Below are 212243 nucleotides of genomic sequence, written 5' to 3' on the forward strand. Positions count from 1 at the left end.
CCTCACGGGCAATTAGTATTGGTTAGCTCAACGCCTCACAGCGCTTACACACCCAACCTATCAACGTCGTAGTCTTCGACGGCCCTTTAGGGAACTCAAGGTTCCAGTGAGATCTCATCTTGAGGCAAGTTTCCCGCTTAGATGCTTTCAGCGGTTATCTTTCCCGAACATAGCTACCCGGCAATGCCACTGGCGTGACAACCGGAACACCAGAGGTTCGTCCACTCCGGTCCTCTCGTACTAGGAGCAGCCCCTCTCAAATCTCAAACGTCCACGGCAGATAGGGACCGAACTGTCTCACGACGTTCTAAACCCAGCTCGCGTACCACTTTAAATGGCGAACAGCCATACCCTTGGGACCGGCTTCAGCCCCAGGATGTGATGAGCCGACATCGAGGTGCCAAACACCGCCGTCGATATGAACTCTTGGGCGGTATCAGCCTGTTATCCCCGGAGTACCTTTTATCCGTTGAGCGATGGCCCTTCCATACAGAACCACCGGATCACTAAGACCTACTTTCGTACCTGCTCGACGTGTCTGTCTCGCAGTCAAGCGCGCTTTTGCCTTTATACTCTACGACCGATTTCCGACCGGTCTGAGCGCACCTTCGTACTCCTCCGTTACTCTTTAGGAGGAGACCGCCCCAGTCAAACTACCCACCATACACTGTCCTCGATCCGGATAACGGACCTGAGTTAGAACCTCAAAGTTGCCAGGGTGGTATTTCAAGGTTGGCTCCACGCAAACTGGCGTTCACGCTTCAAAGCCTCCCACCTATCCTACACAAGCAAATTCAAAGTCCAGTGCAAAGCTATAGTAAAGGTTCACGGGGTCTTTCCGTCTAGCCGCGGATACACTGCATCTTCACAGCGATTTCAATTTCACTGAGTCTCGGGTGGAGACAGCGCCGCCATCGTTACGCCATTCGTGCAGGTCGGAACTTACCCGACAAGGAATTTCGCTACCTTAGGACCGTTATAGTTACGGCCGCCGTTTACCGGGGCTTCGATCAAGAGCTTCGCGTTAGCTAACCCCATCAATTAACCTTCCGGCACCGGGCAGGCGTCACACCCTATACGTCCACTTTCGTGTTTGCAGAGTGCTGTGTTTTTAATAAACAGTCGCAGCGGCCTGGTATCTTCGACCGGCAGGGGCTTACGCAGTAAATGCTTCACCTCCACCGGCGCACCTTCTCCCGAAGTTACGGTGCCATTTTGCCTAGTTCCTTCACCCGAGTTCTCTCAAGCGCCTTGGTATTCTCTACCCAACCACCTGTGTCGGTTTGGGGTACGGTTCCTGGTTACCTGAAGCTTAGAAGCTTTTCTTGGAAGCATGGCATCAACCACTTCGTGTTCTAAAAGAACACTCGTCATCAGCTCTCGGCCTTAGAATCCCGGATTTACCTAAGATTCCAGCCTACCACCTTAAACTTGGACAACCAACGCCAAGCTGGCCTAGCCTTCTCCGTCCCTCCATCGCAATAACCAGAAGTACAGGAATATTAACCTGTTTTCCATCGACTACGCTTTTCAGCCTCGCCTTAGGGACCGACTAACCCTGCGTCGATTAACGTTGCGCAGGAAACCTTGGTCTTTCGGCGTGGGTGTTTTTCACACCCATTATCGTTACTCATGTCAGCATTCGCACTTCTGATACCTCCAGCAAGCTTCTCAACTCACCTTCACAGGCTTACAGAACGCTCCTCTACCGCATCATCCTAAGATGATACCCGTAGCTTCGGTGTATGGTTTGAGCCCCGTTAAATCTTCCGCGCAGGCCGACTCGACTAGTGAGCTATTACGCTTTCTTTAAAGGGTGGCTGCTTCTAAGCCAACCTCCTAGCTGTCTAAGCCTTCCCACATCGTTTCCCACTTAACCATAACTTTGGGACCTTAGCTGACGGTCTGGGTTGTTTCCCTTTTCACGACGGACGTTAGCACCCGCCGTGTGTCTCCCATGCTCGGCACTTGTAGGTATTCGGAGTTTGCATCGGTTTGGTAAGCCGGGATGGCCCCCTAGCCGAAACAGTGCTCTACCCCCTACAGTGATACATGAGGCGCTACCTAAATAGCTTTCGAGGAGAACCAGCTATCTCCGAGCTTGATTAGCCTTTCACTCCGATCCACAGGTCATCCGCTAACTTTTCAACGGTAGTCGGTTCGGTCCTCCAGTTAGTGTTACCCAACCTTCAACCTGCCCATGGATAGATCGCCCGGTTTCGGGTCTATTCCCAGCGACTAGACGCCCTATTAAGACTCGCTTTCGCTACGCCTCCCCTATTCGGTTAAGCTTGCCACTGAAAATAAGTCGCTGACCCATTATACAAAAGGTACGCAGTCACCCAACAAAGTGGGCTCCCACTGCTTGTACGCATACGGTTTCAGGATCTATTTCACTCCCCTCTCCGGGGTTCTTTTCGCCTTTCCCTCACGGTACTAGTTCACTATCGGTCAGTCAGTAGTATTTAGCCTTGGAGGATGGTCCCCCCATATTCAGACAAAGTTTCTCGTGCTCCGTCCTACTCGATTTCACTGCAAAGATGTTTTCGCGTACAGGGCTATCACCCACTATGGCCGCACTTTCCAGAGCGTTCCGCTAACATCAATACAGCTTAAGGGCTGGTCCCCGTTCGCTCGCCACTACTAAGGGAATCTCGGTTGATTTCTTTTCCTCAGGGTACTTAGATGTTTCAGTTCCCCTGGTTCGCTTCTTAAGCCTATGTATTCAGCTTAAGATACCTAACTTATGTTAGGTGGGTTCCCCCATTCAGACATCTCCGGATCAAAGTCTGTTTGCCGACTCCCCGAAGCTTTTCGCAGGCTACCACGTCTTTCATCGCCTCTGACTGCCAAGGCATCCACCGTATGCGCTTCTTCACTTGACCATATAACCCCAAGCAATCTGGTTATACTATGAAGACGACATTCGCCGAAAATTCGCTGCTCAATTAAGAGCAATCACAAATTTTACCTTAGCCTGAATAAACACCAGTGAAAGTGCTATCCAGTCTAACTTTCTATTACATACCCAAATTTTTAAAGAACGATCTAATCAAAAGATCAGAAATCAACATTCACCATCATTTGATGGAATGCTCATTTCTAAGCTTTACGACAGAAAAACCGCAGATCAACTCTGCAGTTATCGTCTTCTACAATGAATCAAGCAATTCGTGTGGGAACTTATGGAGCAGCTGATGTCGTCGATTAAGGAGGTGATCCAGCCGCAGGTTCCCCTACGGCTACCTTGTTACGACTTCACCCCAGTCATGAATCACACCGTGGTAACCGTCCTCCCGAGGGTTAGACTAGCTACTTCTGGTGCAACCCACTCCCATGGTGTGACGGGCGGTGTGTACAAGGCCCGGGAACGTATTCACCGTGACATTCTGATTCACGATTACTAGCGATTCCGACTTCACGCAGTCGAGTTGCAGACTGCGATCCGGACTACGATCGGTTTTATGGGATTAGCTCCACCTCGCGGCTTGGCAACCCTTTGTACCGACCATTGTAGCACGTGTGTAGCCCAGGCCGTAAGGGCCATGATGACTTGACGTCATCCCCACCTTCCTCCGGTTTGTCACCGGCAGTCTCCTTAGAGTGCCCACCATTACGTGCTGGTAACTAAGGACAAGGGTTGCGCTCGTTACGGGACTTAACCCAACATCTCACGACACGAGCTGACGACAGCCATGCAGCACCTGTCTCAATGTTCCCGAAGGCACCAATCTATCTCTAGAAAGTTCATTGGATGTCAAGGCCTGGTAAGGTTCTTCGCGTTGCTTCGAATTAAACCACATGCTCCACCGCTTGTGCGGGCCCCCGTCAATTCATTTGAGTTTTAACCTTGCGGCCGTACTCCCCAGGCGGTCAACTTAATGCGTTAGCTGCGCCACTAAGAGTTCAAGACTCCCAACGGCTAGTTGACATCGTTTACGGCGTGGACTACCAGGGTATCTAATCCTGTTTGCTCCCCACGCTTTCGCACCTCAGTGTCAGTATCAGTCCAGGTAGTCGCCTTCGCCACTGGTGTTCCTTCCTATATCTACGCATTTCACCGCTACACAGGAAATTCCACTACCCTCTACCATACTCTAGCTTGCCAGTTTTGGATGCAGTTCCCAGGTTGAGCCCGGGGATTTCACATTCAACTTAACAAACCACCTACGCGCGCTTTACGCCCAGTAATTCCGATTAACGCTTGCACCCTCTGTATTACCGCGGCTGCTGGCACAGAGTTAGCCGGTGCTTATTCTGTCGGTAACGTCAAGACAGTCACGTATTAGGTAACTGCCCTTCCTCCCAACTTAAAGTGCTTTACAATCCGAAGACCTTCTTCACACACGCGGCATGGCTGGATCAGGCTTTCGCCCATTGTCCAATATTCCCCACTGCTGCCTCCCGTAGGAGTCTGGACCGTGTCTCAGTTCCAGTGTGACTGATCATCCTCTCAGACCAGTTACGGATCGTAGCCTTGGTGAGCCATTACCTCACCAACTAGCTAATCCGACCTAGGCTCATCTGATAGCGCAAGGCCCGAAGGTCCCCTGCTTTCTCCCGTAGGACGTATGCGGTATTAGCGTCCGTTTCCGAACGTTATCCCCCACTATCAGGCAGATTCCTAGGTATTACTCACCCGTCCGCCGCTCTCAAGAGAAGCAAGCTTCTCTCTACCGCTCGACTTGCATGTGTTAGGCCTGCCGCCAGCGTTCAATCTGAGCCATGATCAAACTCTTCAGTTCAAACATCTTTGGGTTTTTAAGAAACCCTAAACTTGGCTCAGCAATCGTTGGTTACATCTTTGATTTCTCGCGGAGTAACTTGTGATGCTGATAATCTTGTTGACTATCAGTCTGACTCCACAAGCACCCACACGAATTGCTTGATTCAATTGTTAAAGAGCGGTTGGTCAGCTTTCGCTGTACCGAGGCGCGCATTCTACAGCAGCCTCTGTTGCTGTCAAGCGGTTATTTTAAGATGTTTTCAAAGTTTCCTCTGTAACATCAACCACTTGCGCTTTCGATCTCTCGTTAGCGGGAGGCGAATTCTACAGCGTTACACGCTGCTGTCAACACCTCATTTCCTGCTTCGATGACTTGAAGCTGACACCGCCGAAAACCGTCCAACTCATTGAAACTCAAGGAGTTTTCCGTTTCGACTGCGCCGGAAGTGGGGCGAATTATAGGCCGTTTGAATCCAGGGTCAAGCACTAATTTGAACTTAAATCGCAGAAGCTGATTTCTTCTTATATAGACGCGGAATCCGGCTCTTCACCATCGGTATGCGCAGTGCCAGCAGACCTACACCTATACAGGCATAAATCGACCATTCCTTGAGGTCCGCCCGCACTATCCAGAGCATATGCAGCAACCCCAAGCCCACTACCACATACACCAGACGATGGAGCTTCTTCCAGCGCGCGCCCAAGCGTCGCTGACTGTAGCGATTCGACGTCACCGCCAACGCCAGTAAACACAAGAACCCCAGGCTGCCGACAATAATGTAGGGACGCTTGCTTAGCTCAACACCCAACTGCGACCAGTCAAACCCCAGCACGAAAGTCAGGTAGGCACACAGATGCAGCACCACATAGGCAAAACACCACAAGCCGAGCTGTCGACGCACCGTGACCCAGCCCGACCAGCTCGTCAGTCTATGCATCGGCGTCATGCTCAACGTCACCAACAGCAGTATCAACGTTCCCAGCCCCAGACGATCGACCAACACCTTTCCCGGGTCTGGCCCCAAGGCAAAGATCCAGGCCTCGTACAACCAATACAAAGGCCAGATGGCCACCACGATAAAGACGCCAAGGCGCCAAGGTAGATGCTTCATCAGTAGTTCTTCCGCAGATCCAGGCCTGTATATAAAGAAGCAACCTCATCGGCGTAACCGTTGAACATCTGCGTATCGCGCACATTGGGACTGAACAGACCGCTCGGCAAGCGTCGCTCACGCGCCTGTGTCCAACGCGGATGATCAACTTGCGGATTCACGTTGGCATAGAAGCCGTACTCATCCGCAGCAATGCTTTGCCAGGTGGTTTTTGGCTGATCCTCGACCAGACTGATACGCACGATGGATTTCACACTTTTGAAACCATACTTCCAGGGCACCACCAACCGTAGCGGCGCGCCATTTTGATTGGGCAATTCGCGGCCATACATGCCCACCGCCAAAATCGCCAACGGATTCATCGCCTCATCCAGCCGTAACCCTTCTACATACGGCCAGTCAATCAATGCAAAACCCGAACGCTGCCCCGGCATGACCTTAGGATCCTGCAATGTTTCAAAACGGATGTACCTGGCTTTGGAGGTTGGCTCCACCTGCTTGAGCAATGCCGAAATGGGAAATCCCATCCACGGGATCACCATCGACCAGGCCTCTACACAACGCAGACGATAAATCCGCTCCTCCAACTGATAAGGCTTCATGAAGTCTTCCAGCGCGTAACGACCCGGTTTGCCCACCTCCCCGTCGACTACCACAGTCCAGGGCTCGGTTTTCAAGGCACCAGCATTTTGCGCCGGATCCCCCTTGTCAGTGCCGAACTCATAGAAGTTGTTGTAGTGGGTCGCATCCTTGAAAGGTGTGATCGCCTCCCCCTTCACCGTGACGGCCTGCCATTTGGTTTGCGCTAGCTTGTCGGCAAACCAGGCTGGAGCCTTGCCCGGTTCAACATCTGCATAGCGCACCGCATCTTCGGCACTGGCCAAACGTGGAAGCGCGCCCACAGCCAATCCGGCAAGCGAACTGCCCAACAATGCACGACGGGATAAATAGAAGGATTCAGGCGTAACGTCCGACTCTTTGCAGTCGGACGCTTTAGGCAGCTTGATGAGCATGACAACTCCGCAGTATTGGAGGGCTGATGCACCAATAGACTACGGAGTATGGGAGAAATTACATCACTCGGCGTTTTTGTTACGACGCAAACGCAGCAAGTACTGGATCGGCCCCGATGCCGCATATGCCAGGAAGGCCAGCAACAGAATGCGCGGCGGATCGCTGAACACAACCGCGAAGACCAGTACCACAGCCAGAATCGCCACAAAAGGAACACGCCCTTTCAAGTCCAGTTCCTTGAAGCTGTTGTACTTGATATTGCTGACCATCAGCATGCCGGCTGCCGCTACGAGCAAGGCAACCAGGAACGACATTTTCGAACCCTGAATACCGTAATCACTGAATGCCCATACGATACCCGCCACCACACCAGCCGCCGCCGGGCTGGCCAGGCCGATAAAGTAGCGTTTGTCCGCTGTACCTACCTGGGTATTGAAACGCGCCAGACGCAACGCCGCGCCCGCAACATAGATGAAGGCAACCATCCAGCCGACCTTGCCCATGTCCCCCAGTGCCCAGCCAAAAGCCAGCAACGCAGGGGCAACACCAAAGGCAACCATGTCCGACAAGGAATCGTACTCGGCACCAAAGGCACTTTCGGTATTGGTCATGCGGGCTACGCGGCCATCAAGACCGTCGAGCACCATGGCGACAAAAATGGCGATGGCTGCAAAGGCAAAGTATTTGCTGGCCCCAGCAGTATCACCCGCACTCATGGCACTTTGCGCACTCATGGAACTGATGATGGAGTAAAAACCGGCGAACAGGTTCGCAGTGGTGAAAAGGTTCGGCAGCAGATAGATACCACGATGCCGGACTTTTCGGCCTTCGGCGTCATGCCCTTCTTCGACATGCTCATCGATAGGCAGCAGGCTATCGGCGTCTGAAGCCGCTTTTGGCTCTTCGGGACGTTCGCTCATGGACATTACCTTGCAACGATATGGAAAGTTTCGGTAGAAGCTTGGGGGCCAACACGCACCCGCAAACGATCCTGCTTTATACCAGAAGCCGCCGCTTAAACGAAAAAACGCGGCCTAGGCCGCGTTTTCTCTACAGGCTGGGAACTTAGTTCTTTGCCTGGTCAACGATTTTGTTCGCGCCGATCCAAGGCATCATCGAGCGCAGTTGCCCGCCAATGACTTCGATACCGTGAGCGGCGTTGTTGCGACGCTTGGCAGTCATCGAAGGGTAGCCGGTAGCACCCTCGCTGATGAACATTTTCGCGTATTCACCGTCCTGGATGCGTTTCAGAGCGTTACGCATTGCCTGACGGGATTCAGCGTTGATGACCTCAGGGCCAGTCACGTACTCGCCGTATTCGGCGTTGTTGGAGATCGAGTAGTTCATGTTGGCGATACCGCCTTCGTACATGAGGTCAACGATCAACTTCAATTCGTGCAGGCACTCGAAGTAAGCCATTTCTGGCGCGTAACCGGCTTCAACCAGAGTTTCAAAGCCAGCCTTAACCAGTTCAACAGTACCGCCACACAGAACTGCCTGCTCGCCGAACAGGTCGGTTTCGGTTTCGTCCTTGAACGTGGTTTCGATGATGCCGGTACGACCGCCGCCTACGCCCGAAGCATAAGACAGGGCCAGGTTCTTGGCGTTGCCCGACGCATCCTGGTAGATAGCGATCAGGTCAGGGATACCGCCGCCACGTACGAACTCGGAACGAACGGTGTGACCTGGCGCTTTTGGCGCGATCATGATCACGTCGAGGTCGGCACGCGGCACAACCTGGTTGTAGTGAATCGCGAAACCGTGGGAGAAGGCCAGGGTGGCGCCCTTCTTGATGTTCGGTTCGATTTCATTTTTGTACAGCGCGGACTGGAACTCGTCCGGGGTCAGAATCATGACCAGGTCCGCAGCGGCAACAGCGCTGGCAACGTCAGTTACTTTCAGGCCATGAGCTTCAGCCTTGGCGACAGTGGCCGAACCCTTGCGCAGGCCAACGGTAACGTCAACGCCGGAATCTTTCAGGTTGCAGGCTTGAGCGTGACCCTGGGAGCCGTAACCGATGATGGCTACTTTTTTGCCCTGGATGATCGAAAGGTCGCAGTCTTTGTCGTAATAAACTTTCATGATTTTCCCTTATATCCAGGCCATTCAGGCCAATTAGCACTTGTTAGTTTTAGATGCTGAGTACTTTGTCGCCACGGGCAATCCCGGTGACGCCACTGCGAACTGTTTCCAGGATCGAGGCGGTTCCAATCGACTGAATGAAACTGTCGAGCTTCTCACTGGTGCCTGTCAACTGCACGGTATACACACTGGCGCTGACATCAACGATCTGCCCACGGAAAATATCCGTGGTGCGTTTGATTTCTGCGCGCTGTGCACCCGTTGCCTTGACCTTGACCAACATCAGTTCGCGCTCGATGTGAGCGCTTTCCGACAGATCCACCAGCTTGACCACTTCGATCAGCTTGTTCAGGTTTTTGGTGATCTGCTCGATCACTTCATCATGCCCCACCGTGGTCAGGGTCAGACGCGACAGGGTCGGGTCTTCTGTTGGTGCCACGGTCAGGCTTTCGATGTTGTAGTTGCGTTGCGAAAAAAGCCCGACAACGCGAGACAATGCGCCCGGTTCGTTTTCAAGAAGCAAGGAAATAATGTGCCGCATGATTAAGTACGCTCCGTCTTGCTCAGCCACATGTCGCGCATGGAGCCATCTTTGATCTGCATCGGATAAACGTGCTCACTGGTATCAACCTGAATATCCAGGAACACCAGGCGATCCTTCATGGCAAAGGCTTCTTCCATTTTCGGCTTGAGGTCTTTCAGATCGGTGATCCGGATACCTACATGCCCGTAAGCTTCAGCCAGCTTGACGAAGTCAGGCAGCGATTCCATATACGAATGGGAGTGACGACTGCCGTAGTTCATGTCCTGCCACTGACGCACCATCCCCAGCACTCCGTTGTTGAGGCTGACGATTTTGACGGGCAAGCCGTACTGCAGACAGGTGGACAATTCCTGAATGTTCATCTGAATACTGCCCTCGCCTGTCACGCAGGCAACGTCAGCATCAGGGAAGCTCAGTTTTACCCCCATCGCAGCCGGGAAACCGAAGCCCATGGTGCCCAGGCCTCCGGAGTTGATCCAGCGGTTGGGCTTGTTGAAGCGGTAGTACTGGGCCGCGAACATCTGGTGCTGCCCCACATCGGACGTTACATAGGCATCGCCCTTGGTCACTTCGCAGAGCATCTCGATAACAGCCTGAGGCTTGATCTGGCTGCCGTCGCCCTTGTTGTAAGGGAACAGGTCACCGTCTCCGCGCCACTCGTCGATTTGCTTCCACCAGCTGGCAACCGCTTCCGGGTTTGGCTTGTCGCCGATGTCCTTGAGGATGGCGACCATTTCGGTCAGCACGCTCTCAACAGGGCCTACGATCGGCACGTCCGCCTTGATGGTTTTGGAGATGGACGCCGGGTCGATATCGATATGGATGATCTTGGCATTCGGGCAGAACTTGGACGGGCCGTTGATGACCCGGTCATCAAAGCGTGCACCTACCGCAAGGATCACGTCTGCGTTGTGCATCGCCATGTTGGCCGTGAAGCTGCCATGCATGCCAAGCATGCCGATAAACTGACGGTCGGTGCCAGGGTATGCACCCAGACCCATCAGCGTATTGGTCACGGGCACGTTGAGCATTTTTGCCAGCTCGGTCAGTGGCTCCGAGCCACCGCCCAAAATAACCCCGCCGCCTGCGTAAAGCACAGGGCGCCTGGCCGCCAGCAGCATCTCTGCCGCCTTGCGGATCTGGCCGGAGTGGCCACGCAAGGCCGGGCTGTAGGAGCGCAGCTTGGCTTTTTTCGGGAAAACGTATTCGAATTTTTCGGCCGGGTTGGTCATGTCTTTCGGGATATCGACCACGACCGGACCAGGACGGCCGGATTGCGCCAGGTAGAACGCCTTTTTCATGACTTCCGGGATTTCCGAAGCATGCTTGATCATGAAGCTGTGCTTCACGATGGGCCGGGAGATACCGATCATGTCGGTTTCCTGGAAGGCATCAGTTCCGACCATGGTACTAGGCACCTGACCCGAAATGATCACCATCGGAATGGAGTCCATGTAGGCAGTGGCAATACCGGTGATGGCGTTGGTAGCACCCGGCCCGGAAGTCACCAGTACTACACCGGCTTTACCGGTGGCACGGGCGTAGCCGTCAGCCATATGGGTTGCAGCTTGTTCATGACGAACCAGGATGTGGGTAACTTCCGGCTCTTTGAACAGTGCGTCGTAGACATGCAGGAGAGCACCACCTGGGTACCCGTAGATATATTTGACACCTTCGTCGCGCAAAAAGCGGACGAGCATCTCACCACCAGACAAAAGCTCCACGTTGTTCACCTCTAAAACGCCAGAATACCGTCCACAAAAATACGAACGGGTCTTAATAGGTTTACTTTTCAGCAGAGCATGAGCGACGGTGGTCGCCGACTACGTCAGCACTGACTGAGCAAGTATTGGGAACTCCCCAAGTATTGCGGGGGTTTCCCACCCAGCGCGAGGTAACGCGTTGCGGGTGTAACAGGTCGGCGCGGGTGTGCGCCTCATGATCTGCTGAGAGAGCCTGCTTCTGGCAGCCCCTCTACAGCGGGAGTTCGATTCTTGTCATTAGGCCTGTCCAAGTCAAGCCATCAATTCAATTTATTTGCATAAATCGACAGGAACGCACAAAAAAACGCGCAAAATGACAGAAGCCAACAAGAAAATGGATGGCTGCCAGTAAAAACTGGCAGCCATGACCTCAGGAGGCAGGGCTGATCAGGTGGTCAAAGTCTTGGAAATGCTTGAGCAAGGGTTTCCAGTTGCCACGACGCTGGGCAAACACATGCTCAGCCATATGCCAAATACCCGAGACACTGGGCAGAGGCTGCCCCCGTTCGACGATGGTTTTCATCTTCGGCAGGAAGATCCACTGCACCCATTGCTCAAAATCCAGGCGATCGACACTGAACGGCTCCAGGCTGGAAAGGTCGTGTTCGGTCGGGACCTTGTCACTCCACAAGCCCTGGGTGCGCATTTCGTGTTCGATCAGCAGCAGGAACCCGGCAACTTCAGATGTGCGTGCATCCATGACCATCAGAGGCTCACCTTGGCTTTTTGACGGGCCAATGCAGCACCAGCGGCATCACCTTGCTTCTCACGGGCCTGGGCAATCAAACCCCACAAGCTCGCCTGCAAATCCGGACGACCGCTGGCGAACGTCAAACCACGGCGGGCAAACTGCTCAGCCTGGGCGGCATCGCCCTGGGCCATACGCACCTGAGCCAGACGATAAAGCACCTGAGGCTCACGAGGGGCCACGCGCTGGGCACGTTCAAGGCTCGATGAAGCGCCGTTCAAGTCGCCGCTCGCCTGTTGTTGCTGAGCGGTGGTAAGCAGCGCCAGCACCGGGCCATCCAGTTGCTCGTCGGCAGCCAGGCCGCCGCTGTTCGACGGAATGCCGCTGGGGGTAATGGCCGTCGGGGCACTGTAGGCCGCGCCCGGTGTGTAGCTACCCGTGTTGATGGGGGCTGCGGCAGGGCCGGGGGTGATCGGCCCCGGCGTAAATGGCTGGGTGCTGATCGGCGTCGACACACTGGCAGCGCCGCCCGGAATCATCACCACAACCCCCGAGTCCTCGGTAATCGTACGTGCCTGAGCGGCACGCGGCGCAGTGGCCTGTGGATAATTCCCCGCCGTACGCTGGGCCGAAACACGCTCGTTATTCGACACCGCAACACCAGAATCGACCACAGGGATGGACCCCTGCGGCACGCTGGCACAACCATTGAGCAAAGCCAGGGCTGAAACAGCCGCAATCCACAACTTATTCACGTCATACCCTCTTTGCTTAATTCAACCAGCCCTTGACCCAATCCATCACGGCTTCACCGGTGGCGGGCTCTTGCCCACCACAACTGGCACCAGATGGCGGTTCACTGCCGCGAATATACGGCATCTGTACCGCGCCGGGGCAGCCGGCATCCGATCCTTGACCGGTATGCGGATCAATCCAGGCCTGCACAATGTTATCGGGCTGAGGCATGTCGAGCGGCAGCGGGTCAGCCTTCTTCATAAAGCTGGTCCACACCTGCAAGGCACCGGTTGCCCCCGTGAACGGGGTTTTGCCGTTGTCATCGCGCCCCAGCCAGACCACTGCCAGCAAGTCCTGGCTAAAGCCGGCAAACCAGCTGTCACGGGAATCGTTACTGGTGCCGGTCTTGCCCGCCAACGCGAGACTCTTGGGCAGCACGTTATAAACCGAGCGCCCCGTACCTTCGCGCATCACATGCTGCATGGCGTTCTGGATCAGAAAGATCGAGCCCGGATCAAAGCGTTGCTGGATCTGGAACGGGTAACGTTTGAGCGGCTCGCCTTCGGCTGTCAGCACGCTGCGAATGCCGCGCATCGGCGTATTGAAGCCGCCGTTGGCCAAGGTCTGGTACATGGTCGCCACTTCCATCGGGCTCAAGGCACCAGCCCCCAGCAACATGGACGGGAATGCCGGAAACTCGCGCTCCACACCCAGTCGCGCCAGGGTCTTGAGTACATTAGGCACGCCGACTTCCTGCCCCAGCCTTACCGTACCGAGGTTGTAGGAGTTCATCATGGACTGATAGAGGAAAATCGTACCGTGAGAGCGGCGGTCATAGTTCTGAGGCTTCCAGATCTGACCATCAGCGCCTTTGATCGACAATGGCTCATCCGACAGCCAACTGGTCAGCGTGTACTTGCTCGGCCGCTCAAGTGCTGTGAGATAGACCGCAGGCTTGATCAGCGAGCCAATCGGTCGCACCGCATCCAGTGCACGGTTGAAACCTGCGTAGCCTGGCGCACGACTGCCGATCAGTGCCTGGACTTCGCCGGTTTCAGGGTTGGTCACCACCATGGCGGCTTCCACTTCATCCGCGCCCTTGCGCCCGGCCAGACGCTTGAAGGTCTCGCCCACCGCAGCTTCGGACTTCATCTGCAGGATCGGGTCGAAGCTGGTGAAGATTCGCAGCCCTTCTTCGGTCAAGTCTTCGTCGCGGTAGTCTTCACGCAGCTGACGCTTGACCAGATCCAGGAACCCCGGGAACGAGCTGTCTGCCAGACTGCCGCGCTTGGTCACGCCCAAAGGCATTTTTTTCGCTGCAGCCACTTGCTCGGGCGTTGCAACACCTTGCTGCTCGAGCAGGTCGAGCACCAGATTACGTCGTACAAGCGCACGCTCGGGGTAACGCCGCGGGTTATAGGCCGAGGGCCCTTTAACCATACCGACCAGCAGTGCTACCTGGTGCAACTTGAGCTCGGCCAGCGGCTGGCTGAAGAAGAACTGGCTGGCCAGACCGAAACCGTGCACCGCGCGTTGACCGTCCTGGCCGACAAACACCTCGTTGAGGTACGCCTCAAGGATTTCCCGCTTGTCATAGTGCAACTCAAGCAGCAGCGCCATCATTGCTTCGGTCAGCTTGCGGCTCAGGCTGCGTTCGTTGGTCAGGTAGAAGTTCTTGACCAGTTGCTGGGTCAAGGTACTGCCGCCCTGGCGCATTTGCCCGGCCGAGGTATTGACCCACATGGCGCGTGCAATCGACTTGGGCGACACCCCGAAATGGTGATAGAAGTCCCTGTCCTCGACGGTGACCAGGGTTTCCAGCAGAAACGGCGGTACCTGATCGATATTGATCAGGATCCGGTCTTCAAGGTTTTTCGGGTACATGCCGCCAATCAGCAGCGGCTCAAGGCGCACCACCGGCAGTTTGGAACCATTGGTCGAGGAAAGCTCGGCAACATAGTCGCCAGAAAATCTTACCCGCACCGGCTGCGCCTGCTCGGCACCTTCATAAAACTGAAAGCCACGGGTATTGAGGTCAACCGTGTTGCCATTGACGGATGCCGCGCCCGGGCCGTTGGCCACGCTTTCACGGCGATAACCCAGCGCATCGAGCTCGGTGAGGAAGTCGTTCTTGCTCAGCTTCTGGCCGACGAACAGCTCCAGCGGGCGCGCATACACCTTGGCCGGGATGGTCCAGCGCTTTCCGGAGAATTTCTCCTGAACGATGGCATCCAGATAGACGGCAAAACCTGCCAGCACCACCAGGCCGACCAGACTGAGCTTGATTGCCCAGCCCAGCCAGGGCCTGAGGCCGCCAGAGGGACGTTTGGAACGGGAACGAGGAGATCGGGTACGAGTCATGGCGCGAGATTATACGCACTTTATTCATGTTCATCATGCGCAGCCCGGCGGTTTGCACTCCCGCTGCCAGCCGCCATAATGGCGCATCGAATATTCCCGACCTTGAAGGATCAACCGTGAGCCAGAACCTGATTGCCGCCCTGCAAAACCCGGACCTCTATCCCCATGAAGTCGAAGGATTTCAGGTTATCGAGACGCATATCTCCTGGGTCATCCTTACCGGGCCGTATGCCTATAAATTGAAGAAACCGGTCAACTTCGGCTTTCTTGACTTCACCGAACTCAGTGGCCGTGAACACTTCTGCAATGAAGAGTTGCGTCTCAACCAGCGCCTGACCGAAGGCCTGTACCTGGACGTGCTGCCGATCACCGGCAGCGCCGACGTACCAGCATTCGGTGGTGAAGGCCCGGCCATTGAATACGCGTTGAAAATGCGCCAGTTTCCGCAAAGCCAGCTGCTGAGCACACTGCAAGCCAATGGCGAACTGAATGCCGGCCATGTCGACGAAATGGCCCAGCAGATCGCCCGCTTCCACATGCAGGCGCCCCATGTGCCTGCTGCGCACTACCAGGGCACGCCTGAGGCGGTAATGGACCCGGTTCGTCAGAACTTCGAACAAATTCGCCCGTTCCTTTCGGACAAAGCCGACCTGTTGCAACTGGAAGCACTCCAGGCCTGGGCAGAGGCCAGCTTCACCCGCCTCAAGCCGCTGTTCGAGCAGCGCAAGGCCCAAGGCTTCATTCGCGAATGCCACGGTGACATTCACCTGGGCAATGCCACGATGATTGACGGCAAGGTGGTGATTTTCGACTGCATCGAGTTCAACGAACCGTTCCGCTTCACCGACGTCTACGCCGATACCGCTTTCCTGGCGATGGACCTCGAAGACCGCGGTCTGAAATGCCTGGCCCGCCGTTTCGTCAGCCAGTACCTGGAACTGACTGGTGATTATCAGGGCCTGGAGCTGCTGAACTTCTACAAGGCCTACCGCGCACTGGTTCGCGCCAAAGTCAGCCTGTTCAGCATGCCTGCCGAAGCCAGCCCGGTGCAGCGCGCAGCCACTCTGCGTCAATACCGCAACTACGCGAACCTGGCAGAGAGCTACAGCACGATTCCTTCACGTTTTCTGACCATTACGCACGGTGTTTCGGCTGTAGGTAAAAGCTCGGTAGCCATGCGACTGGTTGAAGCTTTGGGGGCGATTCGCCTGCGCTCAGACGTCATCCGCAAGCAACTGTTCGGTCAGCAGACGGCAGAAAACGCAGTCGGCGATGGCATCTACAACGCCGACGCCAGCGCAGCTACCTACAATAAACTGCATGAACTGGCCGGCATCGTCCTGCGTGCGGGCTTCCCGGTGGTGATCGATGCCACCTACCTCAAGCGTGAGCAGCGCGATGCGGCCGCCAAAGTGGCCGAAGCGACAGGTGTTCCTTGCCTGATCCTTGACTGCACCGCCCCGGACGCCGTGATCGAAGGCTGGCTGGCCCATCGCAAGTCCGTGGGTACCGACCCGTCTGACGCCACCCTGGAAGTAGTCAAAGCTCAGCAAGCCAGCCGCGAAGCGCTGGGCGCTGATGAAATCCTGCGCAGCAAGCGAGTTGAAACCCACAACAGCAAAAGCCTCGACACTCTGATTGCCGACATTCGCCAGCGCTTGCCGGGCCTGTAAGGTCCATGTTCGCCGTGGAACCGCAACGGTTTCACGGCGTTTACCTGCGTAACATCGCCCGTTAACACAAATACGACATCAGTTCCGGCGCTGGCGTTTCACAGTCGCCAAGGTCGATTGAATGGCCATGGGCGCTCTACCCTCTTGGGTCCAGGGAACTGATTTGCGCCTTACTACAGCACATTCGCTCAATTCCAACTCCGCCTTGTTCCAAAACCGACTAACGGACTACGAATTTCCTACTGAGCGCTACACTCAATAGAGTCAACATACCCCGTAAACGCTGAGCTCACGCCGTCGCAAGGAGAGCTGATGAACGATGAACTCCAGCATTTGAAAAATCTTGGCAAGACTTCTTCACAATGGCTGCACGCTGTTGGCATTCACAGTGCCGCGGACTTGAAGCGCCTGGGCGCAGTGGATGCCTACCGGGCGGTGAAGGCACGAGGGTTCAGAGCCTCCAAAGTACTTTTATATGCTATCGAAGGTGCCCTGCTGGATGTTCACTGGAACGATATTCCTGCAGAACGCAAAGAGGCCCTCAATCAGCAAGTCGAGCATCTGGCCACACTGAAAAAGGCCTGATACGGCAGGCTGGCAACGAACACGATGAACGGTAAAAAACAGTTGTTGACTTGGTAATGAGAATTGTTATGATTACGCCATCTGGTCGCGAGACCAGTCGATCTTCTGAAAGGCCCTTGGTTCGGACTCTCAGAAAATCTCCTCATCAGGCTAATCACGGTTATTTGACCCGGCTCTTGCCGGGTCTTTTTTTACCTGTGGAAAAGTGCTTGGGCGGCTGCTCAGCGAGCAATTACCATCGGGCAACCCAGCTCCGGGTGCGGCTGCACTAAAACATCGAGCCCAAACACGGCCTTGAGTTCATCCGGCTGCAATACCGCTTGCGGGCAATCCAGAGCCCGTGGGCGCCCCTGTTCCAGCAAGAGCAAGCGGTCACAGTAACGCGCCGCCAGGTTAAGGTCATGCAGGATGATCAACACCGCGGCGCCGCGATCAGCAAATGCCCGAATGGCCTTGAGCGTGGTGTGCTGATGCAAGGGGTCGAGCATTGAAGTGGGTTCATCAAGCAACAGGGTCTGCCCGTTTTGCCCCGGCCATAATTGCGCCAGTACCCGTGCCAGATGCACACGCTGACGCTCGCCCCCCGATAAGGCCAGGTAGCTGCGCCCCGCAAGATGCTCAACATCGGCGGCCTGCAATGCCTCATGGATTATTTCGGCGTCGCGAGTGCGACCCGTCTGATGAGGCAGTCGGCCCATGCCCACCACTTCTTCAACGCGAAAGGCAAAATCCAGGGTCGAGGTTTGCGGCAGGACAGCGAGGCGTTGTGCCCGCTGCGCGCCCTTCCAGTGGCTCAAGGCCAGCTCATCCAGCCAGACCTGCCCGCCACTCGGCGCCAGCTCCCCGCACAAGGCCGCCAGCAGGGTACTTTTACCCGCGCCATTGGGGCCGAGCACACCCAGTACTTCCCCCGGGCGTACATCAAGGGTGACATCCGCCAGCACGATTTTCTGATCGCGACGGATCTGCAGGTTTTCCGTACGCAGCATCAGTGGCGTCCTCGCATCAGCAAATACAGGAAGAAAGGTGCACCGAGAAACGCAGTAACAATCCCGATTGGCAGTTCGGCTGGCGCCAGCGCCAGGCGAGCGATCAAGTCGGCAAACAGCAACAAGGTGGCCCCCGCCAGTACCGAAGCAGGCAACAGCACCCGGTGATCAGGCCCCGCCAGCAGTCGTACCAGATGCGGCACCACCAGCCCGATAAAGCCAATCATGCCTGCCGCTGCCACAGCGGCCCCCACCCCCAGGGCCGTGCAGAACACCAGTTCGCGCTTCAGGCCTTCAACGTCGATGCCCAGGTGATTGGCTTCGGATTCCCCCAACAGCAGTGCATTGAGCGCGTTCGCCCGCCGGGGGAGCCACAGTGCGACCCCCACCGTCACAATCAACAGTGGCCACAGCCGTGCATAGCTGGCGCCATTGAGACTGCCCAGGTTCCAGAATGTCAGGGTGCGCAAGGTCGCGTCATCGGCGAGATAGGTAAACAAACCCACAGCAGAACCAGCCAAGGCTGTCAGGGCAATGCCCGCAAGCAACATCACCGCCACATTGGTCTGACCGTTGCGCCGGCCCAACCGATACACCAGCGCCGTCACCCCCAAACCACCGATAAACGCACACAGCGACAGCAGGTACGGGCCCATCACTTCCGGCAACCCGCCAAAAGCAGCCCCGCCGACAATCGCGATCGCCGCCCCGAGGGCGGCACCGCTGGATACGCCGACCAACCCCGGATCGGCCAGCGGGTTGCGAAACAACCCCTGCATGGCTACACCTGAGAGCGCCAGCACGCCACCCACCGCCAGCCCCAACAAGGTTCGCGGCAAGCGGATCTGCCCCAGGATCAATTCGGCCTGCTCCAGGCCTTCACCCGCAATCGGCACCCCGATCAGGCGCAGTGCCGCGCGCAAGGTGTCAAACAACGGCAGGCTCACCGGCCCCAGCGCCAGCGACAGCCAGATCGACAACAGGCACAACGCGCTCAAACCTGTAAACAGGGCCCGGGGTTTAACCAACGTCCTCATTGGCTGACCGGAACCGCGGGATAGAACTCAGCCGTCAGTTGCTTCAGGCGTTCCGGCAGACGCGGCCCCAGGCCACCCACCAGCAGCGTCGGGTCCAGCTCATAGACACGGCCATTTTTAGCGGCGCGTATAGATGCCAGTACCGGGTTTTCTTTCATAAGCGCTTTGCGCGCCGCCTCACCGGTCAGGCTGCGATCGGCAAATACCAGCACTTCAGGGTTGAGCCCCGCCAGCGCTTCCACAGAAAACGGCTTGTAACCGCTGTGGGTCGCCAGGTTATGTCCCCCCGCTTGCGTCAGCAGCCAGTCCGCCGCCGTATCTTTGCCAGCAATCATCGGTTTACCACCGGCATGGCCCAACAGTAGCAATACCCCGGGTGCCTGATGACTGGCTTGTGCGGCCTTGACCTGCTGTTGATGCTCTTCCAGTTGCTGCTGGTAGTCCTTGAACACTTGCGCTGCCTGCGCCTCATCCCCCAGCAGGCGCCCCAAATGCTGCAAGGTGCCCTCAAGGCTGGCTAGGTCTGCCTGGGCCGAAAACATCTCCACCGGCACACCGGCACCGCGAATCTGCAACAACACCGCGGCCGGGCCCATTTCTTCAGTGCCGATCAGCACATCCGGCTTCAGGCTCAGGACACCTTCTGCCGAGAGTTGGCGCTGATAGCCGATACTGGGCAGCGACTTGAGTGATTCAGGATGCTGGCTGGTGGTATCGACCCCAACCAATTTAGACTCCGCACCCAATACGCTGACCCACTCCGAAAGCGCTCCTCCGGCGCTGACCCAACGTTGTGGCAACTCGCCAGCCAGGCTGACATGACTGATCATAAGGCCTGCACAGAACGTAATCAGGCGGGTACTCAGGCGCATACAGAGGCTTTCCTTGAATAAAGAGGGCTCACAATTTTCACGCTGTGAAAACAGCACATGCAGAGCAAGCCGCCATTTGATAATTGTTTGCATTTGCACGTCAACCTGTTAACCCGCTCAGAAACCCGTCATCGACTCAACCGTTTAGCTGTTATTAAGGATTGTCATGAAGTTTTTATGCTCATCGCATGCACTGAGCGAAGGTACCAGCCGTGGCTTTGAGCTGGATGAAGTGCGGCTGCTGATCACTCGCCGGGAGGGCCGGGTGTATGCCTACAAAAACCGCTGCCCCCATCGCGGGGTGGCACTGGAATGGCAACCCGACCAGTTTCTCGACCCCAGCGCCAGCCTGATCCAGTGTTCAACCCACGCAGCATTGTTCCTGATCGAAAGCGGGGAATGCGTGGCCGGGCCCTGCGCGGGACAATTTCTGACAGCCCTTGACTGCCGTGAAGACGGCCAAGGGATCTGGATTACACCGCAAGCCTCAGAGGATGACGCCTAGACGGCGATCAACCACTACAGCATCCGATGTCAGGCTGACCCCATATGCCAGCACCTGCACCCCGGCCGCCACAGCCTCGCGCAGGGCAGCGGCATAACCCGGGTCGATTTCTTCAGCCGGACGCACCGCATCGATCCCCGTCAGGTTGACGCAATACAACTGCACTGCACGCACGCCTTCCTTCGCCAGGGTCGCCAGCTCGCGCAGATGCTTGGCGCCACGCTGGGTCACGGCATCCGGAAATGCCGCGACACGGGAACCGTCAAACCCCAGGGTGACACTCTTGACCTCAACATAGGCAAAGCCCTGCGGGTACTCAAGGCGAAAGTCGATGCGACTTTTTTCCTGCCCGTAAGGGACCTCGCGCTTGAGCGCGGTAAAACCCTCCAGCTCGGTAATCACCCCGGCCAGCAGCGCCTCTTCGATCAAGTGGTTGGCGCGCCCGGTGTTCACGCACGCCAGCCGTCCTTGCGGGGTTTGGCTGATTTCCCAGGTACCCGGCAACTTGCGCTTGGGGTCGTTGGAACGACTGAACCACACCTGACCACCCTCGACCATGCAATTGAGCATGGAACCGGTGTTCGGGCAGTGGATGGTCATCAACTCGCCAGCGCTGGTTTCGATATCCGCCAAAAAGCGCTTATAGCGCTTGATCAGGCGCCCTTCTTCCAGTTCAGGTGAAAAACGCATCAGCCCTTCCAGCTCTTGAGGCCACGGGCAATCCGCTCAACAGCTTCCTGCAGGCGTGGCAAATTTTGGGTATAGGCAAAGCGTACGTGATGCCCGGATTTGTAACGGCCGAAATCCAGGCCTGGGGTAAAGGCGATGTGCTGGGTTTCCAGAAAATGCTGACAAAACGCGAAGGCATCACCGCCAAACGCGCTGATGTCGGCATACAGGTAAAACGCACCTTCAGGCTCAACCGCAATGCCAAAGCCCAGCTCGCGCAAGGCCGGCAACAGGAAATCGCGACGACGGCCAAACTCGGCCCGACGCTCTTCCAGAATCGCCAGGGTCTGCGGTTCGAAGCAGGCCAATGCTGCGTACTGGGCCATGCTTGGCGCGCTGATATAGAGATTCTGTGCGAGTTTCTCCAGGTCGGCCACTGCCTCAGGCGGCGCCACCAGCCAGCCCAGGCGCCAGCCGGTCATGCCGAAATACTTGGAAAAACTATTAAGCACAAACGCGCTGTCATCAACTTCCAGCACACTCGCCGCATCACAGCCATAGGTCAGGCCGTGATAGATCTCATCCACCACCAGATGCCCATTGCGGGCCTTGACCGCTGCAGACAGGGCTGCCAGTTCGTCACGACTCAACAGTGTGCCGGTCGGATTGGCCGGGGACGCCACCAACGCGCCTACGCTGTCCTGGTTCCAGTGGCGTTCGACCAGTTCGGCTGTGAGTTGATAGCGCACATCGGGGCCTACAGGCACCAGTTGGGCCGCCCCCTCTACCAAACGCAGGAAATGTCGGTTACATGGGTAGCCTGGGTCTGCTAGCAACCAGTGTTTACCCGGATCAACCAGCAGGCTGGAAGCCAGTAACAGGGCACCAGAACCACCGGGCGTTATAAGAATTCGCCCGGGGTCGATATTCAAGCCATAGCGCTGCCGGTAAAACCCGCTGATCGCTTCACGCAGTTCCGGCAGGCCACGGGCGGCGGTATAACGGGTTTTGCCGGCGGCCAGGGCAGCCTGGCCGGCAGCAATGATCGGCTCGGCCGTGGTGAAGTCCGGCTCGCCGATTTCCAGGTGAATCACATCGTGCCCGGCAGCCTGCAACTCATTGGCCCGCGCCAACAACGCCATCACGTGGAACGGTTCGATTGCGCGGCTGCGCGCACTGTATGACTGAGCCATGAGCCTGCCTTCCTGGGTAAGCAAAAAGCCGATTCTACCCAAGCAGTGCTATAAGAGAGAGCTAATTACGGTCTTAGCCCACTTGCCGATAGAACCAAACAACCCGGCCTTTAGTCATAGCTCGACTAAAATTATTAATTAGCCACTAATCTCAAGCACCACAGGCTCTGCACACATACCCTGAGAACGGGCTGGACATGCGGGAGTAGCGCAGCCCGATTTGATCTGGTAAGTTCGCCCGCTTGCAGCCGCAGGGCCGGCAGGTGTCGGTGATGTTGCAATCCTGCGCAATGGATTAGAAGAATGAGAGGCGGTCCATTTCATGCCCACACAAGCAAAGCAACAGAATACTCAACTTAGCGGCTTCGAACCCTACGTTGAAAAGAAGGGTGAAGAGTACATGGGCGAGCCCATGCGTAAACACTTCACCAAGATTCTGCAAAAGTGGAAACAGGACTTGATGCAGGAAGTCGACCGCACCGTTGATCATATGAAAGACGAAGCGGCAAACTTTCCTGACCCATCCGACCGCGCGAGCCAGGAAGAAGAATTCAGCCTGGAACTGCGCGCCCGCGATCGCGAGCGCAAGCTGATCAAGAAAATCGACAAGACGCTGCAACTGATTGAAGACGAAGAATATGGCTGGTGCGAATCCTGCGGCGTCGAAATCGGTATCCGTCGACTCGAGGCCCGCCCTACTGCCGACATGTGCGTAGACTGCAAGACCTTGGCTGAAATCAAGGAAAAACAAGTCGGCAAGTAATCGCCAACTTGACCAGATGGGGCGTGCGAACGCCCCATTTTTGTTTGTGAAATTTCAGTGCCCTGCGTGGGAGCGGGCTTGCTCGCGATAGCATCACCGCGCCAAAGGTTCAAAACCGGGTTGCCCCATCGCGAGCAAACCCGCTCCCACAAGAAATCGGCCCACGTCCATGACTGCACCCTCCTATATCGGGCGCTTCGCCCCAACGCCCAGTGGCCATCTGCATTTTGGCTCGTTGGTCGCCGCCCTTGCGTCATACCTCGATGCCCGCTCCGTAGGTGGCCGCTGGTTGCTGCGCATGGAAGATCTCGATCCGCCGCGGGAAATGCCCGGCGCCCAGGCCGCGATTCTCGATGCCCTTGAGCGCTACGGTTTTGAATGGGACGGCGAACTGGTCCGTCAAAGCGAGCGCCACGAAGCCTATGCGCACGTGCTAAACCGACTGTTCAGCATGGGCCTGGCCTACGCCTGCACCTGTTCACGCAAACAGCTGGAAGGTTACAACGGCATTTACCCCGGCTTTTGCCGCAATGCCGGGCACTCAATGGATAACGCAGCCATCCGCATTCGCGTCCCTGAGCTGGAATATGCCTTCACCGACCGGGTTCAGGGCGAGTTCCGCCAGCACCTGGGGCGCGATGTCGGTGATTTCGTGATTCGTCGCCGCGACGGTCTCTATGCCTACCAATTAGCGGTGGTGCTCGATGATGCCGCCCAGGGTGTGACCGATATCGTGCGTGGCGCCGACCTGCTCGACTCCACCCCGCGCCAACTTTACCTGCAAGAGTTGCTGGGTTTGTCACAACCGCGCTATCTGCATGTGCCACTGATCGTGCAGCCTGATGGCCACAAACTCGGCAAATCCTACCGCTCACCGCCCCTGACCCCGGAGCAGGCCACCCCGCTGCTGCTGCGGGCCTTGCGTGCTCTGGGTCAGACAACAGAGCAACACTTGAACGACGCAACCCCGCGTGAGGTGCTGGATTGGGGCATTGCCCACTGGAACGCCGCCAATATCCCACGCACACTGACCCTCGCCGAGGCGCAATTACGCTGACAGCCCTTGCAGGTTGCCAGCCATCCGTTACCATCGCCGCACGTTTTTGGGCATGCGGCCTGTAAAAGTGAGGGCGGGATGTATATCTATCGATTGGTCCTGTTGCTGGTTGTCGGGATCTACCTGTTTTCTCCCGCCATCATGGATTGGTGGATCGATGCGACAGGCGCCTGGTACCGGCCCTATCTGCTCTGGCTGATTCTGATCGTTGTGACCTTTATTCTGCAGAGCCAAAAAGATGCCGATGAGCTTTAGCCTGACCCAGATGATCCTGATCAGCGCCGCCTACCTGCTGGTGCTGTTTGGCGTGGCCTGGATCAGTGAACGCGGCATGATCCCGCGCGCAATCATTCGTCACCCGCTGACCTACACCCTGTCTTTGGGCGTTTACGCCAGTGCCTGGGCGTTCTACGGCACAGTGGGGCTGGCTTACGAATATGGCTACGGCTTTTTGTCCAGCTACCTTGGGGTTTCCGGGGCTTTTCTGCTGGCGCCTGTGTTGCTTTACCCCATTCTAAAAATCACCCGCACCTACCAGCTCTCATCGCTGGCCGACCTGTTCGCCTTTCGCTTCCGCAGCACCTGGGCCGGAGCCCTGACCACGATTTTCATGCTGATAGGCGTGTTACCGCTATTGGCCCTGCAAATCCAGGCCGTGGCCGACTCCATCAGCATCCTCACCCGCGAGCCGGTGCAACACCGCGTAGCCCTGAGCTTCTGCGCACTGATCACCCTGTTTACGATCTTCTTCGGCTCTCGGCATATCGCCACCCGTGAGAAACACGAAGGCCTGGTATTCGCCATTGCCTTTGAGTCGGTGATCAAGCTGATCGCCATTGGCGGTCTGGGCCTTTACGCGCTTTATGGCGTGTTCGATGGCCCGCAACAGCTGGAAGTCTGGCTGCTGCAGAACCAGACCGCCCTCGCCGCACTGCACACACCGCTTCAAGAAGGGCCATGGCGCACCCTGCTGCTGGTATTTTTCGCCTCGGCCATTGTGATGCCGCACATGTATCACATGACCTTCACCGAGAACCTCAACCCGCGCGGGCTGGTCAGCGCCAGCTGGGGCCTGCCGCTGTTCCTGTTGCTGATGAGCCTGGCCGTGCCGCTGATCCTGTGGGCCGGCCTCAAGCTGGGCGCCACCACCAATCCGGAATACTTCACACTCGGTATCGGTATTGCCGCCAACAGCAAACCCCTGGCGCTGCTGGCTTATGTGGGCGGGCTTTCGGCCTCCAGCGGGCTGATTATCGTCACCACCCTGGCGCTTTCGGGCATGGCCCTCAACCACCTGGTGCTGCCGCTTTATCAACCGCCCGCCGAAGGTAATATCTACCGCTGGCTGAAGTGGACCCGCCGCGCCCTGATCGTTGCCATTATCATGGCCGGCTACGGCTTCTACCTGCTGCTGGGCGCCGAGCAGGATCTGGCCAACCTCGGCATCGTGGCCTTTGTCGCCACGTTGCAGTTTTTGCCGGGCGTGCTCTCGGTACTGTACTGGCCGACGGCCAACCGACGTGGCTTTATTGCCGGTCTGCTGGCCGGGATACTGGTGTGGATGGCGAGCATGCTGTTCCCGCTGATCGGCAACTTCCAGGGCTTCTATATCCCGTGGTTGAACATGATCTATGTGCTGGACGATACCAGCTGGCACATGGCAGCCATCGCCTCGCTGGCGGCCAACGTGCTGATGTTCACCCTGATTTCCCTGTTCACCAACGCCAGCCCTGAAGAAGCCAGTGCCGCCGAAGCCTGTGCTGTGGATAACGTACGCCGCCCGCAACGTCGCGAGCTGCACGCGGCCTCCCCGCAGGAGTTCGCTACTCAGCTGGCCAAACCTCTGGGCGCCAAAGCGGCGCAAAAAGAAGTCGAACAGGCGCTGCGTGACCTTTTCCTGCCTTTCGATGAACGTCGCCCCTATGCCTTGCGACGCCTGCGCGACAGGATCGAAGCCAACCTTTCCGGCCTGATGGGCCCCAGCGTCGCACAAGATATGGTCGAAACCTTTTTGCCCTACAAGTCCGGCGGCGAAAACTACGTTACCGAGGACATTCACTTTATCGAAAGCCGGCTTGAGGACTACCACTCACGCCTTACCGGGCTGGCAGCCGAGCTCGACGCCTTGCGCCGTTATCACCGCCAGACCCTGCAAGAGTTGCCGATGGGCGTGTGTTCACTGGCCAAGGATCAAGAGATCCTGATGTGGAACAAGGCCATGGAAGAGTTGACCGGCATCCCGGCCCAGCGCGTGGTGGGTTCGCGCCTGGGTACCCTGGGCGATCCATGGCGCGAGTTGCTGCAAGGTTTTATCGACCTACCGGACGAACACTTGCACAAGCAGCACCTGGCCCTTGATGGCCAGACCCGCTGGCTCAACCTGCACAAAGCCGCCATTGACGAGCCGCTGGCACCGGGTAACAGCGGCCTGGTGCTGCTGGTCGAGGACCTGACGGAAACCCAGATGCTCGAAGACAAGCTGGTGCACTCCGAGCGCCTGGCCAGCATCGGGCGGCTGGCGGCAGGGGTGGCTCACGAAATCGGCAACCCGGTCACCGGCATTGCCTGCCTGGCGCAGAATCTGCGCGAGGAACGCGAAGACGATGGCGAATTGACCGAAATCAGCAGCCAGATACTTGAACAGACCAAACGCATCTCACGCATCGTCCAGTCTCTGATGAGCTTCGCCCATGCCGGCAGCCATCAACACAATGACGAGCCCGTCTGTCTGGCCGAAGTAGCCCAGGATGCCATTGGCCTGCTGGCCCTGAACCGACGCAATTTCGAAGTGCAATTCTACAACCTGTGCGACCCGGACCACTGGGTCGACGGCGACCCGCAGCGGCTCGCCCAGGTATTGATCAACCTGCTCTCCAACGCCCGCGACGCGACGCCTGCCGGCAGTGCCGTACGGGTCAAGAGCGAGGCCAGCGAGCACACCGTCGACCTTATCGTGGAAGATGAAGGCACTGGCATTCCGCAGAACATCATGGACCGGTTGTTCGAACCGTTTTTCACCACCAAGGACCCTGGCGAAGGTACAGGTCTGGGCCTTGCACTGGTCTATTCCATCGTTGAAGAGCATTATGGACAAATCACCATCGACAGCCCGGCTGACATTCACAGCCAACGCGGAACCCGTATCCGGGTGACACTACCGCGTCATGTCGAAGCGACGTCCGCTGTGAACTGAGACCGTCGAGAGAACCGAATCAATGCCGCATATTTTGATCGTCGAAGATGAAACCATCATCCGCTCCGCCCTACGCCGCTTACTGGAGCGCAATCAATACCAGGTCAGCGAGGCTGGCTCGGTGCAAGAGGCGCAGGAGCAGTTCAGCATCCCGTCGTTTGACTTGATTGTCAGCGACCTGCGCCTGCCCGGCGCTCCGGGGACCGAGCTGATCAAGCTTGGCCAGGGCAAGCCGGTGCTGATCATGACCAGCTATGCCAGCCTGCGCTCGGCCGTGGACTCGATGAAAATGGGCGCGGTGGACTACATCGCCAAACCTTTTGATCACGACGAAATGCTGCAAGCGGTGGCGCGCATTCTGCGTGACCGGCAAAACACCCAGAGCGCGCCGGCCGAACGCCCTGCCAAAGCAGGCACCGCTGACAAAAACACGGTGGATAACAGCAACGGTGAAATCGGCATCATCGGTTCGTGCCCGCCAATGCTGGACATGTACAGCAAGATTCGCAAAGTAGCGCCCACTGACTCCAATGTGCTGATCCAGGGTGAATCCGGCACAGGTAAAGAGCTGGTAGCCCGCGCCCTGCACAACCTGTCGCGCCGCGCCAAAGCACCGATGATCTCGGTCAACTGCGCGGCCATCCCGGAATCCCTGATCGAGTCCGAACTGTTCGGCCACGAAAAAGGCGCGTTTACCGGCGCCAGCGCTGGCCGTGCCGGTCTGGTTGAAGCGGCCGATGGCGGCACGCTGTTCCTCGATGAAATCGGCGAATTGCCGCTTGAGGCCCAAGCCCGACTGCTGCGCGTGCTGCAGGAAGGCGAGATTCGCCGGGTTGGCTCGGTACAGTCGCAAAAGGTCGATGTTCGCCTGATTGCCGCGACCCACCGCGACCTGAAAAGCCTGGCCAAGGTAGGCCAGTTCCGCGAAGACCTGTACTACCGCCTGCACGTTATCGCGCTCAAGCTGCCTGCGCTGCGTGAACGTGGCGCTGACGTCAACGAAATCGCCAACGCCTTCCTCGCCCGCCAAAGTGCTCGCGTGGGTCGCACCGACCTCAAATTCGCCCCCGATGCCGAACGGGCGATCAGCCATTACTCATGGCCGGGTAACGTGCGCGAGCTGGAAAACGCTGTTGAGCGCGCGGTGATCCTCTGTGAAAGCCCGGAAATCTCGGCTGAACTGCTGGGTATCGATATTGAACTGAGCGACCTGCAAGACGATGACTTCATCGGCCTGGCCCCGCAGCAGAGCATCAGTAACGGTAACACCAGCCTTGATCCCACCGAGGACCTGTCACTGGAAGACTACTTCCAGCACTTCGTCCTTGAGCATCAGGACCATATGACCGAGACCGAACTGGCTCGAAAACTGGGGGTCAGCCGCAAATGCTTGTGGGAGCGACGTCAGCGTCTGGGAATCCCGCGACGCAAAACCGGCGTGCCAAGCGAGGGCTAGGTAACAGCGCCAGAGGTAACCAACTGTTACCTCTGTTAAATCACGTAACAAAAGCCGGGTCTTACGGTAACGATGACCCGGCTTTTTTTTGCCCGGAAAAAGGCCAAAACCCTGAAAACCCCTTATTTTGCTGGGCCGCACAAAAGTTGGCACGCACCCTGCTATATGTATTCGTACAAGAACAATAAGAATCACAGCAGCACACAATAAAAATAAGACGTATCGGCTCACGCATAACAAGAACAACACGGCGGAGGCGCAGCTAACTGATTGTTTTGGAGAGGTGTTGTAAATGGGGCTTGCCCCGCGACCAGGCAGAGAACAACAAAAACTGCACTTAAAGCAGAGCCTGAACTGGTTGGATCATTGATCACATCAACGCAGCGACCAAAGCAATCCGTTTGCTCTTATCTCCCGATTGGGAGGGTTGCACAGGCAAGACCTTTGTAACCAGGGCGATTAACAAAAACAAAAAGCCCGCAATCAATAATAAAAATAGAGCACGCAACTAATTCTGGGGGAGCTTCGGCTCCCCTTGTGGTTTCTGCGATTTAACAAATCCCCTCGCAACCGTCTAAACCGCGCCTCTTACAGCTATTTATGCTTACGGCTTGCAGCTTCGCTCGCAAGAGCGGCTAAGCGTCCTACACCATCCCCTGACTAAATGCTAGAATCCCCGCCCATCATGCGGTCATTCTTCGTTTTGGCCGAACATTCCTTCAAACAGTGCATCCCATGCTGAAGAAGCTGTTCCAGTCATTCCGTTCTCCCAAGCGTCGTACGCAACAACTGCGCAGCACCCCTGAAGTGCTCAACAGCAGCCAACACTCGCTGCAACGTGCCCAGTTCAGCCGCTACGCGGTCAATATCGTCGAACGCCTGCAGAACGCCGGTTACCAGGCCTATCTGGTTGGCGGTTGCGTACGCGACATGCTGCTCAATATCACGCCAAAAGACTTTGACGTCGCCACCAGCGCCACGCCCGAGCAAGTGCGCGCCGAATTTCGCAATGCGCGAATCATCGGTCGTCGTTTCAAGTTGGTGCATATCCACTTTGGCCGCGAAATCATTGAAGTCGCGACCTTCCGTGCCAATCACCCGCAAAACGACGAAGAGGAAGACAGCAACCAGTCCTCGCGTAACGAAAGCGGGCGCATCTTGCGCGACAACGTCTACGGCACCCTTGAAGAAGACGCCCAGCGTCGTGACTTCACGATCAACGCCCTGTACTACGACCCGGTCAGCGAGCGCATCCTCGATTACGCCAATGGCGTACACGATATCCGCAACCGCTTGCTGCGCCTGATCGGCGACCCGCAACAGCGCTACCAGGAAGACCCTGTTCGCATGCTGCGCGCAGTGCGCTTTGCCGCCAAGCTCAACTTTGGTATCGAAAAGCACACCGCCGAACCAATCCGCGAACTGGCGCCGATGCTGCGGGAAATCCCTTCCGCGCGCCTGTTCGAAGAAGTGCTCAAGCTGTTCCTCTCCGGTAACGCTTCCGACACCTTCGAGATGCTGGTTGACCTCGAGTTGTTCGACCCTCTGTTCCCGGCCAGCGCCGAAGCACTGGAGCACAACCCGACCTACACCCACACCCTGATCAGCGAAGCCTTGCGCAACACTGATCTGCGCATCAAACAGGGCAAACCGGTGACCCCGGCCTTCCTGTTTGCCGCCCTGTTGTGGCCCGCGTTGCCTGCACGCGTATTGCGCCTGCAAGATCAAGGCATGCCGCCCATTCCTGCCATGCAGGAAGCCGCCCATGAACTGATCGCCGAGCAATGCCAGCGTATTGCTATTCCCAAGCGCTTCACCATGCCGATTCGCGAGATCTGGGATATGCAGGAGCGCCTGCCGCGTCGCAGCGGCAAACGCGCCGACATGTTGCTCGACAACCCGCGTTTCCGTGCCGGGTATGACTTCTTGCTCTTGCGTGAAAGCGCCGGCGAGCAGACCAATGGCCTGGGCGAATGGTGGACCGACTATCAGGACGCCAATGACAGCGGCCGCCGCGAGATGATCCGCGATCTGAGCAACGCCAAGGATGACGGTACCGGTCCTGCACCGCGCAAACGTCGCCGTACCAGCGGTGCCAAGCGTAAACGCAGCGCCGCAGCGGACGAGTAAGCGATGGAACGCGTCTACATTGGAATGGGCAGCAATCTGGCTGACCCGGCGGATCAATTGCGCAGTGCTGTCCAGGCCCTGGCGCAATTGCCGGACTCCCGACTCATCGGGGTTTCAGCATTTTATCAAAGCGACTCGCTGTTGCCTGGCCAGCCGCGCTACACCAATGCCGTAGCGGCCATCGACAGCTCGCTGGCGCCGCTGGACCTGCTCGATGCCCTGCAGGCCATCGAACTGGACCAGGGACGCGAGCGTCAAGAGCGTTGGGGCCCGCGCACTCTGGACCTGGACATCTTGCTATTCGGCGATCGCCTGATCGACGAGCCCCGCCTTAAAGTTCCGCACTACCACATGCACGCCCGGCCTTTTGTGCTGTATCCGCTGGCCGAACTGGCGCCAGCATCGCTGAAACTCTCCGATGGCCGCACGCTCGCGCAATTGCTCGATGACTGCCCATTTATCGGGCTTGAGCGAATCCCCTCTTAAGCTGAATCGAATCAATACCCGGGTAACACCATTGCGGTAACACCCGGAATTGACTTCCAGTGCCCTCGTCACGACTATATGCATCCCGCAGCCATCCACAGGATGGTGCAATGTGAAAAGCAGGCTTTATAAGCGCCCTCTATAAAGGTGTGCCTGTTCATAACGATGAATCACACGCGTTACTCGCAGTGGTTACCACACTGCCTGACGAGGATCCTTTTCATGCCAGCTATTACCCTGACCACCCTGCAAGGCCTTAAGCAAAAAGGTGAAAAAATCACCATGCTGACGTGCTATGACGCCACCTTCGCCCACGCCTGCAATCAGGCCGGTGTTGAAGTGCTATTGGTAGGCGACTCCCTGGGCATGGTTCTACAAGGGCATGACAGTACATTGCCTGTGACGACCGCTGACATGGCCTACCACGTGGCCTGCGTCAAACGCGGTAACCAGGACGCTCTGATCCTGGCGGACATGGCCTTTATGGCCAACGCCACCCTGGAACAAAGCCTCAACAACAGCGCGGTGCTGATGAAGGCCGGCGCGCATATGGTCAAGGTCGAAGGCGCCGTGTGGCTGGCCGAGTCGATCCGGGCCATGACTGAACGCGGCATCCCCGTGTGCGCGCATATGGGCCTGACCCCGCAGACCGTGAACGTGCTGGGGGGTTACAAGGTACAAGGCCGCAACGAAAACCAGGCGCGCCAGATGCGTGCCGATGCCATTGCCCTGGAACAGGCAGGAGCGGCCATGCTGCTGCTCGAATGTGTACCCAGCGAACTGGCAAAAGAGATCACCCACGCGGTCAAGATCCCGGTCATCGGCATCGGCGCCGGCAGTGACACCGACGGCCAGGTCCTGGTGCTGCACGACATGCTGGGCCTTTCACTGACCGGCCGCGTGCCCAAGTTCGTGAAAAACTTCATGAGCGGCCAGCCCGATATCCAGTCCGCCCTGCGCGCCTACGTCACTGAAGTCAAAGCCGTCAGCTTTCCTGCTACCGAACACGGATTCTCTGCATGAACACAGTTAAAACCGTTCGCGAACTGCGCGCCGTCATCGCCCGCGCACGCCGTGAAGGCAAACAGATAGCACTGGTCCCGACCATGGGCAATCTGCACAGTGGCCATGGCGCACTGGTAACCACCGCCGCACAACAAGCCGATTTCGTGGTGGCGAGCATTTTCGTCAACCCGCTGCAGTTTGGCGCCAACGAAGATCTGGATACCTATCCGCGCACCCTGGCAGCCGACCAGGAAAGGCTTCTGCAGGCAGGCTGTGACTTGCTGTTTGCCCCGACCGTTGAAGAAATGTACCCCAACGGCATGGACGGCCTGACCCGTGTTACTGCTGCCAAATTAAGCAATGAACTGTGCGGCAGCCGTCGCCCGGGGCATTTCGATGGTGTGACCACCGTGGTCAGCAAGCTGTTCAACATGGTTCAGCCCGACCTGGCGATTTTTGGGCAAAAAGACTACCAACAGCTGGCAGTCATTCGCGCAATGGTCAACGATCTGAACTTCCCGATCCAGATCATCAGCGAACCCACCGTGCGCGCCGAAGACGGCCTGGCCCTGTCCTCGCGCAATGGTTACCTGAGCGAAGAGCAGCGAGCCCTGGCGCCAGCGCTGTACCGTCACCTGAGTGAAATGGCGCGCGCCATCGAAGCCGGTGAGCGCGACTACCCGGCCCTGGTGCGCCAGCATCTGGCGCAAATCGAAGCCATTGGTTTTCGTCCGGACTACCTGGAAGTGCGCCACGCACAGACCTTGCTACCGGCACAGGCGACTGATCGCGACCTGGTAATTCTGGTTGCGGCCTTCCTGGGTGCCACCCGTTTGATCGACAACGTACATCTTAATCTCGACAGCGCGCTCTGACAGAGTGGCCTGTGCGGAACCGCGGAATGACCCGCACTCCATAAAGAAACACTGAAACGTTTCACCTGCTGTGACGTAACTGTGACAAAAGTTACTTCTCGGTGTCAGACAAAGCCAAGACAGAAGCAGGCGCGAAGGTTACTGTAATCGCCCTGCTTCCAGTTAACGTGCAGAATCAGACCGACCGAACGCCTGAACAAGAAAAACCAGGCGCAGGTGTTTTCAGTGTCCAAAGGCAGTTCAAGCAAAAAGGATATCCGCAGCGATGGCGTACTACCGCACCCCTCACGACGTTACCGCTCTGCCCGCTTGGCAAGCGTTGAAACTTCACCGTGCCAGCATGCAAAACTTCAGCATGCGTGACGCGTTTAACAGCAACCCGAAACGTTTTGAAGAATTCACCCTGAGCAGCTGCGGGCTGTTTCTGGACTACTCGAAAAACCTGATCACCAACGAGACCCGCGATCTGCTGGTCAACCTCGCCAATGAGGTCGACCTCAAAGGCGCAATCAAGTCGTTGTTCAGCGGTGAAATCGTCAACGCCTCTGAAGGTCGCCCGGCCCTGCACACCGCGCTGCGTCGCCCGGTTGCCGACAAACTGTCGGTCAACGGCGTGAACATCATGCCCGAGGTGCATAAAGTCCTGAACCAGATGACCGAGCTGGTCGGCCGGATTCACGACGGTCTGTGGCGCGGTTACACCGAGAAGCCAATCACCGACATCGTCAATATCGGCATCGGCGGCTCGTTCCTCGGCCCTGAGCTGGTTTCTGAAGCGTTGCTGTCCTACGCGCAAAAAGGTGTGCGCTGCCATTACCTGGCGAACATCGACGGCAGTGAGTTCCATGAACTGACCGCAAAACTGCGCGCTGAAACCACCCTATTTATCGTTTCGTCCAAATCATTCAATACCCTCGAAACCCTGAAAAACGCCCAGGCGGCACGAGCCTGGTACCTCGCCCAGGGCGGTTCGGAAGCTGAGCTGCATCGCCACTTTATCGCCGTATCGAGCAACAACGCGGCAGCCGTGGCATTCGGTATTCGAGAAGAAAACATCTTCCCGATGTGGGACTGGGTCGGCGGGCGTTACTCGCTGTGGTCGGCCATCGGTCTGCCAATTGCCCTGGCCATCGGCATGTCCAACTTCAAAGAGCTGCTGTCCGGTGCCTACAGCATGGACCAGCACTTCCAGACTGCTCCGTTCGAGCAGAACATGCCGGTACTGATGGCCGCACTGGGTGTGTGGTATGGCAACTTCTGGGGCGCGCAAAGCCACGCGATCCTGCCGTACGACCACTACCTGCGTAACATCACCAAACACTTGCAACAGCTGGACATGGAATCCAACGGCAAGAGCGTGCGCCAGGACGGCACTCCGGTGTCAACCGATACTGGCCCGGTGATCTGGGGTGGAGTGGGCTGCAACGGTCAGCATGCGTACCACCAATTGCTGCACCAAGGCACCCAACTGATCCCGGCCGACTTTATCGTGCCGATTGTCAGCTTCAACCCGGTGTCCGACCACCATCAATGGCTGTATGCCAACTGCCTGTCGCAAAGCCAGGCGCTGATGCTGGGTAAAACCCGCGCAGAAGCCGAAGCTGAACTGCGCGACAAGGGCATGAGCGAAGAAGAAGTTAAAAAACTGGCGCCGCACAAGGTGATCCCGGGCAACCGCCCGAGCAATACCCTGGTGGTGGAACGCATCAGCCCGCGCCGTCTGGGTGCACTGGTGGCGCTGTACGAACACAAAGTGTTTGTGCAAAGCGTGATCTGGGGCATCAACGCCTTCGACCAATGGGGTGTTGAACTGGGCAAGGAGCTGGGCAAAGGCGTATACAACCGTCTGACCGGTATCCAGGAAGAGCCTGCCGACGATGCGTCGACCCAGGGCCTGATCAACTACTTCCGCGGCCGTCACCGCGGGTGATTGATAGCCAGCCAGTTTTCATCGACTGGCTGGCACCATCGAGAAAGGCATAATGGAATTTATCCGCCGCCCCATCGAGCGCCAGATCATGAGCCTGACCGGGCTTTCCCTCGGCAAGCTCGACCTCGAAAACCCCAAGGGCGACCCCGGCCTGTTCGGCCCGGACTCCATCAGTTGGCAGGTCCACGGTGACTTCACCAGCATGCTGATTGGCGGCATCAGCGCCTTGATGCTGCAAGCCTTGCACCCACTGGCCCTGGCCGGGGTGTGGGACCACTCCAGTTTCCGCGAAGACATGCTGGGTCGGCTACGCCGCACCGGGCAGTTCATTTCAGGTACCACCTTCGGCGCCACTGGCGATGCCAACTGGCTGATCGACAAAGTGCGCACCATCCACCTGCAAGTCAGCGGCACCGGTCTCGATGGCCGCCCCTATGCGGCCAGCGACCCCGAGCTGCTGACCTGGGTGCATGTGGCCGAAGTCAGCAACTTTCTCGCCGCCCACCTGCGCTATCGCAACCCGCATTTATCCGCTGAAGATCAGGACCGCTACTACGACGAAATCGCCATGATCGCTGAACGCCTGGGCGCCACCCACGTACCGCGCTCACGTCAGCAAGTAGCCGATTACCTCGACAGCGTTCGCCCGCAATTGCTTTGCGATGAGCGCAGCCGTGAAGTCATTCGCCTGCTGCTCAACGCCCCTGCCCCCAGCCTGCTGGCCAAACCATTTGGTGCATTGATGATGCAGGCCGGGATCGATTTACTGCCCGACTGGGCCAGCGACCAGTTGGGGCTGCAACAACACTCGATGATTCGCAAAGGGGTACGGGCCGGGGTCAACAGCACCGCGCCAATCCTGCGCTGGGCCGTACGCAACGGTTCGGTACAACGGGCGCGACGGCGCATGGGGCTTGGCTGAAAACCGCTACGTTGGCATCGCGGGCAGGCCCGCACCCACTGGATCTGTGGTGCTCTTGTGGGAGCGGGCCTGCCCGCGATGAACTCAACACCGATTTATGCCACCATGCCCGCCTGAATCCGGACACAACACTCCAAGAATAAAGAGGACTCAAGCAATGCAAGACGTCGTAATCGTTGCGGCTACCCGCACCGCCGTTGGCAGCTTTCAAGGTTCGCTGGCCCATGTACCTGCCGTGGAACTGGGTGCCGCCGTCATTCGCCAATTACTCGCACAAACTGGCCTGGATGGCGCCCAGGTCGACGAAGTGATCATGGGTCAGGTACTGACCGCCGGTGCCGGGCAAAACCCTGCCCGCCAGGCGGCAATCAAGGCCGGCCTGCCGTTTGCGGTACCGGCACTGACCCTGAACAAGGTTTGCGGGTCGGGCCTCAAGGCCCTGCACCTGGGGGCCCAGGCCATTCGATGCGGCGATGCCGAGGTGATCATCGCCGGCGGCCAGGAAAACATGAGCCTGTCCAACTACATCATGCCCGGTGCCCGCACCGGTCTGCGCATGGGCCACAGTCAGATCGTCGACACCATGATCAGCGATGGCCTGTGGGATGCGTTCAACGACTACCACATGGGCATTACCGCCGAAAACCTTGTGGCTAAATACGACATCAGCCGTGAAGCGCAAGACGCCTTCGCCGCCGCCTCACAGCAAAAAGCCACTGCGGCGATTGAAGCCGGGCGCTTTGTCGATGAAATCACCCCCGTCCTGATCCCGCAGCGCAAAGGCGATCCGATCGCATTCACTACCGACGAGCAACCGCGCGCTGGCACCACCGCCGAATCGTTGGCAAAACTGCGTCCCGCATTCAAAAAAGACGGCTCTGTCACCGCAGGTAACGCCTCCTCACTCAATGACGGCGCAGCCGCGGTCATGCTCATGAGCGCCGCCAAGGCCAAGGCCCTGGGCTTGCCGGTGCTGGCCAAAATCGCGGCCTACGCCAATGCCGGCGTGGATCCGGCCATCATGGGCATCGGCCCGGTCAGTGCCACCCAGCGTTGCCTGAGCAAAGCCGGCTGGACTTTGCAGCAACTGGACCTGATCGAAGCCAACGAAGCCTTCGCCGCACAAGCGCTGGCCGTGGGCCAGGAACTGCAATGGGACGCGAGCAAGGTCAACGTCAATGGCGGTGCAATTGCCATTGGCCACCCTATTGGTGCGTCAGGTTGCCGGATCCTGGTGACCCTGCTTCACGAAATGCTCAAGCGCGACGCCAAAAAAGGCCTGGCCACCTTGTGCATCGGCGGTGGTCAGGGCGTAGCGCTGGCGATCGAGCGGGAGTAATGCAAAACGTGTAGATACTCTGTTGCCGGTCAAGCCATCCTGTGGGAGCGAGCCTGCTCGCGAACGACCTTCGCGAGCAGGCTCGCTCCCACAGCGGCTACAAGAGCAACGCAGCAATAATCACCAGCCCTATTCTGCTAAACTGCCGCGCCTTATCTGTCCCCCAAGGCGCAATGCATGTCTTCCTTGAATCAGGCGCTGCGCGCCGCCCTCGATAATCGTCACGACCTGTTGGCCGAGCTGCACGCCCAAGGCACCGACTGCTATCGCCTGTTCCACGGCAGCCAGGAAGGCGCCGGCGGCCTGACCATCGACCGCTACGGCCCGCAACTGCTGGTACAAAGCTTTCATCAACGTCTTGAGCGCGATGATTTGCTGCAACTGCACGAAGCCATCAATCGCCACCTGGGCCTCGACCTGCTGCTGGTCTACAACGACCGCTCCCAGGGCAACTCGCGTATCGACCGCGAAGACACCGTGTACCGCGCCGAAGACGCCGCCCTTGAAGACACCGTCGGCCACGAATGGGGCCTCAAGTACCGGGTGCGCGGCCGCCATGCCGGGCAAGACCCGCTGTTGTTTCTCGACCTGCGCAACGCCCGTGGCTGGGTCAAGCAGCACAGTGCCGGCAAAAGCGTGCTCAACCTGTTCTCCTACACCTGTGGTGTTGGCCTGAGTGCCGCTGCAGGTGGAGCCAGCGAAGTCTGCAACCTCGATTTCGCCGAAGGCAATCTGGCGGTTGGTCGCGAAAACGGCCTGCTGAACCCTGAACTGCCAAAAATGAAATTCGTACAGTCCGACTATTTCGCGGCCATCCGCCAATTGGCCGGTCTGCCAATCATTCAGCGTCGTCACAAGCTGCCTGCCTACCCGCGCATGGATCAGCGTGAATACGACCTCGTGCTGCTCGACCCGCCTGCCTGGGCCAAGAGTGCCTTCGGCACGGTCGATCTGCTGCGCGACTACCAAAGCCTGCTCAAGCCGGCCGTACTGACCACCGCACCAGACGGCGTATTGATCTGCTGCAACAATCTGGCAAAGGTCAGCATGGACGACTGGCGCGAGCAGGTTTTGCGTTGCGCCGAGAAAGCTGGCCGCCCGGTTCGCGACTGGCAGGTCATGAGTCCGGCCAGCGATTTCCCGTCCCTGGATCAGCAGCCACCGCTGAAAACCCTGATCCTTCAGTTTTAATCCATTCTCCCAATACGGCGTTCGTCTCGGAACCAGAAACGCGTGCCATACTCCAAGGCACTTCCGACTGCTATAGACGACGCCCCACATGCTCAAAGGATTGATCCGCGCCCTTGGCGCCGTGCTGATTGCCATCGCACTTTACAGCGTGCTTGGGTTCCTGATCTTGCCGGGCATCGGCCTGCGCATCATCAACCAGCAACTGGCCAACTACGCCACGGTGCCCGCCAGACTCGACCGGCTGGAGTTCAACCCCTTCAGCCTTGAGCTGACCCTGTGGGGGTTCAGAGTCGGCGAACCGGGCAAGGAACAGGTCGGCTTCGAGCGGCTGTACACCAATCTGCAAGCCGACAGCCTGTGGACAAAAGCCCTGCACCTGGCCGACGTGCAGCTGGATAAACCGAAAACCGAGCTGCTGTTCAACAAGGACGGTACGCTCAACCTGACACAACTGTTCAAGCTGCCCGAGAGCGAGCCCACCCCGGCCGATCCCGAGAGCAAACCGTTCCCGCTGCGTATCGACAACATCAAGCTGGCGGGTGGCTACCTGCACTTCACCGATATGCGTCCCAGCGAGCCCATCGAATTCCTCTATGACTCGATGGACCTGGAGCTGAAAAACCTCAGCACCCTGCCCGATGACAACGCCGATATGACCCTGGTGGCCGCAGGCCCTGCAGGCGGGCGGATCGACTGGACCGGCACCCTGAGCCTGGTACCCATCACCTCGACCGGCAAACTGAAAGTCACCGACGGCAAGATGAAAGTCTGGTGGCCCTATGTGCGCGATGCATTACCGCTGGCCCTGGAAGATGGCGTACTGAATTTCAGCACCGACTACACCCTGAACCTGTCCAAAGAAACCGAAATGCTCCTGAGCAATGCCACGGCCAGCATCGCACCGCTCAAGATCAATGCCCCCGATGGCCGCCCGCTGGTGCGTCTGGAGCGCCTGGATGTCAGCGACACCAGTGTCGACCTGGCCAAACAGGAAGTGGTGGTCGGCAAGATCAACAGCCAGAACCTCGAAACCTGGGCCGCCCGCGAAAAAGACGGCCAGCTTGACTGGCAAAAGCTGTTTGCCAGCCAGCCCGACAAACCATCGACCAAAACCGAAGAAGTGGTGACCGTCGAAGCACCGAAAGCAGCCCCGGTGGCGCCGAGCAAACCCTGGGCCGTGCTGCTCAAGGATGTCGACCTGCGTGACTATCGCATCCACCTTGCCGACAAGGAGCCCAAAACCCCGGTGGAGCTGGAGGTCGGCCCGCTGAACCTGAACCTGAAAAACTTCGACAGCCTGAACCGTTCTCCTTTCACCCTCAACCTCGACACCGGCGTGGGCAAGCAAGGCAAACTCACCGCCAGCGGCGACGTCAGCCTGAGCCCGGTAAGCGCCAGGCTCAAGGTCAACACCAAAGATATCGACTTGCGTATCGCCCAGGCCTATATCGACCCGTTTATCCGCCTTGAGCTGCGTAGCGGCATGCTTGGCAGCGACCTGGCGGTTGATCTGAAAAGCACCGACCCCCTGGCCTTTACCGTGGCCGGCCGCGCCCAGATCGATCAACTGCACACATTGGACACCCTGAAAAACCGCGACTTCCTGAAGTGGCAAAAACTGGTGCTGGAGGATCTGAAGTACCAGCACGGCGATAGCCTCTCGCTTGCACGGGTCAATTTCGAAAAGCCCTATGTGCGCTTCATGATCAACGATGACCGCACCACCAATATCGATGACCTGCTGATCCCGCAACCTGCAGGCAGTACGTCGGCCAAAGGCACGGCCAGCAAGGAAAAACCGCTGGGCATTCACATCGGCGCAATTGCGATCAACGATGGTTCAGCGAATTTCGCCGACTTCAGCCTGACACCCAACTTCCAGACCGCGGTTCAACAACTCAATGGCCTGATTGGCACCATCGACAGCCGTAACCCCAAACCTGCCCCGGTCAATATTGCAGGCAAGGTCGACCGTTATGCGCCGGTGACCATCAAGGGCAGCGTCAACCCGTTTGACCCGATGGCCAGCCTGGATATCGCCACCAGCTTCAAGCGTGTCGAACTAACCACCTTGACCCCCTACTCCGGGAAGTTTGCCGGTTACCGCATCCGCAAGGGTCGTCTCAACCTCGACCTGCATTACCTGATCACCAACGGCCAGCTCAAAGCCGAGAACAAACTCGTGGTCGAACAATTGCAGCTGGGGGAAAAGGTCGACAGCCCGGACGCCGTGGATCTGCCGATCAAACTGGCGATTGCCTTGCTCAAGGACACGGACGGCAAGATATCCATTGAACTGCCCATCAGTGGCGACCTCAACAACCCGCAGTTCAGCGTGATGCCGATTATCTGGCAAACGGTACGCAACCTGGTGCTGCGTGCCGCCCAGGCGCCCTTCAAGTTCATTGGCGGGCTGATCAGCGGTGGTGGAGCCGAGGACCTGGGCACCGTGTCATTCGCCCCAGGATCAAGCGAGCTGAGCCCTGAGGCACAAAAAGCCCTGACCACACTGGCCCAGGCCCTGAAAGAACGCCCGGCTTTACGCCTGGAGATCGAAGGTACGGCCGCACAGAGCAGCGATGGCCCTCTGATCGCCAAGGAACGTCTTGAGCGCGAGTTCCAGTACACCTACTACAAGATCCTCCAGCGTCGTGGCGACAAAGTACCGGCCAGCGCCGGCTTGCTCACCGTGCCGGACGATGAGAAAGGCCCGTTACTTGAAGGTATCTACCGCACGCGTCTCAAGCAGCAACCGCCTGCTGAATGGAAAGACCTGAGCCGTGACGAGCGCGCGGCCAAAATGACCGCGGCACTGATCGACTTCTGGAGCAAAAGCGAAGTGTTGTTGCGTCAGCTGGGGCAAGACCGTGCAAGCAGCATCAAGGACTACCTGGTGGACAAGGGCGGGCTGGCGGATGACCGCGTGTACTTTATCGATGCCACCCTGGGCCAAGCCGAGAGCGACGGCCGGGTAATCTCGCCACTGCATCTGGATAGCGAATAATGCACAACGTCGCTGATTTGTAGCAGCTGCCGAAGGCACGAGGCTGCGTTCGGCAGCTGCTACGCGGATTTTCGTAGCCCCAATCCCAAATAGACCCAATCCCAAATAGAACAGCCCCCGACGCAAGCGCCGGGGGCTGTAATGGCCACATCCGTGTGGCCGTCGCATGAACCTTTTAAACAATGCCTGCAGGCGTACTGCTTCAATCACCTGCCAGAACCTTGTTCCCCCGGTTCTACGAGAAAGGGTGCTTTATTCCGCTTTCAGGCCATCAGCCGATACAGCTTTAACGCCTTTGATCTTTTTGGTGATCGCAACAGCAATCTCTTTTTGCGCTTCAGTCACCGGTACCATCGAGGAAAGGGAAACAACGCCTTTGTTGGTTTCTACCTTGATGTCCGTGCCCGGAATGCCTTTTTCAGTGACCAGGTCAGCTTTTACTTTGGTAGTGATCCAGGTATCAGAAGTAGCTTCCTTGGCTTTGGTTACTTCGCCTGCAGCCACCACCATGGGTGCCTGGGTGGTCGCCTGGGCAGCAAATGCAGCATTGGCCATAGTCAGGGTCAGAGCGGTGGCAGTTGCGGCAGCGATAGCGAACTTCTTCATACGAGTAACTCCTGTCTTCTTTAGAATCTGCGCCGTCTTGCAGCAGCAGGGTTATCAGTACTATTGCAGGCCGCGTGCCAACTTTTAAAAACAAATAAACCTATATAAATCAATAACTTACAAAATGACCAAAATTGCCCCGTCGTGCAAAATGCATGGCGCCGGTTAATTCTGCATGCAAGTTGCGGCTTTCGACTCGTGGCCTATGGCCCTAAGGTGCTGACTTTGCTCCAGGCATAAAAAAAGGACCCCGAAGGGTCCTTTTTCAAAGCAGGTGTCGAGAGCGATTAAGCTTCCGAAGCCTTGGCAGCAGCGACGTCCTTGATGGACAGCTTGATACGGCCGCGGTTGTCCACGTCCAGTACCAGTACTTCCACTTCCTGACCTTCTTTCAGAATGTCAGTCACTTTCTCAACGCGAGCATCGCTCAGCATGGAGATGTGAACCAGGCCGTCTTTGCCCGGCAGGATGTTTACGAATGCGCCGAAGTCGACGATACGCTCAACCTTGCCCACGTAGATCTTGCCGATCTCGGCTTCAGCGGTGATGCCCAGAACGCGCTGACGCGCGGCTTCTGCTGCTTCTTTGGATTCGCCGAAGATCTTGATCGAACCGTCGTCTTCGATATCGATCGAAGCCTTGGTTTCTTCACAGATTGCACGGATGGTCGCGCCGCCTTTACCGATAACGTCACGGATTTTGTCGGTGTCGATTTTCATCGCGATCATGGTCGGAGCGTTGGCCGACAGCTCGTTGCGCGATACGGCAATGATCTGGTTCATCTGGCCCAAGATGTTTAGGCGAGCGTCCAGGGCCTGGCCCAGAGCGATCTCCATGATTTCTTCGGTGATGCCCTTGATCTTGATGTCCATCTGCAGCGCGGTAACACCTTTGGCGGTACCGGCTACCTTGAAGTCCATGTCGCCCAGGTGGTCTTCGTCACCCAGGATGTCGGTCAGAACAGCGAACTTCTCGCCTTCTTTAACCAGACCCATGGCGATACCGGCAACCGGCGCCTTCATCGGCACACCGGCATCCATCAGTGCCAGGGAAGCACCGCAAACCGATGCCATCGAGCTGGAACCGTTGGATTCAGTGATTTCCGATACAACACGGATGGTGTACGGGAACACGTCGGCAGCAGGCAGCATGGCTTGAACCGAACGACGGGCCAGACGGCCGTGACCGATTTCGCGACGACCAGCACCACCCATGCGACCACACTCACCTACCGAGAACGGAGGGAAGTTGTAGTGCAGCATGAACGGGTCTTTTTTCTCGCCTTCCAGGGTGTCCAGCAGTTGCGCGTCACGGGCAGTACCCAGAGTTGCAACAACCAGCGCCTGAGTTTCACCACGGGTGAACAGGGCCGAACCGTGGGTCTTCGGCAGAACGCCAACTTCGATGTTCAGAGGGCGAACAGTCTTGGTGTCACGACCATCGATACGCGGCTTGCCGTTAACGATGTTTTCGCGAACGGTGCGGTATTCGATTTCGCCGAATGCAGCTTTAACTTCGCTGGCAGAAGGCTGGCCTTCTTCACCGGACAGCTTGGCAACAACCTGATCCTTCAACTCGCCCAGACGCGCGTAACGGTCTGCCTTGACGGTGATGGTGTAAGCCTGGGAGATCGCTTCGCCGAACTCGGCACGGATAGCGCCCAGCAGTGCGGTCGCTTCCGGGGCAGCAGCCCAGTCCCAAGTTGGCTTGGCAGCTTCGGCAGCCAGCTCTTTGACAGCCTGGATAACCACCTGGAATTCGTCGTGGGCGAACAGTACGGCGCCCAGCATCTGGTCTTCGGTCAGCTCTTTGGCTTCCGATTCAACCATCAATACGGCTTCCGAAGTACCGGCAACAACCATGTCCAGGCTCGAAGCGGCCAGTTGCTCGTAAGTCGGGTTCAGCAGGTAACCGGTGCTTTCGTGGTAAGCAACGCGGGCAGCGCCGATCGGACCATCAAAAGGGATGCCGGAAATGGCCAGGGCAGCCGAAGTACCGATCATCGCAGCGACGTCCGGATCGGTTTTCTTGCTGGTGGACAGAACGGTGCAGACAACCTGCACTTCGTTCATGAAACCTTCTGGGAACAGCGGACGGATCGGACGGTCGATCAGACGCGACGTCAGGGTTTCTTTCTCGGAAGGGCGACCTTCACGCTTGAAGAAACCGCCAGGGATTTTACCCGCGGCGTAGGTTTTTTCCTGGTAGTGAACCGACAGAGGGAAGAAACCCTTGCCTGGATCCGCTTGCTTGGAACCGACCACAGTCACCAACACGCTGACGTCGTCGTCAACGGTGACCAATACTGCGCCGGAAGCCTGACGGGCGATACGGCCAGTCTCGAGAGTAACGGTCGACTGACCGAACTGAAATTTTTTGATAACCGGGTTCACGGTGTCCTACCTTCTTTGTGGCTCTTGGGGAACGGGTTTCTTGCGAAAGTCATATGCAACATCGGGTATTGGCCCGACTCAAGATGCTTACGAAAACAGCCCTATAGGCAAGCTTTCGTAAGAATCCGGGTAGTCCAGATAAAACTTGAGGCTGGAAGCCTGCCATGAGACTGCGGGAAACCCGCAGACACATGACAGACAACCAGCCTCTAGCAACATCGCTATTAGCGACGCAGACCCAGGCGAGCGATCAGCGCTTTGTAACGCTCAACGTTCTTGCCTTTCAGGTAGTCCAGCAGCTTGCGACGCTGGTTTACCATGCGGATCAGACCACGACGGGAGTGGTGATCTTTGCTGTTAGCTTTGAAGTGACCTTGCAGCGTGTTGATGTTAAAGGTCAGCAGTGCAACCTGCACTTCTGGAGAACCTGTATCACCTGGAGCTTGCTGGTAGTCTTTTACGATTTCTGCTTTGTGTTCAACTGTAAGTGCCATTTGGCTTTCCTTTCAATTAGGGCCTGCTTGCGAACAAGACAGATCCAATAGGCCGAGGACAAATCCTCGTATTTAAATGTGAGATGTGACCGTGCCTAATAACAGCCACCCTCATTCCAGTCTGCGCCGGTAATACTACACCCGATGCAGCCTGGTTCCGGTCATTCCGACCGAATCAGTCGACGCGGCGCAATACGCCCGTCTTCGCTCACTTCACCGATACCGATAAAGCGACCGTTGTGATCCTGTACCCGCACCATACCGAACTTCGGAGCATCCGGAGCACGCACCGGTTGGCCATTGAGCCAATAAAACGAGCTGGCTTCCGAGAAGTGCAGCAATGGCCAGTCGAGCAAACCGCTGTCCGATGGCATCAGGAAGCGATCAACCGCTTCATTGCCGCCTTCGGCATGCACCGCCTCCAGCTCTTCCAGGGTAACCGTCTGGGCCAGGCTGAAAGGTCCGGCGTGGGTACGACGCAGTTCTGCAACGTATGCCCCGCACCCCAATTGCTCACCGATATCTTCCACAAGGGTACGGATATAGGTGCCTTTGGTGCAGTCGACGGCCAGGCGCGCAGTGTCGCCTTCGCTGGCCAGTAATTCGAGGCGGGTAATAGTAACAGAACGCGGTTCACGCTCCACCACTTCGCCTGCACGGGCCAGCTTGTAAAGCGGCTGTCCGTCACGCTTGAGCGCAGAGTACATCGGCGGTATCTGGCTGATTTGCCCACGAAAATTGGGTAAAACAGCTTCAATATCGGCGCGACCAACGGTCACCGGGCGAGTCTGCAAAACCTCGCCTTCAGCGTCTGCCGTGGTCGTGGTCTTGCCCAATTGCATCAGGGTTTCATAACCCTTGTCGGAATCGAGCAGGTATTGCGAAAACTTGGTGGCTTCGCCAAAGCACAGCGGCAATACACCGCTGGCCAATGGATCGAGGCTACCGGTGTGCCCTGCCTTCTCGGCATTGAGCAGCCAGCGAACTTTCTGCAGGGCCGCATTGGAAGTAAACCCAAGTGGCTTGTCCAGCAGGATGATGCCGCTGACGTTACGACGGATACGCTTGACCTGAGCCACCGGTTACTCCTTGGTGTCTTCGGGAGCAGTGGTTTCAGGGTGCTGATTGTCTTCAGCCACTGCACGCTCGATCAAAGCGGACAGATGAGCACCACGCACGACGCTTTCATCGTAGTGGAAGTGCAACTGCGGAACGCTGCGCAGCTTCATTTCACGCGCCAGTTGCATGCGCAGGAAACCCGCTGCCGAGTTCAGCACCTTGATGCTCTGGGCGATATCTTCAGCGCTGTCCTGACCCATCACGGTGATGAAGATCTTGGCGTGACCGACGTCACGGCTGACTTCAACAGCAGTAATGGTGACCAGGCCCACGCGCGGGTCTTTGACTTCACGACGGATCAGCTGTGCCAGCTCGCGCTGCATCTGATCGCCAATACGTTGGGTACGGCTATATTCTTTTGCCATGTCTTGTTACCTGTTACTCACCCATGGGAAACCCATGCGGTCTGAAAGCGGCAAACGCCCGGCACGACAGAAGCCGGACCGGGCGTTGCGTTTAGAGTCCAGGCCGAGCGCTGCGCATTTGCATGCGCGGGCTCGTCCTCGCTCTTGAGGCTCGCGAGTTAGAGGCTGCGAGCAACCTGGACCTTCTCGAACACTTCGATCTTGTCACCGACTTTAACGTCGTTGTAGCTCTTGACGCCGATACCGCATTCCATGCCGGCACGCACTTCGGACATGTCATCTTTGAAGCGACGCAGGGATTCCAGCTCGCCTTCGTAGATAACGATGTCTTCACGCAGTACGCGGATTGGACGGTTACGGTGAACAACACCTTCCAGCACCATGCAACCTGCAACCGCGCCGAACTTAGGCGAACGGAACACGTCACGGACTTCAGCGATACCCAGGATGTTCTCCCGAACGTCGCTGCCAAGCATGCCGGTAAGGGCTTTCTTGACGTCTTCGATGATGTCGTAGATGACGTTGTAGTAACGCATGTCCAGGCCTTCCTGCTCGACAATCTTGCGAGCGCCGGCATCGGCACGCACGTTGAAGCCAAACAGTACAGCGTTGGAGGCCAGTGCCAGGTTAGCGTCGCTCTCGGTGATACCACCGACACCGCCGCCCACTACGCGCACTTGCACTTCGTCGTTACCCAGGCCGCTCAGAGCGCCCTGCAGAGCTTCCAACGAACCACGGACGTCAGATTTGAGGACGATGTTAAGCGTCTTCTTCTCTTCCTGGCCCATGTTCTCGAAGATGTTTTCCAGCTTGCCTGCGTGAGCACGCGCCAGTTTCACTTCGCGGAACTTGCCTTGACGGAACAGGGCAACTTCACGTGCCTTCTTCTCGTCGGTCATTACGCTCATCTCGTCGCCAGCATCTGGCGTACCGTCCAGGCCGAGAATCTCGACAGGGATGGATGGACCGGCTTCCTTGATAGGCTTGCCGTTCTCGTCGAGCATGGCGCGGATGCGGCCGTAGTTGGAACCGACCAGTACCATGTCGCCTTGGCGCAGGGTACCGTCTTGAACCAGAACGGTAGCAACAGGACCGCGGCCTTTGTCCAGACGGGACTCAACCACTACGCCACGGCCAGGAGCCGATGGAGTTGCCTTGAGTTCCAGAACTTCAGCTTGCAGCAGTACGGCTTCGAGCAATTCGTCAACGCCGGTACCCATTTTCGCCGAGACCGAAACAAACGGAGTGTCACCACCCCACTCTTCCGACGTCACGCCGTGAACGGACAGTTCGCTACGAATGCGATCGAGGTCAGCACCTGGCTTGTCGATCTTGTTCACTGCAACAACCAGAGGCACGCCAGCGGCTTTCGCATGCTGAACGGCTTCGATGGTCTGCGGCATTACGCCGTCGTCTGCAGCCACAACCAGAATCACGATGTCAGTCGCCTTGGCACCACGAGCACGCATTGCGGTAAACGCAGCGTGACCCGGGGTATCGAGGAACGTGACCATGCCGCGCTCGGTTTCAACGTGGTACGCACCGATGTGCTGGGTAATACCACCGGCTTCGCCAGCCGCTACCTTGGCACGACGGATGTAGTCGAGCAGGGACGTTTTACCGTGGTCAACGTGGCCCATTACGGTCACAACCGGTGCACGGGAGAACGACTCGCCTTCGAACTTCAGGGACTCGGCCAGGGAATCTTCCAGGGCGTTGTCGCTGACCAGAGTCACTTTGTGGCCCAGTTCTTCAGCAACCAGTTGGGCAGTTTCCTGATCCAGTACCTGGTTGATGGTTGCTGGAGTACCCAGCTTGAACATGAACTTGATGACTTCGGCAGCCTTGACCGACATCTGTGCGGCCAAATCGCCGACAGTGATGGTCTCGCCAATCTGCACGTCACGAACTACAGGGCCGGTTGGGCTCTGGAAACCGTGAGCGTTGCGCTTCTTCAGCTTGCCCTTGCCACGACCACCGCGACGGAAGCTGTCGCTTTCTTCGTCGGAAGTGCGCGGAGCAACACGTGGAGTCGGTGCTTTTTCTTTAACCGAGGCACGATGCGGAGCGTTTTTACGATCGCCGTCACCACTGCCGCGACGATTGTTATCGTCTGCGCGTGGTTTGTCCGGGCGACGCTGTTCGTCACGCTTGCGTGCATCAGCGGCTGGAGCCGGTGCTGGCGCTGCGGCTTGCACAGGTGCAGGCGCTGCAGCGGCCGGAGCCGGTGCTGCAACAGGAGCAGATGCAGGCTGGCGGCGCGCTTCTTCTTCGGCGCGACGCTTGGACTCTTCTTCAGCCTTTTGACGTGCGGCATTTTCTACTGCACGACGTTCATCCATCTCACGTTTGCGCTCGGCTTCGATTTCTTCCGGGCTTTGCTGTACGAAGACTTTCTTCTTGCGTACTTCAACGCTGATGCTTTTGCTGCCAGCTACACGCAGGGTACTGGTGGTTTTACGCTGCAAAGTGATCTTGCGCGGTTCTTCCACTTTAGCCTTGTGGCTGCTTTTAAGGTGAGTCAGCAGAGCCTGCTTCTCACTATCGGTTACATTCTGCTCGGCGGCGTTGTGCGGCAGACCTGCCTCACGCATCTGCTGCAACAGGCGCTCAACCGGTGTTTTGACCTCATCGGCCAGTTGTTTCACCGTGACTTGCGTCATGCATTTCTCTCCTCAGGCCGCGCCTAATTACTCGAACCAATGGGCTCGGGCGGCCATGATCAACTTGCCGGCACGATCATCGTCAATGCCGTCGATGTCGAGCAGGTCGTCAATAGACTGCTCGGCCAGGTCTTCGCGGGTAATTACGCCGCGCACCGCCAGTTCCATCGCCAAATCCTTGTCCATACCCTCAAGCGAGAGCAGGTCTTCGGCCGGATGGGCGTCTGCCAGCTTTTCCTCAGTAGCGATGGCTTTAGTCAACAGTCGATCCTTGGCGCGAGCGCGAAGCTCGTTGACGGTATCTTCGTCAAAGCCATCGATGTTGAGCATTTCCTCCACCGGTACGTAGGCAATCTCTTCCAGGCTAGTAAAGCCTTCATCAACCAGTACCTGCGCCAGGTCTTCATCAACTTCCAGCTCTTCGATGAAGTTGCGCAGGATATCGCCGGTTTCTGCTTGCTGCTTGGCCTGGATGTCCGATTCGGTCATCACGTTCAGGGTCCAGCCGGTCAACTGGCTGGCCAGACGTACGTTCTGACCGCCGCGACCAATCGCCTGGGCCAGATTGTCTGCGCCAACGGCGATGTCCATTGCATGGGCATCTTCGTCGACGATAATAGCCGCCACTTCTGCTGGCGACATTGCGTTGATCACGAACTGCGCCGGGTTGTCATCCCAAAGGACGATATCCACTCGCTCTCCGCCCAATTCGCAGGACACTGCCTGGACACGCGAACCGCGCATACCAATGCAGGCACCTTGCGGATCAATGCGTTTGTCTTTCGAGCGAACGGCTATTTTAGCGCGTGATCCAGGATCGCGGGAGGCCGCCATCACTTCGATCAGGCCTTCGGAGATTTCTGGCACTTCAATGCGGAACAACTCGATCAGCATCTCTGGCGCTGTACGCGACAGGATCAGCTGAGGACCGCGGTTTTCAGTGCGGATTTCCTTGAGCAATGCGCGAAGGCGTACGCCAACACGGAAAGTCTCACGCGAAATGATGTCTTCACGGGCCAGCAACGCTTCAGCGTTGTTACCCAGGTCAACGATCACATTGTCGCGGGTCACCTTTTTAACGGTGCCGGAAATGATTTCGCCCAGACGCTCACGATAGGCATCGACTACTTGAGCACGCTCGGCTTCGCGAACTTTTTGCACGATGACCTGTTTGGCCGTCTGTGCAGCAATTCGACCGAATTCGATAGAATCGATTTTCTCTTCGATAATATCGCCGGCTTTCGCGCCTGGCTGTTTCGCCTGGGCCTGGTCTACAGCCAACTCGTATGCTGGATCATCCAGATCTTCGTCTTCGACCACAGTCCAGCGACGGAAAGTCTCATAGTTACCGGTGTGGCGATTGATTTCCACACGCAGTTCGACTTCGTCTTCAAAACGCTTTTTAGTAGCGGTGGCCAGAGCCAGCTCCAGCGCTTCAAAAATAACGTTTGCCGGTACGCCCTTTTCATTGGACACCGACTCAACAACCAGCAGTACTTCTTTGCTCATCGTACGCCTCGCCTTTCGCAAGCCATTGGATCCGCGGGATCCGCGTCTCAGTCAAAACTGGGAATAATGTTGGCCTTGTCGATCATATCGATCGGCAACAGGAACTCATGGTCTTCAACCTGCACCACGATGTCCTGCTCTTCTACGCCGCGCAGAAGGCCCTGAAAGTTGCGTCGCCCTTCAAAAGGCGAGCGCAGCTTGATCTTCACTTGCTCACCGACAAATTGGGCAAACTGTTCAAGGGTGAACAGCGGGCGTTCCATGCCAGGAGAAGAAACTTCAAGGGTGTATTCAACAGCGATAGGATCTTCGACATCCAGAACGCCGCTGATCTGACGACTCACGATAGCGCAGTCATCCACCAGTACGCCGCCTTCCTTGTCGATATACACACGCAACATTGAATGGCGGCCTTGAGCCGAAAATTCAATACCCCAGCATTCATAGCCAAGGGCCACGACCACCGGGGCCAACAAGTCCTGCAACTGTTCTAGCTTGCTCGACACCTGAACCCCCTAGTGCATGTTTGTGCATGCTGTGCAAAATGAAAAAATGGGCGAAGCGCCCATCTCTGAAACGTCGTTGAATACCGACGCTATAAAGTGTCCAGCTAACAAAAAGCCCCTGAAAAGGGGCTCCGCTGAAACTGGTTGCGGGAGCCGGATTTGAACCGACGACCTTCGGGTTATGAGCCCGACGAGCTACCAGACTGCTCCATCCCGCGACAAAGCTGGAGCGGAAGTATACGGTTGATCCCGTGACGGGTCAATCCAACCTTCCACATACAAGAAAGCCCGCTACTGCGGGCATTCTTGATAATTGGTACCGAGAAGGGGACTCGAACCCCTACACCCTATGGGCACAACCACCTCAAGGTTGCGTGTCTACCAATTCCACCACCTCGGCAATACAACGTTTACATCATGAAACCCGTTTTACTTTTGCTCTTGAGCTGGAGGTACGTCAGTCGCAGGAGTTGCCGACTTTTGCTCTTGAAGCACCGGAACATCATCTGAAGCCGGCTTTTGCACTGGAACTTCCAACACCGCTGGATTTGGCAAACCTACTTGAGTCAGCTGTTCAGCCTTCTCTTTAGCAAAGTAACCTAACCCCAAGCTGGTTATGAAAAAACCTGCGGCAAGTATAGCAGTAAACTTACTAAGAAAGGTAGAGGAACCTTGGCTTCCGAACACAGTATTTGATGCACCTGCGCCGAAAGATGCTCCAGCATCCGCTCCCTTGCCCTGTTGCAGCAAAACCAGGGCAATTACACCCAATGCTGTCAACAGATGAAACACAGTTACGACGTTATCCAGCATTTTCAGTTTCCTGCGGCACGAATGATCGCACCGAACTCATCTGCATTCAGGGAAGCCCCGCCAATGAGTCCCCCATCGATATCCGGCATGCTGAACAGTTCGACCGCATTGGCCGCCTTCACGCTGCCGCCGTATAGAAGCCGCACACCTTGTGCCACTTCAGAATTCTTTTGCGCCAGCTGTGCGCGAATGGCCGCATGCACATCTTGCGCTTGCTGTGGTGATGCGGTCAGCCCGGTGCCAATGGCCCAGACCGGCTCGTATGCAATCACGGCATTTACAAAAGCATCAATACCAAACTCGTCAATCACGGCATTCAGCTGACGCTCTACCACTTCCAGCGTTTGCCCCGCTTCGCGCTGTTCCAGGGTTTCCCCTATGCACAACACTGGCGTCAAGCCTGAGGCTTGGGCCGCTGCAAACTTGCGATTGAGTGTCTCGTCCTGCTCACCCAGTATCAGGCGGCGTTCGGAGTGCCCCACAAGCACCAGCTTGCAACCTGCGTCGGCCAACTGACTAGAGGAAATCTCGCCAGTCAGCGCGCCCTGCCCCGACTCCACTGCAGCATCCTGAGCACCGACCGAAATCGCTGCGCCTTGCAAGCCATTGATAACACGATCAATAAATAGCTGAGGCGGAAAAACTGCAACATCAACATCGTTTGGCAGGACCAGACCACGCAGACCGTCGATCAGCTCAGCGACGCTGGCGCGGGTACCGTGCATCTTCCAGTTACCAGCTACCATAGTGCGACGCATGCTTTACCTCGTCGGTCAAAGTGGGCGCAGATGTTACCCAACCAAATCAAAGCTGGCAAGCCGAATCAGGCACAAACTTCACTTACCAGTTTTGCCAGCTCTTCGGCGTAGCCGCGAACCATGTTTTCGTCATCGCCTTCGACCATCACGCGCACCAAAGGCTCTGTTCCGGACTTGCGCAACAACACACGACCACGGCCATTCATGGCAGCCGTCACTCGCGCGCACGCCTCCTTCACCGCCGGGTGCTCGACAGGGTCGACGCCACCGGCAAAACGAACATTCAGTAACACTTGCGGGCACTTGCGCAGCGCCTGACGCGACTGGGCCAGGCTTTCATCGCGACGACGCAAGGACAACAACACCTGCAGCGCAGCAATGATCGCATCGCCAGTGGTGGTGTGGTGGAAGCACACGATATGCCCGGAGTTCTCGCCACCCACCAGCCAGTTACGCTCTTGCAGGGCCGCGATAACGTAACGGTCGCCCACATTGGCGCGTACGAACTCGATACCCAGGTCAGCCAATGCCAGCTCAAGGCCAAGGTTGCTCATCAGCGTACCGACAACGCCACCCTGCAATTTGCCACGCTCGTGCAGGTCACGGGCAATGATAAACAACAGCTCATCGCCATCGACCACGGCACCGGTATGGTCAACCATCAACACGCGATCGCCGTCGCCATCAAAAGCAATACCCAGGTCCGCACCTTCAGCCACCACGGCAGCCTGCAACTGACCCATATGGGTCGAACCGCAGTTTTCGTTGATGTTCAGGCCATCAGGCTGCGCCGACAGAACAACGACTTGAGCACCCAGCTCCTTGAAAACACTTGGCGCAACCTTGTAGGTAGCACCGTGGGCGCAATCGAGAACAATCTTCATACCGCTGAATTTGGTGCTGCTTGGCACGCTGCTTTTACAGAATTCGATATAACGGCCCGGCGCATCATTGATCCGCGAGACCTTGCCGAGCTTGTCGGAATCGACAACGGTCATCGGCGCATCCAGCAACTCTTCGATCATCAGTTCAACGTCGTCAGGCAGCTTGGTGCCCTCGCCGGAAAAGAACTTGATGCCATTATCGTCGTGGGGATTGTGCGAAGCGCTGATCACGATGCCCGCTTCCGCATGGAAGGTACGTGTCAGGTAGGCAATGGCCGGTGTCGGCATAGGCCCCAGCAACATCACATCAGCCCCGGCAGCCGACAAGCCCGCTTCAAGAGCCGACTCAAACATGTAACCCGAGATGCGGGTGTCCTTGCCTACCAGGATCCGGCAAGCGCCCTTGCTGCGAAACGCCATGCCCGCTGCCCAACCCAACTTGAGCATAAAGTCAGGGGTAATCGGATAAACGCCGACCCGACCACGAATACCGTCGGTGCCAAAATACTTCTTTGTCATAAGTGCTCCATCATTCTTAGTCGGCGGAATCTACCGCTGCGATCATCCGTACCACATCAACTGTTTCGGCAACATCATGGACGCGCAGAATGCGCGCACCCTTGGTCATCGCCAATGCTGCAAGCGCCAGGCTGCCATAGAGACGCCCTGCAACTGGCCGGTTCAGTGTCTGCCCGACCATGCTTTTACGTGACACGCCCACCAGCAAAGGCCGACCCAGCGCATGCAAGGCCTCCATATGCTTGAACAGGCTCAAATTGTGCTGCAATGTCTTGGCAAAACCAAAGCCCGGATCGAGCACGATGCGTTCGGCCCCAATGCCAGCAGCAGCGCAACGCGCCATGCTGTCAGCGAGAAACGTCGACACCTCGCCCACCAGGTCTTCGTAATGCGGGTTGTCCTGCATGTCTCCAGGCTCACCGAGCATATGCATCAGGCATACCGGCAAGCCTGTCGCCGCAGCGGCCTGCAAGGCCCCTTCACGGCGCAGCGAGCGCACATCATTGATCAACCCTGCTCCCAGGCGCGCAACCTCGGTCATGACGATTGGCGCGGATGTATCGACCGAAATAATCACATCCAGTTCCCGGGCAATTCGCTCGACAACAGGAGCAACCCGGTCGAGCTCTTCCTGCGGCAATACCACAGGAGCTCCGGGGCGCGTTGACTCACCGCCAACATCAATCAGGGTTGCACCCGCCTGCACCATCGCCTCTGCATGGCGCAGAGCCGCATCCAGGGCAGCAAAGCGGCCGCCATCGGAAAAGGAATCAGGGGTGACATTGAGGATGCCCATAACATGCGTATGGGCCAAATCAAGAACCCGGTTGCCGCAAGGCAACCGGGTTGAGGACTGAACAGAAGTCATTTCAAGCCTTATTGATCAGCAGCAGGGCCGCCGATAGGTGTTTCCGGGCGCTCGGTTTTATCCAGCGTAGGGGCAGTCGGGGTACCCGAGTTGCCATCTTCCCAGTCACGCGGCTCACGTGGCGGACGACCCGCCATGATGTCGTCGATCTGATCGGCATCGATCGTTTCGTACTTCATCAACGCGTCAGCCATTGCATCCAGCTTGTCGCGATTTTCGGTCAGGATCTGCTTGGCCGTGTTGTAGCACTGATCAATGATGCTGCGCACTTCCGAGTCGATCAGCTTGGCTGTCTCGCCCGACACGTTTGCAGACTGACCACCGCCACGACCCAGATAGGACTCTTCGTCTTCGGCATACATCAGCGGGCCGAGCTTCTCGGACAAGCCCCACTTGGTCACCATGTTGCGGGCAATCTGGCTGGCTCGCATGATGTCGTTGGAAGCGCCGGTGGTCACACCGTCAAAGCCCAAGGTCATCTCTTCAGCGATACGGCCGCCATACAGCGAGCAGATCTGGCTGATCAGCGCACGCTTGGACAAGCTGTAGCGATCTTCTTCCGGCAGGAACATGGTCACGCCCAGGGCGCGGCCACGAGGAATGATCGACACCTTGTAGACCGGATCATGCTCAGGCACTACGCGACCAACGATAGCGTGACCCGCTTCGTGATAGGCCGTGTTGCGCTTTTCTTTATCGGACATGACCATCGATTTGCGCTCGGCGCCCATCATGATCTTGTCCTTGGCCAGCTCGAACTCTTTCATTTCAACAACACGCTTGCCGGTACGCGCCGCGAACAGGGAAGCTTCGTTGACCAGGTTGGCCAGGTCGGCACCCGAGAAGCCCGGGGTACCACGTGCAATAACAGCCGGCTGGACGTCGTCGCCCATTGGCACTTTACGCATGTGTACTTTGAGAATCTGCTCGCGACCACGGATGTCCGGCAAGCCAACCACCACCTGACGGTCAAAGCGACCTGGACGCAGCAGCGCAGGGTCAAGCACGTCAGGACGGTTGGTGGCGGCAATCACGATGATGCCGTCATTCATCTCAAAGCCGTCCATCTCAACCAGCAACTGGTTAAGGGTCTGCTCGCGCTCGTCATGACCGCCGCCCATACCGTTACCACGGTGACGGCCGACAGCGTCGATCTCATCGATAAAGATGATGCAAGGCGCGTGCTTCTTGGCCTGCTCAAACATGTCACGAACACGGCTTGCACCAACGCCCACGAACATTTCAACAAAGTCGGAACCGGAAATAGTGAAGAACGGTACCTTGGCCTCACCCGCAATCGCCTTGGCGATCAGGGTTTTACCCGTACCTGGCGGACCCACCATCAGTACGCCGCGAGGGATACGCCCGCCCAGACGCTGGAACTTGCCCGGATCGCGCAGGAACTCAACCAGCTCGCCCACTTCTTCCTTGGCTTCATCGCAACCTGCCACGTCAGCCAGGGTCGTCTTGACCTGGTCTTCCGACAGCAGCCGCGCCTTGCTCTTGCCAAAGCTCATCGGGCCGCCTTTACCGCCGGCACCGCCCTGCATCTGGCGCATCATGAACATGAAGACCGCAATAATCACCAGGATCGGGAAGCTCGCAACCAGCAACTGGGTCCAGATGCTTTGTTGCTCAGGCAATTTGCCTTCAACGGTGACGTGGTTATCCACCAGGTCGCCGATCAAACCGTTGTCCTGAATCGCCGGACGGATGGTTTTGAAGGTATCGCCATCGCTGCGTTTGCCGGTAATCACGTAGCCATCCACGGCAACGCGCTCGACCTTGCCATCCTTAACTTGCTGGATGAAGTCGGAATAGTTGAGGGTTTGTGGCTCGTTTGGACTGGAGAAGTTGTTCATCACTGTCACCAGGACAGCGGCGATGATCAACCACAGGATCAGATTCTTTGCCATATCGTTCAATTAGCTACCCTCTGAAGCACAAGCCCCGCTACTGAAGCGTGCTTCGCATGATATTCACCGGCATAACTTACTACATTGCCTACAACCCTTGCAGGCTCCGTCTGTAACCCTTTGTGAAACTTTGCCTACACAATATTCGTTATGCCAGATCTGTAAAGCGATTCAAAAAAATCTATCGCCCTTGTTACAGACGTTCATCACTGGCCGAACCTTCAACACCGCGGAAGCCGCGCCCCAGCAAATACTGCTCGCGGGACCTGTCTCGCGACGAGGACGGCTTGCGCATCTGTACCTTGTCAAACAGCTTGCGAATGTCCTTGTGGTACTGATCGAAGCCTTCCCCCTGGAAAACCTTAATCAGAAAATCACCACCTGGACGCAGGACGCGACCGGCAAGATCCAGTGCCAATTCGCACAGAAACATCGCCCGCGGCATGTCGACAGCTGCCAATCCACTCATATTGGGGGCCATATCTGAAATCACAAGGTCTACTTGTGTATTTCCGACGGCCTCGAGGATCTGAGCAAGCACGGCGTCCTCGGTAAAGTCGCCCTTGATGAAGGTCACATCAGGGATGCTGTCCATGTCCAGGATGTCGGAAGCAATCAAACGCCCCTGACCACCGATCAGACGACTGGTCACCTGCGACCAGCCACCCGGGGCTGCACCCAGGTCGATAACGGTCATACCGGGACGAATCAGCTTGTCGCGCTCCTGGATCTCCAGCAATTTGTAGCTGGCACGGGAGCGATACCCGTCTTTTTGCGCCATTTTGACGTACGGGTCGTTGAAATGTTCTTTCAGCCAGTTAAGGCTAGTCTTGGAACGGGCCACGGGCCACCTCAAAAATTTTAAACGGGTCGTGATTAACTGGGCGGTCTGGGACTCGCTCGGGTAAACTGGCCGCCGCTTTTTACAAGATCAGACACAGGGGTCAGATTATGCCGCTCACTCAAGAGCAGAAGAAACAGTACAAATCCATTGGCCACCATCTGAAACCAGTTTTGACTGTGGCTGACAATGGTTTGACTGAAGGTGTTTTAGCCGAACTCGAACGCGCATTGGGCGATCACGAGCTGATTAAAATCAAAGTCAACATTCTGGATCGCGAATCCCGCCTGGAGGCCATTGCAGAACTGTGCAAGGCCGGCAAAGCGGAACTGGTACAGGTTATCGGCAAAATGGCGCTTCTGTACCGCAAGAACGTCAATGTAAACAAGCAACTGTCGAACATCCACCGTTTCAAGTGATGTAGACAAGGGTCAAGGGTGCGCCTGGCGCGCCCTGAAACTCTTCCAGGGCCAAAGCCCGAGAGTCATGCAAGCACTGCCCGCGCAACGCATCAGGCAGCCAGAGACGCCCAACGCACTACTTCCCCACTTGCTCCATGCCACTTCAACAGCTTCGCTGCCAACCGCATTGCGGCCAGCACCGGCAAACAATTCTGTGTGCAACAACCACAGGCCGCCAACCCGGAACACCCGGGCCGACCGCCAAAAAAGTGCGCCCGCACACGGCGGGCGCTCTTCTTAGATGTGACTTACTTTGACAATTTCGTACTCAATGACGCCGCCCGGTGTTTTCACCGCCACCACATCACCCTCTTCCTTGGCAATCAAGGCACGGGCAAGTGGCGAACCAACGGAGATCTTTCCGAGCTTGAAGTCAGCCTCATCTTCACCAACGATCTGGTAGGTCACGCTTTCGTCAGTTTCAACGTTGGCGATCTCGACCGTGGTACCGAAAATCACTTTACCGGTGTGAGGAATAGTCGTTACATCGATGATCACCGCGTTCTGCATGCGGCCTTCGATGTCACGGATACGCGCCTCAACCATACCCTGCTGCTCACGGGCAGCATGGTATTCAGCGTTTTCTTTAAGGTCGCCCAGCTCACGCGCCGTGCCGATATCCTGGCTCAGCTTGGGACGAACAACCTTGGTCAGATGTGCGTGTTCTTCTTCCAGGGCTTTGGCGCCCTGGACCGTCATTGGGTACTTGATCATGCCTTTAATCCTGCGTGTAGATCCTGCAAGCGACGTACGGTTTTTTCAGGACCGAATTTAAGCGCTTCACAGATCGCTTCGCCAGCAGCAATAGTCGTGGTGCAGTAGATCTTGTGCTGCAGCGCGTTGCGGCGAATGGAATAGGAGTCAGCAATCGACTGACGTCCTTCGGTAGTGTTGATGATCAAGGTTACTTCGTCGTTCTTGATCATGTCGACAACGTGCGGACGACCTTCGGTCACCTTGTTCACACGACGTACTTTCAAGCCTGCTGCTTCGATGAACTTGGCAGTGCCAACGGTCGAAACGATTTCAAAGCCCAGGTTGATCAGGTCGCGGGCAACGCCGGCAACCAGCGGCTTGTCGTCGTCGCGCACGCTGATGAAAGCAGTACCGCCAGTCGGCAGCACTTCGCTTGCACCCATCTGGGCCTTGGCAAACGCTTCGCCGAAGGTATCGCCCACACCCATCACTTCACCGGTGGACTTCATCTCAGGGCCGAGAATCGGGTCAACACCCGGGAATTTGGCGAACGGGAAGACCGCCTCTTTCACGCTGTAGAAGTTAGGAATGATTTCTTTGGTGAAACCGATTTCCTTCAGGGTTTTACCGGCCATTACGCGAGCTGCGATCATCGCCAGGGAAACACCGATGCACTTGGAGACGAAAGGAACGGTACGCGATGCACGCGGGTTCACTTCGATCACGTAGATATCTTCGCCCTGCAGAGCCAATTGCACGTTCATCAGGCCGACAACGCCCAACTCCAGAGCCATTTTCTTGACCTGCTCGCGCATCTCGTCCTGGATGTGCAGCGGCAGCGAGTACGGCGGCAGCGAGCAAGCGGAGTCACCGGAGTGAACGCCAGCCTGTTCGATGTGCTGCATGATTGCGCCGATCACTACATCAGTACCGTCGCAGACAGCATCCACGTCCATTTCGATGGCGCAGTTGAGGAAGTGGTCCAGCAGCACGGGGCTGTCGTTGGACACTTTCACTGCGTCACGCAGGTAGCGCTTGAGCTCGTCTTCTTCGTAAACGATTTCCATCGCACGGCCGCCCAACACGTAGGAAGGACGAACAACCAGCGGGTAACCGATCTTGCCAGCGGCACGAATGGCTTCGTCTTCGCTGCGCACAGTAGCGTTAGGCGGCTGACGCAGGTTCAGGCGCTCAACCATCTGCTGGAAGCGCTCACGGTCTTCTGCACGGTCGATCGCGTCAGGGCTGGTACCGATGATCGGCACGCCGGCTTCTTCCAGGGCACGCGCCAGTTTCAGCGGGGTTTGGCCGCCGTACTGGACAATCACGCCTTTTGGCTTCTCGACACGCACGATTTCCAGCACGTCTTCCAGGGTTACGGATTCGAAGTACAGACGATCCGAGGTGTCGTAGTCGGTGGAAACGGTTTCCGGGTTGCAGTTGACCATGATGGTCTCGTAACCGTCGGCACGCAGCGCCAGAGCGGCGTGAACGCAGCAATAGTCAAACTCGATACCCTGGCCGATACGGTTCGGGCCACCACCCAGAATCATGATCTTGTCACGATCCGAAGGGTTGGCTTCGCACTCTTCCTCATAGGTGGAGTACATGTAGGCGGTGTCGGTTGCGAACTCGGCTGCGCAGGTGTCAACGCGCTTGTAGACCGGGAACACTTCCAGCTTGTGGCGGTGGCGACGCAGGTTCTTCTCGGTCACACCCAGCAGAACGGCCAGACGCGCGTCGGAGAAGCCCTTGCGCTTGAAGCGGTACATGGCGTCGCGATCGATCGACGACAGGGCCATGGTCTTGATTTTTTCTTCGTCCTTGATCAGATCTTCGATCTGTACCAGGAACCAAGGGTCAATCATGTTCATGCCGAAGATATCTTCAACGGTCATGCCGGCGCGGAACGCGTCAGCCACGTACCAGATACGCTCGGCGCCCGGCACGGTCAGCTCGCGCTTGAGCACGGCCATGCTTTCCGGGTTGCTCAGGTCCAGCTTTGGATCAAGACCGCTGACACCTACTTCCAGACCGCGAAGGGCCTTTTGCAGGGATTCCTGGAAAGTCCGGCCGATGGCCATGACTTCGCCCACAGATTTCATCTGTGTGGTCAAACGGGCGTCAGCCTTGGCGAACTTCTCGAAAGCGAAGCGCGGCAGCTTGGTCACAACGTAGTCGATGGACGGCTCGAAGGACGCAGGCGTAGCGCCGCCGGTGATTTCGTTTTGCAGCTCGTCCAGGGTGTAACCGATCGCCAATTTGGCAGCGATACGGGCGATCGGGAAGCCGGTGGCTTTCGATGCCAGCGCCGACGAACGCGATACACGCGGGTTCATTTCGATCACGACCATACGGCCGGTGTCCGGGCAGATACCGAACTGAACGTTGGAACCGCCGGTTTCAACGCCGATCTCACGCAGTACCGCCAACGAGGCGTTACGCATGATCTGGTATTCCTTGTCCGTCAGGGTCTGTGCCGGAGCAACGGTGATCGAGTCACCGGTGTGCACGCCCATCGGGTCGAAGTTTTCGATCGAGCAAACGATGATGCAGTTGTCTTTTTTGTCGCGGACAACCTCCATCTCGTACTCTTTCCAGCCGATCAGGGATTCGTCGATCAGCAGCTCTTTGGTTGGCGACAGGTCCAGACCACGGGTGCAGATCTCTTCGAACTCTTCACGGTTGTAAGCAATACCGCCACCGGTGCCGCCCATGGTGAAGGACGGACGAATGATGCACGGGAAGCCCAGTCGCTCGAGGACCGCATTGGCCTCTTCCATGGTGTGGGCGATACCGGAGCGCGGGCAATCCAGGCCGATGGACTTCATGGCCTTGTCGAAACGCGAACGGTCTTCAGCTTTGTCGATGGTGTCAGCGTTGGCGCCGATCATTTCTACGCCGAACTTCTCGAGCACGCCTTCGCGCTCCAGGTCCAGTGCGCAGTTCAGAGCTGTCTGGCCGCCCATGGTTGGCAGCAGTGCATCCGGACGCTCTTTTTCGATGATCTTGGCAACGGTCTGCCACTTGATCGGCTCGATGTACGTGGCGTCAGCCATGTCCGGGTCGGTCATGATAGTGGCAGGGTTGGAGTTCACCAGGATGACGCGGTAACCCTCCTCGCGCAGGGCTTTGCAGGCCTGGGCGCCGGAGTAGTCGAATTCACACGCCTGGCCGATAACAATCGGGCCAGCGCCGAGAATCAGGATGCTTTTTATGTCTGTACGTTTTGGCATGGGTTTGTCACTCAAATCCGCAGGTCAGTCGGCAAGCTGTCAATCAGGTTCCTGAAGCCCCCTGGGGGCCACCGAGATTCGGGGCCGCCACAGGGCGCTGCAAAAGGAGGCTGATTAACGGCGCTTGGCCATCTCATTGATGAAGCGATCGAACAGCGGTGCAACGTCGTTCGGGCCAGGGCTTGCTTCAGGGTGACCCTGGAAGCTGAAAGCGCTTTTGTCGGTCAGCTCGATACCTTGCAGGGTGCCGTCGAACAGCGACTTGTGGATGGCGCGCACATTGGCTGGCAAGCTCGCTTCGTCTACCGCAAAACCGTGGTTCTGGCTGGTGATCATTACAACACCGGTGTCCAGATCCTGAACCGGGTGGTTTGCACCGTGATGGCCATGACCCATTTTCACGGTCTTGGCGCCGGAGGCCAGGGCCAGCAGCTGGTGACCCAGGCAGATACCGAAAACCGGAATCTCGGTGGTCAGCACTTGCTTGATTGCTGTGATCGCGTAGTCGCAAGGCTCAGGGTCACCCGGGCCGTTGGACAGGAACACGCCATCCGGGTTGAGTGCCAGAACGTCACTGGCCGGAGTCTGTGCCGGAACCACGGTCACGCGGCAGCCGCGCTCAACCAGCATGCGCAGGATGTTCCACTTTACGCCGTAGTCATAAGCGACCACGTGGTAAGGCAGCTCGCTGGCTTCGATGGTCGGGTGACTGTCGGTAGCCAGGTTCCAGACGCTGGAGCGCCACTCGTAGGCTTTTTCGGTGCTGACGACTTTCGCCAGATCCATGCCCTTCAGGCCCGGGAAGCCGCGGGCCGCTGCGATGGCAGCTTCTTCAGAAATGTTGTCGCCCGCCATGATGCAACCGTTCTGCGCGCCTTTCTCACGCAGGATGCGCGTCAGGCGGCGAGTGTCGATACCGGCGATAGCCACAACATTGTTGGTTTTCAGGTAGTCGGCCAGCGACATGGTGTTGCGCCAGTTGCTTGCAACCAGCGGCAGATCACGAATTACCAGACCTGCGGACCAGACACGATCAGACTCGGCGTCTTCCGGGGTAGTACCGGTGTTGCCAACATGCGGGTAAGTCAGGGTCACGATTTGCTGAGCGTAGGAAGGATCCGTCAGGATCTCCTGGTAGCCAGTCATTGCGGTGTTAAACACCACCTCACCAACGGTTTGACCGTCGGCCCCAATGGCTTCGCCGCGAAAAATGCTGCCATCAGCGAGGGCGAGTATGGCTTGCTTAGTCAAGAAGACCTCCCGTAAATAAAGCCTGAAAGGGCGATCGCAGGTTGTAAAAAAGCGGAGTGACGTATGGACACGTCACCCCGCTTCTTCATCGAATTATCTGCGCGCTTTTAGTGGACACACTAAAGCTGTAGCTTACAGAAAAAGGCTTTTTTGGTCTACCGCTAAAGAGTCTAAAAGACAGGGGAATGCGACAGAACATCGCTTAGCGGTTAAAAATCGGGCTACTGGCGCGCCAACAGCCCGATTTTACAGAGGTTACTCAGCGCAGGTCGAGCACATCCTGCATGTCATACAGGCCAGGCTCACGCCCTTGCAGCCAGAGAGCAGCACGAACAGCACCCTTGGCAAAGGTCATGCGGCTGGATGCCTTGTGGGTAATTTCCAGGCGCTCGCCTTCAGTGGCGAACAAGACCGTGTGATCACCCACCACATCACCGCCGCGCACCGTGGCAAAACCGATGGTTTCGCGCTCACGGGCACCGGTATGGCCTTCACGACCATAGACCGCAACCTTTTGCAGGTCACGACCCAACGCATCGGCGATCACCTCACCCATGCGCATCGCGGTACCCGAAGGCGCGTCGACTTTGTGCCGATGATGAGCTTCGATGATTTCGATATCGGCATCCTCACCCATCACCCGCGCCGCCATATCCAGCAGCTTGAACGACAGGTTGACGCCGACACTGAAGTTGGAAGCAAAGACAATCGCAATATCCTGGCCAGCCTCGACCAGCAACTGCTTCTGCTCGGCATTCAGCCCCGTCGTACCAATGACCATGGCCTTGCCCAATTTGCGACACACCGCCAGGTTGGCGAGCATCACTTCAGGCAAGGTGAAGTCGATCAGCACGTCGAAATCAGCCGCGACCGCTTGCAGGCTTTCGGACAACGGCACGCCGATGCGCCCGATAGAAGCCAGCTCACCGGCATCAGCCCCCACCAGGGAGCTGCCAGGACGCACGATGGCCGCCGTCAGCCCGCACAGCGGCGAACGCTGCTGCACCGCATCGATCAAGGTCTTGCCCATGCGCCCGGCAGCGCCCATCACAGCTATACGTCGCATCTACCGCTCCTTACAGGTCGCCGAAAAAACGCTTTACGCCTTCGAACCAGCCAGTGGCGTTCGGCGAGTGACTGCTGTCACCTTCCAGCGTGGTGCGGAACTCTTCCATCAGCTCACGCTGGCGGCGGCTCAGCTTGACCGGGGTTTCGATCACCACACGGCACATCAAGTCGCCAGCACCGCCACCCCGCACAGGGGCCACACCCTTGCCACGCAAACGGAACTGCTTGCCGCTTTGTGTGCCTTCCGGGATTTTCAGCTTGACCCGACCATCCAGTGTCGGCACTTCAATTTCAGCACCCAGCGCAGCGTCGGCAAAGTTGATTGGCACTTCACAGAACAGATGCTTGCCGTCGCGCTGGAAAATCGCGTGCTCGCGCACATCGATCACCACATACAGGTCACCCGTAGGCCCACCCTGCACGCCCGCCTCGCCTTCGCCCGACAGACGAATGCGGTCACCGGTATCAACACCAGCCGGCACTTTCACAGAAAGGGTTTTGTATTCTTCTACGCGGCCTTCACCACGGCAGCTCTCGCACGGATCAGAAATCACCTTGCCTTGACCGTGGCAGCGCGGGCAAGTCTGCTGAACCGCGAAGAAACCCTGCTGCATGCGCACCTGACCAATACCGCCACAGGTGGTACAGGTCACAGGCGAAGAACCTTTCTTGGCGCCCGAACCGTCACATGGTTTGCAATTGACCAGTGTAGGAACGCGGATATTGACCGTAGTACCGCGTACGGCTTCTTCCAGATCCAGCTCCAGCGTGTAGCGCAAATCGCTACCGCGCTGAGCGCCACCCCGGGAGCCGCCACGACCACCGCCAAAGAAGTCGCTGAACACATCACCGAAAATATCGGAGAAGTTCTGACCGCCGAAACCTGCACCGCCGCCGCCCATTTGTGGATCAACACCGGCATGACCGTATTGATCGTAAGCAGCACGTTTACTGGAGTCCGACAGAACCTCGTAAGCCTCGTTGGCCTCTTTGAACAATTCTTCCGAAGCCTTGTCATCCGGATTACGGTCCGGGTGATGCTTCATCGCCAGGCGACGATAAGCCTTTTTCAGCTCTATCTCGGTCGAGGTGCGTTCAACACCCAAAATTTCGTAATAGTCGCGCTTTGCCATAATTCTTTGCACTCTCAAGGACGTTCGACAAAACCCTCCCGAGCCTCGCCAAACCCGCCAAGCCCGAAAAGGATCAGACCCGACTCACGTCTTTTCAACGATATAGGTTTGTGTTTAACAGCCAATGCATTGGCCGCCAGGAGCGGTTACTTCAGGCCGGAAAACAGAAAAGATCCAGACCAAACCGCCAGCATTCGACTTTGTCGCATGCTGTAAAAATTTCGGTACTCCAGACACGCCAACGCGGGAGCAAGCTCCCGCGCGGCGACATCCTACCAGTCACCGCGCAAGCGCGGTCAACCGGGCGACAAACAAGCTGATTACTTGTTGTCTTTTACTTCTTCGAACTCAGCGTCGACAACGTCGTCCGCTTTTTCAGCCGAATCAGCTGGCTTGGCCGCTGCGTCTGCCGGGTTCGCCTGCTCGGCGTACATTTTCTGTGCAACCGGAGCCGATACCTTGGACAGCTCTTCAACCTTGGCTTCGATAGCCGCCTTGTCGTCGCCTTTAACAGCGGTTTCAAGTGCAACTACAGCAGCTTCGATTGCAGCTTTCTCTTCCTCGGTCACTTTATCGCCAGCATCGACGATCATTTTGCGAGTCGAGTGAACCAGTGCATCGCCCTGGTTACGTGCAGCTGCCAGCTCTTCGAACTTGCGGTCTTCCTCAGCGTTGATCTCGGCATCGCGAACCATCTGAGCGATTTCTTCCTCGGACAGACCCGAGTTAGCCTTGATCACGATCGACTGAGACTTGCCAGTCGCCTTGTCTTTTGCACTTACGTGCAGGATGCCGTTGGCATCGATGTCGAAGGTCACTTCGATCTGAGGCACGCCACGTGGAGCAGGTGGAATGTCAGCCAGGTCGAACTTGCCCAACGACTTGTTCTGTGCAGCTTGCTTACGCTCGCCTTGCAGCACGTGAATGGTCACAGCGCCCTGGTTATCGTCTGCAGTCGAGAACACTTGCGATTTCTTGGTAGGAATCGTGGTGTTTTTCTCGATCAGGGCAGTCATTACGCCACCCATGGTTTCGATACCCAGAGTCAGCGGGCTCACGTCCAGCAACAGAACGTCTTTAACATCACCGGCCAATACCGCGCCCTGGATAGCAGCACCCATTGCAACAGCTTCGTCCGGGTTCACGTCTTTACGTGCTTCCTTGCCGAAGAACTCGGTTACCAGCTTCTGTACCAGCGGCATACGAGTCTGGCCACCGACCAGGATCACGTCGTTGATTGCGCCAACGTCGATACCGGCGTCTTTCAGCGCGATGCGGCAAGGCTCGATGGTGCGTTGAACCAGGTCTTCAACCAGCGATTCCAGCTTGGCGCGCGAAATTTTCACGTTCAAGTGCTTAGGACCGGTGGCATCTGCAGTGATGTAAGGCAGATTCACGTCAGTCGACTGGCTCGAAGACAGTTCGATCTTGGCTTTTTCCGCAGCTTCTTTCAGACGCTGCATCGCCAGCGGGTCACCTTTAAGGTTCATGCCGCTTTCTTTCTTGAACTCGTCAACCAGGTAGTCGATCAGACGGATGTCAAAGTCTTCACCACCCAGGAACGTGTCACCGTTGGTTGCCAGCACTTCAAACTGGTGCTCGCCATCCACTTCGGCAATTTCAATGACCGACACGTCGAAAGTACCGCCACCCAGGTCATAAACGATGACAGTGTGGTCGCCTTTCGCTTTATCCATACCGTAAGCCAGAGCAGCTGCGGTTGGTTCGTTGATGATGCGTTTTACGTCCAGACCCGCGATACGGCCGGCGTCTTTGGTCGCCTGACGCTGGCTGTCGTTGAAGTAGGCCGGAACGGTGATTACCGCTTCAGTCACTGGCTCGCCGAGGTAGTCTTCGGCGGTTTTCTTCATTTTCTTCAGAATTTCAGCCGAGATTTGTGGCGGAGCCATTTTCTGGCCGTTCACTTCAACCCAGGCGTCGCCGTTGTCAGCCTTGGCGATCTTGTACGGAACCATCTGAATGTCTTTCTGTACAACTTCTTCGTCAAAACGACGACCGATCAGACGCTTCACCGCGTACAGGGTGTTATGCGGATTGGTCACTGCCTGACGCTTGGCCGACTGGCCAACCAGAATTTCGCCATCATTGGCGTACGCAACGATCGACGGCGTAGTACGCGCGCCTTCTGCGTTTTCGATAACTTTTGCTTTACCGTTTTCCAGAACCGACACACACGAGTTGGTGGTCCCGAGGTCAATACCGATAATTCTGCCCATGTTTACTCTCCCTAAATTTGAATTTTGTTGCCGCAGCAGTAATGACCAACTGCGGCACTGCTTAACGCTTGACTTCTAAATGGGGGCCTTGTGGCCGATTTCAAGCCTGCTCGTCAATCGATGGCGAAACCGGCGCTGGCGCCTTGCTGACTACGACCATAGCCGGGCGCAGCAAGCGACCATTGAGCTGATAACCTTTTTGAAACACCTTGAGCACACTGTTTGGCTCCAGGTCTGCGCTTTCCTGCATTGCCATCGCCTGGTGATGCTCGGCATTGAAGGGTTCGCCGTGCGGGTCGATGGCTTCCAGCTGATAGCGCTTCAGGGTGTCCTGGAACATTTTCAGGGTCAGCTCGATCCCTTCACGCATCGGACGGATGTTTTCATCGTCCGGGCTGGACAGCTCAAGACCGCGCTCCAGGCTGTCGATCACCGGCAACAGGTCGCCAGCGAATTTTTCCAGTGCAAACTTGTGAGCCTTCTCAACGTCCTGCTCGGCGCGGCGGCGAACGTTCTGCAGATCGGCAGCTACGCGCAGAGCCTGATCGTTAGCGGCTGCCAGCTGCTCTTCAAGCACCTGCACGCGGGTTGCCAGATCTTCGCCAGCTACTTCGGCTTCCTGGTTCTGCGTATCCATAGTCTGTTCGTCTGCCATAGATTTCTCCTTTCAAACTTCGTCCGCGAGCTCGACTCGCGCTTGTGCCAAGGTATATGGGGTCGCAATTCTCAGGTTCAAGAGCCAAAAACCCATAAAAGGCATGTTTGGCGAACCATCCTCCCACTGCCGAAAAAACCAAACGAGCTAAGAACCCGAATAAAACAAGCAAATCGAACTAAACACAGCCATTGTCAGCACGAAACAAAACACTGTATAAATAACCAGACATTACGTTTTGGAGCAGCTCCCATGCTGGTGCACCTGTCCGTACACAACTACGCCATCGTTGAACATCTCGATCTGGAACTGGATCGCGGGATGAGTGTAATCACTGGCGAGACCGGTGCCGGCAAATCGATCATGCTCGATGCATTGGGCCTCACCCTTGGCGACCGCGCCGACAGCGGCGTCGTGCGCCCCGGGGCCGACAAGGCCGATATCCTGGCCACGTTCGACCTGCAGGATATCCCCGAAGCCCGTGCCTGGCTGGCCGAGCGCGACCTTGAAGGCGACGGCCCGTGCATCCTGCGCCGGGTCATCACCGCCGAAGGCCGCTCGCGCAGCTATATCAACGGCACGCCCTGCCCCCAGGGCGACCTCAAGGTCCTGGGCGAGCTGCTGATCGATATCCACAGCCAGCACGAACACCAGTCGCTGCTCAAGCCCGATACCCATCGTCGCCTGCTCGACGAGTTCGCCGGTGCCACCGACCTGGCCCGCCAGGTACAACTGGCTGCACAACGCTGGCGCCAGACCAAACAAGAGCTTGAGCACCTGTCCAACTCCGGCGACGAACAGCGCGCGCGCCATCAGTTGCTCAGCTATCAGCTTGAAGAGCTGGAGACACTCTCGCTGGGAGAAAACGAACTGGAAGAGCTGGAGCAGGAACATAAAAACCTGACCAACGCCGAAACCCTGCTGACCATCTGCCGCCAGGTAGTCGAGCAATGCAGCGAAAGCGATTCCGGCAACGTGCTCAATGCATTGACGGCCAGCCTCAACCGGCTTTCGAGCATCAACAGCAACTCCGGCTCACTGGGCGAAGCCACCGACCTGCTGGCCAGCGCACAGATTCAGGTCGAAGAGGCCGTAGGTGAGCTCAACCGCTTTATTGATCACTTCGATGCCGACCCGGGCCGCCTGCAGTATCTCGAGGAGCGCCTCGACACCATTTATACCCTGGCACGCAAACATCGGGTTCAACCCACCGAAGTGGCCGCCTTGCAGCAAAAACTGCTGGATGAGCTCGAAACACTCAACGCCAATGATGAAAATATCGAGCGTCTGGCCAATGAGCTGACCTCCTATGCCCGCCACTATCAAGAGTGCGCCCGCGAACTCAGCAACCTGCGCAACCTGGCCGCGACACGCCTGAGCAGTGCCGTCGAAGAAGAGATCCAGCGCCTGGGCATGCCTGGCGGCCGCTTTGTGATCGAACTGCGCCCGCAAGCCAGCAGCGACCCGGCGCCCTTCGGCCTCGAACACGTTGAACTGCTGGTGAGCGCCAACCCCGGCCAACCGCTCAAAGCCCTGGCCAAAGTGGCCTCGGGCGGCGAACTGTCGCGTATCAGCCTGGCCATTCAGGTCATCACCGCACAAACCTCCCGCGTACCGACCCTGGTGTTCGACGAAGTGGACGTGGGCATTGGGGGCCCCACTGCCGAGATCGTCGGGCAACTGCTGCGCCGCCTGGGCGAACGCGGCCAGGTGCTGACGGTCACTCACTTGCCGCAAGTGGCAGCGCAATGCCATCAACATCTGTTTGTCCATAAGGTTCGCGAGAGCGATACCACCCGCACGGCCGTGGCCAAACTGAGCAAAAAAGAGCGCGTAGAAGAAGTCGCCCGCATGCTTGGCGGTATCGACCTGACCAAGGAATCCCTGGCCCACGCCAAAAAGATGGTGATCACTGCAAAAAATCTTGCAGCTTAACGACGAACGGTCATGAAATAACCGATATCAGAAAGCACGAAGGCGGCCCTTGGGCCGCCTTCGATCGTTTCGCGAACCGTAATTCGCGTGACATGCTCTTACTTGGCCTTCTTGCGCACGTACAGCACCAAGTTGTGATCCACCAACTCAACACCGTGCTTGGCTGCAATGGCGTGCTGCAGTTTTTCGATGTCTTCGTCGAAAAACTCGATCACTTCACCGCTGTCCACGTTGACCATATGGTCGTGGTGGCCGCCGTCAGCATCAGCCAATTCAAAGACAGCATGACCGCCATCAAAATTATGGCGAATCACCAGCCCAGCTGACTCAAACTGGGTCAGAACACGGTAAACCGTGGCCAGACCTACGTCCTCGCCTGCTTGCATAAGTGCCTTGTAAACATCCTCGGCGCTCATGTGACGCTGCTCTGCAGAGTCAAGCATCTGTAGAATTTTGACTCGTGGCAGAGTCACCTTAAGTCCGGCCTTACGTAGTTCGCTATTTTCAACCATGGTTAGCTTTCTCGCGGAAGCCGCTTCGCAGCTTCTCTTAATACGGGTATGATCGGCGTTTACGTTGTCCCAGCCAAGATAGTGGAAGTCGCCCACCGATGCAAAACACCAAGCTCTTGCTAACCAGTTTCACCTTTGTGGGACTGCTCGCACTCGCCGGTTGTTCATTCCCCGGGGTTTACAAAATCGACATCCAACAGGGCAATGTCGTCACGCAGGACATGATAAACCAGTTACGCCCGGGAATGACCCGCCGGCAAGTGCGGTTTATCATGGGTAATGCCCTGCTGACCGATACATTCCACCCTGATCGCTGGGATTATCTGTATAGCCTGCAGCCCGGCGGCGGAGAACGCCAACAGGAACGCATCAGTGTGTTCTTCAACCAGAACGACCAGCTCGTGAGCCTGTCAGGTGACTTCAAGCCTGGCGTCAGCCGCGACGAAGCCATTCTCGGCAAAACCGGCGGCACAGACGTGACCGAACCGGCGACTCAAGCTCCAGCCGAGAAGAGCGAAGTTCCAGCCAAGCCTGGTTCATTGCTTGATCAAATCCAGAAGGACGTAGACGGTGTTGAAACCGTACCGGTTCCTACGCCAGAACCTCTGGATACCACCGAGCAATAAGCGCCCGGTACAAAAAAGCCCGGCATGCCGGGCTTTTTGTTGCCTGCAAGAAAGCCGTCAGGGCTGACTGAGGCGCTTGGCCTCGGCAGCCTTGGCCGCACGTTGACGGCGAATCTCTTTGGGGTCGGCCAGCAGCGCTCGATACATCTCGATACGATCCCCTGCCTGCAGCACCCGGGTATCAGGATCAGCCACCTGCTTGCCGAAAATCCCCACCGGACAATTAGCCAGGTCAACCTCGGGAAACTCGCGCCCCATGCCCGACACCAATACCGCTGCCCGCAGCGTCGTGCCTTGCGGCACAACCACGGTCAGCAGGCACTGGCGATCGACCGCGGCATAAACCACCTCAACTTCAATCACCGGCTCAGCCATACAACTGCTTGGCGCGCTGGCAAAAAGCATCCACCAGCGTATTGGCCGCCTGATTGAACAAAGGCCCCAGAGTGGCCTTGACGATGGCCCCGGCGTAATCAAAGGTCATGTCCAAGCTGATCTTGCACGCTTTGTCACCCAAAGGTTTGAACACCCACAGGCCGTGCAGCTTGGTAAAAGGACCTTCTTCCAGGTTCATCTCGATGGACTGCCCGGGCACCAGGGTATTGCGGGTGACAAAGTGCTGGCTCAGGCCACCCTTGGCCACCCCCAGGCTGGCGCGCATCAGCACTTCAGTGCTTTCCAGGATTTCGGCAGACGAGCACCACGGCAAAAACTGCGGGTAGCTCGCCACATCATTCACCAGGTCATACAGCGCCTGGGCTGGATAAGGCAACAAGGCAGAGCGTTGGATATGGGTAGTCATGTCAGCGTTACTTCCACAGCTGGGCGGCAAACACAATCAGAATGCCGAGTGGCGCCACATAGCGCATCAAAAAAAGAGTCAGGGCGAACATCACCGGGCTGCGCATCGACAATTCGTCACGAACCGCGCCGCGCCCCATGATCCAGCCTGCAAAGACCACAAAACACAGGCCGCCCAAGGGCAACATGATACGCGAGGTGAAGAAATCGACGACACCAAAGAAGTCCAGACCGCTGGCCGCGCCCCATTGATAGAGATGAAAACCGGAATCTTCGTTCACGAAAAACTTCGCCTGTTTCCAGATATTGAACGAAAACACCGTGCCCAGGCCAACAAACCAGCAACTGAAAGCCAGCCAGAAAGTGACCCACAAGCGCCGCACCCTGGTGCGCTCCACCAGGTACGCCACCATTGGCTCAAGCAACGAAATGGCCGAACTCCAGGCAGCGACTGCCACCAGCACAAAAAACACCACGCCCATCAACTGACCAAAGGCCACGTTACCGAAGGCAAACGGCAAGGTCACGAACATCAGGCCCGGGCCTTCGCCAGGGTTGAGCCCCGACGCAAATACAATTGGAAACAATGCCAGCCCAGCGAGCAATGAGACAAAAGTGTCGATCAGCGCCACCCCGACTACGGTGCCCGAGATCGATGCATTCTTGGGCATGTATGCGCCATAAATCATGATCGACCCCACACCCACGCTCAGGGAAAAGAACGCATGGCCCATCGCGGCCAGCAACCCGTCGAGTACGCGATCGGGGTTGAAGTCGAACATGAAATGTACGCCCTGCATAAAGTGCCCGGTGGTCATGCTGTAACCCAGCAGTACCAGCAGCAGCACAAACAGCAGCGGCATCATGATCCGCAAACTGCGCTCAAGCCCCGCCACCACCCCCTTGGCGATCACATACGCAGACAGCAACATAAACCCGGTATGCCAAAAAGTGAGGCGCCAGGGATTGGAAATCACATCACCAAAGTACTGGCCGACCTGATCGGCCGTCGCCCCCTGAAAATCGCCCTTGCCCATATTGATGATGTAATCCAGCGACCAGCCGCCCACCACACTATAGAAAGACAAAATCAGCAGCGCAGTGATCATCCCGGCAAAAGCCCCCCACGACCAACGCCCCGAGTGCCCCGCCTCGACCGCCAACACCTTCAAGGCATTCGCCGGACTCAGCCGGGCACGCCGCCCGATCAGGGTTTCAGCCAGCATCACCGGCACACCGATCAGCGCGATACAGGCCAAAAACACCAACACAAACGCGCCGCCGCCATAGACGCCAACCATGTAAGGGAATTTCCAGATACTGCCCAAACCCACGGCAGAACCGGTCGCAGCGAAAATAAAGACCCAACGGCTTGCCCAACTGCCGTGGACAGAAACCTTGTCTGTCGACATCGTTACTACGCCCAACCACTAAAAAAAGAGGGCGCATTGTCCGGGAATCACCCTACGTGCTCAAGCACGCAGGTGCCCGTAGCCGACACGCTCGCAACTGCCTATAATGCTGCCCCTATGGCTAAACAGAAGAAACACCCAACAGGGACCATCGCGCAGAATAAAAAAGCGCGACACGATTACTTCATCGAACATCGGTTCGAGGCTGGTCTGGTCCTGGCCGGCTGGGAAGTAAAAAGTCTGCGTGCAGGCAAGGCACAGCTGGTCGACAGCTACGTGCTACTCAAGGATGGTGAAGCATGGTTGCTCGGCAGCCATATCGCACCTCTGACGACAGCCAGCACGCACGTTATTGCCGACCCAACGCGCAGCCGCAAACTGCTGCTTAACCAGCGCGAGCTGGAAAAGCTGTTTGCCTCGGTGCAGCAGAAGGGTTACGCCTGCGTCTGCCTCTCGCTTTACTGGAGCAAGCACTTGATCAAGTGCGAAATTGCCCTGGGTAAAGGCAAGAAGGAATACGACAAGCGTCATACCGAGCGTGAGCGCGATTCCGATCGCGAGCTGCAACGTGCGGTGCGCAACAAGGGCAAGGAAGACTAGTTCTTCAGCCCTTGCACTCGTGGGAGCAACTGCCTTGATGCTGCCTCAGCTCTTGTGGGAGCGGGCTTGCTCGCGATGGAATCGACTTGGTATACCTGATATACCGAGTTGCATGAATCGCGAGCAAGCCCGCTCCCACAGGGTTTGCATCAACAATTACAAGCCATTGCGCCGCTCGGCCCGCGCCATGCGCTGAACTTCCTGACGCACTTCTTCCAGCACTTCCTGCACATACACCAGGTGACGGCTCGCCACTTCCCGGGCGTCTTCCGCCCTGCCCTCGATAATCGCCAGATACAACTCGCGATGCTGACTGATCAGCATGTCGCGCGTTTCACTGCGCTGCTTGTACATGCCACCAATATTGGTCACCACGTTGCGCTTGAGCAGGTCGAATAACCCGCGAATCGTATGCAGCAACACCGCGTTATGGCTCGCTTCGGCAATGGCCAGGTGGAAGTTGGCATCGGCCTCCCCCTCTTCTGCGCGACTGACTTCATCCACCCGTGCATAACAGTCCTGCAACCGTTCAAAAGCCAGCCGCAGCCGCTCACGGTCCATCTCGGTGGCACGCGATGCCGCGTAAAAAGCGCACGAAGCCTCAAGCGTGTGACGGAACTCAAGCAGATCGCGCTGCGCTTCAGGGTTGCTTTCCAACAGTTGCAACAAAGGATCACTAAAGGTCGAGCCCAGGGATGTTGCCACATAATTGCCGCCACCCTGGCGACTGACCAGCAGCCCCTTGGCCGACAATTTCTGGATCGCCTCCCGCAACGAAGGGCGCGACACCCCAAACTGCTCCGCCAGCGCACGTTCGGCAGGCAAGCGCTCACCTGACTTCAACGTGCCCTCGAGGATCATGCCCTCGAGCTGCTCGACAATATCGTCCGACAAACGGCGCTGCCGGATCTGATCAAACCCCATAACTGCTCTCCACCCTCCCGACCACGCGCCGGGGGCCGCTATTCTCGCCGATTGGCGCCACGCATACACCCATCAGAAACACCGCTAAAAACCCCATCAGATGCCCGGACAACGAACACCCCGACGAAAGTTTGTGAGGCGGCAAATTGACACATGCCTCATAAGGCCTTTAACCTAGCCAACAGTGATTGTAAATTGGTAATACCAATATACCAAACACAGTCTGCAGCATCGACCAATAACAATTAGGGGCCACCCCATATGCAAACCTGGCAACAGCTCTACAGCCCGCTCGGCAGCCTCGGCCTGTCCGCTCTCGCGGCCGTCGTCCCGATCGTATTCTTCTTCCTCGCCTTGGCCGTGTTCCGTCTCAAAGGTCACGTCGCCGGCAGCATCACCCTTGCCCTGTCGATTCTGGTGGCCATCTTTGCCTTCCAGATGCCTGTCGATATGGCCTTCGCAGCAGCGGGCTACGGATTTGCCTATGGCCTGTGGCCAATTGCCTGGATCATCGTTGCCGCGGTGTTCCTCTACAAACTGACCGTCAAAAGCGGCCAGTTCGAAATCATCCGCAGCTCCGTGCTGTCGATCACCGACGACCAGCGCCTGCAAGTACTGCTGATCGGCTTCTGCTTCGGTGCTTTCCTTGAGGGTGCAGCCGGTTTCGGTGCGCCGGTAGCGATTACAGCAGCACTGCTTGTAGGCCTGGGTTTTAACCCGCTGTACGCCGCTGGCCTGTGCCTGATCGCCAACACGGCCCCGGTCGCGTTTGGCGCCCTGGGCATCCCGATCATCGTGGCGGGTCAGGTCACCGGAATCGACGCGTTCAAGATCGGCGCCATGGCCGGTCGCCAGCTACCACTGCTGTCGCTGTTCGTGCCGTTCTGGCTGGTATTCATGATGGACGGCCTGCGCGGCGTGCGTGAAACCTGGCCCGCAGCCCTGGTGGCCGGTTTGAGCTTCGCCATCACCCAGTACTACACCTCCAACTACATTGGCCCGGAACTGCCGGACATCACCTCGGCCCTGGCCAGCCTGGTCAGCCTGACCCTGTTTCTGAAAGTCTGGCAGCCAAAACGTACCGCAGGTGCACGAATTGCTGGCGTTAGCTCTGACGTAATTGTTACCGCGAGCGCAGGTGGTTTCGGTAAACCGACCAACCTGATGGCTTCGCCTTACAGCCTGATGCAGATTCTGAAAGCCTGGTCACCGTTCCTGATCCTTACCGTGCTGGTCACCATCTGGACCCTCAAACCGTTCAAGGAGATGTTCTCTGCCGGTGGCTCGATGTACGGCTGGGTGTTCAACTTCGCGATCCCGCACCTTGACCAACTGGTGATCAAGACCGCCCCTATCGTCAACGCGCCAACCGCGATTGCCGCCGTGTTCAAACTTGATCCGATTTCGGCAACCGGCACGGCGATTTTCTTCTCGGCACTGATCTCGATGCTGATACTGAAGATCGACATCAAGACTGGTCTGACCACTTTAAAAGAAACCTTCTACGAACTTCGCTGGCCGATTCTTTCCATCGGTATGGTGCTGGCCTTCGCCTTCGTCACCAACTACTCGGGCATGTCCTCGACCATGGCCCTGGTACTGGCAGGTACTGGCGCCGCGTTCCCGTTCTTCTCGCCGTTCCTCGGCTGGCTGGGCGTGTTCCTGACCGGTTCAGACACCTCGTCCAACGCCCTGTTCAGCTCGTTGCAGGCCACCACCGCGCACCAGATCGGCGTGAGCGACACCCTGATGGTGGCTGCCAATACCAGTGGCGGCGTGACCGGCAAGATGATTTCCCCGCAATCGATCGCTGTCGCCTGTGCGGCGACCGGCCTGGTGGGCAAAGAATCGGACCTGTTCCGCTTCACCCTCAAGCACAGTCTGTTTTTCGCCACCATCGTCGGCCTGATCACCCTGGCCCAGGCCTACTGGTTCACCGGCATGCTGGTTCACTGATAAGCGCTATGGTTACTGCACGTTAATGTCGCCGGGGCACAGCCCCGGCGTCAGTAATTCACGACCCGGTCCACCTCGGTGGACACATAACCGGGACCACCCGGAGACGCCTGATGAGCGAGCTTTTTTACAACGCCGTGCCGAATGCGACCCGTGTCGCCCCGCCCTTGCCTGTACCCCGCCAATACCCCGCGCAAAAACCGCGCAAGGTCTACCTGTTCGGCACCTGCGTGGTCGATCTGTTCTTCCCCGAAGCCGGGATGGACGCCATCCACCTGATCGAGCGCGAAGGTATCGACGTCGATTATCCCCAAGGCCAGAGCTGCTGTGGTCAACCGGCCTACACCTCGGGTTACACCGAGCAGGCCCGGGAAGTGGCCCGTGCGCAACTGGCCCTGTTCGCCGAAGACTACCCGGTAGTCGTGCCTTCCGGCTCCTGCGCCGGCATGCTGCGCGAACACTATGAAGACCTGTTCAAGGATGAGCCCGACACCCTGAAAAAGGTTCACGCCCTGGCTGAACGCACCTTTGAACTCACCGAATTTTTGCTATTTGTGTGCAAGGTCCGCTTCAAGGACCACGGCGCCCCGGTCAAGGTCGCACTGCACACCTCCTGCTCGGCCCGCCGCGAAATGAACACCCACCTGCACGGCCGCGAAATGCTCGCGCAACTGGGCAATGTGGAGCGCATCGACCACAGCCACGAAAGTGAATGCTGCGGTTTTGGCGGGACCTTCAGCGTACGCATGCCGGATATTTCCGGCGCCATGGTCGCTGACAAAACCCGCTCCCTGATTGATACCGGCGCCCATCAAGTGCTCACCGCCGATTGCGGCTGCCTGATGAACATCAACGGCTCGCTGGAAAAACAGAAGGAATCACTGCGCGGCCAGCATCTGGCCAGTTTCCTGTGGCAGCGCACCGGAGGTGGCCAATGAGCGCCAGCACCCTGATCCCTACCGTCGCGGTCGAAGAAGACTTCCGCGAGCGCGCCCACGAAGCCCTGGGTGACAAGCAACTGCGAAACAACTTCCGCAGTGCAATGGATTCTCTGATGACCAAGCGCGCTGTTGCCTTCAGCGACGCCCATGAGCGCGAGTACTTGCGCGCTCTGGGCAACGCCATCCGCGCCCGCGCCCTGTCCAAGTTGCCTGACCTGCTGGAACGACTGGAAGCCAACCTGACCCGTAATGGCGTGCAGGTTCATTGGGCTGAAACCGTCGACGAAGCCAATCAAATCGTCATGTCCATCGCCCGCCGGCGCGCCGCCAAACAGGTGATCAAAGGCAAGTCGATGGTCAGCGAAGAGATGGAGATGAACCACGTACTCGGCGCCCAGGGCATTGAATGCCTTGAGTCCGACATGGGCGAATATATTGTTCAACTCGACAACGAAAAGCCCTCCCACATCATCATGCCCGCGATCCATAAGAACGCCGGGCAAGTGGCCGACCTGTTTCACGAAAAACTCGGCGTGGAATACACCAAAGACGTGGATCAACTGATCCAGATCGGCCGCCGCGTACTGCGCCAGAAATTCTTTGAAGCGGACATCGGCGTGTCTGGCGTCAACTTTGCCGTTGCTGAAACCGGCACCCTGCTGCTGGTGGAAAACGAAGGCAACGGGCGTATGTCGACCACGGTGCCGCCTGTGCATATTGCCGTTACCGGCATCGAAAAAGTGGTCGAGAACCTGCGCGACGTTGTACCGCTGGTGTCCCTGCTGACCCGCTCGGCCCTTGGCCAGCCCATCACCACCTACGTCAATATGATTTCCGGCCCACGCAAACCCGGCGAGCTGGACGGCCCTGAAGAAGTGCACCTGGTGCTGCTCGATAACGGTCGCAGCCAGGCGTTTGCCGACAGCGAATTGCGCCAGACACTGAACTGCATTCGCTGCGGTGCCTGCATGAACCACTGCCCGGTTTACACCCGCATTGGCGGTCATGCCTACGGTGAGGTGTATCCCGGCCCGATTGGCGCAATCATCACGCCACATATGGTGGGCTTGAACAAAGTCCCGGATCACCCGAGCGCCTCATCGCTGTGCGGTGCCTGTGGCGAAGTGTGCCCGGTAAAAATCCCGATCCCGGCCCTGCTGCGGCGCCTGCGTGAAGAAAACGTCAAAGCCCCCGATACCGTACCGCGCATCATGCGTGGTCAGGGCAGCAAGTATTCGCGTAAAGAGCGCCTGATCTGGAATATGTGGGCCAAGCTCAACAGCTCACCCGCGCTTTACCGCACCTTCCTGAAAGCCGCTACCCGTCTGCGCGCCCTGACGCCGAGAAAGGTAGGCCCGTGGACGCAAAACCACAGCGCGCCCAAACCCGCCGCCCGTTCGCTGCACGATATGGCCCGCGAGCATCTGGCGAAAAAGTCGGGAGAAACACGATGAGCGCCAAGCAAAACATCCTCAATAAACTGCGTAAAAGCCTGACGGGCACCACACCGGTGCCTGACAATTTTGACGAAGTGCTGGTCACAGAGCCCTGGACCTACACCCCGGAGCAACGTATCCCGCAACTGCGCAAGCTGATGGAAGCGGTCCACACTGAAATCCACCTCAGTACCGAGCAAGGCTGGCCTGCATTGCTCGCGCAATTGGTCACCGACCGTCAGTTGCCAAGCCTGCTGATCGCACCGACTACAGCGCACGGGCAAAAGGTCAGCGAACACTGGGCACAAAACCCCGGGTTGCCAGCACTTAAAGCCTACGACCGGCCGGTAGAAGCGTGGAAAGCCGAACTGTTCAACGATACACCGGCCAGCCTCACCACCACCCTGGGGGCAATTGCTGCCACCGGCAGCCTGATCATGTGGCCAACCCCGGAAGAACCACGGCTGATGAGCCTGGTGCCGCCGGTGCATTTTGCCCTGCTTAAGGCCAGCGAAATCCGCGACAACTTTTATCAGGTGCAGCGTGAAATGAACTGGACCGCCGGCATGCCGACCAATGCGTTACTGGTGTCCGGCCCGTCGAAAACCGCTGATATCGAGCAAGTGCTGGCCTACGGCGCCCACGGTCCCAAAGACCTGATCGTGCTGATTCTGGAGGATGCATGAGCCTGCCCGCCGCCTTTGTGCGTGATGCCGAGCGACTGATCCCCCAGGACCGCCGTTTTACCGATGCGCTGTCGACCCTGGCGTTCGGCACCGATGCGAGCTTTTACCGACTGATCCCCAAGCTGGTGATTCGCGTCGAGTCCGAAGATGAAGTGGTGGAGCTGCTGCGCCTGGCCCGTCGCGATCAGGTATCGGTGACCTTTCGCGCAGCGGGCACCAGCCTCTCTGGCCAGGCCATCAGCGACTCGGTGCTGATCGTGCTCGGCGACAACTGGAACGGCAAGGAAATCCGCGGCCAGGGCAGGCAAATCCGCCTGCAACCGGGAGTGATCGGCGCCCAGGCCAACGCCTGGCTGGCCCCGTTCGGACGCAAGATCGGCCCAGACCCGGCATCGATCAACGCCTGCAAAATTGGCGGCATCGTCGCCAATAATGCCAGCGGCATGTGTTGCGGCACCGCACAAAACACCTACCACACCCTGGCGGGCCTGCGCGTAGTGCTGGCCGACGGTACCCGGGTCGACACCGAAGATGCCGCCAACATCGCCGCCTTTCGCCAAAGCCACGGGCCATTGCTCGAGCAGTTGGGGACGTTGGCTCGCGAAACCCGCGCCAACGCTGAACTGGCTGCAAAAATCCGCCACAAATACCGTCTGAAAAACACCACAGGCCTGTCCCTTAATGCCCTGGTGGATTTCGACGACCCGCTGGATATCCTCAGCCACCTGCTGGTGGGCAGCGAAGGTACCCTGGGCTTTATCAGCGCGGTGACCTACGACACCGTGATCGACCACCCGAACAAGGCTTCGGCGCTGATCGTGTTCCCGGATGTCGAGACCTGCTGCAACGCCGTCACCGTGCTTAAAAGCCAGCCCGTGTCTGCCGTGGAACTGCTCGACCGTCGCAGCCTGCGTTCGGTGCAGGACAAACCCGGCATGCCGGCTTTCGTACAACAATTGTCGGCCAATGCCTGCGCGCTATTGATCGAGTCCCGCGCAGCATCCCAGACCTTGCTGCACGAACAACTGGCGCAAATCATGGCCTCGCTGGTCGACTTCCCAGTTGAAAAACAGGTCGACTTTACCGAAGACCCTAAAGAAAACGCCAAGCTGTGGGCGATCCGCAAAGACACCTTCCCGGCCGTCGGGGCGGTGCGCAAAACCGGCACCACGGTGATCATCGAAGACGTGACCTTCCCCGTTGAACAACTGGCCATCGGCGTCAACCGCCTGATCGAGCTGTTCGACAAGCACCACTACGACGAAGCGATCCTGTTTGGCCATGCGCTGGAGGGCAACCTGCACTTCGTCTTTACCCAGGGTTTCAACAACCCCGAGGAAGTGGCGCGCTACCAGGCCTTTATGGATGACGTCGCGCAACTGGTGGCCGTGGAGTTTGGCGGTTCGCTCAAGGCAGAACACGGCACCGGGCGCAATATGGCGCCCTTTGTCGAGCTGGAATGGGGCAGCGACGCCTACCAGTTGATGTGGACGCTCAAGCGTTTGCTCGACCCGCAGGGCATTCTCAACCCCGACGTGGTGCTCAGCGAAGACCCGCATATCCACCTCAAACACCTCAAGCCGATGCCGGCGGCGGACGAGATTGTGGATAAGTGCATCGAGTGCGGTTTTTGCGAACCGGTGTGCCCCTCCAAGGGACTGACCCTGAGTCCACGCCAGCGGATTGTGATCTGGCGCGATATCCAGGCCAGGAAACGCGCTGGCATCGACACCACAGAGCTGGAAAAAGCCTACGCCTATCAAGGCATTGATACCTGCGCAGCCACCGGTTTATGCGCGCAACGCTGCCCGGTGGGCATCAATACCGGCGAACTGGTGAAAAAACTCCGGGCACGCAGCGCTGACAGTGTGAAAACGGCTGACTGGCTGGCCAGTCACTTCACCACAGCACTGCAGGGGGCACGTTTTACCCTGCACGTGGCCAATGGTGCGCGCATGCTGCTGGGGGCGCCGCGACTGGCAAAACTTTCATCGGCCCTGAGCAAGGCCAGCAAAGGCCGCGTGCCCTTGTGGACCAACGCCATGCCCCAGCCGGAACGGGCGATTCGTTTTACCCCGCCGGTCAAGGATGCCCGCCCGCGGGTGGTGTACCTGGCGGCTTGCGTGTCGCGGGTCATGGGCCCGGCGGCAGGAGACAAAGAACAAATGTCGTTGCTGGACAAAACCCGCGGCCTGCTGGAAAAAGCCGGTTACCAGGTGGTGTTCCCCGACAATATGGACAGCCTGTGCTGCGGCCAGCCGTTTGCGTCGAAAGGTTACAACGAACAGGCCGAACACAAGCGCCAGGAACTGATCGGCGCACTGCTGCAGGCCAGCCGTGGCGGGCTTGACCCGATCTACTGCGACACCAGCCCCTGCACCCTGCGCCTGGTGCAGGACCTGGGGGAAAGTCGCCTCGACCTGTACGACCCGGTACGCTTTATCCGCACCCACCTTGTGGACAAGTTGACCTTTACCCCGCAAACCGCACCGATTGCCGTGCATGTCACCTGCAGCACCCAGCACCTGGGCGAAAGCCAGGCCCTGATCGATATTGCGCGGCTGTGCAGCACCGACGTGGTGATCCCCGAGGGTATCCATTGCTGCGGCTTTGCCGGTGACAAAGGCTTTACCACCCCGGAGCTGAACGCCCACTCACTGCGCACTTTGAAAGACGCGGTGCAATATTGCAGCGAAGGGATCTCCACCAGCCGAACCTGTGAGATTGGCTTGAGCCAGCATGGCGGGATTGATTATCACGGCCTGGTGTATCTGGTAGACCGCGTCACCAGCGCCCAGGCCTGAAAATGTGGGAGCGGGCTTGCTCGCGACAGGATCGCTGCGGTGTGACCCATACACCGCGTCGATGCCATCGCGAGCAAGCCCGCTCCCACAAAATCAAATATTCGCTCTACTTTCGGGCACAAAAAAAACCAGAAATTAATGGCCTAACCCAGGCAGAACTCCCGAGCGTGGCTATAGTCAATTGGCTTAAGGCCCCAATGTTTGGGGCATAAAACCGAGCCTGGAAACACCGGGCCTACCCTGTGCACAAGGAGTTTTCCCCATGAAGCGTACCGCTCTTGCTGGTCTGTTTATATCCGCAGTGATGTTGGCCTCCCCGGTGTTTGCGGCAGACGACCTTTGCCAGATCAACCTGCAAAAGATCAACGACGCCGTAGCCAGCTCTGGCGAAATCAGCTCCGACTTACAAGACAACATCGACAGCACCGTCGCCCAGGCCAAGGAAGAACAGTCCAAAGGCACCAAAGAAGGCACTCAGGCCTGCGTTTCACTGACCACCCAGGTGCTCCAGGACATTGCCAACAACAACAAAGGTGGTGAGTAACCCCTTTGGGTTGGCCTTCTGCGTCAGAAAGGCGTAGACTCCGCTAGCTTGCTGGTTATACACAGCAGGCATCGGGGCCGTTTAGGATTCGACGCCGGTTGCGAAACTCTAGGTGCATGCCGAGTTGGTAACAGAACTCGTAAATCCACTGTTGCAACTACTTATAGTTGCCAATGACGAAACCTACGAGGGTCAAGCTCTCGCAGCGTAAGCTGCCTTAGCCATCCTCCTGGTACCTTCGGGTCCAGCAATCACTAGGGGATGCCTGTAAACCTGAAGTGATTGTCATATAGAACAGGATCGCCGTGCAGTACGTTGTGGACGAATCGGCTAAAACTTACACAACTCGCCCAAAGCACCCTGCCCTTCGGGTCGCTGAGGGTTAACTTAATAGAAACGGCTAAGCATGTAGTACCGACAGCGGAGTACTGGCGGACGGGGGTTCAAATCCCCCCGGCTCCACCAAACATACATCTAAAGACGTCCACGGACGTCTTTTTTTGTGCCTAAAATCCAGTAAATACAAGGCCTTAAGCACCATTAGCGTCCACGGACGTCCTGCAGAATCCACGCCATTCGGTATTCCACATGGTATTCCAAGCCCTACAGTGGTAATTTTTGGAATACCGAATGATGTCGTGGAATACCCCATGTGTGCCCAAGCCACCCGCCTCTCTGATCGCCAACTCAAGGCTGTAAAGCCAAAAGACAAAGATTACGTTCTCAGCGATGGGGATGGATTGCAATTACGAGTGAGAATCAATGGCTCTACGCTGTGGAATTTCAACTACCGACATCCGGTGACCAAGAACCGTATCAACATGGGACTCGGCACCTATCCAGAGCTCTCTCTCGCACAAGCGAGGAAGAAAACGGTCGAAGCTAGAGAACTTCTCGCCCAGGGCATCGACCCGAAGGAACAACGTAGCGCGCTGGAGCAGACAAAAAGGCAGGCAACCGAGCACACATTCGAGAACGTGGCGTCTGCCTGGTTTGAACTGAAAACGGATTCTGTGACTCAAGCTTATGCCGAGGACATCTGGCGCTCGCTCACACTGCATGTCTTTCCATCGCTGGGAACAACACCTATCTCGCAGATCAATGCCCCGATAGTCATCGAGCTGCTGCGCCCTTTGGAAACCAAAGGCAGCCTGGAGACAGTGAAGCGACTGACCCAACGACTGAACGAGATCATGACCTACGGCGTGAACTCGGGAATGATCTTTGCCAATCCGCTCAGCGGCATCCGGGCCGTTTTCAAAAAGCCGAAAAAGCAGAACATGGCAGCCCTCCGTCCTGAAGAACTGCCAGAACTGATGGTGGCCATCGCCAATGCGAGCATAAAAAGAACAACGCGCTGCCTGATCGAATGGCAACTTCACACCATGACCCGCCCTGCGGAAGCCGCAACGACGTCCTGGGCTGACATCGACCTCGACAAGAAAATCTGGACGATCCCAGCGGAGCGCATGAAGAAGCGACGCGCTCACGTAATACCGCTGACCGAACACGCACTTGCTTTGCTTGAGACGATCAAACCCTATAGCGGTCACCGAGATTATGTGTTCCCTGCTGATCGAGACCCGCGAACCCACTGCAACAGCCAGACGGCAAATATGGCCCTGAAACGCATGGGCTTTGAAGGTCGATTGGTGAGCCATGGAATGCGCTCCATGGCCAGTACCATCCTGAACGAAAAAGGGTGGGATTCGGAGCTGATTGAAGTCGCTCTTGCGCACGTGGACAAAGACGAGGTACGTAGCGCCTACAATCGCGCGAATTACATTGAGAGAAGACGCCCCATGATGGTCTGGTGGAGTGAACACATCCAACAAGCCGCCACTGGAAGCTTGTCAGTTTCAGCCATTCAGGGACGCAGAGTATCCGTCCGGGCAACACACCTTCCTGACGCCGTTGCTTGAGGCGAAGTTGTCCACCTGAGTTTTAAGTGGACACCATTGCCCTTATGCCTGGGGTCAGGTAGGTGTGTTGCCCGGACGGTTACCGATTTTCGTCCAACAAGCCGGACAGAGATAGGATCCACTCACTGATCATTCCCAAGCACACGAGCGTATCTGTAAAGGAGATGAATCTCGCTGTGCAAGCGGCTCTTCCTCCATATCAAACTTGACTCCTTTTACAGCGTGCCTACTTAGGCTATCAGGTACGTACTCTATCCCGGGCACGCTTGAGGACTTCGGCCCAAGGACAAAACCGCGATCCTTTTTGATTACGATTGTGGAGGTAGCAGCGCATGCCACATGAGAGAACAAGACAATGTTGTGACCTCCTTCATTCTGCACAGACTTGAAGATGACTCCGTCAAATCGAGGGTCGTACTGGGTGGCAAGGTACTCTGCTACGACCTGGGTAATCAGGTAGTTCTTCTCGAAACCTGGGAGAACAGGCACGGTGATTTCGTTATGTAGATCTCGCAGAAACTCCTGACGACCCGATTTTTCGAAATATTGAGGATCGAAAAAACTGGGCCGCTGCCCCAGATCAGCTTTCTCAAAGCGCCCGAAGTCCAGCAACCGCACTTCACGCGTCAGTCGAAACTCGCCGCTGATGACGGTACCACCTACCGGGGGACGCAGCTCAGCCACACATGTTTCGCGCTCGAATGCGCCGTAAAATGCAGGAACGCCAGCGGGGTTCATCCGTCCTTCGCCAGATTTTTCTTTGGGCGGGGCCGCAAGATTGGAGGCAGGATCCCGACTGATCGACTCGACAGCATCAGACGTCGTACACGAGCGGGCCCGATAGATTGGCGGTGCGTCCTCTGGAGTGAGTATCCGCACCACCGAGTCATCGCGCGATGAGCAGGAATAGCTGTCTAGACCTTCGAAGAGCCAGCCTAAAAATTTCTTTGCGCTGTCGTTGAAGTAGCGATTGCCGTGCCTTACACCATCCCCGAATTCATGCCACTGCCTTTCCACGGCATACGGTAAAAAAGGCATCCGGATATAGGACGTATCCCGACTATAGGATTGACCATCGAAATCATCACAGACTACCTGGACAATGGGTTCGATATTGTCGCAGCCAAATATTTCGCTGACCCAATACTCTACGTAGTCTCCCTGCTGACCGTGACGTAGCTCGTTACCGCTCCAGTAACGATGATGCTCCCCCTCACAAATGTATTTGCCTAGGACAGCCTCCACCTGGGCTGTCACCTGGGCTAACGGGATGCATTTGCGCGTTACGCCACACAAGCTGCAAGGAGCGGAGACCCCGCTGCGTTTGATGCGCCTCTCCAGGTACGGCTCTATGACGCATCTAAAGCAAACTACTTTCTTCACAACCATGGCAAACAACTCAGTCCTTTGAAGGATTATCTGATGGAGACTTTATGTGGCGTCGTTCAAAGCTCTAGACGCTAAGGGCATGAAAAAATACGCATGCCTGGACTGAGCAACCTGAGCCGACTACGCGCAGAGCCGAGGCGTTTCTAACCAAGCGGCAGCTCAATAACCCAACGCTTCGGCCGCTACCGCCCCGATATACCTTCCTCTCCATGCTCCGTGTTACCTGGTACGGCTTTCCTTTTCAATTACGGAAGAGCCTGTGATCCGCTGAGTTGTCATTATGCTGGACTGCTTGTCGCATCCTGTAGCTCTGAAGGATTTCCGACGCTGCAGTGTTGTTTCGAACCTCATACGAGACACCTCCTGGCGCGGCAGAAATTAGCTGTACCACTGTGCAAGGCAACCCAGCAGCACTAAATTTTCTTTCAACAAATTCGGTTTCAGCACGATCGTGACTCGACATTAGGACTTGGTAGCCCTCCAACTCAACGAGGTTGCGCATCACGTCCGTGAATGCAGCGGAGTGGATCACATCGTTGTGTTGCAAGGGATCATCCAGAAGGAGCGCACGCCACCTCGACCACGGATAAGAGACACTAGCACTACACAGTATGCTGAAACCGTTGGCAGCTAACTGCCCCTCGCTCAAGATGAGTTGGGGATTAAGATTCCGGACTTCGGGAGCGCCGCCATCCTGCGCGCGACGACGGATACGGGCGCTAAACTCGGTTCGGTCGGCGAAATAGTCCGCATTAAAGAACACTGATGTCCCGGGACTGGTGAGAAGAGCATCGTTGAAGGCGCCGATTAATTCGTTTAGCGGGCGCAGGAACTGATCCGAAAAGGAGTCAGCCTCATCTTGCAGTCGTTCAGCAAGACGGCGGATCGCCTCATGTGCTGCTTGAATTCGGGCGGCCTGAGACCGGGCGGCCGTAACCGCAGCCACAATGGCAGTACGATTCGTCTCGACCGACCCAGTCCCGATCTGTGTCGCTACCATCCCGCGCAAATTATCTAACTCTTCCCGACCAGTAGTGGCCTCTAGTGCCGCGACCAATCGCTGCCGCTCTGACTCGATTGCGTTGAGGTCAAATCGCCGACTGCCGAGCTCTGCCAGCTTGCGCTCGAAAACTGCTTGAGCTGGTGGCGGCATTAACCCATGCGACGACCACATATTGGTCAATTCTGTAATCTGCTTCTCAAATTCGGCCCAAGCCTGTTCCTGCTCGGCCAAGGCCCCGCTCAGTCGCATATCTTCTACTTTCGATGCGGACAACACTTGGAGCTCGACAGCATGTAAGCCATGTGCAGTTTTCTGCGCAGCATCGACCTCATCGATGTCTGCCTGAACCTTGGCTAGCATTGCGGGAACGCTTTCAGGGCTAAGCCCCTCTTCCCCTCCCCTTACTTGGAAGCGCCGCTCGGATCCCGCCAGGTCTGAGATCGCACGCGCGATTTCATTGCGCAGTTCAGCAACATCCGCCTCAAACTCTTGCAGCCGCTCATGGCACTGGTTTCGCTTGTGCTGCATCTCTACCGCCCCTACTTCCATCGAGGCAAGTGCCCTTCGCGCAGCGTCGAGCATAGCTTCCCGCTCACCCAGCCGGTCAGTTGCCACCGCGGCGATATCGCTCGCCGAGTCCATAAGTTCCAGGCGCGCGAACAGTTCGTTGCGGAGTGTATCTAGAGCAGTTTGCGCATCATCAACTTCGTGTGTCGCATCATCTATTTCGGCCACGGCTCTGACGGCTGCCGCTCTTTGATTCTGAGCAAACTCCAACGCTACCTGCGCCTCATCAAGTCGTGCTTGCGCGACTGGGAGCCCCTCGTCCGCTTCCTTAGCGGAAAACTCGGCAAGTTTTTTGAGTTCGCCGACAGGGAAATGCGATTTGCATAGAGGACAATTGGTGTCATGGTCTCCAAGATGCGCAGAAATTGTCGCCAGTGCACTTGAAATAATCCCGGCACGCTCACGACGCTCTTCAAGCTCGAGGCGCCTACTATCTACGAGAGATCTGGCAACCACTTCCAACTCTTCATACTCTGACTCAGAAAGTTCAGGCTCATCGTTAACCGCACGGTCCTGTTGCAGCAACGCATCCAAAAGCCGGCCTTCTAATACAGACAGCTTGGCCGACTCTATGACCAGTGCCTGCGCTGCAGAATGGCGCTCCTCGGCAATAGCAACAGCGGCACGCGCGCTCTGCAACGCCGCAATTTCATCGTCAGCCTTTGAGCACTCCAGACGAAGCTCAGCAATCGAGGCTTCAATTTCCGAATTTTTTTCAACAAGCGTAATCTGCCGTTGGGTAGCTTCAGAAGCCTCGTTCAGGTCGGTCTGAGCGCCTATAAGAGTCGCCATACGCTCTCTCAGGCGCTGGCCTCGCTTGGAGATCTCGCGCCAATTTCTATCCAGGATCTCGACCGAGGCCTCCCGCGCCGTAAGCGCTTCCTCGCTCTCAATCTTTGCAGCACGTAGTGCTACGAGCGAAGCGCTCGCAGCGGACTGCCGACTCGACAAATTGGTATGCTGCTCAGGAATGCGAACCAGCTGCATGAGTCGGCTTTCCGCGACTTCTATGGCCTTATTCGCGTCGACAATCCGAATCCGAAGCTCCGTAAGGTACTGCTCCAGATCGACTGCGGGATGAGCTATCGCTCCATCTGTCACAAGCGACAGGCGTCGATTAAGATCCTGAACCTCACGGATGATTTCACCCCGAGGAATAGCACCGGCCGCTTCAGCCTTCCCCTCCTGACGCCGTAATCGCTCAATTAGCGCATCCCACTGGGCGAGACGGTCCTCATGCCGGCTCAACTCCAGCGCAGCGGTTTCGGCCTTTCGTTTCAGGGCTAGCGTTGCTGATCGGCCGCGCAGTCGCTTGCGTATGTGCTCTAGCCGCTCGACTCCGGAAGGAACACGAAGGGCGTTCCACTGCTCGGGAGCCTCTCTCGACATGAATCGCTGTTGTGACCCTTGCCCCAAGAAATGAGTGAGTGCCAAGTAGGTGGAAAGATTATCCACCTGCTGTCCCCAACCAGGACTGACGAGGAGACTTTTCAAGTCTGGATCTGAAGTTCCACTAGGTCCATTGGGATTACCTTCACGCTCGACCTGATGACCATCGGAGAAACTCAGACTGACAGCGTGCGAGAACTGTTCCGCCCCCTCTCTTGTCAGATAATCAGCCTCGGTGTTACCTCTACTGAGATACCGTTCGAAGTGCTTTACCTCTGACGTCAACCCCCACTCAATCGCGTCGAAGAAGGAGCTTTTTCCTAACCCGTTCGGCCCGGTGATAATGACGAGGCCGGGAACGCCTGCAAGCTCAAGATCGAAACTCCCAAATGTGCGGAAGTTGCGAAGTTGGATACGTTGAAGATAGAGGCTCACGGTAATACCTCCGACCAAGCGTCTACGAGTGCATCCATAAGTTCAGCTCCATCTGCCAAATCAGAGTCAGCCAGTTCAAACCAACGATCAACCACGGACTGCTCGATTCCAAGCTCAGCCGCGACGTCAATAAGCGCGCTCAATCGGTCTAATGGAGCCGCAGGCTGCGGTGGTAAAGCTTCCCAAGGGCGAGCCAAAAACGTACGAGCTATAAAACCAGCGAATGCCTCATTACGCTCGTCTAAGCTCTCGGGCGGCAACCACACAAGCTTTCTAGCAACACGGTCATCGCGCTCAATCGCCAAGGCGAGCGCTCGCCATTCTGGATCATCCTCACTGCCGTCCGGCCCCACGAGCCAAAGCTGTAGGTCCAGAACCTGCCCTGGGGGCAAGTGGGAGCGAGCAACCACACCCTGATTACGATATCGACGGACACCATCACGAACCAACGCAACATCGGGCGAAATAGGCAGACGACCAAACAAGATCGGAAAACGGCCTATGGTTACGGTGGCGATATCGACAGGTAGATGCGAGCCCCTCAGCACATCCTCGCCAGTACCACCGCGAAAATCCGCCGACGCCAACTCATTTCGAACCACTGCCTCAAGATCTAATGCTCCTGCAGCGGAAATTACACGCGACACAAAGTCGCTCAACAGCTCGCTCATGCTTGCAATTCCCCTGTATCAATCTGGGCTTGCCACTGTTGGCGCAACCGAGTTTCAGTGGCGGCAATATGGGCAACGACCGCTTGCCTGCCGATGCCCAATGCTCTCTGAAAACTGGCATCGACACCAAGGATCACATTGCATGGAGTAGGTGGTGCGTCCATCCTCATGTCTCCCAGTCCAGCATCTGACAAGGATAGTTGGCCGGCTTGCTCAAAACTTGCTGGAGCATTCAGCTCTGAAAGCAGGACAAAGGATGTCTGCCAGGCATGAAGACTAGCCATTAATGTGATGCTCCGACCTTCGATTAGGTCTGCACCAGAGGCATATATGGTGGATATTTCTGTACCATCCTCAGCACGGTTGTCGAAGTTACCTGGCGCCACACTCCGGGGAGATGAGTTGGGCCAAGCCTCAGCAGTGGCAAGTGCGAGAGTAATTGTTCGAATGATGTTCGCCATTCTTAGCGGGCCCACCAAAACCTGTCGATCGGTGTTGTCGCCGTCGTCCTCCATCGTGCATGCAGCCAAGCGGAGTAGCCTGCCAAGCAAGGCCAAATCGGCTCGCAGGCGAATCCGCCAAGCAGTCCACCTCCGAGCCATTTCGGATCGTAAAATAGGCTCAATCCTCCACGTTACCCAGTTCGCTGCCTCGCTGCCTGTCGTGAGGTAAGTCATCAGATGTTCATCGACTTGATCAAGCGTCCAAATGTCCATACCTGCATGTAGTTCGGCCGCGACCACATCAGCATTGATGATGACTGACTGCATGTGCGCAGCAACTGCTGCCCCTATGATCGGAGACGGTAACGAATGAGCATGTGGTGATCTTTGCGTCAGCGATGTTAACCATTCGTTCCAGCAGCGTTCGTCAGTCTCCATACGAACCTGCCGGGCGTGAATAACAAGCCTGGCGACTGCACCGGCTAAGCTCCCAAGATCGGTCGGCTTGGCCCCACACTCGAGGTTTAATGCACGATCGGCGTTTCCCCACCAGCCCAACAAATCAATCGGGCTAATGCCGCCGGACCAAACAATCGAAGGTGGTATGTCGGCGAGACCGATCCGCACCCGTTGAGGCTGTTGTTGCACCGCAGCAGCAAGCAGATGACGCGAGACCGGAAAGTTAGCGGCAGCAAGACCATGGTCGAGCTCTTGAGCCGCGCTAGGGAATAGGTGAGGTGGGGAGTGACGCTTTGAATCAGCAGCTAACCAGTTCACATGATTCGCTTCATATGCGGCGCGAATATCCTCGAAGGGCCTAAAAGCCTCTAACTTGGCCGCACCATGCCGTATAAACAACTCATCGGCCCTGATCTCTGTTCCAGAAACAGAATAGAAGCCCTGACGTGCAATGTCCGCTGAAATCGCACCTGGTAGGTGCCTAACCGGTAGGCCGGCATCACGCGCAGCGGCGAATAGCAGATATACCAATAGACGGTTGAGCGCTGAAGTTGGTTGCGCCAACAACTCATCCCGCTGAGTATTAAAGATAATATTTACCCGATTACGGAGACGACCTGCGATTTCGTCAATCAGACCATCATCGCGTAACCGAGGGCCTACAAATCGACCGTACGCCGCGAGGAAGTCGAAGCCCCTTCCGAACTGCTCTGCTTCAAGATCAATTTGCAATAATGCCTCAGAGATCTCTTCAATTCCTGGCCACGTTGTCACCAGATCAATTAAGGCCGTGTGATCAAAATCTTGAAGCGCAGCAGCGCAAAGATCGATTAGCCCTCCATCCCCGGCCCCGGAGATAAGTATGGTTGTTTCATGATCGGCATATCGCGGTGCGCCAGGGACACCCCGGTCAGACCAGTATGAGTTCCAAGGCGCATTACCAAGCGGGCGCTCTCTCCCAAAACCAATTGCAATGAACACAGCGTCATAGTTCGTAGCCGAGGGATCACCGCCTCGCGCAGGCTGGTGCCGGACGCGATAGGCGGCCACACCGGCGCGTTCGATGGCGGTGACTTCGCGAAGCAACTTGATGAGTAGCGCATTAGGGCGATGCGCTTGAAGGGTTCCGAACTGACGCATAACCTCGCCAGCGACTGAGTCTGCTGTACCTGCGCTCCAGTTGAGGAATGGTAAGCCAGCACTCTCGTCACGAGCACCTTGCCGAGGCCATTCGTAAATATGGGGATGAAGGTTGCGCTGTGAGCAACCTCGCTGCAAATGTAGGGCATGCTCCTCGCGCTCGAACACGTCGACATGACAATCTGGTTTCAGGATTGACAGGCCTGCGGCAACTGATAATCCCGCGGCCCCTGCCCCAATTACAGCAAACCTCCTCTTGTCCCGCAGTATGCCATTAGCAACCAGAGCACCTGCTAGGTTGAAGCCTCGGACTTGCTGTGAGTAGAACGTAATGCGGCTGTCGTACGACCCTATCACGTAGATCGATGGCCAACCGGGTACCTCCGCACCATTGATCGAGTCCAATTCGTTCATTGCAATCCCTAGTAGATCGACATGAAGCCTAGGCACGTCGCCTCTGGCGCTAGGTGTCCGAGGATACTAAAGCGCGCACTATGGAGCTAGTGGGTAGGTATCGAGCCTCTGCTTCTCTTAACCAGGCGCATTCGAATCAAAAAAGTCGCAGTCATACATCACGAACCTGCACCAATCCGCATTGACCATCCAGTCCCAGTCACGACAGTTCAGCCCATCAAGCAGGTCGCTTAGGCGACCTGCTTGATGGGCTCTATGCCCGTGCAATGACTTCATCCCGACTCTCTCGACAGGCACCCTGTACATGACCACTCAATGCCCACGCTGTCACTCCACCGCTGTCATCACCAAGGATTTAGCCAGGAAAGTCGGCGCCCTTATCGGCACCGTCGGGGGCGCCGCCCAAGGAGTCACAGGCGCCATGGCTGGCGCCGAGGTTGGCGCAGTCATCGGTCTCGTGGCTGGCCCCGCCGGTGCCATTGCTGGCGGTATGGCCGGAGCCATTCTCGGCGGATTAGCCGGAGCGGCGACCGGCTGTATCGCGGGCGCCAAACTCGGCGAAGTCATCGACGAGCGGGTTTTAGACAATTACGCTTGTCTCGACTGCGAACTGTCGTTTAGCTGCCGTCATTCCGCTTGAACTGCTCGTCTCCCGCTTGACGCCACTGCTGCTCTCCATCTGATCCATCGCCCCCCCTCTCTATCAACTCCCCGCACGCCAATTGATTCCTGCTGAGTACTCAGCGGCTTCGCCGTGCGCCTATGAAAAGGAAGCTCCCCATGGCACACCTCATCGAACAAATGGCTTACGTTGGCGCTACGCCTTGGCATGGCCTGGGCAATCAACTCTCGCCCAATCAACCGCTGGAAGTCTGGCAACAAGAAGCCGGCATGAACTGGCAGATCCAGGAATCGCCGGTACGGTTCATGGCGGATACTGTCGGCCATCTCGGCACCATCCATTCGTTCCCCGAACAGAAAGTGCTTTACCGTTCGGACAGCAAGGAGGCCTTGTCAGTCGTCTCACAACGCTACCAGGTGGTCCAGCCGTGTGAAGTGCTGGAGTTTTACCGCGATCTGACCGAGCGCTCCGGTTACGAATTGGAAACCGCCGGCGTCCTGAAGGGAGGTCGAAAACTCTGGGCACTGGCGAGGACCGGACAGTCGACTGCAATTAAAGGTAATGACGTGGTAAACGGCTATCTGCTACTGGCAACGTCCTGTGACGGCACACTAGCCACCACTGCAACTCCCACCACCGTTCGCGTGGTCTGCAATAACACACTGACCATATCCCTAAGCGGAGCCACCCGCGCAATTAAGGTTCCACACAGCACGCACTTTGATTCGCAGGCAGTAAAAAAACAACTAGGCATCGCCGTCTCGCAGTGGGACGAATTCATGTATCGGATGCGCGCCCTCGCGGAACGCAAGGTTCAGTGGACTGAGGCCATGAGCTTCTTCATGGAGGTGCTGTGCGACACGAGCGCGCATGACCCCATTCCCAATGTACTGCCCAACAAACGAGCTATGGAGAAGGTACAGAGCCTGTATGAAGGTAAAGGCCGAGGATCTGAAATGGAGTCCGCTCGCGGAACAGCATGGGGCTTGCTGAACGCTGTGACTGAATACGTGGATCATGAAAGACGCGCCAGGAGCTCTGAGTATCGAATGGACTCGGCATGGTTTGGACAAGGCGCAGTAATTAAACAGAAGGCACTCGATGCAGCTTTACAACTCGCTGCGTGAGCCACAGCAATACCGAGCGCTCTCACCTAAAGGGGCGTTCGGAATCATTCAATCCCGACACCCAACTCCCAGTAACTGCGCCACACACCCTCTAGTGCTTTCACGCGTTCGCGATAGGAATACCAGCATGAAATATCCCAAGCTCAAAGCCGGTAAAACGCCCGACACCTATGTCATCGAATCACCAGTCACCGAGGCCGACATCCTGCAGATGGCTCAACAACTCGCGATGTATCGTCTGTCTAAAGGACGGGCGTTGACTGAGCGTAGACTCGTCTTCAGCCACCTACAAACGCTGCTGCAATTCCATGATTACGAGGTCCTTGCTTTGTTGCTGCTCGATACCGAGCACCGGGTTATTGGCTTCAGAGAACTATTCAGGGGCGCATTGGAGGTTGCCTGCGTGTCCTCTCGGGAGGTGGTCAAGATCGCCTTGGAGCACAACGCCGCCGTAATCCTGGTTCATAACCATCCCTCCGGCGACCCGGAGCCTAGCCAGGCTGATCGCACGCTGACCACCACCCTCAAGAATGCACTCAACATGGTTGGCACCCGGATATTGGATCATGTGGTGGTGGGCTATGAGGGTTGCATATCGCTGGTAGAACGGGGAGATCTGTAGGAGCGTTTGCCCTTGGCATGCGCTAGCCAAGCCGCCCCGGCAGATAGCAACTGATACATCCGGCCCGCAACCAACATCGCCTCAACTCTAGGAGAGTCCAATGGCGTTAATACGTTTCCTGGCCACACTTCTCATCTTCATTGGTGTACTGGCGAGCGCTTCAGCAGTAGTGTTTGCTGTGATCCTAATGTTGCGATTCCCGCCGATCTTGGTCGCAGTTGGTATTGCCTTCCTTTTCTTTTACTGGGTGCTCAAGCACTTCCCCAGCATCGAGTAAACGACATAAAGCAGACAGAGACTGTTGATCAGCTCTGCCTGCTTTTATTTTTTCTTTTTTTTCTTTTGTCGTCTGAGCTATGTTCACTGAAATATCGGAAGGACTCAGCAGCTGGCAATTCAGTCCATTACGCCAGCGATGTGCGGGATAGCCTGCTTCGACAGCTCGACTTCCAATACCGATGCCTGGGCTTTGACCTCGGGGTGAGATTCAGTCAAACGGCTACAGCACCTGGATAAGAAAACATGTTCGAAGTTATCACCGATCTTCGCCAAATCTCGGCGCACAATCGTAAGCTCACCACTCGCCTAAAGAAGGCTTTCATCCACGGTGAAACCCGCGAAATCACTTACCCTTCTGGGCACATGTCGGGAAAGGTTTTTTTTGAACATGACAGCGGCTTCAGAGTCCGCGGTTGGTCGCCCTGCAAGAAATGGTCGGACAAACACATGAACTTCCTCGTCATGGGCGAGCCCAGCTCCACTGACTGGCTCGATATCACTGTGCAACTTAACTTCCCAGCCGAGGAGTACAACCGAAACCTAGCCGGGGCGTTCGTAAAGGACGAAGACGGGGAATTGTTTTTGGCACATCGTGGCAAACTCACCAAGGGTATGGGCGCCCTGAAAAAAATCTGGTGCTCGAGCGCTTCCCAAACTGCATCACTGCCAAGGATGGTAATCAGACCAATCAGCTGATCCTCATAGCTGGACTGGACTCTCCTGACATGATTGATCGACTGTTTGAGTTCGCCGTCGAGGCTCGCCATGTGGCGACCGAACTTGGCGCGATCAAGCTTGCCAACACGGGAAAACGAACACCGTTCGAGCGTACAGACAAACAGCCGCCCGCTATTGTGGCCGATAAGCAAACGCAGCGCGCGCACAAACTTGGCGCCTACTTTGAAGAATTTTCAGGGGAGAGCTGGGGTAATAACTACACCGTCTCAGGCAATCGCGTGGTCGAACACGGCGCCATAGTCAGCGCGCTCGCAGCTCAGCTTCAGACCTCTGGCACACTGCAGAAGTCCCAGGCCATCGACTTGGCTATAGTCGGTGAACACTATGTCGACCTGTACGAGGTGAAAACCTCCGCCAACACGACCAACATCTATACTGGCCTCGGCCAGTTGATCTTGCATGGCGAGGCCATTGCCGATGAACTGCGCTTCCCGGTACGCCGCTACCTGGTCCTACCTGAACTACCGCCCGAGCGGCACGCCCCGCACATCGCAGGTAAGGCGGAGATCAAAGTTATTACCTACCAGAAGCTGGACACCGGGTACCAATTCGACGGGATTTGACTCCATCCGCGCCAGCGCCCCCTACGCCTGAGGCGCGCCAGCCTGCCCCGTACTCCACTTGTCAGGCCCCCAGGCCTGGGCACTTACATATCAGCGCCGTGCCCCGAATTCGCTCAATACCGCCACTCATCATGCGCTAATGGGGACGAATTCAGCCGTGACTTACTCTCCTTCCAATGGGGCAGGAAGTCGTCCATCAGCCGCACAAACCGCTGGTTGTGGTGCCGCTCCAGCAGATGCACCAGTTCATGCACCAGAATGAACTCAAGGCACTCAGGAGGCTTTTTCGCGAGTTCAAGATTTAACCAAATCCGTTTAGCCTGAGTGTTACAGCTGCCCCACTTGGTTTTCATCTTCTTGATTCCCCAGAAACTTGGGCATACCCCCAGACGCACCTCCCAGTCGCCAATCAACTCCTGCACACGCGCCTTGAGCTCGACGCGATACCAGTCGTTGAGCAAGTGCATCCGTGTTTTCAGATCGGTTTCTGGCCGTACATAGAGCCTCAACCGCATTTTGCTGCGTTTAATTTCTGCTTTACCAATACGCTCAGTCACTTCGAGTCGATAACGACGACCCCACAAGTAATGGGTTTCACCAGAGACCATCTTTCGCTCAGTCTGGCGCGGCTGGGCGGCGAAATCTTTCTGTTGCTTGCGAATCCAGGCCAACCGCTGAATCACGGCAGTGCGTACTGCTGTATCGGACAAATGCTCAGGTGCCGAGACACGCACCCTGCCCTGTGGCGGCAGAACGCTAATGTGCAGGTTCTTGATCGCTTTGCGGTTGAGTTCAACCTCAAGACTGCCGATATGAACTGTCGCCATTAGCGATAATCCTTCTGGGCTTTGATCAGCTCCATGAGGTTAGGAATATCGACTTTATACCCTGCGCTTTCCTCGCGGATGGCATTGGCCAGTTCACGTTCCTTGAAACGATCACCAACCCAGTCAGCTTTCTTGGTATAGCGCACTGCGGTATCTATGCGGGTCGCCAACACCTCATCCCGATCAAGGTTGTCGTACAGGGCACGTTTGGCCGATGTATCAATTGATCCGGGATACTGGTGTTGGCTGTTACTCCCAGGACTTTTCACCTTGCGAGCCAAGTCTCGAATTTGCTCAAGGTACTCCTGGTAATCCAATGCCTTCTGCCGACGCAATTCGATCAACTCATCCAGCAGCACAGACATCTGCTCGTAGTATTTGGGGTTTACTGGGTTTTCATCGACGATGGTTTTGCGTACGTTATTTTCGATGGTTTCGGCCATGGCATCGGGATCTCTACGCAGATCCTCAGAGACATCCTCCAATGCACCTGCGCCTTTCTCCACCACCAACTCAATCAGCCCCAACTCCTCGAAGTCCATCAATACTTCACTGTCATCAGCACGGACATACATGTCCAACAGCTTACGCATCGCCGGCTCGAATCGCTTCATCTCAACCAGATCGCCACTGGCGAGCTTCACTTCATCGCGAACCTTTTCAAAGTGAATCACGTCAGCCCGGATAGTTTCTTCCTGAGCTTTGTTGTAACCCGCCTCAAGCATCTCATTGGCCAGGTTGGCCCAGGCACGCAGCAGCTTTGCCACGCTGTGATAAAGCGCCAGTCGCAGGGCTTCCTTCTCAGGTAGGTCGTCCTTGTTCTCTCCCGACACGCCGCAGAAATAGTGTTTGTAATCCTGCATGTTGCGCGGCGCCAGCACCGATTCACAGAGTGCGCGCACGGCCTCCAGGGCGTTATCCAGATCCTCTCGCGCCTGGACCAAACGATCTTTCAACAGGCCGGCGACATCTTCCTTGTCATACTTGTCAAAAGCCCCGGCGGTGTAGTCGGTAATGGCCTTATCCAGGGAGCGAAACAGATCCTTATAGTCGATGATGTAGCCGTACTCCTTGTCATCACCATCCAGGCGATTGACTCGGCAAATTGCCTGGAACAGGCTGTGATCGGCCATCTGCTTATCAATGTACAAGTAGGTTGCCGGAGGCGCATCAAACCCCGTCAACAACTTGTCGACCACGATCAGCAGACGCATTTGTCCTGGTTCGTTAATGAAGCGCTGCTTGACTTGCTTTTCGAACTCTTCAACGCGTTTGGCTGCTTCCTCGGCGGGTTGGTCAAAGTAGTTGGCCAACATGCGCCGGTAGATTTCGTATTTGGCCAGTTTTTCTGTCAACCCTTCGCCAGTCTCTTCCCCCTTGATCTCGGAGGCCATCGGCTTGTAGCTGGTGACAATGGCGCATTTGCCAGCGAGGTCTGTCTCACTGAACAACTCATAGACCTTGCAAGCCTGATAGACACTGGCGCACACCAACATGGCGTTACCCCGGCCATCCATCAGGCGCGGCCGCGTGTCCATATCAAGCATGATGTCATTGACGATCTGCTCCAGCCGCGACTTGCTGGACAACAGTTTCTGCATCGAGCCCCATTTCTGTTTGAGCTGGGTTTTGCCAAGGTTCGACAGGCCTCGTGTCTTGGCCTCAAACCACTCATCCACCTTCTTCTGTGAAGTCACACGCTGGTCGATATCCCGCGCCTCATAGCGCAAGTCAAGCACCACACCATCGGCCACTGCTTCGTCGAATTTGTAGGTATGAATAAAGGGGCCAAAAATCTCGATAGACTTCTTCTTGTCCTTCTTCATCAACGGTGTGCCGGTGAAACCAATAAACATGGCTTCCGGCAGAATGTCCTTCATTGCCTCGTGCAGCTTTCCCGACTGAGTGCGATGGCATTCGTCAACGAACACATAGAGATCGCCTTTGACACGAAAGTCTTTGGGCAAGCTGTTACGCAGCTCCTCAATAAACGCATCGGCGGCTTCTTCACTCTCCGACTCGCCATGGCGACCAAACTTGTGCACCAACGAACACACGAGCCAAGGTACGGGCATATTCAGGGTATCGAGCAGATCAGCACCGCTTTTACTGCGTAGTATTTCCTCATCAACACCGTAGAAAACCTTCTCAATCTGCTCATCCAACTCGGTACGATCGGTAATGATCAGCACGCGTGAGTTCCGAATATTTTCCCGAATCCACTTGGCCAGCCAGACCATGGTCAAGCTCTTACCGGAGCCCTGAGTGTGCCAAATGATTCCGCCTTCACGTCGAGCCAAAAATGGCTTGCTCGCCTCAATACCGAAAAATTGGTTATGCCGGCAGGTCTTCTTGGTACCAGCATCAAACACAATGAAGTCATGGATAATCTGTAGAAAGCGCTGTTTATTGCACATGCAAGCTAGGTGGTCATCGAGCAAATAACCGGAAGACTCCGTAGTGAGTGGCTCTTTCCACTCCAGGTAGTACTTCTCTGGCGTTTCGATAGAGCCGTAGCGCAGCCCTTGGGTGTCGTTCCCAGCCATAACCAGCTGCTGGGTGCTGAAGAAATTGCGTATGAAGTCTTTCTTCTGATTGTCCAGGTTCTGCCGGATACCTTCGGAGACTGAGACCGAGGAGCGCTTCAGCTCAATCACACCCAGAGCAATACCATTCACATAAAGCACAATATCCGGGCGCTTCTTATTCTCGCCCTTGATCGACACTTCTTCAGCGATAGCGAAGTCATTGGCTTCGGGATTGTGCCAGTCAATCAGCCAAACAGTTTTGTTCTGCTCGCCAGCCCCCTCTTTGTCTTTCACGCCATAGCGCAACAACTGGTACACCGCCTTGTTGGCGTCATACAGATTCTTGCCTTCACCCAACGCAGCGGCCACATCCAGCTGGCGCAACACACGTGTGATCAATGCGTCACTGATATCACGCCCTTGCAACCAACGACTCAGCAGACCGGACTCAATATTGCGGTTGCCCTCACGCGAATGCCAGTCGCCAAGATGACTCCAGCCGAGTTGATCCTGGAAAAAACGGGCGACACGTTGCTGAGTGGCGCGTTCGCGCTGGCCAACATTGCTCATGCAAGACTTCCTTTCCAAATCCGATCCCTGCTGCTTAAGTCGATGACAAGCTGCTGCCTAACTCAGCTACAACTCGCTATCACGATCAAAGGACATTCTAAAGCACCCAGAAAATCAGGCGAATCAGGCATTATCATGGCCTTGGGTAAAAGCCTGCCGACCAATGTTGCCAGCATGGTGTCACGCGTCACCCAGAGAGCTTACCCCCGAATCGAACGCAGACAATGCAGCGTGCATTAATCCGCAGGCTACGGTTTTTCAGGCTGCTCGCTGAAAGACCTGACGTAGTGCTCACGCACCGCAGTCAGCATCGCCTCCTGATGAAGCTTGGCCTGTGTATCTCCCCAGGACGTGCCCGCATAGATTAAATCCATCTTCAGCGAGTCTGGCCGGCTCTCGTGGTTGCGCTTGTTGAGGTAGCGCTGGCGCTTTTCATTGAACGGCAGATTGCTGTATTCGGAGTTAATGCTGCGTGATACCAACGCCAAATTGCCGAACCGGTTAAGCCAATGCACGGATACCTTGTTGGTATCCGTGCTCTGCGGCCGCTGGGGCGAGATATGCTCGACGGAATTTTTCGCAGTAAACCGGAAATTGCTCCACAGCGGCCATTCATTGCGCTGTGTGTACCAGAGTACGAAGTCCTGCTTGTAAAACCAGTAATGAGGGAAAGCGACTCCGTAGTCTTCTTGCAGCAGGGCGTCAAACACCAGATGGCCAGCTCTGCGCCAGGGCTCCTCCATGAACCAACGAGTCCGGACAACTAGACTCTCGTCATTGCTGTCACCCAACAGCTGGTTGTCTAGGTGACAAAGATAGTTGAAGAAGCGCTCATACTCTTTCCCCTCGCTTCTCACCCCTAGTGACTGCTTGTGAATGAAATACAAAAAGGGTGTCAGCCAGTAATGTGTGGTGATTTCCTGTGAGTGATACAGCATGCCCTGCAGCAGCGATAACCCTTGGTGAGCGGCGCTCTCCCGACTGCGATTGATGTAACGCTTACTATCGCTGCCGGATATCGAAGTCAGACACACCTGGTGGACCTCCTCGTCACCTTGGTCCACCCACTTGATCACATACTCATCCCATAAGACTCGCAGACGCCAGAGCATATCGATAAAGCTGCGGGCATTCGCTTCACGGGTAAATTCTTCCCCCCTGGCAAAAAATGCCTCATCGAATAGGGCCAGCAACTGTCGGTCCAACAGACGCTTCAGATCGCCCTTGCCATTCTCGTGCAGCCAGATGCGCAGCGTGTGCTGTAGAAACAACGGAAATCCGATGATGCTACGGGCCCAAGGCTCTTCCCCCTGGTCAGAGCTCGAATCGGAGGCATGATCCAAGCTTTGCTCTCCATCAGCAAAGATGCTTTCCAGGGTAAGTCGCGCCTCTGAGCTATCGTCCAGCGGGCTTGGCTCTCTGTATGAAAGAGCTGAATGTATCGCGGCAGTATCCGCCAGTTTTCCGGAAGCGTAGAGCGCCCCCAGCTGATTGGCCTCCAGGTGCGTTTCTGCACATAGATTGCGCTCAACAAAGCCACTCATATCTGCGCAGGCACCCCAAAGAGCCGCGTAGCGCGCACGGTCAGCAGCTGCAATGTCTTGGAGCAGTCGGGCCTTGAGAATCTCGTGATGTTGCAGCTGCACCCCGCGATTATTGATAACCTCAAACAGCTTGTTGAGATCCATACCCTCAGGCACTTGGGTCAGCACCAGCTTTACCTTGCGATACACAAAGTCAGCCAGCCCGCGCAGGTAGTCCTCATCAACAGCACTGCCATTCGCGCGCACGTAGGTGGCTGCAAAGGACATCATCAACTGCTGGGCGTGGCGCATGCTCCGCGTATCGAGCGCTTCATCGACCAACGCATCAGTGTCGTGCATAAGACTGTTCAGATACACATTCACCTGCTCGCGGATGGAAAATCGCAGTCGCGGCTGCGATCCCCGCATGAGCCGGACAAAACGGAAAGCCCCCATAACCTCACGCCAGACAGCGACGGTACTGAGTAGCCAGAGCGTGGTGAACCGCTGCTGACCATCAATCAGATCAAAACGGCGCAGCCCCTCAGCACGATCCTGTTGAACGGTTTTCTCCACCAGCAGGGTACCGCCGAGGAAAAATTGCTCTTCATCCCGATCGTAGGCATTAGCGATGTCAGTAAGCAGCGTATTGATCTGATCCTCCCCCCAGACATACAGCCGCTGGTAAATGGGCACATTGAAAGACCAGGCGGCGCCTGGCTGATCGACGATCTGCTCCAGCGTGTACAACTCAGACGTGATGCTCACGACCAATCCCTCTTGATCACCGACTCAACCCAACTTGGCTTGTCAGCCAGACGCTCACAGCCCATACCGGCCTCAGGGTGGAAATAGTTAAGCACGGCCTGCTTGTAGCGCCCCTGTACTCCTTTACCTATAACCACCTGTTCATCACGGTAGGGTTCGGCACATTGCCGCTGCTGCTGGTACAGGTATTCCAACACCTGCCGGGGATGATGGCTTTGAGCAATCACATCCAGCAGATTGAGGTCGCCATCCCTGAAGAAATTGGCCGCCGTTTCCTGACGCACCTGCTGCTTGTCGAGACGAATGGCCCCGAGCAGAAACTCCAGCCGCAAGGCAAACGCCATGAGCTGCTCATAATCGAACTGATCGACATACAGCAGGCTGGCGAGGAGGAAAATCTCCCGCAGGTATTCCTGATTGCTCCGCAGCAGCTGCGTGTAGAGGCTACGAAAAGCGAGCAGGCGCACCTCTGCGGTCGGCTCATTCATTAGCGACTGCAGCAGCGCCGCGTACTTATCGGCAAATAAGAAAAAACCGATGCCCTGATGAATAGGCTGACGCAGCGCCATAGGCAGATTAGCGGGGTTCTGGCTCAGCAGCAGGCGGCTGCCCTGCAGTTCGCGCTCGCCATCGGCCTTTAGTGTCAAGGTTGTGGCCATCCGGTTATGCCGGCAGGCATATACCGGCAGGGTGTCCAGGCTAGAGCGGGCGTCATAACCCAGAGGCCAGGTATTGGTCTGGAACTCCTCCAGTATGGAATCGTGCCGACCGTTCGGCACCTGGCTGCCCCGCCAACGCCGCGCACGCCAGAGAAAGCGATTAAACAGATTGGGCGCGAAGTCTTGACCCGGCGAGAGCACCGCCGGATGACGCTGAATGTCCTCCCAGCGCTCGGCGCAGTATTGCTCCAAACCATGGCGCTGCCGCTCATGACCTCCGGCTTGGTCTATGGCGCGCAGATGAAAGGCTTTAAGCAGGTCGGTGGCGTGCAGGCGCACACCTCGGTTGTTCTGGGTGTCGAAAAAGGTGAAGGCCTGATCGGCACTGTCGACCACAATCACGGTAAACAGCAGGCGATCGAAAACCGAGGTATCAGGCAGTTCGGCACATTCAGCCAAAGCCTTAGCGGCCTGACGAATGAAGCGCGACGAGTGTGCCGAGTAGCTGAGAGCCTGCCTCTTCGGCAGACTGCCGGTAAGCTGGCGATGCAGTACCGACAAGGCGGTGATGCGCTGCTGGCCGTCAATGATGAAGCGCAGCTGCTTTTTGTCATCCGCATGCAGCAGCAACGTCCCCATGTAGTACGGCAAACTCTGACGTGACTTCTTCTGATACTCAGCCAGATCGCTGGCCAACTGAGTCATTTTGGGTTTATCCCAGACAAAGCCACGCTGGTAGCTATCCAGCGCCAGCGGCCACTCACTGGCGACCAGAAGCTGATTAAAGCTTAACGTCTTAACCGAGACAGGGTCACGCGCTGCCGTCATACTAATCGCGTCCTGCCGGTCAGGAGTTCCTGCATCATGCCTTGTTTGATTTGGCGGGTTTTGGACAGGCGCTGTTCGAGGGTTTGGATTTCACCATCTATATCTGAAAGGATGGACGCGATGGCGGTTTGTTCATCTTTTTTTGGAACTGGAAGTGCAAAACGCGCCAGCTCCCTGGCACCTAGATTGGGCTGTGCAGCTCCACCAGCCCAGAGTTCAATCATCTTCTCGCAGAGTTCCGAAGCAAAATAACAAATCAGATACTGCAGTGACACCCTCTCTTTTGCTCTTACAATAACCAAAGAGCTAGCAATAGCTCCCAAACCAAAGTCTTCACTTACTAACCCATACTTTCCAAGCGAACCACGCAAGCAAAAAAGGATATCTCCTGGCCTAACCTTACCACCCCCTAGCCGACTGTAGGCTTCATCCGTTATATAGTTCATACAATCCAGGCTAATCACCCCATTAGCGATATGGCCCGCATTAATAAACGGAACCCCACTTCCTACAAATGAATTTGGTGACGGATAGTTACTCCCTCTATCACCGTTTTCGAAAATACACACATCACCAAGACTTAATAAATCCCAATCCTCCGGAATCTCCCCTAACTCCGTCTGCTTGGTCCCTCTAGGGCAGCCATCGGGACCGGTGGCGAATTGCGGCAGTTGAGTGCGGCCGGTGAGCAGTTGCTGCATGGTGGCGGTTTTAATGGCCTGTTTTTTGGCGATCAGGTTTTCTAGGCCATTGATCAGGGCATCGACATTGGACAAGGCGTCGGCAATGGCGGTTTGTTCTTCACGGTCAACAGGAATATGAATACTTTTTTCTAGAATATCGCCCCTGGACAGCCCTGGTATCAAACCTGTAGCTGCACCACTGAAAAAATCTTGCTTGCTTGATATTAACTGATAAACAAACCGCTCATCCCAATTACGCACACGAACCGCCATAAGCTGCCGACTTATGCAGTATTTTGTATCAGCCAATGTTAACGAACCAACCCCCGACCCCTTTACAGTGATGAGAATATCACCTGCATCACAGATAGCACTTGGCCGAGTTGTATACTTTGTTAGTTGTATTACGCCATTAGGAAAGTCTGCAGGGCCGGTTAAGTATGGCGTGCCAATACCCTGATTATTGCAACAGCTGGCCATCACGTGGTTACCTGAAAGCAGGTCAACACCATCACCTAACTGAGCGTATTGCCAACCGTCTAAACAGTGCAGACCTCCATCAGCAGCCGTACTCACAAAGTACAGGGCACTCACCTCCTCGACTGCATCCTTCATGCTCACGCCTCCAGCCCCATAGCACGCAGATACTCAACAACCCGCTTACTCCGGCTTTCGACCTCGGCAGTCAGCTCCGGCAAGGCACAGGCATAACGCTGTTCCAGCTCGCGCACACGATTGGTCAGTTGCTGGGTAACCCGCTCGATCTCGGCCTCGATACCGGCCTGCAGGCTGGCTAGCCATTTGTCCTCGATCAACAGGGCTTGAACATCGTCCAGGCTGAGCGCGGAGTATTGGCGGAATACAGCCTGGTCCAGAGCCTCTTCGTCGCCTTTCAGAGCATTCTTTGCGTTGGCCTCGGCATCGAACAACTTCTTCGCTTGCTTGAGCGCGGCAACTTCTTCCGGGTCGCTGGCCAACCTCTGCCGTGCGGTCATGCTGGCCTTAGTGACTTTGTCCTTGTCGTTGAGCGCCTCGTTGAGCAGGCCATCATCACCGCAGTGTTCTTCCAGGTAGCTTTCCAGTTCCTGGCTGGCGTTGTCGTAAGCCGCTTGCAGTTGGCCAATGCGCGCCACCTTCTGCGGGAAGAAGCGCATGCTGATCAGAGCTGGCGGAATCAGCTCGGCCTTGTACTTGCTCTTGCCGATGACTAGATCCGGGGTTTCCTTAAGCTTTTCGCCTTTCTTGGCCACCAGCTCGCGCAGCTGCCTACCGGCGGCCCAGTCGTCCTGCACCAACACGTAGACGTCGTCCTGCATGGTCTCGGCCCAGTAATCCATGAGGATCTGATAAACGTCGTATTTACTTAGAAGAGGGATGGCGCTATAGCGCTCCAGCAGGTCTTCAGAGATGCGATGAATTACGGCTTTTGGCTTGTCACCGGGGTGGATGCTGGCCAGGTTGCTACTGTCCCGCCATTGCTGGAACGGTGCCAGGCTACGCTCGGAAAAGGCAGTGAATTCCGGGTGAGCAAGGATGGTGCTCTTGACCTGATTGGCCCCTACGAGGGCATCACAGTAGCCGGCGCGGCCTGGCTTAAACAATGTGGCACGCAGGCTGGGGAACACCTGCCAGAAACGCTCAAGGGATTCGATGTCGGCATTGGGAATACCGCCCTGCAAATGGGCAGACAGGTCGTGCAGGTCTTCCGGCTCACTGGCGTCAATATAGCGCGGGATGTTCAGGTTGTAGTCGTTACCGGCAAACTCGGCCAACGGCACCATGCGGCTGTAGCGCGGCAGCTGCAGCTGCCTGGTGAACACGTCCACCACCTTATGAATGTCCTGATCGCGCAGGCGGTTCTTGTTGCCGTCCTTCTTGAAACCTTTGCTGGCATCGATCATGAAGATGCCGGTGCGGTGTTTTGCCTGCTCCTTGTCCAGCACGATGATGCAGGCAGGAATGCCGGTGCCGTAGAAAAGGTTGGCCGGAAGGCCGATGATGCCCTTGATGTAACCCTGCTTGATCAGGTTCTCACGGATTCGCGCCTCGGCATTGCCACGGAACAGCACGCCGTGGGGCAAAATTACCGCGCCCTTGCCGGTGCTTTTCAGAGACTTAAGGATGTGCAGCAGGAAGGCGTAATCACCGTTTTTCTCCGGCGGGATGCCCCAGTTAAAGCGGCCGAACAGATCCTCTGTGGGATTTATGCCGCTGGTCCAATTTTTGTTCGAGAATGGCGGGTTGGCCACGGCAAAGTCGAATAGTTTGAGCTGGCCGATAGGGTCCTTCCAGTGCGGATCGGATAGGGTGTTGCCCTTCCAAATCTTGCCAGTGGCGTTATTGTGCAAAATCATGTTCATGCGCGCCAAGGCAGCGGTGGCGTTGTCCATCTCCTGACCGAAGATCGACAGACCACGCGGCGCTTCGTCACTGGCTTTAAGTAGCAGCGATCCAGACCCACAGGCCGGGTCATAGACGCTGGCGTCCTGCGGCGTGTCATGGCTGATGCCGACCACTTTGGCGACGATTCGAGAAACTTCCGAAGGGGTGTAGAACTGGCCCTTGCTCTTGCCCGACTCGGTAGCAAAGTGGCGCATCAGGTATTCGTAGGCGTCGCCCAGCAGGTCGTCACCGTCGGCGCGGTTGCTGGACATGTCCAGCCCTTCGAAAATGCCGATTAGCTTAGACAGGCGGTCGACCATTTCCTTGTCTTTGCCAAGCTTGTCTTCATCGTTGAAGTCGGCGACATCGATCACGCCCTTGAGGTCGTTCTCCTCGGCCAGGCGACTGATGATGGTGTTAATGTCTTCACCGATATTCTTGCTGCCCTTGAGTTCCACCATGTCATCGAAGCTGGCCCCCTGTGGCACCAGGATCATGCCATAGGGGTCACCCTTGAATTTGTCCGACACGTACTTCATGAACAGCAGGGTCAGGACGTAATCCTTGTACTGGGAAGCATCCATACCGCCGCGCAATTCGTCGCAGCTGGCCCAAAGGGAGGAATAGAGAGCAGTTTTCTTGATGGCCATGGGATTCCGTGTTCAGGGCAACAGCTAAGGCAACTCTTGCCTTAGCACAATGATGCAATTTTCAGCGTTCCTAATTATCACATCTTGCATGGCACAAGACGATCAACGATCCAAGCTATTCCTCCTTGCAATGCTGAAGTCCGCCGGATAACCGACGCAGACTCCATTCGCCACGAGGCAAGCAAGCTCTCATCTAGGCTGGACAAGAATCGGAGGATGAAGAGCACCAACCCGGCAACCGGCTGATCCGGCATAAAACGCCATGACCAGGGAAACCCCAGTCATGGCGTATTGAAACTGCTGGGAGCAAGCATGCAAAACCCACCCCAGAGGCCTGTGAATCACACAACTCCCTCTCGACAAAGCCGCGCCTTGAACACCCAAAACCGTCAAGCTGCGGTCTTAAGCGCAGCCAGCGCGCCCCCTAGAAGTAACGCCATGGCAAGTCAGTCAATCTGACTCGAGCCTAGTGAAAACTGAGCAGCTCTCCCCTGATCTGCTGCTGAGGTTCATCCTCTACTACAACCAAACACACGGCAGCGATTGCCGTACACCTTGGTCGCAACTTTGCAGAGGTAGCTCACTCGACGGAAGTACTGGGCCATCTCCGCCGGGTCATCCTGAGAGAGGTGGAATTCCGCGTTGGCGGGGACATGCACCAAGCCGTCAGCTTCAGCGACAGAAATTCCCAACGCACTGGCCCATGCCGACTGGATGCGGCGGTATAGGTTCTCTTGTGCTGAGTGAAAGCGTCCCACAGTGTGGTACGCATCCTTGTTGAGCAACAAGACAAAGTGGTAATGCGCTCGCCCCTCTCGCCCAATCTCCCTGACCCAGCACCAGCGCACCTGTGTCTGATGTGCAGAGCCATTTAGTCGCTTGGAGCGCTCACGTGCTGATTGGATTCTGACGGTTAAGGAATCGACAAATCTGGAGATGACAGTGTTGTCTGATTCGAGTCGTAGGTCGTCGTCTGGAAAACGTAGATCGAAACGTACCGCGAATACCCGACGGTGAGCGCTGAGCGCTAACTGAGTGGTTTCATGAAATCGTTCAAGGTATTCGGTAATGAAGGGGGTGTGGGACGTCATCACGGGTAGCCCTTGGAAGGTATTCTCGTGATGCAGGTGAAGATTGCTGTTACCGGGGTGACGCTTGGGCTGGTGTGTCATGGGAATGATCCGCTGAGTAGGTACATCAACTCAGTGGGCTATGTATATTTATACGATTCGATCTCCATGTGTAGCAGAACTCGGTTCAGTGACTGACGCTAGGAGCTGGATCCTGTCACTGCCTGAGCTCCCCCCTCAAAAAGGGGTGAGGGTGATGGAGATGGTTGCCTTGAATGGACGTATGGGTAGGGTCCATTTGGTTGATGAAGGCTATGAGTACAACAGGCTATGTCATTGATAGTAGCAATGCCAAATGCATGGATATATAAATAATACTAATACCGAAACCTACCACCCCACTCCTGCAAGGGAGTGGAGCAGCAAACTGCCAGAGAGCGCGGCAAGAATGTGGCAGCTTCAGTGATTCAAATGCTCTGGAAATAAACCAAAGATTCGAGTCATCTGGTCAGCCTGAACGCCAACCGGATGACTTGACGAACGCTCAGCCAACCGGCTGATTACGCAGCCTTTAGCGGAGACACCGCAGTGAGAGACTCGTGTGCATCACGAGCCTCGATCCTGGCCATGACCCACCCCATAACCTCGCTTTCAACCCATCCAACAGCCCTGTCACCCAATGATACTGGCTTCGGAAAGCTCCCCTCGCCGATGTACTTGTAGATAGTGGACCGGCCCAGGCCGGTGCAGTCGATAACCTCTTTCAGACGGATGATCCTCATGAACTGTCTCCTCATATTCGTTCAGAGGATTCGCAAGGTCTGTAAATAAATACTCACCACGCCTACTGCTTAACTCTGACCGCCCAGGCTTCGCAGAAAACCCCATCAGAACGGCATAGCCTGAGCCGCTCAGTTGAAGAGTTATTAGCCTAAAATTCGACCGACGCCACTCAGCTCAGAATCAACTGCGTCAAGCGGAGACGCAAGCCTAGGGAGCTTTGCCAATATCTTGGGCAAGATATTGGCGACAAATCAATTCGACCTGCACAGAGCGCTAATCACCTCTGCACGCGCCCGACTTCGGCCACCACCTTTGCCACACGCCAAAGACTCGAAGCAGTCTCGGTCAGTCGTTCGAAAAAACCACGCACACTGTGCGCCCCACGCTTCGACGAATTTACGAGCGCAGCCTATTAGTAGCATGCGCTGACAACCTCGCCGCCACTCGATATCAGCACCCACGAGCCCGATTCTTACTAATAGGCTTAACGCCATATGCACCAACGTATCCAGGAACGCGATAAAAACGTTACTGACGCCCCGCCTCAAAACCCATATCGATTTACACAGTGAAAGCATTAAGTACGGCAAAAAACCAACCATATATGGCTACAGAGCCCAGCTTTACTGGCTATCATGAGAAATATTAATCTAGAATACCAATAGAATATTCATAGAATAATAATTGATCCACCATAGGAACTAAATAGAACGCACGTAGAATTCATATATAATTCAATTAGAATAAAACCTATTAAATAGAATATTTCTTTTAACTTATACGCTTCGATAGAGCACTGCTATGATAGAGACTTTTGTTGTTGACGATAGTGGGGTTGACGAGCTGAGCCAGCTGCTCACGGGGCCACGACGAACCACTCGTCATGACATCTGGTTATGGCTCTACCTGGACGATTACGAAAATGCCGGCTTCGATCCCGCCACGTGCAACGGCATTACTATGAGAGACACCATCGCCGGTTTTCTGAAGAAAAATACCGACAACCTTGCGACGATAAACTCGAAGAAAGATCGGTTTCTGATTCCAGATATCTACCTCAAGTGGATTGAGGAGGATGAACGCCAATATCAATGGCTACTTGGCAGAATCAAAAACATCACTGAGTCGAGACTGCCTCGGGGGCTGGTACACCTCACCGGCAGGAATCATCTCATCGCCATGCTCGATCTCTGGAATGTCGAAATTGGAAAGAAAGCAGGCAAAATCGAACGACTTCGCGATCACTGGCTTAGCCATAAGGCTAAGGACCGTGAGTTCGAGTGGTTCGAAGACAAAAAAGATGGCAACAAACGCTGCAAGTGCGCATGGGAATGGCTGGAGAAGAACCCTCCATCCATATTTAAGAGACCACCTCCTATCAGCAACTACAAAGAGCTGCTCATGTACTTCGATGAAGCGGAGCACGGGCCTCATGAGCAGAAAGCTATCATCCAAGGCATCAAGAAGCGATGGAGCCGCAAGCAGTTCGACGAACGCGCAGCAGATAAGAAGCAGGTTAACGTCATGCTATCGAAAACCGTGATCGACCTACTCGATACGCTGGCGAAAAAGCACAAGCTGAAACGAGCTCAAGTCTTGGAGCTTCTGATAACTACGGAGTCGAGGATGGCGTGCACCTCACAGGCAGGCTGAAAGGTAGCTAGGGAAACTACCTTAGCTGATGGAACCAGCCAGACACCCGCCTTTCCTCTGCACCGCCAGCCCAAAGCCTTGGTATTCCAAATGGTATTCCAAGCCAATTCAATAACCAATATACTATTTTAAAATCAATAAGTTAGACAAACAGTTCAAATTACCCCGGCCCACCTAATAGCTGTCCAGACCTGTCCCAGACAGTCTGAGCAACACCTCAAGAAGCCCGCCCCGTGCGGGCGTTCTTGTTTCTGGCTATCCGCCACTGCCTGCCCATTCTTGTACCACGCCCGAAACCACCAGAAACACTCCGCACGGTTGCGCTTTTCAAAGGGTGGCGTTACCTTTTTACTGTCGCTGCAAATTCAGCGACTGGGTTTAGCGGCCCGGTGAACAATAGGCGCACAGGCGCCACCATAACGATTGCAGGCGCTTTTTTTGTGTCCGCATATCTGTATTATGGCGGCTGTGCGTGGGAGGCCTTCGGGCCTGCCGGGTTCCTATTGTCCCGGTCCGCTAACCTGCGCACAGCTGCCACCCTCTTTCGTTTAGCGGCGATTCGTGGCAGCTCCTCAACAATAGGAGTTACGCCAAATGAATCACACCCGCAATCCGTCCAAAATTCGCGCCGCGGCTTATCGAGCCATGGCCCTCGTCGCATTACACGCCGACTCCAGCCTTGTCACCCGCCACAACTCCCTCGTGACCAAAAGAGGCGACCTATGACCTCTCCAGCCATGATCCAGACCGTCGGCGGCGCCACCTTCGCCAAATGCAACGTAGGCGACCAGCGTCTATTTACCGTCAATGCCGGTATTTCAGGCGAAGAAGCACTGCAGCACGCCTCTCTCATTATGAACTGCATCAACACGCTCACGTTTCTCGGTGCAATGGATGATGGCAACGAAGCAATGAGGTGGGCTTCACACTATCTCAGCGAAATGGCCAAAGCACTTGTCGATGATGTCACCCTGGGGCTTCAACAGGTTCAGGACGGTGGTCTATGACCTCAAAAAGCCTCTGTTCACGGTGATCAAACGGCCAATACACCTTTCGAACTTCGAGTTAAGGGCTATCGCGTGCACTTAAAAATAGGCGGACACCATCGACCTTAATTTGTGAGTTCGGAAGGTGTGCTGGTCGTTCCCTTCGATGCGCTCTGGGACACGCCAGCTTTAACCCTGGCCTCGGCCGCAGCCAATAGCTTCACTTCGGTAGTGGGTACCACCTTGCCAGCTTTCATTTGACGTACCGAAGCCAACAAGTCTTTTTGAAAATTCTCCATTTCATGATCCATTACTGACCTTCTCTTTCAATTGATTCAGGAAAACGGTCGGCAGGTTGTCGAATTAGCCCCGTCCACCCTGCCTGAACGTTCAGTGCTCTTTGTAGTGCTCTGATAAACCCACCCCACCTACCCCACCCCCCACACAAATAGTCCAACTGAACGATGAGCCCCTCCCCCAGTCAGGCCGAGCATCAGCTCAGCGCCAAACCAACCGGCAGACTGAAAAGGGGACAAGATGGACATCAAACAATTGCTGCTTGAGCGCGAGCTCAATGCAGTCCTTTCTCGCTATGCACGGGCTTGTGATCAGCGCGACTGGGCTGCCATGGATGATGTGTTCCTCCAGGAAGCGACTGCCGACTATGGCGGTTTGCATCAGCTTCAAGGTCGCGGGCCGATTGTGGCCATGATCCGCGTGCACCTTGAGGGCTGCGGGCCTTCCCAGCACTTGCTCGGCAATCTGTTGGTCGAGTCCAGCGATTCAACTATCGTGAGCCGCATCTATGTCCGCGCAGCCCATCGCGGCGCCGGCAATATGCAAGGCTTGACCTATGAATCGCTGGCCGAATATCAGGATCGCTGGGTTTCAACATCAGACGGCTGGCGTATTGCACATCGGCGCATGGATATCAGTCATGAGCTGGGGTGCCGCGATATCCTGCGCCCGGCCACTGAAAGCGCGCAGGGTTAAGCACCCTGATATTTCAGGCAATCGGTATCAATGGGTCCGCTGCCGCCCAGGCTACATCGCGGTCGGCAGCCGGCGGGTAGATCCACACCGTATTGATCTGTGTCTTCAACGATTTGCCTTCCTGGCGGGTCAACTTGACCTGGCGATCCCAGCCTTCGGTGTAGACCGCTCCCCAGCCACCCAGGTCCAGGCAGGTAACGTACTTGGGCTGGCTGTAGGCAACCGGGGCTACGCCCAGTATCTGCGCAGCAACGTTATTGCCCGCGTGGCGCCCCAGGACGATGGCGTGCTGGCAGGTCATCAGCGCATGGTTGCCCAGGTCATCCGTGGCGGCATAAGCCACGTCGCCGGTGGCGAAGATGTCTTGCTGGCCTATGACTTGAAGGTGCGCGTCCACATGCAGACGCCCAAGCCCATCACGCTCCCCCGGGATTTGCGCCGTCAGCGAGCTGGCCCGTACACCGGTGGTCCAGATCACTGTTTTCGATTCGATTCGTTGACCATCACCCAGGGTTACGCCTTGCTCGTCGACGGCTACCACAGACGATTTCAAGCGCCAGGTCACCCCCAGCTCATCGCTGGCTTCGGCGATCGATTGGCTGATTTCGGCGCCCAGTGAAGCCCCGACTTTTTCACCCCGATCCACGATGATCACTTCCATGTCTGCATGCTCGCCCAGTATGGCGCGCAGACGGGCCGGCATTTCGGTTGCCGTTTCAATGCCGGTGAAGCCTCCGCCCGCCACAACCACCGTGTTGCGACCACGGCTTGGTGGTAGTTCTGCCAGGGATTTGAGGTGGTTTTCCAGGCGTATGGCTTGCTCGATCTGGTCCACGTCGAAGGCGTATTGCGCCACACCTTGGGTGTCAGGCAGCGCAAGGCCGCTGCCAGTAGCCAGGACCAGTTTGTCGTAGGGACGAATTTGTCTGGCGCCTGCGGCATCGGTGTAAACCACATGTTTTTGCTGCACGTCGATGGTCTCTGCCGCACCCTTGATAAAGGTGACACCTACCGCGTCGAGCAGTTCGCCAATGGGCGCGACCAGCCGGTGCGCTTCAGGCTCGTAAAAACGCGGGCGTATGCGCAGCTCGGCCTGGGGGGCCAGCACGGTCACTTCGACTTGGTTGTGGCCGTGAATATCCAACAGCCGCGTTGCACTCAAAGCGGTCCAGATGCCACCGAAGCCTGCGCCAATAATCAGAATCTGCTGTTTCATTTTTTATCCCCTGATGAGAAGCCCGAGCAAAGCAACCCCGAATGACGATCACCACCGAACCTCAATAACGGCGACTATATTAGTCGTAGTTACAGAGAGCAATCTTTATTTGGGGTCCATGCCACTGCTGTCACGCCCAAGGAGCGTTGCTCGCCTGACTGATCACTGCTAAAATATGCGACTAATTCAGTCGGAGATTTTGATGTCTCTTTACAGCGCGGGCGTTGAGTACGGCATTCACTGCCTGCTCTTTTTGGTAGGCGATGGCGGCGAAAGCCGTGAGGCGAGCGTGCGTGATCTTGCAGAGTTGCAAGGCGTACCTCAGGACTATCTGGCGAAGATCTTCACCAAGCTGGCCAAGGCCAAACTGGTCGTGGCCACCGAAGGCGTGCGCGGCGGATTCAAACTGGCCAGGCCTGCTGACGAAATCAGCATTCTCGATATCGTCAACGCTATCGACGGCCAAAAGCTTATTTTCGATTGCCGGGAAATTCGTGGCCGCTGCGCACTCTTCGAAGGCTCGCCGCCTGCCTGGGCGCTGGACGGCCACTGTTCGGTTCACGCGGCGATGATGACGGCACAAAAGCGCATGGAAGAGGCTCTGGCCCAACAAACCATTCTTGATCTTGCCCGAAAGGTCGGCCGTAAATCACCCGCCGAGTTCCCGGCACAGGTCGGCAAATGGATCAACGATCGTCGAGAGAAGAAAAGCGCCGCGCAGACTTCTGACGACCAGGCCATCCCGGTAACTGAAATCTCGGACTAAGCCCCGGCCCTTTTACAAACCCCACTGCCAGCGCCGCCAATATCAGCACAATCGCAAGCCCTTCATTGAACCCAATCTTGTGCCCCAGCATCAGCATCGAACCTGCGATCCCGAAAACCGGAATCAGCAGGGACAGCGGCGCCACCCTGGATACCGGGTACTCGCGCAGCAACAGATTCCAGCCCCAGTAACAGAAATGCGTCGCCGCGTAGACCTGAAACAACAGGGAAAACAACGCCACCCACTCAAAGTGGGTGACTAAAGAGGTAAAAGGCGCAGATCCGTGGGCAAGCCAGGTAAGAGCCAACAGCGGCAGCGGCGCAAACACACTGGCCCACACCACAAAGGCGAACATCTCCCGCACTTTCGACTGTTTGATAATGACGTTGCCGATACTCCAGCTCAGAGCACTGATCAGCAACAGGCCATAACCCAGGGTCGTGCCCCGGCCGGGGCTGGCCACAATGATGCTGATCAACCCCAACAGTGCCAGCCCCATCCCCAGTATCTGGCCGAAGCCCAGACGCTCGCGAAACAGCAATACCCCCCAGCCCAAGGTGAAAAAAGCACTGAACTGGATCAGCAGCGCAGCGGTTCCTGGGGGCACGCCCCATTCAATACCCAGATTGATCAGGGCCCACATGGCCACTCCAAAAATCAAGCCATAAGCAGCCAGCCACTTGATGGCAATCGGCGGCCGTTTGACGAAAAATACCCACGGCAACGCCGCAAGGGTAAAACGCAGCGCCGTTAGCAACAGCGGATCAATAGCTGCCAGGCCCAGTTTGGTGATGGGGAAGTTCAGCCCCCAAACGGCCGTCACCAGCACGGCCAGGATCAGATGTTTCTTTTGCATAGGGGGGGCTTCCAGTGGCAAGGAGGGCGGCGTCATGCGCCAACCAAAATGCCACTATGCACACTTGCCGCATCGGCCCGCTTGCACTATCAGGTCAAAGATCATTAAATTCGGGCCATGGGCGAATTTGAATCCGACACCTGCGAAAATATCCCCCGCGACGCTGTGGTCACGGCCATTGACTATGCCGACGGGCAGCGCTTTGCCCTGCACAGGCATAACCGCGGGCAGTTTGCCTATGCCGCCTGCGGTGTCATCACGGTGTTTACCGACCAGGGCAACTGGGTGGTACCGCCGCAACGGGCCATCTGGGTACCGGCAGGGGTACCCCACGAAATGAGCATGAACGGCCCGGTCACGATGCTGAACACCTATATCCGCGAGCCCGCGTCTGTGCGTCTTGGCCTGCCGGCGCATTGTCAGGTTTTCGGCATATCGCCGCTGCTGCACCAGTTATTGATCCAGGCCACGGATATTCCGGCGCTCTATGACGAAACCCGCAGAGAGGGGCTGCTGATGAATTTGCTGCTCCACGAAATAGCCGAGATGCCACCCCTTTCGCTCAATGCGCCGCTACCGGGTGAGCCCAGGCTGGCGCGGGCCTGCCGCACACTGCTGGAGCAGCCGTCGCTGGATATCGGGATTGATGATATGGCCCGGCAGGTTGGCATGAGCCGCCGTACCTTTACCCGCCTGTTTCGCCAGCAAACCGGCATCAGTTTTGTCGAATGGCGCCAGCAAGCCTGCCTGTTGGCAGCGGTGGTGCGCCTTGGCCATGGCGAGGCCGTTACGCAAGTGGCGACCGATCTGGGCTATAGCAGCCCGAGCGCTTTCACCAGCGTTTTTCGCCGGGTGCTGGGCGAGGTGCCAAGCCGGTACTGTCTGAAGGAACCGAGTTGAACCAACTGGCCAGCCCCGCTGCCGACAAACACAGCACCCGCTCAAAAGGGTATGTGCCTCAGTGCGGATTTCGTATCCCCACAACGCGGTAGGCAGCGCTCCCCGTGCGCTCGAACATCAGGCGCCAGGCGCCTCGCCTGCGGCTGTTGTTATAGCCAATAAGGTCAGCGGACATTAATCGATCGCTATGGGGGTGCCAGTTAATCGACCGCAAACGCCCCTCGCGCAAATGGCTTAAGGTCAGGGCAATACTGATACCCGCAGAGCCCGCTGGCAAAGGTGTCACCGCTGAATCATCGATCGTCAGGGCGGCAGGCGAACGGGGGGGCGGGAGCGCAGCGGCGACCGGCCTCGCGCTTTGCAGGGGCTGTTTTTTTGCGGCCGCGCTTTTACCGGGCAATCGGGTCATGGCCGTTGCCTCGGGTGTCCCCGTGGCGCTCGACGGGCCTGCGGCCTGTGGTTCCCGGTGGGCACGAAGCAACAGACTGCGAACGCCAAGATGCCTCAGCTCACGGGTGGGTGGCCGCCCTGATGCCACTACAGCGCGCAAACGCTCCCGATACTCGACGCCCACGACATATCCGTATAGGTCACCACGCACGGTGGGGTAAACCGCCAACGCCACACCTGTGCTCTGCAGAACCTGACTGTGCTGGCTGTAAAAAAAGTTGACCAGCTTGACTGTTTCTTCAGGGCTCAGCGCCATGTCCCGGGCAAACTCCAGGGCTTTTTCCGTGACGCTTTGCGCCAGCTCATATTCCTGCGCATCCCTGAGGCCTGGTGCTGGCTGTTGCGCCTCGGCCAAATCCAGATACCGGTTCAAGGCAAAGAGTGCCGAGCCTGCCACTGCCCCCAGTCCTGCAACGGCTTGAGCAGCATTAAACAGCCAGCCCAAGGCATAGCCAAGGGCGGTAAAAATGACGATCAGGCTCAGACCGGCAACGACCCGATAGCGTTGGGGTAGATCTTCTTCCCGCCCATCAGGATCTATCCGATTTATCGGGTTATTACCGACCATGGCATAAACATTCAAGCCGTCGATGGTCCCTGCCGGGTCTGCACTGACCCAACGCTGGAGCCAGGCCGCGTAATAACGCAAACCGTAGTAGTAAAGCCCGGACGCATCGCGTTCCTTGCCCGAGTAACGCAGGGTCTTGAATGTGGCTTCAAGCGCGCTTTTCGCCGCCCACCATGCCGTCGCCCCGAACGGGTAAAAACCCTCCTGGCTAAGCAGTGCCGCGCGCTCATCAAGCTCCAGTACGCCGCTGCCCAGGTGATCGCAAAGGCTGAAGCGCACATGCTCATTCTCGACCCCATCGGGCAACCCCTGCTCCCAGGCAAGTAAACGCACCCCGGTGCGGCCTGCTTGCAGCGTCAAGGCACTTGAGCGCTCTCCCGTGGCCCGGTTGAGGCGCAGCTCCAGCCCCGGCAAATAACGCACTTCATCCACATGGGTGAGGTTTGCGGCCCGGGTCGTTCTACGCTTGAAAACCCGCTGCCCCTGACCGTCGTAGACGTAGGCTTCTTCATCATTCTCACCGTTGGTGCGCTGCACGCTGGTGACACGGCACAGTTGATTGCGCACATTCCACTCCAGGGCCTGACCACGCACCAACACCCGTTGATTGCCACAGGCATCAAACGCCTCGCCTGAAGCCAGCAGAGAACCGGGCTCAATCATCTGGCTGCGGTTACTGGTTTGTGACACGGACATACGCCGGGTGTAGCCCTGGCCGGCAGAAGGTACATGCTGCATCTGTACCAGGTTGGCGCCGGCATCGTACTGATAGTGCCGCGTGTAGTTGCGCCACTGCTGCGTGTCCGTCGTGTCGAAGAGCACCGCCGCAGGGGTACTGGCGCCACCGGGGTGGCGCGCATTTTCTCGTCCGCTGGCTTTGACCAGTTGGTAGAGGGTGTCGTAGGTAAAAGTGCTCGAAGCCTGGATCATCGCGTTGCTGGCCCAGGTGGTCGGTTGAGCGCCATCCACCACATGGGTCACATTGCCCACCCGGTCGTAGGTGTAGGTCAGATCCTGCAAGATGCCACCCTGTGCCCCCCCGCGACTGGCCTGCAACCGTCGCAAACTGCCATCATCGTCAGCGTAAGTAGCCCGGGTGACAACACCGTTGCCTGCCCGCTCGCTGGTCACTTGTCCGGCGGCGTTGTAGACCAGCTCATCCACCAACAGTTTTGACTTGCCACCTGCCGTAAGCAGGCCAACACGTACCTGTTCCCCTGCAACGTTATATTCCAGGCGCTGCCGGTTGCCCCTGGCATCACGCAGCCCGAGCAGTTCACCCAGCGCATTGCGATGCCAGGCCGTCAGGTAATGCCGAGCCTCCAATTGTCGATCGCGCCACGCTTGCGGCTCAGGCCAGTCGAGCGCTTCAGGGGCCTGGCAGAAACGCCGCGACTGGCTGTTTGCCTCGCCGGTCAAATCGTAATGTTCGTTGATGACGCTGCCAGCCGGGTCATCATGGCGGACCACACGGCCGCATCGGTTCCGCGCCCTGTCCGCTGAATCGGCCGCCCCGTAGGTAAAACGCTCAAGACATCGGGCGTGGGGCTCATCACTGCGCTGTTCATGAACGGCCACAAGCCTGGACTGGGCATCGTAGTCAAAACACTGCTGATGCCCGCGCCCGTTCCAGGTTTTGCGCATCTGCTGCGCGACGCCAAACAGGGTGATGTGCCATCCGCTATCGACACTGTCAGTGCGCAACGCCAGCCCTGAAAGGCTGGAAATCTGGCGTTGATTGGCCGCGACTGTGACCCCATGACGACGCAACGCCCCCAATCGCGGGTCCCACTGCCCGAGTACAAAACCGGTGGCGCCAAAGACAGTTTCGTGAATCCGCGCCCGGGGGCTCTGCTGTGCACTCAGACGGTGGTATTGCACCCTGCGTACACTCAAGCCCCTGGGGTCAACCGCCGTCAGTGACGGCGTGTGGTGATGCACATGGGTCATGGCGCCTGGCCTGTTTAACGAAATGGAGCAAAAAGGCTATGGCTCAAGTCGAGGGCAAAGGTGGTAAATAATTAGTTTTATTTAAAATCCGCAGCCCCAAGGGTCTGGGCTGAGGGCGGCTTTATCGCGCTCACAAAAAAACGCCCGAAGGCGTTTTTATATCTGACAGCCGGGGTTTCACACCCGCGACTTGCGTCCGAAAAACGGATGGCTCGGGTCGTTGTAGCCCGGTGTCGTCGAGTGCCCGGTGACCACCAGATCATTGATAAAGGCTTCGTCCTGCGCGGTGAACCTGTAGTTCAACGCTGGCACATAGTCTTCCCATTGCTGCTCAGTTCGCGGCCCGGCAATGGCCGAGGTGATCAGCTGGTTATTCAGCACCCAGGCCAAAGCGAACTGGCCTGCGGTAATGCCTTGCCCTTCGGCATAGTCACGAATGCGCTGGGCCAGGTTGAGGGACTCGGGGCGCCATTCGGTTTGCTGCAGGCGCGGGTCGTTGCGCCCGGCGCGGGTGTCCTGGCCAGGGGCCTGATCGGGGTCGTATTTTCCGGTTAGCACGCCACGCGCCAACGGGCTGTAGGAAATCACGCCAATGCCGTAATGCTCCGCCGCCGGCAGGTGCTCGACTTCGATCTGACGGTTGGCCAGGTTGTACAGCGGCTGGCTCACGCTCGGACGCTGGATGCCCAGCAGGTCGGCGCTGCGGCTGAATTCGGCAAGTTTCCAGCCGCGGTGGTTGGACAAACCGTAGCCACGGATCTTGCCCGCCCGGATCACGTCATCCAGCGCGCGCAGGGTTTCGTCCACCGGGGTGTCGTGGTCTTCGCGGTGCAGGTAGAACAGGTCGATATAGTCGGTGTTGAGGCGCTTGAGGCTGGCGTCCACCGAGGCAATCACGTTCTGGCGCGAGGCTCCGCTGTTGTTCGGCCCGCTGCCGCCCGGGTTGGGATTGACGAATTTGGTGGCCAGTACCCAGTGCTGACGACGATCACCGATCAAACGGCCCACCACGGCTTCCGAGGCACCATCGTTGTAGCCGTTGGCGGTGTCGATGGAGTTGATGCCCTGCTCGAAAGCGCGGTCGGTGATGCGCCGGGCGACGTCGTCCGGGGTCTGCCCGCCGAACATCATGGTGCCCAGGGTAATGGGCGAAACCTTCACGCCGTTGCGGCCCAGGTTGCGGTATTGAATGTCGCTCATGCTGACTCCCTGCGTGGTGATCGTGAAATCAAGTGGCGCAAACAGTAGTCAGCCGAGTTCTGGCGGTCAACGCCCAACGGGGCATAACCATAGAGCGGTTTTGTCAGGGTAGCTCTTATTCAAAACGGGTCTTTAAACGTCGGAATTAATTATTTATGGATCTAAAAAACCCTCGGTAATCTCATGACTTTTCGGACCGCATGAAAAGGAATCATCATGAGCCGTCGCCCCCATGGCCCTGACAATTCACCTGCATTCACCTCACTTGCAGGTTCACGCCCATGAATATCCCTACCGGTTTTCTCGACAGCAGCGGCAGCGTTCCCTTCAGCTTGCCCGAGCGTGATCCACAGGGCGACGATCCTGTCGCCAAACGTATCAGCCACAACCTGCAGCGCTTGCGCGACAAGCGCCAGTTGTCCCTGGAAGCACTGGCCCATGCCAGTGGTGTGCGCCGCGCGATGATTGCGCAGATCGAAGCGGGCCGCAGCTTCCCCTCGGTCAAGGTGCTGAGCAAAGTCGCCGCCGCACTGAAAGTGTCCATCGCCGAGTTCCTCGACCCCGACGGCGCCGGCATGGTTATACGCCGCGCCCTGCCCCCTGAGCACGCCGCCCCCCTGGTGACGTTCAACGAGTTGCGCCTGAGGCCCCAGGCCGAGGAAAGAGTGCCCGGCAACCCCCATGGCGTGCAAAACCACCTGTTGGTGGCCGAGGGCACTCTGGAGCTGAAAATCAATGACGAACTGGTTGTGCTGCACGCTGGCGACTCGATCCTGTATCGCGCCGAACGACCCCACCGGTACCGCAACCCGCACAACAGCGAAGCCGTCGCCTACCTGCTGACCAGCCCTGCGCAAGTGCAGGAATAGCCCGCGTTTTCCTATCCACTGCCTGGAGCCTTCGCCTTGTCACGTCAGCCCTCCCCTCTGGATTTTCCTCAAAGCCCGCTGTCCCGTGCCTTTGAACAACCGTTGTTTCTGGGCCTGTTCCTGCCGGTGCAGTCCGGTGGCTGGAGCCCTTCGGCACTGCCACGCAGTACCACCTGGACCTTTGACTACAACCGCCAGTTGACCCTGCGCGCCGAAGAGTTGGGATTTGACCTGGTGTTTGCCCTCGCTGAATGGTTGGGCAAGGGCGGCTACGGGGGCGATATCCGCTACCACGACGAATCACTGGATGCCTTTATCACTCAGGCAGCGCTGGCGTCGGTAACCTCGCGCATCCTGCTGATCTCTACCCTGCATGTGCTCTATGGCCCCTGGCATCCACTGCACCTGGCCAAGTTCGGCGCCACCCTTGACCATATCAGCAAGGGCCGCTGGGGCCTGAACCTGGTGACCGGGCATCGTCATCGCGAACACCGGCGCTTCGGTCAGGCCCCCATCGAGCACGATCAGCGCTACCGCCAGGCCGACGAATTTATCCGCGTGGTGCAGGAACTGTGGCACAGCCCGGACAACGTCGATTTCAGCGGCGATCATTACAAGCTCGAAGAGGCCTATGTCAGCGTCAAACCGTCCTTTGGCCGTCCGGTGCTGGTCAACGCCACCGGCTCACCCGCCGGTATCGACTTCGCGGCACGGCATTCCGACATTGTGTTCACCACCAGCCCCGGCAGTGCCGAGATCGAAAACGCGCTGGAGAAACTGCCCGAGCATTTGCAGCGCACCAAACACGCCGCCCGTGGCTATGGCCGTCAGGTGCGCACCCTGATCAACCCGCTGGTGATTTGCCGCGACAGCGATGCCGAAGCCTGGGAAGTCCACGCCGCGATCACGGCCGCAGGTGACCCCGGTGCACTGGAGGGCCATGCCCGTGAAGCCAGTGATGCCCATGCCTGGCGCGGCCATCAACCGGCCGAGCGTTATGTGGGCGGCAATATCCAGCTGGTCGGCAGCCCCGAGACCGTGGTGCGCGACATCATCCGCCTCAAAGAGGCCGGTATCGACGGCTTGCAACTGAGCTTCTTCGACTTTGCCCCCGACCTTGAACAGTTTGGCGAGCGCGTGTTGCCCCTTTTGCGCCAGGCCGGCCTGCGCCGCTAACCCACCCCAGGAAGACCGCCATGCCCTTTACCCGTCGTCAATTTGTTGTTGGCCTGTCTGCCCTGTCCGCGCTCGGCGCCAGCGTGCCGTTCCTGCCCACTGCCCTGGCCGATGCCACGGGGCAGGCCGTCAGCGGACGCCGGGTGTTCAACTTGCTGATCAATCCCGAGCCGCCTTCGCTGAGCTCTTTCAACACCACCGCTGGTACCAGCGTCACCGCCAGCAGCAAGGTGCTGGAGGGGCTGCTGACTTACGATGAAGCCCTCAATGCCCGCCCTGCACTGGCCACCGCCTGGGAGGCCGCACCCGATGGCTTGAGCTACCGCTTCACCCTGCGCGAAGGGGTCAAATGGCATGACGGCGAGCCGTTCACCTCGGCCGACGTGGCGTTCTCCCTGGACCTGATCAAGCGTTTTCACCCCCGGGGTTCCAGTACCTTTGCCAACCTGGAGCGGGTCGACACCCCCGACGACCACACTGCCATCGTTCATTTGAGCAAGCCGGCGCCGTACTTGATTCGCGGTTTTGCCGGCGGTGAAACGCCGATCCTGCCCAAGCACCTGTATGCCTCGGGCGACCCGCTGAGCAATCTGCACAACAACGCCCCGGTGGGCACCGGCCCCTTCCGTTTCAAGCGCTGGGAGCGCGGCAGTTTTATCGAGTACGAACGCAACCCGAACTACTGGGACCCGGCGGCAACGGTGGTCGATACGCTGATTCTCAAAGTCATCCCCGACGGTGCCGCGCGCCTGGCCGCGTTTGAAAACGGCACGCTGGATGCAGGCGGGCAAAGCCCGGTGCCGCTAAGCGAGCTGGAGCGCCTGACCAAATCCGGCCGATTAAAAGCCACCACCCGCGGCTATCGCTACACCATTACCCCGACCATGCTCGAGTTCAACCTCGATAACCCGCTGTTGTCTCGCCTCGAGGTGCGCCAGGCAATTGCCCATGCCCTGGACCGCGAAGTGATCCGCAAGGTGGTGTACTACGGCTACGCCGAAGCCAGCTATTCACCGATCCCGAAAAGCTTCGCCAACTACGTCTACGAGGGCCCCAACCCGTATCCCTTCGACACCGAGGCAGCCAATGCATTGCTGGACAAGGCCGGGCTGGTAAAAAAAGGTCCCTGGCGTTTCAGCCTGACCCTCGACCCGCTGCCCTACGGCGACAGCTACAGCCGCACTGCCACCTATGTGCGCAGTGCCCTGGCACGCATTGGCATCGAAGTGAAACTGCGCGCCCAGGATTTTCCCACCTATATCAAACGTATCTACACCGACCGCGACTTTGACTTTGCCGTGGTCGGCATGGGCACCCTGTATGACCCCACGGTGGGTGTGCAACGCCTGTTCTGGTCGAAGAATTTTCGCCAGGGCGTGCCGTTTTCCAATGGCACCCACTACAACAATCCCGAAGTCGACCGCCTGCTGGAAAGCGCCGCAGTAGAGACCGACGAACAAAAACGCGGCGAGCTGTTCAAGGCGTTCCAGAAGATCGTGATTGAAGAAGTGCCTTCGATCACCCTGGTCATGCAGCAACAGGTCTCGGTGTACAACGCCCGGGTCAGCGGTTTCGAAGATGACGCCAACGGCCTGGACAGCAGCCTGGCCAATATCAGCCTGGCTGACACCGGAGGCGCCCATGCTTGAACGGCGCAGAATGTGGCGCCTGTCACGGCGCACCTTGTGGCAGGCCATCCCCACCGTAGTCGGCATCCTGTTGCTGAATTTTTTGCTGCTGCGGCTGATCCCCGGTGACGCCGTGGATGTGCTGGCCGGTGAGTCCGGCGGCGCCAGTGCCGAAACCCTGCTGCAGTGGCGCAGCCATTTTGGCCTGGACTTGAGCCTGCTGGAGCAATTGCAACGCTACCTCGGCCAACTGGCCCATCTGGACCTCGGCCTGTCGCCACGCTTCAACCTGCCAGTCAGCCACCTGGTACTCGATCGCCTGCCCAATACCCTGGTGCTGATGGTCGGCGCATTGGGGCTGGCGCTGGCCATCGGCATCGCCGCCGGTACGGCAATGGCCACCTGGGTCGGTCGCTGGCCTGACCGCGTGTTGTCACTGGCGGTGTTGCTGCTGTATTCCACGCCGGGGTTCTGGATCGGCTTGATGGCGGTGCTGCTATTTTCGGTCAAGCTCGGCTGGTTGCCCAGCAACGGTTTTCAGACCCTGGGCCTCGATCTGCGCGGCACGGCCTGGCTGCTCGACCGCCTGCAGCACGCCGTGCTGCCAGTGCTGGCGCTGGCCACGTTCTATATCGCCCTGTATGCCCGCCTGACCCGTGCCGCGATGCTCGAAGTGCAACGTCAGGACTACGTGCGCACCGCACGGGCCAAGGGCCTGGCGCCATGGCGAGTGGTGTCACGGCATGTGCTGCGCAATGCCCTGCTGCCGGTTTCGACCCTGGCCGGGCTGCATTTCGCCGCCCTGCTCGGCGGCGCCGCCGTCACCGAAACCCTGTTCGGCTGGCCCGGCCTGGGCCGTCTCACCCTCGAGGCGGTGATGTCCCGTGACTACAACCTGCTGCTGGGCATCCTGCTGCTGTCATCGATGCTGGTGGTGGTGATCAATATCGCCGTCGACCTGCTGCAAGCCTGGCTCGACCCGCGCATCCAGGCCGACTGAAAAGGAGCTGCCCCATGACCACTGCCGTACTGCCAAACGCTCCGACCGGCTACAGCGAAAGCGTCTGGACGGCCCTGTTGCGCAATCCCTCGGCGCTGATTGGCGCGACCATGCTGGCACTGGTGCTGACCCTGGCACTGCTGGCGGGCACGCTCTACCCCGGTGATCCGCTGGATATGGTCGCCATGCCGATGCTGTGGCCCGGCGACGATCCGGGCTACTTTCTGGGCAGCGACTCACTGGGCCGCGACGTAGCTGCCGGGATCGCCCACGGGGCCCGCGGGTCTTTACTGATTGCCGCCAGCGCCACCCTGATCAGCGTACTGATCGGCGGGCTGGTCGGGGCTCTGGCCGGCTACCACGGCGGCAAGCTGGGGGATGTGCTGATGCGCCTCTGCGAAGTGTTCCAGACCGTGCCGTCTTTTTTGCTGGTGATCGTGATCGTGGCCATCGGCAACCCGACGCTGGGGGTTATCGCGCTGGCGATCGGTATCTCCTCATGGCCCACGGTGGCACGCCTGGTACGCGCCGAGTTCCGTACCCTGCGTGAAGCCGACTTTGTCACTGCCGCGCGCAGCCTGGGCTTCGGCAACAGCGCGATTATCCTGCGCGAAATCCTGCCCAACGCCCTCGCGCCGCTGGTGGTCACCACCTCGATCCTGATCGCCCAGGCGATTCTGGTGGAAGCCGGGCTCGCCTTTCTGGGGATGAGCGACCCGAATCAGGCCAGTTGGGGCGCCATGCTCGGCAGTGGCCGCGAGCAGATCGCCAGCGGCTGGTACCTCACCGCCCTGCCGGGGCTGGCAATCATCTTCGTGGTGCTGGCCCTCAACCTTCTGGGCGACGGTCTCAATGACGCCCTCAACCCTCGCCTGCGACGGTATATCCCATGAGCCTGCTGGACGTACGCGGTTTGCGCGTGAGCTACGACAACGCCGATGCCGTCAAAGACCTGAGTTTCACCCTGCAAGCCGGCGAGACACTGGCGCTGGTGGGTGAGTCCGGCTGCGGTAAATCCACCACGGCTCTGGCCCTGATGGGCCTGCTGCCGGACAACGCCCGGCTGGGCGGTCAGGTCTTGTTCGAAGGCCGCGACCTGCTGGTCATGCCCCCCCGCCAACGGCGCCAATTGCAGGGCAGCGCACAGGGCATGATCTTTCAGGACCCGCTGTCGAGCCTCAACCCCGTACTCACCCTGGGTGAGCAAGTCAGCGAAATCCTGCTGACCCACACTGACCTGACCCGGCGCCAGGCCTGGCAGCGGGCCGAAGAACTGTTCGCCCTGGTGCAATTGCCGCGCCCGGCAGCGCATTTGCGTGAGTACCCACAGCACTTGTCGGGCGGCCAGCGCCAGCGGGTGGTGATCGCCATGGCGATTGCCTGCCAGCCCCGACTGTTGATCGCCGACGAGCCGACCACGGCGCTGGATGTCAGCGTGCAGGCGCAGATCCTTGAGTTGCTGGCTCGTTTGCGGGGCGAGCTGGGCATGGGTCTGCTGCTGATTACCCATGATCTGGGCGTGGTCGGCCAGCACGCCGACCGGGTCATCGTGATGCACGATGGCCACGCCCTGGAAAGCCGGTCGACCCGCGACCTGATCGAGCACCCGCAACACCCCTACAGTCGCGGCCTGCTGCAGGCGTCGCTGGGGGCTGAACATAAGCAGCATTACTTGAGTAACCGTCTGGCTGAAATCAATGTCGAGCGCCAGCCGGAGCAGGCCACCCGCTATGGCGTCAAGTCCACCCTCTACGCGCCGGGCCGCCAGCCTCGGGCACCCACGGGCAACCCGGCGCTGCTCAAGGTCAGCGACCTGACCACCGGCTATGGCAACAGCACCGTACTTGACCGCATCAGCCTTGAAGTGGGCGAGCGCGAGAGCGTGGGCCTGGTGGGCGAGTCGGGTTGCGGCAAGTCGACCCTCAGTCGCACCCTGCTGCGTTTACTGCCCGCACGCAGTGGCACAATCGAATTCGACGGACGCGATATCGCCAGCCTCAAGGACGAGTCGCTGCTGGGCTGGCGCCGTCAGGTGCAAATGATTTTTCAGGATCCCTACGCGGCGCTTAACCCGCGCCACAGCGTGGAGAGCATTCTCGATCGTGTGCAGCGCCTGCACGGGCAGACCGACCCGGGCCAACGCCAGCAGGCCCGCTTCGCAATGCTCGATGCCGTGGGGTTGGCGCGCAGCAGCCTGGCGCGCTTGCCCCATCAGTTTTCCGGTGGCCAGCGCCAACGCATCGGCATTGCCCGGGCGTTGATCCTCAAGCCGCGGCTGGTGATCTGCGACGAACCGGTGTCGGCGCTGGATGTTTCGACCCAGGCGCAGATCCTCAACCTGCTGGTGGAGCTGCGCGAAGAGCTGGGCCTGTCCTATCTGTTTATCTCCCACGACCTGTCGGTAGTGCGCTATTTCGCCGACCGGATTCTGGTGATGGAGCAAGGGCAAATCGTCGAACAGGCCACCCCGCAAACCCTCTGGCATTCACCCCGGCACCCCTACACCCGTCGCCTGCTGGCGGCGATCCCCGGCGCCGCTGCGCCGGAACCGGCCCCTCAACCTGTATCCGGCCTGCGCTTTGCCGTCGGCTGGTAATCCGTTCAACGCCAAGGAGCACGACATGTCGCAAATTGACTCTGCCTGGGGCGCCGTCCCGTCGGCGCGATACGAAGCATTGGCGGCCCGTTATCGGCCGGTCTTTGCGCAGATTCGTCAAGGAGCCGTAGATCGCGAACTGGAACGGCGCTTGCCGCTCCAGGAGTTGCAATGGCTCAAGGAGGCAGGCTTCACCACCCTGCGTGTGCCCAAGGAATATGGCGGTGCCGGCGCCAGCCTGCCGGAACTGTTCAACCTGCTGATCGAACTCGCCGAGGCCGATTCAAACCTGGTGCAATCATTGCGCGGGCACTTCGGTTTTTGTGAAAACCTGCTTAACAGCCGCGACCCTGAGTATCAGGGCGTGTGGCTGGAGCGCCTGGGTCGTGGCGAAACCGTCAGCCCGGCGTCCGGCGAAGTGGGCAATGCCAAACAGCTTGAATTCGGCACCCGCCTGAGCCTGCACGGCGGCCACTGGCAATTGAGTGGCAGCAAGTTCTACACCACCGGTGCGCTGTATGCCGACTGGGTCGATGTCAGCGCCAACAACCCGGATGAACAGCGCGTATCGGTGACGGTGCGCACCAATGATCCGGGGGTGGAAATCATCGACGACTGGAATGGCTTTGGCCAGACACTGACCGCCAGTGGTACTGCGCATTTTCGCGAAGTGCCGGTGGACCCGCTCAATGTGATCCTGGCTGAAAACCGTTTTCGCTATTCACCGGCTTTTTTCCAGTCTGTGCACACGGCAACCCTGACCGGGATTGGCCGCGCGCTGGCCGACGAAACTGCCGGGCATGTGGCCAGGCGCACCCGCAGCTTCAGCAGCGGCAATGCACCGCGCGTGGCCCACGACCCGCAAGTGCTGCAAGTGGTGGGCAACCTGCGCAGCGCGGCCTATGCCGCCGGCGCTATTGCAGCGCAGAACTTCCAGGCGCTGGAGCGAGTCCATCAGGCCCATTTGAGCGATGATGAACACGCCCTGAGCCACGCCGTGAATATTGCCGAACTGGAAGTGGCGCAGTCGCAAACCATAGTCTCGGACTTGATCATCAAGGCCAGTGGCGATCTGTTTGATGCACTGAGTGCATCGGCCACCCTCAAGCCCTTGGGACTGGACCGTTTCTGGCGCAATGCGCGCACGCTGTCGTCGCATAACCCGCGTATTTACAAGAGTCGCATCGTGGGGGATTTTGCGGTGAACGGCACACCGCCACCGGCGCAATGGCGCATTGGTGTGGCGGAGTAAACCCTGTGGGAGCGGGCTTGCTCGCGATGGCATCGACGCGGTTTGCCTGACAGACCTCACCGTTTGCATCGCGAGCAAGCCCGCTCCCACCGTGGCGTGGTATCGCTCAGTGACACACCAGCCCGTCGCCGATCTTCAGGCTGTCCACCAGCAACGCATTGCTGCGCAGCTCCCATGCACGGTTCTGGCCGCCACGGGCCTGCCAGTCGCGCAGTGCCGCATTGATCAACGCGCGGCTTTGCCTGTCGACTACGGGCAGGTAAACCCGCAGGTCGCTGCTTGCTTTCAAGGTTTGCGGTAGCAGCGCATAGAAGCGCCAGTCCGGTGCCTGTGCCAGCGCCTGCAAGCTGTTGCGTTCTTCAGCCAGCAGGTTGCACTCGCCCGCCATAAACGCCACCGCGGCACGGATCGACGACACATAAGTGCGCAGCTCGGCGCCCTGTTGCTGCAGGGTTTGCGCCCACGGGCTACCCATCGCCAGGCATACGCTTTGCCCGCGCACAGGACGGGCGGGAGCATTGCGCAAGCCAATCAACGCCCCCGCACGGTACTGCACCGGTAAATCCCGCAAGCTCGCCACCCGGTCAGCTTCGACCGGCAGTTTCAGACTGCCGGCAATGACCAGGTCGACGTGGCCGTCACTCAACGGGCCACTCTGCGGCAATGCCTGCAACTGCACCTTCAGTCCAAGGTAAGCCCCCAGGGCCTCGGCCAACTGACTGTCCAGTTCATCCGGCTCAGCCACCAGCGCCTCTTGCCCCAGGCTCGGCCGTGGGTAACTGCGTACGCCCACACGCAAGACCTGGCGCTGTTCGGCTGCCTGCAACAGCGGCCCACGAGGCATCTCACCCGGTGCCAATGGCCATTGCCAGGCGACCAGCGACACAGCGCCAACCACCACTGCTGCCAGCCACCTAACCACCGTGGCGCAAGCCCCGGCGCCAGTAGGTAAAGCGCCGTTCCAGCAAGGCCAGCAAAAAGTTGAGCAGCAAACCCACCACCGCCAGCAGCAAAATGCCTGCGTACATGCTGGGAATCTGGAACACCTCCTGGGAGTTCAGCGTGAGGAAGCCCAACCCGGAATGAGCACCAATCATCTCGGCAGCCACCAGTGCCGTGATGCAATACGCCCCCGCCAGACGAATCCCGGTAAAGATCGACGGCGACGCCGCCGGCAGCACTATTTTGGTAAACAGAAACCAGCGGTTCGCGCCCATCGACAGCGCCGAGTTGATCAGCAACCCGTCGACCTGCTTAACGCCGCTGATGGTACTCAACAGGATCGGCCAGAACGACGCCCAGAAAATGATCGCGATTTTCGACAGTTCACCGATACCCAGAAACAGAATAAACACCGGAAACAATGCCAGCGCCGAGGTCTGGCGGAAGAACTGCAACAACGGATCAAGCACATGTTCGACCCGTGCAAACCAGCCCATTATCAACCCCAGGCTGACACCGCAGGCAATCGCCAGCAGCAGTCCGGCAAAGGAACGAAACAGGCTGGCCTGCAAGTGCTTGATCAGATCGCCACTGCTGGCCAGGTCCAGCACCGCACCCAGCACCGCCGATGGCGGGCTCAGGTAGCCGGGGTTGACCACGCCCAATTGCGGCAAGGCCTCCCAGAGGGCGAGGAACAGGACGATACCCACCGAGCTGTCGATCACCCGTCGTGAAGTCAATTTAAAGCCCATGTTTACACTCCAATCCGATAACCACCCAGGGTCGCGATGCTCTGCCAGTTCTGAGGCACTGGCAGAGCAACGGGCTCACGGGCCACGTCTGTGACCTCGTCGCGCAGGGCTTCCCAGGCACGCTGGCGGTAGTGCACAAAGGCCTGGGTATTACGCAATTCCGGCTGGCGCGGGCGCGGCAGGTCGATGTCGAAGATCTCCTTGATCCGCCCCGGGCGCTGGGTCATCACCGCCACCCGGTCCGACAGGAAAATCGCCTCATCCAGGCTGTGGGTAATAAACACGATGGTTTTTTTGTGCGTATCCCAAATGCGCAGCAACTCACTCTGCAGGGTCTCGCGGGTTTGCGCGTCGAGGGCGGCGAAAGGTTCGTCCATCAGCAGCACATCCGGGTTGTAGGCCAGCGAGCGGGCAATCGCTACGCGCTGGCGCATGCCGCCGGACAACTCGTGAGGGTAGCGCGAGGCGAAGCCATTGAGGCCCACCAGCTCCAGGTATTCGCGGGCAGTTTCCAGCCGCCGGGCCTTGGCCACCCCGCGGATCTCCAGGCCCACGGCAATGTTGTCGAGCACCGTGCGCCAGGGCAGCAATGCATAGCCCTGGAACACAACACCCTGGTTACGGTTGATGCCCTGCAGGGGCCGGCCATCGACCAGAAGGTCGCCGCCGGTCTTGTGCGCAAGCCCTGCAAGGATATTCATAAAGGTCGACTTGCCGCAGCCCGAAGGCCCGAGGATGGACAGGAACTCGCCCTCGCGTACCTGCAGGTCAAACCCCTCCAGCACGGGCACCCGCTCCTCTCGCCCCGCTTCATTCAAGGCCCGGTACTCCATGCTCAGGTCACGGGCGACGATCTTGTGTTCCGGCATCAGGCATGCCCCCGGGCGAACGGGTTGAAGTCGTTGGTGTAGACATCCTTGACCCCTATCGAACCTTTTTTGATCTTGCCTTCGTTTTCAAGAATGTCGATGTAGTACTGAATCGGCGGCTCGGTCACTACCAGGTCATCGACATAGGCAAAGCGCTCCACCAGCTCGAGCTTCATGCCGATGCGCTCGGAGGTGATTTTGCGCGCGTCGTCGGGGTTGGCATTGACCCAGTTGGCCGCGCGGGCGATCGCGTTTACAACGTCGCGGGTAGCCTCCGGGTTCTCGCGGCTGAACTTGCCATACACACTGTAGGGCGCCATGCCGCCCAATCCGCCATCCAGATCGTAGTCGCTCCACAGCTTGCGTAATGCCGGGTTGTGCTCGGCACCGCCGGACGATGGCGGATGAATGATTGCAATGTCGATATTGCCGGTGGCCAGGGTCTGCTCGGCCTGGTTGTCCGGCACCACCACCCAGTTGATCTTGTCGACATTGACGCCCTGCTCGCGCAGGTATTTTTTGGTGACAAATTCGGCGCAGGCGCCAAAGCTGTTGAAGCCTACGGTCTTGCCTTCCAGGTCTTTGGGCTTGACGATGCCGGAGTCGTCGCGCACGAAGTATTTCATGTGCGGAGCTTCTTGCAGGGTCTTGCCGCCGGCGGCCACCACCTTGAGGTCAAGACCACTGGCGATGGCTGAAATCACCAGCGGTACCATGCGCGCGCCGAAGTCTATTTCGCCGGTGCCGGTCAATGGAATGATCTGGGGCGCGGCAATACGGCCGATGTACTTGGGCCGTGCCCGCGAGCCTTCGAAATAGCCGAGGGAGTCGGCGACATAGACCAGATCGAATGAGGGGTTGTCGGGGTATTTGAAGTCCACCACCTGATCGGCGCGGCTCTTGATCACGGCGGCGCTTTTAGCGCCGCTGTCCTTTTTTTCGCAGCCGGGCAGCAGAATGCCCGCAGCGCCGACCGCACCCAATACCGCGCAACTACGCAGGAATGCTCTTCTGTTGTTGATCGGGTTCATGCCCGCTCCTTGTGGGTTTTGAATTGTGGGAGCGAGCCTGCTCGCGAAGGCATCAAGGCTCGCTCCCACTAGGGTGGGGGGAGTCAGGCGGTTTTCAGGGTGTAGCGCGACTCCGGGCGAGTCAGGCCGTAGTGTTCGCGCAAGGTGCTGCCCGCATATTCACTGCGGAACAAGCCGCGCTGGCGCAAGATCGGCAGCACTTCGTCGAGGAACACGTCAAAACCATCGGGGAATGCCGGCGGCATCACGTTGAAACCATCCGCCGCACCGCTGCGGAACCACTGCTCAATCAAGTCGGCAATCTGCACCGGGGTACCCACCGGCACCCAATGCCCGCGCGCCCCCGCCAGGCGGTTGATCAGCTGGCGCAAGGTGACGTTTTCGCGGTCGACAATATCGATGATCAGCTTGAAGCGGCTGGACTGGCTTTCGACGCCTTCGAAGTTGATCAGATGGCGCGGAAACGGGGCGTCCAGATCCTGACCCGACAAGTCCACACCCAACATGCGCCGCAATTGGCCCAGGGACACGTGGGGCAATACCAGTTCATTGAGTTCATCAAACTTGCGCTGCGCTTCGGCTTCGGTGCTGGCGATATACGGGCTGATGCCCGGAAGAATTTTCAGCTGGCGCGGGTCGCGGCCCACGGCTTTCGCCCGGGCGCGGATGTCATTGGCAAATTCCGTGGCGCTTTGCAGCGTCTGGTGCGCGGTAAAGATGGCTTCAGCATGCCTGGCGGCAAAATCACGACCATCCTCGGATGAGCCGGCCTGCACCTGCACCGGTCGCCCCTGGGGCGAACGCGGCGAGTTCAGCGGGCCCTTGACCTTGTAGTAAGCGCCGACGTGGTTGATCGAGTGCACCTTGCCGCTGTCGGCAAATACCCCGGCGGTTTTATCCAGCACCAGCGCATCGTCTTCCCAGCTGTCCCACAGGTCACCGACCACCTGTACGAACTCTTCGGCCTGGGCGTAGCGATCATGGGCCGAAGGGTGTTCATCAAGCCCAAAGTTGGCCGCTGCGGCAGCCATTGACGTGGTGACAATGTTCCAGCCCGCACGGCCCTTGCTCAGGTGATCCAGCGCGCTGAACGAACGCGCCAGGTTGTAAGGTTCGCTGTAGGTGGTGCTGGCCGTGGCAATCAGGCCGATGCGCTGGGTAACCGCCGCAATGGCTGCCAGCCAGGTCACCGGCTCGAAGCGGATGCGCAGGCCTTCGCGGCCGCTTTCGGCCAGTGACGGCGAGTCGGCAAAGAAAATCGCATCGAGCTTTTCGCGCTCGGCGCGTAACGCCAGCTGCTGGTAGTAGCCAATGTCCATTGACGACTCCGGCACTGACTGCGGGTGGCGCCAGGCGGCTTCGTGATGGCCGTTGGGGTAGATAAACAGGTTGAGGCTGAGCTGACGTTCGGACATGTTCTGTTCTCTGAAATCAGGTGGCAGGGGTTCAATGCAATTCGGCGAAGTCACTCAGCACGTCGTCGCGCAGGGCGATAAAGCGGCTGTCACTGCGGTTGCGCGGGCGCGGCAGGTCGATATCGAGGATGCGCCGGATACGCCCGGGGTTGGGCTGCATGACCACCACGCGATCACCGAGAAACACAGCCTCATCCACATCGTGGGTCACCAGGATCATGGTGATTTTTTCCTTGGCCCAGATGTTTTGCAGCTCGCCCTGCAAGCGCGCCCGGGTCAGAGCATCGAGGGCGCCAAGGGGTTCGTCGAGCAACAGCACGCTGGGGCGGTTGACCAGCCCCCGGGCAATCGCCACACGCTGGGCCATGCCGCCGGAAATCTGGTGCGGGTAGGCGTCGATAAAGTCCTGCAGGCCCACCAGTTCGATATGTTCGCGCACGGTGTCGCGCTTTTCCTTTGTGCTCAGCGGCGAGTTTTTCAGCGCCACGGCAACGTTCTGTTCAACGTTGAGCCAGGGGAACAAACGGTGATCCTGAAACACGATGCCGCGCTCCAGCCCCGTGCCGTCGATGGGCTGGCCATTGAGCAGGATGCGCCCCTCGTACTCCTCGTCCAGGCCCAGAATCAGGCGCAGCAGGGTGGACTTGCCGCAACCGCTGGCACCGACGATGCTGATAAATTCGCCGGGAGCGATATCCAGCTGGATATTGTCCAGCACTTGCAACTGGCTGCTGCTACCGGGGCGCGAAGCAAAGCGCTTGCTGATGTTTTCCAGGGTCAGGCTGTTATTGAGCATGCTGCAATCCTTTTGAAAGTGCCGATTAACGCGGTTCAATGCCGTACAGGCGTTGCATGCGTCGCTCAAAAATTCGGGCCAGGGCATTGAGGCTCCAGCCCACCAGGCCGATGACCACCATGCCGAACAGCACCAGGTCCATCATGAAATGCTCGCTGCCATCGATCAGCGTGTTGCCGATGCCCTCCCCCGACACCAGCAGATATTCGGCGCCGATGGTCGCCAGCCACGAGTACACCAGCGCCAGATACAGCCCGGTGAAAATCGAGGGCAAGGCGGCGGGCAGCATGACTCCGACGATGGTCTGCCAACGGCTGAAGCGGTAGACCCGCGCCACTTCCAGCAGGTTGGGCGGCACATTGCGCAGGCCGTCGCAGGTATTGACCACCACCGGCACCAGGGCCGCCAGTGACAAAAACACCACCTTGGCCACATCGCCCAGGCCGAACCACACCGAGATCAGCGGGATCCAGGCGAACAGCGAAATCTGTTTGAAGGTGTTGAAGCTCGGGCCTACCAAACGCTCGAAATAGTGCGACAGGCCCAGCAGGCAACCCAGCACCAGGCCCAGGGCGGTGCCGATAAAAAAGCCGCTCAGGTTGCGCGTCAGGCTGGCGCTGATGGCCCGCCAGAACTTGCCCGAAGCGATCTGGTCCCAGGCCGTGGCCGCCACTTTCTCCGGTGAAACCAGCAGCCCGGACTGGCTCCAGCCCAAATGCGAAGCCAGCCACCACAGGGCGACGGCACTGATCGGCAACACCCAGCCGCGATAGCGACGGCTGCAGCCATGACTGATAGCCAATGCGCTGCTCATGACAGGCGCCCCGCTACCGATGCGCGGCCACGATTAAGGCGGCGCTCGGCATAATCAAAACCACGGTCGATCACCAGGCCGATCGCCCCGACCACCACCACGGCGGCCATCACCAGATCCAGCTGGAACAGTTGGCGACCATAGACAATCAGGTAACCCAGCCCTTCGCTCGACGCCACCAGCTCAACCACTACCAGCGACAGCCAGGCCTTGGTGAAGCCCAGGCGCAGGCCGGTAAACAGGGTCGGGATAGCCGCCGGCAACACGATAAACACCACACTTTGCCAGCGGCTGAAACCATAGGCCCGCCCTGCTTCCAGCAAGCCCTTGGGCGCCTGGTGGAAAGCCTGCAAGGTGCACAGGGTGATCGGCACCATCGCCGCCTTGGCAATCAGCACGTACTTGAGCGGCTCGCCGATGCCGAACAGCAACAAGGCAAACGGCAACCAGCCCAAGACCGGGATTTGCACAATGGCATTGAAGGTGGGCAGCAGATAATCCTCGACGGTTTTCGACAACCCCATCGCCAGCCCCAGCGCCACACCGATAGCGCCCCCCAGGGCAAACCCGACGACTACCCGCTGCAGGCTGGCGGCAGCATTTATCCACAGGTCGCCAGAAGCAAAGAGATCCGACAGGGTTTCGTAAACATAGGCTGGCGGCGGCAAGACCTGCTCTGACAGCCAGCCCTGCTCAACCCCCAGATACCACAGGCCCAGCAGGGTCAGCGGCAAGAGCCAGGGCAAGCTCCGGTCACCCAGGGTCGTGGCCCAGGCCGAGGTGCGCGGCACTTCGACCTTGCGTACCGGGCGTGCCGGGGCCGGTGGCAAACGCTTGACGTTGCCCTTGGGTAGCGCCGGTGCGTACTGCTGCGGTATGACGGTCTGTGCCCTGGCCATATTCCTGGCTCCTTTGTTGCTACTACAAAAAACGGATTCCCTGTGGGCTCCCACAGGGGTATCCCCATAAGGGTATGCAGCTACTTGCCCGCTACCGCATTGCCGGCGGGCTGTTTGCCATCCACGCCATAGGCCGTCCAGAAGCTCTCCAAGCCCTTGGCTTTCAACGCGGTCTGCAAATAGTTCGGCTCAAACCAGCCTTCGATACTCACCGGGCGGCGGATCAGCTTTTCGTCCTTGGCCTGCTCTGCCACTGCCTGGTAGCGACTCACCAGAAAGGTGTCGATCAGCGGCGAATTCCGGTCCCGCAAACTGACCCCGGTAAAGTCGGCGCGCAGTGAGTCCACCGGGTCGTTGCTCTTGGCCCACTCGCTGAACACCTCATCACGATGGCTGTCTTCGGACGCCCATTTCGCCGCATCCACCAGGGTATCGACGACTTTTTGCACATTGCCCGGGTGCTCTTTTTCATAGGCACCGCGCACCACCAAGGCGGTCTGACGGGTGTAGCGCACATCCTGGGCAGGGTTGTCGTAAACGATGTCGATCAGGCCCTTGTCACGCAGCTTGAACAGCTCACGACCACCGAAGGCCGCATCCACGCCATTGGAAACCAGGGCTGCCTGGGTACTGCCGGCATCGAGGTTGATCACCTTGATATCGCGCTCGCTCATGCCGTGCGCTGCCAGCAGGTTGATCGACACCAGATGACCGTTGGTGCCGCGAAACACCGCGACCTTCTTGCCTTTGAGGTCTTCGATGGTCTTGATGTCAGAGCCCTTTGGCACCGCCAGATACAGGTTGGCCCGCACCCCCAGTGCTGCCAGCAGTTTGGTGTCCAGCCCGTTGGAGCGCCCGACCACCGCCGGCAGATCACCCTGATAGGCGAAGTCCAGCTGCTGGTTGGACAACGCTTCGTTGACCGCAGGGCCAGCGCCTTTGAAGAAGAACCACTGCACCTCGGTGCCGGTACCGGCGAAGGCTTTTTCCAGCAGTTGCTGGTTGCGCACGATGCCCAGCGGCGAGCCACTGAACGTGACCGGATCACCGCCACCGGCGCTCGCCACACCGACGCGCAACACATCGGCCTCGGCCAGCGGAACAGCCATGACCGCCGCCAGCACGGCGGCAATGCGGGTCTTGCGCAACAGGGCATTTACTTTGAATGTGGCCATGGGCAGGTCTTCCTTGAAGCAATAAGGCGCGGCCCGTCAGGCGGCGAGGTGTTTTTTGTCGGCTTCGGTTTTCGGCGAGCGGGTGTCCGGGGTCGGCTTGAGCGCCTGGCTCAGGCGGCCGTCGACACCCACCGGCACATCGCCGTCGATGGTGGTGCGACGTACGATGCGCGGGGCATCGCCGTAGTCGTTGATCGCAATATGCTGGGTGGCGCGGTTATCCCAGATCACCACATCACCTTCCTGCCAGCGCCAGCGCACGGTGTTGTCGACATGGGTAATGCGGTCATGGAACAGGCGAATCAGTTGCTTGGAATCGTTGCTGCTCACACCCTGAATATCTTTGACAAAGTGGCCCAGCAACAAACTTCTTTCCCCCGATTCCGGGTGAACGCGAACCAGCGGATGTTCAGTTTCATAAACTTCGGCAGTGAACTGTTCGCGATAGCGCTTGAGACCGGACTCATCGGTACCGCGAGGCGTCGCATAGTCATAAACATTGGTGTGCAGGGCGCGCAAGTTGTCCGCAAGTTGCTTTAACGGCTCGGGTAAATCGTTATAAGCCGATGCGGTATTGGCCCACACTGTATCGCCGCCATAGGGTGGAATGACCACACCGCGCAAGATGGAGATTTTCGGGTAATTGGCCACAAAGGTCACATCGGTATGCCAGGAGTTGGCGCGGGTTTCCTTGGCGTCCAGGTGCAGGATGGCGGAACTTTGCTCGGCAGAGCGCACGGTCGGGTGGGGCACCTGATCACCGAAGCGGCGGGAAAATGCTTCGTGCTCGGCGTCGCTTAAATGCTGGTCGCGAAAGAACAGGACTTTATATTTCAACAAGGCCTGATGAATAAACTCGAATGTTTCGCCACTGATATCACCGCCCAGTTTTACGCCTTCAAGTTGTGCACCAATTCGACCCGCTACGGGTTTTACTTGAATAGTCATCGCCCCACTCCTGCTTCACGAGTTGTTGTGAACAGATCATAAAGGCATAAAAACTCGGGCAGCCAATCACTTTTTAGTCTAACGATAGATGAGCAGTTTTATAGAACATGTCCGGTGTTAGCGGCGTTAAAGGGTTATAAACTTTTCAGTTGTAAGTTAATAACCCTTTCAATTATTCACCTGTTTGCCTGGCTCGCGCATAACCGCTTTACGACGTGGCAACCGGCCATTGAGCAGCGGTGGAGCGAGACTCTTCCCCGATTTGGACAGGCGCAAGCGAGCGGAATTACGCTCGGATGTTTCACGGGAATGAAAGCGAATCGTCGTACGAATCACCTGATTATCTCTAGCTAGGCTCACAGAACTGACCACCCTTCTTTGGTTTGGTGGCTTAAATTCAGGAGCGCATATGAACAACGCAGAACACTTAACCGCCCAATGGCACTTGCAAAAGAAACGGGCAGAGGTCAGCGTAATGACAAACGTCATTACACGAGTCAAAGCCATGGCCTCCATCAACATTCGCATTGACGATGAACTCAAAGCCCGCGCTTACCAGGAACTTGAGCGCCTGGGTGTCACCCCCTCTGAACTGGTCCGCCAGGCATTTCAGTACGTAGCCGAACGCGGCCAACTGCCCTTTCGCCCCATGCTGGTAACCGAAGAAGACGAAGCCCTCATCAACACTGTGCGCGAACGCCTGGCGGCACCACAAAGGGTCAAGGTAACACTGGATGACCTTTGATCTTGAGTTTGAGTTTGACCAGCGCGCACTCAAGGAATGGCACAAGCTCGCAGACCGGTCAGGCAGCAATTCAAGAGCAAACTGTCAGAGGTGTTGCTCAACCCCCGCGTTGAAGCCAACCGGCTGCGCAAGCTGCCCGATTGCTACAAAATCAAGTTACGCAGCGCGGGTTACCGACTGATCTATCAGGTCATTGATCAAGAGGTTGTGGTGTTCGTCGTCGCCGTTGACAAGCGCGAACACGAGACCGCGTATCGCAAGGCGCAAGACCGCTTGAAGTAAGCCACCCCATTAAAGGCAAGCGCAAATCCAAAGCCCTGTAAAATCCAGGTTTTCAACTGGGTCAACACCTCTGGCATATGCCTTGCACCCTCGCAGTATGCTTTTGCCAAGGTGCTGCCTCCCATGAACGAATCACTCGCCGGGCCTCTGGCCTGGGTCAACGGCAGCGATGCCCCGGAAAAAACCGAAATCAATCTCGGTTTTATGGCCCTCAGCGATTGTGCCTCGGTGGTGGTGGCCGCCACTCAAGGGTTCGCCCAGCCCTTCGGGCTGACGCTGAACCTCAAGCGCCAGTCGTCCTGGGCCAGCCTGCGGGACAATCTGGTGAACGGCCAGCTCGACGCCGCCCACAGCCTCTACGGGCTGATCTACGCCGTGCACCTGGGCATTGGCGGCGTGGCGGCCACCGACATGAGCGTACTCATGGGGCTTAACCAAAACGGCCAGAGCCTCAACCTCTCCCACGGTTTGCAGGCCCTGGGCGTGACCCGTCCTGAGGCGCTGCAACAACACGTGCACCAAAGTCGATCGAAACTGACCTTCGCCCAGACTTTTCCCACGGGCACTCATGCCATGTGGCTGTATTACTGGCTGGCGAGTCAGGGCATTCATCCGCTGCAAGACGTCAACAGCGTAGTGGTACCACCGCAACAGATGGTTGCGCACTTGCTGGCAGGTCGCATTGACGGCTTTTGCGTCGGCGAGCCTTGGGCCGACAGCGCGGTCAAACAAAATATGGGGTTCACCCTCACCACTACTCAGGCCCTGTGGCCCGACCACCCGGAGAAGGTCCTCGGCTGCACCCGCGCGTTTGTCGAGCAATACCCCAATACCGCCCGGGCGCTGGTGATGGCAATTCTCGAAGCCAGCCGTTTTATCGAACAAAATCACGAAAACCGTCGCAGTACCGCACAATTGCTGAGCGCCCCCGAGTACCTGAATGCACCCGTAGAGTGCATCGCGCCGCGCCTCCTCGGCGACTACAACGACGGCCTGGGCAAGCACTGGCAAGACCCGCACGCCCTGCGTTTTTATGGTGACGGCGAGGTCAACCTGCCGTACCTGTCCGATGGCATGTGGTTTATGACCCAGTTCCGCCGCTGGGGCTTGCTGCGCGAAGACCCGGACTACCTCGGTGTTGCCCGTCAGGTTCAGCAATTGGCCCTGTACCGCGACGCGGCCAACGCCGTTAACGTGCCGGCAGGTGCCGCAAACATGCGCAGCAGCCAGTTGCTCGATGGCAAGGTGTGGGACGGCTCGGATCCCGCAGGCTATGCCCGAAGCTTTGCGCTGCATGCCATGAGCACCCGCGCTCCTCTTGCTGCCCGTCGTTGACCGGAGCCACCCCCATGCTGCGTATCTTGCTGATCAACGACACGGCGAAAAAAGTCGGCCGCCTGAAAGCCGCGCTGAGTGAAGCCGGATTTGAGGTAATCGATGAGTCGGGCCTGACCATCGACCTGCCTGCTCGCGTCGAAACGGTGCGCCCGGACGTGATCCTGATCGATACCGAGTCGCCAAGCCGCGATGTGATGGAGCAAGTGGTGTTGGTGTCTAGGGACCAACCACGACCGATTGTCATGTTCACCGACGAGCACGACCCAGGCGTGATGCGTCAGGCGATCAAGTCAGGGGTTAGCGCCTACATTGTCGAAGGCATTCACGCACAGCGCTTGCAGCCAATTCTCGATGTGGCCATGGCTCGCTTCGAGAGCGACCAGGCCCTGCGCGCCCAACTGCATGCCCGCGACCAGCAACTGGCCGAGCGCAAGCGCATCGAACTGGCCAAGGGTCTGCTGATGAAGATGAAAAGCTGCAACGAAGAAGAGGCTTACACCCTGATGCGCCGCCAGGCCATGAGCCGCCAACAAAAACTGATACAGGTGGCGGAACAGATCATAGCCATGAGTGAGCTTCTGGGTTGACCCATGATCCTCCTCAATTGGCACAGTTTTCGCTAAGCAATCCTTACCGGTAACCAACGGCGGTTGCCCCATCTACGACAGAGACGTCGCTCCCCTGATTCGCCCATGGCGGATCCGGCAGCGGCGTTTTTTCGTTTTGGCCCCAGCGACCGGGGCCGGTGGTGCGGCCGTTACGGCGCCCCATCGCAACTCTTCTTCTAAAAACGATCAACCGTTGAGGTGCGCGATGAATTCAAGCTTCTGGAAGTCCGGCCATACTCCAACCCTGTTCGCGGCGTTTCTGTATTTCGACCTGAGTTTTATGGTCTGGTATCTGCTCGGCCCACTGGCCGTGCAAATCGCCACCGACCTGCACCTGACCACGCAACAGCGTGGGCTGGTGGTGGCCACGCCGATCCTCGCGGGGGCCGTGCTGCGCTTTGTGATGGGCCTGCTGGCTGATCGCCTGTCTCCCAAAACCGCCGGGCTGATCGGTCAGGTCATTGTTATTGGTGCGCTGTTTGTGGCCTGGAAGCACGGTATTCACAGCTACGAGCAGGCTCTTTTGCTGGGACTGTTTCTGGGCATGGCTGGCGCCTCGTTTGCCGTTGCGTTGCCGCTGGCCTCGCAGTGGTATCCACCGCAACACCAGGGCAAGGCAATGGGCATCGCCGGTGCAGGCAACTCTGGCACGGTGTTCGCTGCGCTACTGGCCCCGGTGCTGGCAGCGGCCTATGGCTGGAGCAATGTGTTCGGCTTTGCCCTGATCCCGCTGGTGCTGTGCATTTTCGTGTTTGCCTGGTTGGCCAAAAACGCCCCGGAACGGCCCGTGGCCAAGTCCATGAGTGATTACTTCAAGGCCCTGGGCGACCGCGACAGTTGGTGGTTCATGTTTTTCTACAGCGTGACGTTCGGCGGCTTTATCGGCCTGGCCAGCGCCCTGCCCGGCTACTTCAATGATCAATACGGCCTGAGCCCGGTGACTGCCGGCTACTACACCGCGGCCTGTGTGTTTGGCGGTAGTTTGATGCGGCCGCTGGGCGGTGCGCTGGCGGATCGCTTCGGCGGTATTCGTACCCTGTTGGGGATGTACACCCTGGCGACCATCAGCATCGCCGCCGTAGGTTTCAACCTGCCAAGCTCCTATGCAGCACTGGCGCTTTTCGTCTGCACAATGCTGGGATTGGGTGCAGGTAACGGGGCAGTTTTCCAATTGGTGCCTCAGCGCTTTCGTCGTGAAATTGGCGTTATGACGGGCTTGATCGGCATGGCAGGCGGCATCGGTGGTTTCGCCCTCGCAGCAGGCATGGGCGCGATTAAACAAAGCACCGGCAGCTATCAATTGGCCTTGTGGTTATTTGCCAGCCTTGGCGTACTGGCCTGGTTCGGCCTGCACGGGGTCAAGCGCCGCTGGAGAACAACCTGGGGCTCGGCTGCCGTGACCGCTGCCCGAGTGTGAGGCTGCGATGAGTCTGCAACTGAGTTTCGCCCACGCCAGCGCCATCGGCCCTCGCGCAGAGAATCAGGACGCACTGCGCGAAGTCACGCCTGTGCCCATGCTGGCGGCAAGCAAGGGGCATTTATTTGCCATTGCCGATGGCGTCAGCCAATGCGCCGATGGCGGCCTGGCCGCCCGTTCGACGTTGCAGGCACTGGCGCTGGACTACTACGCCACACCAGAAACCTGGAGCGTCGCCCAGGCACTGGAACGTTTGCTGCAAGCGCAAAATAGCTGGCTGCGGGTCAATGGCGGCGGGCAACCGCTGCTGACCACGGTAAGTGCTGTGGTCATGCGCGGCAGGCGTTTTACGTTGGCCCATGTGGGTGATTGCCGGGTCTACCGCTGGCACGCCACAACCTTGCAGCGCATCAGTGAAGACCACGTCTGGGACCAGCCGGGTATGCAGCATGTGCTCAAGCGGGCGCTGGGGCTGGATCAGTATCTGGTGGTGGATTTTCTGGACGGCGAACTGCAACAGGGCGAGACCTTTGTGCTGCTTAGTGACGGTATATGGTCGACCCTGGGCGATACCGCCATAGCCGCCCTGTTGCGTGACCTTCCCGACCTGCAAAGCGCCGCCAGCACGCTGGTGAATGCCGCGCATCGGGCAGGCAGTCAGGACAATGCCAGCGCTCTGCTGGTGAGGGTCGACGCTCTGGGGGAAAGCGCCATCGGCGACGCCCTGGCGCAACTGCAGCAATGGCCACTACCGCCCGCGCTCAAACCGGGGCAACACTTTGAAAACTGGCAGGTCGAAAGCCATGTTGGCCAGAGCCAGCAATCACTGCTCTACCGGGTGCGGGATGCGCAGCAACAGCCCTGGCTACTGAAAACCCTGCCGGCCCATCTGCACGACGATCACCTGGCAGGGCAAGCGCTGCTATCGGAAGAATGGTTCCTCAAGCGCGTGGCGGGTCGTCATTTCCCCGAGGTGCACCCCGCCAGCCAGCGTCAGCATTTGTACTACGTGATGCGTGAATACCCAGGCACCACCCTGGAAAATCTCTATACCAAGCGCGGGCCTCTGCCCCTGGCACAATGGCTGGATCTGGCCGAGCGCCTGTTGCGAGCTGTGGGCCTGTTACACCGACGGCAGATTTTTCATCGCGATATCAAACCGCACAATCTGTTGCTGGGTGACGACGGTGAATTGCGCTTGCTGGACTTTGGGCTGGCCTACTGCCCCGGTCTGTCGGAGGATCTGCCATCAACGTTGCCCGGCACACCCAGTTATCTCTCCCCGGAAGCCTTTCGCGGCGAAAAACCCAGCCCCGGACAGGATCTCTACGCCGTGGGCGTGACGCTGTATTACCTGCTGACCGGGCATTACCCCTACGGAGAAATCGAAGCCTTCCAGCGCCCGCGCTTTGGTATGCCTGTCAGCGCCAGTCGTTATCGACCCGATCTGCCGGAGTGGATTGCCCATAACCTTGAGCGCGGGGTTGCCGCCGATCCGGCGCAACGCTTTGAAACGGCCGAAGAATGGCTGCTACAACTGGAGCAGGGTGAGCGCCAGAGCTTGAGCGTGCGCCCGCGGCCTTTGCTGGAGCGCGAGCCGTTAAAGGTATGGCGGACGGTGGCATCAGTGTCGTTGTTGATAAATCTGGTGCTGATATTTTTGCTGTCTCACCCATAAAGGTGTTCGCTACAGGGCAAGCGGCGCCCCAATAACGGGCGAGGCGCATTGCATCGGTGCACAAAAACACCCCGCGAATATCCAGACATCGTGTAAACACGGGCTCTTGTCAACTTGGCACAACCACTGCATTAGCTAATCCATCAAACATAAAACCCGGTCTTCAACGACGAATACCAGGTTTCCCGAGAGAACGGGACAAGGACAAAGGCGTCCTCGCTAGGCAACTAGCGGGACGCCTTTTTTTGTTTTTGCACAATGTGTCGAACAAGGCCGCAATGCCCCCCCAGAAGGCCGGCCTTGCTCGCGGAGAACCTGATGAAAAAACTCAAACTGGTGATGATCGGCAACGGCATGGCCGGGGTTCGCACCCTGGAAGAGTTGCTCAAACTGAGCAACGAGCTGTACGAGATTACGGTCTTCGGCGCCGAACCTCACGCCAACTACAACCGTATCCTGCTCTCGCCCGTTCTGGCCGGGGAACAGACCTTCGAGGAGATAGTGCTCAACGATCTGGACTGGTACCTGGACAACAACATCAAGCTGCTGCTCAACCGCAAGGTGGTGCAGATCGACCGGGCCAAGCGCCGGGTTATCGCCGAAGACGGTACCGAAGCCGAGTACGACCGTCTGCTGATTGCCACCGGCTCTACGCCCTTTATCCTGCCGATCCCCGGCAACACCCTGGACGGTGTGATCGGCTACCGCGATATTGCTGATACCCAGGCGATGATCGATACCGCCAAAACCCATAAACACGCGGTGGTCATCGGTGGCGGACTGCTGGGGCTGGAGGCAGCCAATGGCCTGATGCTGCGCGGCATGCATGTGACCGTGGTGCATATCGGCGAATGGCTGCTGGATCGCCAACTCGACCCGATCAGCGGCCAACTGCTGCAAAATGCTCTTGAAGCACGCGGCCTGCATTTTCGCCTGCGCGAACAGACCAATGCCCTGCACGATGCTGGCAATGGCCGGGTGGGCTCGGTGGAGTTCAAGAACGGCGAGATCATCCCTGCAGATCTGGTAGTGATGGCTGCCGGTATTCGGCCCAATACCGAGCTTGCCGAGCAGGCGGGCATCCCCTGCAATCGCGGCATTCTCGTCAACGACACCCTGCAAACCTACGACCCGCGCATTTACGCCATCGGCGAATGCGCCAGCCATCGCGGCATCGCTTACGGCCTGGTGGCGCCACTGTTCGAGCAGGCCAAGGTCTGCGCCAACCACCTCGCACAACTGGGTTTTGCCCGCTATCAGGGCTCGGTCACGTCGACCAAACTGAAGGTCACCGGCATCGATCTGTTCTCGGCAGGCGACTTTATGGGCGGTGAAGGCACTGAAATCATCACCCTCAGCGACCCGATCGGCGGGGTCTACAAAAAGCTGGTGATCAAGGACGACATTCTGGTGGGAGCCTGCCTGTACGGCGACACCGCAGACGGCGGCTGGTACTTCCGACAAATCCGTGAGAATCACGCCATCGGTGAGATCCGCGATCATTTGATGTTTGGTGAAAATGCCATAGGCGATGTCGGCCATCAGGGCCAGGACAAGGCCATGAGCATGGCCGACACCGCCGAAATCTGCGGTTGCAATGGCGTGTGCAAGGGCACCATCGTCAAAGCTATTCAAGAGCACGGGCTGTTCAGCGTTGATGAGGTCAAAAAGCACACCAAGGCGGCCAGCTCCTGCGGTTCATGCGCGGGGTTGGTGGAGCAGATTTTGATCAACACCGTGGGGGGCGCGGCGGACGTCAAACCCAAAAGCGAAAAAGCCATCTGCGGCTGCAGCGACCTGAACCACGGACAAATCCGCCGGGCCATTCGCGAGCAACATTTGCTGACCATCGCCGACACCCAGCGCTACCTGAACTGGCGCTCGCCCAACGGCTGCGCCACCTGCCGCCCGGCGCTCAACTACTACCTGATTTCCACCTGGCCGGGAGAGGCCCGCGATGATCCGCAATCACGGCTAATAAACGAAAGGGCCCACGCAAACATTCAAAAAGACGGCACCTATTCCGTCGTCCCGCGGATGTGGGGCGGCGTCACCAACCCCTCCGAGCTGAGGCGTATTGCCGATGTGGCCGACAAGTACAACGTGCCGATGGTCAAGGTTACCGGCGGGCAGCGCATCGATCTGCTGGGGATAAAAAAACACGACCTGCCGGGCGTGTGGAAGGATCTGGACATGCCCTCGGGGCATGCCTACGGCAAATCCATCCGCACGGTAAAGACCTGTGTGGGCAGCGAGTTCTGCCGCTTCGGCACGCAAAACTCGACGCAACTGGGCATCGAACTGGAACACGATCTGTTCAATATGTGGTCGCCGCACAAGGTGAAGTTGGCAGTGTCCGGTTGCCCGCGCAACTGTTCGGAAGCAGGCATCAAGGACGTAGGAATTATCGGCGTGGACTCCGGCTGGGAGATGTATATCGGCGGTAATGGCGGGATCAAAACCGAGGTTGCCGAGTTCTTCGTCAAACTCAAAACGGCTGAAGAAGTCCGCGAGTACAACGGTGCCTTTTTACAGTTGTATCGCGAAGAGGCCTTCTACCTCGAGCGCACCGTGCATTACCTGCAACGGGTCGGTATGGAGCACATCAAAAAGGCTGTGCTTGAAGACCCCGAACGGCGCAAGGCGCTCAATGATCGCCTGCAGTTTTCCCTGTCGTTTGAGCAAGACCCGTGGAAAGAGCGCCTGGTGCAGCCGTTGCTGAAAAAAGAGTTCGAGGTCATCCCCGTGAACAATCTGGAGGTGCCGGCATGAACTGGCTCGATATCTGTTCACTTGAAGAAATCAACACCCTGGGCTCACGGATCATCAGCGGACCGAAGGGTGATATCGCGATTTTTCGCACAAGCGACGACGAAGTGTTCGCCCTCGACGACCGCTGCCCGCACAAGGGCGGCCCGTTGTCCCAGGGCTTGATCTACGGCAAGCGCGTCGCCTGCCCGCTGCACAACTGGCAGATCGATCTGCAAAGCGGTGAAGCCCAGGCCCCGGATATCGGTTGCGCCCACCACCATAAGGCTCGGGTGGAAAATGGCCGTGTGCAGTTGGCCTTGCGGGATGCAGGCTGATGAGCCGCCAGATCACCGCCTCCACCTGCTGCTACTGCGGGGTCGGCTGCGGCGTGCTGATCGAACATGATGGCGAGCGTATTCTCGGCGTCAGCGGCGATCCGGCGCATCCGGCCAACTTTGGCAAGCTGTGCAGCAAAGGCTCGACCCTGCACCTGACCGGCGACCTCAATGCCCGCGCGCTGTACCCGCAACTGCGCCTGGGCAAGGCGCTGGCCCGTGGTCGCAGCGACTGGGACAGCGCCCTTGATCACGCGGCCAATGTGTTCGCCGCCACCATCGCCGAGCACGGCCCCGACAGCGTGGCGTTTTATATCTCGGGGCAGTTGCTGACCGAGGATTACTACGCCTTCAACAAACTGGCCCGGGCGCTGGTGGGCACCAACAATATCGACAGCAATTCGCGGCTGTGCATGTCCTCGGCCGTGGTCGGCTACAAACGAAGCCTGGGCGCCGATGCGCCGCCTTGCAGCTATGAAGACCTGGAGCTGAGCGATTGCGTGATGATCGTCGGCAGCAATATGGCCTACGCACATCCGGTACTGTTTCGCCGCCTGGAGGAGGCAAAAGCCCGACGTCCGCAGATGAAAGTCATCGTTATCGACCCGCGGCGTACCGATACCTGCGATCTGGCCGACCTGCATCTGGCAATTTTACCGGGCACCGACGTCGCGTTGTTTCACGGGATTTTGCATTTATTGCTGTGGGAAGACTGGGTCGATCGCGACTTTATCCAGGCCCACACTCAGGGCCTGCCCGAGCTGAAAAGCCTGGTGCGCGATTACACCCCACAGATGGTCTCGCAATTGTGCGGCATCAGCGTCGAGCAACTGCAGCAATGCGCCGAATGGGTGGGCACCTCGCCAAGTTTTTTATCGCTGTGGTGCATGGGCCTGAACCAGTCCACCGCCGGCAGCGCGAAAAACAGCGCCCTGATCAATCTGCATCTGGCCACTGGGCAAATCGGCCGACCGGGTTCCGGACCGTTCTCCCTGACCGGTCAGCCCAATGCCATGGGCGGGCGCGAAACCGGTAGCCTGTCCAACTTGTTACCCGGCCATCGTGATGCGGCCAATGCCGAACACCGGGCCGAAGTCGCCGCTTACTGGGGTGTTGAGCAACTGCCACAGAACACCGGCCTGAGCGCCATCGAACTCTTTGAGCAAATGGCCAGCGGCAAGGTCAAGGCCGTGTGGATCGCCTGCACCAACCCCGCGCAATCCATGCCGGACCAGACTGCCGTGCGGGCGGCGTTGCAGGCCTGCCCGTTTGTGGTGCTGCAAGAGGCGTTTCACACCACCGAAACCGCGGCCTTCGCCGACCTGTTGTTACCCGCCGCCAGTTGGGGGGAAAAGGACGGCACAGTGACAAACTCTGAACGGCGTATTTCCCATGTACGCAAAGCCATCCCGGCACCAGGCGAAGCCCGTTCAGACTGGGCAATTACGGTGGATTTCGCACAGCGCCTGGAAAAACATCTGCGTCCCGAGCACAGCAGCCTGTTTGCATTTGAAACTGAAGCCCAGGTGTTCGACGAATACAAGCACCTGACCTCTGGCCGTGATCTGGACCTGTCGGGTATCAGCCATGCAGTGCTCGATGCCATCGGCCCGCAACAGTGGCCCTTCCCGACGGGGGCTCGTGAAGGCACAGCGCGGCTGTATCTGGACAGGGCATTCCCTACCGCCACCGGTCGTGCGCAGTTCGTGGCCGAGCCCTACCGCGCCGCCAAGGAGCAGCGCGACGCACGCTTCCCCCTCACGCTGATCACTGGTCGCCTGCGCGACCAATGGCACGGCATGAGCCGTACCGGTACGGCCGCGCAATTGTTCGGTCACGTCAGCGAAGCGGTGTTGAGCCTGCACCCGGACGAGTTGCGCCGTCATCGCCTGCAGCCCGGAGATCTGGTCAGCCTCAAGAGTCGGCGCGGCGCCGTGATTGTTCCAGTCAGCAGCGACGACAGCGTGCGCCCGGGGCAGGCGTTTTTGCCGATGCACTGGGGTGACCGCTTCCTCAAGGGCGGGGTCAACACCTTGACCGTGCCAGCGTTTGACCCGCTGTCCAAACAACCGGAACTCAAACACAGCGCCGTGCGCCTGGAACCGGCGCAATTACCTTGGCACCTTTTCGCCCTGATCGAGGGTGATGTTCAACAGAACTTCGAGACACTGCGCCAGCTCTGCGAAACCTTTTCGTACGTCAGTTTCAGCCTGACTGGCCGCGAGCGCCCTGCGTTACTGATCCGTGCCGCCAGCGCCAGCGCACCCGATCCGCAACTGCTACGCGAGATTGATCAATGCCTGGGGCTCAACGAGGGGCCGGTACTGGCTTACGACGACCCGCGCCGCGCCATTGGCAAGCGGGTGCGCATCGAGCACGGAAGCATCACTGCGATTCGTCTGGCGGGCGAAACCCTGGCACGGCACTGGCTGCAAAACCTGTGGCAGGAAGGCCGCGCCGACGAGCAATTGCGCCGCTGGCTGCTGGCGCCACTGAGCGCGCCACCGGGCAACGCCAACGCCCCGACCGCTGGCAACTCGATTGTGTGCAATTGCAAGAACGTCAGTCAGAGCGTGATTGAGGCTGGCATCGCCCAAGGGCTGGACTTGCAGGGACTGAAAAGATCGTTGGGCTGCGGGACGCAATGCGGCTCCTGTGTCCCGCAAATCAAGCGCTTGCTGACTGCCCAGGCGCAGCCGGTCGCCATTAACCCGTGAGGAAATCACAATGAGTGCAAAAGTCTGGCTGGTGGGCGCAGGGCCGGGTGATCCCGAACTGCTGACGCTCAAGGCCGTGCGCGCCCTGCGCGAAGCAGATGTCGTATTGATTGACGATCTGGTCAATGACGCGGTGCTGGAGCATTGCCCCGCTGCGCGGGTGATTTCGGTGGGCAAACGCGGAGGGTGCCGTTCGACTCCACAGGCGTTTATTCATCGCCTGATGCTGCGTTATGCCCGCCACGGCAAATGCGTGGTTCGACTCAAGGGCGGCGACCCATGCATTTTCGGCCGTGGCGGCGAAGAGGCACAGTGGTTGCGTGAACACGGGGTTGAGGTGGAACTGGTCAATGGCATCACGGCCGGCCTGGCTGGCGCGACGCAATGCGCTATCCCCCTGACCCTGCGCGGCGTGGCCCGTGGCGTGACGCTGGTGACGGCACACACCCAGGATGACAGCCAGGTGAACTGGCAGGCGCTGGCGCAAAGCGGCACCACGCTGGTGGTGTATATGGGGGTGGCAAAGTTGAGCGAGATCCGCGAACAATTGCTGGCGGGCGGCATGACGGCGGACATGCCGGTGGCCATGATCGAAAATGCCTCCCTGCCCCACCAGCGCGAATGCCGCAGCGACCTGACGGCGATGGAGAAAGATGCTCAGGCGTTTGAACTCAAGAGCCCGGCGATTCTGGTGATTGGTCGCGTGGCGGCATCCAGCGCGGCACAACCATCACGGGAGGAGAATGTGTGGGAGCCGGGCTTGCCCGCGATGCAGGCAACCCGCTAGTTCTGAAGGGAATTTTAACTGTGGGAGCGAGCCTGCTCGCGAACGACTTTCGCGAGCAGGCTCGCTCCCACAGGGAGGGTTGACCGGCAACAGAGTATCTACAGAAATGGCGCAGAAGGGGTGATCTCAAACGACCCCCTTCGCCTCAACGTTTACCCCGCTGCGGGCCACAAGCCACGCGCAAAGCGACTTGTGACTGAGCCAAATCGACCCCCGCCGTCATCCCGGTGTCATGGGGCTTTGTTTCCTTGACGGGCATTCAGCCCTCAAGGAGCCCCCATGATTCGCCCCACATTACTGGCCCTCGCGCTTTTTTCCGTGATCAACAGCGCTTGCGCCGCCCCCGACACGCCGCTGCCCCACTCCCCCGGCGCGCCTTATGCCGCCAGTGGCCTGGCCGACCGTATCGTGCTGACCCCCGGGGCCGATCCTGCCAGGGAAATGGCCGTAACATTCCGCACCGATACCCGCCAGCAGGCCAGCCAGCTGCAACTGGCTCCTGCCCTCGATGGCCCGCAACTGGCCAAGGCGGCGCATGAGGTCCAGGGCACAAGCATCAGCCTGGACAACGAGAACGGCGCGGCGTTGTTCCACCAGGTACGCCTGCACGACCTGCAGCCGGGCACGGCCTATGTGTACCGGGTCAAGGGCAGCGACGGCTGGAGTGAGTGGTTGCAGTTCCACACTGCGACCAAGAGTTTCAAGCCGTTCAACTTTATTTATATGGGCGATGTGCAGAACGACATTCTGTCACTGGCCTCGCGCAGCATTCGCCAGGCCTTGCAGAGCGTGGCCAACCCCGCGTTGATCGTGCATGCCGGGGACCTGGTGTCGCAACGCGAAGACCTGGTACACGACGATCAATGGGGCGAATGGAACCAGGCAGGTGGTTTCAATTACGGGATGATTCCCCAGCTAGTGGCCGCCGGCAACCACGAATACCTCGACGGCCTCAACCCCGACGGAAGCGAAACCCGCACTCTCGGGCCGCACTGGAGCCGCCAGTTCGCCCTGCCGCAAAACGGTGTTGATGGGCTCAAAGACACCACCTACTTTGTCGACTATCAGGGTGTGCGGTTTATCGTCCTTGATGGCACCTCGGCGCTCGATATGGGCACCCTTGATCAACAGACCCGCTGGCTTGAGCAGAGCCTGAAAACCAGCCCCGCACGCTGGAATATCGTGGTCACTCACCAGCCGGTCTACACCTGCGCCCGCCCCGAAGATACCGAGCCGTTGAAAACTGCCTGGAAGCCGCTGTTCGAGCGTTATGCGGTGGACCTGGTGTTGCAGGGCCATGATCACTGCTACAGCCGTGTCAGCAACGAGGCCGGGCGTGTTGCGTCCAAAGCCGCACAAGCCGGCGGCAAGATTCAGGGACCGGTGTATATGGTCTCGGTGGCGGGTTCGAAGATGTATGGCCTCAATGACCGAGCCCGGCAGCAACCGGATCGCAGTGCTGAAGAAACCCAGCTGTACCAGACGGTCGACGTACAGGACTCAAGGCTGAAGGTGCGCAGCTACACCGCCGCTGGCAAGTTGTATGACGCCTTTGACCTGGAGCGCGACGGCAAAAATCGTAACCACTTGCGCGAGCCGGTGAAAAACCTGCCCGCCGAACGCGCCTGCACGCAAACGGCTGGCCCCGACGGCTTCGCCTGCAGCTCAAGGGCCAAGTAACCCGCTGCTACGGGAAAACTTCAACTGTGGGAGCGAGCCTGCTCGCGAACGACCTTCGCGAGCAGGCTCGCTCCCACTGGAAGGTATCTACGGGGTTCGGCGGCACCTCACTGCTCTAGGTGATCGGCGCCGGATTGAACAGGGTGATGTCGTTGTGCAATTTGTGCTGCTCGGCCCAGGTGTGTTGTTTACCGCTGGCCACGTCCAGGTAGTAATGGAACAGTTCCCAGCCCAGTTCCTCGATGCTCGCCCGCCCGGTGGCGATGCGCCCGGCGTCGATATCGATCAGGTCCGGCCAGCGTCGGGCCAGCTCAGTGCGGGTCGAGACTTTCACCACCGGTGCCATCGCCAACCCATAAGGCGTGCCGCGACCTGTGGTGAATACGTGCAGGTTCATACCGGCGGCCAGTTGCAAAGTACCGCAGACAAAATCGCTGGCAGGCGTGGCACAAAAGATCAGGCCCTTGCCCTTGACCCGTTCGCCCGGCCCCAGCACGCCATTGATCGCGCTGCTGCCGGATTTGACGATGGAGCCCAGGGACTTTTCGACAATATTCGACAGCCCGCCTTTCTTGTTCCCCGGCGTGGTGTTGGCGCTGCGATCCGCCTCACCCTTGGCCAGGTAACGGTCGTACCAGTCCATTTCACGCACCAGTTCTCGGGCGACGGTTTCGTTGGCAGCACGGGAAGTCAGCAGGTAGATGGCGTCGCGCACTTCGGTGACTTCGGAAAACAGCACCGTCGCCCCTGCCCGCAGCAGCAGATCCGAGGCAAAGCCCAACGCCGGGTTGGCAGTGATGCCGGAGAACGCATCGCTGCCACCGCACTGCATACCCAAAATCAGCTCGGACGCAGGCACGGTTTCGCGGCGACGTTGATCGAGTTTTTTCAACCGCACTTCGGCCAGCGCCATGATCTGTTCGATCATTTCGGTAAAGCCGTGGCTGGAGTCCTGCAAGCGGTACAACCACGGCTCGCTCAAGTCCACTGAGCTGTCGTTTTCGTGCATCACCTGGCCGGCCTGGAGCTTTTCGCAGCCCAGACTGATCACCAGCGCTTCGCCACCCAGGTTGGGGTTGCGCGCCAGGTTGCGCACGGTACGGATCGGGATATAGGCGTCGGTGGCGCTGATCGCCACACCGCAGCCGTAGCTGTGGGTCAGAGCCACCACATCATCGACATGCGGGTAACGGGGCAACAACTCGTCCTTGATGCGCTTGACCGCATGGTCCAGCACGCCGGTCACACACTGCACGGTGGTGGTGATGCCGAGGATATTGCGCGTCCCGACCGTGCCATCGGCGTTGCGATAACCCTCGAAGGTGAAGCCCTCAAGTGGCACTTGCGGTGCGGGAACATCAGTGGCCAGTGGCAGGCTATCGAGCGGCGGTGCGGTGGGCATGCGCAGTTGGTCCTCATTGACCCAACTGCCCCGCGCAATGGCTTGCAGGGCATAGCCGATCACCTGACCGTAGCGGATCACCTCGCCACCTTCGGCAATAGCCGCCAGCGTGACCTTGTGGCTCTGGGGGACAAAATCCACCGTCACCAGCCCGTCGGCAAACACAGTACCCGCCGGTACGCCCTGGTCGTTGACCACCACCGCGACATTATCCCGCGGGTGCAGGCGGATCGAGCGCGGTGAGTCGGAATGTTCAATCAACGTCATGACGCCGCTCCTCAAATATGGACAGGTAAAATGTCAGCGATTTTCGGGTCGCTGGTCGGTGGTTCTTTAAGTACCACACGCTTGATCGGGCCGACGATCACCAGATAGCTGAAGACCGCCACCAGTGCGTTGCAACCGACAAACACCAGCGCCCATTTGAACGAGCCGGTGGCACTGATGATGTAGCCAATGACGATCGGGGTAGTGATGGAGGCGATGTTACCGAAGGTATTGAACAGGCCGCCGCTCAAGCCGGCGATCTGCTTGGGCGAGGTGTCGGAAACCACGGCCCAGCCCAGTGCGCCCACGCCCTTGCCGAAGAAGGCCAGGGCCATAAAGCCCACCACCATCCATTCAATGTCCACATAGTTGCAGGCCACGATACTGCTCGATACCAGCAGGCCGGCGATGATCGGCGCCTTGCGGGCGAAGGTCAGGGAGTGGCCCTTGCGCAGCAGGTAATCGGAAATGACCCCGCCCAGCACGCCGCCGATAAACCCGCAGACCGCCGGCAGTGAGGCAATAAAACCGGCCTTGAGGATGGTCATGCCGCGATCCTGCACCAGGTACACCGGGAACCAGGTCAGAAAGAAATAAGTGATGCCATTAATGCAGTACTGACCCAGGTAAACGCCGAGCATCATGCGATTGGTCAGCAGTTGGCGTATGTAGTCCCACTTGGGGCCGTCGGCCTTTTTGCCTTTCTGGTCCATGTCGACCATGCCGCCGTTGTCGGCGATGTGTTTGAACTCCGCTTCGTTGATGCGCGGGTGCTCACGCGGGCTGTAGATCACTTTGAGCCAGATGCCCGAGAAGACGATGCCGAACACACCCATCACGATAAAGACGTGCTCCCAACCGTAGGAATACACGATCCAGCCCATCAACGGTGCAAACAGCACGGTGGCAAAGTATTGCGCCGAGTTGAAAATAGCTGAGGCCGTGCCACGTTCGGCGGTGGGGAACCAGGCGGCCACGATGCGGGCGTTGCCGGGAAAGGACGGCGCTTCGGCCAGCCCCACCAGAAAACGCAGCATGAAGAGCGCCACCACGGCCGTGGACATGCCGAATTCACCGACAAAGCCTTGCAGCACGGTGAACAGGGACCAGGTAAAGATGCTCAGGGCATAGATTTTTTTCGAGCCGAACCGGTCGAGCAACCAGCCACCGGGGATTTGCCCGGCCACATAGGCCCAGCCAAATGCGGAGAAGATATAGCCCAGGGTCACGGCGTCGATGCCGAGGTCTTTTTGCAGGCTGGAACCTGCGATGGCGATAGTGGCACGGTCGGCATAATTGATCGTGGTCACCAGAAAAAGCATGAGCAAAATCAAATAACGGACATGCGTCGGCTTGGTCGCTTGCATGTAGTACTACTCCCACTGATTATTTTTATGTGCGGGTTAATCTGTTTTGGCTGTAGCTGACGGGTGGAACTTATGTGGGAGCTGCGTGAGCCACCGATCGTATTCCTTTACGTAAAAAGCCGCTGATTACTCAGCGGCCTTGGTCATTGCTTACTGCGGACCTTGCTTGTCGATCAAGGCTGCCAGCGCCTCGTACTCGTCCGGCAGCAGATCGGTCAACGGGGTACGCACCGGGCCTGCGCCGTAACCGGAAATGGTGGCCCCGGCCTTGACGATGCTGACCGCGTAGCCGGCTTTGCGGTTGCGGATGTCCAGGTACGGCAGGAAGAACTCATCGATGATCTTGCCGATCGTGCCGTGATCGTCACGGGCCACCGCACGGTAGAACTCCATCGCGGTTTTCGGGATAAAGTTGAACACCGCCGAAGAGTAAACCGGAACGCCCAGTGCCTTGTAGGCCGCGGCGTACACTTCGGCCGTCGGCAAGCCGCCCAGATAGCTGAAGCGATCACCCAGGCGGCGACGGATCGACACCATCAATTCGATATCGCCCAGGCCATCCTTGTAGCCGATCAGGTTGGGGCAGCGCTCGGCCAGACGTTCCAGCAGCGGTGCGGTCAGACGGCAAACGTTGCGGTTGTAGACGATCACGCCGATGTTTACCGACTTGCACACTGCCTCAACGTGGGCGGCAACGCCGTCCTGGCTGGCTTCAGTCAGGTAATGCGGTAACAGCAGCAGGCCTTTGGCGCCCAGGCGCTCGGCTTCTTGAGCGTATTCGATGGCCTGGCGGGTCGAACCACCGACACCGGCCAGGATCGGCACGCTGGTAGCGCAGGTATCGACTGCGGTTTTGATCACTTGCGAGTATTCGCTGGCTGCCAGGGAGAAGAACTCACCCGTGCCGCCAGCGGCAAACAGGGCCGAAGCGCCGTACGGAGCCAGCCATTCCAGACGTTTGATGTAACCCTCAGGGTGGAAATCACCTTGAGCATTGAAGTCGGTTATCGGAAAGGACAACAGACCGGAAGAGAGGATGGACTTCAGTTCTTGTGGATTCATTATTCGAACACCCTGGGAGCACGTTGTGATGAGAAATACGTTAGCGATTCGTTGCGTCGTACGTCATCGTACAACTTAAAAAAAGAACGTCAATCTCATTTCTTGAAATCGTGGCTGCCCTGGGGCGAATCAGTTTCGATAAAAACAAAAAAGCCCGTCTAGTACGGGCTTTGGTGGAGTGTGGTGAAAGTGAAATTTAATTTTTGGTAAGTGACAGGTTGTCGTAGAACAGCTCATCTTACGCAGCAATACCCGGTGGGAGCGGGCTTGTTCGCGATGCAAGCGCCGCGTTCTGTCAGGCCATCCGCGTCGATACGATCGCGGGCAAGCCCGCTCCCACAGGTGGAGGACGCCCTACCCGCGCTGCGCCTCTGCCTCTTCATGGGCATGGCGCAGGCGCTCGCGGCTGTTGGTCAGGTGCAGGCGCATGGCAGCGCGGGCCGCTTCCGAATCCTGACGGGCAATGGCCTGGTAGATTTCTTCGTGTTCACGGTTCAGGCGGTCCATGTACTGCTGCTGGTCATCATGGGCCAGACGCGCCGAATTGAGCCGGGTTCGCGGGATAATGCTGGTGCCCAGGTGAGTCATGATATCCGTGAAGTAGCGGTTGCCGGTCGACAGTGCAATCTGCAAATGGAACTGAAAATCCGAGGCCACGGCATCACCGTTACGCGCGGTATTTTCATTCAGGGCATCCAGCGCCGCGCGCATTGCGGCCAGTTGTTCGGCACTGCGCCGCTGCGCCGCCAGCCCTGCAGATTCAACCTCCAGGCTGATGCGCAACTCAAGAATCGCCAGCACATCGCGCAATGTGACGACAGTTGCCGGATCGATGCGAAAACCGCTCGGGCTCGGTGTATCCAGCACAAAGGTGCCGATGCCGTGTCGCGTCTCGACTTGCCCTGCGGCCTGCAGTCGGGAAATGGCCTCGCGCACCACCGTACGGCTAACACCATGGGCTTCCATGATCGCCGACTCGGTGGGCAACTTGTCGCCGCGCTTGAGCATGCCGTCGCGGATCTGCTCGGACAGCACCGTCACCAACTCTTGCGCCAGGCTGCGGCGCTTGCGAGGGAGGCGGGGTACGTCGTTGTGGTTTTCCATGGTGAACATTTTTCTCGAAATCAAAAGGATCGGAAGCATTGATGATTAAAGCAGCTGATCTATCGCCTTGGCCGACCTGAACACTGCGAAATCGCGCCCCCGTAGGGACGCATCATAGCTCAAGGTGGTTGTACGATCACCTGCTGACACATGACAACGCAAAACCCCAAGGGGCTGGCCTGCCTGTAATACGGGCGCTGCGGTCTGGCTGGCCGGGTCACGATATCGCGAGCAGGCTCGCGCCTACTGTTCCCCGGCGAGCATCAGACGGTCAGTGGCAAAGACTGCTCAGCCTCGACATCGCTCACGGCCAATGTGTCGTCCGGTACCCAGAACAAAAACGGATCTTTGGCCGGACGGTTATCATGGGCCCGCACACGGCCCTCCTCGGTGACTGTTCCTGCGCGTTCAAAGCCATATACCTGACGTCGCTCGACATGAATGCTCGGCGCCGCGCCTTCGCCGCTGGCAGGTTCGATGTTCATTGCCTTCAAGGTAGCCAGCAAATCATCAATGATCTGCTGACGATCAAGGGTAAAAGCCGATGCAAAGCAACGCCAGAAACGCCAGCCTGCCCGCTCCAGAATACGCTGGCGACGCATGTCGCTGTCCCAGCGGTCCGGGCCGTGGAAGCGGTCGCCGTCACATTCGATGGCCAGGCGACTGTCGTTGTCGCCCTCGACCACCATGTCGATGCGATACGCGCCAACGCCCACCTGCGGAATCACCCGATAGCCACGCTGGGTCAGCTCATCGTACATCTCCTGCTCGAAGCCGGATTCGCACAACTCGCGCAGATCACTGACCTGCGCAGCATCCTGGGTAAAAGGGGTTTCAAAGTGCTCAATCAGGCCGCGGCGCAAACTGTCCACAGGGCTGAGATCGGTCAGCTCGACACTGCGCACCAGGTACATGCGATCCCGTGCCCGCGAAGCGGCCACGTTGAAGCGCTGGGCTATCGAGTCGCGGCTGTTGGCAAAGCAATCGCCGGGAGAGGCCACCATGCTCAGGAACATGATGTCGCGCTCCTTGCCCTGGAACGTGCGGGCATCGCCACAGCTGATCTGGAACTGGGTAATAGCCTCTTCACCCAGCTCCTTGGTCAGCATCTGCATGATCTTTTGCGCTTGCTCGGCGCCCAGCAGCGAGACCACGCCGATGCTGCGTCCAGTGATCTGCGGCAGGGCGATCAGGCGGCGAATTTCCTCGACGATCACCTGGGCTTCGCCAAGGTTGAACTTGCCTTTCTTCTCCCCGTCCATCACCAGCAGATCCACCAGCGGCGGGTCCAGACGCTCAGTCATCAACGGCAGGCGCAGCGGTTTGAGTTCGTGGTTGTAGAACTCTCGCTTGGAGTATTCGATGATCGGCGCCACACAGCGAAAATGCTCGCGCAGCATGGTGCCGCTCTTGGCAAATACCACTTTGAACAGGTCATACAGCGAACGCTCGGGCGACATCAAGGGTCGAAACAGGCCCACCTGATTGCCCAGAAAGCGCGCCATCATGTTCTGCACGCGCTCTTCTTCCATGCCGATACCATCGGGCGATACTTGTTTGTCATCGCCCACCACCAGCACTTTTTTCGCCCGCAGCAACGCCGGCAATGCACTGAGATCCGACTGCGACGCTTCGTCGATAATCACCAGGTCAAAGGCACCGTACTGCGCGGGCAGGCTTTCGCAAATGCGGTAATGCGGCATGATCCAGCACGGGATGGCCGAGATCGCCACATCGGCCGCCAGTCGCGCATCCTGACGATAACGCCCGGCGCGTACGCCGGTGCCCTTGCCGATCTTGCGGATTGCGGTGCGGTACAGCTCAAGGGCTGCCCTGACACTCGGCGTGGCGTTTTCCGACAGCCGCAGCCAGGTTCGTTTGACCACCGCATCCTGATAAAGACGCGACAGACTCAGCTCCAGCTCACCGCGTAACTTGAACAATCGCTTGAGGTCTTCGCGTCCGTCGATGCTTTCGAGGTAGCGGGCCAGACGGCTCAGGCGCCACACATCCAGGCAGTTGTCCGGGAGCAGGCCGTCGACCGGCCCGACGACCGGCTCTTCACGCAAACGGGCGGCCCAAAGCAGGCCGCCGCTTTGCGCGATCAGGTCGGTTACCCGCTGTACGGTCTCAAGGGCACTGGCCAGGGCCATCACCCGGCGCAACTCGTCCATCAGCGCGGACCACCGGGTTTGCAGTAAGGCGGTATCAACCTGAGGCTGACCAAGGCTCAAATCCAGAAAGCCTTGCAACTGCTCACTGATATCGCCACCACACCCGGCCAGCGCTTTGTTGAAGGTTTCCTTGATGGCCCAGGTGGCCGCCAGGCGATGGCGTATCAGGTAGTGTCGCAGGATGCTTTCGGCCTCGGCCAATACCGGTGCGTTGCTGCGCAACTGGCTAACCTCGGCCCAGTCCGGGAGCAGCTGCTTGAGTTCGCGGTGGGCACGGGCTTCGCCCTGCTCGGTGAGCACAATGGCATCGAACTGCTCGATCGCCCGGGCCGCTGCCATCAGTTGCTCGGCGTCGGTTTCCAGCGTCGGCAAGGGTATTTCGGCGGCCAGCGCATTCCAGCGCAGCAGCAAGGTACGGCTGTGTTGCTGGAAGTGCACAAAGGCTTGCACATGCTGCCAGTCCTGGTCGCTTTGCGGCTTGCTGCCCAACACCACAATGGTGTCCAGCAACTGTTTTTGCGTGCCCTTGCCAAGCAGGCCGGACAAGCCGAACGGGCGTCGCCCCTGGGCCAGGTTATCGATAGCTGCCACCACCTCGGGTTGCGCATGCAACTCGAACGACAGGCTTACCGGTCGTGCCACAAAGGCCTTGCGCCCTGCCAGCGCGTCTTCGATCTCGCCCTTGAGGCTGGCAAACAGCGCCAGCACATCATCGTTGCCACCACGCATCAGACAAGCCTGCATGGGCGCGGCCCAGCTGTGGGCCGAGGTGCTGATCTGTGTGCGCAGGGTTTGCAGTTGGCCCAAATGCTCGACCAGCGCCTGGGCCTGCTCCAGGGTTTCGGCACTGTTATCCAGCAGGCGCGGCACTTCGCCGGTGCTTTCCTTGAGCTGCAGCTGGCTTTCCTGAGCCAGATCCTGATGCACCTGAATCAGTGTCTGCGCGTCCGGGAAGTCAGCCAGCTGCGGCAGTTTCTGGCCCAGGTAGGCCAGTGAGTCCTTGAGTTCAAGCCGGGCTTCGCGCAAGGCGATGATGTCTTGCAACGTAAAGCGCGGACGATACGCTTCGTCCACGCCGATCCGGTCGGTAAAACCGCTGATTTCATCTTGGGCCGCCGCAACCTGCAAGGCCGCATGGGTAGGGCTCAGGCGCTCACCGTCGATCTCCAGGTCCGACAGATTACGCTCGGCCCAATGAGTGATCTCACGATCAACGCCGGCCATCTGACCATGAAGGGTGTTGATTTCGTCGTCAATCTGCCCGATTTCGCGCTTATACAGCGCACGATCGATGCGCTGTACTTCAGCTGAGATCTTTTGAATGGCGAACTCGAACTGCTTCATGCCGTCCGCTTCACTGCTCAACAAACTGATTGCCAGCGGACGTATGGCTTCCGGGAGTTTTTCCTGCAGCACCGCCAGGGCCGGGTCTTTCATCGACGTCACCAGCACCCGCTTGCCATTGGCCAGGTAATGGCTGATGACGTTGGCGATGGTATGGGTCTTGCCCGTACCGGGCGGGCCCTGCACCACAACGCCATCGTGCACTTGCAGCAGCTGGATGATTTGCACCTGCTCATCGTTGTACGGTTTGGGGAAATACAGCTCCTGCGCTTTTGCCGCCGGCGCATCATCCCCCTGGGTACCGCTGACGTAGGACAAACCACGAAACGGTGGCAGGACCACATCTTCCAGCACACTGGACGGTTCGGTGAGAATGGCCCGCAAGGCCGCCGGCAGCTCACCGGCCTCCTCGATCCCGGCTTCAAAGCGACCCAGGTCTTCAATAAACATATTGCTGTCGCGGGCGCGGGCAAACAGGCACCAGGTATCGGTGACACACAAGAACTCGGCAGCCTTGGGGACGGATCGATCACCCTCGGCCAGCGTCACCGGCAAAAACTGACCATGGGCATCGAGCAGGGTCGATGCTGAACGAATCACCGGCTCGTAGCTGGCGGCGTTGAACGGGCTGATGCCGGCCTGATCCTGTTTGAAAAAATCCTTGGCCAGGGTTGCCAGCGGCCCGACACCGGCAATATCGGCCGCCACATAGGCATCCACTTCCAGACGTGGCTCGGCAGCGCGCGGACGCACTTCAATGGCCATGCTGTCGGGGTTGATGGCGATCTCCACCAACTGGCTAATTAACGGGTAATGGATGACACCGACCACGGGATGTTCCCACGTCGAAACCCCCAGGCCCCACACCAGTTCCAGCTGCGCATCCCCCAGGTTGCCCTGCATCTGTTGCACCAGCATAAAAAGCTCGGCATACAGTTCGATGCTTTTGCGCCGCTGTTTTTCCTCAGCGGCCCACAGGCGCCAGGCCGTTTGGCTGTAAGACTTGAATTGCGCACGGATCTCGCCAGCATCCAGGCAGTCTTCCAGATTGACCCACTCTTCGACAGCGACGTCTTCCCCGATCTGCAGAGCTACAGGCATCAAGCGCGAGCGTTCGTCCTCGGAGATCGCCGTGCTGTTGATCAGGACCTCCCGTGCCAGGCGGACCTTGAGTGCCGGTTCGATCTGCGGCGTGCCCTTGAGTTCGATCCACAACCCCAGCAGCGGGCTGAGGGGCGCCGGTGGCTTGCGCTCATGCAGACGTTCGAGCTGCAGCCAGACTTCGTCTTCCTCGCCGTTGTGCAGATCCAGGCTGACCCCGGGCAACGCCCGCAATTTTTCTTCGCTGGCACTGAAGGCGCTGTGTTGGCTAAGGGTTAACGCCGGCCGCTTTTGCATCAGCGCGGTCTGTTTAACAAATTCAATCAGGCCGGCAAGACGGGCACGTACTGTTTCCATGGGTGAGCTGAACCACTTCGATAAGGGGGCACTTCGACAGAATCTGGAAGCGCCGAGTAAAAGCGAAATTTCTTACAATGGCCGACACGATACAGAGGTTCTGGTGGTATTCGGATACATCATTTTGTAAAACCTGTTCGCTATACATGACGACCTTATTATTACAAAAAAGGTCGTTCGTCATGCCCGCCTCACCCCAGCGTCTTGCGCTCACCCTTGCACTGCTGAGTACCAGCTGTTTATCCCCTGTGGCGTTTGCCAAAGCGGCCCTCCTCAGCACCGCCAGCACCGACAGCCTGACCCTCAATGGCAACGACACCCTGACGTTGACGCCCAGCGGCAGCCTGACCACCACCAAGGTGGCGGTCACTCTGAAAGACGACACCCGCGGCTCAGGTGTCGTCATCGACAACGCCGGCAGCTTGATCTCGACAGGCGGGCGAGCCATCGATACCAGCGGCAGTACCCGTGGTGAACGCAACTACAGCATTATCAATCGCAGCGGCGCGACGATTCAGGGCAGTAAAGATGCTTTGCGAATCGACACCAATTTCACCAGTGGCAGTGTGTTGATCGACAACAGTGGCACTGTGCGCTCGACCGGCAGTGGCCAGGCCATCGACCTCGACTCGCTGCGCAGCGAAGGTGTCCAGACCACCCTTATCAACCGCGAGGGTGGGCTGATCCGCGGCGAATTCAGTGACGGCATGAAAACCGGTTCCAACGCCACAATCCTCAACTACGGCGAGATTTCATCGGGTGATGCCCTGACCGACGACAACAAATTCGACGGCATCGATATTGACTCGGCAACCGGCGTGACCGTGACCAACCACGGCACCCTTTCAGGTGGTCGCCACGGCATGACCACCGATCTGGGCGCAACCCTGGTCAACTACGGCGAAGTCACCGGGCGCAACGGTTCGGGCTTTGGTTCGGACGGCAACGGCACCGTGATCAATTACGGCACCATCACCGGCGCCTACTCCGGGCTCAAGCCCAACGGTGACGGCGATGGCGTGGATATCGACCTGATCGCCCATATCGAAAACTATGGGGTGATTCAGGGCACCGGCGCCGGTGGCGTCGATAAAAACGGCTTTGCCAATGGCAGCGAAGGTATCGCCCTTGGCGGGGGTTATCTCTACAACGCCGCAGGTGCACTCATCAGTGGCGCCAACAATGCGGTGCTGGTGGATGACGGCAGCGATGGCCCCGGGGTCGCGACCACCCGACTGATCAATAACGGCACAATCAAAGGGCTGGACGGTTTTGCCGTCAGATTTGTGGGAGAGTTCGATGATGTGGTCAGCAACAAGGGTCTGATCAGTGGCAGCAATGGTCTGGCCCTGGACCTCGGCGGCGGCGATGACCACCTGACCCTGGGCAGCGCCAGCCGCTTCGACGGCCTGGTGGACGGCGGTAGCGGCTACGACCGGGTGACATTGGATGACCCGGCCGGTGGCCGCTTCGGCAATAGCCAGAACGTTGAATGGCTGGATGTGAAGTCCGGCAGCTGGATCCTCACCAGCCACAACGACTTCAGTGACGGCGGCGAGGTGTTCAGCGGCGCCCGCCTGGTCAACCTGGGAGCCATCAGCGGCGCTATCACTGTCGATGAAGGTGGCATGTATGCCGGTGGTGGCAGCGTCGGCAACCTGCAGGTCAACGGCACGCTGCAAACCGACACGCAGCTGGGCAGCGCCACCATCAGCCATGACTTGACCCTGAGCAGCGGCGCGACCCTGGCCTATGGCGTCAATGCCGATGGCAGCAGCGCACCGGTGCAGGTTGGCGGCACCGTCCACCTCAATGGCTCGACCCTGGCCATCAATGCCGGTAGCGGTACCTATCCGTGGCTAAGCCAGTACAGGGTGCTGAACGCAGCGGCCATCGACGGCACCTTTGGCAAAGTCACCAGCGATTACGCCTTCCTCACCCCGACCCTCAACTACACCCCCACCAGCGTCGAGCTGACCTATGCGCGCAATGACGTAGCATTTACCGATTATGCCAGCAGCGCCAACGGCCACAGTGCGGCCATCGGCCTGAGCCAGCTAAAGGCAGGCAACGCGCTGTATAACGCCCTGCTCAACACCTCGGCACAGACGGCGGGCGCCGCCATCGAGCAGCTATCCGCCAGCAGCAATGCGAGCCTGGGCAGCGCCACACTGGGCGCCTCTTTGCAGGTGGGCAGCAGCATGCTGGCGGCCATGCAGTCGTTGGGCGCAGGCGGTGGCCTACAGGTTGCCAGTGCCGCCAGTGATGCCCCTGCCCTGGCCGCCACGGGCCTGGTGCCGGGCGTGCGCAACCTCAACGACCCGAATGCCCGGGGCAGGCTCTGGCTGCAGGGCCTGGGCAGCTATGGCCGGCTGGACGCAATCCACGGCAACAGCGACCTGACCCAACGTACCAAAGGCGGTGTACTGGGTGCCGACTGGGCGCTAACCCCGGACTGGCGCATGGGTGTACTGGGCGGCTACTCAAAAACCGACGTGGACAGCACCGGCATGGAGGGCAGGGTCAACAGCTGGCACGCGGGCGCCTATGCCATTCACCAGAGCGGTGCGCTGGCCCTGCGCCTGGGGGCGGCGTATAGCGGCCATAACGGCGACAGCAAACGCAACGTGATATTCAACGGCTTCAGCGATCAGCCCAAGGGGGACTACCACGCCAGCAGCCAGCAGGTTTTTGCCGAACTGGGCTACGCCCTGGGCAGCGGTCGTCTGAGTGCCGAGCCGTATGCCAACCTGGGTTATCAGCGTTATCAACGTAACAGCTACACCGAAAAAGGCGGTGCCGCGGCGTTGCAGGTTGACCGGCAAACCCAGGACAACTTCAGTAGCACCCTGGGTGTACGGCTGGCGCATCTGAACCAGCTCGAAAACGGCATGAGCATCACACCCCGCCTGAGCGCTGGCTGGAAACACCTCTATGGTGATGTCGGCAGCTCAACTACCCAGGCCTTTGTGCTGGGCGGATCGGCCTTTGATGTCGAAGGCAGTGCGCTGGATCGCAACTCGCTGGTGCTGGAGGCCGGGCTGGATCTTGGCGTCTCTGCCAGGCAGACCCTGGGGGTGGGCTATACCGGCGATATCGGCAGCAACAGCCGCAACCACGGGCTGATGGGGCAGTGGCAGATGCGGTTTTGATCAAGCGGTGCGTGGAATACTTGTAGCAGCTGCCGAGGAACGAAGGCTGCGTTCGAGGGCGAAGACCTCGTAAAACCTGAGCGTTCAATCTATCTGATGCAGCGAAGTGTCTGATTTCACGACGGCTTCGCCGCCGAACGCAGCCTTCGTTCCTCGGCAGCTGCTACAGGTGTTTATACACAAAAAAAAGGCCCTCCCCGATACCGGGGAGGGCCTTTCGTTTAACGCTGGGGGTTAGCCCAGGTTAACGCCAAAGTTCGAAGCCAATGGCGCCAGGCCACCGGCAAAGCCCTGACCAATTGCCTTGAACTTCCACTCTTCGCCATTGCGATACAGCTCGCCGAAAACCATCGCGGTTTCGGTCGAAGCGTCTTCGCTCAGGTCAAAACGTGCCAGCTCCTTGCCGTCAGCCTTGTTCAGAACGCGAATGTAAGCGTTGGATACCTGACCGAAGTTTTGCTTGCGGCCATCCGCTTCGTGAATGGTCACCGCGAAAGCCAGTTTTTTGGCTTCTTGCGACAGACCCGACAGGTTGACGTTTACTTGCTCATCATCACCGTCGCCGGCGCCCGAGCGGTTGTCGCCCTGGTGCACAACGTTGCCGTCGGGCGAAGTCTTGTTGTTGTAGAACACAAAGCTGCCGTCGTTCAGCACTTTGCCGTTCTCACCAACGATAAACACCGAGGCGTCCAGGTCGAACTCCTGACCGTCAGTAACCCGTGGGTCCCAACCCAGGCCTACAACCACTTCGGTCAGGCCAGGTGCTTCTTTGGTCAGGGAGACGTTGCCGCCTTTACTCAGACTTACTGCCATGTTCGTGAACCCTTATATGAAAAGTTGATGGGGTGCAGATTAAAACTTCAGGCCGTAGCTTTCCGCCAATGGCTTGAGACCGCCAGCAAAGCCCTGGCCCACAGCGCGGAACTTCCACTCGGCGCCATTGCGATACAGCTCGGCAAAGATCATCGCGGTTTCGGTGCTGGCGTCTTCTGCCAGGTCATAACGCGCCACTTCACTGTTGTTGTCCTGGTTCACAATGCGGATGAAAGCATTGCGCACCTGACCGAAGTTTTGACGGCGAGCGTCAGCTTCGTGAATGGTCACGGTAAACGCGATCCGGTCGATGTCAGCGGGTACTTTGGACAGGTCGACCTTGATCGCCTCGTCATCACCGTCGCCTTCACCGGTACGGTTGTCGCCCGTGTGTTCAACCGAGCCGTCCACGCTTTTGAGCTGGTTGTAAAAAATGAAATCGGAGTCAGCGCGTACTTTACCGTCAGCCTTGAGCAAGAAAGCGCTCGCATCCAGGTCGAAGTCTTGACCATCGGTGGAGCGAGCATCCCAGCCCAGACCCACGAGGACTTTGGTCATCCCGGGGGCTTCTTTGGACAGAGACAGGTTGCCGCCTTTGGAAAGGGAAAGTGCCATGTGTAATTCTCCTTAGTAATGTGCGATCAAGCTTTCGTGTCGTTGTTAACGTCGGATTGCTCTTCTTCCTTACCGGGAAAGATGATGCTGGCCACGATACCGATAGCCAAGACCACCAACACCACAATCAGACTGGTGTTTGGATCAATTTCATAACCATGGCCAAACAGGTGATCGGTTGCGTTCAGGGCCAGCTTGCCGGCGATAAAGAACAGCAGGGCGATAACCGCTTTTTCCAGGTGCACCAGGTAGCGTTTCAGTGCTTCGAGAACGAAGTACATGGTCCGCAGACCCAGAATGGCGAACATCATGGCCGAGTACACGATCAAGGGTTCACGGCTCACGGCAATCACTGCCGGTACGGAGTCGAAGGCAAACAGAATGTCTGAAACCTCAACCACCACCACACACAAAAACAGTGGGGTAGCAAAAAGAGCGCCCTTGCCTACAAGAGTCATTCCCTTGTTCTGCGGCTTCGTGATCTCTTTTTCAAGCTCTTTGCGTGAAACAAAGAAATTATGCCCGTGCAGCTTCGGCCAGACCGGGAACAGTTTTTTCGCAAAACGGTAGGCGATGTGCTTGGAGTAATCCTCCTCCTCATCCTCTTCCTTGCTGCGCAACATCATCACTGCGGTCCAGGCCACGACCACGGCAAACAGCACTTCGACCCAAGGGCCAAACGCCAGCAGGCCAGTACCGATCGCCACGAAAATCAGGCGGAACACAATGGCGCCGATGATGCCCCAGTACAGAACCCGGTGACGCAATGCGTCCGGGATCTTGAACCAGGCAAAGATCGCCATGAACACGAACAGGTTGTCGACGCTGAGTACTTTCTCCAGCGCATAACCGGTAACGAACAGGCTGGCCACACTTGGGCCGTGGGCCACATACAGGTAGCCCGCAAACATGAGCGAGATCACCACCCAGAACACCGACCAGACGGCGGCGTTGGTCAGCGAGACCGGTTTATCGCTTTTGTGGGTAAACAGGTCGATTGCCAGAGCAATGACCGCCAGAGCCACAAATACAGCGATGGTAGTTGGCGGAAAGCCAATTGCCGTGTTTTCCATGATGTCCTCAGAGATCAAAATCGCCAGGGTTCAGCCCCAGCTCATTGCAGATAGTGCGGCAGGCAGCCCGCTCACTTTCATCGAAGTTGCCGTCGGCGCTACCGATTGCGCAGCAAACACGCACCAGCAGGCGGGCGGCATCTTCTTTTTTACGTAGCTGACCGATAGATTTCAGCGCTTCAGCGCGACCGATCTGCTGGTCAAATTCAAACTTTTCACACACGGCGTTGAAAGCTTTGATCACGTCCTTGACGTCAAAGACCTTCAACTCATTGGAGTTTTGAATAAATCCGACCATTTTCTGTTTTTCGTCACTGCTGATATTGCCATCGGCAGCGGCCACCAGTGCGCAACCGGAAACCACGGCTTCCATAAACTCACGGTTCTTGAATTTGCTGACTTCCGCCGAGAGCTTGTCACGGGCGGCGCTTGCGTTGGTTTTGAGCCATTCGAGCATTGGAGTCACCTTGTCAGAAATTGCAGGTACGGCGCCTGTTTCATCAGGCGGCCACTTACAGAGCGCTCATTTGGAGCCGGCAGCCCAGCGCATACCCCAACCAAACGCTTTATCCATGTCAGAGTGGCCCTTGAAGAATTCAACCCGACGGTTGACCTTCACACTGCCACCGACGTTTTCGAGCAAAGCAATGGCGCACATGCCTTTGGTCCCGCCCTCTTCGCTCAGGCGCACTTCTATCGGCGGCTCACCCGGGATGTACAAGGTGATGACACCGTCAGTCGCCTGCCAGTTCGGGGCACCTTCGTAGATGAACGCGTAAACCAGCACGCGACGCATCTTGCGCCACTCCTTGCCATTGATGCGCAACCACTCGCCGTCACTTACCGAGCCGGTGCGGTCGTCGCCCATCAACTGGATAAACGGCTCGTCACGGAAATCACCGAAGGCATTGCCCAGGGCCTGTACCGCGCCTTTGCGGCCGTTCTCCATTTCGTACAGGCAGCCCACGTCCAGGTCGATCCCGCCCGACTTGCCGCGCAGCGAAGCAAAGAAGCCGCCGCCCCCGGCGTTGGGGTTGGTACGGTTCCAGTTGAGGTTGATCTTGATCTCGCCGAAGTCACCGTCCTTTTTCTCAAGGCTGATGGACGGACGCTGCTTGTCCAGGGTGATCTTCGACAGATTGATTTTCGCTGCCGGTGCCGGTGCTGGTGCTGGAGGCGCTGGAGGTGGCGTCGGCGCTGCTGCCGGAGCAGGAGCAGGAGCAGGAGCCGCAATATCAACCCCAAAGTGCTCGGCCAAGGGCGCAAGGCCACCGGCAAAGCCCTGTGCTACGCAGCGGAACTTCCACACGCCCTGACGGCGATAGAACTCGCCAAGGATCAACGCGGTTTCCTGCATGCCCTGGGTCGGAATCGGTGCTTCGATGCCGCCGCTCACCGTTACGGTCAACTGCGGGAAGGCGTCGAAACGGGCCTTGTTCTCATAGATGGTTGCGGTGAGGGCGACTTTTTCGATGGCCTGATCAATGGCGTCCAGATTGACGCTGAACACACTGCGACCTGCAGCCGATTCCACCAGCTTGACCGCGCCATTGTTGACGCTTTGCTGGCCGAAGAAGCACATGTCGTTGTCGCCACGCACCTTGCCCGACTCATTGAGCAAAAACGCAGAAACGTCCAGGTCCGCGCCGGTTACCGGGGTATAGCTGACGGTGACGCTCAGGGTACCGCTGGCAACGCCGGTGTTGGCGCCCGGGGTCAATGTGGTCATGAGCGCACCGCCTGGGCTGCGTCAGTGGCCAGATCCTGGGCGGTACGGCCATTGGCCACGGTGCCGATGGCGGTCAGGTCCCAGCCCGCCGATGTGCGGCTGATGTATGCCATGACCACGCCGGTGTGACGGCCCTTGTCCGACAGGTTGAAGCGCGCCAGCTCTTTGCCGGTCAGCTCGTCAACGATACGGCAGTAGGCGTTTTCTACCGCTTCGAAATTTTGCCCGGTAAACGAGTTCACGGTAAACACCAGGTGTTTGACCCCGGCTGGCAGCTGCTCCAGGTTGACCTGGATCGACTCGTCGTCGCCATCGCCCTCACCCGTGCGGTTGTCGCCGGAGTGCACGATGGAGCCGTCTTTGGACTTGAGCTGGCGAAACCACACCAGGTCCAGCGGTTGTTTGGCACTGTCGAGCAGGATGCACGAAGCATCCAGGTCGATGGCGGTATCACTGCTCAGCAGCTTGGCGAAAAAACCGCTGGGCTTGACCGGATCCCAGCCCAGGCCCATGCGAATTTTCTTGAGACCGGCTCCCGCTTCTTTCTCGAGAGAGATGGTTTGATTCTTGGACAGCGAAATGGCCATGAAACGTCTCCTTGTCTGCACTGAAGCACGATAGGTAATTACTGATTATTGACATGCTTTGCTTGCGCCTGGCTTACAGCTCCTCGCGCAAGCACACGTCAAGTGGCCGCTTGCGACGCCACAGTGCGTGAAATTCACGCCAATGCGGCTCTTGAGCGGCTCCGAGCATCTGTTCATCGCCCCGGGTGTCACCCCAGGCACGCAGTGTGTATTGGTCCAGAGGCCCGTATTGCGCCTCCAGCCGAATGACTTTTTGTTCACAGCGACAGTTGGTGCCCTCGATATCCCCGGTCAGCACGCCATCGACTGAGGCCAGCCGTGTACCGATCAAGCCGATACCGAGTTTTTTGGCAAAAGGTGTGAGCACCAGTTCAGGGGACGCCGAGCAAATTGTTACCTTGGCGCCCTGCTCAATCTGGTTGGCGACGGATGTTAAGCCCAAAGGCCGCATCAGACGCTGCCAGGAAACGTCACAAAATGCTTCAGCGCGCTCCTTTACCCAGGCCTCTTTGGCGCCGGTCAGGTAGACCGCGATCAGTTTCTCTTTCAAATCATTGCGAGAAATCCTGCCCAGCAGGTAGCACGCCGTGGCCGGAATCATCCGCAACAGGCGCATCGCGAACAGGCGATTGCCAAAGGCAAAGCGCAAAAACGGCACAAAGCTGTCGTGATAGGTCAGTGTGCCATCGAAGTCGAACGCTGACAGAACCTGCTTGTTGCCTTTGTCCGATGTATTCAAAACGTCGTTCAACCCACTAATTCAGCCAATCTCAGGCTGCCTCCAAAAGTGTCTGTCGGGCAGGCGACTTCAGGGCGAACCCCTTGCCAATGTGCCCGTTCAATAATTGTTTGCGCCCATTTGTAATGGGTCGCAGGCTCGCACATGGCGTCGTTGAACTTGAACACCGCAGGCGCCGCCTCACTCAATATTTGGCGTGCGCTGTTGAGATCTTCAAGGCTGACTTGCAACGCCCTGTGGATAACTGCAATTTGTGACGGGTGAATCGCAGTTTTCCCTACAAGCCCGTGAGCCATATCCAGCGCCAGTTCCTGATCCAGCACGTGTGGCGTATTGAGCTGCTCGAACACCGGTGCGGTCAGGGCAAAACCTGCCGAGCCCATGATCCCGCACAACATGGGAATCACATAGCTCATGGGCGTGCTGTACAGGGTCATGGTTTGTGGACGACGCAAACCCAGGCAGCCCATCAGGTCGTTGCCACCGATGCGCAGGGCAATAATGCGCTCAGGCAACAGCTCCAGCATGGCGCTGCGCAGCTCTACCATGGCATTGGGCACAAAGACTTCCGGGGTTTCCAGAGTGGGCATCAGCATCAGGTCGTCGCGGGTCACCGCCTGCTGCCACTCGCGGATATTGCCCAGGCTGAGTTTGGGCACCACAAAACCGTCGACATGGCGCATCAGCGACCAATCATTAAGCACCGCTGCCATTGCCGCATCACGCGGGCGCACAAACAGGATCGGCCCCGCCGACGGGCGGCCACCACCGGCTTCGATGCCCAGCAGCAGATTCTTGAGGTTGTTCAGCCCCTGCTGCACGTCGATTTCGGCCACGGCGTCTTCCAGGCACACCACCAGCGAGCGTAAACCCTGGATCTTCTCGCCCAGCACCACATCCAGAATATCGGAACGGGTGGCCGGCATATAAAGTGTGGCGCCCAAGGCATAGGCTGAATGCTTGATCATCAGCGAACACTCCTGATTACGGTCACAGCGCGATACGGCCCCAGTTCATCACCGACTTCCTGGACCTCGATATTGGCCTGGCGCGTCAGGTGCAACAGCAGTTGCACGTCCTGATCGTCAAGGTTGCGCACCAGCACGTGGTCCGGTACCCGGCGCATCACGGCGCGGGTGGCCTCGGCGATCCCCGGTTTGACCCGGTTGGGGTTGGTCACCGCAAACCGCGTCGAGATACGTTCGACCGCGGCTACCGCCGAGTGTTGCAAGGCTGCGGCCTGCTCCAGTGTCCAGGGTTGCGCAGCGGCCAACGGGGCAAGCTGTGCCCGCTCGGTTTCGATGCTGTGGATAAAACTCATGGTCACGTCGTGTTCCGCCAAATGGTCATACACCACGCAACCATGCAGGCCCGGGGTTTGCGGCCAGATGGAACGAGAAACCAGCCCGGAAACCGTAGCCCCCAGAATGCCCGAGGGGATCAGCCAGTCTTCAGCGGACGCCGCCAGCCAGGCGCGGCCACAAGGGTCCGCCAACACCACCAGGCGTGGGTCTGCCGGGAAACGCGAGTCTCCCGCCAGGCTGTCGCGGATCTGGCCGCTGATCGCGCCCTTGCCGGTCCAGCCATCGACAAACACGATGTTTTCGGCACCGTGGCTCTTGATGATAGCTTCGAGTGCGACGTTGTCGATTCCACGGTCACGAATAATGCTGATGCCGTAATGCGCAGCCTCGCGCCCCAGATCAAGCAGCGCCCGGCGCAGCAGTACACCCAGCGGTAAACCGGCGCGCACAAAGGACACCAGCGCAATCGAGGGGCCGTTGTAGCGCTCATTCAAGGCCAGCGCCAGCGCCTGCACATCGGCCGCCATGCGCGCGCCATTTTGCGTCAGGGCACGCTGGTAAAGGCTTTTATGGGTGTCGGACGGCGCATGTTCCTGGCTGATCATCTCGGAGTAATGGCGTTGCCGGGTCTGGATCAGCCGCTCTTTTTCCTGCACGTCGGTGACTTCAATCTGTAGGGCGCGCAGTAAAAAGTGCACGTCATCGGCGTCATAGCTGCCACTGCCGACGGTTTCCAGGCCTACGAAAGCATTACTCATGGTCGACGCTCGCCAGCACATGAGCGGCCAACTGCCCGCGTTTGGGCGTGCCCCACCAGTCGCACTCGGCCATAAAGCCCAGGTCCGACACACTGTCACCGAAGCCCAGCAACGGGCGCTTGCCGTTGATCGCCTGATCGCGGCGGATCCACTCACGTACCGCTTCACGCTTTTGCAGGGTGATGGGCAGAAACGCCAGGTTGTTGCCATTGCCGTGTACATACAGGCCATCGAGCAACCCGCGCGCCTTGACCTCGGCCAATACGACGAGCAGCGCTTCGTCGGTTTCGTTGTTGTGCTTGGTGACCACGTAATTGGCCAGGCCCTGCTCTTCAACCACCCAGCCACGCAACGAAAAGCCAAGTTCGGCACCAATGGCCAGGGTTTGCTCGCTCAGTTGATGCAACCGGGTTTGCTCAAGGGCCAGTTCGTCGCACATGCGCGCATGCCAGACCGGGTCCAGCGAGCCGTCAGGCTTGAGAATCACGCCGCCGTGGGCACACACCGCGCCGTGGACGAACGGCAATTGCACACGTTGATAGGCCTCGATGCTGCGCGCAGTTACGGGGACGACATCGCTGGTGGCCAGCAGCCATTCCACAAAGCTCTTTTGTGTTGCGCTCATAAAGCCGTTGGGCTGGCCGTCCACATCCAGGGTGGCGGCAAAGCGTGGCTCATCACCCATTTTGCGGGCGGTTTGAAACAGGGTGTCGTCCAGATCAACGAACACCAGAGGACGATTACTGCTCATCAACGATTACCTGCGCATTCAACGCGCTAACCAGCGCCGGATCGACCGCAGCTGCCGGGGTTTCGCTGCAGATCAGCACCCGGTCGAACTGGCCGGGGGCGACGTTATAAAGAAAGTTGGGGATACCCAGGCCATAGTTATCCGAGAACGACAATGCATGATCGATGCAATGGCCCAAGGCAATGGGCGAGCGGCTGGTGGAGCTGAAGCGCACGTCGGCGCCCGCCCGCTCAAGGCGCTCGGCCAGCAGAAACGGGCGCCAGACAAATTCGCTGGTGCCGACCACCAAGACCCGTTCACCTGGGGCGACCTGCAGATCGGGCGCCAGGGTATCAAGGTGTTCGCGAACGCCCATGCGCCCCCAGTCACGGCTGGCATCAAGTGCCCAATCGCCCTGGGCCACGCTGCCCACTTCGGGCATTTGAGGGAGCTCTGCGGTGGTATCTTCGTCGAACGTGTAGCGACCATCGAGCAAAGAGACGCTGCTGACATGATCGCCCATGGCCTTGCGCACAGCGTCCCGGGACCAGTCGGTCAGGGTCGTGGTGACAATACGCTCGACCGAGTTGAGCCCTGCTTCGGCCAGCGCCCGGGACAGATTGATAAAGGTATTGCCGGTAGAGGCTTCATCGTCCACCAGCACCAGCGAGCGGGCGTTGAGCATCATCTCGCGGGTGTGTGCGTCTTGCGGCAAATGCAGCAGATGCGAGCTGGCGTGACTGTGCTCTTCTTCAAAACGGGCAAACAGTTCACTGCCCGTAGGGTGGCGGCTGCTGCACAGGTACAGGCTGTCATCACGGGTCTGGCTGAGCGCACGGTGCACGCCAGCACCCAGGCCAACGGCGGTTTCAGCCATGCCGATAACCAGCACCGGACCGGGCAGGTCGGCAGGGATTTTTGCAGCCAGGGCATTGAAGCTTTCCGCCATCAGTGACGGCCGTGCCGGGATATGACGCCCCAATACACGGGAAACGAATAAAAAGGCGCGCTTGGGGTTTCGGCGCTCGGCAAAATCGAAAAGTGCCTGTGGCTCAAAGGTCGATGCATTGACCTCTACCTCCAGACGACCGCGCTTGAGGTTTGCATGCAATACCTTGGGTTCGGTCTTGGAATTACCGCTGTTCATTGATGTTTACTACCTGAACATACTGAAAAAATGGGGGACGATTAGGGAGACGGGGGGTTAAGACAAGTAAAAAATGGTTACTGAAGATGGCTGGCGTCAATCCGCCACAGTCCAGCCTGCGAAGCGCGTACCAACTCCGGCGTGCTCAACGAACGTTCACTGCACCCGCGCCGGGCCGGTACACGGGCTGCCTCAAGGAACGCCAGTACCAGCGCCGACTTGACAGCAAAGTTCATGTTCTGCGCATCCGCCATGCTCGAGGTCACCAGGCCACTGACCAATCCTTGCGGGTCAAACACCGGGCTTCCGCTGGAGCCGGGCTGAATCGGTGCGGTGAACTGCATCAGGCTGGCATCGTCGCGAAGGCCAAACAGGCCCGAAACCACACCTTGGGAAACTTGCACGCCACCGCCTGCCAGCCCGGCGAGCGGAAACCCCAGGGTGACGACACTTTCGCCCAGCTCACAGCCCACGCCCTCACGAAAAGTCACCGGGTTCAAAGGGGGGGCACCAATGACCCGCAGCAAAGCGAGGTCGTTCTTGCGATCGACCACCACAGACTCCGCCTTGTATCGACCCTCAAAGGACGTAATCGACAATTGCTCGAGGCCTTCAATGACATGGGCACAGGTCAAAATATGCTGGGTGCTTACGGCAAAACCAGTACCTGTAGCCCCTTGGCGCGCAACGCTGTCGTCTGATGCCTCAGGTCTCATGCGTTGCGGATGACGATCATCCAGAGCCAGCCCCAGGCGTCGGGCAAACGCGCTCAAGCCGTAGGCGGACGCTTCGGCGAGTGCGCGGATTTTCCATTGATCGCTGCGTCGGTACACCTCGGCAATGACCATTGCGCCATCACCGAACTCATCCAGTGCCAGACTGTGCTCGATCTGCTCACCGACCTTGAGCCGGAACTGGCCGAGTTCACGTAACGGACCCAGCGCGCCGAACACATAGAGCACCAGCAATACACGCTCACAATCTGCAGGCAATTGTTCCAGCACCAGGCTGAAGCGTGCCAGGCCGGCGGTGTCATGCCATGCCAGCCAGGGTTGCGGGGCGTGTATCAGCGCAGGCTCCCCGACGGGTTGGCGCTTGCCATCCACGGCCAGCAACGCCAGCCCCGCATAGTCACCCAATGCGCCCGCTCGCGAGCAGGTCAGGCTCATCTCACAACGCACAGATTCAAGGGCCGCATTGGCGCCCGGCATCAATATCATCGCTTGTGACTCCCCTGTGCCCGCGACAAACAAGAGCTGATCACCTTAACAGCTCTTCTCCGCGAACCGGAACCACCACCGTGATTGCCTTGACCTGCACATTCTCGCGCCATGTACTGGCTGGCACGGGCAGGCCCAGGCGGCGTGCGGCAAAGATACCCGGCAGGTTGACTCCGGCTTCGCGGGTGTAGCCGATACCGCCAGAATAGCGCAGGTTGATCTCCAGCAAATGCGGCTGGCCTGCGGCATCATCCCGGGTCTGCACATTGACGATACCGTCGCACTTGAAGTGCCGCGCCGCCTTGATCGCCAGTTCGACCGCCGCACCGTCGCGCTCGAATGTCTGCATCAGGCCCTGCTTGCGCCGCCCCACATAGGCCACGGCCTCGCCCGCCTCACAGACCATGTCCACCGAGCATTCGCTGCCGGGCATATAAGGCATCACCAGCAACGGTTGGGGCGCATCCGATTGACCGTAGGCCTGGGCAAACACCGCCGCATTGACTTCATGGGCGTCGGCATTGGCAAAACTGCGAAACGGGTCCACGTTATCGGCCAAACGCCAAAAGCCCTGGCCGTAAATACCGCGCGTCGGTTTTACACACACCTGGCCGTCGCGGGCCAACTGGGCGTAAGCCGTCTCCAGTTCAGCCTGGGTGCTCACCGTCATCGCCGGTATGCACGCCAGCCCGGCCGCCAAGGCCTCACGGGTAAACGTCGACTTGTCGTCAACCCGCTCAAAGGTTTCCAGGTCCAGCGCCCCGGTAATCAATTGCAACCCGGCTGCTTCGAACTCGGCGCGGTGCGCTTCATATACCTGACCCACACGCCCGGCCAGCACCACCTTGATCTGCCGGGCGCGGGCCTGCTCGATCACCCAGCCGATGCGCTCCTGATTGTCTTGCGGCTCCCGCCAGGCGACATCCGCCAATCCGGTGATTTCAGGGCGATTTTGGCGGTGCGAGGCGAAAATTCGCACGGTGTCCGGCAGCGCCGCCCGGGCACCTGCAATCACATCGCGTTGGCTCGATTGCCCTTCAAGAAACCAGATCATGAACATCCCTTGGTACGGATAAACGCGGGAGTCTAGCGGATGGCCGCTACCAACGCCCTTAGTCATTAGAGGGAGGTCGTGTAACCAAATATGAAATTAATTAACTAAATAGTTCATAATGTGCGGCATCGTGTCGCGCCCCGTCGCCGACACTTCATATAAAGGAGCTTCTGTAGATGTTTTTCTCTTCCCGCGCCCTGCTGAACACCAGCCTGTGCGGCGGCTTGTCATTGCTGGCCCTGACGCCTGCCTGCGTACTGGCCGACACCACCGACAACCTGATGAACCGTTCGACCCTGACCGGCGACTGGGGCGGCGAGCGCCAAAAGCTGATCGACAAGGGCATCAAGCTGACCGGTGATTACAACTCCGAAACCTTCTCCAACTTGCATGGCGGGATCAAGCACGGCACCCGCTACTCGCAACAAGTGCGTATCGGTGCCCAGTTCGACCTGAGCAAAATACTGGGTAGCGCCGATGCTGGCCTGGTGCAAATCACCGTCAATGATCGTCGCGGTCACAGCGCCTCCGAAGACCTCGTAGGCAACCGCCTGCCAATCCAGGAAAACGCCGGCGGCAACTACACCCGCCTGTCCGAGTTCAGCTACCAGCGCACCCTGTTTTCCGAAGACCTGACCACCAAGGTTGGCTTTATGCCAATGGGCAACGACTTTGGCGGCATGCCGCTGTTGACCAGCTTCGTCAACGCCGGTTTCTGCGCGCATCCGCTGACGCAGTCCAATGGCAGCGGCTGGACCAACTACCCCACCGGCCACTGGGGCGGCGAACTGCGCTACACCGTCAGCCCGGCCCTGACCCTGCAAACCGCCGTGTTCCAGGTCAACCCCGAATACAACAGTCGCTCCTCCGAAGCCTTCAGCATGACCACCAAAGGCACTACCGGAGCGATCATGCCGCTGGAAGCGATCTTCACCAACAACGCCTGGCTCAATGGCCAATACAAAGTGGGCTGGTACTACGACACCTCCAATACCCGCAAGATTGGCAGCACGCAAAAAGCCAACAACCGCACCGGCGCCTATGTGCTGGTCGACCAGGCCATCTGGCGTGATGAGCAAGACCCCGAAAGCGTATTGCGCGCCTTTGGCCAGGCATCCAGCAGCAATGCCGCGACCTCGCCTATGCGCCACTGGTACTCGGTAGGCCTGGTCAAACAAAAGCCGTTTGCCAGCCGCCCCAAAGACAGCATCGCCTTTGCCTACGGCCGCGCCGTATTCAACTCGCGCTCCCGCGACGTGCAGGAAGCGGCAGCCAGCAGCCCGGAACAGGCGGACATGATCGCCAGCCTGGACAGCGGCGAGCAGTTGCTGGAGCTCAACTACGGCGCGCAAGTCACGCCGTGGCTGCTGTTGCGCCCGGACCTGCAATACATCATCGAACCAGGGGCTTTCTACGGCGCCAAGCGCAGCAATGCGCTGGTCGCGGGGCTGCAGGTCAAGGCAACGTTCTGACACAACCGTTTGCGTAGCTTTCACAAAGCTTTAAGGTTTGCCCTCCTATACTCCAGGCAGTACTCCATTCGATTGCTGCCTGGTAGCCCAATGCGTCTGACTCGTCCTGCCCTGCTGTTACTGCTTCTCGGTTGCGTGCTGTTCTTTTTTGCGCTGGGGAATCACCAATTGCAGGGCTCGACAGAGTCCCGCGTGGCAGGCATAGCCATGCAGATGCACCTGAGCGACGATTGGGTAACGCCCAATTTGCTCAATGCCCCCTTCCTGGAAAAACCACCCCTGAGCCTCTGGCTGGATGCAGGAGCCATTCGCGTATTCGGCGGCGAACTGTTCGCCGTACGCCTGGCTTCGGCCTTTGCCGGTCTATTTTGCGTGTTGTTGCTCTATGCAATGCTGCGCAAGCTGGGCCGCCCCACAGCACTGGCCTGGACAGCCGCCGCCATGCTGGCAACCATGGGCATATTTTGGGGCAACACCCGCCAGGTGGGCGAAGATGCCTTGCTCACCCTGGGCGTAACCATGGCCTTGCTGGCGTTTTTTCATGCCAACCGTCAACCCGGTTTTGCCCGGGGCAGCTGGCTGTTATTCGCGACCGGCATCGCCATTGCCACCTTGAGCAAAGGCGTCCTGGGCCTGGCACTGCCGGGCGTGGTGATTTTTGTTTATCTGGTGTGTGAAAGCCTGCTGGAAAAACGCTTCAAGCCGCGCAACTGGCTACGCCCTGCCCTGCTGACCCTATTGGGGCTTATCCCGCTGACGGTCTGGCTGTGCATGCTCTATCAGCGCGGCGGCATGCCGTTAGTCAGCGAACTGCTGCTGACCAACAGCGTTGGCCGTTTTAGCGGTTCCTTTGTCGAGGCCGGGCATTACGAACCCTTTTACTACTACCTGCGAAAACTGCCCGAAGCCTTCCTGCCGTGGAACCTGCTGACCTATCTGGGCCTGTGGCACTTTCGCAAACAACTGCGCAGCAACCCCTTCCTGTTGTTTTTCTGTGTATGGCTGGTCGCGCAATTTGTGCTGCTCAACCTCGCCTCCAGCAAGCGGGCGGTGTACATGATGTCGATGGCCCCTGCGGCTGCAGTGATTGCCGCCGAGTACGCCCGGGTGCTGCTGGGCTGGCTGTACCAAAAAAGCGCGCACTCGACCGTGGCCAAATTCTTCAGCGACAACCATCGCCCGCTTGCCATCGCGCTGCTGGCCGCTCTGGTGGGCGCCTACCTGCTGGCGGCCCATCGGGCACCGCTGGCCGACAAGGAACAGTCTTTCCAGCCCCTCGCCGCTGAGGTCATGAGCCTGCAGGCCAGCGGCAAGCAGGTCGCACTGCTGCGGCCCGACGAACGCCTCGGCGCCGTGGTGTTCTACAGCCAGCAGTTGCAGCACACCCTCAGTTCAACCGAAGAGTTGCAGGCATTCCTCAGCGCATCCCCCGACAATATCGCCCTGGTAGAAAACCCCGAGATACCGGGCATGGCCCTCAAGACTCTCGACAAGCTCAGCGTCGGCCGGCACCACTTCTACCTTGTCAGCCTGGCCGCTTCAGCCCCATAAACTTGATCCCGGGCAACGCAACCGCAGATACCGTGGCCGATCACGGCACATTGACTACGCTCCTTGGACAATTCCCGACCAAGGAGCCCGCCATGACCATCGGTATATCCAGCAAAACACTGAGCGACTACGACGCTCACCTGGCCTTCAATACGGCCACCGCCTTCTTGCGCAAATCCGATCTGGCCAACTATCTGATCGATCAGCTAGAGCAGCAGCATGTGAAACTCAATGTCGAGGTCAGCACCGACCCAGCATTGGCCAATCAGGAGGTGTCGAACAACGGCGCGATTCTATGGAACCTGCGCAGCAACCTGTCACCCGGTGCGAACCTGCCTGACGTGGCCGCCCTGCTCAACCGCATCCCCGAGCAACAAAAGCCCTACATCACCAGCCTGTGGGCGCTGATGCACTTGCTCGCCCAGACGTGCCAGCAATTGAACAACCAGCTCAACTTCCGCGATGCGGATGCGACCTGGCCATGGCTCGACGAAAAAGTGCTCAGCGCCAACGATATCGAAAACGTGGTGGCCCGCGAACTCAGCGACCTGCCATTGCCGGCAGAACAGAACTGGGATCGTTTGTTCAAGCACAATTGAGGGGGGATGGGTTGACTCTATGGGCGCGAGCCTGCTCGCGCCCACGATTAGAACTGCGAGGCTTCAAACCCGTGACGGTTGTTCGGGGTGACCACCGGCACGATATTTTTCCAGTCTTTGGGCTCGATATAGCCCAGCATCTGCGGATCCTCGTTCGCGCCATCGGTCTTGATAAACAACGAAGCGCCATAGCCAAACGTGGTGCTGGTTGACAGGTTCATGTCCATCAACAGTTGGTCCATGCATTCGCTGTGGCTCACCAGAATCAGGTTGTGGCCCGCCACTTTGTGCTTGAGAGCATCACGCAGCATGCTGCCGCGGCAGTTGAACAGCCAGTCCTGCGCCTCTACCGGGCGGGCAAACATGGCATCGGCGGTTTGTCGGGCCCGGGTCAGCAGGCTGCTGTGAATATCAGTATGGCTGAGCCCCAACTGCCTGAAGTCTGCGCCCAGCGCCTGAACTGCTGCTTCACCGCGCACCGTCACGCCGTCCATGGGGCCCAGGCACTGGGCCGAGGAACGGTCGCAACGCTCGCCGTGTCGAACCAGCGCAATCACATCACCCTTGGCCCAGCTGTCGGTGAGCAACAACACACGATCGGCATGGCTGGGCTGCGCCAGATCAGGCGGGGCCGCAGGTGCCAGCAGCCTCAATGTCAGCGCAACGGCCAGCACGCTTGCCACGATCACCACCAGCACATTTTTGTAACGGACCAGAGCACGACGCAACAGCGTACGTTTAATTCCGGTCTGATCAAGACTCAACGTCACGATGCTTATGCCCTCTGCGCCAGCCAGTGATATCACTGACCGACACCCTATAGCGCGAATATGACAACGGGTCGTTTCGCGGCCCGGCGGTATAAACAGACTTGCATAAAGCAGCTCTCTATTAACTGAACATAGGCTAAAAAAAGGGAGGTCAGAGGCAGGTGAAACGGATGTGAAAAAAAGCGTAAAAGCGCAATCCAGGCACGCTATTCAAATGGATAGGTTGTTATGTGAACTGGCGCCCAACAAAACGTTTCAGCTCTGGCGAATGCAGCCGATACCCCTCCAACACAACACTCGGCTGGGTCAAAAAAAATAATTCCCTCCAGCGAACTTAGATCATGCGTGCAGCGTTCCTGGAGAACTCTATGAATAGATGGCTGAGCAATATCAGCGTCAACCTGAAACTGTCCCTGGGCTTTGGCCTGGTACTGGCCCTTACCTGCGTAATGGCCGTCAGCAACTGGATCAGTCTGGGCCAGATGATTGATCGCAGTAACTGGATGAGCGACATCACCCGTTTAAACACCGCGTTTACCAACCTGCGGGTGACGCGTTTGCAATACATGCTGACCGATGGCGACGAAACTGCCGCACAAAGTGTACAGGCCAGCATTGACGCGTTTTCTGCGCAACAAAGTCAGCTGATTGCCACCTTCCAGAGCCCGGAGAACCTCAAGTTGCTCAAGGAGCAACAAGCCATCATCGGCCGCTACGAGCGTGCACTGGTGAGCATGCGCAAGGCTTACGTCGAGTCCGCCGCATCCCGTGCCGACATGGACCGCAGCGCCGCTCTGGCCCAGGACGCCATCACGACGTTGCTGAACCGCGCCCTGCAACTGCCCGCAGGTGACGAAAACCGTTTTGCCATGTACCAGAGCGTGTCTGAAGTACGTGAACAGTTCCTGCTCTCGCGCTATCAGGTGCGCGCTTATATTGCTGCGCCCACCCCCGCCACGGAAAAGGCCGCACGCCAGCAACTGGACGCGGCCCTTGCCAGCCTTGACCGCCTGAGCTCGCACTTTGCCGCCAATGCCGGCGACACCCTGCGCACCCTGAACAAAACCATGGAGCAGTACCAGCAGGCGCTGGAGCTGTACACCAGCACCGACAACACCATCATTGCCATGCGCAAGGACATGACCGAATACGGCTCCAGCATCCTTGGCCGCAGCGATGAGCTGTACAAGATTCAACTGGAACGCCGCGACATCGAAAGCGCCACGGCCAACAGCATGCAACTGATCACCACCTTGCTGGTATTGCTGTTTGGCATCACCGCGGCCGTGATCATCACCCGCCAGATCACCGTGCCCCTGCGTGAAACCCTGGCCGTGGTCGATCGCATCGCCAGTGGCGACCTGACCCAGAACCTGCGCGTCACCCGTCGCGACGAACTGGGCGTGCTGCAACAAGGTATTGCGCGCATGGGTACGACCCTGCGCGAGTTGATCAGCGGTATCCGTGATGGCGTCAGCCAGATTGCCAGTGCCGCCGAAGAGCTGTCCGCGGTGACCGAGCAAACCAGCGCCGGGGTCAACAGCCAGAAGATCGAGACTGATCAGGTGGCCACCGCCATGCATGAAATGACCGCCACCGTGCAGGAAGTGGCGCGCAATGCCGAGCAAGCCTCGCAAGCCGCCGCGGCCGCAGACAATGAAGCCCGCGAAGGCGATACCGTGGTCAACCAGGCCATTGACCAGATCGAGCGCCTGGCGGTGGAAGTGGGTCGTTCAACCGAAGCCATGGCCGTATTGCAACAGGAAAGCGACAAGATCGGCAGCGTGATGGACGTGATCAAGGCCGTGGCCGAGCAGACCAACCTGCTGGCCCTCAACGCCGCAATCGAAGCAGCCCGTGCCGGTGACGCCGGGCGCGGTTTTGCCGTAGTGGCCGATGAAGTGCGTGGCCTGGCCCAGCGTACGCAAAAATCCACCGAAGAGATTCAAACCCTGGTCGCGGCCCTGCAAAGCGGCACCCAGCACGTGGCCACCGTGATGCAAAACAGCCGCACCCTGACCGACAGCAGCGTGACCCTGACCCGCCACGCAGGCACCTCGCTGCAGGGCATCACGCGCACGGTGTCGAATATTCAGTCGATGAACCAACAGATTGCCGCTGCTGCCGAACAGCAATCTGCGGTCGCCGAAGAGATCAGCCGCAGCATCGTCAACGTGCGCGACGTGTCCGAGCAAACCGCAGCGGCGAGTGATGAAACGGCCAAGTCCAGTGTTGAACTGGCGCGGCTGGGTAACCAGCTGCAAGAGATGGTCAGCCACTTCAAGGTGTAGAGCGCTCTGTCCCCTCTCCCACCGGGAGAGGGGTAGTAAGGGGCTCCTGACCTTATTCGTGCTGAACCCGGGCGCGCTTGAGCAACTTCTTGCTGCGCTCGGACAGGTGCAGCACCCGCAGATGCTTACCCGCTTTGCGATAACGCTCGCGCAGGGTGTCCAGTGCCGCAATGGCCGAGTAGTCGACCAGGTTCAAATGACGACAATCGAGCGTCACCTGCGCCGGGTCATTACCCGGATCGAACTGTTTGAGAAACGTCGTAGTCGAGGCAAAAAACAGCGTGCCGTGCACACGGTAAAGCTTGCTGCCATCGCTCTGCAGATCCGCGTCGGCATACATCTGGCGCCCCTGCTGCCAGGCAAAATTGAGCGCAGCAATAACCACCCCGCACATCACCGCTACCGCCAGATCGGTAAACACGGTAATCACGGTCACCGCGACAATCACCAGCACATCGTTGAGCGGCACTTTGTTCAGTACTCGCAAAGAGGCCCAGGCAAAGGTCTGCTGCGACACCACAAACATCACACCCACCAGCGCCGCCAGCGGAATGCGTTCAATAAATGGCGACAGGAACAACACAAACAGCAAAATCATCACACCGGCGGTCACGCCGGACAATCGCCCGCGCCCGCCGGAGCTGAGGTTAACCACGGTCTGGCCGATCATCGCGCAACCGCCCATGCCGCCGAATGCCCCCGACACCATATTGGCCGCCCCCAGCGCCACGCACTCGCGGTCCGGGTAGCCACGGCTTTCGGTGATTTCGTCGGTGAGGTTGAGGGTCAGCAGGGTTTCCAGCAAACCCACCACTGCCATCACGATCGCATAGGGCGCAATGATGCCCAGGGTCTCAAGGGTCCAGGGAATCTGCGGCAGGCTGAAGCTGGGCAAACCACCGGCGATATGCGCCATGTCACCCAGGGTGCGGGTTGGCAAACCCAGCAAGTACACCGCCAGCCCTACGCCCAAAATGGCCACCAGCGCAGGTGGCGCGGCGCGGGTCAGACGAGGCAACAGATAGACGACGGCCATGGTCACGGCCACCAGCCCGATCATCATGTACAACGCCATACCGCTGAGCCAGGTGTCGCCATCCTTGAAGTGATCCAGTTGCGCCATGGCAATCACGATTGCCAGGCCGTTGACGAAGCCCAGCATCACCGGGTGCGGCACCATGCGTACCAGCTTGCCGAGTTTGAACAAGCCGAACGCCAGCATGATCAACCCGCTCAGCAGCACCGTAGCCAACAGATACTGCACACCGTGTTGCACCACCAGGGCAACGATCACCACCGCCATCGACCCGGCAGCACCGGACACCATGCCGGGCCGACCGCCAAACAGCGCGGTAAGGGTGCAAATGATGAACGCGCCATAGAGCCCCATCAAAGGGTTGAGATGGGCGACCAACGCGAACGCAATGCACTCGGGCAACAGGGCGAAAGACGTCGTGAGCCCGGCCAGGACATCAGCGCGCAGACGTGAGAGTTTCATGGTTTACCTAAAATTCGGGACGGGAAAAACGGAGGGAGTTACAGGCAACAGATGGTAGCAAATTGCAGGGGCTAAAAAGCAATTGTGGGAGCGGGCTTGCTCGCGATGGCAACAACTCGGTGAACCAGAATGGCCGAGGTGTCTGCATCGCGAGCAAGCCCGCTCCCACAAGAGTGATGCGTCTATGTGCGTTGCGGGCTTACTTCACCACCATCCCCACACCACGGCCACGCGGGTCGGAGGCGGTTTCAAGCTCAGTGCCTTTAACCCGGATGGCCTGAATATCCCCCATGTTCCAACCCTGATCCTCCAGGGTGTAGCCCATCGCTTTCAGCTCCTGAGCCACCTTGCCGGTAAGTGGCGCATAGGCGTCGAAGTAGATCGTGTCTTTAGGCAGCAACTGGTGATGCACACGCTGTGCAGCTACGGCTTTTTCCAGCGGCAGGTCGTAGTCGTAGATATTGTTCAACACCTGGAAAATCGAGGTAAAAATCCGTGAGCCACCCGGCGTGCCCAGCACCAGCGTAACCTGGCCATCGCGGGTTACCAGACTTGGACTCATGGAAGACAACATGCGCTTGCCCGGCTCGATAGCGTTGGCATTGCCGCCCACCACACCAAAAGCATTGGCCACCCCGGGCTTGGAGCTGAAGTCATCCATTTCATCGTTCAGCAAAAAGCCCGCGCCTTTAACTACAACGCCGCTGCCGTAATCCCAATTCAGGGTATAGGTGTTGCTGACCGCGTTACCCTGTTTGTCGACAATGGAAAAGTGCGTGGTCTGATGGGGTTCCAGGCCCGGTTTGACATTGGCGGTCGGTGAAATCGCTTTCGGGTTAACCTCTTTCGCACGCTTGGCGATATAGGCCGGATCGGTCAGCTCGGCCACAGGCATCTTCCCGAAGGCCGGGTCGCCGAGGTAGTCGGCACGGTCGGCGAACACACGTTTTTCGATTTCGGCCAGCAGGTGGATATAGGGCGCAGAGTTCAGCTCCACACCTTTGAAGTCCGCTGCGCGGTCCTCCTTGATACCGATCAACTGCGCCAGGGCAATACCGCCCGAGCTTGGCAGCGGCGCGGTGTACAGGGTGTTGCCACGAAAATCCACGCGCATCGGCTCACGCCAGCTGACCTTGTAGTCGTTGAGGTCTTGCTTGGTGATCAAGCCCTTGTCCTGCTGCATTTGCGCGACCAGCAGGTCGGCGGTCTTGCCGCGGTAGAACTCCTTGGCGCCCTGGTCGGCAATGCGCTCCAGGGTCACGGCCAGCTCTGGCTGTTTGAACGTTTGCCCGGGCTTCATGCTGCCAAAGTAGTCCGCGAAATTGGTAGTGCCCTTGAACAGCGCCAGTGCATCTTCGCGGTACTGAAATTGCTGATCGGCCACTTTAAAGCCGTTTTTCGCATACCCCACGGCCGGGGTCAGCAATTCGGCCCACGGCAATTTGCCAAAGCGTTGATGCGCTTCCCACAGCCCCATCACCGTGCCCGGCACGCCGGCAGCGCGGGAACCGACCAGGCTCAAGTTCTCGATGATGTCGCCTTTGTCGTCCAGGTACATATCGCGGCTGGCGGCTTTGGGGGCGGTTTCGCGATAGTCGAGGAAATAGGGTTTGCCATCGATGTACATCGTCATAAACCCGCCACCGCCGATATTGCCGGCTTCGGGGTAGGTCACGGCCAGGGTAAAGGCGGTGGCGACTGCGGCGTCGACGGCGTTGCCGCCTTTTTTGAGAATTTGTGCGGCCACTTCGGCGCCGTATTGATCGGGTGCGGCGACTGCGCCGCCGTCCAGGGTGACGGCATACGCCGAAGAGCTGGCCGCGATGGCAGCCGTCAGGGCCAGGGTTTTGAACCACACAATGCGCATTCGATACATCCTTTTATTGTTATCAACTGTGGCCGAACCTTGTCTGAATTCGGCGATATTTTCAAACAACAAACGTAAAAGTGCGCAATGACACACACCCTTGAGGGCAGCGCGGTTCTGCACCAAAACAGAACTGGTAGCAGCTGCCGAAGGAACGAGGCTGCGTTCGACGACGAAGTCGTCGCAAATCCTGCAAACGCGGTATTCCTGAAACACCAGGTTGTAGGGTTTTACGACTGCTGCGCAGCCGGACGCAGCCTCGTTCCTTCGGCAGCTGCTACAGAGGGCGTTATGTGCGCGTTTCGGTGATCAGTGCATCCACCAGACCACGGGCCAGCTCGACGCCGTGAATTACGCACCACAACTGCTCGGCCTCAAAACCGCTGAGGTGGGAACGGATGTCGTCGGCGGTCAGTTCTGCGCCCTTGAGCAACAGCGAGGCATGTTTGAGCGCCTCCTGCATCGGTACGCCGGGGTTGATGCTAAATAGCGACGTGCCCTGATGGGCGGTGGTGAGCAGCGGAGGGTCGGGAACAATTTTTTTCATGGCAAAATCTCTCGAAAACAGGCTGAAAGAACTGCCACTGTCCCGCTGTCAATCGGTAAGGGTGGCAGCTGCGTGCGGGTTGACAGACCGAGGAGAGATATCAAGACCCGGCGCACTCGAAAGTGCCCCGTACGCAGCCGCCGTAACACGATGAAAAGTTGTTGGCGTCCATCTTGATATCCCTCAACGGTCTGTCAAAACCGGTCACTGAAATCAGCGACCCGGCGAGACTAGCCACCCGTTTGCAGCGCCACAAGACAGCAAGGATTCTCTAGGAATCGTCCCTCAATAGAAAGCGACGCAGTAGGTGCAGACGTTGCTTTATATGTAGGAGCCTCACTCAAGCCCTGTGGGCTTGTCGCAGATCGCGTAGCTGGCCAGCTTGGCCTGGATAAAGTCCAGAAAGCACTGAATGCGCAGCGCCAGCTGCGAGTTGCGGTAATACACAGCATGGATCGGCTGGCGATAGCCGCTGTTGAACTCGCCCAGCACCACCTGCAGGCGCCCGGCGCTGATATCTTCGTGGGTCATAAAGTGCGACAGGCAGGCGATGCCCTGACCTTGCAACGCCAGATGACGTACGGTTTCACCGCTTGAGGCACTGATGGCAGGCTGAATGGGCCAGCGGTCGCCCTGGGCATAACGCAGCGGCCACTGGTTGAGGCCATCGTTCTGGGTAAAACCTATCAGGGTATGGTGGGCCAAATCCGCAACATTTGTGGGCATGCCGTGGGCGGCAATGTAGTCCGGGCTGGCGAGGATATTCAGCGGGCTGCACCCCAGGGAGCGGGCATGCAGGGTGGAGTCGGCCAGGGTGCCGATACGAATGGCAATATCGGTGCTTTGTTCAAGCAGGTCGATAATCAGATCGTTGCTGTTGAGTTCCAGCTGAATCTCGGGGTACAGGGCACGGAATTCAGGGATATACGGCACGATGGCATGTAGCACAAACGGCGCGGCGGCATTGATGCGCAAGCGCCCGGAGGGGGTACGCTGGTGCGAGATCAGGCGCTCTTCCAGCTCGTCCATTTGCTCAAGGATCAACTTGGCCCGTTCGAAAAAGAACTTGCCCTCCTCGGTCAGGTCCATGCGCCGCGTGGTGCGGTTGATCAGCGTGGTTTCAAGCTTGGCCTCCAGCCGTGACAGCGTACGGCTCACGGCCGAAGGCGTTTGCCCGGCCTGCTCGGCGGCGGCAGATATCGAGCCGCACTCGATCACCGAAACAAAGATTTGCAGCTCATCGGATCTGGCTTTCACGCGGTCGACCTTATCTACGTGTGGGAGCGGGCTTGCTCGCGATGGTATCACCGCGGTTCGTCATAACAACCGAGTTGCCTGCATCGCGAGCAAGCCCGCTCCCACCCCGGCGTCGCTTACGCCTTCAGGCCAAACACCTCGGCCAGGTGCTGCTCGTAACGGGCCGCATCAACGTCTGGCTGCGGACGCTTCATCACGTCAACACACAGGAAAGTCGGCAGGCCGGTCATGCCCAAAAATTCATTAGCCTTGTGGAACGGGAAGTACACCGCGTCCACGCCCTTGCCTTCAAAGAAGTCGGCCGGGTCATCGAACGCCTGCTGCGGTGCGTTCCAGGTCAGCGACAGCATGTACTGTTTGCCCTGAATCAGGCCGCCGCTGCCGTAGCGCTGCGAAGCGTCGGAACGGGTGCGGCCGTCACTGGCGTAAAGTTTACCGTGACCCTCGGTGAACACTTCATCCATGTACTTTTTAACGATCCACGGCGCGCCCATCCACCAGCCGGGCATTTGGTAGATGATTACGTCAGCCCAAAGAAATTTTTCCACTTCTTCGGCGATATCGTAGCCTTCGTCGATATGGGTCACTTTGACTTCAAAGCCCTGACGATCAAAAAACGCCAGCGCAGTGTCGTGCATGGTCAGGTTGTAGCGACCATCGGAGTGGGCGAATTTTTTCGCACCGTTAAGCAAGAGTATTTTTTTCATCATCAGCCTCCAGGGGGTTAAACCCTCAGCGCTGTTGAGCGACAGGGGGGTTCAAAAACATGTCGGCAGAATATCGTTGCCCTCGCATGAGAAAAACCCGTGATGGGTCAAATCACCTTTGCCGCTACAGCACGAATCCATTGTTAATTATTGATTAGCAAGTGAGTACCCAGCAGCGCCATGCCGATAAAAAACACCCGCTTAAACAGCAAGGCGCTGATGCGCTGGCGCAACCATTGCCCCAGCCACATGCCGAGCATGGCGGGCAACAGCGCCAGCAATGAGGCATTGAGCTCAGCGCCAGCCAGGTTGCCGCGCCAGTACAGCCCGGCGGCAAGGGCCAATGTGGAGACGCTGAAGGACAAACCCAAGGCCTGCACCAACTGGTTTTTGCTCAGGCCCAGGGCTTGCAGATAGGGCACGGCAGGGATCACAAACACCCCGGTAGCCGAGGTGATGACCCCGGTGATCAGCCCGCACACCGGGCCCAGCCAGGGCTCGCGCTGCGGGGCGATGCGCAGGGTGGGCAGGAACAACCCGCTGAGGGCATAAAGCAACAGGGCCGCACCCAGCGCTCGTACCACCCAGCTACCGCCATCGATACTGAGCCACAGCATGCCTGATGCGGTGCCGATAAAAATCCCCAGCTGCATGGGCCACAGACGTTTGAGCAACCCCCGCAACTGGCCGCCGGCAGCCAGTTGCCAGGCGTTGGTCACGATGGACGGGATAATCAGCAGAGCCGCAGCCTGCGCCGGAGCAATAGCCAGCCCGAGCATACCCATGGCGACAGTCGGCAGGCCAAGGCCGATGACGCCCTTGACCGTACCGGCCAGCAAAAAGGTCATAATCACCAGCAGTGACAAGGCCCATCCCAGGTGTTGGTAAAACTCGACAAGTGTTTTCATGGGCCTATGCTGGGGCATGGGCCAGCGCCTGAAAATGCGCCATGCACAGAGTCAGCCTCTTTCCTGACAATAGGCAGAACCCCTCGCCCGTAGCAACTGCCGAAGGCTGCTACAACAGCGGTTTGCGGCGCTATTTAGAATCTTTACAGGATCATCAAGGACCTTTCATGCACTTCGACCTGGTTGACCTGCGTCTGTATTTGAATGTGCTGCAGGCAGGCAATATCACCGCCGGCGCCAGCCTCAGCCATCTATCGCTGCCTGCCGCCAGTGCGCGGATCCGGGCGATGGAAGCGTCCTTGGGCGTGGCGTTTTTGCAGCGCAGCCGTCGTGGCATCAGCCCTACCCCTGCCGGGCAAGCGCTGGCCCAACATGCCCGGTTACTGTTGCAGCAGGTGGAGCGCATGAACCACGACCTGAGCGAATACGCCCAGGGCTTCAAAGGCCGTATCCGCCTGCTGTGCAACACCGCCGCCCTCACCGAATACCTGCCTGAACTGCTCGCCGACTTTGTACGCCAGCACCCTGCCATAAGCGTCGACCAGCAAGAACTCACCAGCCTGCGCATCACCCATGCCCTGCGCCTGGACGCGGCCGATATCGGTGTGATCTCCAACGCGGTAGACACCCGTGACCTGCAAACCCGGCCCTTTCGCGATGACCCGCTGGTACTGGTCATGCCCCTCGACCACCCGCTGGCCCACAGGCCCGGCCTCTCGTTCAGCGACACCCTGAGCCATGACTATGTCGGGTTGTCGGCCAGCAGCGCGCTGGCGGTGTACCTGGAAGAACAGGCACTGCATATGGGGTGTCGCATGCAGGTGCGTATCCGTGCCGAAGGCTTTGACGGGGTATTGCGCATGGTCGCTCGCGGCGCCGGGCTGGGGATTGTGCCCAGGGCCACCATCGAGCGCTGGCAGGCCCCGCGCACCTTTGAAGTGGTGAACTTGAGCGAGCCCTGGGCTGATCGTAAATTGCTGCTGTGCGCCCGCTCGTTTGCGCAATTGCCCACCTATGCCATGGCATTGCTGGAAGCTTTGAGCTTGTAAGAATAGTCGCCGTTTACTGCCAGCCTGTATGCCTTGGTTTTTACCCAGAGTAATATCCGGGGCTTGCGACACCCGGGGCGCCTTTGCCCACGGGTACTTTTATCCAGTTTTGAGAATAACAACTCACAGGGCACCCGATGGCTGACGCTAATTCCCCCCCGGTCACACTCAAACGCGGTTTGAAAAACCGCCATATCCAGCTGATTGCCCTGGGCGGCGCTATCGGTACGGGCCTGTTTCTGGGGTCGGCGGGCGTACTCAAGTCGGCCGGGCCGTCGATGATCCTGGGCTATGCGATCGCCGGCTTTATAGCGTTCCTGATCATGCGCCAACTCGGCGAAATGATCGTCGAAGAGCCAGTGGCCGGTTCCTTCAGCCACTTTGCCCACAAGTACTGGGGCGGTTATGCGGGGTTTCTTTCGGGCTGGAACTATTGGGTACTGTATGTGCTGGTGGGCATGGCCGAGCTGACGGCCGTGGGCAAGTACATCCAGTTCTGGTGGCCCGAGGTGCCAACCTGGGTCAGCGCCGTGGTGTTCTTTGTACTGGTCAACCTGATCAATACCCTGAACGTGAAAGTGTTCGGCGAAATGGAATTCTGGTTTGCCATTATCAAGGTGGTGGCGATTGTCGGCATGATCGTCCTGGGTTGCTACCTGCTGTTCAGCGGCACCGGCGGCCCTCAGGCGTCGATCAGCAACCTGTGGAGCCACGGCGGGTTCTTCCCCAATGGCGGCATGGGGCTACTGATGGCCATGGCCTTTATCATGTTTTCCTTCGGTGGCCTGGAGCTGGTGGGTATCACCGCGGCGGAAGCCAGCGAGCCGAAAAAGGTGATCCCCAAGGCCATCAACCAGGTGGTGTACCGGATCCTTATTTTCTACGTGGGCGCCCTGACCGTGCTGCTGGCACTGTACCCGTGGGACCAGTTGCTGGTAACCCTGGGCGCCGGCGGCGATGCCTACGGCAGCAGCCCGTTTGTGCAGATCTTTGCCTTGATCGGCAGTGATACCGCCGCGCAAATCCTCAACTTTGTAGTACTGACTGCCGCGCTGTCGGTCTATAACAGCGGCGTGTACTGCAACAGCCGCATGCTGTTTGGCCTGGCCGAGCAGGGTGATGCCCCCAAAGCCCTGATGAAGCTGACCAAAAATGGCGTGCCGTTGCGTGCACTGGGCGTGTCGGCACTGGTGACGCTGTTGTGCGTGGTGGTCAACTATGTGGCCCCGCACAAGGCACTGGAGCTGCTGTTTGCCCTGGTGGTTGCCTCGCTGATGATCAACTGGGCACTGATCAGCCTCACCCATATCAAGTTCCGCAAGGCCATGGCCGTTCAGGGCGTGACGCCTTCGTTCAAGGCATTCTGGTTCCCGTTCAGCAATATCCTGTGCCTGGTGTTTATGGCGGTGATCGTCTCGGTTATCTGGATGATCCCCGACGTTCGTGCGTCGGTGTATGCGATTCCGGTGTGGCTGCTGATCATCTACGGCTTCTATGTGCTGCGCCTGCGCACCGGTAAGGCTCTGGCCAACTCGCACTAAGCATTTGGCTGTTACAAAAAAGCCCCGGCACTGAAAACAGTGCCGGGGCTTTTGCGCATCTGGGGGTCGGAACCAGGCATCTGTCAGAGTATCGCTGCGGTTAGGGTGAGGTTCGATAACCCATCACCGGAGGTCTTATGTCTGCGCCAATCACCGTGCTTCGCGACACCCATCCCCTGCCCGTGCTCGATGCCTGCAAATGGGAAAAACTCGAAGGCGACCCCCATACCGTCAACCTCAACGCCTACACCAGCGAAGACGGCAGCAAGATCATGGGCACGTGGATTTGCACGCCCGGCAAGTGGTATGTGGAATATGTGAAGTGGGAATACTGCGATTTCCGTGAGGGCTATTGCATCATCACCCCAGAGGGCAAAGAACCGATCCATCTGCGGGCCGGGGATATCTTTGTGGTCGAGCCGGGCATGAAAGGCACATGGGAAGTGGTTGAAACCGTGCGCAAGTATTTCGTTTTTGCCTGAGTGAAACCACGCAAAAAACCCGGGAGCCCGCCCGACGCGGGCTCCCGGTAAAGCGACCAGTTACTGAGGTTTGCGATAGCTGTTGATGATGGCCGAGAAATCCTTGCCGCCTTCGCCGCGCAGGCTCATGGCCTGATACAGCTGTTGCGCCACGGCACCCATCACCACAGGCTGGTGGGCCTGACGTGCTGCCTCGGTGGCCAGCCCCAGATCCTTGAGCATCAGCTCGGCACCAAATCCACCGGTATAGCCGCGTGACGCAGGGGCGGTTTCAACGATGCCCGGCCACGGGTTGTACACCTCCGAGCTCCAGCAGCGCCCGGTGGAGCTGTTGATCACCCCGGCCAGTACTTCGCTGTCGATACCCAGTGCAGCCCCCAGGGCCATGGCCTCGCTGACGCCGACCATGGAGATCCCGAGCAGCAGGTTGTTGCAGATTTTAGCCACTTGGCCGGTGCCCACATCCCCGCAATGGACGATGTTGCGGCCCATTTGTTCGAGTACAGGGTGCAGGGTGTCGAACAGCGCCTGGGGAGCGCCGACCATAAAGGTCAGGGTGCCCGCCTGCGCGCCACCGGTGCCGCCGGACACCGGCGCATCGGCCATCTGCACGCCCTGTTTGGCGGCTGCAGCGGCGACATCGCGGGCGGTCTGCGGGTCGATGGTGCTGCAATCCACGGCGGGTACACCTGCGCCGATGCCAGCCAGCACGCCGTCCTCACCCAGCCACACGCTGCGCACATGGGCAGCAGCCGGGAGCATGGTGATCACCAGTTCGGTGCCTTGGGCGGCCTCCCGAGGCGAGGTGCTGATATGGCCACCCAGGGCGGCCAGCTCGGCGAGAATGCTTTGGTTCAGATCAAACAGGTTCAGCGAATGCCCGGCCTTGAGCAGGTTGCGCGCCATTGGTGCGCCCATGTTGCCCAGGCCGATAAATGCGATATTCATGCTGTGTGCCCTCAACGAAGATTGATGGTTGTGTTGACGCCATCATTCACGCTGTCATCGTCGAACCAGCGACTGGTGACGGTCTTGGTTTGAGTATAGAACTGCACCACTTGCTTGCCGTACGGGCCAAGATCACCGAGTTTCGAGCCACGGGAACCCGTGAAGCTGAAGAACGGCACCGGCACCGGGATCGGGATATTGATACCGACCTGGCCCACATCGATTTCAGTCTGGAACTTGCGCGCTGCAGCGCCGCTTTGGGTAAACAGGCCGGTGCCGTTGCCAAACGGGTTGGCGTTGACCAGTGCAATGGCCTGGTCGAGGGTATCGACCTCAATCACCACCAGCACCGGGCCGAAAATTTCCTGGGTATAGATTTGCATATCGGTGGTGACCCCGGAAAACAGGGTCGGACCGATAAAGTTGCCTTGTTCGAAACCCGGGACCTTGATGTTGCGGCCATCCAGTTCCAGCACTGCGCCTTCTTTGATGCCGCTTTCGATCAACCCCAGTACCCGCTCTTTAGCACGCCTGGAGATCACCGGACCTACATCCGTACCCGCCTCGCTGCCGGCGTTGACCTTGAGTTTTTGCGCCAGCGCCTTGAGGTCCGGCAGCCATTTTTTCGCCGCCCCCACCAGTACCACCACCGAGGTAGCCATACAGCGTTGCCCGGCTGCGCCAAAACCGGCACCGACCAGCGCGTTGAGGGTTTGCTCGCGGTTGGCATCGGCCAACACCACGGCGTGGTTTTTCGCGCCCATCATCGATTGCACGCGCTTGCCGTGACGGCCCGCCAGGTCATAAACGTGGGTACCGACGGCGGTTGAGCCAACGAACGAAACCGCTTTGATATCGGTGTGGGTGCACAGCGCATCCACCACATCCTTGCCGCCATGCACGACGTTGAGCACACCCGGCGGAACCCCGGCTTCCAGCGCCAGCTCGACCAGCATCAAGGTCGAGAGCGGGTCTTGTTCGGACGGTTTGAGAACGAAGGTGTTACCGCAGGCGATGGCCATCGGGAACATCCATAGCGGAATCATGGCAGGGAAATTGAACGGTGTGATCCCGGCGCAGACCCCGATAGGTTGGCGCAAGGTGTAGGTATCCACCCCGCCCGCAACGTTTTCAGCGAATTCACCCATCTGCAAGGTGCCGATGGAGCAAGCATGCTCGACCACTTCCAGGCCGCGGAAAATATCGCCCTCGGCGTCGGCAATGGTTTTACCCTGTTCGGCACTGAGCACAGTGGCGATGCGCTTGGAGTGCTCGCGAATCAGCGCCTGCAGCTTGAGCATGATGCGCATGCGCGCGCCAATGGGCGTCAGCTTCCAGGTCTGGAAAGCGCGCTGGGCGGCAGCGATGGCGGCGTTGACTTCAGCGGCAGTGGCAAACGGTACTTTGGCCAGCACTTGCTGAGTGGCGGGGTTGATGATGTCGTGCCACTCGGTGGTCTGCGACTCGACCCATTCGCCATCGATCAGCAGGCGGGCGTTTTGGTACGGGGTGGTAGAAACGTTCATGGAAGTCTCCGGCATTATTATTTTAAGTAGGGCTGTCCAGATTGGTCGCAGGACTGTTTTTGGAGTATAGGTGTGCGTTCTTCTAATAAGAACGCACATAAAAGCCGATCAAACATGCAAAAAAACATCACATCGTTAAGCGCATTGAACTGGGACGACCTGAAGTTTTTTCTCGAGGTGGCCCGTACCCGTAAAGCCAGCACTGCGGCCAAACGGCTGGCGGTGGACTACACCACCGTATCGCGACGCATCAGTTCGCTGGAGGCTGCCCTCGGCACACTGCTGTTTGAAAAATCACGCACCAACGGCTTCACCCTGACCAACGAGGGCCAGCGCTTGCTGGGCTATGCCGAGGCCATCGAAAGTACCCTGCATATGGCCTGCGAGCAGGTGTCGGGCTCGGGGGTGGCGTTGTCCGGGCATGTGCGCATGGGTTGCACGGAGGGGTTCGGGAGCTTTTTTATCACCCCTCAGCTCAGCCATTTTGTCGACGCCTACCCGGCCATTTCAGTGGATATCCTGCCCCTGCCGCACTTCATCAGCTTGTCCAAGCGCGAGGCGGATATCGTGATCGCGCTGGAGCGTCCGGAACACGGGCCCTATGTGTGCTGCAAGCTATGCGACTACCGCTTGCAGCTGTATGCCACCCAGGAGTATCTGGACCAGCACCCGCCTATCAACCGGGCGGCGGATTTGGCCGAGCACACTTTTATTAGCTATGTGGACGATCTGGCGTTCAGTTCGGAGCTGCTGTACCTGGCCAACGTGCTGCCCGGCGCCAGCGCCAACCTGCGCAGCACCAGCGTGATTGCGCAATTCGTGGCAGCGCAGCAGGGCCGCTCGCTGGCGATTTTGCCGTGCTTTCTGGCCGCCCAGGACCCGCGTTTGCTGCCGGTATTGCCGGGCGAGGTCACCCTGACGCGGCAGTTCTGGATGTACTGCCGCGAAGATCTGAGGAAGTTGAAACGCATCACCCTGCTATGGGATTACATCCGCGAAGTGACGGAACTGAATGCGCCGCTGTTGCTGGGCGAGACCCGGGGCATGAGGTTTGTGGACTGACCACACCGCCCCGTAGCAGTTGCCGAAGGAACGAGGCTGCTGCTACGGACCCGGCTTATCAGTCGGCAATCACCACAATCGACACACGGCGGTTTTCCGTACGCCCGGCCCGGGTGTTGTTGCTGGCTACCGGCTCGCGACTTCCCAACCCACGGACCTGGATATTCTCAGGGCGCATGCCAACTTTGGTCAGGGCCTTGACCACGCTGTTGGCGCGGCGTACCGACAGTTGCTCGTTGTAGGACTCCTTGCCCGAAGAGTCGGTGTGACCATCCACCCGCACCCGCTGGATATCGGCACCCAGCAAGGCCGTGCCGATACGCTCAACGATTTCCTGGCTCTGTGGGTTAAGCACTTCAAGGTCGCTGCCAAACAGCACTTTGCCCGACAGGCCAAATGCCCAGCCCTCTTCGGTCAACTCAAAGCCCTGTTCCTTGAGGACCGCAATCTGCGCCGGGGTCAGACCCTTTGGCGGGGGAGTCTGGCAACCGGTCAACGACAACGTGGCCAACAACAAGGCAACGCTGAAAAACTGCAGATAACGCTGGGTCAATGCACGCATTTTTGAGTTAGCTCCTGATATTTACGGTGTTTGCGGGGTGCTCCGACTCCGCTACATGTTGCCCGCCTCGGGCGAGGCGCTTGGCCTGGTACATCGCCGAGTCCGCTGCACAGAGCAGTTCCTGGGCGCTTGCACCATGTTCGGGGTAGACGGCAATGCCGATACTCAGCGATGTCACGACACTCACCTGCCCCGGCAGTTCGATGGCCTCAAGCATGCTGGCAATGATCTTCTCGGCAATGCGCTGGGCATCTTCTATTTTGTGCAGCGGAGTCAGCAAGATCGCAAACTCGTCACCGCCCAGGCGCGCCACTACGTCGTCTTCACGCAGTTGCGCACGAATGCGCGTTGCTACCGCTACCAGCACCGCATCACCGGCGGCATGGCCGTAGGCATCATTGATGCCCTTGAAGCGGTCACTGTCGAGAAACAGCACCGCAGCCTTGTCCCGCGTTTTATTGAGCGAGCGCAGAGTGCGCGTCAACCGAGCTTCAAAGTAGGCGCGGTTAGGCAGGTTGGTGAGCGAATCGTGGCTGGCCTGATGGGCCAGGGCCTCATTTTCGTTTTGCAGATGGCTTTGCCATGACTCCAGCTCGTCGAGCAGGGCATTGAAGTCGTTGCCCAGACTGTCGAGCTCGGCAATATGCGCGGGCGGTACGCGACGATCGAACGCACGTTCACGACGGGCAGCGTGGGCCACTTGCGCCAGCTGCTGCAAAGGCCCGGTAATGCCATCCAGCAGCCGGCGCGACAGGTACAGCGCACTCCAGGCACTGAGCGCGGTACACACCAGCACGCCAAGCAAGCCGCTAAGCAAAAAACGCAGCATATTGGCGCCATGCCCGCGCAGAACGACCCGGCCAACCTCCTGACCCTGATGCAAAATCGGCATGCTGATCGGCTGCTGCAGCAAGCCATCGGCCAACAGCATCTCGACCCTGGACAGCAGATCGGTTTGCGGACGCTGCCATTGCGCGAGCAGTTCACCCTCGGCGGTATACACCTGAGCCTCGGCGACCGCTTCGGTGGAAGCAATCAAGGCCAGGGCCTCGGTTGCTGCCCCGGGGTCGTCAAACACCACGGCCGCTTCCACGGTGTAGTTGATGGAGCGGGCAATCAGGTGCAGGTTGTGATCGGCATAGACCTTGAGCGCCAGCACGCCCAGCAGGGTCATGGAGGCGCTGGCCAGTGTCACCGCAACCAGTGCCACGCCAAGATGCCCACGGCGCAACACCGAACGTAGCCGGCGACGTCGTTGCGGCGCATTCAACCCGCTCATGGCTGCGCCGCCCGACGGCGTGACAGTTGCAACACGCTGGGGTGAATACGTACACCGCTGCGGGCGACGGAGTCGAGGTTGACCTCAAACGACACTTGCTCATCACGCACATGCAGGCAAAACAGGCTACCCACGGTGCATTGGTCACCGTCTTCGCTGATGCTCAGCACCGCCTTGGTGTTGAGGCTGCTAAACAGGCGACTGCGCTCGTCGGCGCTCAGCTTGCCCAGGTATACCGCGTTGCAACTGCTGGCGATGCCGGGGTCACTCGCCAGCACGCGACGCACCTGCACCGGTCGGCCAGTAGACTGGGTCGCGCCCTTGAGCAGGTCATCGGTGTATTCGGTGGGGCCGATCACGCACAACTGCAGTTGTGCCGGCTCTGTGGGCCAGCGCGCATAACTGAGGATGCCCAGCACAACCTGGGTCACGGCCTTGGCGCGCTGATCCGCCAGGTTGATGGGCGTTTGAGCCTGAACCAGACAAGGAGTGCTCAGCAGTAACAGGCAAAAGGAAATCAGCCGTAGCCGCCATCCAAAGTGCTGTTCTGTCGATGAGACAGCCACATCCATGCGGGATTTCTCTGAGATCTTTATGGGAATAGTGTCGTAACGATAGCACGACAACCGTATTAACTGTGATACAGGTCACATTGGACGCGCCATTTCTTGTGGGAGCGGGCTTGCTCGCGATGGCATCACCCAAGTTTGCCAGCTCCCACAAAAAAGTACCCCGATCAGGATCAAGACTTCGGCTAACCCAGCCCCAGCATCAACCCGCTCAGGCGCTTGACCTTGCGCTGTACGGCCTCCTCAAAAACTCCCGCACGCGGCTCTATCAGACTGAACCAGTGCTTGGCCCGGGTGATACCGGTATAGATCAGTTCTTTCGTCAACACCGGGTTGAGCGCTTCGGGCAGCACCAACGCCGTATGGGAAAACTCCGAGCCCTGGGATTTATGTACGGTCATGGCATAGACCGTCTCGACATCATTGAGCCGGCTTGGCAGTACAAAACGGATGCCGCCCTGCCCGTCGTTACGCGCGAAAGCCACCCGCAATACATGACGCCGGGCCTGACCATCACCCTCGGGAAGGGTGAGGGCGATGCCAATATCGCCGTTCATCAGGCCCAGTCCGTAATCATTGCGGGTCATCAGCACCGGGCGGCCTTCGTACCAATGCCGGTCGCCATCAATCAGCTTGCGGGCAAACAGGGCGCCGGTGATACGCTCATTCAGGCCCTCCACGCCCCACGGTCCCTTGCGCACGGCGCAGAGCACCTGAAAGGCCTCGAACGCCTGCAGCACGTTACCCGCCCATACCGCCCAACACGGGTCTTCAAGACCGCTCTCGGTGTCTGGTCGCTGATCGCGCAAAACCTCCAGGTAGTGCCGATAGCCTTTAGCCTCTGTACCCCGCCCTTCCAGCGCCAGGCGCTCAAATGCGCGGTCCTGCTCACCCTTGAGGGGCAACGCAAAGAGGTCGGCATGGCTGCCTGCCGCCAGCAAGGCACGCGCTTCGCGGGGCAGTTGCTGGTTGACCAGACGCGACAGCTGGCCAATACCGCTGCCCTCACCAAAGCGCCGCGAGTGGCGCAGCATCACTACCTGCTGCGCCAGCGGGTGCGTACTGTCCAGGTCTTGCTGCAAACCACTGGCACTGAGATTTTCGCCGCTGACCTGCTCCAGCCAGTTACGGGTTTGCGGGGTATACCAGCCCGCTTCGGCGTCGCGGCACAAATCACCCAGCACGGCACCGGCTTCAACCGATGCCAACTGGTCCTTGTCACCCAGCAGCACCAGCCGCGCATGAGCAGGTAGGGCATCGAGCAAATTGGCCATCATTTCCAGATCGATCATCGACGCCTCATCAACCACCAGCACGTCCAGCGGCAGGCGATTGCCCGCATGATGGCGGAAATGCCGCGTACCGGGGCGGCTGCCGAGCAGCCGATGAACAGTGGTCACGTCGCTGGGGATTTTTTGCCGGACCTTGTCGTCCACTTCCAGGGATTTGACTTGCAGGCTGATCGACTCTGTCAGGCGCGCAGCCGCCTTGCCGGTCGGTGCCGCCAGGCGAATGCGCAAAGGCGTGCCCGCCTCTACCGCCGGTGCTTGCAACAACGCCAGCAAACGCACCACGGTGGTGGTCTTACCGGTGCCGGGGCCACCAGTGACAATGCTGAAAGCTCCCCGCGTGGCCAGGGCGCAGGCCAGTTTTTGCCAGTCAATCGGCGCATCCTGTGCAGGTCTGCCAAACAAACCGTCAAGGCGCGTAGGCAAATCCGCCGGTGTCGCTTCAGCCATCGCCAGACGTTGGCGCAAGGCACCGTCGATTCGACGTTCATAGGCCCAATAGCGACGCAAATACAGACGCCGCTCACTCAATACCAAGGGTCGGCTGGCTGCATCCGCAGACGACCGGCCCGCGTGTTCAACCAGCGGGCTGGCTTGCAGTGCCTTGCACCAGGCCTCGCCGTCCAGGGCCTCAAGCAGTTGCGAAGGCAGCAGCATGGCGCCGGTTTGCACATCACCTTCGGGGGGTAAAGAGAGTGCAAAATCCGGCTCTTTCAGGGTTTCAAACAAATCCAGGCACACATGACCGTGGCCCAGTTGATGGCTGGTCAGGGCCGCCGCCAGCAACACCAGGGGGTCGCCCTGCGGATCGCGCTCATGCAGGAACGCGACGAAGGCCTTATCCAGAGCGCGCAACCAGCCGCGCTCGACCCAGCGTTCAAGTAACAACAGCAAATCCTCGGCCCGGCCCAGCGGTTGAAGCAGGGCCAGGCTTTCGGCCGTCAATGGCGTAGGCAACAGTTCGGCAAACGAACGACTCATAACAACACTCCCTGTTCCCACGCCGGTTCAGCTGTTTTCGGCAGCGGTTTGCCCTGGAACATCAGGTCCAGGCTTTCGATCAATAGTCTGGGCGGGCGGGTGAAAAACACGCCCTGTCCCTGGGCGCGGGTACCACGCAAAAACAGATACAGTGCGCCGCCCATATGCTGGTCGTAGTCATAGCCGGGCAATCGAGCCTTGAGCTGACGATGCAAAGCCAACAAATACAGGACATATTGCAGGTCGTAGCGGTTGTCCAGAATGGAGGCGGTCATCGCCTGCTCGGTGTAGGCCGAATCATCGGTACCCAGCCAGTTGGATTTGTAGTCCGCCACGTAATAACGCCCCTGATGCTCGAAGGTCAGGTCGATAAAGCCCTTGAACATGCCATTGAGCAGGCTCGGCTCGGCCCCCGCCCGCGCGGCGCCACCGTGGGTATGCTGACGCACCAGTGTGTCCATCTGCACAACATCGACCTTGTGGCTGGCAAACCAGAATTCCATTTCAATCTGGTACTGGCTCAACTCACTCAAGACCACAGCGGGCTGACCATTATTCAGACGCAGCGGTTCATCTTGCAGATGCTGCAGCCAGTCACTCAAGGTCTCGATCCAGCCTTGCCAGCCACGCCGGTTGCAGCGCCGTGCTACAGCGTCCTTGATCGCTTCGGGGTCGGCCTTGAAGCCTTCGCTGCCCGCCCACTCAAGCAGGCCATGGAGAAAAGTCCCGGGATTTGGCCCACGGGGGAAGCGGTGAATATCACCCCCACTGAGCAACACTTCACGCGGTGCCTCAGGGTCGAGGCGCTCATCATCCGAGAGCTTTTGCGCCAAGGCACTTTCAGGTGCTTCGGCCGGGCTGAGGCTGTCACCAATGCGCAGTGCGCTATAGGAAGCGATCCACCAGTTTTCAGCGGCGCGGCGGCCCGGGATCAGCGGCTCAAGCAAGGTTGCCTGGTTGAGCGGTGGATAAAAATGCGCCGCGTCAGCAGCTGGAACGGGTTCGCACTGCAAGGCGTCGCAACCTTGCTGCACCTCGGCCAACCAGCTCTGCAAGCCCGCCGACTCGGCCAGCATGGCACCACCACCCAGCAAATAACCCAGGGCGCAGAGGTGCAAGACCGAGCGATTGCTATTGCCGCGCTTGAGGTCGGCAACCCCCAGCCAACACGCATGCCGGGCACGGGTCAGGGCTACGTACAGCAAGCGCAGGTCTTCGGCCAGACGCTCGTCATCGGCCTGGGCAATCAGCTCTGGCGTCGGTTTCAAACTGACCTGGGCGTTGCCCGCAGCATCGTGGAAGTGCAGCGGCAGACGACTGCCATCCACCGGTTTTGCGGAGCAGATAAACGGCAAAAACACCAACGGGTACTCCAGCCCCTTGGACTTGTGGATAGTCACCACCTTGACCAGTTGCTCGTCACTTTCCAGGCGCAGGATCTGTTCTTCACCCGCCTGGCCGGACAAGGCCAGGTGCTCGGCCAGATGACGGATAAGCGCCTGCTCACCGTCCAGCTCGGCTGCGGCTTGCTGCAACAATTCGGACAAGTGCAAGACGTTGGTCAGAACGCGCTCGCCATCGGGGCGGGCAATCAGGGCCTGGGGCAGTTCAAAGTCATGCAGCAGACGACGCAACATGGCGAGTACCCCTTGCTTGCGCCAGGTTTCGCGGTAACCGCGGAACTGCATAACACGTCTTTCCCAGGCCAGTTCGTCCTGGTTCAGACGCTCCAGCTCAACCAGCGGCAAGTCCAGGGTGATACAGGCCAATGCGGCACGCAGTGGGCGCTCGACGTCAGGCTCGGCGCAGGCCTTGAGCCAGGCCAGCACATCATGTGCTTCCTGCGCGGCGTACACCGAATCCTTATCCGACAGGTAAACGCTTCGCACACCACGGCTCGATAATTCTCTCCGCACGGCCTGAGCTTCCTTGCCGTCACGCACGAGAATCGCGATGTCGGCAGGTAATACGCCACGCAGTGCTTCGCCGTCCTTGATAAAACCGCAGCGCCCTTGCTGGCCACCATTAAGCAGCTCGACAATCTGGCTGGCACAGGCGGCCGCCAGATACTGACGATACACAGCACCCGACAGCGGTTGCTCGGAGGGCAATTGCCAGAGCGTCAGGGCGCTGACAGGCTGGCCATCAAGCTGCAGGACTTCCTTACGCCCTTGGGATTTAACCGAAACAAAGGGCACGGGGTTTTCTGAACCCTCGCGGAACAAAAATGCACCACGTCCGCTATCGCGCAGCTCCGCCCGCTCAAAGACATGATTGACTGCCTTGACCATGGCGTGACTGGAGCGGAAGTTGGTATCCAGCGTGTGCAAGCGCCCTGCAGTCGCCTGACGTGCGCGCAAGTAGGTGTAGATATCCGCCCCGCGAAAGGCATAGATAGCCTGTTTCGGGTCGCCAATCAAAAACAGCCCGGTGTCTGGGCAATTGTCTTCAATCCGGTAGATGGTCTCGAAGATACGGTACTGCACGGGGTCTGTGTCCTGGAACTCATCGATCAGCGCCACGGGGAACTGTTCACGAATCAGGGTCGCCAGGCGATCACCGCCATCGGCCTGCAATGCCGAGTCCAGGCGCAGTAGCATATCGTCGAAACCCATTTCGGCACGGCGGCGTTTTTCTTCTTCAAAACGCACACTCACCCAGTGCGCCGCATGCTGCAGCACGGCGGCGTCCGGGCTCGGCAAGGCATCGAGCGCGGCCTTGAGGCCGGGCATGGCATCCAGGCCCGGATGCTGCGGGGCAACGCCTTTCCAGGCTTCGGCCATACCGTCGGGAGTCAGACGCGTGAAGCCGGTACCCAGATCAAGCTGCTCCTGATCTTCGTCAGCCGCCCAGGCGCTGAGCTTTTCAAACCAGGGTTCAAAATACCGGGCCTGCATTTTACGACCGTCGACCGTTTTGCTGGCCACGCCCTGCAGGCAGATCTCACGCAGCTCTTGAGCCCATTGCAACCAGGGGGCTTTGAGCTGCACCAATGCCTGGCGGCGCTCCAGCAAGCAGGCCTCGATCATTTGTGCAGGCGTTTGTTCAGCATTGGCTGGCTGGCGCGAGCTACCAAACAACGCTCGCACGCGCGGCATCAAGGCGGCGGGGCCGCTCCAGTTGGCACGCACCCAGTTCAGCGCGTCGCCGTGCATGGGGTAGCAAAACAGCCGCCAGTAATCGCGCAGCACTTCGCCCAGCAAGTCGCTGTGATCGGTTTCCAGGGTCTGGGTAAACAGGCTGCCGCTATCGAAAGCGTGCTCGCGCAACATGCGCTGGCACCAACCGTGAATGGTCGAGACCGCAGCCTCGTCCATCCATTGGGCGGCGATATCCAGACGCCCGGCGCAAGCAGCCCACTGTTCGGGAGCAAACTGGTCACGCAGTTCTTCGACCAAGGCATCCGGCGCGTCGATCTCGCCACGAAAATAGCGTGCGGCTTCTGCCAGGCGGGTACGGATGCGGTCGCGCAGTTCTTTGGTGGCAGCATCAGTAAAGGTCACCACGAGAATTTGCGGTGGTAATAGCTCACGGCCAAAACCCGATTCTACGCCGCCATGCCCCAAAATCAGGCGCAGGTAGAGTGCCGAGATCGTGAAGGTTTTACCGGTGCCTGCACTGGCCTCGATCAATTGGCTACCGCGCAGGGGAAATGCCAGGGCCAGCGGTAATGTTTGCTCGCTCATTAGCGGGATGCCTCGCTGTTTAATGAGCGCCAGGGCGCATCAAAAAGGGGTCGATAGAGGGCATCGCACCACTCTTCGAATTCGTCGCCAGCCATCAAGGCCGCATAGTCAGGAAACTGCCGGGCCAGGGCGGCGCTTTCACGGCGCTCGCCGTCACTGGTTTGGCCATCACCCTCATAGGCTTTTTGCGCCGCCGCATCGGCCTTGGCCGGATCTGTCTGGGCCAGCCAGGCAAAAGCAGTTTTTACCGCGACAGGCAGCGGGTGGCTCATCCCGACTTTCCAGGCAGTGAGCAAGTTGCCAAGAATCTCCCGGGCCTGCTTGGTGTCCAGAGGTTCGAGCAGCAAGGTGTCATCACTGGCCACCAGGGCGGTCGTCATCTGCAGGCCACAGGCGCAGGCTGCCAGATGGTTTACCCATGGCCGGGTCAAACGGTGCCATTTCCGGGTTTTGATCGCACCAATGCTATTAGGAATAGTGGTGACAGACAGTAAGCCCTTGTCGCTACGCTGGTGCAGATTGCCGAGCCAGCCTTCCAGCGTCAGACCTTGATCCTCAAAACTGACAGGCAACGCGCTGTTTAGCGGTGTAGGCCAAAGAGCCAGCAGTTGCTGATAGCGCTGTAGTACATCTGGTAATGGCTCGATTAGTTCGTGTTGCAGGCACTCTCCAAACCCGGCCATGGGCAGCAAACCGCTGCCTTGCAGGCGCTGGGCACGGGTATGCAAGGCGCTTTCCAGTTGATCCGGCTGCGCCAGTGCAGCTTCAAGCAGGCTGTCGCTCAAGGTGTAGCGCTGCAATGCGTCGAGTACGAAAGGTTCTTCATCGGCCAAAGGTACTTCCGCTGCCTCAAAGAATACTTTCAGGCGCTGACTAAAGAAGTGGCGCACTGGGTTTCGCAAAAAATCCTGTAACTGCGTCAGGTTCAGTGGTTCTTCCTGGATATGCGCGCCAAGCGTGCCGGGGCCAACGGGCTCCGGTTGTGGCGCATGCAAGCGCTGCCATTCACGCGCATAGCTGAACAGGTTAGGGTTGCCTTCATGAAAGTAACGAGTGCTAAAGGGTTGCAGTGGGTGCTCTTGGGTCATGGCCTCAAGCAGGTCGCCGCCCCCTTGCAGATGCCAACCACTGGCAAGGTGGTCACGCAGCTGGCCAATCAGGACACAGGCCGGGCGCTCGCTGTTGTCGCGAATACTGCGCCCTACCCAGCTGATATAAAGCTGATCACGAGCCGAAAGCAGCGCTTCAAGAAGCAGGTAACGGTCATCTTCGCGGCGCGAACGATCGCCCGGGCGGTAATCGCTGCCCATCAGATCGAAGTCCAGCGGCGGCTGGGCTCGCGGGTAGTCGCCGTCGTTCATGCCCAGCAGGCATACCAGCTTGAAGGGGATGGCCCGCATCGGCATCAGGGTGCAGAAGTTGACCGCCCCGGCCAGGAAACGTTGTGACAACTTGCCCTGGTCAAGCCCGGTAAGCCAGGCCTCGCGTACTACGGTCAGCGGTAACTCATCCTGCAGACCAACCAGTTCACAGGTTTCGAGCCAGGTTTCGCGCAGCTCTTCAAGCTGGGCCAACAGGTAGTCGTCGTGCTCTGTTTCGGCCTGGAAAAACAGCTGCACCAAAGCCTGCAGGCGCTCGCCCCAGAGCTGCGGCAATGCCGGTTGCGAGAGCTCCTGATGAGCGATTTCCAACGCATCGAGCAAAGCTACCAGCGGGCCGATCAGTACGGCATCCAGCCCCCCGATCTCATCGTAGGGCTCAATACCGTCGCAGGCCTCACCACTGCCTACGGCATATCCGAGCAACATGCGGCGCAAACCAAAACGCCAACTGTTTTGCTCCAGTTGCTCGGGCAAACCAAGACCGGCACGCTGCTGCGCATTCAACCCCCAGCGAATGCCAGCGCCTTCAATCCAGCGATGCAAGGTTGGCAAGTCGCGCTCTTGCACCTTGAAGCGGGCGCGCAGTGATGGCACGTCGAGCAAATCCAGGATTTCACTGACGGGGAAACGGCTGTCAGGCAATTTAAGCAAGTGTTCGAGAGCGATCAGCAATGGATCACGACCACGCTGCCCCTGGTCGGCCAGGGTGTAGGGAATAAAGCGCCGATCATCACGTTCGATTTGCCCAAAAACAGCACGGATATGCGGCGCGTAACTGTCCACATCCGGCACCATCACAATCACATCACGTGGCTGCAACTGAGGGTTCTCGCTGAAACGTGCGAGCAACTGGTCGTGCAGGATCTCGACTTCACGCTGCGCACTATGCGCAACATGGAAGCGTATTGAGCGATCCTGTGCCAGATCGATGGCGGGCCATAGCTCCCGGGTTTCGTTGAGCGGGCGCAGCTCAAGAATATCGTCCTGCAACTGGTTGAGCAGGTTAAGCGGTTCAACTTCGCTGAACAGGTCGATACGGCCATCGCGAAAAGCTGCGCGATAACTGTTGGGCTCGTCGTAGCTGTCGAGCAGGTTGATATAGTCACGGCCTTGTTTACCCCAGGCAGCCAGCAAGGGATGGGCATGCTGATGCAGGGTATCCAGATCAAGTGCTGTAGGCATGCCGCTTTTGCGGGCCTGACGTTTGTACTGATGACGCAGCAGATCTTTATCGGCAACGATGTCAGACCAATGATGGCGGCAAGGGTTGTGCACACACAACAATACCTGGCTGAAGCGGGCGAGCCCGGCCAGGGCTTCAAGTGCCTGAGCAGGCAGTGACGAGATGCCAAAAACGATCACCCGCGCGGGCAAGCCGGGCGGGGCTTGCTCGAGGCTGTTGATCTTGTCCATAAAACGCTGATGAACGCCGGCACGGCTCTGTGACATGCCCTCTTCACCTACATCGAGCAGAAGCGCACGCCACAACTCGGCCTGCCAGCAGTTAGCCGGGCTCAGGGCCGGGCTTTCGCCCCGGGCGTTACGCAATTGATGGCGACCTGCGGCCCAGTCCTCCAGCCAGTCGGCGCGATACACCTGATATTGGTCGAACAGGTCGGCAAGACGCTCAGACAGCTGATAGCGCTTGCGCAGATCGGTGTCGTGAGTCAGGAAGCGCTGCAGGGGTTCGAAGTGCGGCTGATCGATAAGGGCAGGCAGCAGGCGCATCAGACGCCAGGTCAGCGGGGCTTTATCGAGCAATGACTTGGCGGGGATTTCTTCACTGCCCAGTACCAGCCGATAGAGCTGCCACAAAAAACTGCCGGGCAACTGCACGTCCACGGCTGCAGCAATACCGCAGCCGCCGAGGTCGTCGTCGCGGGCATCTTCGGCAAGAGCCAGCTTTAACCATTGGGCGATGCCGTTACTCTGCACCAGAGCAATTTCGTTCTCCAGAGGAGCCAGCGGGTAAAGGCGCATCCAGCTGACAACCAGGCTGCGTAACTCATCGAGGCGGTTGCCATGAACCACCATAAAACCCGCATTGAGAGGCGTAGCAACCGACATGACGGCATCCTTAGGAGAAAGCGAAATCCAAAGGCGAACCTTAACATTGCTCGGCAATGGAGGCTTGAAGCTGCGGCTGTTTTTCTGCCCACAAA

Annotated in this window: 163 protein-coding genes, 2 tRNA genes, 2 rRNA genes, 1 other RNA gene and 4 pseudogenes (1 of these 172 only partly in view); 68 read left to right on the forward strand and 104 right to left on the reverse strand. The window is 58.3% G+C overall.

What is annotated here, in order from left to right:
* From V6L81_RS22770 to mrcB, 11 genes are all read right to left on the reverse strand, one after another.
* Positions 1-2885: ribosomal RNA gene (locus tag V6L81_RS22770) — 23S ribosomal RNA — on the reverse strand (it extends 9 nt beyond the left edge of the window).
* 323 nt (positions 2886-3208) lie between these two features.
* A 16S ribosomal RNA gene (locus tag V6L81_RS22775) occupies positions 3209-4745 on the reverse strand.
* The 16S and 23S rRNA genes sit together here, the layout of an rRNA operon.
* Positions 4746-5223: 478 nt before the next feature.
* Positions 5224-5838, reverse strand: coding sequence for a protein-methionine-sulfoxide reductase heme-binding subunit MsrQ (gene msrQ, locus V6L81_RS22780; protein ID WP_271350758.1), 615 nt, complete (start codon positions 5836-5838; stop codon positions 5224-5226).
* A complete protein-coding gene (gene msrP / locus V6L81_RS22785; protein WP_095002582.1) occupies positions 5838-6851 on the reverse strand; it encodes a protein-methionine-sulfoxide reductase catalytic subunit MsrP in 1014 nt (337 codons plus the stop codon). The genes msrQ and msrP overlap by 1 nt, the downstream gene beginning before the upstream one ends.
* 63 nt (positions 6852-6914) lie before the next feature.
* The gene (pssA, locus tag V6L81_RS22790) at positions 6915-7772 is read right to left on the reverse strand and encodes a CDP-diacylglycerol--serine O-phosphatidyltransferase (protein WP_095002581.1); all 858 of its coding nucleotides are present in this window, start codon (positions 7770-7772) and stop codon (positions 6915-6917) included.
* 145 nt (positions 7773-7917) lie between these two features.
* Positions 7918-8934 carry a ketol-acid reductoisomerase gene (gene ilvC / locus V6L81_RS22795; protein WP_095002580.1) on the reverse strand — a complete coding sequence of 339 codons (1017 nt, stop codon included), beginning with the start codon at positions 8932-8934 and terminating at the stop codon, positions 7918-7920.
* A gap of 49 nt (positions 8935-8983) precedes the next feature.
* The gene (ilvN, locus tag V6L81_RS22800) at positions 8984-9475 is read right to left on the reverse strand and encodes an acetolactate synthase small subunit (protein WP_016783407.1); all 492 of its coding nucleotides are present in this window, start codon (positions 9473-9475) and stop codon (positions 8984-8986) included.
* 2 nt (positions 9476-9477) lie between these two features.
* Positions 9478-11202, reverse strand: a complete 1725-nt coding sequence (locus tag V6L81_RS22805) for an acetolactate synthase 3 large subunit (RefSeq protein ID WP_095018783.1) — start codon at positions 11200-11202, stop codon at positions 9478-9480.
* A gap of 409 nt (positions 11203-11611) precedes the next feature.
* Positions 11612-11941: a YqcC family protein gene (locus V6L81_RS22810; RefSeq protein WP_095002592.1), complete on the reverse strand. Its 330-nt coding sequence runs from the start codon at positions 11939-11941 to the stop codon at positions 11612-11614.
* Between the two features lie 5 nt (positions 11942-11946).
* Positions 11947-12684 carry a M48 family metallopeptidase gene (locus V6L81_RS22815; protein WP_095018778.1) on the reverse strand — a complete coding sequence of 246 codons (738 nt, stop codon included), beginning with the start codon at positions 12682-12684 and terminating at the stop codon, positions 11947-11949.
* Positions 12685-12700: 16 nt separating this feature from the next.
* Complete coding sequence (gene mrcB, locus V6L81_RS22820) at positions 12701-15025, reverse strand: penicillin-binding protein 1B (protein ID WP_338660348.1); 2325 nt, start codon at positions 15023-15025, stop codon at positions 12701-12703.
* A gap of 116 nt (positions 15026-15141) precedes the next feature.
* Here mrcB and V6L81_RS22825 point away from each other — a divergent pair, with 116 nt between their 5' ends.
* Both V6L81_RS22825 and V6L81_RS22830 read left to right on the forward strand, forming a co-directional pair.
* Complete coding sequence (locus tag V6L81_RS22825; RefSeq protein WP_095018776.1) at positions 15142-16698, forward strand: bifunctional aminoglycoside phosphotransferase/ATP-binding protein; 1557 nt, start codon at positions 15142-15144, stop codon at positions 16696-16698.
* A gap of 312 nt (positions 16699-17010) precedes the next feature.
* Positions 17011-17283, forward strand: a complete 273-nt coding sequence (locus V6L81_RS22830) for a TfoX/Sxy family protein (RefSeq protein ID WP_095002576.1) — start codon at positions 17011-17013, stop codon at positions 17281-17283.
* 221 nt (positions 17284-17504) lie between these two features.
* Here the strand turns inward: V6L81_RS22830 and V6L81_RS22835 are convergent.
* From V6L81_RS22835 to V6L81_RS22845, 3 genes and pseudogenes are all read right to left on the reverse strand, one after another.
* A pseudogene (locus V6L81_RS22835) lies at positions 17505-18224 on the reverse strand (heme ABC transporter ATP-binding protein); the annotation flags it as partial.
* Between the two features lie 47 nt (positions 18225-18271).
* A complete protein-coding gene (locus tag V6L81_RS22840) occupies positions 18272-19255 on the reverse strand; it encodes an iron ABC transporter permease (protein ID WP_169917069.1) in 984 nt (327 codons plus the stop codon).
* Positions 19256-19305: 50 nt separating this feature from the next.
* Positions 19306-20181, reverse strand: a complete 876-nt coding sequence (locus V6L81_RS22845) for a hemin ABC transporter substrate-binding protein (RefSeq protein ID WP_095002573.1) — start codon at positions 20179-20181, stop codon at positions 19306-19308.
* 166 nt (positions 20182-20347) lie between these two features.
* Between V6L81_RS22845 and V6L81_RS22850 the strand changes: the two genes are divergently transcribed.
* On the forward strand, positions 20348-20686 hold the full coding sequence (locus V6L81_RS22850; RefSeq protein ID WP_138738791.1) for a Rieske (2Fe-2S) protein: 339 nt from the start codon (positions 20348-20350) through the stop codon (positions 20684-20686).
* Here V6L81_RS22850 and sfsA read toward each other — a convergent pair.
* Positions 20669-21376, reverse strand: a complete 708-nt coding sequence (gene sfsA, locus V6L81_RS22855; protein WP_133144029.1) for a DNA/RNA nuclease SfsA — start codon at positions 21374-21376, stop codon at positions 20669-20671. The genes V6L81_RS22850 and sfsA overlap by 18 nt on opposite strands.
* Positions 21376-22548 carry a pyridoxal phosphate-dependent aminotransferase gene (locus V6L81_RS22860; RefSeq protein WP_095002570.1) on the reverse strand — a complete coding sequence of 391 codons (1173 nt, stop codon included), beginning with the start codon at positions 22546-22548 and terminating at the stop codon, positions 21376-21378. Before V6L81_RS22860 ends, sfsA begins: the two co-directional genes overlap by 1 nt.
* Before the next feature lie 322 nt (positions 22549-22870).
* Between V6L81_RS22860 and dksA the strand changes: the two genes are divergently transcribed.
* The 14 genes from dksA (at position 22871) to V6L81_RS22930 (ending at position 41899) form a co-directional block, all read left to right on the forward strand.
* Positions 22871-23311: an RNA polymerase-binding protein DksA gene (dksA, locus tag V6L81_RS22865; protein ID WP_016783419.1), complete on the forward strand. Its 441-nt coding sequence runs from the start codon at positions 22871-22873 to the stop codon at positions 23309-23311.
* 169 nt (positions 23312-23480) lie between these two features.
* Positions 23481-24368 carry a tRNA glutamyl-Q(34) synthetase GluQRS gene (gene gluQRS / locus V6L81_RS22870; RefSeq protein WP_095018774.1) on the forward strand — a complete coding sequence of 296 codons (888 nt, stop codon included), beginning with the start codon at positions 23481-23483 and terminating at the stop codon, positions 24366-24368.
* A 78-nt stretch (positions 24369-24446) separates the two neighbouring features.
* Positions 24447-24623 carry a hypothetical protein gene (locus V6L81_RS22875; RefSeq protein ID WP_003176118.1) on the forward strand — a complete coding sequence of 59 codons (177 nt, stop codon included), beginning with the start codon at positions 24447-24449 and terminating at the stop codon, positions 24621-24623.
* On the forward strand, positions 24607-27561 hold the full coding sequence (locus V6L81_RS22880; RefSeq protein ID WP_338660349.1) for an ATP-binding protein: 2955 nt from the start codon (positions 24607-24609) through the stop codon (positions 27559-27561). Before V6L81_RS22875 ends, V6L81_RS22880 begins: the two co-directional genes overlap by 17 nt.
* 22 nt (positions 27562-27583) lie before the next feature.
* Positions 27584-29017, forward strand: coding sequence for a sigma-54 dependent transcriptional regulator (locus V6L81_RS22885; protein ID WP_095002567.1), 1434 nt, complete (start codon positions 27584-27586; stop codon positions 29015-29017).
* Between the two features lie 735 nt (positions 29018-29752).
* On the forward strand, positions 29753-31147 hold the full coding sequence (locus tag V6L81_RS22890; RefSeq protein ID WP_095002566.1) for a polynucleotide adenylyltransferase PcnB: 1395 nt from the start codon (positions 29753-29755) through the stop codon (positions 31145-31147).
* Between the two features lie 3 nt (positions 31148-31150).
* Entirely contained in the window at positions 31151-31633 is a 483-nt protein-coding gene (gene folK, locus V6L81_RS22895) for a 2-amino-4-hydroxy-6-hydroxymethyldihydropteridine diphosphokinase (RefSeq protein ID WP_095002565.1), read from the forward strand.
* Positions 31634-31855: 222 nt separating this feature from the next.
* Positions 31856-32656, forward strand: coding sequence for a 3-methyl-2-oxobutanoate hydroxymethyltransferase (gene panB, locus V6L81_RS22900; RefSeq protein ID WP_095018772.1), 801 nt, complete (start codon positions 31856-31858; stop codon positions 32654-32656).
* Complete coding sequence (panC, locus tag V6L81_RS22905; RefSeq protein WP_095002563.1) at positions 32653-33513, forward strand: pantoate--beta-alanine ligase; 861 nt, start codon at positions 32653-32655, stop codon at positions 33511-33513. Before panB ends, panC begins: the two co-directional genes overlap by 4 nt.
* A 265-nt stretch (positions 33514-33778) precedes the next feature.
* Positions 33779-35443: a glucose-6-phosphate isomerase gene (gene pgi, locus V6L81_RS22910; protein WP_095024432.1), complete on the forward strand. Its 1665-nt coding sequence runs from the start codon at positions 33779-33781 to the stop codon at positions 35441-35443.
* A gap of 52 nt (positions 35444-35495) precedes the next feature.
* Complete coding sequence (locus V6L81_RS22915; protein WP_095002561.1) at positions 35496-36365, forward strand: oxygenase MpaB family protein; 870 nt, start codon at positions 35496-35498, stop codon at positions 36363-36365.
* A gap of 157 nt (positions 36366-36522) precedes the next feature.
* Positions 36523-37704, forward strand: coding sequence for an acetyl-CoA C-acetyltransferase (locus tag V6L81_RS22920; RefSeq protein ID WP_095002560.1), 1182 nt, complete (start codon positions 36523-36525; stop codon positions 37702-37704).
* 177 nt (positions 37705-37881) lie between these two features.
* Positions 37882-38895, forward strand: a complete 1014-nt coding sequence (locus V6L81_RS22925) for a class I SAM-dependent rRNA methyltransferase (RefSeq protein ID WP_095002559.1) — start codon at positions 37882-37884, stop codon at positions 38893-38895.
* A gap of 88 nt (positions 38896-38983) precedes the next feature.
* Positions 38984-41899: a DUF748 domain-containing protein gene (locus tag V6L81_RS22930; RefSeq protein WP_095024431.1), complete on the forward strand. Its 2916-nt coding sequence runs from the start codon at positions 38984-38986 to the stop codon at positions 41897-41899.
* A 252-nt stretch (positions 41900-42151) separates the two neighbouring features.
* On the opposite strand, the gene V6L81_RS22935 is transcribed toward V6L81_RS22930, so the two are convergent.
* The 16 genes from V6L81_RS22935 to rlmE form a co-directional block, all read right to left on the reverse strand.
* Entirely contained in the window at positions 42152-42505 is a 354-nt protein-coding gene (locus V6L81_RS22935; RefSeq protein ID WP_095002557.1) for a BON domain-containing protein, read from the reverse strand.
* Positions 42506-42792: 287 nt separating this feature from the next.
* Positions 42793-44898, reverse strand: a complete 2106-nt coding sequence (gene pnp / locus V6L81_RS22940) for a polyribonucleotide nucleotidyltransferase (RefSeq protein WP_095002556.1) — start codon at positions 44896-44898, stop codon at positions 42793-42795.
* A gap of 224 nt (positions 44899-45122) precedes the next feature.
* Positions 45123-45392, reverse strand: a complete 270-nt coding sequence (rpsO, locus tag V6L81_RS22945; RefSeq protein ID WP_016783433.1) for a 30S ribosomal protein S15 — start codon at positions 45390-45392, stop codon at positions 45123-45125.
* A 161-nt stretch (positions 45393-45553) separates the two neighbouring features.
* A complete protein-coding gene (gene truB / locus V6L81_RS22950) occupies positions 45554-46471 on the reverse strand; it encodes a tRNA pseudouridine(55) synthase TruB (protein ID WP_095018769.1) in 918 nt (305 codons plus the stop codon).
* 3 nt (positions 46472-46474) lie between these two features.
* Positions 46475-46876 carry a 30S ribosome-binding factor RbfA gene (rbfA, locus tag V6L81_RS22955; protein ID WP_016783435.1) on the reverse strand — a complete coding sequence of 134 codons (402 nt, stop codon included), beginning with the start codon at positions 46874-46876 and terminating at the stop codon, positions 46475-46477.
* Positions 46877-47034: 158 nt separating this feature from the next.
* Positions 47035-49539, reverse strand: coding sequence for a translation initiation factor IF-2 (gene infB, locus V6L81_RS22960; protein ID WP_095002554.1), 2505 nt, complete (start codon positions 49537-49539; stop codon positions 47035-47037).
* A gap of 27 nt (positions 49540-49566) precedes the next feature.
* A complete protein-coding gene (gene nusA / locus V6L81_RS22965) occupies positions 49567-51048 on the reverse strand; it encodes a transcription termination factor NusA (protein ID WP_338660350.1) in 1482 nt (493 codons plus the stop codon).
* Positions 51049-51095: 47 nt separating this feature from the next.
* Complete coding sequence (gene rimP / locus V6L81_RS22970) at positions 51096-51554, reverse strand: ribosome maturation factor RimP (RefSeq protein ID WP_016783438.1); 459 nt, start codon at positions 51552-51554, stop codon at positions 51096-51098.
* A 141-nt stretch (positions 51555-51695) separates the two neighbouring features.
* A tRNA-Met gene (locus V6L81_RS22975) sits at positions 51696-51772 on the reverse strand.
* A gap of 96 nt (positions 51773-51868) precedes the next feature.
* Positions 51869-51954 (reverse strand) — tRNA-Leu (locus V6L81_RS22980).
* Positions 51955-51983: 29 nt separating this feature from the next.
* Complete coding sequence (gene secG, locus V6L81_RS22985; RefSeq protein WP_003439612.1) at positions 51984-52367, reverse strand: preprotein translocase subunit SecG; 384 nt, start codon at positions 52365-52367, stop codon at positions 51984-51986.
* Positions 52368-52369: 2 nt separating this feature from the next.
* Positions 52370-53125, reverse strand: coding sequence for a triose-phosphate isomerase (gene tpiA / locus V6L81_RS22990; RefSeq protein ID WP_095002552.1), 756 nt, complete (start codon positions 53123-53125; stop codon positions 52370-52372).
* A 65-nt stretch (positions 53126-53190) separates the two neighbouring features.
* Positions 53191-54528, reverse strand: coding sequence for a phosphoglucosamine mutase (gene glmM / locus V6L81_RS22995; protein WP_095025609.1), 1338 nt, complete (start codon positions 54526-54528; stop codon positions 53191-53193).
* Positions 54529-54544: 16 nt separating this feature from the next.
* A complete protein-coding gene (gene folP / locus V6L81_RS23000) occupies positions 54545-55396 on the reverse strand; it encodes a dihydropteroate synthase (protein WP_095002550.1) in 852 nt (283 codons plus the stop codon).
* A gap of 8 nt (positions 55397-55404) precedes the next feature.
* Complete coding sequence (gene ftsH, locus V6L81_RS23005; RefSeq protein ID WP_016783442.1) at positions 55405-57312, reverse strand: ATP-dependent zinc metalloprotease FtsH; 1908 nt, start codon at positions 57310-57312, stop codon at positions 55405-55407.
* Between the two features lie 193 nt (positions 57313-57505).
* Positions 57506-58156: a 23S rRNA (uridine(2552)-2'-O)-methyltransferase RlmE gene (rlmE, locus tag V6L81_RS23010; RefSeq protein WP_016783443.1), complete on the reverse strand. Its 651-nt coding sequence runs from the start codon at positions 58154-58156 to the stop codon at positions 57506-57508.
* 107 nt (positions 58157-58263) lie between these two features.
* On the opposite strand from rlmE, the gene yhbY reads away from it, so the two are divergent.
* A complete protein-coding gene (gene yhbY / locus V6L81_RS23015) occupies positions 58264-58572 on the forward strand; it encodes a ribosome assembly RNA-binding protein YhbY (protein ID WP_003439595.1) in 309 nt (102 codons plus the stop codon).
* 279 nt (positions 58573-58851) lie between these two features.
* Here yhbY and greA read toward each other — a convergent pair whose 3' ends face one another.
* From greA to grpE, 7 genes are all read right to left on the reverse strand, one after another.
* Positions 58852-59328: a transcription elongation factor GreA gene (gene greA / locus V6L81_RS23020; protein WP_016783444.1), complete on the reverse strand. Its 477-nt coding sequence runs from the start codon at positions 59326-59328 to the stop codon at positions 58852-58854.
* A complete protein-coding gene (carB, locus tag V6L81_RS23025) occupies positions 59325-62546 on the reverse strand; it encodes a carbamoyl-phosphate synthase large subunit (protein WP_095002549.1) in 3222 nt (1073 codons plus the stop codon). The genes greA and carB overlap by 4 nt, the downstream gene beginning before the upstream one ends.
* A gap of 114 nt (positions 62547-62660) precedes the next feature.
* Complete coding sequence (carA, locus tag V6L81_RS23030; RefSeq protein ID WP_016783446.1) at positions 62661-63797, reverse strand: glutamine-hydrolyzing carbamoyl-phosphate synthase small subunit; 1137 nt, start codon at positions 63795-63797, stop codon at positions 62661-62663.
* Between the two features lie 259 nt (positions 63798-64056).
* Positions 64057-64863 carry a 4-hydroxy-tetrahydrodipicolinate reductase gene (gene dapB, locus V6L81_RS23035; RefSeq protein WP_095002548.1) on the reverse strand — a complete coding sequence of 269 codons (807 nt, stop codon included), beginning with the start codon at positions 64861-64863 and terminating at the stop codon, positions 64057-64059.
* A 10-nt stretch (positions 64864-64873) separates the two neighbouring features.
* Positions 64874-65998, reverse strand: a complete 1125-nt coding sequence (gene dnaJ / locus V6L81_RS23040; protein ID WP_095002547.1) for a molecular chaperone DnaJ — start codon at positions 65996-65998, stop codon at positions 64874-64876.
* A 320-nt stretch (positions 65999-66318) separates the two neighbouring features.
* A complete protein-coding gene (gene dnaK / locus V6L81_RS23045) occupies positions 66319-68235 on the reverse strand; it encodes a molecular chaperone DnaK (RefSeq protein ID WP_095002546.1) in 1917 nt (638 codons plus the stop codon).
* Positions 68236-68335: 100 nt separating this feature from the next.
* On the reverse strand, positions 68336-68890 hold the full coding sequence (gene grpE, locus V6L81_RS23050) for a nucleotide exchange factor GrpE (RefSeq protein WP_095002545.1): 555 nt from the start codon (positions 68888-68890) through the stop codon (positions 68336-68338).
* A 252-nt stretch (positions 68891-69142) separates the two neighbouring features.
* On the opposite strand from grpE, the gene recN reads away from it, so the two are divergent.
* Positions 69143-70825, forward strand: a complete 1683-nt coding sequence (gene recN / locus V6L81_RS23055; RefSeq protein WP_095002544.1) for a DNA repair protein RecN — start codon at positions 69143-69145, stop codon at positions 70823-70825.
* 98 nt (positions 70826-70923) lie between these two features.
* On the opposite strand, the gene fur is transcribed toward recN, so the two are convergent.
* On the reverse strand, positions 70924-71337 hold the full coding sequence (gene fur, locus V6L81_RS23060) for a ferric iron uptake transcriptional regulator (RefSeq protein WP_029611724.1): 414 nt from the start codon (positions 71335-71337) through the stop codon (positions 70924-70926).
* A 98-nt stretch (positions 71338-71435) separates the two neighbouring features.
* Here fur and V6L81_RS23065 point away from each other — a divergent pair, with 98 nt between their 5' ends.
* Positions 71436-71963 (forward strand): outer membrane protein assembly factor BamE, encoded by a 528-nt coding sequence (locus tag V6L81_RS23065; RefSeq protein WP_016783453.1) that lies wholly within the window; start codon positions 71436-71438, stop codon positions 71961-71963.
* A gap of 57 nt (positions 71964-72020) precedes the next feature.
* Here V6L81_RS23065 and V6L81_RS23070 read toward each other — a convergent pair whose 3' ends face one another.
* The 3 genes from V6L81_RS23070 to V6L81_RS23080 are packed head-to-tail and all read right to left on the reverse strand — an operon-like array spanning position 72021 to position 74176.
* On the reverse strand, positions 72021-72338 hold the full coding sequence (locus V6L81_RS23070) for an RnfH family protein (RefSeq protein WP_095002543.1): 318 nt from the start codon (positions 72336-72338) through the stop codon (positions 72021-72023).
* On the reverse strand, positions 72331-72765 hold the full coding sequence (locus V6L81_RS23075; RefSeq protein WP_095002542.1) for a type II toxin-antitoxin system RatA family toxin: 435 nt from the start codon (positions 72763-72765) through the stop codon (positions 72331-72333). Before V6L81_RS23075 ends, V6L81_RS23070 begins: the two co-directional genes overlap by 8 nt.
* Positions 72766-72772: 7 nt before the next feature.
* Complete coding sequence (locus tag V6L81_RS23080; protein ID WP_095002541.1) at positions 72773-74176, reverse strand: sodium-dependent transporter; 1404 nt, start codon at positions 74174-74176, stop codon at positions 72773-72775.
* 117 nt (positions 74177-74293) lie between these two features.
* Here V6L81_RS23080 and smpB point away from each other — a divergent pair, with 117 nt between their 5' ends.
* The gene (smpB, locus tag V6L81_RS23085) at positions 74294-74776 is read left to right on the forward strand and encodes an SsrA-binding protein SmpB (protein ID WP_048383611.1); all 483 of its coding nucleotides are present in this window, start codon (positions 74294-74296) and stop codon (positions 74774-74776) included.
* 156 nt (positions 74777-74932) lie between these two features.
* On the opposite strand, the gene V6L81_RS23090 is transcribed toward smpB, so the two are convergent.
* Positions 74933-75700 (reverse strand): GntR family transcriptional regulator, encoded by a 768-nt coding sequence (locus tag V6L81_RS23090; protein ID WP_016783458.1) that lies wholly within the window; start codon positions 75698-75700, stop codon positions 74933-74935.
* A gap of 261 nt (positions 75701-75961) precedes the next feature.
* Here V6L81_RS23090 and V6L81_RS23095 point away from each other — a divergent pair, with 261 nt between their 5' ends.
* The 8 genes from V6L81_RS23095 (at position 75962) to V6L81_RS23130 (ending at position 85989) form a co-directional block, all read left to right on the forward strand.
* A complete protein-coding gene (locus V6L81_RS23095) occupies positions 75962-77656 on the forward strand; it encodes a lactate permease LctP family transporter (RefSeq protein WP_338660351.1) in 1695 nt (564 codons plus the stop codon).
* Positions 77657-77769: 113 nt separating this feature from the next.
* Positions 77770-78594 carry a (Fe-S)-binding protein gene (locus V6L81_RS23100; RefSeq protein WP_095020678.1) on the forward strand — a complete coding sequence of 275 codons (825 nt, stop codon included), beginning with the start codon at positions 77770-77772 and terminating at the stop codon, positions 78592-78594.
* Complete coding sequence (locus tag V6L81_RS23105) at positions 78591-80051, forward strand: LutB/LldF family L-lactate oxidation iron-sulfur protein (RefSeq protein ID WP_338660352.1); 1461 nt, start codon at positions 78591-78593, stop codon at positions 80049-80051. Before V6L81_RS23100 ends, V6L81_RS23105 begins: the two co-directional genes overlap by 4 nt.
* Entirely contained in the window at positions 80048-80719 is a 672-nt protein-coding gene (locus tag V6L81_RS23110; RefSeq protein ID WP_095002537.1) for an LUD domain-containing protein, read from the forward strand. The genes V6L81_RS23105 and V6L81_RS23110 overlap by 4 nt, the downstream gene beginning before the upstream one ends.
* Entirely contained in the window at positions 80716-83523 is a 2808-nt protein-coding gene (locus V6L81_RS23115; RefSeq protein WP_337859146.1) for an FAD-binding and (Fe-S)-binding domain-containing protein, read from the forward strand. Before V6L81_RS23110 ends, V6L81_RS23115 begins: the two co-directional genes overlap by 4 nt.
* Positions 83524-83785: 262 nt before the next feature.
* On the forward strand, positions 83786-84067 hold the full coding sequence (locus V6L81_RS23120; RefSeq protein WP_095002535.1) for a hypothetical protein: 282 nt from the start codon (positions 83786-83788) through the stop codon (positions 84065-84067).
* Between the two features lie 73 nt (positions 84068-84140).
* Positions 84141-84532, forward strand: a transfer-messenger RNA (tmRNA) gene (gene ssrA, locus V6L81_RS23125).
* A 185-nt stretch (positions 84533-84717) separates the two neighbouring features.
* Positions 84718-85989 (forward strand): integrase domain-containing protein, encoded by a 1272-nt coding sequence (locus V6L81_RS23130; RefSeq protein WP_338660353.1) that lies wholly within the window; start codon positions 84718-84720, stop codon positions 85987-85989.
* A gap of 129 nt (positions 85990-86118) precedes the next feature.
* Here V6L81_RS23130 and V6L81_RS23135 read toward each other — a convergent pair whose 3' ends face one another.
* The 4 genes from V6L81_RS23135 to V6L81_RS23150 all read right to left on the reverse strand — a co-directional run bounded on the left by V6L81_RS23135 (position 86119) and on the right by V6L81_RS23150 (position 93899).
* Complete coding sequence (locus tag V6L81_RS23135) at positions 86119-87378, reverse strand: RES family NAD+ phosphorylase (protein WP_338660354.1); 1260 nt, start codon at positions 87376-87378, stop codon at positions 86119-86121.
* Positions 87379-87619: 241 nt separating this feature from the next.
* Positions 87620-90772 carry an AAA family ATPase gene (locus V6L81_RS23140; protein ID WP_338660355.1) on the reverse strand — a complete coding sequence of 1051 codons (3153 nt, stop codon included), beginning with the start codon at positions 90770-90772 and terminating at the stop codon, positions 87620-87622.
* Positions 90769-91443, reverse strand: a complete 675-nt coding sequence (locus V6L81_RS23145; protein WP_338660356.1) for an ABC-three component system middle component 1 — start codon at positions 91441-91443, stop codon at positions 90769-90771. Before V6L81_RS23145 ends, V6L81_RS23140 begins: the two co-directional genes overlap by 4 nt.
* Positions 91440-93899: an ABC-three component system protein gene (locus tag V6L81_RS23150; protein WP_338660357.1), complete on the reverse strand. Its 2460-nt coding sequence runs from the start codon at positions 93897-93899 to the stop codon at positions 91440-91442. The genes V6L81_RS23145 and V6L81_RS23150 overlap by 4 nt, the downstream gene beginning before the upstream one ends.
* 304 nt (positions 93900-94203) lie before the next feature.
* Here V6L81_RS23150 and V6L81_RS23155 point away from each other — a divergent pair, with 304 nt between their 5' ends.
* The 6 genes from V6L81_RS23155 to V6L81_RS23180 all read left to right on the forward strand — a co-directional run bounded on the left by V6L81_RS23155 (position 94204) and on the right by V6L81_RS23180 (position 97850).
* Entirely contained in the window at positions 94204-94539 is a 336-nt protein-coding gene (locus tag V6L81_RS23155) for a hypothetical protein (RefSeq protein WP_338660358.1), read from the forward strand.
* Between the two features lie 140 nt (positions 94540-94679).
* Positions 94680-95648 carry a DUF932 domain-containing protein gene (locus tag V6L81_RS23160; RefSeq protein WP_338660359.1) on the forward strand — a complete coding sequence of 323 codons (969 nt, stop codon included), beginning with the start codon at positions 94680-94682 and terminating at the stop codon, positions 95646-95648.
* A gap of 127 nt (positions 95649-95775) precedes the next feature.
* Complete coding sequence (locus tag V6L81_RS23165) at positions 95776-96270, forward strand: JAB domain-containing protein (protein WP_338660360.1); 495 nt, start codon at positions 95776-95778, stop codon at positions 96268-96270.
* Between the two features lie 100 nt (positions 96271-96370).
* The gene (locus V6L81_RS23170) at positions 96371-96547 is read left to right on the forward strand and encodes a hypothetical protein (RefSeq protein WP_338660361.1); all 177 of its coding nucleotides are present in this window, start codon (positions 96371-96373) and stop codon (positions 96545-96547) included.
* Positions 96548-96792: 245 nt separating this feature from the next.
* Positions 96793-97245, forward strand: coding sequence for a hypothetical protein (locus tag V6L81_RS23175; protein WP_338660362.1), 453 nt, complete (start codon positions 96793-96795; stop codon positions 97243-97245).
* 29 nt (positions 97246-97274) lie between these two features.
* A complete protein-coding gene (locus V6L81_RS23180; RefSeq protein WP_338660363.1) occupies positions 97275-97850 on the forward strand; it encodes a hypothetical protein in 576 nt (191 codons plus the stop codon).
* A gap of 113 nt (positions 97851-97963) precedes the next feature.
* Here V6L81_RS23180 and V6L81_RS23185 read toward each other — a convergent pair whose 3' ends face one another.
* From V6L81_RS23185 to V6L81_RS23220, 8 genes are all read right to left on the reverse strand, one after another.
* Entirely contained in the window at positions 97964-98677 is a 714-nt protein-coding gene (locus V6L81_RS23185; RefSeq protein WP_338660364.1) for a SprT family zinc-dependent metalloprotease, read from the reverse strand.
* Complete coding sequence (locus V6L81_RS23190) at positions 98677-101775, reverse strand: HsdR family type I site-specific deoxyribonuclease (RefSeq protein ID WP_338660365.1); 3099 nt, start codon at positions 101773-101775, stop codon at positions 98677-98679. Before V6L81_RS23190 ends, V6L81_RS23185 begins: the two co-directional genes overlap by 1 nt.
* Before the next feature lie 248 nt (positions 101776-102023).
* The gene (locus tag V6L81_RS23195) at positions 102024-104066 is read right to left on the reverse strand and encodes a DUF262 domain-containing HNH endonuclease family protein (RefSeq protein ID WP_338660366.1); all 2043 of its coding nucleotides are present in this window, start codon (positions 104064-104066) and stop codon (positions 102024-102026) included.
* Complete coding sequence (locus tag V6L81_RS23200) at positions 104063-105553, reverse strand: DUF262 domain-containing protein (RefSeq protein ID WP_338660367.1); 1491 nt, start codon at positions 105551-105553, stop codon at positions 104063-104065. Before V6L81_RS23200 ends, V6L81_RS23195 begins: the two co-directional genes overlap by 4 nt.
* Complete coding sequence (locus V6L81_RS23205) at positions 105550-106851, reverse strand: restriction endonuclease subunit S (protein WP_338660368.1); 1302 nt, start codon at positions 106849-106851, stop codon at positions 105550-105552. The genes V6L81_RS23200 and V6L81_RS23205 overlap by 4 nt, the downstream gene beginning before the upstream one ends.
* Positions 106852-106853: 2 nt before the next feature.
* Entirely contained in the window at positions 106854-109268 is a 2415-nt protein-coding gene (locus V6L81_RS23210; RefSeq protein ID WP_338660369.1) for a type I restriction-modification system subunit M, read from the reverse strand.
* A 509-nt stretch (positions 109269-109777) separates the two neighbouring features.
* Positions 109778-110440 (reverse strand): inovirus Gp2 family protein, encoded by a 663-nt coding sequence (locus tag V6L81_RS23215; protein WP_338660370.1) that lies wholly within the window; start codon positions 110438-110440, stop codon positions 109778-109780.
* A gap of 458 nt (positions 110441-110898) precedes the next feature.
* A complete protein-coding gene (locus V6L81_RS23220) occupies positions 110899-111120 on the reverse strand; it encodes an AlpA family transcriptional regulator (protein WP_338660371.1) in 222 nt (73 codons plus the stop codon).
* Positions 111121-111922: 802 nt separating this feature from the next.
* Between V6L81_RS23220 and V6L81_RS23225 the strand changes: the two genes are divergently transcribed.
* A complete protein-coding gene (locus V6L81_RS23225) occupies positions 111923-112774 on the forward strand; it encodes a hypothetical protein (RefSeq protein ID WP_338660372.1) in 852 nt (283 codons plus the stop codon).
* A gap of 722 nt (positions 112775-113496) precedes the next feature.
* On the forward strand, positions 113497-113781 hold the full coding sequence (locus V6L81_RS23230) for a DUF3077 domain-containing protein (RefSeq protein WP_169917052.1): 285 nt from the start codon (positions 113497-113499) through the stop codon (positions 113779-113781).
* Positions 113782-113927: 146 nt separating this feature from the next.
* Here the strand turns inward: V6L81_RS23230 and V6L81_RS23235 are convergent.
* Positions 113928-114071: pseudogene (locus V6L81_RS23235) on the reverse strand (transcriptional regulator); the annotation flags it as partial.
* A 226-nt stretch (positions 114072-114297) separates the two neighbouring features.
* Here V6L81_RS23235 and V6L81_RS23240 point away from each other — a divergent pair.
* Entirely contained in the window at positions 114298-114753 is a 456-nt protein-coding gene (locus V6L81_RS23240) for a nuclear transport factor 2 family protein (RefSeq protein WP_133144005.1), read from the forward strand.
* A gap of 13 nt (positions 114754-114766) precedes the next feature.
* Here the strand turns inward: V6L81_RS23240 and V6L81_RS23245 are convergent, their stop codons facing one another.
* On the reverse strand, positions 114767-115969 hold the full coding sequence (locus V6L81_RS23245) for an NAD(P)/FAD-dependent oxidoreductase (RefSeq protein ID WP_338660373.1): 1203 nt from the start codon (positions 115967-115969) through the stop codon (positions 114767-114769).
* Between the two features lie 202 nt (positions 115970-116171).
* Between V6L81_RS23245 and V6L81_RS23250 the strand changes: the two genes are divergently transcribed.
* Positions 116172-116735 (forward strand): Rrf2 family transcriptional regulator, encoded by a 564-nt coding sequence (locus V6L81_RS23250; protein WP_095002523.1) that lies wholly within the window; start codon positions 116172-116174, stop codon positions 116733-116735.
* Here V6L81_RS23250 and V6L81_RS23255 read toward each other — a convergent pair.
* A complete protein-coding gene (locus V6L81_RS23255) occupies positions 116656-117591 on the reverse strand; it encodes an EamA family transporter (protein ID WP_095018747.1) in 936 nt (311 codons plus the stop codon). The two genes, V6L81_RS23250 and V6L81_RS23255, sit on opposite strands and share 80 nt — an antisense overlap.
* A gap of 117 nt (positions 117592-117708) precedes the next feature.
* Here V6L81_RS23255 and V6L81_RS23260 point away from each other — a divergent pair, with 117 nt between their 5' ends.
* Positions 117709-118491 carry a helix-turn-helix domain-containing protein gene (locus V6L81_RS23260; RefSeq protein WP_095027131.1) on the forward strand — a complete coding sequence of 261 codons (783 nt, stop codon included), beginning with the start codon at positions 117709-117711 and terminating at the stop codon, positions 118489-118491.
* A 58-nt stretch (positions 118492-118549) separates the two neighbouring features.
* Here the strand turns inward: V6L81_RS23260 and V6L81_RS23265 are convergent, their stop codons facing one another.
* Together V6L81_RS23265 and V6L81_RS23270 are read right to left on the reverse strand one after the other, a co-directional pair.
* A complete protein-coding gene (locus V6L81_RS23265; protein WP_338660374.1) occupies positions 118550-121459 on the reverse strand; it encodes an RHS repeat-associated core domain-containing protein in 2910 nt (969 codons plus the stop codon).
* Positions 121460-121636: 177 nt separating this feature from the next.
* Positions 121637-122659, reverse strand: a complete 1023-nt coding sequence (locus V6L81_RS23270) for an aldo/keto reductase (protein ID WP_153328213.1) — start codon at positions 122657-122659, stop codon at positions 121637-121639.
* Between the two features lie 281 nt (positions 122660-122940).
* Here V6L81_RS23270 and V6L81_RS23275 point away from each other — a divergent pair, with 281 nt between their 5' ends.
* Genes V6L81_RS23275 through V6L81_RS23305 form a run of 7 tightly spaced genes read left to right on the forward strand, consistent with a single transcriptional unit; the run spans position 122941 to position 131180 of the window.
* Positions 122941-123528: a helix-turn-helix domain-containing protein gene (locus tag V6L81_RS23275; RefSeq protein WP_095024408.1), complete on the forward strand. Its 588-nt coding sequence runs from the start codon at positions 122941-122943 to the stop codon at positions 123526-123528.
* A 36-nt stretch (positions 123529-123564) separates the two neighbouring features.
* Positions 123565-124704 (forward strand): LLM class flavin-dependent oxidoreductase, encoded by a 1140-nt coding sequence (locus V6L81_RS23280; protein WP_338660375.1) that lies wholly within the window; start codon positions 123565-123567, stop codon positions 124702-124704.
* Between the two features lie 20 nt (positions 124705-124724).
* Positions 124725-126353 (forward strand): ABC transporter substrate-binding protein, encoded by a 1629-nt coding sequence (locus V6L81_RS23285; protein ID WP_095002517.1) that lies wholly within the window; start codon positions 124725-124727, stop codon positions 126351-126353.
* Positions 126346-127332, forward strand: a complete 987-nt coding sequence (locus V6L81_RS23290) for an ABC transporter permease (protein WP_138738811.1) — start codon at positions 126346-126348, stop codon at positions 127330-127332. Before V6L81_RS23285 ends, V6L81_RS23290 begins: the two co-directional genes overlap by 8 nt.
* Before the next feature lie 14 nt (positions 127333-127346).
* Positions 127347-128225 (forward strand): ABC transporter permease, encoded by an 879-nt coding sequence (locus tag V6L81_RS23295; RefSeq protein ID WP_095002515.1) that lies wholly within the window; start codon positions 127347-127349, stop codon positions 128223-128225.
* The gene (locus tag V6L81_RS23300) at positions 128222-129928 is read left to right on the forward strand and encodes an ABC transporter ATP-binding protein (RefSeq protein WP_095025627.1); all 1707 of its coding nucleotides are present in this window, start codon (positions 128222-128224) and stop codon (positions 129926-129928) included. The genes V6L81_RS23295 and V6L81_RS23300 overlap by 4 nt, the downstream gene beginning before the upstream one ends.
* A 25-nt stretch (positions 129929-129953) precedes the next feature.
* Positions 129954-131180, forward strand: coding sequence for an acyl-CoA dehydrogenase family protein (locus V6L81_RS23305; protein ID WP_130872486.1), 1227 nt, complete (start codon positions 129954-129956; stop codon positions 131178-131180).
* A gap of 106 nt (positions 131181-131286) precedes the next feature.
* Here the strand turns inward: V6L81_RS23305 and V6L81_RS23310 are convergent, their stop codons facing one another.
* The 10 genes from V6L81_RS23310 to V6L81_RS23355 all read right to left on the reverse strand — a co-directional run bounded on the left by V6L81_RS23310 (position 131287) and on the right by V6L81_RS23355 (position 140821).
* Positions 131287-132066: an ABC transporter substrate-binding protein gene (locus V6L81_RS23310; RefSeq protein ID WP_257011992.1), complete on the reverse strand. Its 780-nt coding sequence runs from the start codon at positions 132064-132066 to the stop codon at positions 131287-131289.
* A gap of 28 nt (positions 132067-132094) precedes the next feature.
* Entirely contained in the window at positions 132095-132874 is a 780-nt protein-coding gene (locus V6L81_RS23315; protein WP_095020661.1) for an ABC transporter permease, read from the reverse strand.
* A 2-nt stretch (positions 132875-132876) separates the two neighbouring features.
* Entirely contained in the window at positions 132877-133743 is an 867-nt protein-coding gene (locus V6L81_RS23320; RefSeq protein WP_338660376.1) for an ABC transporter ATP-binding protein, read from the reverse strand.
* Positions 133743-134774: an ABC transporter substrate-binding protein gene (locus V6L81_RS23325; protein ID WP_095002509.1), complete on the reverse strand. Its 1032-nt coding sequence runs from the start codon at positions 134772-134774 to the stop codon at positions 133743-133745. Before V6L81_RS23325 ends, V6L81_RS23320 begins: the two co-directional genes overlap by 1 nt.
* Before the next feature lie 83 nt (positions 134775-134857).
* On the reverse strand, positions 134858-136189 hold the full coding sequence (locus V6L81_RS23330; protein WP_095002508.1) for an LLM class flavin-dependent oxidoreductase: 1332 nt from the start codon (positions 136187-136189) through the stop codon (positions 134858-134860).
* A 31-nt stretch (positions 136190-136220) separates the two neighbouring features.
* Positions 136221-136985, reverse strand: coding sequence for an ABC transporter ATP-binding protein (locus V6L81_RS23335; protein WP_095002507.1), 765 nt, complete (start codon positions 136983-136985; stop codon positions 136221-136223).
* A 25-nt stretch (positions 136986-137010) separates the two neighbouring features.
* Positions 137011-137799 (reverse strand): ABC transporter permease, encoded by a 789-nt coding sequence (locus V6L81_RS23340; protein WP_338660377.1) that lies wholly within the window; start codon positions 137797-137799, stop codon positions 137011-137013.
* Entirely contained in the window at positions 137796-138698 is a 903-nt protein-coding gene (locus tag V6L81_RS23345; protein ID WP_130872483.1) for an ABC transporter permease, read from the reverse strand. The genes V6L81_RS23340 and V6L81_RS23345 overlap by 4 nt, the downstream gene beginning before the upstream one ends.
* An 80-nt stretch (positions 138699-138778) precedes the next feature.
* The gene (locus V6L81_RS23350) at positions 138779-139873 is read right to left on the reverse strand and encodes an ABC transporter substrate-binding protein (RefSeq protein WP_095002504.1); all 1095 of its coding nucleotides are present in this window, start codon (positions 139871-139873) and stop codon (positions 138779-138781) included.
* A 36-nt stretch (positions 139874-139909) separates the two neighbouring features.
* Positions 139910-140821, reverse strand: a complete 912-nt coding sequence (locus V6L81_RS23355; RefSeq protein ID WP_095002503.1) for a TauD/TfdA family dioxygenase — start codon at positions 140819-140821, stop codon at positions 139910-139912.
* A gap of 505 nt (positions 140822-141326) precedes the next feature.
* Here V6L81_RS23355 and V6L81_RS23360 point away from each other — a divergent pair.
* The 11 genes and pseudogenes from V6L81_RS23360 to V6L81_RS23410 all read left to right on the forward strand — a co-directional run bounded on the left by V6L81_RS23360 (position 141327) and on the right by V6L81_RS23410 (position 155159).
* Positions 141327-141566: a type II toxin-antitoxin system RelB/DinJ family antitoxin gene (locus tag V6L81_RS23360; protein WP_095002587.1), complete on the forward strand. Its 240-nt coding sequence runs from the start codon at positions 141327-141329 to the stop codon at positions 141564-141566.
* Positions 141556-141848 (forward strand): annotated as a pseudogene (locus V6L81_RS23365) (type II toxin-antitoxin system RelE/ParE family toxin). The gene V6L81_RS23360 and the pseudogene V6L81_RS23365 overlap by 11 nt, the downstream one beginning before the upstream one ends.
* Positions 141849-141971: 123 nt before the next feature.
* Positions 141972-143183 (forward strand): CmpA/NrtA family ABC transporter substrate-binding protein, encoded by a 1212-nt coding sequence (locus tag V6L81_RS23370; RefSeq protein WP_095020657.1) that lies wholly within the window; start codon positions 141972-141974, stop codon positions 143181-143183.
* A gap of 14 nt (positions 143184-143197) precedes the next feature.
* Complete coding sequence (locus V6L81_RS23375) at positions 143198-143773, forward strand: ANTAR domain-containing response regulator (RefSeq protein ID WP_019827366.1); 576 nt, start codon at positions 143198-143200, stop codon at positions 143771-143773.
* A gap of 226 nt (positions 143774-143999) precedes the next feature.
* Positions 144000-145211, forward strand: coding sequence for a NarK/NasA family nitrate transporter (locus tag V6L81_RS23380; protein ID WP_095002501.1), 1212 nt, complete (start codon positions 144000-144002; stop codon positions 145209-145211).
* A 7-nt stretch (positions 145212-145218) separates the two neighbouring features.
* Entirely contained in the window at positions 145219-146889 is a 1671-nt protein-coding gene (locus V6L81_RS23385; RefSeq protein WP_095024404.1) for a bifunctional protein-serine/threonine kinase/phosphatase, read from the forward strand.
* Between the two features lie 318 nt (positions 146890-147207).
* A complete protein-coding gene (gene nirB, locus V6L81_RS23390) occupies positions 147208-149661 on the forward strand; it encodes a nitrite reductase large subunit NirB (protein WP_133143988.1) in 2454 nt (817 codons plus the stop codon).
* Positions 149658-149975 carry a nitrite reductase small subunit NirD gene (gene nirD / locus V6L81_RS23395; RefSeq protein ID WP_317757241.1) on the forward strand — a complete coding sequence of 106 codons (318 nt, stop codon included), beginning with the start codon at positions 149658-149660 and terminating at the stop codon, positions 149973-149975. Before nirB ends, nirD begins: the two co-directional genes overlap by 4 nt.
* Positions 149975-152692 carry a molybdopterin-dependent oxidoreductase gene (locus V6L81_RS23400; RefSeq protein ID WP_323166301.1) on the forward strand — a complete coding sequence of 906 codons (2718 nt, stop codon included), beginning with the start codon at positions 149975-149977 and terminating at the stop codon, positions 152690-152692. Before nirD ends, V6L81_RS23400 begins: the two co-directional genes overlap by 1 nt.
* Positions 152693-152702: 10 nt before the next feature.
* Complete coding sequence (cobA, locus tag V6L81_RS23405; RefSeq protein ID WP_095002496.1) at positions 152703-153479, forward strand: uroporphyrinogen-III C-methyltransferase; 777 nt, start codon at positions 152703-152705, stop codon at positions 153477-153479.
* A 279-nt stretch (positions 153480-153758) separates the two neighbouring features.
* Positions 153759-155159, forward strand: coding sequence for a metallophosphoesterase family protein (locus tag V6L81_RS23410; RefSeq protein ID WP_176465004.1), 1401 nt, complete (start codon positions 153759-153761; stop codon positions 155157-155159).
* Positions 155160-155274: 115 nt separating this feature from the next.
* Here the strand turns inward: V6L81_RS23410 and garD are convergent, their stop codons facing one another.
* The 5 genes from garD to V6L81_RS23435 all read right to left on the reverse strand — a co-directional run bounded on the left by garD (position 155275) and on the right by V6L81_RS23435 (position 165337).
* Positions 155275-156828: a galactarate dehydratase gene (gene garD / locus V6L81_RS23415; RefSeq protein ID WP_095002495.1), complete on the reverse strand. Its 1554-nt coding sequence runs from the start codon at positions 156826-156828 to the stop codon at positions 155275-155277.
* Positions 156829-156839: 11 nt separating this feature from the next.
* Positions 156840-158195 (reverse strand): MFS transporter, encoded by a 1356-nt coding sequence (locus V6L81_RS23420; protein WP_095002494.1) that lies wholly within the window; start codon positions 158193-158195, stop codon positions 156840-156842.
* A gap of 150 nt (positions 158196-158345) precedes the next feature.
* Complete coding sequence (kdgD, locus tag V6L81_RS23425) at positions 158346-159257, reverse strand: 5-dehydro-4-deoxyglucarate dehydratase (protein ID WP_095002493.1); 912 nt, start codon at positions 159255-159257, stop codon at positions 158346-158348.
* Positions 159258-159611: 354 nt separating this feature from the next.
* Positions 159612-160361 carry a FadR/GntR family transcriptional regulator gene (locus V6L81_RS23430; RefSeq protein ID WP_095002585.1) on the reverse strand — a complete coding sequence of 250 codons (750 nt, stop codon included), beginning with the start codon at positions 160359-160361 and terminating at the stop codon, positions 159612-159614.
* A 263-nt stretch (positions 160362-160624) separates the two neighbouring features.
* Positions 160625-165337 (reverse strand): AAA domain-containing protein, encoded by a 4713-nt coding sequence (locus V6L81_RS23435; protein WP_338660378.1) that lies wholly within the window; start codon positions 165335-165337, stop codon positions 160625-160627.
* A gap of 182 nt (positions 165338-165519) precedes the next feature.
* On the opposite strand from V6L81_RS23435, the gene V6L81_RS23440 reads away from it, so the two are divergent.
* Positions 165520-168489 carry an autotransporter domain-containing protein gene (locus tag V6L81_RS23440; RefSeq protein WP_338660379.1) on the forward strand — a complete coding sequence of 990 codons (2970 nt, stop codon included), beginning with the start codon at positions 165520-165522 and terminating at the stop codon, positions 168487-168489.
* 234 nt (positions 168490-168723) lie between these two features.
* Here the strand turns inward: V6L81_RS23440 and V6L81_RS23445 are convergent, their stop codons facing one another.
* The 13 genes from V6L81_RS23445 to V6L81_RS23505 form a co-directional block, all read right to left on the reverse strand.
* Positions 168724-169302, reverse strand: coding sequence for a TerD family protein (locus V6L81_RS23445; RefSeq protein WP_095002490.1), 579 nt, complete (start codon positions 169300-169302; stop codon positions 168724-168726).
* Positions 169303-169341: 39 nt separating this feature from the next.
* On the reverse strand, positions 169342-169917 hold the full coding sequence (locus V6L81_RS23450) for a TerD family protein (RefSeq protein WP_016783512.1): 576 nt from the start codon (positions 169915-169917) through the stop codon (positions 169342-169344).
* A 26-nt stretch (positions 169918-169943) separates the two neighbouring features.
* Positions 169944-170990 (reverse strand): TerC/Alx family metal homeostasis membrane protein, encoded by a 1047-nt coding sequence (locus V6L81_RS23455; RefSeq protein WP_095002489.1) that lies wholly within the window; start codon positions 170988-170990, stop codon positions 169944-169946.
* 7 nt (positions 170991-170997) lie between these two features.
* Complete coding sequence (locus V6L81_RS23460) at positions 170998-171447, reverse strand: tellurite resistance TerB family protein (protein ID WP_095002488.1); 450 nt, start codon at positions 171445-171447, stop codon at positions 170998-171000.
* Positions 171448-171513: 66 nt separating this feature from the next.
* Complete coding sequence (locus V6L81_RS23465) at positions 171514-172719, reverse strand: TerD family protein (protein WP_133144346.1); 1206 nt, start codon at positions 172717-172719, stop codon at positions 171514-171516.
* The gene (locus V6L81_RS23470) at positions 172716-173306 is read right to left on the reverse strand and encodes a TerD family protein (RefSeq protein WP_095002486.1); all 591 of its coding nucleotides are present in this window, start codon (positions 173304-173306) and stop codon (positions 172716-172718) included. The genes V6L81_RS23465 and V6L81_RS23470 overlap by 4 nt, the downstream gene beginning before the upstream one ends.
* A 73-nt stretch (positions 173307-173379) precedes the next feature.
* Complete coding sequence (locus V6L81_RS23475; RefSeq protein WP_095018727.1) at positions 173380-174057, reverse strand: HAD family hydrolase; 678 nt, start codon at positions 174055-174057, stop codon at positions 173380-173382.
* The gene (locus V6L81_RS23480; protein WP_338660380.1) at positions 174054-175013 is read right to left on the reverse strand and encodes an HpcH/HpaI aldolase/citrate lyase family protein; all 960 of its coding nucleotides are present in this window, start codon (positions 175011-175013) and stop codon (positions 174054-174056) included. Before V6L81_RS23480 ends, V6L81_RS23475 begins: the two co-directional genes overlap by 4 nt.
* Positions 175013-176107 carry a cysteine protease StiP family protein gene (locus tag V6L81_RS23485; protein WP_338660381.1) on the reverse strand — a complete coding sequence of 365 codons (1095 nt, stop codon included), beginning with the start codon at positions 176105-176107 and terminating at the stop codon, positions 175013-175015. Before V6L81_RS23485 ends, V6L81_RS23480 begins: the two co-directional genes overlap by 1 nt.
* Positions 176100-176858: a trehalose phosphatase gene (locus V6L81_RS23490; protein ID WP_095018724.1), complete on the reverse strand. Its 759-nt coding sequence runs from the start codon at positions 176856-176858 to the stop codon at positions 176100-176102. The genes V6L81_RS23485 and V6L81_RS23490 overlap by 8 nt, the downstream gene beginning before the upstream one ends.
* The gene (locus tag V6L81_RS23495; protein ID WP_338660382.1) at positions 176848-177984 is read right to left on the reverse strand and encodes a phosphoribosyltransferase domain-containing protein; all 1137 of its coding nucleotides are present in this window, start codon (positions 177982-177984) and stop codon (positions 176848-176850) included. Before V6L81_RS23495 ends, V6L81_RS23490 begins: the two co-directional genes overlap by 11 nt.
* 77 nt (positions 177985-178061) lie before the next feature.
* Complete coding sequence (locus tag V6L81_RS23500; protein WP_138738824.1) at positions 178062-179204, reverse strand: trypsin-like peptidase domain-containing protein; 1143 nt, start codon at positions 179202-179204, stop codon at positions 178062-178064.
* 40 nt (positions 179205-179244) lie between these two features.
* Complete coding sequence (locus tag V6L81_RS23505) at positions 179245-180258, reverse strand: ATP-grasp domain-containing protein (RefSeq protein WP_271351335.1); 1014 nt, start codon at positions 180256-180258, stop codon at positions 179245-179247.
* Between the two features lie 176 nt (positions 180259-180434).
* On the opposite strand from V6L81_RS23505, the gene V6L81_RS23510 reads away from it, so the two are divergent.
* From V6L81_RS23510 to V6L81_RS23520, 3 genes are all read left to right on the forward strand, one after another.
* A complete protein-coding gene (locus tag V6L81_RS23510) occupies positions 180435-181730 on the forward strand; it encodes a carbohydrate porin (RefSeq protein WP_095024395.1) in 1296 nt (431 codons plus the stop codon).
* A 90-nt stretch (positions 181731-181820) separates the two neighbouring features.
* Entirely contained in the window at positions 181821-183281 is a 1461-nt protein-coding gene (locus V6L81_RS23515) for a glycosyltransferase family 39 protein (RefSeq protein ID WP_095002477.1), read from the forward strand.
* Positions 183282-183373: 92 nt separating this feature from the next.
* Positions 183374-183880, forward strand: coding sequence for a hypothetical protein (locus V6L81_RS23520; RefSeq protein ID WP_338660383.1), 507 nt, complete (start codon positions 183374-183376; stop codon positions 183878-183880).
* Between the two features lie 47 nt (positions 183881-183927).
* On the opposite strand, the gene V6L81_RS23525 is transcribed toward V6L81_RS23520, so the two are convergent.
* The gene (locus V6L81_RS23525) at positions 183928-184650 is read right to left on the reverse strand and encodes a histidine phosphatase family protein (protein WP_338660384.1); all 723 of its coding nucleotides are present in this window, start codon (positions 184648-184650) and stop codon (positions 183928-183930) included.
* A gap of 503 nt (positions 184651-185153) precedes the next feature.
* Here V6L81_RS23525 and V6L81_RS24295 point away from each other — a divergent pair.
* Positions 185154-186086 (forward strand): annotated as a pseudogene (locus tag V6L81_RS24295) (methyl-accepting chemotaxis protein); the annotation flags it as partial.
* Between the two features lie 141 nt (positions 186087-186227).
* Positions 186228-186941 (forward strand): methyl-accepting chemotaxis protein, encoded by a 714-nt coding sequence (locus V6L81_RS24300; protein ID WP_371926181.1) that lies wholly within the window; start codon positions 186228-186230, stop codon positions 186939-186941.
* 52 nt (positions 186942-186993) lie between these two features.
* On the opposite strand, the gene V6L81_RS23535 is transcribed toward V6L81_RS24300, so the two are convergent.
* From V6L81_RS23535 to V6L81_RS23560, 6 genes are all read right to left on the reverse strand, one after another.
* Positions 186994-188439: a SulP family inorganic anion transporter gene (locus tag V6L81_RS23535; protein WP_095020642.1), complete on the reverse strand. Its 1446-nt coding sequence runs from the start codon at positions 188437-188439 to the stop codon at positions 186994-186996.
* A 199-nt stretch (positions 188440-188638) separates the two neighbouring features.
* Complete coding sequence (gene ggt / locus V6L81_RS23540) at positions 188639-190306, reverse strand: gamma-glutamyltransferase (RefSeq protein ID WP_095020641.1); 1668 nt, start codon at positions 190304-190306, stop codon at positions 188639-188641.
* Positions 190307-190595: 289 nt separating this feature from the next.
* Entirely contained in the window at positions 190596-190853 is a 258-nt protein-coding gene (locus V6L81_RS23545; protein ID WP_095018716.1) for a DUF3077 domain-containing protein, read from the reverse strand.
* A gap of 336 nt (positions 190854-191189) precedes the next feature.
* A complete protein-coding gene (locus V6L81_RS23550) occupies positions 191190-192110 on the reverse strand; it encodes a LysR family transcriptional regulator (protein ID WP_095002472.1) in 921 nt (306 codons plus the stop codon).
* Between the two features lie 116 nt (positions 192111-192226).
* On the reverse strand, positions 192227-192817 hold the full coding sequence (locus V6L81_RS23555; RefSeq protein WP_095002471.1) for an NAD(P)H-dependent oxidoreductase: 591 nt from the start codon (positions 192815-192817) through the stop codon (positions 192227-192229).
* Positions 192818-192960: 143 nt separating this feature from the next.
* On the reverse strand, positions 192961-193725 hold the full coding sequence (locus tag V6L81_RS23560) for a sulfite exporter TauE/SafE family protein (RefSeq protein ID WP_338660385.1): 765 nt from the start codon (positions 193723-193725) through the stop codon (positions 192961-192963).
* 167 nt (positions 193726-193892) lie between these two features.
* Here V6L81_RS23560 and V6L81_RS23565 point away from each other — a divergent pair, with 167 nt between their 5' ends.
* The 3 genes from V6L81_RS23565 (at position 193893) to V6L81_RS23575 (ending at position 196797) form a co-directional block, all read left to right on the forward strand.
* Positions 193893-194774: a LysR substrate-binding domain-containing protein gene (locus tag V6L81_RS23565; protein ID WP_095020640.1), complete on the forward strand. Its 882-nt coding sequence runs from the start codon at positions 193893-193895 to the stop codon at positions 194772-194774.
* A 137-nt stretch (positions 194775-194911) separates the two neighbouring features.
* Entirely contained in the window at positions 194912-196315 is a 1404-nt protein-coding gene (locus V6L81_RS23570; RefSeq protein ID WP_095018713.1) for an amino acid permease, read from the forward strand.
* A 137-nt stretch (positions 196316-196452) separates the two neighbouring features.
* Positions 196453-196797, forward strand: a complete 345-nt coding sequence (locus V6L81_RS23575; RefSeq protein ID WP_016783536.1) for a cupin domain-containing protein — start codon at positions 196453-196455, stop codon at positions 196795-196797.
* Between the two features lie 60 nt (positions 196798-196857).
* Here V6L81_RS23575 and mmsB read toward each other — a convergent pair whose 3' ends face one another.
* Entirely contained in the window at positions 196858-197745 is an 888-nt protein-coding gene (gene mmsB / locus V6L81_RS23580; protein WP_095002466.1) for a 3-hydroxyisobutyrate dehydrogenase, read from the reverse strand.
* Between the two features lie 11 nt (positions 197746-197756).
* A complete protein-coding gene (locus V6L81_RS23585; protein WP_095002465.1) occupies positions 197757-199271 on the reverse strand; it encodes a CoA-acylating methylmalonate-semialdehyde dehydrogenase in 1515 nt (504 codons plus the stop codon).
* Positions 199272-199385: 114 nt separating this feature from the next.
* Between V6L81_RS23585 and V6L81_RS23590 the strand changes: the two genes are divergently transcribed.
* Positions 199386-200333 carry a LysR family transcriptional regulator gene (locus V6L81_RS23590; RefSeq protein WP_095002464.1) on the forward strand — a complete coding sequence of 316 codons (948 nt, stop codon included), beginning with the start codon at positions 199386-199388 and terminating at the stop codon, positions 200331-200333.
* Positions 200334-200391: 58 nt separating this feature from the next.
* Here V6L81_RS23590 and V6L81_RS23595 read toward each other — a convergent pair whose 3' ends face one another.
* The 6 genes from V6L81_RS23595 to recC all read right to left on the reverse strand — a co-directional run bounded on the left by V6L81_RS23595 (position 200392) and on the right by recC (position 212148).
* Positions 200392-200895 (reverse strand): OmpA family protein, encoded by a 504-nt coding sequence (locus V6L81_RS23595; RefSeq protein WP_095002463.1) that lies wholly within the window; start codon positions 200893-200895, stop codon positions 200392-200394.
* A gap of 7 nt (positions 200896-200902) precedes the next feature.
* Positions 200903-202174: a diguanylate cyclase domain-containing protein gene (locus V6L81_RS23600; protein ID WP_095002462.1), complete on the reverse strand. Its 1272-nt coding sequence runs from the start codon at positions 202172-202174 to the stop codon at positions 200903-200905.
* Complete coding sequence (locus V6L81_RS23605; protein ID WP_095002461.1) at positions 202171-202746, reverse strand: YfiR family protein; 576 nt, start codon at positions 202744-202746, stop codon at positions 202171-202173. The genes V6L81_RS23600 and V6L81_RS23605 overlap by 4 nt, the downstream gene beginning before the upstream one ends.
* Positions 202747-202928: 182 nt before the next feature.
* A complete protein-coding gene (gene recD, locus V6L81_RS23610; protein WP_095020634.1) occupies positions 202929-205013 on the reverse strand; it encodes an exodeoxyribonuclease V subunit alpha in 2085 nt (694 codons plus the stop codon).
* Positions 205010-208699, reverse strand: coding sequence for an exodeoxyribonuclease V subunit beta (recB, locus tag V6L81_RS23615; protein ID WP_095024389.1), 3690 nt, complete (start codon positions 208697-208699; stop codon positions 205010-205012). Before recB ends, recD begins: the two co-directional genes overlap by 4 nt.
* The gene (recC, locus tag V6L81_RS23620) at positions 208699-212148 is read right to left on the reverse strand and encodes an exodeoxyribonuclease V subunit gamma (protein ID WP_095002458.1); all 3450 of its coding nucleotides are present in this window, start codon (positions 212146-212148) and stop codon (positions 208699-208701) included. Before recC ends, recB begins: the two co-directional genes overlap by 1 nt.
* Between the last annotated feature and the right edge of the window lie 95 nt (positions 212149-212243).

Origin of the sequence: Pseudomonas bubulae, from assembly GCF_037023725.1 — a bacterium.
Classification (GTDB): domain Bacteria; phylum Pseudomonadota; class Gammaproteobacteria; order Pseudomonadales; family Pseudomonadaceae; genus Aquipseudomonas; species Aquipseudomonas bubulae.

What these genes read in the sequence shown, in the direction of transcription:
- V6L81_RS23070 (WP_095002543.1), bottom strand. Translation starts at nt 72,338, where the DNA reads ATGGCTGAGCCGGTGATTGAAGTTGAGGTGGTTTATGCCGCGGTCGAT.
- V6L81_RS23075 (WP_095002542.1), bottom strand. Translation starts at nt 72,765, where the DNA reads ATGACTACCCATATCCAACGCTCTGCCTTGTTGCCTTATCCAGCCCAG.
- recN (WP_095002544.1), top strand. Translation starts at nt 69,143, where the DNA reads ATGCTGGTGCACCTGTCCGTACACAACTACGCCATCGTTGAACATCTC.
- V6L81_RS22875 (WP_003176118.1), top strand. Translation starts at nt 24,447, where the DNA reads ATGTATATCTATCGATTGGTCCTGTTGCTGGTTGTCGGGATCTACCTG.
- V6L81_RS23585 (WP_095002465.1), bottom strand. Translation starts at nt 199,271, where the DNA reads ATGAACGTTTCTACCACCCCGTACCAAAACGCCCGCCTGCTGATCGAT.
- V6L81_RS22890 (WP_095002566.1), top strand. Translation starts at nt 29,753, where the DNA reads ATGCTGAAGAAGCTGTTCCAGTCATTCCGTTCTCCCAAGCGTCGTACG.
- V6L81_RS23410 (WP_176465004.1), top strand. Translation starts at nt 153,759, where the DNA reads ATGATTCGCCCCACATTACTGGCCCTCGCGCTTTTTTCCGTGATCAAC.
- V6L81_RS23225 (WP_338660372.1), top strand. Translation starts at nt 111,923, where the DNA reads ATGATAGAGACTTTTGTTGTTGACGATAGTGGGGTTGACGAGCTGAGC.
- V6L81_RS23600 (WP_095002462.1), bottom strand. Translation starts at nt 202,174, where the DNA reads ATGAGCGGGTTGAATGCGCCGCAACGACGTCGCCGGCTACGTTCGGTG.
- V6L81_RS23505 (WP_271351335.1), bottom strand. Translation starts at nt 180,258, where the DNA reads ATGATCTGGTTTCTTGAAGGGCAATCGAGCCAACGCGATGTGATTGCA.
- V6L81_RS23480 (WP_338660380.1), bottom strand. Translation starts at nt 175,013, where the DNA reads ATGATCAAGCATTCAGCCTATGCCTTGGGCGCCACACTTTATATGCCG.
- folK (WP_095002565.1), top strand. Translation starts at nt 31,151, where the DNA reads ATGGAACGCGTCTACATTGGAATGGGCAGCAATCTGGCTGACCCGGCG.
- V6L81_RS23160 (WP_338660359.1), top strand. Translation starts at nt 94,680, where the DNA reads ATGGCACACCTCATCGAACAAATGGCTTACGTTGGCGCTACGCCTTGG.
- V6L81_RS23120 (WP_095002535.1), top strand. Translation starts at nt 83,786, where the DNA reads ATGAAGCGTACCGCTCTTGCTGGTCTGTTTATATCCGCAGTGATGTTG.
- folP (WP_095002550.1), bottom strand. Translation starts at nt 55,396, where the DNA reads ATGACTTCTGTTCAGTCCTCAACCCGGTTGCCTTGCGGCAACCGGGTT.
- V6L81_RS23230 (WP_169917052.1), top strand. Translation starts at nt 113,497, where the DNA reads ATGACCTCTCCAGCCATGATCCAGACCGTCGGCGGCGCCACCTTCGCC.
- rbfA (WP_016783435.1), bottom strand. Translation starts at nt 46,876, where the DNA reads ATGGCAAAAGAATATAGCCGTACCCAACGTATTGGCGATCAGATGCAG.
- dksA (WP_016783419.1), top strand. Translation starts at nt 22,871, where the DNA reads ATGCCCACACAAGCAAAGCAACAGAATACTCAACTTAGCGGCTTCGAA.
- V6L81_RS23150 (WP_338660357.1), bottom strand. Translation starts at nt 93,899, where the DNA reads ATGAACGAATTGGACTCGATCAATGGTGCGGAGGTACCCGGTTGGCCA.
- V6L81_RS22920 (WP_095002560.1), top strand. Translation starts at nt 36,523, where the DNA reads ATGCAAGACGTCGTAATCGTTGCGGCTACCCGCACCGCCGTTGGCAGC.
- V6L81_RS23360 (WP_095002587.1), top strand. Translation starts at nt 141,327, where the DNA reads ATGGCCTCCATCAACATTCGCATTGACGATGAACTCAAAGCCCGCGCT.
- nirD (WP_317757241.1), top strand. Translation starts at nt 149,658, where the DNA reads ATGAACTGGCTCGATATCTGTTCACTTGAAGAAATCAACACCCTGGGC.
- gluQRS (WP_095018774.1), top strand. Translation starts at nt 23,481, where the DNA reads ATGACTGCACCCTCCTATATCGGGCGCTTCGCCCCAACGCCCAGTGGC.
- V6L81_RS23320 (WP_338660376.1), bottom strand. Translation starts at nt 133,743, where the DNA reads ATGCCGGAACACAAGATCGTCGCCCGTGACCTGAGCATGGAGTACCGG.
- V6L81_RS22850 (WP_138738791.1), top strand. Translation starts at nt 20,348, where the DNA reads ATGAAGTTTTTATGCTCATCGCATGCACTGAGCGAAGGTACCAGCCGT.
- V6L81_RS23335 (WP_095002507.1), bottom strand. Translation starts at nt 136,985, where the DNA reads ATGCTCAATAACAGCCTGACCCTGGAAAACATCAGCAAGCGCTTTGCT.
- V6L81_RS23180 (WP_338660363.1), top strand. Translation starts at nt 97,275, where the DNA reads ATGATTGATCGACTGTTTGAGTTCGCCGTCGAGGCTCGCCATGTGGCG.
- V6L81_RS23500 (WP_138738824.1), bottom strand. Translation starts at nt 179,204, where the DNA reads ATGATATTGATGCCGGGCGCCAATGCGGCCCTTGAATCTGTGCGTTGT.
- recC (WP_095002458.1), bottom strand. Translation starts at nt 212,148, where the DNA reads ATGTCGGTTGCTACGCCTCTCAATGCGGGTTTTATGGTGGTTCATGGC.
- V6L81_RS23370 (WP_095020657.1), top strand. Translation starts at nt 141,972, where the DNA reads ATGAACGAATCACTCGCCGGGCCTCTGGCCTGGGTCAACGGCAGCGAT.
- V6L81_RS23400 (WP_323166301.1), top strand. Translation starts at nt 149,975, where the DNA reads ATGAGCCGCCAGATCACCGCCTCCACCTGCTGCTACTGCGGGGTCGGC.
- V6L81_RS23560 (WP_338660385.1), bottom strand. Translation starts at nt 193,725, where the DNA reads ATGAAAACACTTGTCGAGTTTTACCAACACCTGGGATGGGCCTTGTCA.
- cobA (WP_095002496.1), top strand. Translation starts at nt 152,703, where the DNA reads ATGAGTGCAAAAGTCTGGCTGGTGGGCGCAGGGCCGGGTGATCCCGAA.
- V6L81_RS23250 (WP_095002523.1), top strand. Translation starts at nt 116,172, where the DNA reads ATGTCTCTTTACAGCGCGGGCGTTGAGTACGGCATTCACTGCCTGCTC.
- V6L81_RS23265 (WP_338660374.1), bottom strand. Translation starts at nt 121,459, where the DNA reads ATGACCCATGTGCATCACCACACGCCGTCACTGACGGCGGTTGACCCC.
- msrQ (WP_271350758.1), bottom strand. Translation starts at nt 5,838, where the DNA reads ATGAAGCATCTACCTTGGCGCCTTGGCGTCTTTATCGTGGTGGCCATC.
- V6L81_RS23435 (WP_338660378.1), bottom strand. Translation starts at nt 165,337, where the DNA reads ATGGAAACAGTACGTGCCCGTCTTGCCGGCCTGATTGAATTTGTTAAA.
- kdgD (WP_095002493.1), bottom strand. Translation starts at nt 159,257, where the DNA reads ATGAATCCACAAGAACTGAAGTCCATCCTCTCTTCCGGTCTGTTGTCC.
- smpB (WP_048383611.1), top strand. Translation starts at nt 74,294, where the DNA reads ATGGCTAAACAGAAGAAACACCCAACAGGGACCATCGCGCAGAATAAA.
- V6L81_RS23105 (WP_338660352.1), top strand. Translation starts at nt 78,591, where the DNA reads ATGAGCGCCAGCACCCTGATCCCTACCGTCGCGGTCGAAGAAGACTTC.
- ilvN (WP_016783407.1), bottom strand. Translation starts at nt 9,475, where the DNA reads ATGCGGCACATTATTTCCTTGCTTCTTGAAAACGAACCGGGCGCATTG.
- V6L81_RS23220 (WP_338660371.1), bottom strand. Translation starts at nt 111,120, where the DNA reads ATGAGGATCATCCGTCTGAAAGAGGTTATCGACTGCACCGGCCTGGGC.
- V6L81_RS23565 (WP_095020640.1), top strand. Translation starts at nt 193,893, where the DNA reads ATGCACTTCGACCTGGTTGACCTGCGTCTGTATTTGAATGTGCTGCAG.
- V6L81_RS23270 (WP_153328213.1), bottom strand. Translation starts at nt 122,659, where the DNA reads ATGAGCGACATTCAATACCGCAACCTGGGCCGCAACGGCGTGAAGGTT.
- V6L81_RS23545 (WP_095018716.1), bottom strand. Translation starts at nt 190,853, where the DNA reads ATGAAAAAAATTGTTCCCGACCCTCCGCTGCTCACCACCGCCCATCAG.
- V6L81_RS23595 (WP_095002463.1), bottom strand. Translation starts at nt 200,895, where the DNA reads ATGCGTGCATTGACCCAGCGTTATCTGCAGTTTTTCAGCGTTGCCTTG.
- V6L81_RS22880 (WP_338660349.1), top strand. Translation starts at nt 24,607, where the DNA reads ATGCCGATGAGCTTTAGCCTGACCCAGATGATCCTGATCAGCGCCGCC.
- V6L81_RS23355 (WP_095002503.1), bottom strand. Translation starts at nt 140,821, where the DNA reads ATGACTATTCAAGTAAAACCCGTAGCGGGTCGAATTGGTGCACAACTT.
- pgi (WP_095024432.1), top strand. Translation starts at nt 33,779, where the DNA reads ATGGCGTACTACCGCACCCCTCACGACGTTACCGCTCTGCCCGCTTGG.
- V6L81_RS23305 (WP_130872486.1), top strand. Translation starts at nt 129,954, where the DNA reads ATGTCGCAAATTGACTCTGCCTGGGGCGCCGTCCCGTCGGCGCGATAC.
- V6L81_RS22830 (WP_095002576.1), top strand. Translation starts at nt 17,011, where the DNA reads ATGAACGATGAACTCCAGCATTTGAAAAATCTTGGCAAGACTTCTTCA.
- V6L81_RS23385 (WP_095024404.1), top strand. Translation starts at nt 145,219, where the DNA reads ATGAGTCTGCAACTGAGTTTCGCCCACGCCAGCGCCATCGGCCCTCGC.
- greA (WP_016783444.1), bottom strand. Translation starts at nt 59,328, where the DNA reads ATGATCAAGTACCCAATGACGGTCCAGGGCGCCAAAGCCCTGGAAGAA.
- V6L81_RS23190 (WP_338660365.1), bottom strand. Translation starts at nt 101,775, where the DNA reads ATGAGCAATGTTGGCCAGCGCGAACGCGCCACTCAGCAACGTGTCGCC.
- V6L81_RS23315 (WP_095020661.1), bottom strand. Translation starts at nt 132,874, where the DNA reads ATGGGCTTTAAATTGACTTCACGACGGGTGATCGACAGCTCGGTGGGT.
- carB (WP_095002549.1), bottom strand. Translation starts at nt 62,546, where the DNA reads ATGCCAAAACGTACAGACATAAAAAGCATCCTGATTCTCGGCGCTGGC.
- V6L81_RS23300 (WP_095025627.1), top strand. Translation starts at nt 128,222, where the DNA reads ATGAGCCTGCTGGACGTACGCGGTTTGCGCGTGAGCTACGACAACGCC.
- V6L81_RS23145 (WP_338660356.1), bottom strand. Translation starts at nt 91,443, where the DNA reads ATGAGCGAGCTGTTGAGCGACTTTGTGTCGCGTGTAATTTCCGCTGCA.
- V6L81_RS23510 (WP_095024395.1), top strand. Translation starts at nt 180,435, where the DNA reads ATGTTTTTCTCTTCCCGCGCCCTGCTGAACACCAGCCTGTGCGGCGGC.
- V6L81_RS23470 (WP_095002486.1), bottom strand. Translation starts at nt 173,306, where the DNA reads ATGGCCATTTCGCTGTCCAAGAATCAAACCATCTCTCTCGAGAAAGAA.
- recB (WP_095024389.1), bottom strand. Translation starts at nt 208,699, where the DNA reads ATGAGCGAGCAAACATTACCGCTGGCCCTGGCATTTCCCCTGCGCGGT.
- mrcB (WP_338660348.1), bottom strand. Translation starts at nt 15,025, where the DNA reads ATGACTCGTACCCGATCTCCTCGTTCCCGTTCCAAACGTCCCTCTGGC.
- V6L81_RS23430 (WP_095002585.1), bottom strand. Translation starts at nt 160,361, where the DNA reads ATGGAAAACCACAACGACGTACCCCGCCTCCCTCGCAAGCGCCGCAGC.
- V6L81_RS23260 (WP_095027131.1), top strand. Translation starts at nt 117,709, where the DNA reads ATGGGCGAATTTGAATCCGACACCTGCGAAAATATCCCCCGCGACGCT.
- V6L81_RS23065 (WP_016783453.1), top strand. Translation starts at nt 71,436, where the DNA reads ATGCAAAACACCAAGCTCTTGCTAACCAGTTTCACCTTTGTGGGACTG.
- V6L81_RS23210 (WP_338660369.1), bottom strand. Translation starts at nt 109,268, where the DNA reads ATGGCCATCAAGAAAACTGCTCTCTATTCCTCCCTTTGGGCCAGCTGC.
- tpiA (WP_095002552.1), bottom strand. Translation starts at nt 53,125, where the DNA reads ATGCGTCGCACTATGGTAGCTGGTAACTGGAAGATGCACGGTACCCGC.
- ilvC (WP_095002580.1), bottom strand. Translation starts at nt 8,934, where the DNA reads ATGAAAGTTTATTACGACAAAGACTGCGACCTTTCGATCATCCAGGGC.
- dnaJ (WP_095002547.1), bottom strand. Translation starts at nt 65,998, where the DNA reads ATGGCAAAGCGCGACTATTACGAAATTTTGGGTGTTGAACGCACCTCG.
- V6L81_RS23605 (WP_095002461.1), bottom strand. Translation starts at nt 202,746, where the DNA reads ATGGATGTGGCTGTCTCATCGACAGAACAGCACTTTGGATGGCGGCTA.
- V6L81_RS23290 (WP_138738811.1), top strand. Translation starts at nt 126,346, where the DNA reads ATGCTTGAACGGCGCAGAATGTGGCGCCTGTCACGGCGCACCTTGTGG.
- V6L81_RS23485 (WP_338660381.1), bottom strand. Translation starts at nt 176,107, where the DNA reads ATGAGTAATGCTTTCGTAGGCCTGGAAACCGTCGGCAGTGGCAGCTAT.
- V6L81_RS22935 (WP_095002557.1), bottom strand. Translation starts at nt 42,505, where the DNA reads ATGAAGAAGTTCGCTATCGCTGCCGCAACTGCCACCGCTCTGACCCTG.
- V6L81_RS23460 (WP_095002488.1), bottom strand. Translation starts at nt 171,447, where the DNA reads ATGCTCGAATGGCTCAAAACCAACGCAAGCGCCGCCCGTGACAAGCTC.
- V6L81_RS23495 (WP_338660382.1), bottom strand. Translation starts at nt 177,984, where the DNA reads ATGAACAGCGGTAATTCCAAGACCGAACCCAAGGTATTGCATGCAAAC.
- V6L81_RS22860 (WP_095002570.1), bottom strand. Translation starts at nt 22,548, where the DNA reads ATGGCTCAGTCATACAGTGCGCGCAGCCGCGCAATCGAACCGTTCCAC.
- V6L81_RS23080 (WP_095002541.1), bottom strand. Translation starts at nt 74,176, where the DNA reads ATGTCGACAGACAAGGTTTCTGTCCACGGCAGTTGGGCAAGCCGTTGG.
- secG (WP_003439612.1), bottom strand. Translation starts at nt 52,367, where the DNA reads ATGCTGGATAACGTCGTAACTGTGTTTCATCTGTTGACAGCATTGGGT.
- V6L81_RS23590 (WP_095002464.1), top strand. Translation starts at nt 199,386, where the DNA reads ATGCAAAAAAACATCACATCGTTAAGCGCATTGAACTGGGACGACCTG.
- recD (WP_095020634.1), bottom strand. Translation starts at nt 205,013, where the DNA reads ATGAGTCGTTCGTTTGCCGAACTGTTGCCTACGCCATTGACGGCCGAA.
- V6L81_RS23135 (WP_338660354.1), bottom strand. Translation starts at nt 87,378, where the DNA reads ATGGTTGTGAAGAAAGTAGTTTGCTTTAGATGCGTCATAGAGCCGTAC.
- V6L81_RS23555 (WP_095002471.1), bottom strand. Translation starts at nt 192,817, where the DNA reads ATGAAAAAAATACTCTTGCTTAACGGTGCGAAAAAATTCGCCCACTCC.
- nusA (WP_338660350.1), bottom strand. Translation starts at nt 51,048, where the DNA reads ATGAGCAAAGAAGTACTGCTGGTTGTTGAGTCGGTGTCCAATGAAAAG.
- V6L81_RS22915 (WP_095002561.1), top strand. Translation starts at nt 35,496, where the DNA reads ATGGAATTTATCCGCCGCCCCATCGAGCGCCAGATCATGAGCCTGACC.
- V6L81_RS23340 (WP_338660377.1), bottom strand. Translation starts at nt 137,799, where the DNA reads ATGAGCAGCGCATTGGCTATCAGTCATGGCTGCAGCCGTCGCTATCGC.
- grpE (WP_095002545.1), bottom strand. Translation starts at nt 68,890, where the DNA reads ATGGCAGACGAACAGACTATGGATACGCAGAACCAGGAAGCCGAAGTA.
- V6L81_RS23275 (WP_095024408.1), top strand. Translation starts at nt 122,941, where the DNA reads ATGAATATCCCTACCGGTTTTCTCGACAGCAGCGGCAGCGTTCCCTTC.
- V6L81_RS23465 (WP_133144346.1), bottom strand. Translation starts at nt 172,719, where the DNA reads ATGACCACATTGACCCCGGGCGCCAACACCGGCGTTGCCAGCGGTACC.
- V6L81_RS22930 (WP_095024431.1), top strand. Translation starts at nt 38,984, where the DNA reads ATGCTCAAAGGATTGATCCGCGCCCTTGGCGCCGTGCTGATTGCCATC.
- V6L81_RS23575 (WP_016783536.1), top strand. Translation starts at nt 196,453, where the DNA reads ATGTCTGCGCCAATCACCGTGCTTCGCGACACCCATCCCCTGCCCGTG.
- V6L81_RS23100 (WP_095020678.1), top strand. Translation starts at nt 77,770, where the DNA reads ATGAGCGAGCTTTTTTACAACGCCGTGCCGAATGCGACCCGTGTCGCC.
- V6L81_RS23130 (WP_338660353.1), top strand. Translation starts at nt 84,718, where the DNA reads ATGTGTGCCCAAGCCACCCGCCTCTCTGATCGCCAACTCAAGGCTGTA.
- glmM (WP_095025609.1), bottom strand. Translation starts at nt 54,528, where the DNA reads ATGACAAAGAAGTATTTTGGCACCGACGGTATTCGTGGTCGGGTCGGC.
- V6L81_RS23170 (WP_338660361.1), top strand. Translation starts at nt 96,371, where the DNA reads ATGGCGTTAATACGTTTCCTGGCCACACTTCTCATCTTCATTGGTGTA.
- V6L81_RS23345 (WP_130872483.1), bottom strand. Translation starts at nt 138,698, where the DNA reads ATGGCCAGGGCACAGACCGTCATACCGCAGCAGTACGCACCGGCGCTA.
- V6L81_RS23245 (WP_338660373.1), bottom strand. Translation starts at nt 115,969, where the DNA reads ATGAAACAGCAGATTCTGATTATTGGCGCAGGCTTCGGTGGCATCTGG.
- fur (WP_029611724.1), bottom strand. Translation starts at nt 71,337, where the DNA reads ATGGTTGAAAATAGCGAACTACGTAAGGCCGGACTTAAGGTGACTCTG.
- V6L81_RS23515 (WP_095002477.1), top strand. Translation starts at nt 181,821, where the DNA reads ATGCGTCTGACTCGTCCTGCCCTGCTGTTACTGCTTCTCGGTTGCGTG.
- dnaK (WP_095002546.1), bottom strand. Translation starts at nt 68,235, where the DNA reads ATGGGCAGAATTATCGGTATTGACCTCGGGACCACCAACTCGTGTGTG.
- V6L81_RS23420 (WP_095002494.1), bottom strand. Translation starts at nt 158,195, where the DNA reads ATGCAAGCGACCAAGCCGACGCATGTCCGTTATTTGATTTTGCTCATG.
- V6L81_RS23090 (WP_016783458.1), bottom strand. Translation starts at nt 75,700, where the DNA reads ATGGGGTTTGATCAGATCCGGCAGCGCCGTTTGTCGGACGATATTGTC.
- V6L81_RS23490 (WP_095018724.1), bottom strand. Translation starts at nt 176,858, where the DNA reads ATGAGCAGTAATCGTCCTCTGGTGTTCGTTGATCTGGACGACACCCTG.
- V6L81_RS23175 (WP_338660362.1), top strand. Translation starts at nt 96,793, where the DNA reads ATGTTCGAAGTTATCACCGATCTTCGCCAAATCTCGGCGCACAATCGT.
- V6L81_RS24300 (WP_371926181.1), top strand. Translation starts at nt 186,228, where the DNA reads ATGCATGAAATGACCGCCACCGTGCAGGAAGTGGCGCGCAATGCCGAG.
- panC (WP_095002563.1), top strand. Translation starts at nt 32,653, where the DNA reads ATGAACACAGTTAAAACCGTTCGCGAACTGCGCGCCGTCATCGCCCGC.
- yhbY (WP_003439595.1), top strand. Translation starts at nt 58,264, where the DNA reads ATGCCGCTCACTCAAGAGCAGAAGAAACAGTACAAATCCATTGGCCAC.
- V6L81_RS23380 (WP_095002501.1), top strand. Translation starts at nt 144,000, where the DNA reads ATGAATTCAAGCTTCTGGAAGTCCGGCCATACTCCAACCCTGTTCGCG.
- ggt (WP_095020641.1), bottom strand. Translation starts at nt 190,306, where the DNA reads ATGCGCATTGTGTGGTTCAAAACCCTGGCCCTGACGGCTGCCATCGCG.
- panB (WP_095018772.1), top strand. Translation starts at nt 31,856, where the DNA reads ATGCCAGCTATTACCCTGACCACCCTGCAAGGCCTTAAGCAAAAAGGT.
- pssA (WP_095002581.1), bottom strand. Translation starts at nt 7,772, where the DNA reads ATGAGCGAACGTCCCGAAGAGCCAAAAGCGGCTTCAGACGCCGATAGC.
- msrP (WP_095002582.1), bottom strand. Translation starts at nt 6,851, where the DNA reads ATGCTCATCAAGCTGCCTAAAGCGTCCGACTGCAAAGAGTCGGACGTT.
- V6L81_RS23450 (WP_016783512.1), bottom strand. Translation starts at nt 169,917, where the DNA reads ATGGCACTTTCCCTTTCCAAAGGCGGCAACCTGTCTCTGTCCAAAGAA.
- infB (WP_095002554.1), bottom strand. Translation starts at nt 49,539, where the DNA reads ATGACGCAAGTCACGGTGAAACAACTGGCCGATGAGGTCAAAACACCG.
- V6L81_RS23325 (WP_095002509.1), bottom strand. Translation starts at nt 134,774, where the DNA reads ATGAACCCGATCAACAACAGAAGAGCATTCCTGCGTAGTTGCGCGGTA.
- V6L81_RS23440 (WP_338660379.1), top strand. Translation starts at nt 165,520, where the DNA reads ATGCCCGCCTCACCCCAGCGTCTTGCGCTCACCCTTGCACTGCTGAGT.
- V6L81_RS23295 (WP_095002515.1), top strand. Translation starts at nt 127,347, where the DNA reads ATGACCACTGCCGTACTGCCAAACGCTCCGACCGGCTACAGCGAAAGC.
- V6L81_RS22810 (WP_095002592.1), bottom strand. Translation starts at nt 11,941, where the DNA reads ATGGATGCACGCACATCTGAAGTTGCCGGGTTCCTGCTGCTGATCGAA.
- V6L81_RS23570 (WP_095018713.1), top strand. Translation starts at nt 194,912, where the DNA reads ATGGCTGACGCTAATTCCCCCCCGGTCACACTCAAACGCGGTTTGAAA.
- V6L81_RS23205 (WP_338660368.1), bottom strand. Translation starts at nt 106,851, where the DNA reads ATGAAGGATGCAGTCGAGGAGGTGAGTGCCCTGTACTTTGTGAGTACG.
- V6L81_RS23215 (WP_338660370.1), bottom strand. Translation starts at nt 110,440, where the DNA reads ATGACACACCAGCCCAAGCGTCACCCCGGTAACAGCAATCTTCACCTG.
- rpsO (WP_016783433.1), bottom strand. Translation starts at nt 45,392, where the DNA reads ATGGCACTTACAGTTGAACACAAAGCAGAAATCGTAAAAGACTACCAG.
- dapB (WP_095002548.1), bottom strand. Translation starts at nt 64,863, where the DNA reads ATGCGACGTATAGCTGTGATGGGCGCTGCCGGGCGCATGGGCAAGACC.
- V6L81_RS23350 (WP_095002504.1), bottom strand. Translation starts at nt 139,873, where the DNA reads ATGGCCACATTCAAAGTAAATGCCCTGTTGCGCAAGACCCGCATTGCC.
- V6L81_RS23200 (WP_338660367.1), bottom strand. Translation starts at nt 105,553, where the DNA reads ATGACGGCAGCGCGTGACCCTGTCTCGGTTAAGACGTTAAGCTTTAAT.
- V6L81_RS23375 (WP_019827366.1), top strand. Translation starts at nt 143,198, where the DNA reads ATGCTGCGTATCTTGCTGATCAACGACACGGCGAAAAAAGTCGGCCGC.
- V6L81_RS23535 (WP_095020642.1), bottom strand. Translation starts at nt 188,439, where the DNA reads ATGAAACTCTCACGTCTGCGCGCTGATGTCCTGGCCGGGCTCACGACG.
- V6L81_RS23155 (WP_338660358.1), top strand. Translation starts at nt 94,204, where the DNA reads ATGACCACTCAATGCCCACGCTGTCACTCCACCGCTGTCATCACCAAG.
- V6L81_RS23520 (WP_338660383.1), top strand. Translation starts at nt 183,374, where the DNA reads ATGACCATCGGTATATCCAGCAAAACACTGAGCGACTACGACGCTCAC.
- V6L81_RS23165 (WP_338660360.1), top strand. Translation starts at nt 95,776, where the DNA reads ATGAAATATCCCAAGCTCAAAGCCGGTAAAACGCCCGACACCTATGTC.
- mmsB (WP_095002466.1), bottom strand. Translation starts at nt 197,745, where the DNA reads ATGAATATCGCATTTATCGGCCTGGGCAACATGGGCGCACCAATGGCG.
- V6L81_RS22845 (WP_095002573.1), bottom strand. Translation starts at nt 20,181, where the DNA reads ATGCGCCTGAGTACCCGCCTGATTACGTTCTGTGCAGGCCTTATGATC.
- V6L81_RS23330 (WP_095002508.1), bottom strand. Translation starts at nt 136,189, where the DNA reads ATGTCCGAACGTCAGCTCAGCCTCAACCTGTTTATCTACCCCAACGGC.
- V6L81_RS23095 (WP_338660351.1), top strand. Translation starts at nt 75,962, where the DNA reads ATGCAAACCTGGCAACAGCTCTACAGCCCGCTCGGCAGCCTCGGCCTG.
- V6L81_RS22925 (WP_095002559.1), top strand. Translation starts at nt 37,882, where the DNA reads ATGTCTTCCTTGAATCAGGCGCTGCGCGCCGCCCTCGATAATCGTCAC.
- garD (WP_095002495.1), bottom strand. Translation starts at nt 156,828, where the DNA reads ATGACGTTGATTGAACATTCCGACTCACCGCGCTCGATCCGCCTGCAC.
- V6L81_RS22885 (WP_095002567.1), top strand. Translation starts at nt 27,584, where the DNA reads ATGCCGCATATTTTGATCGTCGAAGATGAAACCATCATCCGCTCCGCC.
- V6L81_RS23455 (WP_095002489.1), bottom strand. Translation starts at nt 170,990, where the DNA reads ATGGAAAACACGGCAATTGGCTTTCCGCCAACTACCATCGCTGTATTT.
- V6L81_RS23185 (WP_338660364.1), bottom strand. Translation starts at nt 98,677, where the DNA reads ATGGCGACAGTTCATATCGGCAGTCTTGAGGTTGAACTCAACCGCAAA.
- V6L81_RS23115 (WP_337859146.1), top strand. Translation starts at nt 80,716, where the DNA reads ATGAGCCTGCCCGCCGCCTTTGTGCGTGATGCCGAGCGACTGATCCCC.
- V6L81_RS23240 (WP_133144005.1), top strand. Translation starts at nt 114,298, where the DNA reads ATGGACATCAAACAATTGCTGCTTGAGCGCGAGCTCAATGCAGTCCTT.
- V6L81_RS23110 (WP_095002537.1), top strand. Translation starts at nt 80,048, where the DNA reads ATGAGCGCCAAGCAAAACATCCTCAATAAACTGCGTAAAAGCCTGACG.
- V6L81_RS23445 (WP_095002490.1), bottom strand. Translation starts at nt 169,302, where the DNA reads ATGGCAGTAAGTCTGAGTAAAGGCGGCAACGTCTCCCTGACCAAAGAA.
- sfsA (WP_133144029.1), bottom strand. Translation starts at nt 21,376, where the DNA reads ATGCGTTTTTCACCTGAACTGGAAGAAGGGCGCCTGATCAAGCGCTAT.
- ftsH (WP_016783442.1), bottom strand. Translation starts at nt 57,312, where the DNA reads ATGGCAAAGAATCTGATCCTGTGGTTGATCATCGCCGCTGTCCTGGTG.
- nirB (WP_133143988.1), top strand. Translation starts at nt 147,208, where the DNA reads ATGAAAAAACTCAAACTGGTGATGATCGGCAACGGCATGGCCGGGGTT.
- V6L81_RS23285 (WP_095002517.1), top strand. Translation starts at nt 124,725, where the DNA reads ATGCCCTTTACCCGTCGTCAATTTGTTGTTGGCCTGTCTGCCCTGTCC.
- V6L81_RS23255 (WP_095018747.1), bottom strand. Translation starts at nt 117,591, where the DNA reads ATGCAAAAGAAACATCTGATCCTGGCCGTGCTGGTGACGGCCGTTTGG.